223 protein-coding genes, 2 pseudogenes and 3 riboswitches (2 of these 228 running past the window's edge) are annotated in these 224,189 nt (G+C 68.9%); of the genes and pseudogenes, 109 read left to right on the forward strand and 116 right to left on the reverse strand.

The window, feature by feature from the left end:
* On the forward strand, positions 1-746 hold the 3' portion of the coding sequence (locus KF889_03075) for a phosphotransferase family protein (GenBank protein ID MBX3498399.1). 118 nt of this gene lie to the left of the window's left edge; the window shows 746 of its 864 coding nt (coding positions 119-864); the start codon falls outside the window, past its left edge; the stop codon is at positions 744-746.
* A gap of 78 nt (positions 747-824) precedes the next feature.
* Here KF889_03075 and rnhA read toward each other — a convergent pair whose 3' ends face one another.
* The 3 genes from rnhA to ispH form a co-directional block, all read right to left on the reverse strand.
* Complete coding sequence (gene rnhA / locus KF889_03080) at positions 825-1,289, reverse strand: ribonuclease HI (GenBank protein MBX3498400.1); 465 nt, start codon at positions 1,287-1,289, stop codon at positions 825-827.
* A complete protein-coding gene (locus KF889_03085; GenBank protein MBX3498401.1) occupies positions 1,286-2,245 on the reverse strand; it encodes a homoserine kinase in 960 nt (319 codons plus the stop codon). Before KF889_03085 ends, rnhA begins: the two co-directional genes overlap by 4 nt.
* Before the next feature lie 169 nt (positions 2,246-2,414).
* On the reverse strand, positions 2,415-3,386 hold the full coding sequence (gene ispH, locus KF889_03090) for a 4-hydroxy-3-methylbut-2-enyl diphosphate reductase (GenBank protein ID MBX3498402.1): 972 nt from the start codon (positions 3,384-3,386) through the stop codon (positions 2,415-2,417).
* A gap of 77 nt (positions 3,387-3,463) precedes the next feature.
* On the opposite strand from ispH, the gene KF889_03095 reads away from it, so the two are divergent.
* Both KF889_03095 and KF889_03100 read left to right on the forward strand, forming a co-directional pair.
* The gene (locus tag KF889_03095; GenBank protein ID MBX3498403.1) at positions 3,464-3,703 is read left to right on the forward strand and encodes a CDGSH iron-sulfur domain-containing protein; all 240 of its coding nucleotides are present in this window, start codon (positions 3,464-3,466) and stop codon (positions 3,701-3,703) included.
* A 34-nt stretch (positions 3,704-3,737) separates the two neighbouring features.
* A complete protein-coding gene (locus KF889_03100; protein ID MBX3498404.1) occupies positions 3,738-4,277 on the forward strand; it encodes a hypothetical protein in 540 nt (179 codons plus the stop codon).
* Positions 4,278-4,305: 28 nt separating this feature from the next.
* On the opposite strand, the gene KF889_03105 is transcribed toward KF889_03100, so the two are convergent.
* Positions 4,306-4,881, reverse strand: a complete 576-nt coding sequence (locus KF889_03105; GenBank protein MBX3498405.1) for a TetR/AcrR family transcriptional regulator — start codon at positions 4,879-4,881, stop codon at positions 4,306-4,308.
* 557 nt (positions 4,882-5,438) lie between these two features.
* Positions 5,439-5,597, reverse strand: a complete 159-nt coding sequence (locus KF889_03110; protein MBX3498406.1) for a hypothetical protein — start codon at positions 5,595-5,597, stop codon at positions 5,439-5,441.
* A 244-nt stretch (positions 5,598-5,841) separates the two neighbouring features.
* Positions 5,842-5,940: riboswitch (glycine riboswitch) on the forward strand.
* Between the two features lies 1 nt (position 5,941).
* Positions 5,942-6,053: riboswitch (glycine riboswitch) on the forward strand.
* 52 nt (positions 6,054-6,105) lie between these two features.
* Here KF889_03110 and gcvT point away from each other — a divergent pair.
* The 5 genes from gcvT (at position 6,106) to KF889_03135 (ending at position 11,486) form a co-directional block, all read left to right on the forward strand.
* The gene (gene gcvT / locus KF889_03115; GenBank protein MBX3498407.1) at positions 6,106-7,233 is read left to right on the forward strand and encodes a glycine cleavage system aminomethyltransferase GcvT; all 1,128 of its coding nucleotides are present in this window, start codon (positions 6,106-6,108) and stop codon (positions 7,231-7,233) included.
* 14 nt (positions 7,234-7,247) lie between these two features.
* Positions 7,248-7,619, forward strand: a complete 372-nt coding sequence (gene gcvH, locus KF889_03120; GenBank protein ID MBX3498408.1) for a glycine cleavage system protein GcvH — start codon at positions 7,248-7,250, stop codon at positions 7,617-7,619.
* 2 nt (positions 7,620-7,621) lie between these two features.
* Positions 7,622-8,968, forward strand: coding sequence for an aminomethyl-transferring glycine dehydrogenase subunit GcvPA (gene gcvPA, locus KF889_03125; protein MBX3498409.1), 1,347 nt, complete (start codon positions 7,622-7,624; stop codon positions 8,966-8,968).
* Positions 8,968-10,560, forward strand: coding sequence for an aminomethyl-transferring glycine dehydrogenase subunit GcvPB (gene gcvPB / locus KF889_03130; GenBank protein ID MBX3498410.1), 1,593 nt, complete (start codon positions 8,968-8,970; stop codon positions 10,558-10,560). Before gcvPA ends, gcvPB begins: the two co-directional genes overlap by 1 nt.
* A 191-nt stretch (positions 10,561-10,751) precedes the next feature.
* On the forward strand, positions 10,752-11,486 hold the full coding sequence (locus KF889_03135; protein MBX3498411.1) for a phytanoyl-CoA dioxygenase family protein: 735 nt from the start codon (positions 10,752-10,754) through the stop codon (positions 11,484-11,486).
* Here KF889_03135 and KF889_03140 read toward each other — a convergent pair.
* The 12 genes from KF889_03140 to KF889_03195 all read right to left on the reverse strand — a co-directional run bounded on the left by KF889_03140 (position 11,459) and on the right by KF889_03195 (position 22,117).
* On the reverse strand, positions 11,459-11,962 hold the full coding sequence (locus tag KF889_03140) for a paraquat-inducible protein A (protein MBX3498412.1): 504 nt from the start codon (positions 11,960-11,962) through the stop codon (positions 11,459-11,461). The two genes, KF889_03135 and KF889_03140, sit on opposite strands and share 28 nt — an antisense overlap.
* 167 nt (positions 11,963-12,129) lie before the next feature.
* Positions 12,130-12,612, reverse strand: coding sequence for a F0F1 ATP synthase subunit B (locus KF889_03145; GenBank protein ID MBX3498413.1), 483 nt, complete (start codon positions 12,610-12,612; stop codon positions 12,130-12,132).
* Between the two features lie 44 nt (positions 12,613-12,656).
* On the reverse strand, positions 12,657-13,253 hold the full coding sequence (locus KF889_03150) for a hypothetical protein (GenBank protein ID MBX3498414.1): 597 nt from the start codon (positions 13,251-13,253) through the stop codon (positions 12,657-12,659).
* A 94-nt stretch (positions 13,254-13,347) separates the two neighbouring features.
* Positions 13,348-13,572 carry a F0F1 ATP synthase subunit C gene (locus KF889_03155; protein MBX3498415.1) on the reverse strand — a complete coding sequence of 75 codons (225 nt, stop codon included), beginning with the start codon at positions 13,570-13,572 and terminating at the stop codon, positions 13,348-13,350.
* Between the two features lie 58 nt (positions 13,573-13,630).
* Entirely contained in the window at positions 13,631-14,362 is a 732-nt protein-coding gene (locus tag KF889_03160) for a F0F1 ATP synthase subunit A (protein ID MBX3498416.1), read from the reverse strand.
* A gap of 26 nt (positions 14,363-14,388) precedes the next feature.
* Entirely contained in the window at positions 14,389-14,742 is a 354-nt protein-coding gene (locus tag KF889_03165; GenBank protein MBX3498417.1) for an AtpZ/AtpI family protein, read from the reverse strand.
* Positions 14,743-14,947: 205 nt separating this feature from the next.
* The gene (locus KF889_03170; protein MBX3498418.1) at positions 14,948-15,484 is read right to left on the reverse strand and encodes a demethoxyubiquinone hydroxylase family protein; all 537 of its coding nucleotides are present in this window, start codon (positions 15,482-15,484) and stop codon (positions 14,948-14,950) included.
* Between the two features lie 32 nt (positions 15,485-15,516).
* Positions 15,517-16,761, reverse strand: a complete 1,245-nt coding sequence (locus tag KF889_03175) for an aspartate aminotransferase family protein (protein MBX3498419.1) — start codon at positions 16,759-16,761, stop codon at positions 15,517-15,519.
* Positions 16,762-16,911: 150 nt separating this feature from the next.
* On the reverse strand, positions 16,912-18,420 hold the full coding sequence (locus KF889_03180; GenBank protein MBX3498420.1) for a hypothetical protein: 1,509 nt from the start codon (positions 18,418-18,420) through the stop codon (positions 16,912-16,914).
* Positions 18,332-20,776, reverse strand: a complete 2,445-nt coding sequence (locus tag KF889_03185) for an AAA family ATPase (protein MBX3498421.1) — start codon at positions 20,774-20,776, stop codon at positions 18,332-18,334. Before KF889_03185 ends, KF889_03180 begins: the two co-directional genes overlap by 89 nt.
* A 22-nt stretch (positions 20,777-20,798) precedes the next feature.
* Positions 20,799-21,464: a DsbA family protein gene (locus tag KF889_03190; GenBank protein ID MBX3498422.1), complete on the reverse strand. Its 666-nt coding sequence runs from the start codon at positions 21,462-21,464 to the stop codon at positions 20,799-20,801.
* Between the two features lie 164 nt (positions 21,465-21,628).
* A complete protein-coding gene (locus KF889_03195) occupies positions 21,629-22,117 on the reverse strand; it encodes a DUF721 domain-containing protein (GenBank protein ID MBX3498423.1) in 489 nt (162 codons plus the stop codon).
* Between the two features lie 109 nt (positions 22,118-22,226).
* Between KF889_03195 and mutY the strand changes: the two genes are divergently transcribed.
* On the forward strand, positions 22,227-23,291 hold the full coding sequence (mutY, locus tag KF889_03200; GenBank protein ID MBX3498424.1) for an A/G-specific adenine glycosylase: 1,065 nt from the start codon (positions 22,227-22,229) through the stop codon (positions 23,289-23,291).
* A 240-nt stretch (positions 23,292-23,531) separates the two neighbouring features.
* Here the strand turns inward: mutY and KF889_03205 are convergent, their stop codons facing one another.
* Entirely contained in the window at positions 23,532-24,629 is a 1,098-nt protein-coding gene (locus tag KF889_03205; protein ID MBX3498425.1) for a site-specific DNA-methyltransferase, read from the reverse strand.
* 190 nt (positions 24,630-24,819) lie between these two features.
* The gene (locus KF889_03210; protein MBX3498426.1) at positions 24,820-25,428 is read right to left on the reverse strand and encodes a ribonuclease HII; all 609 of its coding nucleotides are present in this window, start codon (positions 25,426-25,428) and stop codon (positions 24,820-24,822) included.
* 104 nt (positions 25,429-25,532) lie between these two features.
* Between KF889_03210 and KF889_03215 the strand changes: the two genes are divergently transcribed.
* From KF889_03215 to rnk, 3 genes are all read left to right on the forward strand, one after another.
* The gene (locus KF889_03215) at positions 25,533-26,099 is read left to right on the forward strand and encodes a nucleotidyltransferase family protein (protein MBX3498427.1); all 567 of its coding nucleotides are present in this window, start codon (positions 25,533-25,535) and stop codon (positions 26,097-26,099) included.
* Between the two features lie 3 nt (positions 26,100-26,102).
* Positions 26,103-27,287, forward strand: coding sequence for a multidrug effflux MFS transporter (locus KF889_03220; GenBank protein MBX3498428.1), 1,185 nt, complete (start codon positions 26,103-26,105; stop codon positions 27,285-27,287).
* A gap of 206 nt (positions 27,288-27,493) precedes the next feature.
* Positions 27,494-27,880, forward strand: coding sequence for a nucleoside diphosphate kinase regulator (gene rnk, locus KF889_03225; protein MBX3498429.1), 387 nt, complete (start codon positions 27,494-27,496; stop codon positions 27,878-27,880).
* Between the two features lies 1 nt (position 27,881).
* On the opposite strand, the gene KF889_03230 is transcribed toward rnk, so the two are convergent.
* On the reverse strand, positions 27,882-28,565 hold the full coding sequence (locus tag KF889_03230; protein ID MBX3498430.1) for a thermonuclease family protein: 684 nt from the start codon (positions 28,563-28,565) through the stop codon (positions 27,882-27,884).
* Positions 28,566-28,779: 214 nt separating this feature from the next.
* On the opposite strand from KF889_03230, the gene KF889_03235 reads away from it, so the two are divergent.
* Both KF889_03235 and KF889_03240 read left to right on the forward strand, forming a co-directional pair.
* Entirely contained in the window at positions 28,780-30,588 is a 1,809-nt protein-coding gene (locus KF889_03235; protein ID MBX3498431.1) for an ABC transporter ATP-binding protein, read from the forward strand.
* Positions 30,589-30,650: 62 nt separating this feature from the next.
* Complete coding sequence (locus KF889_03240; protein MBX3498432.1) at positions 30,651-31,049, forward strand: RidA family protein; 399 nt, start codon at positions 30,651-30,653, stop codon at positions 31,047-31,049.
* On the opposite strand, the pseudogene KF889_03245 reads toward KF889_03240, so the two are convergent.
* Positions 31,041-31,579 (reverse strand): annotated as a pseudogene (locus KF889_03245) (helix-turn-helix transcriptional regulator). The gene KF889_03240 and the pseudogene KF889_03245 overlap by 9 nt on opposite strands.
* Between KF889_03245 and KF889_03250 the strand changes: the two are divergent.
* Positions 31,529-31,831: a hypothetical protein gene (locus tag KF889_03250; GenBank protein MBX3498433.1), complete on the forward strand. Its 303-nt coding sequence runs from the start codon at positions 31,529-31,531 to the stop codon at positions 31,829-31,831. The pseudogene KF889_03245 and the gene KF889_03250 sit on opposite strands and share 51 nt — an antisense overlap.
* 10 nt (positions 31,832-31,841) lie before the next feature.
* Here KF889_03250 and KF889_03255 read toward each other — a convergent pair whose 3' ends face one another.
* Positions 31,842-32,657, reverse strand: a complete 816-nt coding sequence (locus KF889_03255; protein ID MBX3498434.1) for an LLM class flavin-dependent oxidoreductase — start codon at positions 32,655-32,657, stop codon at positions 31,842-31,844.
* Between the two features lie 176 nt (positions 32,658-32,833).
* On the opposite strand from KF889_03255, the gene KF889_03260 reads away from it, so the two are divergent.
* A complete protein-coding gene (locus tag KF889_03260) occupies positions 32,834-33,877 on the forward strand; it encodes a TIGR03617 family F420-dependent LLM class oxidoreductase (protein MBX3498435.1) in 1,044 nt (347 codons plus the stop codon).
* Between the two features lie 74 nt (positions 33,878-33,951).
* On the opposite strand, the gene KF889_03265 is transcribed toward KF889_03260, so the two are convergent.
* The 4 genes from KF889_03265 to KF889_03280 all read right to left on the reverse strand — a co-directional run bounded on the left by KF889_03265 (position 33,952) and on the right by KF889_03280 (position 37,484).
* Complete coding sequence (locus KF889_03265; protein ID MBX3498436.1) at positions 33,952-35,277, reverse strand: TRAP transporter large permease subunit; 1,326 nt, start codon at positions 35,275-35,277, stop codon at positions 33,952-33,954.
* 19 nt (positions 35,278-35,296) lie between these two features.
* The gene (locus KF889_03270; protein MBX3498437.1) at positions 35,297-35,716 is read right to left on the reverse strand and encodes a TRAP transporter small permease subunit; all 420 of its coding nucleotides are present in this window, start codon (positions 35,714-35,716) and stop codon (positions 35,297-35,299) included.
* Between the two features lie 101 nt (positions 35,717-35,817).
* Positions 35,818-36,873: a TRAP transporter substrate-binding protein gene (locus KF889_03275; GenBank protein MBX3498438.1), complete on the reverse strand. Its 1,056-nt coding sequence runs from the start codon at positions 36,871-36,873 to the stop codon at positions 35,818-35,820.
* 119 nt (positions 36,874-36,992) lie between these two features.
* On the reverse strand, positions 36,993-37,484 hold the full coding sequence (locus tag KF889_03280) for an acyloxyacyl hydrolase (protein MBX3498439.1): 492 nt from the start codon (positions 37,482-37,484) through the stop codon (positions 36,993-36,995).
* 180 nt (positions 37,485-37,664) lie between these two features.
* On the opposite strand from KF889_03280, the gene KF889_03285 reads away from it, so the two are divergent.
* Together KF889_03285 and KF889_03290 are read left to right on the forward strand one after the other, a co-directional pair.
* The gene (locus KF889_03285) at positions 37,665-38,054 is read left to right on the forward strand and encodes a response regulator (GenBank protein ID MBX3498440.1); all 390 of its coding nucleotides are present in this window, start codon (positions 37,665-37,667) and stop codon (positions 38,052-38,054) included.
* 135 nt (positions 38,055-38,189) lie between these two features.
* Entirely contained in the window at positions 38,190-38,714 is a 525-nt protein-coding gene (locus KF889_03290) for a hypothetical protein (GenBank protein ID MBX3498441.1), read from the forward strand.
* An 11-nt stretch (positions 38,715-38,725) separates the two neighbouring features.
* Here the strand turns inward: KF889_03290 and KF889_03295 are convergent, their stop codons facing one another.
* The 14 genes from KF889_03295 to KF889_03360 form a co-directional block, all read right to left on the reverse strand.
* Positions 38,726-39,238: a DUF2314 domain-containing protein gene (locus KF889_03295; protein MBX3498442.1), complete on the reverse strand. Its 513-nt coding sequence runs from the start codon at positions 39,236-39,238 to the stop codon at positions 38,726-38,728.
* Between the two features lie 229 nt (positions 39,239-39,467).
* On the reverse strand, positions 39,468-40,316 hold the full coding sequence (locus KF889_03300) for a serine/threonine protein phosphatase (protein MBX3498443.1): 849 nt from the start codon (positions 40,314-40,316) through the stop codon (positions 39,468-39,470).
* 95 nt (positions 40,317-40,411) lie between these two features.
* On the reverse strand, positions 40,412-41,569 hold the full coding sequence (locus KF889_03305; protein ID MBX3498444.1) for a PA0069 family radical SAM protein: 1,158 nt from the start codon (positions 41,567-41,569) through the stop codon (positions 40,412-40,414).
* Between the two features lie 56 nt (positions 41,570-41,625).
* Positions 41,626-41,859: a hypothetical protein gene (locus KF889_03310; GenBank protein ID MBX3498445.1), complete on the reverse strand. Its 234-nt coding sequence runs from the start codon at positions 41,857-41,859 to the stop codon at positions 41,626-41,628.
* Positions 41,860-41,905: 46 nt separating this feature from the next.
* Entirely contained in the window at positions 41,906-42,961 is a 1,056-nt protein-coding gene (locus tag KF889_03315; protein ID MBX3498446.1) for an aminoglycoside phosphotransferase family protein, read from the reverse strand.
* A 34-nt stretch (positions 42,962-42,995) separates the two neighbouring features.
* Positions 42,996-43,556 carry a molybdenum cofactor biosynthesis protein B gene (gene moaB, locus KF889_03320; protein MBX3498447.1) on the reverse strand — a complete coding sequence of 187 codons (561 nt, stop codon included), beginning with the start codon at positions 43,554-43,556 and terminating at the stop codon, positions 42,996-42,998.
* Between the two features lie 28 nt (positions 43,557-43,584).
* Positions 43,585-47,121: a leucine-rich repeat domain-containing protein gene (locus tag KF889_03325; GenBank protein MBX3498448.1), complete on the reverse strand. Its 3,537-nt coding sequence runs from the start codon at positions 47,119-47,121 to the stop codon at positions 43,585-43,587.
* 56 nt (positions 47,122-47,177) lie between these two features.
* Positions 47,178-47,879, reverse strand: coding sequence for an enoyl-CoA hydratase/isomerase family protein (locus KF889_03330; protein ID MBX3498449.1), 702 nt, complete (start codon positions 47,877-47,879; stop codon positions 47,178-47,180).
* 41 nt (positions 47,880-47,920) lie between these two features.
* Positions 47,921-48,535 carry a cysteine dioxygenase gene (locus tag KF889_03335; protein ID MBX3498450.1) on the reverse strand — a complete coding sequence of 205 codons (615 nt, stop codon included), beginning with the start codon at positions 48,533-48,535 and terminating at the stop codon, positions 47,921-47,923.
* A gap of 86 nt (positions 48,536-48,621) precedes the next feature.
* A complete protein-coding gene (locus tag KF889_03340) occupies positions 48,622-49,815 on the reverse strand; it encodes a CoA transferase (protein ID MBX3498451.1) in 1,194 nt (397 codons plus the stop codon).
* A gap of 74 nt (positions 49,816-49,889) precedes the next feature.
* Complete coding sequence (locus tag KF889_03345) at positions 49,890-50,180, reverse strand: putative addiction module antidote protein (protein MBX3498452.1); 291 nt, start codon at positions 50,178-50,180, stop codon at positions 49,890-49,892.
* A gap of 32 nt (positions 50,181-50,212) precedes the next feature.
* Positions 50,213-50,476, reverse strand: a complete 264-nt coding sequence (locus tag KF889_03350) for a type II toxin-antitoxin system RelE/ParE family toxin (protein MBX3498453.1) — start codon at positions 50,474-50,476, stop codon at positions 50,213-50,215.
* A 45-nt stretch (positions 50,477-50,521) separates the two neighbouring features.
* Positions 50,522-50,914 carry a DUF488 family protein gene (locus KF889_03355; protein MBX3498454.1) on the reverse strand — a complete coding sequence of 131 codons (393 nt, stop codon included), beginning with the start codon at positions 50,912-50,914 and terminating at the stop codon, positions 50,522-50,524.
* A gap of 155 nt (positions 50,915-51,069) precedes the next feature.
* Positions 51,070-52,977: a lytic transglycosylase domain-containing protein gene (locus tag KF889_03360; protein ID MBX3498455.1), complete on the reverse strand. Its 1,908-nt coding sequence runs from the start codon at positions 52,975-52,977 to the stop codon at positions 51,070-51,072.
* Positions 52,978-53,142: 165 nt separating this feature from the next.
* Here KF889_03360 and KF889_03365 point away from each other — a divergent pair, with 165 nt between their 5' ends.
* Entirely contained in the window at positions 53,143-55,347 is a 2,205-nt protein-coding gene (locus KF889_03365; GenBank protein MBX3498456.1) for a sulfurtransferase, read from the forward strand.
* Between the two features lie 33 nt (positions 55,348-55,380).
* On the opposite strand, the gene KF889_03370 is transcribed toward KF889_03365, so the two are convergent.
* Positions 55,381-56,454 (reverse strand): alpha/beta fold hydrolase, encoded by a 1,074-nt coding sequence (locus tag KF889_03370; protein MBX3498457.1) that lies wholly within the window; start codon positions 56,452-56,454, stop codon positions 55,381-55,383.
* 86 nt (positions 56,455-56,540) lie between these two features.
* Here KF889_03370 and KF889_03375 point away from each other — a divergent pair, with 86 nt between their 5' ends.
* The gene (locus KF889_03375; GenBank protein MBX3498458.1) at positions 56,541-57,614 is read left to right on the forward strand and encodes an MBL fold metallo-hydrolase; all 1,074 of its coding nucleotides are present in this window, start codon (positions 56,541-56,543) and stop codon (positions 57,612-57,614) included.
* A 13-nt stretch (positions 57,615-57,627) separates the two neighbouring features.
* Positions 57,628-58,077, forward strand: a complete 450-nt coding sequence (locus KF889_03380; protein ID MBX3498459.1) for a hypothetical protein — start codon at positions 57,628-57,630, stop codon at positions 58,075-58,077.
* Between the two features lie 3 nt (positions 58,078-58,080).
* Here KF889_03380 and KF889_03385 read toward each other — a convergent pair whose 3' ends face one another.
* Positions 58,081-59,268 (reverse strand): amidohydrolase family protein, encoded by a 1,188-nt coding sequence (locus KF889_03385; protein MBX3498460.1) that lies wholly within the window; start codon positions 59,266-59,268, stop codon positions 58,081-58,083.
* A 255-nt stretch (positions 59,269-59,523) separates the two neighbouring features.
* Here KF889_03385 and KF889_03390 point away from each other — a divergent pair, with 255 nt between their 5' ends.
* The gene (locus KF889_03390) at positions 59,524-61,695 is read left to right on the forward strand and encodes a PAS domain S-box protein (GenBank protein ID MBX3498461.1); all 2,172 of its coding nucleotides are present in this window, start codon (positions 59,524-59,526) and stop codon (positions 61,693-61,695) included.
* Positions 61,696-61,727: 32 nt separating this feature from the next.
* Here the strand turns inward: KF889_03390 and KF889_03395 are convergent, their stop codons facing one another.
* Positions 61,728-62,606, reverse strand: a complete 879-nt coding sequence (locus KF889_03395; GenBank protein ID MBX3498462.1) for a uracil-DNA glycosylase — start codon at positions 62,604-62,606, stop codon at positions 61,728-61,730.
* A 246-nt stretch (positions 62,607-62,852) separates the two neighbouring features.
* On the opposite strand from KF889_03395, the gene KF889_03400 reads away from it, so the two are divergent.
* Both KF889_03400 and KF889_03405 read left to right on the forward strand, forming a co-directional pair.
* Complete coding sequence (locus KF889_03400; GenBank protein MBX3498463.1) at positions 62,853-63,062, forward strand: cold-shock protein; 210 nt, start codon at positions 62,853-62,855, stop codon at positions 63,060-63,062.
* A gap of 134 nt (positions 63,063-63,196) precedes the next feature.
* The gene (locus KF889_03405; GenBank protein ID MBX3498464.1) at positions 63,197-63,598 is read left to right on the forward strand and encodes a hypothetical protein; all 402 of its coding nucleotides are present in this window, start codon (positions 63,197-63,199) and stop codon (positions 63,596-63,598) included.
* 105 nt (positions 63,599-63,703) lie between these two features.
* Here KF889_03405 and mce read toward each other — a convergent pair whose 3' ends face one another.
* The gene (gene mce, locus KF889_03410; protein MBX3498465.1) at positions 63,704-64,126 is read right to left on the reverse strand and encodes a methylmalonyl-CoA epimerase; all 423 of its coding nucleotides are present in this window, start codon (positions 64,124-64,126) and stop codon (positions 63,704-63,706) included.
* A gap of 75 nt (positions 64,127-64,201) precedes the next feature.
* Between mce and KF889_03415 the strand changes: the two genes are divergently transcribed.
* From KF889_03415 to KF889_03430, 4 genes are all read left to right on the forward strand, one after another.
* Positions 64,202-64,846 (forward strand): glutathione S-transferase family protein, encoded by a 645-nt coding sequence (locus KF889_03415; GenBank protein MBX3498466.1) that lies wholly within the window; start codon positions 64,202-64,204, stop codon positions 64,844-64,846.
* Between the two features lie 125 nt (positions 64,847-64,971).
* Positions 64,972-66,612 carry an electron transfer flavoprotein-ubiquinone oxidoreductase gene (locus tag KF889_03420; protein ID MBX3498467.1) on the forward strand — a complete coding sequence of 547 codons (1,641 nt, stop codon included), beginning with the start codon at positions 64,972-64,974 and terminating at the stop codon, positions 66,610-66,612.
* A gap of 17 nt (positions 66,613-66,629) precedes the next feature.
* Positions 66,630-68,486, forward strand: coding sequence for a tetratricopeptide repeat protein (locus tag KF889_03425; protein MBX3498468.1), 1,857 nt, complete (start codon positions 66,630-66,632; stop codon positions 68,484-68,486).
* Positions 68,483-69,349, forward strand: coding sequence for a 4-(cytidine 5'-diphospho)-2-C-methyl-D-erythritol kinase (locus KF889_03430; protein ID MBX3498469.1), 867 nt, complete (start codon positions 68,483-68,485; stop codon positions 69,347-69,349). Before KF889_03425 ends, KF889_03430 begins: the two co-directional genes overlap by 4 nt.
* On the opposite strand, the gene KF889_03435 is transcribed toward KF889_03430, so the two are convergent.
* Both KF889_03435 and KF889_03440 read right to left on the reverse strand, forming a co-directional pair.
* The gene (locus KF889_03435; protein ID MBX3498470.1) at positions 69,350-70,789 is read right to left on the reverse strand and encodes an SEL1-like repeat protein; all 1,440 of its coding nucleotides are present in this window, start codon (positions 70,787-70,789) and stop codon (positions 69,350-69,352) included.
* Between the two features lie 67 nt (positions 70,790-70,856).
* Positions 70,857-71,933 carry a COX15/CtaA family protein gene (locus tag KF889_03440; protein ID MBX3498471.1) on the reverse strand — a complete coding sequence of 359 codons (1,077 nt, stop codon included), beginning with the start codon at positions 71,931-71,933 and terminating at the stop codon, positions 70,857-70,859.
* 112 nt (positions 71,934-72,045) lie between these two features.
* Between KF889_03440 and KF889_03445 the strand changes: the two genes are divergently transcribed.
* From KF889_03445 to KF889_03480, 8 genes are all read left to right on the forward strand, one after another.
* Positions 72,046-72,906 (forward strand): branched-chain amino acid ABC transporter permease, encoded by an 861-nt coding sequence (locus KF889_03445; GenBank protein ID MBX3498472.1) that lies wholly within the window; start codon positions 72,046-72,048, stop codon positions 72,904-72,906.
* Positions 72,903-74,636: an ATP-binding cassette domain-containing protein gene (locus KF889_03450; GenBank protein MBX3498473.1), complete on the forward strand. Its 1,734-nt coding sequence runs from the start codon at positions 72,903-72,905 to the stop codon at positions 74,634-74,636. The genes KF889_03445 and KF889_03450 overlap by 4 nt, the downstream gene beginning before the upstream one ends.
* Entirely contained in the window at positions 74,633-75,334 is a 702-nt protein-coding gene (locus KF889_03455) for an ABC transporter ATP-binding protein (GenBank protein MBX3498474.1), read from the forward strand. Before KF889_03450 ends, KF889_03455 begins: the two co-directional genes overlap by 4 nt.
* Positions 75,335-75,345: 11 nt before the next feature.
* Positions 75,346-76,119 (forward strand): sulfite exporter TauE/SafE family protein, encoded by a 774-nt coding sequence (locus KF889_03460; protein MBX3498475.1) that lies wholly within the window; start codon positions 75,346-75,348, stop codon positions 76,117-76,119.
* A gap of 11 nt (positions 76,120-76,130) precedes the next feature.
* Positions 76,131-77,297 carry a mandelate racemase/muconate lactonizing enzyme family protein gene (locus tag KF889_03465; protein MBX3498476.1) on the forward strand — a complete coding sequence of 389 codons (1,167 nt, stop codon included), beginning with the start codon at positions 76,131-76,133 and terminating at the stop codon, positions 77,295-77,297.
* A 1-nt stretch (position 77,298) separates the two neighbouring features.
* Complete coding sequence (locus tag KF889_03470) at positions 77,299-77,448, forward strand: hypothetical protein (GenBank protein MBX3498477.1); 150 nt, start codon at positions 77,299-77,301, stop codon at positions 77,446-77,448.
* 156 nt (positions 77,449-77,604) lie between these two features.
* The gene (locus KF889_03475) at positions 77,605-78,285 is read left to right on the forward strand and encodes a methyltransferase domain-containing protein (protein ID MBX3498478.1); all 681 of its coding nucleotides are present in this window, start codon (positions 77,605-77,607) and stop codon (positions 78,283-78,285) included.
* Positions 78,286-78,300: 15 nt separating this feature from the next.
* Positions 78,301-78,693 carry an MAPEG family protein gene (locus KF889_03480; protein MBX3498479.1) on the forward strand — a complete coding sequence of 131 codons (393 nt, stop codon included), beginning with the start codon at positions 78,301-78,303 and terminating at the stop codon, positions 78,691-78,693.
* 1 nt (position 78,694) lies between these two features.
* Here the strand turns inward: KF889_03480 and KF889_03485 are convergent, their stop codons facing one another.
* Both KF889_03485 and KF889_03490 read right to left on the reverse strand, forming a co-directional pair.
* Entirely contained in the window at positions 78,695-82,213 is a 3,519-nt protein-coding gene (locus KF889_03485) for an FAD-dependent oxidoreductase (protein MBX3498480.1), read from the reverse strand.
* A gap of 94 nt (positions 82,214-82,307) precedes the next feature.
* Positions 82,308-84,323 carry a potassium transporter Kup gene (locus KF889_03490; protein ID MBX3498481.1) on the reverse strand — a complete coding sequence of 672 codons (2,016 nt, stop codon included), beginning with the start codon at positions 84,321-84,323 and terminating at the stop codon, positions 82,308-82,310.
* A 366-nt stretch (positions 84,324-84,689) separates the two neighbouring features.
* Here KF889_03490 and KF889_03495 point away from each other — a divergent pair, with 366 nt between their 5' ends.
* Complete coding sequence (locus tag KF889_03495; GenBank protein ID MBX3498482.1) at positions 84,690-85,436, forward strand: hypothetical protein; 747 nt, start codon at positions 84,690-84,692, stop codon at positions 85,434-85,436.
* A 98-nt stretch (positions 85,437-85,534) separates the two neighbouring features.
* On the opposite strand, the gene modC is transcribed toward KF889_03495, so the two are convergent.
* The 3 genes from modC to modA are packed head-to-tail and all read right to left on the reverse strand — an operon-like array spanning position 85,535 to position 88,074.
* Positions 85,535-86,599 carry a molybdenum ABC transporter ATP-binding protein gene (gene modC / locus KF889_03500; GenBank protein ID MBX3498483.1) on the reverse strand — a complete coding sequence of 355 codons (1,065 nt, stop codon included), beginning with the start codon at positions 86,597-86,599 and terminating at the stop codon, positions 85,535-85,537.
* The gene (gene modB, locus KF889_03505) at positions 86,596-87,291 is read right to left on the reverse strand and encodes a molybdate ABC transporter permease subunit (protein ID MBX3498484.1); all 696 of its coding nucleotides are present in this window, start codon (positions 87,289-87,291) and stop codon (positions 86,596-86,598) included. The genes modC and modB overlap by 4 nt, the downstream gene beginning before the upstream one ends.
* Before the next feature lie 9 nt (positions 87,292-87,300).
* Complete coding sequence (gene modA / locus KF889_03510; protein MBX3498485.1) at positions 87,301-88,074, reverse strand: molybdate ABC transporter substrate-binding protein; 774 nt, start codon at positions 88,072-88,074, stop codon at positions 87,301-87,303.
* 129 nt (positions 88,075-88,203) lie between these two features.
* On the opposite strand from modA, the gene KF889_03515 reads away from it, so the two are divergent.
* The 5 genes from KF889_03515 (at position 88,204) to KF889_03535 (ending at position 92,522) form a co-directional block, all read left to right on the forward strand.
* A complete protein-coding gene (locus KF889_03515) occupies positions 88,204-88,926 on the forward strand; it encodes a sulfite exporter TauE/SafE family protein (GenBank protein MBX3498486.1) in 723 nt (240 codons plus the stop codon).
* Between the two features lie 60 nt (positions 88,927-88,986).
* The gene (locus KF889_03520; GenBank protein MBX3498487.1) at positions 88,987-89,334 is read left to right on the forward strand and encodes a winged helix-turn-helix domain-containing protein; all 348 of its coding nucleotides are present in this window, start codon (positions 88,987-88,989) and stop codon (positions 89,332-89,334) included.
* Positions 89,335-89,444: 110 nt separating this feature from the next.
* Positions 89,445-90,488 carry a type III polyketide synthase gene (locus tag KF889_03525; GenBank protein ID MBX3498488.1) on the forward strand — a complete coding sequence of 348 codons (1,044 nt, stop codon included), beginning with the start codon at positions 89,445-89,447 and terminating at the stop codon, positions 90,486-90,488.
* On the forward strand, positions 90,485-90,994 hold the full coding sequence (locus tag KF889_03530; protein ID MBX3498489.1) for a hypothetical protein: 510 nt from the start codon (positions 90,485-90,487) through the stop codon (positions 90,992-90,994). Before KF889_03525 ends, KF889_03530 begins: the two co-directional genes overlap by 4 nt.
* A 46-nt stretch (positions 90,995-91,040) precedes the next feature.
* The gene (locus KF889_03535; GenBank protein ID MBX3498490.1) at positions 91,041-92,522 is read left to right on the forward strand and encodes a DHA2 family efflux MFS transporter permease subunit; all 1,482 of its coding nucleotides are present in this window, start codon (positions 91,041-91,043) and stop codon (positions 92,520-92,522) included.
* Here the strand turns inward: KF889_03535 and KF889_03540 are convergent.
* Both KF889_03540 and KF889_03545 read right to left on the reverse strand, forming a co-directional pair.
* Entirely contained in the window at positions 92,519-93,937 is a 1,419-nt protein-coding gene (locus tag KF889_03540; GenBank protein MBX3498491.1) for an MATE family efflux transporter, read from the reverse strand. The two genes, KF889_03535 and KF889_03540, sit on opposite strands and share 4 nt — an antisense overlap.
* A 69-nt stretch (positions 93,938-94,006) precedes the next feature.
* Positions 94,007-95,125, reverse strand: a complete 1,119-nt coding sequence (locus KF889_03545) for a hypothetical protein (protein MBX3498492.1) — start codon at positions 95,123-95,125, stop codon at positions 94,007-94,009.
* A 174-nt stretch (positions 95,126-95,299) separates the two neighbouring features.
* On the opposite strand from KF889_03545, the gene cysG reads away from it, so the two are divergent.
* The 6 genes from cysG (at position 95,300) to KF889_03575 (ending at position 100,719) form a co-directional block, all read left to right on the forward strand.
* Positions 95,300-96,619, forward strand: a complete 1,320-nt coding sequence (cysG, locus tag KF889_03550) for a siroheme synthase CysG (protein ID MBX3498493.1) — start codon at positions 95,300-95,302, stop codon at positions 96,617-96,619.
* The gene (locus KF889_03555; GenBank protein MBX3498494.1) at positions 96,619-96,933 is read left to right on the forward strand and encodes a DUF2849 domain-containing protein; all 315 of its coding nucleotides are present in this window, start codon (positions 96,619-96,621) and stop codon (positions 96,931-96,933) included. The genes cysG and KF889_03555 overlap by 1 nt, the downstream gene beginning before the upstream one ends.
* A 7-nt stretch (positions 96,934-96,940) precedes the next feature.
* The gene (locus KF889_03560; GenBank protein MBX3498495.1) at positions 96,941-98,596 is read left to right on the forward strand and encodes a nitrite/sulfite reductase; all 1,656 of its coding nucleotides are present in this window, start codon (positions 96,941-96,943) and stop codon (positions 98,594-98,596) included.
* Entirely contained in the window at positions 98,583-99,083 is a 501-nt protein-coding gene (locus KF889_03565) for a DUF934 domain-containing protein (GenBank protein ID MBX3498496.1), read from the forward strand. The genes KF889_03560 and KF889_03565 overlap by 14 nt, the downstream gene beginning before the upstream one ends.
* 85 nt (positions 99,084-99,168) lie before the next feature.
* On the forward strand, positions 99,169-100,122 hold the full coding sequence (locus KF889_03570) for a nitronate monooxygenase (protein MBX3498497.1): 954 nt from the start codon (positions 99,169-99,171) through the stop codon (positions 100,120-100,122).
* 69 nt (positions 100,123-100,191) lie between these two features.
* Positions 100,192-100,719, forward strand: coding sequence for a tryptophan-rich sensory protein (locus KF889_03575; protein MBX3498498.1), 528 nt, complete (start codon positions 100,192-100,194; stop codon positions 100,717-100,719).
* On the opposite strand, the gene KF889_03580 is transcribed toward KF889_03575, so the two are convergent.
* A complete protein-coding gene (locus KF889_03580; protein ID MBX3498499.1) occupies positions 100,716-100,982 on the reverse strand; it encodes a Usg family protein in 267 nt (88 codons plus the stop codon). The genes KF889_03575 and KF889_03580 overlap by 4 nt on opposite strands.
* A 259-nt stretch (positions 100,983-101,241) precedes the next feature.
* Here KF889_03580 and groES point away from each other — a divergent pair, with 259 nt between their 5' ends.
* The 4 genes from groES (at position 101,242) to KF889_03600 (ending at position 106,066) form a co-directional block, all read left to right on the forward strand.
* A complete protein-coding gene (gene groES, locus KF889_03585; protein ID MBX3498500.1) occupies positions 101,242-101,559 on the forward strand; it encodes a co-chaperone GroES in 318 nt (105 codons plus the stop codon).
* A gap of 56 nt (positions 101,560-101,615) precedes the next feature.
* On the forward strand, positions 101,616-103,259 hold the full coding sequence (gene groL / locus KF889_03590; protein ID MBX3498501.1) for a chaperonin GroEL: 1,644 nt from the start codon (positions 101,616-101,618) through the stop codon (positions 103,257-103,259).
* A gap of 84 nt (positions 103,260-103,343) precedes the next feature.
* Entirely contained in the window at positions 103,344-105,608 is a 2,265-nt protein-coding gene (locus KF889_03595; GenBank protein ID MBX3498502.1) for a PAS domain S-box protein, read from the forward strand.
* A gap of 80 nt (positions 105,609-105,688) precedes the next feature.
* On the forward strand, positions 105,689-106,066 hold the full coding sequence (locus KF889_03600) for a response regulator (protein MBX3498503.1): 378 nt from the start codon (positions 105,689-105,691) through the stop codon (positions 106,064-106,066).
* Between the two features lie 92 nt (positions 106,067-106,158).
* Here the strand turns inward: KF889_03600 and KF889_03605 are convergent, their stop codons facing one another.
* Positions 106,159-106,611, reverse strand: coding sequence for a winged helix-turn-helix transcriptional regulator (locus KF889_03605; GenBank protein MBX3498504.1), 453 nt, complete (start codon positions 106,609-106,611; stop codon positions 106,159-106,161).
* 166 nt (positions 106,612-106,777) lie between these two features.
* Here KF889_03605 and KF889_03610 point away from each other — a divergent pair, with 166 nt between their 5' ends.
* Positions 106,778-107,203 (forward strand): NUDIX hydrolase, encoded by a 426-nt coding sequence (locus tag KF889_03610; protein MBX3498505.1) that lies wholly within the window; start codon positions 106,778-106,780, stop codon positions 107,201-107,203.
* On the opposite strand, the gene KF889_03615 is transcribed toward KF889_03610, so the two are convergent.
* The 4 genes from KF889_03615 to KF889_03630 are packed head-to-tail and all read right to left on the reverse strand — an operon-like array spanning position 107,169 to position 109,715.
* Positions 107,169-108,209: a hypothetical protein gene (locus KF889_03615; GenBank protein ID MBX3498506.1), complete on the reverse strand. Its 1,041-nt coding sequence runs from the start codon at positions 108,207-108,209 to the stop codon at positions 107,169-107,171. The two genes, KF889_03610 and KF889_03615, sit on opposite strands and share 35 nt — an antisense overlap.
* Positions 108,210-108,211: 2 nt before the next feature.
* Positions 108,212-108,508: a DUF1330 domain-containing protein gene (locus tag KF889_03620; protein ID MBX3498507.1), complete on the reverse strand. Its 297-nt coding sequence runs from the start codon at positions 108,506-108,508 to the stop codon at positions 108,212-108,214.
* Between the two features lie 9 nt (positions 108,509-108,517).
* On the reverse strand, positions 108,518-109,378 hold the full coding sequence (locus KF889_03625; GenBank protein ID MBX3498508.1) for a sulfurtransferase: 861 nt from the start codon (positions 109,376-109,378) through the stop codon (positions 108,518-108,520).
* A 40-nt stretch (positions 109,379-109,418) separates the two neighbouring features.
* On the reverse strand, positions 109,419-109,715 hold the full coding sequence (locus KF889_03630; protein ID MBX3498509.1) for a hypothetical protein: 297 nt from the start codon (positions 109,713-109,715) through the stop codon (positions 109,419-109,421).
* Between the two features lie 165 nt (positions 109,716-109,880).
* Between KF889_03630 and KF889_03635 the strand changes: the two genes are divergently transcribed.
* The 3 genes from KF889_03635 (at position 109,881) to KF889_03645 (ending at position 111,653) form a co-directional block, all read left to right on the forward strand.
* The gene (locus KF889_03635; GenBank protein MBX3498510.1) at positions 109,881-110,822 is read left to right on the forward strand and encodes an AEC family transporter; all 942 of its coding nucleotides are present in this window, start codon (positions 109,881-109,883) and stop codon (positions 110,820-110,822) included.
* Positions 110,823-110,871: 49 nt separating this feature from the next.
* Positions 110,872-111,297, forward strand: coding sequence for a large conductance mechanosensitive channel protein MscL (gene mscL / locus KF889_03640; protein MBX3498511.1), 426 nt, complete (start codon positions 110,872-110,874; stop codon positions 111,295-111,297).
* Positions 111,298-111,440: 143 nt separating this feature from the next.
* The gene (locus tag KF889_03645) at positions 111,441-111,653 is read left to right on the forward strand and encodes a hypothetical protein (GenBank protein MBX3498512.1); all 213 of its coding nucleotides are present in this window, start codon (positions 111,441-111,443) and stop codon (positions 111,651-111,653) included.
* Here KF889_03645 and KF889_03650 read toward each other — a convergent pair.
* Complete coding sequence (locus tag KF889_03650) at positions 111,647-114,475, reverse strand: ATP-dependent DNA helicase (protein MBX3498513.1); 2,829 nt, start codon at positions 114,473-114,475, stop codon at positions 111,647-111,649. The two genes, KF889_03645 and KF889_03650, sit on opposite strands and share 7 nt — an antisense overlap.
* Before the next feature lie 255 nt (positions 114,476-114,730).
* Between KF889_03650 and KF889_03655 the strand changes: the two genes are divergently transcribed.
* Complete coding sequence (locus KF889_03655) at positions 114,731-115,690, forward strand: SPFH/Band 7/PHB domain protein (protein ID MBX3498514.1); 960 nt, start codon at positions 114,731-114,733, stop codon at positions 115,688-115,690.
* An 18-nt stretch (positions 115,691-115,708) separates the two neighbouring features.
* Here the strand turns inward: KF889_03655 and KF889_03660 are convergent, their stop codons facing one another.
* Positions 115,709-115,963 (reverse strand): hypothetical protein, encoded by a 255-nt coding sequence (locus tag KF889_03660; GenBank protein ID MBX3498515.1) that lies wholly within the window; start codon positions 115,961-115,963, stop codon positions 115,709-115,711.
* A gap of 172 nt (positions 115,964-116,135) precedes the next feature.
* Between KF889_03660 and KF889_03665 the strand changes: the two genes are divergently transcribed.
* The 12 genes from KF889_03665 (at position 116,136) to KF889_03720 (ending at position 127,631) form a co-directional block, all read left to right on the forward strand.
* Positions 116,136-116,861: a hypothetical protein gene (locus KF889_03665; GenBank protein ID MBX3498516.1), complete on the forward strand. Its 726-nt coding sequence runs from the start codon at positions 116,136-116,138 to the stop codon at positions 116,859-116,861.
* A 147-nt stretch (positions 116,862-117,008) separates the two neighbouring features.
* The gene (locus KF889_03670; protein ID MBX3498517.1) at positions 117,009-117,275 is read left to right on the forward strand and encodes a hypothetical protein; all 267 of its coding nucleotides are present in this window, start codon (positions 117,009-117,011) and stop codon (positions 117,273-117,275) included.
* A gap of 125 nt (positions 117,276-117,400) precedes the next feature.
* A complete protein-coding gene (locus KF889_03675; protein MBX3498518.1) occupies positions 117,401-119,008 on the forward strand; it encodes a lysine--tRNA ligase in 1,608 nt (535 codons plus the stop codon).
* Positions 119,009-119,243: 235 nt separating this feature from the next.
* Positions 119,244-120,110 carry a TauD/TfdA family dioxygenase gene (locus tag KF889_03680; GenBank protein ID MBX3498519.1) on the forward strand — a complete coding sequence of 289 codons (867 nt, stop codon included), beginning with the start codon at positions 119,244-119,246 and terminating at the stop codon, positions 120,108-120,110.
* A 310-nt stretch (positions 120,111-120,420) separates the two neighbouring features.
* Entirely contained in the window at positions 120,421-121,551 is a 1,131-nt protein-coding gene (locus KF889_03685; GenBank protein MBX3498520.1) for a nitroreductase family protein, read from the forward strand.
* Positions 121,551-122,012, forward strand: a complete 462-nt coding sequence (locus KF889_03690) for a winged helix-turn-helix transcriptional regulator (protein MBX3498521.1) — start codon at positions 121,551-121,553, stop codon at positions 122,010-122,012. Before KF889_03685 ends, KF889_03690 begins: the two co-directional genes overlap by 1 nt.
* Before the next feature lie 90 nt (positions 122,013-122,102).
* A complete protein-coding gene (locus tag KF889_03695) occupies positions 122,103-123,368 on the forward strand; it encodes an aromatic ring-hydroxylating dioxygenase subunit alpha (GenBank protein MBX3498522.1) in 1,266 nt (421 codons plus the stop codon).
* A complete protein-coding gene (locus KF889_03700) occupies positions 123,365-123,850 on the forward strand; it encodes an aromatic-ring-hydroxylating dioxygenase subunit beta (GenBank protein MBX3498523.1) in 486 nt (161 codons plus the stop codon). Before KF889_03695 ends, KF889_03700 begins: the two co-directional genes overlap by 4 nt.
* A 22-nt stretch (positions 123,851-123,872) precedes the next feature.
* Positions 123,873-124,667, forward strand: a complete 795-nt coding sequence (locus KF889_03705; protein ID MBX3498524.1) for an enoyl-CoA hydratase/isomerase family protein — start codon at positions 123,873-123,875, stop codon at positions 124,665-124,667.
* Position 124,668: 1 nt separating this feature from the next.
* Positions 124,669-125,388, forward strand: coding sequence for an SDR family oxidoreductase (locus tag KF889_03710; GenBank protein ID MBX3498525.1), 720 nt, complete (start codon positions 124,669-124,671; stop codon positions 125,386-125,388).
* Positions 125,389-125,413: 25 nt separating this feature from the next.
* Positions 125,414-126,052 (forward strand): TetR family transcriptional regulator, encoded by a 639-nt coding sequence (locus tag KF889_03715; GenBank protein MBX3498526.1) that lies wholly within the window; start codon positions 125,414-125,416, stop codon positions 126,050-126,052.
* Positions 126,053-126,071: 19 nt separating this feature from the next.
* The gene (locus KF889_03720; protein MBX3498527.1) at positions 126,072-127,631 is read left to right on the forward strand and encodes a long-chain fatty acid--CoA ligase; all 1,560 of its coding nucleotides are present in this window, start codon (positions 126,072-126,074) and stop codon (positions 127,629-127,631) included.
* A 28-nt stretch (positions 127,632-127,659) separates the two neighbouring features.
* Here the strand turns inward: KF889_03720 and KF889_03725 are convergent, their stop codons facing one another.
* The 3 genes from KF889_03725 to KF889_03735 all read right to left on the reverse strand — a co-directional run bounded on the left by KF889_03725 (position 127,660) and on the right by KF889_03735 (position 129,891).
* Positions 127,660-127,800, reverse strand: a complete 141-nt coding sequence (locus tag KF889_03725) for a hypothetical protein (GenBank protein MBX3498528.1) — start codon at positions 127,798-127,800, stop codon at positions 127,660-127,662.
* A 91-nt stretch (positions 127,801-127,891) separates the two neighbouring features.
* The gene (locus KF889_03730; protein ID MBX3498529.1) at positions 127,892-128,749 is read right to left on the reverse strand and encodes a branched-chain amino acid aminotransferase; all 858 of its coding nucleotides are present in this window, start codon (positions 128,747-128,749) and stop codon (positions 127,892-127,894) included.
* Between the two features lie 89 nt (positions 128,750-128,838).
* Entirely contained in the window at positions 128,839-129,891 is a 1,053-nt protein-coding gene (locus KF889_03735; protein ID MBX3498530.1) for an LLM class flavin-dependent oxidoreductase, read from the reverse strand.
* A 94-nt stretch (positions 129,892-129,985) separates the two neighbouring features.
* Here KF889_03735 and KF889_03740 point away from each other — a divergent pair, with 94 nt between their 5' ends.
* On the forward strand, positions 129,986-131,101 hold the full coding sequence (locus tag KF889_03740) for a helix-turn-helix transcriptional regulator (protein ID MBX3498531.1): 1,116 nt from the start codon (positions 129,986-129,988) through the stop codon (positions 131,099-131,101).
* Between the two features lie 12 nt (positions 131,102-131,113).
* On the opposite strand, the gene KF889_03745 is transcribed toward KF889_03740, so the two are convergent.
* Positions 131,114-132,718 carry a PAS-domain containing protein gene (locus tag KF889_03745; protein MBX3498532.1) on the reverse strand — a complete coding sequence of 535 codons (1,605 nt, stop codon included), beginning with the start codon at positions 132,716-132,718 and terminating at the stop codon, positions 131,114-131,116.
* A 130-nt stretch (positions 132,719-132,848) separates the two neighbouring features.
* Positions 132,849-133,820 (reverse strand): LysR family transcriptional regulator, encoded by a 972-nt coding sequence (locus KF889_03750; GenBank protein MBX3498533.1) that lies wholly within the window; start codon positions 133,818-133,820, stop codon positions 132,849-132,851.
* Between the two features lie 80 nt (positions 133,821-133,900).
* Between KF889_03750 and KF889_03755 the strand changes: the two genes are divergently transcribed.
* Positions 133,901-134,758, forward strand: a complete 858-nt coding sequence (locus KF889_03755; GenBank protein MBX3498534.1) for a pyridoxamine 5'-phosphate oxidase family protein — start codon at positions 133,901-133,903, stop codon at positions 134,756-134,758.
* Positions 134,755-135,147 (forward strand): GFA family protein, encoded by a 393-nt coding sequence (locus KF889_03760; protein MBX3498535.1) that lies wholly within the window; start codon positions 134,755-134,757, stop codon positions 135,145-135,147. The genes KF889_03755 and KF889_03760 overlap by 4 nt, the downstream gene beginning before the upstream one ends.
* A gap of 104 nt (positions 135,148-135,251) precedes the next feature.
* Here the strand turns inward: KF889_03760 and KF889_03765 are convergent, their stop codons facing one another.
* From KF889_03765 to KF889_03805, 9 genes are all read right to left on the reverse strand, one after another.
* Positions 135,252-135,524, reverse strand: coding sequence for an N-acetyltransferase (locus tag KF889_03765; protein ID MBX3498536.1), 273 nt, complete (start codon positions 135,522-135,524; stop codon positions 135,252-135,254).
* A gap of 51 nt (positions 135,525-135,575) precedes the next feature.
* A complete protein-coding gene (locus KF889_03770) occupies positions 135,576-136,136 on the reverse strand; it encodes a histidine phosphatase family protein (protein MBX3498537.1) in 561 nt (186 codons plus the stop codon).
* Positions 136,137-136,140: 4 nt separating this feature from the next.
* Positions 136,141-137,028, reverse strand: a complete 888-nt coding sequence (locus tag KF889_03775; protein MBX3498538.1) for an ABC transporter permease — start codon at positions 137,026-137,028, stop codon at positions 136,141-136,143.
* A gap of 239 nt (positions 137,029-137,267) precedes the next feature.
* Positions 137,268-138,209 carry an ABC transporter permease gene (locus tag KF889_03780; protein ID MBX3498539.1) on the reverse strand — a complete coding sequence of 314 codons (942 nt, stop codon included), beginning with the start codon at positions 138,207-138,209 and terminating at the stop codon, positions 137,268-137,270.
* Between the two features lie 148 nt (positions 138,210-138,357).
* Positions 138,358-139,875, reverse strand: coding sequence for an ABC transporter substrate-binding protein (locus tag KF889_03785; GenBank protein ID MBX3498540.1), 1,518 nt, complete (start codon positions 139,873-139,875; stop codon positions 138,358-138,360).
* Between the two features lie 88 nt (positions 139,876-139,963).
* Positions 139,964-141,028, reverse strand: coding sequence for a dipeptide ABC transporter ATP-binding protein (locus KF889_03790; protein MBX3498541.1), 1,065 nt, complete (start codon positions 141,026-141,028; stop codon positions 139,964-139,966).
* Between the two features lie 148 nt (positions 141,029-141,176).
* Positions 141,177-142,166, reverse strand: coding sequence for an ABC transporter ATP-binding protein (locus KF889_03795; GenBank protein MBX3498542.1), 990 nt, complete (start codon positions 142,164-142,166; stop codon positions 141,177-141,179).
* Entirely contained in the window at positions 142,163-142,870 is a 708-nt protein-coding gene (locus tag KF889_03800; protein ID MBX3498543.1) for a DUF1028 domain-containing protein, read from the reverse strand. Before KF889_03800 ends, KF889_03795 begins: the two co-directional genes overlap by 4 nt.
* Positions 142,871-143,021: 151 nt before the next feature.
* Complete coding sequence (locus KF889_03805) at positions 143,022-144,827, reverse strand: gamma-glutamyltransferase family protein (protein ID MBX3498544.1); 1,806 nt, start codon at positions 144,825-144,827, stop codon at positions 143,022-143,024.
* Between the two features lie 390 nt (positions 144,828-145,217).
* Here KF889_03805 and KF889_03810 point away from each other — a divergent pair, with 390 nt between their 5' ends.
* The gene (locus KF889_03810) at positions 145,218-145,904 is read left to right on the forward strand and encodes a hypothetical protein (protein ID MBX3498545.1); all 687 of its coding nucleotides are present in this window, start codon (positions 145,218-145,220) and stop codon (positions 145,902-145,904) included.
* Positions 145,905-146,127: 223 nt separating this feature from the next.
* Here the strand turns inward: KF889_03810 and KF889_03815 are convergent, their stop codons facing one another.
* Positions 146,128-146,925: an NAD(P)-dependent oxidoreductase gene (locus tag KF889_03815; protein ID MBX3498546.1), complete on the reverse strand. Its 798-nt coding sequence runs from the start codon at positions 146,923-146,925 to the stop codon at positions 146,128-146,130.
* Positions 146,926-147,005: 80 nt separating this feature from the next.
* On the opposite strand from KF889_03815, the gene KF889_03820 reads away from it, so the two are divergent.
* Positions 147,006-148,091, forward strand: a complete 1,086-nt coding sequence (locus tag KF889_03820; protein ID MBX3498547.1) for a P1 family peptidase — start codon at positions 147,006-147,008, stop codon at positions 148,089-148,091.
* Positions 148,092-148,223: 132 nt separating this feature from the next.
* Positions 148,224-149,339, forward strand: coding sequence for a trypsin-like peptidase domain-containing protein (locus tag KF889_03825; protein MBX3498548.1), 1,116 nt, complete (start codon positions 148,224-148,226; stop codon positions 149,337-149,339).
* A gap of 4 nt (positions 149,340-149,343) precedes the next feature.
* Here KF889_03825 and KF889_03830 read toward each other — a convergent pair whose 3' ends face one another.
* The 4 genes from KF889_03830 to KF889_03845 all read right to left on the reverse strand — a co-directional run bounded on the left by KF889_03830 (position 149,344) and on the right by KF889_03845 (position 153,249).
* Complete coding sequence (locus tag KF889_03830) at positions 149,344-149,856, reverse strand: hypothetical protein (protein ID MBX3498549.1); 513 nt, start codon at positions 149,854-149,856, stop codon at positions 149,344-149,346.
* A 17-nt stretch (positions 149,857-149,873) separates the two neighbouring features.
* Entirely contained in the window at positions 149,874-150,584 is a 711-nt protein-coding gene (locus tag KF889_03835) for a hypothetical protein (GenBank protein ID MBX3498550.1), read from the reverse strand.
* Positions 150,585-150,594: 10 nt separating this feature from the next.
* Positions 150,595-152,175 (reverse strand): SUMF1/EgtB/PvdO family nonheme iron enzyme, encoded by a 1,581-nt coding sequence (locus KF889_03840; protein MBX3498551.1) that lies wholly within the window; start codon positions 152,173-152,175, stop codon positions 150,595-150,597.
* Positions 152,176-152,286: 111 nt separating this feature from the next.
* Entirely contained in the window at positions 152,287-153,249 is a 963-nt protein-coding gene (locus KF889_03845) for a glycerophosphodiester phosphodiesterase (protein ID MBX3498552.1), read from the reverse strand.
* 47 nt (positions 153,250-153,296) lie between these two features.
* Between KF889_03845 and KF889_03850 the strand changes: the two genes are divergently transcribed.
* From KF889_03850 to KF889_03865, 4 genes are all read left to right on the forward strand, one after another.
* Positions 153,297-153,764, forward strand: a complete 468-nt coding sequence (locus KF889_03850) for a nuclear transport factor 2 family protein (protein ID MBX3498553.1) — start codon at positions 153,297-153,299, stop codon at positions 153,762-153,764.
* A 102-nt stretch (positions 153,765-153,866) separates the two neighbouring features.
* A complete protein-coding gene (locus KF889_03855; protein MBX3498554.1) occupies positions 153,867-154,571 on the forward strand; it encodes a type 1 glutamine amidotransferase in 705 nt (234 codons plus the stop codon).
* 181 nt (positions 154,572-154,752) lie between these two features.
* Positions 154,753-155,352: a hypothetical protein gene (locus KF889_03860; protein MBX3498555.1), complete on the forward strand. Its 600-nt coding sequence runs from the start codon at positions 154,753-154,755 to the stop codon at positions 155,350-155,352.
* Positions 155,345-156,283 carry a hypothetical protein gene (locus tag KF889_03865; protein ID MBX3498556.1) on the forward strand — a complete coding sequence of 313 codons (939 nt, stop codon included), beginning with the start codon at positions 155,345-155,347 and terminating at the stop codon, positions 156,281-156,283. Before KF889_03860 ends, KF889_03865 begins: the two co-directional genes overlap by 8 nt.
* A 46-nt stretch (positions 156,284-156,329) precedes the next feature.
* Here KF889_03865 and KF889_03870 read toward each other — a convergent pair whose 3' ends face one another.
* Complete coding sequence (locus tag KF889_03870; GenBank protein MBX3498557.1) at positions 156,330-157,673, reverse strand: arylsulfatase; 1,344 nt, start codon at positions 157,671-157,673, stop codon at positions 156,330-156,332.
* A 63-nt stretch (positions 157,674-157,736) separates the two neighbouring features.
* Here KF889_03870 and KF889_03875 point away from each other — a divergent pair, with 63 nt between their 5' ends.
* Entirely contained in the window at positions 157,737-158,699 is a 963-nt protein-coding gene (locus tag KF889_03875; protein ID MBX3498558.1) for a tripartite tricarboxylate transporter substrate binding protein, read from the forward strand.
* A gap of 133 nt (positions 158,700-158,832) precedes the next feature.
* Here the strand turns inward: KF889_03875 and aceB are convergent, their stop codons facing one another.
* Positions 158,833-160,449, reverse strand: a complete 1,617-nt coding sequence (aceB, locus tag KF889_03880; protein MBX3498559.1) for a malate synthase A — start codon at positions 160,447-160,449, stop codon at positions 158,833-158,835.
* Positions 160,450-160,732: 283 nt separating this feature from the next.
* On the opposite strand from aceB, the gene KF889_03885 reads away from it, so the two are divergent.
* The 6 genes from KF889_03885 (at position 160,733) to KF889_03910 (ending at position 166,686) form a co-directional block, all read left to right on the forward strand.
* Positions 160,733-161,938, forward strand: a complete 1,206-nt coding sequence (locus KF889_03885) for a urate hydroxylase PuuD (protein ID MBX3498560.1) — start codon at positions 160,733-160,735, stop codon at positions 161,936-161,938.
* Positions 161,939-162,081: 143 nt separating this feature from the next.
* The gene (locus KF889_03890) at positions 162,082-163,107 is read left to right on the forward strand and encodes an IS110 family transposase (protein ID MBX3498561.1); all 1,026 of its coding nucleotides are present in this window, start codon (positions 162,082-162,084) and stop codon (positions 163,105-163,107) included.
* 279 nt (positions 163,108-163,386) lie between these two features.
* The gene (locus KF889_03895; protein MBX3498562.1) at positions 163,387-163,836 is read left to right on the forward strand and encodes a hypothetical protein; all 450 of its coding nucleotides are present in this window, start codon (positions 163,387-163,389) and stop codon (positions 163,834-163,836) included.
* Between the two features lie 253 nt (positions 163,837-164,089).
* Positions 164,090-164,974, forward strand: a complete 885-nt coding sequence (locus tag KF889_03900; protein ID MBX3498563.1) for a crotonase/enoyl-CoA hydratase family protein — start codon at positions 164,090-164,092, stop codon at positions 164,972-164,974.
* 63 nt (positions 164,975-165,037) lie between these two features.
* A complete protein-coding gene (locus KF889_03905; protein MBX3498564.1) occupies positions 165,038-166,063 on the forward strand; it encodes an NADPH:quinone oxidoreductase family protein in 1,026 nt (341 codons plus the stop codon).
* Positions 166,064-166,068: 5 nt separating this feature from the next.
* Positions 166,069-166,686, forward strand: coding sequence for a hypothetical protein (locus KF889_03910; GenBank protein MBX3498565.1), 618 nt, complete (start codon positions 166,069-166,071; stop codon positions 166,684-166,686).
* Position 166,687: 1 nt separating this feature from the next.
* On the opposite strand, the gene KF889_03915 is transcribed toward KF889_03910, so the two are convergent.
* From KF889_03915 to KF889_03930, 4 genes are read right to left on the reverse strand one after another with little or no spacing between them, the layout of a single operon-like run.
* Positions 166,688-167,491: a phytanoyl-CoA dioxygenase family protein gene (locus KF889_03915; GenBank protein ID MBX3498566.1), complete on the reverse strand. Its 804-nt coding sequence runs from the start codon at positions 167,489-167,491 to the stop codon at positions 166,688-166,690.
* A gap of 1 nt (position 167,492) precedes the next feature.
* A complete protein-coding gene (locus KF889_03920) occupies positions 167,493-168,266 on the reverse strand; it encodes a crotonase/enoyl-CoA hydratase family protein (GenBank protein MBX3498567.1) in 774 nt (257 codons plus the stop codon).
* A gap of 15 nt (positions 168,267-168,281) precedes the next feature.
* Positions 168,282-168,740, reverse strand: a complete 459-nt coding sequence (locus KF889_03925) for an acyl dehydratase (protein ID MBX3498568.1) — start codon at positions 168,738-168,740, stop codon at positions 168,282-168,284.
* Complete coding sequence (locus tag KF889_03930; protein ID MBX3498569.1) at positions 168,740-168,925, reverse strand: zinc-finger domain-containing protein; 186 nt, start codon at positions 168,923-168,925, stop codon at positions 168,740-168,742. The genes KF889_03925 and KF889_03930 overlap by 1 nt, the downstream gene beginning before the upstream one ends.
* Between KF889_03930 and KF889_03935 the strand changes: the two genes are divergently transcribed.
* On the forward strand, positions 168,900-169,988 hold the full coding sequence (locus KF889_03935; protein MBX3498570.1) for a lysophospholipase: 1,089 nt from the start codon (positions 168,900-168,902) through the stop codon (positions 169,986-169,988). The two genes, KF889_03930 and KF889_03935, sit on opposite strands and share 26 nt — an antisense overlap.
* Positions 169,989-170,076: 88 nt before the next feature.
* On the opposite strand, the gene KF889_03940 is transcribed toward KF889_03935, so the two are convergent.
* The 9 genes from KF889_03940 to KF889_03980 all read right to left on the reverse strand — a co-directional run bounded on the left by KF889_03940 (position 170,077) and on the right by KF889_03980 (position 185,386).
* Positions 170,077-171,306 (reverse strand): FtsX-like permease family protein, encoded by a 1,230-nt coding sequence (locus tag KF889_03940; protein MBX3498571.1) that lies wholly within the window; start codon positions 171,304-171,306, stop codon positions 170,077-170,079.
* Positions 171,303-172,175: an ATP-binding cassette domain-containing protein gene (locus tag KF889_03945; GenBank protein ID MBX3498572.1), complete on the reverse strand. Its 873-nt coding sequence runs from the start codon at positions 172,173-172,175 to the stop codon at positions 171,303-171,305. The genes KF889_03940 and KF889_03945 overlap by 4 nt, the downstream gene beginning before the upstream one ends.
* Positions 172,176-172,229: 54 nt before the next feature.
* On the reverse strand, positions 172,230-174,215 hold the full coding sequence (locus KF889_03950) for a VWA domain-containing protein (protein ID MBX3498573.1): 1,986 nt from the start codon (positions 174,213-174,215) through the stop codon (positions 172,230-172,232).
* Positions 174,216-174,231: 16 nt separating this feature from the next.
* A complete protein-coding gene (locus KF889_03955; GenBank protein ID MBX3498574.1) occupies positions 174,232-175,401 on the reverse strand; it encodes a sel1 repeat family protein in 1,170 nt (389 codons plus the stop codon).
* A gap of 69 nt (positions 175,402-175,470) precedes the next feature.
* Positions 175,471-178,131 (reverse strand): virulence factor, encoded by a 2,661-nt coding sequence (locus tag KF889_03960; GenBank protein MBX3498575.1) that lies wholly within the window; start codon positions 178,129-178,131, stop codon positions 175,471-175,473.
* 4 nt (positions 178,132-178,135) lie between these two features.
* The gene (locus KF889_03965; protein MBX3498576.1) at positions 178,136-181,096 is read right to left on the reverse strand and encodes a virulence factor SrfB; all 2,961 of its coding nucleotides are present in this window, start codon (positions 181,094-181,096) and stop codon (positions 178,136-178,138) included.
* 85 nt (positions 181,097-181,181) lie between these two features.
* Entirely contained in the window at positions 181,182-182,858 is a 1,677-nt protein-coding gene (locus KF889_03970) for a hypothetical protein (GenBank protein ID MBX3498577.1), read from the reverse strand.
* 13 nt (positions 182,859-182,871) lie between these two features.
* On the reverse strand, positions 182,872-184,545 hold the full coding sequence (locus KF889_03975) for a VWA domain-containing protein (protein MBX3498578.1): 1,674 nt from the start codon (positions 184,543-184,545) through the stop codon (positions 182,872-182,874).
* Between the two features lie 139 nt (positions 184,546-184,684).
* The gene (locus KF889_03980) at positions 184,685-185,386 is read right to left on the reverse strand and encodes an alpha/beta fold hydrolase (GenBank protein ID MBX3498579.1); all 702 of its coding nucleotides are present in this window, start codon (positions 185,384-185,386) and stop codon (positions 184,685-184,687) included.
* A 98-nt stretch (positions 185,387-185,484) separates the two neighbouring features.
* Here KF889_03980 and KF889_03985 point away from each other — a divergent pair, with 98 nt between their 5' ends.
* The 4 genes from KF889_03985 (at position 185,485) to KF889_04000 (ending at position 189,175) form a co-directional block, all read left to right on the forward strand.
* Entirely contained in the window at positions 185,485-186,345 is an 861-nt protein-coding gene (locus KF889_03985) for a DMT family transporter (protein ID MBX3498580.1), read from the forward strand.
* Positions 186,346-186,381: 36 nt separating this feature from the next.
* Positions 186,382-187,554, forward strand: coding sequence for an OpgC domain-containing protein (locus tag KF889_03990; protein MBX3498581.1), 1,173 nt, complete (start codon positions 186,382-186,384; stop codon positions 187,552-187,554).
* Positions 187,547-188,329 carry an SGNH/GDSL hydrolase family protein gene (locus KF889_03995; GenBank protein ID MBX3498582.1) on the forward strand — a complete coding sequence of 261 codons (783 nt, stop codon included), beginning with the start codon at positions 187,547-187,549 and terminating at the stop codon, positions 188,327-188,329. Before KF889_03990 ends, KF889_03995 begins: the two co-directional genes overlap by 8 nt.
* A gap of 69 nt (positions 188,330-188,398) precedes the next feature.
* Positions 188,399-189,175, forward strand: a complete 777-nt coding sequence (locus KF889_04000; GenBank protein MBX3498583.1) for a cyclase family protein — start codon at positions 188,399-188,401, stop codon at positions 189,173-189,175.
* 38 nt (positions 189,176-189,213) lie between these two features.
* Here the strand turns inward: KF889_04000 and KF889_04005 are convergent, their stop codons facing one another.
* From KF889_04005 to KF889_04020, 4 genes are read right to left on the reverse strand one after another with little or no spacing between them, the layout of a single operon-like run.
* Positions 189,214-189,771: a carboxymuconolactone decarboxylase family protein gene (locus tag KF889_04005; protein MBX3498584.1), complete on the reverse strand. Its 558-nt coding sequence runs from the start codon at positions 189,769-189,771 to the stop codon at positions 189,214-189,216.
* Positions 189,772-189,785: 14 nt separating this feature from the next.
* Positions 189,786-190,265 (reverse strand): hypothetical protein, encoded by a 480-nt coding sequence (locus tag KF889_04010; protein ID MBX3498585.1) that lies wholly within the window; start codon positions 190,263-190,265, stop codon positions 189,786-189,788.
* On the reverse strand, positions 190,262-190,831 hold the full coding sequence (locus tag KF889_04015; GenBank protein MBX3498586.1) for a hypothetical protein: 570 nt from the start codon (positions 190,829-190,831) through the stop codon (positions 190,262-190,264). The genes KF889_04010 and KF889_04015 overlap by 4 nt, the downstream gene beginning before the upstream one ends.
* A complete protein-coding gene (locus tag KF889_04020) occupies positions 190,828-191,568 on the reverse strand; it encodes an aldolase (protein ID MBX3498587.1) in 741 nt (246 codons plus the stop codon). Before KF889_04020 ends, KF889_04015 begins: the two co-directional genes overlap by 4 nt.
* A 172-nt stretch (positions 191,569-191,740) precedes the next feature.
* On the opposite strand from KF889_04020, the gene KF889_04025 reads away from it, so the two are divergent.
* On the forward strand, positions 191,741-193,180 hold the full coding sequence (locus KF889_04025) for a hypothetical protein (protein MBX3498588.1): 1,440 nt from the start codon (positions 191,741-191,743) through the stop codon (positions 193,178-193,180).
* Here KF889_04025 and KF889_04030 read toward each other — a convergent pair.
* Both KF889_04030 and KF889_04035 read right to left on the reverse strand, forming a co-directional pair.
* A complete protein-coding gene (locus tag KF889_04030; GenBank protein ID MBX3498589.1) occupies positions 193,155-194,267 on the reverse strand; it encodes a hypothetical protein in 1,113 nt (370 codons plus the stop codon). The genes KF889_04025 and KF889_04030 overlap by 26 nt on opposite strands.
* 124 nt (positions 194,268-194,391) lie before the next feature.
* The gene (locus KF889_04035; protein MBX3498590.1) at positions 194,392-195,102 is read right to left on the reverse strand and encodes a DUF1194 domain-containing protein; all 711 of its coding nucleotides are present in this window, start codon (positions 195,100-195,102) and stop codon (positions 194,392-194,394) included.
* 63 nt (positions 195,103-195,165) lie between these two features.
* On the opposite strand from KF889_04035, the gene KF889_04040 reads away from it, so the two are divergent.
* Complete coding sequence (locus KF889_04040; protein ID MBX3498591.1) at positions 195,166-195,645, forward strand: YbaK/EbsC family protein; 480 nt, start codon at positions 195,166-195,168, stop codon at positions 195,643-195,645.
* A 37-nt stretch (positions 195,646-195,682) separates the two neighbouring features.
* Entirely contained in the window at positions 195,683-196,660 is a 978-nt protein-coding gene (locus tag KF889_04045; protein ID MBX3498592.1) for a phosphoribosylaminoimidazolesuccinocarboxamide synthase, read from the forward strand.
* On the opposite strand, the gene KF889_04050 is transcribed toward KF889_04045, so the two are convergent.
* Positions 196,645-197,820 carry a threonine synthase gene (locus KF889_04050; GenBank protein MBX3498593.1) on the reverse strand — a complete coding sequence of 392 codons (1,176 nt, stop codon included), beginning with the start codon at positions 197,818-197,820 and terminating at the stop codon, positions 196,645-196,647. The genes KF889_04045 and KF889_04050 overlap by 16 nt on opposite strands.
* A gap of 145 nt (positions 197,821-197,965) precedes the next feature.
* Positions 197,966-198,652, reverse strand: coding sequence for an RNA-binding protein (locus KF889_04055; protein MBX3498594.1), 687 nt, complete (start codon positions 198,650-198,652; stop codon positions 197,966-197,968).
* A 465-nt stretch (positions 198,653-199,117) separates the two neighbouring features.
* Between KF889_04055 and KF889_04060 the strand changes: the two genes are divergently transcribed.
* Positions 199,118-200,821 carry a thiamine pyrophosphate-binding protein gene (locus KF889_04060; GenBank protein MBX3498595.1) on the forward strand — a complete coding sequence of 568 codons (1,704 nt, stop codon included), beginning with the start codon at positions 199,118-199,120 and terminating at the stop codon, positions 200,819-200,821.
* Between the two features lie 20 nt (positions 200,822-200,841).
* On the opposite strand, the gene KF889_04065 is transcribed toward KF889_04060, so the two are convergent.
* The 3 genes and pseudogenes from KF889_04065 to KF889_04075 form a co-directional block, all read right to left on the reverse strand.
* Positions 200,842-201,612, reverse strand: coding sequence for an enoyl-CoA hydratase/isomerase family protein (locus KF889_04065; GenBank protein MBX3498596.1), 771 nt, complete (start codon positions 201,610-201,612; stop codon positions 200,842-200,844).
* Between the two features lie 17 nt (positions 201,613-201,629).
* Positions 201,630-201,979 (reverse strand): annotated as a pseudogene (locus KF889_04070) (type II toxin-antitoxin system VapC family toxin).
* A 51-nt stretch (positions 201,980-202,030) separates the two neighbouring features.
* Positions 202,031-202,237: a hypothetical protein gene (locus KF889_04075; GenBank protein ID MBX3498597.1), complete on the reverse strand. Its 207-nt coding sequence runs from the start codon at positions 202,235-202,237 to the stop codon at positions 202,031-202,033.
* Between the two features lie 133 nt (positions 202,238-202,370).
* Positions 202,371-202,446, forward strand: a riboswitch (SAM riboswitch).
* Positions 202,447-202,514: 68 nt separating this feature from the next.
* Here KF889_04075 and metZ point away from each other — a divergent pair.
* The gene (gene metZ, locus KF889_04080; GenBank protein MBX3498598.1) at positions 202,515-203,735 is read left to right on the forward strand and encodes an O-succinylhomoserine sulfhydrylase; all 1,221 of its coding nucleotides are present in this window, start codon (positions 202,515-202,517) and stop codon (positions 203,733-203,735) included.
* Entirely contained in the window at positions 203,735-204,346 is a 612-nt protein-coding gene (locus KF889_04085; protein ID MBX3498599.1) for a TenA family protein, read from the forward strand. Before metZ ends, KF889_04085 begins: the two co-directional genes overlap by 1 nt.
* On the opposite strand, the gene KF889_04090 is transcribed toward KF889_04085, so the two are convergent.
* The 3 genes from KF889_04090 to KF889_04100 are packed head-to-tail and all read right to left on the reverse strand — an operon-like array spanning position 204,343 to position 206,814.
* Positions 204,343-205,260 carry a hypothetical protein gene (locus tag KF889_04090; protein MBX3498600.1) on the reverse strand — a complete coding sequence of 306 codons (918 nt, stop codon included), beginning with the start codon at positions 205,258-205,260 and terminating at the stop codon, positions 204,343-204,345. The two genes, KF889_04085 and KF889_04090, sit on opposite strands and share 4 nt — an antisense overlap.
* On the reverse strand, positions 205,260-206,333 hold the full coding sequence (locus KF889_04095) for a phosphotransferase family protein (protein MBX3498601.1): 1,074 nt from the start codon (positions 206,331-206,333) through the stop codon (positions 205,260-205,262). The genes KF889_04090 and KF889_04095 overlap by 1 nt, the downstream gene beginning before the upstream one ends.
* Before the next feature lie 34 nt (positions 206,334-206,367).
* A complete protein-coding gene (locus KF889_04100; protein ID MBX3498602.1) occupies positions 206,368-206,814 on the reverse strand; it encodes a winged helix-turn-helix transcriptional regulator in 447 nt (148 codons plus the stop codon).
* Between the two features lie 74 nt (positions 206,815-206,888).
* Here KF889_04100 and KF889_04105 point away from each other — a divergent pair, with 74 nt between their 5' ends.
* From KF889_04105 to argE, 4 genes are all read left to right on the forward strand, one after another.
* Positions 206,889-207,368 carry a PaaI family thioesterase gene (locus tag KF889_04105; protein MBX3498603.1) on the forward strand — a complete coding sequence of 160 codons (480 nt, stop codon included), beginning with the start codon at positions 206,889-206,891 and terminating at the stop codon, positions 207,366-207,368.
* Positions 207,369-207,526: 158 nt separating this feature from the next.
* Complete coding sequence (apaG, locus tag KF889_04110) at positions 207,527-207,919, forward strand: Co2+/Mg2+ efflux protein ApaG (protein MBX3498604.1); 393 nt, start codon at positions 207,527-207,529, stop codon at positions 207,917-207,919.
* Between the two features lie 11 nt (positions 207,920-207,930).
* Positions 207,931-208,569 (forward strand): GTP cyclohydrolase I FolE, encoded by a 639-nt coding sequence (folE, locus tag KF889_04115; GenBank protein MBX3498605.1) that lies wholly within the window; start codon positions 207,931-207,933, stop codon positions 208,567-208,569.
* A 79-nt stretch (positions 208,570-208,648) separates the two neighbouring features.
* Positions 208,649-209,821 (forward strand): acetylornithine deacetylase, encoded by a 1,173-nt coding sequence (argE, locus tag KF889_04120; GenBank protein ID MBX3498606.1) that lies wholly within the window; start codon positions 208,649-208,651, stop codon positions 209,819-209,821.
* 86 nt (positions 209,822-209,907) lie between these two features.
* On the opposite strand, the gene KF889_04125 is transcribed toward argE, so the two are convergent.
* The 5 genes from KF889_04125 to KF889_04145 are packed head-to-tail and all read right to left on the reverse strand — an operon-like array spanning position 209,908 to position 214,316.
* Positions 209,908-210,519, reverse strand: coding sequence for a hypothetical protein (locus tag KF889_04125; GenBank protein MBX3498607.1), 612 nt, complete (start codon positions 210,517-210,519; stop codon positions 209,908-209,910).
* Between the two features lie 50 nt (positions 210,520-210,569).
* On the reverse strand, positions 210,570-211,214 hold the full coding sequence (locus KF889_04130) for a hypothetical protein (protein MBX3498608.1): 645 nt from the start codon (positions 211,212-211,214) through the stop codon (positions 210,570-210,572).
* 33 nt (positions 211,215-211,247) lie between these two features.
* A complete protein-coding gene (locus KF889_04135) occupies positions 211,248-212,213 on the reverse strand; it encodes an Hsp33 family molecular chaperone HslO (GenBank protein ID MBX3498609.1) in 966 nt (321 codons plus the stop codon).
* Positions 212,213-213,139, reverse strand: a complete 927-nt coding sequence (gene argF / locus KF889_04140) for an ornithine carbamoyltransferase (GenBank protein ID MBX3498610.1) — start codon at positions 213,137-213,139, stop codon at positions 212,213-212,215. The genes KF889_04135 and argF overlap by 1 nt, the downstream gene beginning before the upstream one ends.
* Positions 213,132-214,316 (reverse strand): aspartate aminotransferase family protein, encoded by a 1,185-nt coding sequence (locus tag KF889_04145; GenBank protein MBX3498611.1) that lies wholly within the window; start codon positions 214,314-214,316, stop codon positions 213,132-213,134. Before KF889_04145 ends, argF begins: the two co-directional genes overlap by 8 nt.
* Before the next feature lie 230 nt (positions 214,317-214,546).
* Here KF889_04145 and KF889_04150 point away from each other — a divergent pair, with 230 nt between their 5' ends.
* The 6 genes from KF889_04150 to KF889_04175 all read left to right on the forward strand — a co-directional run bounded on the left by KF889_04150 (position 214,547) and on the right by KF889_04175 (position 220,529).
* A complete protein-coding gene (locus KF889_04150; GenBank protein ID MBX3498612.1) occupies positions 214,547-215,122 on the forward strand; it encodes a glutathione peroxidase in 576 nt (191 codons plus the stop codon).
* Positions 215,123-215,148: 26 nt separating this feature from the next.
* On the forward strand, positions 215,149-216,090 hold the full coding sequence (locus KF889_04155; GenBank protein MBX3498613.1) for a mitochondrial fission ELM1 family protein: 942 nt from the start codon (positions 215,149-215,151) through the stop codon (positions 216,088-216,090).
* A 112-nt stretch (positions 216,091-216,202) separates the two neighbouring features.
* Positions 216,203-217,948 (forward strand): fatty acyl-AMP ligase, encoded by a 1,746-nt coding sequence (locus tag KF889_04160; GenBank protein MBX3498614.1) that lies wholly within the window; start codon positions 216,203-216,205, stop codon positions 217,946-217,948.
* On the forward strand, positions 217,945-218,889 hold the full coding sequence (locus tag KF889_04165) for an NAD(P)-dependent oxidoreductase (GenBank protein MBX3498615.1): 945 nt from the start codon (positions 217,945-217,947) through the stop codon (positions 218,887-218,889). Before KF889_04160 ends, KF889_04165 begins: the two co-directional genes overlap by 4 nt.
* A gap of 108 nt (positions 218,890-218,997) precedes the next feature.
* Positions 218,998-219,309: an acyl carrier protein gene (locus KF889_04170; protein MBX3498616.1), complete on the forward strand. Its 312-nt coding sequence runs from the start codon at positions 218,998-219,000 to the stop codon at positions 219,307-219,309.
* 2 nt (positions 219,310-219,311) lie between these two features.
* Entirely contained in the window at positions 219,312-220,529 is a 1,218-nt protein-coding gene (locus tag KF889_04175) for an aminotransferase class I/II-fold pyridoxal phosphate-dependent enzyme (GenBank protein MBX3498617.1), read from the forward strand.
* A 6-nt stretch (positions 220,530-220,535) separates the two neighbouring features.
* On the opposite strand, the gene KF889_04180 is transcribed toward KF889_04175, so the two are convergent.
* Both KF889_04180 and KF889_04185 read right to left on the reverse strand, forming a co-directional pair.
* Positions 220,536-221,498, reverse strand: a complete 963-nt coding sequence (locus KF889_04180) for a hypothetical protein (protein ID MBX3498618.1) — start codon at positions 221,496-221,498, stop codon at positions 220,536-220,538.
* Complete coding sequence (locus KF889_04185; GenBank protein MBX3498619.1) at positions 221,498-222,535, reverse strand: CDP-alcohol phosphatidyltransferase family protein; 1,038 nt, start codon at positions 222,533-222,535, stop codon at positions 221,498-221,500. Before KF889_04185 ends, KF889_04180 begins: the two co-directional genes overlap by 1 nt.
* Before the next feature lie 167 nt (positions 222,536-222,702).
* On the opposite strand from KF889_04185, the gene KF889_04190 reads away from it, so the two are divergent.
* Together KF889_04190 and KF889_04195 are read left to right on the forward strand one after the other, a co-directional pair.
* Positions 222,703-223,623, forward strand: a complete 921-nt coding sequence (locus tag KF889_04190; GenBank protein ID MBX3498620.1) for a metallophosphoesterase — start codon at positions 222,703-222,705, stop codon at positions 223,621-223,623.
* Between the two features lie 174 nt (positions 223,624-223,797).
* Positions 223,798-224,189: the beginning of an LptF/LptG family permease gene (locus tag KF889_04195; protein MBX3498621.1), read on the forward strand. 856 nt of this gene lie beyond the right edge of the window; the window shows 392 of its 1,248 coding nt (coding positions 1-392); its start codon is at positions 223,798-223,800; its stop codon lies off the right edge, out of view.

Below are 224,189 nucleotides of genomic sequence, written 5' to 3' on the forward strand. Positions count from 1 at the left end.
GCCTGGGCGAGGATATCCCGCTGCACGGCGTGATGCGCTTCAACGAGCTGGCCGCCTCGCGCGCCGCGCACGAGGCCGGCCTGTCGCCGGCCGTGATCCACGCCGAGCCGGGCGCGATGGTGCTGGACTACATCGACGGCCGCGCCCTCACGCCCGGGGATGTGCGCGATCCCGCCCGCCTGGCGCCGATCGTCGAGCTGATCCGCCGCTGCCATCGCGACATTCCGCGCTTCCTGCGCGGGCCCCTGCTGGCGTTCAACGTCTTCCACGTCCTGCGCGACTACATGGCGACATTGCTCGATGGCGGGTCGCCTTACGTGACGCAGATCGCCGGCTGGACCGACCGCGCCATGCTGCTTGAGGCGGCGGTGGGCCCGATCGACCTGGTCTTCGGCCACAACGATCTGCTGGCCGGCAACCTGCTCGACGATGGCAATCGGCTGTGGCTGATCGACTGGGACTACGCCGGCTTCAACTCGCCGCTGTTCGATCTCGGCGGCCTGGCGTCGAACAACGGCTTCGACGCCGCGCACGAACGCGCGCTGCTGACGCGCTATTTCGGCCAGGCGCCCGATGACCTGATGATGCGCCGCTACGCGGCGATGAAGTGCGCCTCGCTGATGCGCGAGACGCTGTGGAGCATGGTCTCGGAGCTGACGTCCAGGGTGAGCGACGTCGATTTCGCCGCCTACACCCGCGAGAACCGCGCCCGCTTCGAGGCCGCGTGGGCCGCGTTCGGCGATTAGGTCACAGCTGTCATCCCGAGCGCAGCGAGGGATCCAGGGTAATCGCTAGATCCCTCGCTGCGCTCGGGATGACAGGCGTCAGAGATCCGACAGCTTCGCCAGCGCGCGCAGTCGCTTGACCTCGGCGCGCGCCAGCGCGTCGGCGCGCTCGTTCTCGGGGTGGCCGGAATGGCCCTTCACCCACAGCCATTCAACGCGGTGCGGCGCCATTGCGGTCTCGAGCCGGCGCCAAAGGTCTTCGTTCTTCACCGGCTTCCTGTCGGCCGTCTTCCAGCCGTTGCGGCGCCAGCCATGGATCCACTTGGTGATGCCGTCGCGCAGATAGCCGCTGTCGGTGTGCAGGCGCACCTTGGTTGGTCGCTTCAGCGCCTCGAGCGCCTGGATCGCCGCCATCATCTCCATGCGGTTGTTGGTGGTCGCCGCCTCGCCGCCGGAGATCTCCTTCTCGACCGTGCCCTTGCGCAGCAACGCGCCCCAGCCGCCTGGCCCGGGATTTCCGCTGCAGGCGCCGTCGGTGAAAATGTCGACCACGTCGCCGCTCACAGCCCGTATCCCGAGGCCGAGCCGACATTGCGGTGGAAGCGCAGGCGCGCGAGGTACTCCAGCGGATCCTTGCGCTTGACCATCGCGCCCGCCGGCGTGTGCAGCCAGTCGTAGAGGCGTGTCAGCAGGAAGCGCAGCGCCGAGCCGCGCGCCAAGGTCGGCAGCGCGTCGCGCTCAGCCTGGCTCAGGGGGCGTACGCGCTGATAGCCGGCGAGCAGGGCACGGGCCTTGGTAACGTTGAAGCTCCTGTCGGGCTCGAAGCACCAGGCGTTGAGGCAAATGGCGACGTCGTAGGCCAGGAGGTCGTTGCAGGCGAAGTAGAAGTCGAAGATGCCGCTGAGCTTGCCGTCGAGGAAGAAAACGTTGTCCTGGAACAGGTCGGCATGGATCACGCCCTCGGGCAGAGCGCGCGGCCAGTTGCGATCGAAGAAATCGAGTTCACCTGCGAGTTCCTCGGCGAGGCCGTGCATCACTTCGTGTGCGCGTGCCTTGCTGCCGTCGTACAGCGGCCGCCAGCCCGGAACCGACAATGCATTGGGGCGCCGCAGGGTGAAGCCCTCGCCGGCGAGGTGGAGCTTCGCCATCGCCTCGCCGACCGGTCCGCAATGGGCGGTTTCGATGCGTCGTGGCCACAGACCGGAGAGAAAGGTCACCATCGCTGCCGGCCGGCCGGCGATGGTGCGCAGCGCCTTTCCGTCGCGGCCGTGGATCGGCGTCGGGCAGGGAATGCCGCGCGCCGCGAGATGCTCCATCAGGCCGAGGAAGAACGGCAGGTCGTTCGGATCGACGCGCTTCTCGTACAGCGTCAGCATGAAGGTGCCGCGCTCGGTGGTCAGCACGTAGTTCGAGTTCTCGACGCCTTCTGCGATGCCCTTCAGCGAGGTCGCGTGACCGATGTCGTACTGGGCCAGGAACGCATCCACATCCTCGTCGGAGACTTCCGTGTAGACCGCCATGACGCGCCTTATGTGGCCTTCATCTTCCCCCGGAGGGGGAAGGTGGCAGCGCGAAGCGCTGACGGAAGGGGGATGTCGAAGACGAACAGAGGAGCCCGTTTTCGACATCCCCCTTCCGCCCTCCGGGCACCTTCCCCGTCCGGGGGAAGGGAATACACGAACACGCCCATCAAGCCACCAGCGCGCGCGGCAGCTTGAAGACCACGCTCTCCTCGGTCACGCGCACTTCCTCGATGACGACATCGAAGCGCGCGCGGCAGGCGGCGATCAGCTCGTCCACCAGCACTTCGGGGGCCGAAGCGCCGGCGGTGACGCCAAGGCGCGACACGCCCTGCAGCCAGTTCCAGTCGAGATCGGCGGCGCGTCGCACCAGCGTCGCCCTGGGGCAGCCGTAGGTCTTCGCCACCTCGACCAGGCGCATCGAGTTCGAGGAATTGGGCGCGCCGATCACCACCAGCGCCTCGCAGCGTGGCGCGATCGCCTTCACCGCCGCCTGGCGGTTGGTGGTGGCGTAGCAGATGTCCTCGATCTTGGGCCCCTGCATGCGCGGGAAACGCCGCTGCAGGATGGCGACGATGCCGGCGGTGTCGTCGACCGACAGCGTGGTCTGGGTGGCGAAGGCGAGATTCTCGGGATCGGGCACCTGCACCGTCTCGGCCTGGGCGGCGTCCTCGACCAGGATCACGGCGCCTTCGGGCAGCTGGCCCATGGTGCCGATCACTTCGGGATGGCCGCGATGGCCGATCAGCAGGATGGTGCGGCCCGCGGCATGATGGCGCTCGGATTCGCGGTGCACCTTGGAGACCAGCGGGCAGGTGGCGTCGACATAGAGCAGGGTGCGGCGTTGCGCCTCAGCCGGTACCGACTTGGGCACGCCATGGGCGCTGAACACGACTGGCCGGTCGTCGGGCACGGCGTCGAGCTCGTCGACGAACACCGCGCCCTTGGCCTCGAGATTTTCGACCACGAAGCGGTTGTGCACGATCTCGTGGCGCACATAGACCGGCCGTCCGTACTTCTCCAGCGCGCGCTCGACGATCTGGATGGCACGGTCGACGCCGGCGCAGAAGCCGCGCGGGCTGGCCAGCAGCAGTGTGAGAAGCGGCCGCTGGGCGGGGGAAGGGGGCTGGACGACATTCATGGGCGATCCCTAGGATCGCACCTATGGCGCAGCGGGCGTGACCCTGTCAAAGCGCCCCCTGGCGAAGGATGAAACCCATGACCAGCCCTGTAGCAGCCGGCACGGCGCCGATCAAAGTCAGCCTCGAGAGTGGCAAGGATTACTGGTGGTGCGCCTGCGGGCGCTCGGCCAAGCAGCCGTTCTGCGACGGCTCGCACAAGGCCGTCGGCCTGGCGCCGCTGAAATACACGGCGCAGCGGGACGGCGACCACTGGCTCTGCATGTGCAAGGGCACGAAGAATTCTCCGCTGTGCGACGGCACCCACAAGACGCTATGAGGACGCCGTCCTTCGGTCTGCTGCGGTGATGTCCATGGTCCTGCGTCCTCTTCTGCCGGCGGCGCTGCTGGCCGCGCTGGCGGCCTGCGGCCCCTCGACCACCGAACGCGTCACGGCGGCGCAGCTCTGCCCGAAGGCGCTGCGCGTTCAGGACGCCGCGACGCTCACGCGCTTCCAGCCCGGCCGCGGCCGCGACGCCACCGACACCATCGTCCAGGCGTCGCTGAGCGATATCGACATCGCCTGCGGCGCGCGGCGCGATCGCGTCGACCTCGACATCGTCTTCGAGGTCCGCGTCGCCGAGGGGCCGGCGCTGGCGCGCGTCGCGCCCGACCGCAAGGTGGCGCTGGAGTACTTCGTCGCCATCATCGATCCGCAGCGCAAGGTCGTGGCGCGGCGCACCTTCAACGCCGATTTCCAGTTCAGCGGCAATCGCACCAAGCTCGCCAGCAAGGAAGAGCTGAGCCAGCGCATCCCGCTTGCCAGCCCCGACACCGGCGGCGCCTACCAGATCGCGGTGGGCTTCGTGATGACGCCGGACGAGGTCGAGTTCAACCGCCGCGGCAGGCGCTGAGGTCGTATCCCGGACGGCCCCGGAAATATCAGGACTTCGGACCGGCCAACACCGCCCAGGCGGAGTCGACGAAGAGCGGCGCATGGTCCGATAGCGGGCCATTGATTCGGCCGTAGACCTTGAACACGGCGGCCTGCAGGACGATGCCGACCACGGCGGCGGTCATGCCGTCGAGATCGCGCTTGGCGATCTCGCCCGCGGCCATCGACTGGGCGATCACGTCGCGCACCACATCGACCGGGTTGGCCAGATCCTCTGACAGGCTGGCGAGGAAATGGTGCTGCGTCAGCAGGTGATAGGCGAAAACAGTCCAGTCGGCGTCGGCCCACTCGCAATAGCAACGCACGATCGCTTCGGTCTTCTGCCTGAGCTTCTTGTGCGGCTGATGCGCCTGCAAGAGCGCGTCGGCCAGCGCCACGTGATGTCGCGTGAACAGATCGAGGGCGAGCGCGTCTTTGGATGGGAAGTAGCGATAGATCGTACCTTCGGCGACCGATGCAGCCATGGCGATCTCGCGTGTCGTGGTCTCGGCCACGCCCCGCGCCATGAACAGGGTCAACGCCGCGCGCTCGACGCGCCGCTTGGTATCGTCTGCCTTCCCCATTGCAGTAAGTCTACTGCCCTGAAGCAGAGGTGGAAAGGCGAAACTGGTTTCCCATGTACATAGGTAGAGATATCAGCAGAAGGGATGCGCTATATGTAGTTGCCTGCCCATTTTTTACGATCGCATTGGCAACTAAAAGCGATTGACTGCCCAATCCGCCCGATCGCTCAGAATGAGAGCACGTGCCCTGCAACTACACAGCTGTCGGTCGCCCGGGAGTGTACAAACGACCAAAATGTGTGTCGACGGGTCCGCCCAGCCCGTGCGGCAATGGAGGATTCCGTGAGGTCGAGCGAGCCTCTCGGTGACCGCGGGATCGCCGCGCAATCGGCGTAGCCGACGGCCGGAACGAAGCGATGCGCGACGTCCGCATCGCGTCAGCGTACCGAACGTCACCGAGACGATGATGCAATTGACGCGGATGCATTGACGCGCCGCCACGGCACCAGCGCGTTGTGCGTGGCGTCATGCGCAGGTTCCGCGCCAGCAGCAGGTTCGCCACGCCGAACGCGTGACTGTGCCGGGCTGCTCGACGACGCTGGAGAGGCGTGCGACGGCTACAGCCAGTCGCCGACCAGCCCGCTGGCCAGGAGCAGCGCCCTGAGCCGAAGCCCCGTCGTGGTGAAGCGGTCGTAGCCCTTCATCGCAAGGTCGCGATTGACCGCACGGTACAGGGCGCGGCGGGACTCCCGATCGGGCCGTGCGCAAGTTCTCATCGGATGGATCCTCCTCCGAAATGTTCCTGGTGAGAGCGCTCGATGCGCCATCGCTCGACTCGTCAGCACAGACCCTTCGCCACACCCCCGTCGAGGCGGTCATTGGCGCCATCAAGGGCAGACAGCCCATGCAGCGCTTGTACTGAACGGCATTCAATTTACAGACGAGGAGCTTTTCCACTACTGAGGAGCAACGCCTGACGTTGCTCCTGCTGGGGTGCGTCGCTATGGTGGCCGCCGCCAGATGATCCCCATGGGAGAGAGCGTTTTCGCCGACGCGAAGTCGCCGCCGAAGGAGCAACCGCCCCGGAAACTCTCAGGCACCCAGGACCGTGGGGGGATGGCACTCTGGAAAGTGGCCGCGTGCGCGAAAGCGCGGGGCGGCCCACCGACGAGGTAAGTCGGCGGCGCGCTCAATTGCGTCCCGGCCAATCTTTCAGGTCACCAGACAGAGGGGGCGCGGGCGATGCCATCCGGCGTCGCGCGTGCCGATTCTGAAAGGTGACCGGTGACCGACGCTCCCTCGTCTGCCTCTCTTCAGCGTACGCCCCTCTACGATCTGCACCGCGAGCTCGGTGGCAAGATGGTGCCGTTCGCCGGCTACGACATGCCGGTGCAGTATCCGCAGGGTGTGCTCGGGGAGCATCTGCACACGCGCGCCAGCTGCGGCCTGTTTGACGTCTCGCATATGGGCCAGATCCGGCTCACCGCGAAGCCGGGCCAGGACCTCGTGGGCGCGATGGAATCGCTGGTGCCCGGCGACATCCGTGGTCTGAAGCCCGGGCAGATGCGCTACACGCAGCTCACCAACGAGACCGGCGGCATCCTCGACGATCTGATGGTGACCAGCACGGGCGATCACCTGCTGCTCGTGGTCAACGCCGCATGCAAGCACGACGACCTCGCCCATATCCGCAAGGGCATCGGCGACCGCGTCGAGATCGAGCCGATGTTCGCCCGCGGCCTGCTGGCGCTGCAGGGACCCAGGGCGGTCGATGTGCTGAGCCGCTACGCGTCGCAGGCGCGCACGATGGTGTTCATGACCGGCGCCGTGCTGCGCATCGATGGCGTGGAGTGCTACGTCACGCGCTCAGGCTACACCGGCTGCGACGGCTACGAGATCGCCACGCCGGCCGACTCGGCCACGCATGTCGCCCGCCTGTTGCTCTCGAATGAAGAGGTCAAGCCGATCGGCCTGGGCGCGCGCGACTCGCTGCGCCTGGAGGCCGGTCTCTGCCTCTACGGCCACGACATCGACACCACGACCACGCCGATCGAGGCCGGGCTGCTGTGGAGCGTGGGCAAGGAACGCCGCGCGCAGGGCGGCTTCCCCGGCGCCGCTGTGGTGCAGAAGCAGATCGCCGAGGGCGCGCCGCGCCGGCGCGTCGGGCTGAAGCCCGAGGGCCGCACCATCGCGCGCGAGGGCGCCGAGATCGTCGACGGCGCCGGCAAAGTGATCGGCAAGGTGACGTCGGGCGGCTTCGGGCCGTCGCTGAACGGGCCGATGGCCATGGGTTATGTCGAGCGCGCGCAGGCCGCCAACGGCACGAAGCTTGCGCTTGTCGTGCGCGGCAAACCGGTCGCGGCCGAGGTGGTGCCGATGCCGTTCGTCAAGCACACGTATTTCCGCGGTTAAGGGGGGAGGCCTCAGTGCTGAAATTCTCGAAGGAGCACGAGTGGGTGCGCGTCGAAGGCGACATCGGCACGGTCGGCATCACCGACTATGCCCAGCAGCAGCTGGGCGACGTCGTGTTCGTAGAGGTTCCCGAGATCGGCCGCACGGTCGAGAAAGGTGGCGAGATCGCTGTCGTCGAGTCGGTGAAGGCCGCGTCCGACATCTACGCGCCGGTCGGCGGCGAGGTGGTCGAGGCCAACACCGCGCTCGCCGACTCGCCCGGCGACGTCAACGCCGATCCGATGGGCAAGGCCTGGTTCTTCAAGCTGAGGATCGCCGACAAGGGCGACCTCGACGACCTGATGGACGAGGCGGCCTATGGCGAATACGTGAAGGGTCTCGAGTAGCGATGCGCTATCTTCCCCTCACCGACGCCGACCGCAGCGAGATGCTGAGCGTCATCGGCGTGCGCTCGGTCGACGAGCTGTTCCGCGACGTGCCGGAAGCGGCGCGCCTGAAGGGCAAGATCGATCGCCTCGGCGACCACATGGGCGAGCTCGAGGTCGATCGCGCGCTCTCGGCCATGGCGGCGAAGAACCGCGCGGCGGGCGCGGGGCCGTTCTTCGTCGGCGCCGGCGCCTACAAGCACCACGTGCCCTCGAGCGTCGATCACCTGATCCAGCGCGGCGAGTTCCTGACCTCGTACACGCCGTACCAGCCCGAGATCACCCAGGGCACGCTGCAGTACCTGTTCGAGTTCCAGACGCAGATCGCGCTGTTCACCGGCATGGATGTGGCCAACGCCTCGATGTACGATGCCAGCACCGGCGCCGCCGAGGCGGTGCTGATGGCCAACCGGGTCACGCGGCGCAGCAAGGCGATCCTGTCGGGCGGCCTGCACCCGCAGTACCGCGCCGTGATCGAGACCACCGCGCGCTGGCAGGGCTTCGAGGCCGTCGGTGCGCCGGTCGACGCGACCGGCGTCGAGGACCTCGCCGCGCAGGTCGACAAGGAAACCTCCTGCGTCGTGGTGCAGAATCCCAGCGTGTTCGGCCATGTGCGCGACTTGTCGCCGCTGGCCAAGGCTTGCCACGACGCCGGCGCGCTCTTGATCGTCGTCGTCACCGAGATCGTGTCGCTCGGCCTGCTGATGCCGCCGGGCGAGATGGGCGCCGACATCGTCGTCGCCGAGGGCCAGTCTCTCGGCGTCGGCCTGAACTTCGGCGGCCCCTATGTAGGCCTTTTTGCGACACGCGAGAAATTCGTGCGGCAGATGCCGGGCCGTCTCGTTGGCGAGACCGTCGATGCCGACGGCCAGCGCGGCTTCGTGCTGACGCTCAGCACGCGTGAGCAGCACATCCGGCGCGAGAAGGCGACCAGCAACATCTGCACCAATTCCGGGCTGTGTGCGCTGGCCTTCACCATCCATCTCACCCTGCTGGGCGAGGCGGGCTTCACGCGGCTGGCCGAGCTGAACCATGCGACGGCGGTGAAGACCGCCGACGCCCTGGCGCAGGTCAAAGGCGTGAGCCTGCTCAACGGCACCTTCTTCAACGAGTTCACGCTGAAGCTGCCAAAGCCCGCGGCGCCGGTCGTCGAGCGGCTCGCGGCCAAGGGCGTGCTGGGCGGCGTGCCGGTGTCGCGCCTGATGCCCGACGATCCCGCGGTCGCCGACCTGCTGCTGGTCGCGGCCACCGAGACGGTGAGCGATGCCGACATCGCCGCACTCGCCCGCGCGCTGACGGAGGTGCTGTGATGGTCCAGTCGCTCGACCGTTCGCAGGGCCGCAGCGGTACGCTGTCCGCCTCCGGCACCACGGCGCCGACCTTCACCGGCAACCGCGCGTTGCAGCTCGAGGAGAAGCTGATCTTCGAGATGGGCCAGCCCGGCCGCTGCGGTGTCGACCTGCCGGAGCCGCCCAGGGTCGCCGACCGACTCAACGGCCTGCGCCGGCGCGGTGCCATCGGCCTGCCCGGGCTGGCCGAGCCGCAGGTGGTGCAGCACTACACGCGCCTGTCGCAGAAGAACTACGCCATCGACATGGGCGTCTACCCGCTGGGCTCGTGCACCATGAAGCACAACCCCCGGCTCAATGAAAAGATCGCCCGCCTGCCCGGCTTCGCCGACGTCCATCCGCTGCAGCCGCAATCGACAGTGCAGGGCGCCTTCGAGCTGATCGACGAGCTGGCGCGCTGGCTCAAGACCTTGACCGGCATGCCGGCGGTGGCGATGTCGCCGGCCGCGGGCGCGCATGGCGAGATGTGCGGCATGATGGCGATCGCCGCCGCGCTGGCCGCGCGCGGCGAGAGCCAGCGCAAGACCGTGCTGGTGCCGGAATCGGCGCACGGCACCAACCCCGCGACCGCCGCCGCCCTGGGCTTCGTCGTCAAGCCGATTCCGGCCACCGATGACGGCCATGTCGATGTCGCGGCGCTGAAGGCGGCGCTGGGTTCCGACGTGGCGGCCATCATGCTCACCAACCCCAACACCTGCGGGCTGTTCGAGCGCGACATCCTGGAGGTCGCCGACGCGGTGCATGCGGCGGGCGCCTATTTCTACTGCGACGGCGCCAACTACAACGCCATCGTCGGCCGGGTGCGGCCGGGCGATCTCGGCGTCGACTGCATGCACATCAACCTGCACAAGACCTTCTCGACGCCGCATGGCGGCGGCGGGCCGGGCTCGGGTCCCGTGGTGCTGTCGGATCGCCTCGCCGCCTATGCGCCGCGGCCGTGGATCGTGCACGACGTCACGGGTTGGCACGCCGCCGAGGAGGGCACCTCGGTCGACGGCCAGCCGCTGGGCCGCCTGAAGGCCTTCCATGGCCAGATGGGCATGTTCACCCGCGCGCTCGCCTACATGATGAGCCACGGCGCCGACGGCCTGAAGCAGGTCGCCGAGGACGCGGTGCTCAACGCCAACTACGTCATGGCCCGGCTGAGCGCCGAGATGACCCCGGCCTTCGGCGGCCCCTGCATGCACGAGGCGTTGTTCGACGACTCCTTCCTCAAGGACACCGGTGTCAGCACGCTCGACTTCGCCAAGGCGATGATCGACGAGGGCTTCCACCCCATGACCATGTACTTCCCGCTGGTCGTGCATGGCGCGCTGCTGATCGAGCCGACCGAGACGCAATCCAAGGAGGCGCTCGATCAGTTCTGCGACGCCCTGCTGCATCTCGCACGCAAGGCCAAGAGCGGCACGGCGGTCGAGGATTTCCGCGCCGCGCCGACCATGGCGCCGCGCCGCCGTCTCGACGAGACGCTGGCGGCGCGCAAGCCGGTGCTGCGCTGGAAGCCCAGCAACAATCCGCCGACCGACGCGCCCACGCGCCAGGCGGCGGAGTAATGCCATCAACGACCTTCCCCCGGAGGGGGAAGGTGCCCGAAGGGCGGAAGGGGGATGCCGAAGCCGAACGCAAGAGTCCGTCTTCGACATCCCCCTTCCGTCGCGCTGGCGCGCGCCACCTTCCCCCTCCGGGGGAAGGTAAACTCCGATACCACTGGCGCACGCGCGGCTACGTCGTCCTGCCGCGCTTCATGGGATGGCTCGATCGCGAGCGGCTGCGGGCGGCATGCGATCGTGCGGCGCGCGCATGGCGCGCGGGGCTGCCGCCCGAACGGCGCGACGGCCCGCTCAGCAACATGGCCTATCTCACCGATCCCCGCTGGTACGACGATCGTCGCGTGCCGGAGGAGATCCTGCGGTTCGTTGCCGATCGCAGCGTGCTCGACCTGATCGCGGCGATCACCGGCGGCGTGCCGCTGTTCCACAACACGCAGTACTTCATGGAGCAGCACGGCGCCGACTGGGACGGGCAATGGCACCGCGATACGCAGTTCCTGGCGCCCGACGCCGACAGCGAGAAGCGCGACATCGCGGCCGGCACCGGCGTGCACTTCCGCGTCGCCCTCGCCGACGATCCCTGGCTGTCGATCGTGCCCGGCTCGCATTGCCGTTGGGATACGGCGCAGGAATGGGCGATCCGCCACGAGGCCGCGAGCGGTGATCCGCCGGACGCGGTGCGCCTGCCGCTGAAGGCCGGCGACGCGCTGCTGTTCCACGCCTGGTCGATCCATCGCGGTCTCTATCGCTGCGTACCGGCGCGCCGAACGTTCGACGTGGTCTACATGACGCGCGGCACGGTCGGGCGTGCGCTGACGCCGCAAGCCTGCATGCCGTCGCTGGTCCGTCTGGCCTCGTTGCCGCGCGACGCGCGCGCCTTCTTCCAGCGCTTCGCGCGCGCCTATCGCCGCGTCCGGGCGTCGGCCTGACGTCGCCGGCGGTCGATCCACGCCATCAGCACCATGGCGAACAGCGCCGAGGCGCCGAACAGGTAGATGCCGCCTTGGGCGCGGAAGCGCACGAAGAAGTCGCCCTGCAGCGACACGACGATGATCGCCACCACCAGCACGTCGAGCATCGACCACTTGCCGATGCTGACGGCGATGGCATGCAGCGGCCCGGTGCGATGATGCGGCGTCAGCCACAGGAAGGCGGCAACCAGCAGCTTGAGCACCGGCAGCGCCACCGAAAAGGCCGCGATCACGATCGCCAACGGCCAGGAGTCCGAGTACCAGAGGTCGCCGATGCCCGACAGCACGCTGTGCGTGTCATCGAACAGGCGCACCTTGGTGACCTTCACCGCCGGCACCACCAGGCCGAGCGCCAGGCTGATCGCGGTGAGCGCCCACAGCACGATCAGCCACGGCGTGTCGCGCGGATGGCGGGCGGCGAGCGAGGCGGTCATGCGGGCAGTCTAGGGCGGAGTTCGTTCTTGCGTCTCTCCTGTCATTCCGAGCGCAGAGAGGAATCCGGGCTGGCTTCTCTGGATTCCTCGCTGCGCTCGGAATGACAGGCTGGAAGAAGAACCCCGCCTCGTGGGCGGGGTTGATCGTGTGACGGCGTGCGTCTGGGCTAGTTCAGCCGTCTCGGCAGCTCGGTGATCGCCTGGTCGACCAGCTCGGTGCCCTGGCCCGACTGCATGCGCTCCTGCAGGAGCGAGCGGGTGGCGGAGATCGCGGCGTCGACGGCGGTGGCGCGCACCTCCGCCATGGCCTTGGCCTCGGCCTGGGCGATGCGGTCGAGCGCCTGGCGCTCGCGCAGCTTGATGGTGTTGGCGAGGTCGGCCTCGGCGCGCGCCTTGAGCGAGACGGCTTCGGCGGTGGCGAGATCGATGATGCCCTTGGCCTCGCTCTCCGCCGCGTCGCGCTTCATCTTGTACTCGGCGAGCGTCGCCTCGGCCTCGGCGCGCAGCTTCAGCGCGTCGTCGAGCTGCTTGGTGATCGCGACGGCGCGCTGGTCGAGCATGCCGGTGATGCCCTTCCATGCCGCCTTGCCGGCCACCCCGAGGAAGATCACGAAGGACACGGCGACCCAGAATGTCGGGTCGGCGAACATCGAGCCGCCCGCGGCGCCCGGTTCGGCGGCCCATGCGGTGCCGATCATCGCGCGCCTCCCCTCAGCGCCGCGCCGACGAGAGCGTCGACCCGCGCCGCATCGGCCTGGCCGCCGACCAGCTTGCCGTAGGCCGCCTGCGCCACCTCGACCGCCATCGAGCGGACATTGTCCATGGCCGCCGCGCGCGCCTCGTCGATGCGCTGCTCGGCCGCGGCGATCTCGGCGCCGATGCGCTGGCCGACCTCGGCCAGCTTGGCGTTGGTCGCCGCCGAGGCGGCGTCGGCCGCCGCGCGGTTGGCCGCCTGCGCCTCGGCGCGGGCATCGGCGATCGACTTCTCGTAATGCGCCAGCGCCGCCTTGGCCTCGTCGCGTGCCTTGGCGGCGGCGTCGAGATCGCCCTGGATCTTGGCGGCGCGCGCCTCGATCGTGCCGCCCAGGGTCGGCATCACGACCCGCGACATGATCACGTAGAGGATCGCGAAGCAGACGATCAGCCAGAAGATCTGGCTGGGCATCGTGTTCGGATCGAACTGCGGCATGCCCTTCTTCTCCTGCGCCGCGGCGGAGAAGGAGACGAGGCCCAGCGCCGCCGCCACGAGGGCGGGCGCGAAGCGGTCGTAAAGTGAACGCGGCTTGACCATCTCAGTCACTCCGGACGACGCCCTGCGGCGCCGTGTCTGGGTGATGAAGGCCGGGCGTCGCCGTCCCGCCCGCCCTTCTCGGCCGAAAGAGGGCTCAGCCGAACAGCGCGATCAGCGCGACGATCAGCGCGAACAGCGCGATCGCCTCGGTGACGGCGAAGCCGATCCAGATGTTGGCGCCAATCTCGGCCTTCGAGGCCGGGTTGCGCGAGAGCGCCGTGATGTAGCTGCCCCAGATGTTGCCGACGCCGATGCCGGCACCGATCATGCCGATGGCGGCGAGGCCGGCGCCGATGAACTTGGCGGCTGCGGGATCCATGGTTGTCTCCGTGGTGATGGGCGTTGGACGATTGTTGATGGGTACGGGCGCGGCCGGCTCAGTGCAGGTGCAGCGCGTCGTTCAGGTAGATGCAGCAGAGGATGGTGAAGATGTAGGCCTGCAGGAAGGCCACGAGGAATTCCAGCGCCGTGATGCCGACCAGGACCAGCAGCGGCACCCAGCCGCCGATGAAGCCCAAGGCGATGACGAAGCCGGCCAGCACCTTCAGCAGAACATGGCCCACGGTCATGTTGGCGAACAGACGCACCGACAGGCTGACCGGCCGCGACAGGTAGGAGATCACCTCGATCGGGATCAGAATCGGTGCGGTGGCGAGCGGCGCGCCGTGCGGGAAGAACAACGAGAAGAAGTGCAGGCCGTGCTTGAAGATGCCGATCAGCGTGATGACCAGGAAGATGGCGAAGGCCATCGCGAAGGTCACGGCGATGTGGCTGGTGAAGGTGAAGGTGTAGGGGATCATCCCCAGCATGTTGCCGAACAGGATGAAGATGAAGAGCGAGAACAGGAACGGGAAGTATTTCTTGCCGGCGTCGCCGACATTGTCGCGGATCATGCCGGCGACCATGTCGTAGAGCATCTCCGCCAGGCCCTGCAGGCGGCCGGGCACCAGCTTCTTCTGCGCGCCGGCGGCGATCAGGAAAAACGACGCGACGCCGACGGCGGCGAGCATGAAGGCGGCGGAGTTGGTGAACGCGATATTGGCCTTGCCGATGGTGAACAGCGGCTTGCTGAGATCGATGATCTCGAACTGCTCGAGCGGACTGGCCACGATCTCACCCCTGACGCGGACGATCCCTAGGAGGACCGCGACTGATCCTTCGCCTCGGCGGCAGCGGCCTTGCGGCGCGCCTCCTCGGCCTGGGCCACGCGGTAGACGTTGAGGAAGCCGGCGCACGACCCGAGCAGGAAGCCCACGATCAGCAACCAAGGCTTGGTTCCCAGCCAGCGATCCAGCACCAGGCCGAGAACCGTTCCGACGACCACACCCGCGACCAGTTCGATGCCGATGCGCAGTCCGACGCCGATCTTCTCGGTGCCGCCCCGCGGACCGCCGCCCGGCTTCCCGACCCTGCTCTCCTGAGCCTGCTGCGCCGCCTTCACGCGGGCATCGAGCTCATCGAGCGAAGGCGGCTTCTCGCCTGCGGCCATCCGAAGGCCTCCTCGCATCGTCGACTCCGCGCCAAATCACGCGAGAAAACCGCGTCCCCCAGGCGAAATCGCGCCGCAACCTAGGGGGTGAGGTATGGGGTGTCAAGCGGCAAGGCGTCACACAGTTTCGCCGGAAAACGTAATGTTTTCAGGCGCTTTTCCTTCATCTGTACATCCGTGTGGATGGCACCCGAGGAGACGGCACCTAGAGCTTCATGCCAAGCCAGATGACTGCCTCGGTGGAGGTCTCGACAAGGCGGGTTATCGCCCGTACGAGCAAGGTGTCGCCGTCAATACGACACAGGGATAGATCGTGGTGCTGTCTCTCGTCGTCGATGATGGCCTTGATCGCCATCGTCGCCGCCTGATCCGAGCTCAGGGTAGCGAGTTGCTCATCGAGATGACGTAGCACGACCCGCTCGACCGCCGCAGTCGTTGCCGCAATCGCACTGCCGCCCAAGAGGCCCGTCGCCAGGCCGAGAAGCAGGCCACCCGCGCCGCAGAGCCAGTAGCTGCGGCAGCGTCGCAGGCCGCGCCGCGACAGCTCGTCGGCAAAGATGGCACGATGCCGTTCTTCGTGGGCGCGCATCCCGGCGATCTCGCGGCAATGGTCCGTCGCCGTAAGGCGAGCGACGAGAAGCTGACCGCGATAGATGTTGACCGCGCCGTGCTCGCCGGCGTGGTCGACTTTCAGAATCCGATCGCCGAGCGACTCGCCGGGATTCAGGCGCGCGCCAATCATTGGCTCGATTCTCCGGAGGCTCCAGGGCTGAATCAATACGTCGAACCGGCCGCCTTGCCCTTGCTGCCGCTGGCGCGCACCTCGTCGACCGAGGCCTTCAAATCGCGCAGATAGGGTTCGACCGTCTCGTGATGTGCCGGGTTCAGGGCCATGTGGATGCCCGGCGGCTCGGCCTGGCGGCCGACGAACCAGCCGCGCCTGACCATGGCGTCGCTGACCGCGCCGATGTCGAGCGAGGGGTCGGTCGAGCGGGTGACGAAGATGCAGAGGTCGTGGGGCTCGAGCACGGCCAGGCCGGGGATCTTGTTGATGCCCTCGACCAGCGCCTGCGTGGTGTCCATCAGCAGCTTCGCGCAACGCAGGTAGCCGTCCTCGCCGAGATGCTGCAGTACCGCCCAGGCGCCGGCCACCGCGCCGCCAGGCCGGGTGCCCTGCATGGTGTAGGCGAGGTACTGGCCGCGCTCCCAGTCGCGGAAATCGAACTGCTGGTACTTCGTCTTCAGCTCCTGCGAGCGCAGCAGCATGGTCGAGGCGCCCTTGGGCGCCATGCCGTATTTGTGCAGGTCGGCGGAGATCGAGGTGACGCCTGGCACGCCGAAATCCCACTCGGGCAGGGCGTAGCCCAACCGCTTCACCCAGGGCGAGAGATAGCCGCCGACACAGGCATCGACATGCATCCACAGCCCGCGCTTATCAGCCAGGGCGGCGATCTCGGCGATTGGGTCGATCACGCCGAAGGGATAGTTGGGCGCCGAGCCGACCAGGCCGATGGTCTTGTCGTCGATGCGGCTTGCCATGGCGCCGGCGTCGGCGCGGAAATCGTTGCGCGTGGTGACCACGCGACGGATGTCGATGCCCAGCGCATGGCCGGCGCGCGAGAAGCCGGGATGGGCGGTGCGCGGCACGACGAAGTTGGGCTCGCGGATGCCCTTCTCCGCCCGCGCCCAGTCGCGCGCGGTCTGCAGCGCCAGGAAGATGCTCTCGGAGCCGCCCGATGTGAACGTGCCGGCGGCGCCGTCGGGGGCGTTCATCAGCGACAGCGCGAAGGCGATGACATCGTCCTCCAGCTTCGCCAGGCTGGGGAAGGCGCGCTTGCCGAGATTGTTCTCGGTCCAGAACGATGTGTAGGCGTTGACCTGCACGTCGCGCAGGTCCTGGTCGAGATAGTAGTAGTAGACGGCCATGCGGCCGTCGCGCCACGAGAAGTCGTCGGCTTTCGCGGCGTCGAGCATCGGCGCGATCGCCTCCCACGGCAGACCCTTCTGCGGGATCTTCATGATCGCCCATCTCCCTGGGAGCGCCGGCGTCTCGCCGGCTCTTCATCTCGAGGCCGGCGGAACGCCGGCGCTGCCATGATAAAGAAAAAGCCCCGGGTTGTGGCCGGGGCGAATGCGTGACGCGAGGGAGGAAATCTTGCTTCTTGGCCCTCAGGCGGCAACGGCCTCGTTGATGATGCGGTCGGCCTGCTCGAGGTCGACCGAGACGAGGGAGGAGACGCCGCGCTCGACCATGGTGACGCCGTAGAGCCGGTTCATCTTGGCCATGGTGACGCGGTGATGGGTGATGATCAGGAAGCGCGTGTCGCTGTGGCCGGCGATGTCGTGCACCAGGTCGCAGAAGCGCTCGACATTGGCGTCGTCGAGCGGCGCGTCGACCTCGTCGAGCACGCAGATCGGCGCCGGGTTGGTGAGGAACACCGCGAACAGCAGCGACAGCGCCGTCAGCGCCTGCTCGCCGCCCGACAGCAGCGACATCACCTGCAGCTTCTTGCCCGGCGGCGAGGCGGCGATCTCCAGCCCGGCCTCGAGCGGATCCTCCGACTCGGTCAGGCGCAGCTCGGCGCGCCCGCCGCCGAAGAGCTTGGTGAACAGCTCCTGGAAGTGGGTGTTGACCTTCTCGAATGCGGCGAGGAAACGCTCGCGGCCCTCGCGGTTGAGGCTGGCGATGCCCTGGCGCAGGCGGCCGATCGCGGCGGTGAGGTCGTCGCGTTCGGAGGTCATGGCGACGATCTGGCGATCGAGCTCGGCGGCCTCCTCCTCGGCGCGCAGGTTGACCGCGCCCATGGTCTCGCGCTCGTGCACGAGACGCTCCAGCCGCTTCTCGGCCGACTCGATGTCGGGCAGTTCCTCCAGCGACGCCGCCTCAGCAGCCTCGAGGATCGACTCGGGCGAGACCTTCAGGCGCTCCTCGATGCGCGCCACCGTGGCTTCGCGGTTGTGCTGGGCCTGCTCGACCAGGCCTTCGCGCCGCACGCGGCTTTCGCGCGCCTCGGCGAGATCGTGCTCGACCTGCTTGAGCGCCTTGTCGGCGGCGATCTGCCGGCTCTCGCCGTCGGCCAGGCGCGACGCGGCGACACGGCGCTTCTCCTCGGCCTCGGCGATCTGGCCCGACAGCGCCTCGCGCTGTGTCGCGATCGCCGCCGGCTTGGCGTCGAGTTCCTCGAGCTGCGCAGCGACGACCTGGCGGCGCTCGCCGAGCTCGGCGAGCTGGCGTTCGGCCGTCTCCAGGCGCACGCGCCAGCCCTGGCTATCGGCATCGATCTGCTGCAGGCGGCCGCGGCGCAGCTCGGCGTCGCGGGCGAGCGCGTCGCGCGCGGTCTGTCGCGTCACCAGCTCGGCGCGCAGATCGGCCAGGCTCACGCGCAGCGCTGTAGCGGCCTCGCGGTCGATCGCCGGATCGGCGATCGAGGAGCGGCGCGCCTCGCGGAAGGTGCGATGGCGCTCGATCTCGGTGTGCTCGGCCATGATCTGGCGCAACGCATCCTCGAGCGTGGCCTGGCGCGAGGTCAGTGCCGCGGTCTGGCGCGCGATGTCGGCGTGGCGGGCGCGCGCCTGCGCCAGCGTCGATTCATGCTCGGCGATCGCCAGCCGCGCCGTGCGGTCGGCTTCGCGCGCGGCTTCGTGCGCGCTGCGCTCGGCGGCGGCGGCCTCGGCCACCACCTCGCGCTCGCGTGCGCTCGCGGCGGCGACGCTCTCGCGCTCGGCGGCGCGTGCCGCCTCGATCGCCTGGCGCTCGGCGCGGCGCGGGCTCGACGCGCTCGGCGCCGACGTCGCGCACGCGCGCGATCACGCGCTGCTCGGCGGTACGCGCGGCCTCGACCGCGGCGCGCGCCACGGCGTGGCGCCGCTCGATGCCACTCAGCTCGGCCTGCGCCGTGTCGAGCGCGGCGCGCACCTCGATCAGGCGGTTGCGCTGGCTGAGCCGCGTGGCGGCGACGGTCGGCGCGCCGGCCTTCACGGTGAGGCCGTCCCAGCGCCACACCGCGCCGTCGCGCGTGACGAGGCGCTGGCCGGGCTTCAGCTGGCCCTGCAGGCGCTGGCCGGCCTCCTCGTCGGCGACCACGCCGATGAAGGCGAGGCTGCGATCGAGCTCCGCCGGCGCCTTGACGCGCGCCGACAGTGGCTCGATCCCCTCGGGCAGGGCGGGAATCTGGCCGAGCGCCGGCATGGTCTGCCAGAAGATCGGCGCGCCGCGGTCGTAGGAGGCTTCCAGGTCGTCGCCGAGCGCGGCGCCCAGCGCCTTCTCGTAGCCCGGCTCGACGGTCAGCGCGTCGATCAGCGGCGGCCACAGGCTGTTGGCGGCCGATTGCAGGGCGGCGGCGATGCCGCTCTCCTCGGCCTTCAAGCGCGTGACGCGGCCGCTCGACTTCTGCAGCGCGTCGGCGATCTTCGCGGCGATGTTCTCGGCGGCCAGGCGCTCGGCGGCGCGCGCCTGCTCGGCTTCCTGCCGCTCGGCATCCGCGCGCGCCATCGTCGCGCGCACGCGCTCGGCCCACTCGCCCTGGGTCGCGCGCACCGTCTCGGCGGCCGCGGCCTGGGCCTGGCGCGTCGCGGCGGCGGCTTCGGCCTGCGCGTTGCGCGCGGCCTCGACGGCGACGCGTTCCGCGGCGCGGGCACTCTCCTGCGCCGTGGCGCTGCTCGAGCGCGTCTCTTCCAGCGCCGCCAGCGCGGCGTCGACCTCGGCCTGCACGGCGGCGAGCGCTGGCAGGCTGCCGAGCTCGCCGGCGATCTGCGCGCGCTGCGCCTCGGCCTCGTCGCGCCGGCGCGCGAGCTGGGCGAGCCGATCGTTGAAGCCGGCGATCTCGCGCTGCAGGCTTTGCAGCACGGCTTCGTCCTCGGCGATCTGCCGAGTCAGGCGCTCGAGCTCGGCGTCGGCGTGCGCCGTCGCCCGATGCGCCGCATCGCGCGCGGCGTCGGCTTCGGCCTGGCGCTGCTCCTCGCCGACCTGCTCGGCCGCCAGACGTTCGCGCTCGCCACCCAACTCGCCGAGCGCGGCTTCGGCGTCGCCGCGGCGTTCGCCCTCGCGTGAAGCGTCGGACTCGATCTGCGCCAGGCGCGTGCGGCCCTCCTCGCGCGCCAGCTCGATGCGCTCGGCCTCGTCGGCCAGCGCCTCGGCGGCGACGCGCAGGCGCTGCAGCGCAGCGGCGGCGGCGGCTTCCTCGTTGCGCAGCGGCGGCAGCGCGGTCGAGGCGTCGGCCTGCGCCGTCGCGGCGAGACCGGCCAGGCGGGTGAGGTCGGTGACGGTGGCTTCGGCCTCGCGCAGACGCTCCTGCGCCTCGGCCAGCTCTTTCTCGGCGGCCGCGAGCCTGAGCGCCAGCACGACGGCGTCGGCCCTGCGGATGTGGTCGCTGAGGTTGCGGTAGCGGCTGGCCTGGCGGGCCTGGCGCTTGAGCTGCCGGTGCTGCTCGTCGAGCGCCACCAGCACGTCCTGCACGCGCAGCAGGTTGGCCTCGGCCGCCTTCAGCCGCAGCTCCGCCTCGTGACGGCGGGCGAAGAGCCCGGTGATGCCGGCGGCCTCGTCGATCACCATGCGGCGGTCGGCCGGCCTGGCGTTGATCAGCGCGCCGATGCGGCCCTGGCTCACCATCGCCGTCGAGCGCGAGCCCGAGGCGGCGTCGGCGAACATGGTCTGCACGTCGCGCGCGCGCGTCTCGCGGCTGTTCACCTTGTAGAGCGAGCCGTGGCCGCGCTCGATGCGCCGGATGACCTCGAGGTCGTCGGTGTCGTTGAAGGCGGCCGGTGCGACGCGATTGCGGTTGTCCAGGCGCAGCGTGACCTCGGCGATGTTGCGCGCCGGCCGCTGGCCGGTGCCGCCGAAGATCACGTCCTCCATCTCCGAGCCGCGCATCTGCTTGGCCGAGGTCTCGCCCATGACCCACTTCAGGGCCTCGACGAGGTTCGACTTGCCGCAGCCATTGGGTCCGACGATGCCGGTCAGGCCGGGCTCGATGGCGAGCTCGGTCGGATCGACGAACGACTTGAACCCGGAGAGACGGAGGGACTTGAACTGCACGTCTGGGTACTCGCTGTCGTTGTTACTTGACGAGCTTGGACAGGAGCTCGTCGAAGGCCTGTACGGTGCGCGGACCGGTGTAACGCTGGCCGTTGATGAAGAGTGTCGGGGTCGAATCGACACCCAGCGCCACGCCGCCCTGCTGCTCGGCGAGGATCGCCTCGAGCCCCTTCTGGTCCTCGAGGCAGGCCTTGGCCTGCGCCTCGCCCAGCCCGGCGAGCCGCAAGAGCTTCAAGAGGTCGGCCAGCGGCTCCTTGCCGGCGGCCCACTGCGCCTGGGTCTGGAAGATGGTGTTGACGACGCCGAAATAGCGGTCGCGATCGACGCATTCGGCGAGCTGCGCGGCCTGCGCGGCCACGCGGTCGAGCGGGAAGTCGCGGTAGACGAGCTTCACCTTGCCGGTGTCGATGTACTTGGTCTTGATCGCCGGCAGCACGTCGTTGTGGAGCGTGGCGCAGTGGATGCAGGTCATCGACGCGTACTCGATGATGGTCACGGCCGCGTCGGCCTGACCCATCACGTGATCCTTCTCGGTAACCTGCAGGCCGGCCGGCACGTTCGCCGGCGCCGCCGGCGGGGTCTGGGCCTGGGCAGGGGATACCGGCGTCGGGCCGCCGGGCTGCGACGTAAAATAGGCACCGCCGAGGATCGCCACCACGGCGATCACGCCTGCCCCGAGTATCCACATGTTACGCATCGGAACCCCTTATACCCCAACATCTTGGGGTGCTGGCCTGTGGAGAGTCAACGAAGGCCGGCCGTGGTTTTTTCCACACCGGGTACGCCACTGGGATAGACGGGCACCTAACAAGGCGCCCGGGCGGCGTCAAACCGCGATGGCGTGATCGCCGATCAGCCCTTGTCGCGGGCGAGAATGGCGCGGCCAAGGCGCTCCAATGCAGCCTTCAGCCGGTCGTCGTCGATGCCCTCGGTCGCCGCCCTCAGCGCTGCCTGGCGATCCGCCGCCAGGGCCGGGCGGGCTGGCCGGCGCGGTGGGGCCGCCGCCGGCAGGGGCCCCTGCACGAGGGAAATCCGGCCGACCGCGGGCCGGCCGTAGTAGGCGTTGATGCGCGCCACGATGCGCGGCGCGTCGTGCTGCATCACCAGCGCGGCCGAGGGCACGACCAGCAGCCTGAGCGTCGTGCCGGTGAGCCGGTCGGGCAGCGAGACCCTGGCGAGCTCGTCGCCGACGATCAGCGGCCATTCGGCCAGCAGCGAGGCCAGCGCCGTGCCGCGTGCCTTGGCCAGCGGACGGATCAGCCCGGGCACGCTCGCGCCCAGGCGCCTGAACCGGCCGCGGCGGTCCAAGGTGATCTCGGGCTGGGGATCGTCCTCGCTCATACGGTGTCCGATATGATAGCCGCTCGGCCCGACCAGAACAGGGTGAAGCGTGGCGCGTAGACTGAAGGACGAGGGCGAGACGACGACCGGGCCATCGCAATGCCCCGACGTGCGACTGCATGCCGAACGCCTGCTGGCCTGGTACGACCGCCATCGCCGCGTGCTGCCGTGGCGCGCACCGGCGGCAGAACGCGCCGACCCGTACCACGTGTGGCTGAGCGAGATCATGCTGCAGCAGACCACGGTGCAGACCGTGGGCCGCTACTTTCTCGCCTTCGTCGAGCGCTGGCCCACGGTGCGCGATCTTGCCGAGGCACCGCTCGACGACGTGCTGCATCTCTGGCAGGGGCTGGGCTACTACGCCCGCGCCCGTAACCTGCATGCCTGCGCCCGCGCCGTGGTCGATCGCCATGGCGGCGTCTTTCCCGACGACGAGGAGACTCTGCGCGCCCTGCCGGGCATCGGCGCCTATACGTCGGCGGCGATCGCCGCCATCGCCTTCGATCGCCCGGCCAGCGCCGTCGACGGCAACGTCGATCGCGTCGTCACGCGCCTGCACGCGCTCGACCGGCCGATCGCGGAGATGAAGTCGCAGATCCGCGCGCTGGCCGCGCGCCTCGTGCCGCCGCACCGTGCCGGCGACTACGCCCAGGCGATGATGGACCTCGGCGCCACCGTGTGCATCGCGGGCGAGCCGCGCTGCGTGGTGTGCCCGTTGATGGAGTCCTGCGAAGCGCGGCGGCGGGGCATCGCCGGCGAGCTGCCGCGCAGGCGCGTGAAGCCGGCGCGGCCGGTGCGTCGCGGCATCGCCTTCTTCCTGCTGCGCAGGGACGGCGCGATCCTGCTGCGCCGGCGCGCGCCGCGCGGCCTGCTCGGTGGCATGATGGAGGTGCCGTCGAGCGAGTGGCGCGAGGGCCGGCTCGATCGCGAGGCGGCGCTCAGGCAGGCGCCGATCGAGACGCGCTGGCGTGCGCTCGACGGCGTCGTGCGCCACGTCTTCACGCATTTCGAGCTCGAGCTGTCGCTGGTCACCGCGCGCCTGCCGACCGAGCGCGCCGCTTCAGCGCTGCCAGGCGCGCAATGGTGCGCCGTAGATCGGCTGGGCGAGATGGCGCTGCCCACCGTGATGAAGAAGGTGCTGCGCCACGCGATCATGGCGACGTCGAAGCGCTGAGGCGCGGGCAGCGCAAAGGGTGCCGCGGCTTTACCCGCGACACCCTCACCCCCCATACCCGCTCCCAGGTCGGGGCGTGGCGTCTAGAAGACCTTTTCCTTCACCCAGCGCGACGTGCTCGACACGTCCTTGCCGACACCCTCGACCGTGCCGCAGGCGGCGATCGGCGCGAGGATCACGATGGCGAGGAACAATCGCTTCAGCACACGCATGGTTTTCTCCATGTCGTTGACGGGGACTTCACTGCAAGCGCGCGCGCATCTGCTGGCGCAGATGGTCGATGGGCAGGCGGCGGCCGCCGAGATCGGCGTGCCAGAAGGTCCAGCCGTTGCACGAGGGCGCGCCCTGCACGGCGGCGCCCACCTGGTGGATCGAGCCGCGCACGTCGCCGAACGAGCCGCTGGTGCTGAGCGTGCCGTCGGCCTTCACGCGCGCCTGGATGCGGCCGGAGGGGTCGGCGAGCATCGTGCCCGGGCTCAGCAGGCCGGTCTCGACCAGCGCGCCGAAGGGGATGCGTGGCTCGTTGCGCTTGGCGGGCTTGAGCGCCACGTCGTCGGGCGACAGCGGCTCGATCGCGGCGATGCGCTTGCGCGCGACCTCGGCGTAGGTTTCGTCGCGTTCCAGGCCGATGAAGCGGCGGTTCAGCCGCCTGGCCACCGCGCCTGTCGTGCCGCTGCCGAAGAAGGGGTCGAGCACGATGTCGCCCGGATTGGTCGCGGCCATCATGCAGCGAAACAGCAACGCCTCGGGCTTCTGCGTCGGGTGCGCCTTGCGCCCGTCGCGGTCCTTGATGCGCTCGGCGCCGGTGCACAGCGGCAATGTCCAGTCGCTGCGCATCTGGATGCCCTCGTTGAGCTCCTTCATCGCCTCGTAGTTGAACGTGTAGTTCTTGCGCCGCTTGTCGCGCGCCGCCCAGATCAGCGTCTCGTGCGCGTTGGTGAAGCGCTTGCCGCGGAAGTTCGGCATCGGGTTGGTCTTGCGCCAGACGACGTCGTTGAGCAGCCAGAACCCCAGGTCCTGCAGCGCCGTGCCGATGCGGAAGATGTTGTGGTAGCTGCCGATCACCCACAGCGTGCCCTCGGGCTTGAGCACGCGGCGCGCCTCGCTCAGCCACTCGGTGGTGAAGGCGTCGTAGGTGGCGAAATCGGCGAAGCGGTCCCATTCGTCATCGACGGCGTCGACCTTGGAATTGTCGGGGCGGTGCAGCTCGCCCGCCAGCTGAAGGTTGTAGGGGGGGTCGGCGAACACCATGTCCACCGACCCCTCCGGAAGGCCCTTCATCAAGGTGACGCAATCACCGACTATAATACGGTCGGTGACCGTACGCTCGCGTCGCATGAAGAATGTCCCGTACCAATATGATTAGGCTGAGGAAAAGCCTGTTGGAAACGCCTGGATCATGCCTCTTTGCGTGAGTCGCGTCAATAGGAAGAGTCATTGGAATCAAATATTTATGGAGAATTCTTAAAGTAGCCCATATCTGGGGATAATTCGGAATCCGGACCCACCAGCCCTAGGTGGGAGGACCTCAGAGCAGCCGGTTGAACGGCGAGAAGCTCATGCGGTGGTGCGGCGTGGCGCCCAGCCGCGCGATGGCCTCGAGATGGATCACGGTGCCGTAACCGGCATTCTGCTGCCAGCAATAGTCGGGATAACGCTGGCCGAGCAGCGCCATGATGCGATCGCGCGTGACCTTGGCGACGATCGAGGCGGCGGCGATCGAGTAGACCTTCGAATCGCCCTTCACTACGGCCAGCGCCGGGCAGGGCAGCCGCTGCGGCAGGCGATCGCCGTCGACCAGCGCGAAGGCGGGGGTGGCGCCAAGCGCGCGCACCGCGCGCCGCATCGCCTGGAAGTTGGCCTGCAGCACGTTGATGCGGTCGATCTCGCGCGCCGAGGCGGCGCCGACGCCGATGGTGATCGCGTCGCTGTCGCGCAGCGCCCCGAAGGCGCGTTCGCGATCTTCCGGCAAAAGCTGCTTGGAATCGTCGAGCAGCGCCAGCAGGCGGCGCTTCACGCGCGTGCGATCGATGATGACGGCGGCGGCGACGACCGGACCCGCGAGCGGCCCGCGGCCGGCCTCGTCGATGCCGGCGACCAATCCGTCGTGCTGCGATTCGAGTCTGAAGCTCGGCATGCGCCCATTCAGCGTGCGACTGTCGTCCCCAGCGCAGCGAGGGATCCAGGCAAGTCGTGGATGCCTCGCTGCGCTCGGGACGACAGGTGCTAGAATCGCAAACGATGGATCAAAAGCAAATCGCCACGGTGGTTGATATCCTGTGGAAGGATGCGGACGCGGTGGCGCAGCTCGCCGCATTGCGCTCGCTCGAACTACCCGATGCCTGGATCGGCGCCGGTTTCGTGCGCAATCGCGTGTGGGACACACTGATCGGCCGATCCACGCGCACCGACCAGGACGACATCGACGTCGTCTACTACGACCCGGGCGATCCCGACGGCGCGCGCGAGAACGAGATCGAGGCGCGGCTAGCCGCCCTGATCCCTGGCATGATCTGGCAAGCGCGCAACCAGCGGCGCATGCATCTCTATCGCGCCAAGGGCGACCAGCCCTATCGCGACACCGAGGACTCTCTGCGCTACTGGCTGGAGACGCCGACTGCCGTCGCCGCTCGCCTGACGCGCGACGGGCGCATCGAAGTGCTGGCGCCGTACGGGCTCGACGATCTATTGAGCCTGACCTGCAGGCCGACGCCCGCCGGCCTGCTTCGCGCCGACGACTACCGTCGGCGCCTGGCGAGCAAGGGCTGGCGGGAGCGCTGGCCGGAAGCGCGTTTCCTGGAGCCCTGAGTCTTGTCCTCCCTGCGTACCCTGCGGCCGCCGATCTGGCTGCTGATGATGGCGACCATCGCTGCGCAGCTGGCGGTGACCATCTACCTGCCGGCGCTGCCCGCCATCGCCGCGCATTTCAACGTTCCCTACGGCACGGCGCAGCTGACGCTCTCGGTTTATCTCTTCGCCTTCGCCTTCGCGCAGCTCGCCGTGGGCCCCCTTTCGGATCGCATCGGCCGTCGTCCGGTCCTGCTGGGCAGCCTGGCGATCTTCGTCGCCGCATCGGTCGCCTGTGCGCTCGCTGTCTCGGTGGAGATGCTGATCGGCGCGCGCCTCGCGCAGGCCTGCGGCGCCTGCGGCGGCGTGGTGCTGGGCCGCGCCATCGTGCGCGACAGCCGCAGCGTGCAGGAAGCGCCCAGGGCGATGGGCTACATGGCTTCGGGCATGGCGCTGGCCCCGGCGCTGGCACCGCTGCTGGGTGGCCAGATGCTGGTGCTGTTCGACTGGCGCGCCAGCTTCTGGCTCACCGCGATCGTCGGCGCAGGGGTGATGATCTGCGCCTGGCTGATCCTCGCTGAGACGGCGCCGAAGCACCGGAGCGCGTCGAGCTGGCTGCGCGGCCTGCTCGAGGGCTTCGCCATCGTCACGCGCCAGCGGCGTTTCCTCGGCCTGATGATCGCGGCCACCTCGGCGTCGTCGGCCTTCAACATCTTCTTCTCCGCCGGTCCCATCCTGCTGATCAACGTCATGGGCGTGTCGGCGGCGCTGTTCGGCTGGTTCACGCTGGCCTGGGCCGGCAACTTTGTCATCGGCAGCCTGCTGCAGACCCGCCTGCACCCCTATATCAGGAGCATCAATCTGATCGCGGTGGGCCAGCTCGTGCTGGTCGCCGGTGCGCTGGGCATGGTGGTCACCGCGCTCGCCGGATACGTGGCACCGCTGGCGCTGATCGTGCCGTTGATCATCATGGGCCTGGGCAACGGGCTGAACATGCCCAACGCCATGGCCAACGCGCTGGCCTCGGTGCCGGGAAACCATGTCGGCGCCGCCTCGGCGCTGATGGGATTTGTCCAGATGCTGTCGGCCGCCGCGCTCACCGTGCTGATGGGCTATCTGCCGCACGAGTCGCAGCTCAACATCGGTCTTGCCATCGCCCTGGTCGGCCTGGTCGGCTTCGCCGGCTGGGCGATGCTGGTGCGGCGTTGAAAACCCGGCGATGTCTCCCTATATCAGTCGAATGATCTCGATTTACGCCATCGTCAGGGTTCATCCGATCGCGGGCTTGTAGCCCCGGGGCTCGGCATTCAGCGCCCCGATGCTCCGGGGCTGCAATCAGGCGTTCCACAGCTTCTCGACAACACCACAGCAGGCACGCCGTGGCGCGTTTGCGCCCGCGCGATGCGGTGATCACCATGACCAGACACAACACCAAGCCCCGGATCGTCGTCAGCGACTCCGACTATGCGCGTCTCAGCGACCTCGCGACCGGCGCGCTCGCGCGGTTCCCCGAGATCGCCGAGCAGCTTCTGGACGAGATGAACCGGGCCGAGGTGGTCTCTGCCTCGGCGCTGCCCGCCGATGTCGTGCGCATGGGCTCGATCGTCGAGTTCCGCTCCAACGGCGGCCAGCATCGCCGCGTCGAGCTGGTCTTCCCGATCGATGCCGACATCTCGGCCAACAAGGTCTCGGTGCTGACCCCGATCGGCACCGCGCTGATCGGCCTGTCGGCCGGCCAGTCGATCCGCTTCACGTCCAACGACGGTCGTGAGCAGACGCTGACGGTGCTCGCGGTCGATTGACCTAGCGCTTCCCCAGCCACAGCGGCCACAGGCCGGCGTCGTCGTCGCGCGCCTGACGCTGCAGGGCGATATAGCCCTTCGCGAGGCCGGGGTCGCGACCCTTGCCGAAGGCCCAGGTCGTAAAGACATAGGCCCAGCCACCGCGCAGCATCGCTTCGGCGATGTCGTGCCCGCCGACCTCGATCCGCCCGACGATACGGCAGTAGCGGTCGTGCTCGATCGGGATCACGCGCACGCGATCGCCGCCTGACGACAGCAGCCGGTCGAGCGCGTCGCGGGCGCGCAGGCCGGCCTGCGGCTCCTCTTTCGACATCCTGCTGCGCAGCTCCGGCGCATCGATGCCGAACAGGCGTACCTCGCCGAAGCGCTGTCCTTCGACGAGCAGAACGATCGTGTCGCCATCGACGGCGAAGCCTTCGCCGTCGATCATCCTCGGCAAGATGGGATGCTCGGGCACGCAGGACCGTTTCGCGCGGCCCAGCGCGGGGCCTGCGGCGATCGCGGCAGTGCAGGCGAGCAGGACGGCGACCTTCACGAGGGACTCCAGCGCGTCTCGTCGATTGTCATACGCGCCGACCTTCGGCGTCATCCCCGTACGCCGTCTTGCCTCTGTCATCGAGTTCATGTAGGTTCCGCGCCGTCGGCAGAACCCCAGCGAAAGGAGGCGTTTGATGTCGATCATCATGTTCATCACGCCCGCTGTCGGGTTCGAATACGGGCACCCGCGCTTCTAGCTGAAGCAGCCCCGGGCGCCGCCTTCGCGCAGGCTACCGCGGTATCCACCCATCCAGTCCATCGCCAGGCGCTGTCGCGCGCGTCGAGCCCGTTCTCGACGCAGCTCGCGACGCCGGCACGAGTCCGAAGGGCCGGACCCGTTCGAAGGGTCCCGGCGTCGACACATGAAAGAGCAAAAGACGAAGAGCAGGCGCGATCCGTTCCTGCACACGCTGGGCTTCGTCGCCCGCCAGTGGCGGCGCCAGCCCGGCCTTGCCGCATCGATCGCCATCGGTTCGCTGGTGATCGCCGGCACGGAGCTGCTGCTGCCGACACTGGCCGGCCGGCTGGTCGACATCATCGGCGCAGTCATCGCCGATCGCGACGCGGCGCTGCGCGACGCGCTGCTGGTGCTGGCCGTGATGGTCGGCGCCGGCGCGCTCGTCGTGGCGCTGCGCCAGGGCGTGTTCATCCTGATCATCGACTTCACGCTGCGCATGATGTCGGCGGTGGCGCGCGATACCTTCGCGCGCGTGCAGCGCCTGTCGACCGAGTGGCACGCCAACGCCTTCGCCGGCTCGACGGTGCGCAAGATCAGCCGCGGCATGTGGGCCTTCGACAACCTCAACGACACGGTCATGGTGGCGCTGTGGCCGTCGCTGGTCGTGCTGCTGGGCGCCGCGCTGCTGTTCGCGCTGCACTGGCCGCTGATGGGCCTGGCGGTGGCGCTGGGCAGCGCCGTCTATATCGGGCTCACCGTGTGGCTGGCGCTGCGCTACGTCACGCCGGCGGCGCAACTGTCGAACGCCTGGGACAGCAGGCTGGGCGGCGCGCTGGCCGACGCGGTGTCGGCCAACCCCGTGGTGAAGTCGTTCGGCGCCGAGACGCGCGAGGACGAGCGTCTGGGTCGCATCGTCGATCGCTGGCGGTCGCGGGCGCGCGTGCTGTGGCTGCGCGCGACCTGGGCCGGCACCCTGCAGAACATCGTCCTGGTGCTGCTGCGCCTGACGGTGATCGGCCTCGTGCTGCTGTTCTGGTGGCAGGGCATCGCGACGATCGGCGAGGTGGTGTTCGTGCTCACCGCCTATGGTGTGATCCACGGTTACCTGCGCGACATCGGCTACCACATCGACGTCTTCCGCCGCTGCGTGAACGATCTCGACGAGCTGGTGGAACTGCACGACGCGCCGGTCGGCGTGGTCGATCACAGGGGCGCGCGAGACATCCTGGTGCCGAAGGGCGAGATCGTCTTCGACGACGTCGTCTTCGGCTATCGCGCACAGGGGCGGCAGGTCTATGACGGGCTCACGGTGCGTATCCCGGCCGGCCAGCGGGTCGGCCTGGTGGGCGCCTCGGGCTCGGGCAAGACGACGTTCGTCAAGCTGGTGCAGCGCCTGCACGACATCGATGGCGGACGCATCGCCATCGACGGCCAGGACATCTCGGAGGTGACGCAGGACAGTCTCCGCCGCCAGGTGGCGATCGTGCAGCAGGAGCCGATGCTCTTCCATCGCTCGCTGGCCGAGAACATCGCCTACGGCAAGCCCGAGGCGTCGCGCGAGAGGATCCGCACGGCGGCGCGGCTGGCGCACGCGGACGGCTTCATCATGCGCCAGCCCAAGGGCTACGCCACCCTGGTGGGCGAGCGCGGCGTCAAGCTGTCGGGCGGCGAGCGTCAGCGCGTGGCGCTGGCGCGGGCCTTCCTGGCGGATACGCCGATCCTGATCCTCGACGAGGCGACGTCGAGCCTGGACAGCGAGTCGGAGGCGCTGATCCAGGATGCGATGGAGCGGCTGATGCGCGGCCGCACGACGCTGGTGATCGCGCATCGCTTGTCGACGGTGCGCACCTTGGATCGCATCCTAGTGTTCGACGAGGGCCGCATCGTCGAGGACGGCAGCCACGCCGCGCTGATGCAGCGCAAGGACGGCATCTACCGCCGCCTGGTGCAGCGCCAGGCGGAAGGCGTCGCGGACGGCCTGTTCGCGGCGTGAGCCATATGGGGAGCGCCGGCATCACCGCCGGCGTTGCCTCTTGATCGGGGAGGAAAGCGACAGTGTTGAAGCCCTATGTATTGAACGACCGGATCCTTGCCCATACCCAGAATGCACCGCACGGCATGGAAGTGCCGCCGAACGCGCGGCTCCTGTTCTGCAACGGACAGGTAGGCGCACGACCGGATGCGACCGTGCCCGTGGACATCCAGGTGCAGGTCGAGGTGATCTTCGAGCGCATCCACGCGATCCTCGACGCTGCCGGCATGGGATTCGGTGACGTCGTGAAGTTCACGGTCTACGTCACCGACAAGTCGATGTTCGACGCCTATTTCCGCGTGCGTGCGCGCATCATGGGCGAGCACCACCCGCCGGCCACGCTGCTGGTCGTCAACGAGTTTCCCCGGCCGGGTGTCGAGGTCGAGATCGAAGCCGTCGCGGCGAAGGCGGCGTCACGCTAGCGCGCCGATGGCGGTCGTGCTGCGCCTTTCGCGAGGGGCCTGCGCCGACATCGCGGTCAGCTTGCGGAACGCCTTGCGGAAGCTGCTTTCGTCGTCATAGCCGACGGCTCGGGCGATGGTCTTGATCGGCTGGCAGCTGGTCTCGAGCAGGGTGCGCGCCATGACGATGCGCGTCTGGGAAATGAAGGCCTGGGGGATTGGCCGGTCAGGTCGCTGAGCCGCCGGTGCAGGGTCCGCTCGCTGAGCTTCAGTGCCTGCGCCAGACGGCGCATGGTCATGGGCACCTTGACGGCATGGCGTGCCAGCTTCTCGGCCTCGACGGCCGTGCGCGCACAGTGTCGAAACTCGGACGGCACTTCTACCTGATGCGCATGGAGTGGTAGCATCGACGGTGACGGCACTCGGATGGGTTGGGCGACATGAGCGAGGGGCAGCACAGGGCCAGGGACGTGACCTTCGTCTGGGGCGAAGATGACAACATGCTGATCACCGAGGTTCGGGTGGTCCGCCACGTGGGCGACACGGATCATGATGCCCGTGGCGCGGCCGCGATCTTCGATTCGGATGCGTTTCCCAATTCCTTCGGCCGCGTGGTCGAGGGCTGGATGGAAGGTGATCCGCGCATGACGCCGGACGGCATTTTCGCCGGGATGCTGGTCGACGGGTTCGCGTCGACGAAGTCCCTCATCCAGGCGCTTCGAGAATTTGCCCTGGTTGAGGAATGCGATTGGGCCCGGCGCTTCCTGGCAGCGATGCCGGCAGACGTGCCGATGGACGACTGATCCGCGGCGTCTACGGCAGCAGCCCGCGGATCTCGTCGAGCATCTCCGGGGCACCCATCGGCACGATCAGCAGCGCGTCGTCGAAGCCGAGATCGGCGATGCGGCGCAGTCGGTCGCGCGCTTCGCTCGTGGAGCAGATCAGCGTCACCTTGGCATGTGCCGGAACATGCGGCGGATCAGGGCGCAGATCGGTGAAGATGTTGGCAAGGATGGCGCGCTTGCCGCCGGCCTTGCGGAACATCTCCAGGCCGATCGGCAGATCCTCCATCGCGCCGTGGATGCCCGAGGCGATCCAGCCGGCGCAGTGATGCGCGGCGAGGTCGATCCAGCGCTGGCTGCGCCAGGCGCCGAGATAGATCGGCGGGCCACCCTCGGTGCCCGGCCACACGGTGAGCGCCGGGCCGTAGACCGGCTCGCCCGCGAAGACCTTGCGGATGACCTGCAGGTGCTCGGGCAGGAGCTTGAAGCGGCGCTCGTAGTCGACCTGCACGCAGTCGAAATCGTGCTTGGTCGAGCCGCTGCCGACGCCGAAGCGGAAACGGCCGCGCGCCATCAGGTGCAGTGTCTGGGCGCGATGGGCGAGCTCGACCGGGTGGCGGATCGGCACCTGGGTGACGCAGGTGCCGAGCTCGATGCGCTCCGTGGCGCTGACGAGCGTGCTCAGGAACATCAGCGGATCGACCATGGCGAAGCCGCGGCCGAAGGCGTCGGTGGTCCATAGTCCAGCAAATCCCAGGCGCTCGACGCGCCGGGCGAAGGCGATGCTGCGGTCGATGAACCCATCCGCCTCGCGCGCGGAGGGAATGGCGACGATGCCGAACTGCATGGCGGCTCCCCTGTACTGCCATTCCCCCGGAGGGGGAGGCGGCGCGGAGCGACGGAAGGGCGATGTCGAAGACGGACTCCTGCGTTCGTCTTGGACACCCCCCTTCCGCCCTGCGGGCACCTTCCCCCTCCGGGGGAAGGTAGGAGTATCGTAGCGGCCAATACGAGGAGGGCCCAATGCGCATCATGACAACCCTGCCGCAGCGCGATCTGCGCCTTGTGCCCGACGCGGCGCGCGCGGCCGAAGCGCAGGGCTATGATGGCGTGGTGACGCTGGAGAACCGCCACGAGCCGTTCCTGTCGCTGGGCGTCGCCGCCGTTGCCACCGAGACGCTGCAGCTCGCCACCGGCGTGGCGATCGCCTTCCCGCGCAGCCCTATGGTGACGGCGAGCACGGCGTGGGACCTGCAGCTCGCCTCGCGCGGCCGCTTCGTGCTGGGCATCGGCCCGCAGGTGCGGGCGCACAACGAGAACCGCTTCTCGGTGAAATGGTCGCCGCCGGCGCCGCGCCTGCGCGAGTACGTCAAGGCGATGCGCGCGATCTGGCGCTGCTGGGAGACCGGCGAGAAGCTGACGTTCGAGGGCGAGCATTACCGCTTCACCCTGATGACGCCGAACTTCACGCCGCCGTCGATGCACCTGCCGATGGTGCCGGTGCAGCTCGCGGCGGTCGGGCCGCACACGCTGCGGCTCGCCGGCGAGGTCGCCGACGGCGTGCGCCTGCATGCCTTCTGCACCCGGGCCTATCTGGAGCAGACGGTGATGCCGAAGCTCGCCGAGGGCTGGGCCAGAAGCGGGCGCCGGCGCGAGAACTTCGAGATCCATGGCGGCGGCTTCATCGCCACCGGGCCGGACGAGGAGGCGGTGGCCAAGAAGGTCGACTGGGTGCGCATGCGCGTTGGCTTCTATGGCTCGACGCCGGCCTACTGGCCGGTGCTCGAGGCGCATGGGCTGGGCGATCTCGGACGCAAGCTCAACGCCATGTCCAAGCAGGGCCAGTGGGCGGCGATGACGAGGGAAATCTCCGACGATGTCGTGCGCCTGTTCGCCGCCGTCGGCACGCACAGGGAGATTGCCGGAGCGATCCGCGAGCGTTTTGCCGGATCCGACTCGGTGTCGGCCAGCACCACCTCGGAGGAGGGCGCCGATCTGCCGCCTGACGTGATCCAGGATATCCAGCGAATCCCGGTGCCCCTCGCCGGCTACGCCAACGCGTGGTGAATGTCTGTCATCCCGGTGCGCAGCGGGGATCAAGGCAGCCTCCTGGATCGCTGCGCTCGGGATGACAGAGGGGCCTACCCCTTCAGCAGCATCGGCAGGAACAGCGCCAGGCCGGGGAAGACGACGAGGAGCGTCACCCGCACCAGCTCGATCAGGAAGAACGGGAAGACACCGCGGAAGGTCTCTCGCATCGGCACATCGGGCGCGAGCGAATTGATGACGAAGACGTTCATGCCGACCGGCGGCGTGATCAGCCCGAGCTCGACCACGATCAGGGCCAGGATGCCGAACCAGATCTTGGTCTGCTCGCTGGTCATGCCGAAGTCGAAATCTGCGATCACCGGCCAGAAGAACGGGATCACCAGCAGGATCATGGACAGCGAGTCCATCAGGCAGCCCAGCCCGATCAGCGCGATCAGCAGGATGACGAGGATGGCGTAGGGACCCAGCCCGCTGGCCACCGCCATCTCGGCCGCCGCCTGCGGCACGCCGCCCCGCGACATGAAGATTTTCAGGAGCTCGGCGCCGAGCAGGATCAGGTAGATCATGCCGGTGGTCTGCGCCGTGCCGAGCAGGCTGGCGCGCAGCTGCGGCCAGCGCACCGAGCCGCGCACGACGCCGTAGAGCGCCACGAGGAAGGCACCGATCGCCGCCGCCGGCGTGGGATTGAAGAAGCCGAGATAGATGCCGCCGATCACCAGCCCGAAGACGACGACGACCGGCAGCACGCCGATGGTGGCGGCGATCATCTCCCGGCGCGGTACCGGATCGGCCCGCGGCCCGGCTTCCGGCCTGAACCACACGTAGATCCAGATCGTGATCATGAAGAGGACGGTGGCGATCAGGCCGGGGATCAGCGCCGCCATGAACATGGTGACGATGTTGGCCTCGACGATGACGGCGTAGATCACCAGGACGATCGACGGCGGGATCAGGATGCCAAGCACGCCGCCGGCCGCCAGGGTGCCGGTGGCCAGCGACGGCGCGTAGCGGTAGCGGCGCAGCTCGGGCAGGGCGACCTGGCCCATGGTCGAAGCGGTGGCCAGGGACGAGCCGCAGACCGAGCCGAAGCCGGCGCAGGCGACGATCGCCGCCATCGCCACACCGCCGCGCATGCGGCCCAGCCAGGCGTGCGCGGCGCGGAACAGGTCGCGGCTCAGCCCGGCATGCGTGGCGAGGTAGCCCATCAGCACGAACATCGGCACGACCGACAGGTCGTAGATCGAGAACTGCGAGTAAGCGAGGTTCTTGAGCTGCGACAGCACGATCGCCGGGCCGTTGAGGATCGCCGTGCCGATGCCGCCGACCAGGATCATCGAGTATGCGATGGGCACGCGCACGACGATCAGCGCCACGAGCGCGGCGAGACCGATCAGGCCGATGAGGATGTGCTGGTCCAAGGAGTCCCGCGCCGCCGCTTCAGTGTCCGGACGAGGCCGGCGTGCGCGGACCCGCCAGCGCGTCGCGCAGCGAGATCAGCGCCGCCGCCACCAGCAGCGCGAGCGAGGCCAGGATCGGCACATAGGCGACCCAGATGGGAAAGCCGACGATGGTCGTGGTCTCGCGATACTCGCGCAGCTCGATCAGGCCCAGCGCCATGCGCCAGAGCAGCAGCGCAGCGAAGGCCAACGCAATGGCGCCGGCGACGGCCGACAGCGTGGCCACCACCGAAGGCCGCGCGTTCTGTGTGAAGATGTCGGCGGTCACGTTGGCGCCGGTGAGCTGGCAGTAGGGCAGGAAGGCGAAGGCCGCCACCGCGACGCCGACCTCGACCAGCTCGAAATCGCCGGCCAGCGGCTTGCCGAACAGGATGTCGGCCACCAGGCTGTAGGCGTTCATCAGGATGATGCTCACCAGCAGCAGACCGCCGGCCAGCGCCCACAGCTCGATGACGCGGCGGGCGGTGCCGATCACGCCCTCCCGCCGCGATGCCGGCCCGATCACTTGCTGTACTTGGCGATTGTCTTGCGCGCCGTGTCCACGAGCTCCTTGCCGTCGATGCCCTTGGCCGAAACCTCCTTGATCCAGCGGTCGACCACGGGCTCGAGCTTGGCGCGGAACGCCTCCATCTCCTTGTCGGTGAGCTCGATGTGGGTGTGGCCCGCCTTCTTCACCAGGCCGATGCCGACGTCCTCGCTGTCGGTCCAGATCTTGCCGACCTCGCGCCACCAGCTTTCGCCGGACACCTCCATGATCGCCTTCTGGATGTCGGGCGGCAGGCTCTTCCACTTCGCCTCGTTCATCGACACCTGGAAGGTCGTGGTGCCGAAGCGAATGCGGTCCTTGCCCTCGATCTGGTACTTGGTGAGCTCGTGCAGCTTGAGCGGTGGAATGATCTCCCATGGCACCAGCGCGCCGTCGACCACCTTCTTCGACAGCGCCTGCGGCAGGTCGGGCACCGGCATGCCAACCGGCGTGGCGCCCAGCGCCTCCAGCAGCCAGGCGCCGGTGCGTGTGGGAATGCGGATCTTCTTGCCCTTCAGGTCGTCGGGGGTACGCACCGGCGTGTCGACCATGTGGATGCCCTGCCCGGCATGCACGTGCAGCCACATCACCTTCACGCCCTGGTATTCCGGCGCAAGGTGCTTGTCGAACATCTCGCGCATGGCGAGGTTGGTGGCCTGCAGGTTGTTGGTGTGCACGAAGGGCAGCTCGAAAACCTCCGAGCGCGGGAACAGCGCCGGCGTGTAGCCGTTGACCGTCCACACCAGGTCGACCACTCCGTCGCGCGCCTGCTTGATAAGATCCGGCGGCTTGCCGCCCAGTGACATCGACGGGAAAATCTCGATCTGCACCTTGCCGCCGGTCGCCTTGGCAACGCGCTGGGCCCAAGGCTCGAGCATCAGCGTATGGGCCGGCGATCTCGGCCCGAGCAGGTGGTGCAGCTTGAGCTTGAACTGCGGGCTGTTCTGGCCCAGGGCCCGGCCCGCCGTCGTCGCTGCGGTGGCGGCCAGCGCCGTGGCGCCGGCGTTGACGATGAATTTGCGTCTGTGCATCGTGTTCCTCCCGTCCCCACCGGCCGGCCCTGCCGCTTCATGCGGTCGTTGGTGCCACGGTCGCGTCAGCCTAAGCCGGAGCAGCCGCGCCGGTCACCAGCAAAAAAGATGGTCGGCGCTCAGAACCGGTGCGAGAGGCGCACGCCGATATTGTCGAGGCCGGGGTTGGGCCGCGCGATATAGGCGCTGGAGATGTGCTCGTAATAGACCGACACGCGGTGCTGCGGCGAGAACTGGAAGCCGAACTCGAAGGAGGGATGGAACAGCACGCGCCCGCCCAGCGCCTTCTTGCCCGACGTACCTGTAAGGTTGCCGTTGTGGATCGCCGGGCCGACACCGGCGCCGAAGAAGAAGCGGTCGATCATGAACTCCAGCCTGATGTCGAAGTAGACCAGGCTGGTGCCGTTGCCCGTGGTGAAGCTGCCGCCCACCACCGGCCGCAGATCGGCGAAGCCGAGGACCTTGACTGAAGGCGCGAAGGCCACCTCGCCATTGAAGGCGACGCCGCCATCGACCCGGCGGCTGGCCCATAGCGGCACGTCGTGTGCCAGCACGCCGCCGCGGATCTCGTGGATCAGTCCCTGGGCCAGGGCCGGGGCGGGCTGAGCCAAGGCCAATACCAGTAATAGTCCCGAGCCCACATTTCGCAACGACATCCGGGGTCCTCCTTACCGCAGTGTGACCGAGCCTTCCGAAATGGACCAGTCCCGGCTTGCCGATTGCGCCGGAGTGGAGGATTCTGGCGCTGATGGAGCCGCCAATATTGCTTGGCCGATACTGCAGGTGATTGCATGGAACGGCGCGCGCAGACGATCCTGCTCGTTGATGACGATCCCAATATCAGGGAATCGATCAGTGAGACGTTGCGCCGCTACAAGCACGACGTCAGCACGGCCGGCAGCCTGGCCGAGGCGCGCCGGATCCTGTCGACCGGCACCCGGTCCTTCGAGCTGGTGATCACCGACATCCGCCTGCCGGACGGCACCGGCCTGCAGCTGGCGCACGAGATCATCGCCAACCTCTCGCCACCGCCGCGCATCATCCTGATCACCGGCTTCCTCGACGATCCGCAGATCACCTCGCTACTGGTCAACGGTCAGGCCGAGGTGCTGCTCAAGCCCTTCCCGCTGCGCACCCTGCTGCAGCACGTCGCCGGCCCCGTCCGGGCGCACGCCGCCTAACGTCTCCTCGACGTCACGCCGCAGGTCCGGCCGGGTTCGCCCGACAAGGGGGGCCAGGCAGTTGCTGCACGCGCCCTGTCCGAGCATCGCCAGCCGATGTATCGTGCTACCCAAGAATTGTTGGGGAACGGGGACATGGCGAGGTTGTTGGCGTTGGCGGTTGTTGCGTCGGCACTCGCCGGGTGCACGGATCCTGGCAAGCTCCATGTCCCGGACTTCCACACGCCGGTCTACAAGCGCGCCGCCCCGCTCGACGCCAAGGCGACCACCCGGGAGGGCTGGTACCTGCGCTGCAGCAAGGACCGCAAGAGCTGCAGTGTCGAGCTCGACGTCAGCTATATCGGCCGCTATCGCGAGAACACGGTCAGGGGGACGTTCAGTTACAGAGTGCCCGGTGACCGCTTCACGCTGGCGCTGCGGGCCCAGCCCTCCAGCGTGCGCATCCAGGTCGACGACAATGAGCCCATGACGATGCGCTGCCCGGGCCGGATCTGCGTTGTTCGCGCGCAGCCCCTGCTGGCGCAAATGCAGCACGGCATCGTGCTGCGGCTCGATATCAAGGCCCCGACCTTCGCGTATCCCGAAAGGCAGTCTTTCGCGCTGTACGGCGCCTTCAACGACATGCGCGACGCCGCGCTGCGCGAGATCGGCGCGCGCTAGAGCCGTCGAGGTCAGTCGCAGACCAGCCCGGTCGCGCGCTTCATCTCCTCGGCGTTCTTGCGCGACTCCCGGGTGAGCAGGGCGCAGAGGGTGAAATTGCCGACCATGCGCCGCCGACGGTCGTCGACATACATCCAGTCGCGGATTTCCTCGCGGCCGAAGGTCATGACCTGGCCCTCGCGCACCGTCGTGACCGAGCGCGGCGTGTTGTTGATCTGGCCGGTGAAGCGATCGCCGCTGCGCGCGAGGTCGGTGACCCAGAAATACTCGCCCTTCTCGCCGTCGCGCACGAGCAGCTTGACGGCGTAGAGCCGCGTGTCCGGCGGCGGCTTGTCGAGCAGCGCGAGAAAGCCGTCCAGCCCGGCACGCGCCTTGGCGAAGGCGGCCGCCATCGCGGGATCGCTGTCGGACATCGAGACGATCTCGTCCCGCCGCGCACGTTCAAGCGCGCTTTGCGCGATGGCGGCGCCGATGTCGAGGAGGAGCAGGGTGCAAGTGGTGAGCAGGCCGGCAAGGGTCTTCATATCGCATATCATAGAGATTGTATGGACTATATCCTATGCATCTAATACGTGTCCTTCGGCATTCCTTGGGGTCCATTCTGGATCAGTCCCTACGAGCATCTCTGGTGCCATTGTGATACAATGCATGTATGATCAAGGGTCTCAAGATTCTCAGCTTTGCGGTGATCGGCAGCTTCGTCACCGGTCTGGTGGCCGGTGCCGTCCTGACGCTGACCGGCGCCTAGTGCAATCAGGCTGAGCCCGGCCGCGGCCGGCCGGCACGCAGGATGCGGTAGCGGCCATCCTCGATCCGTGCCGCGGTGACGATGCCGCTGCGCGCGCTGCCGCCGTCGAGACCCAGCCGATCGTGCTGGAAGAGATGCGGGTCATCCTGGCCGGTGAGCTCGCGGTGCCGCGGCGGCGGTGTGTGGCCATGCACCACAAGCGTGCCGCCGAAGCCGCCCTGCCAGTCCAGGAAGCCCTCCATGATCCAGGCCCAAGTGGCGCCGATGAAGGCGCTCCAGGGCCGCGCCAGGAATTCCGCGACATCGACGCGCGGATCGAGCCCGCCATGGACGAAGACGGCGTTGCCGACTCGCACGTGCGAGCGGCTCGCCGTCAGGCGCTCCAGGACACCGGCGCCCAGCCCCGCCTCGAGCAGCGTCCCGTCCAGCGCGGCCTCGGGTATGCCCGCCTGGGCACGCAGTTCCTCGAGCACCTTGCCGCCGCCCATGCGCTCGCCCAGCCACATCGCCCGCGCCTTGTTCGCGTGCGGACCGTCGCCGACCGCCAGCAGCATCATCTGCTCGTGGTTGCCCATCAGCCGGTCGATGCGATCGACGCCGCGGGCGCGCTCGTCCTCGTTCCACAGGCGCAACACCTCCAGATTGCGCGGCCCGCGATCGATCAGGTCGCCGAGATAGACGAGACGTCTCGGCCCCGGCGCGCCGGCCGCCTCGTCGGCGATGACCGCCAGCAGCGCTGCGAGCTCATCGGCGCAGCCATGCACGTCGCCGACGGCGAACACCGTGCCGCCGCCCAGCGCGAAGGGCGCCGGCCGCCAATCGCCGATGTCGACCGGCATGCTGCCCTGAACCATTGCCTGCTCTCCGCGGTGACTCTCACGGCGCACGGTATCGCGACACCAGTCGATAGGGCAGCGCAACAACGGCGATACTTGTTGCTGCGCGACGATCAGAACAGCGACATCTGCCGCGTGTCCTTGCCGCTCATCGACTCCGGGACCCGGAACTGCGTGGTGTCGAGCTGGTAACGGAACTTGTTGAACCCGAACTTCTTCGCCGCCAGGTCGAAGCGCTGGCGGATCAGCTGCGCCAGGGTGCCGGTGCCGGTCATGCGCTGGCCCCACTCGGAATCGTAGATCTTGCCGCCGCGCATCTGCCTGACCAGCGACAGCACGCGCTCGGCGCGGTCGGGAAAATGCTCGCGCAGCCATTCCTCGAAGAGCTGGGCGATCTCCAGGGGCAGGCGCAGCACGGTGTAGCCGGCGCGCTGGGCGCCCGCCTGGTGCGCCGCCTCGAGGATCGCCTCCATCTCGTGATCGTTGATCGCCGGGATCATCGGTGCCGCCATCACGCCGCACGGCACGCCGGCCTGGTTGAGCGCGCGGATGGCGGCGACGCGCCGGGTCGGCGTCGAGGCGCGCGGCTCCATGATGTTGGCGAGGTGGCGGTCGAGCGTCGTCACCGACAGGAAGACCTGCACCAGGTTCCTCCTGGCCATCGGCGCCAGGATGTCGATGTCGCGCGTCACCAGCGCGTTCTTGGTGACGATGCCCACCGGGTGGTTGAACTCGGCCAGCACCTGCAGGATGCGGCGCATCAATTTCAGATCGCGCTCGACCGGCTGGTAGGGATCGGTGTTGGTGCCCATCGCGATGACGTCGCAGCGATAGGAACGCCGGGCCAGCTCCTGACGCAGCAGCTCGGGCGCGTCGGGCTTGAACAGCAGCTTGGTCTCGAAGTCGAGGCCGGGCGACAGGCCGAGATATGCGTGGGTAGGCCGTGCGAAGCAATAGACGCAGCCATGCTCGCAGCCGCGATAGGGGTTGATCGAGCGGTCGAACGGCACGTCGGGCGAAGTGTTGCGCGCGATCACCGTGCGCGACGCATCGCGCGTCAGCGTGGTCGCAAGCCGCGGCGGCTCATCGTCGTCGGGATGCGGGTTGACCTTGAGCGGATCGCGCTCGTCGGCCGAGCCCCAGCCGTCGTCGACCGCCACCGTGCTCTGCGAATCGTAGCGCACCGGCGGATTGCTGATCGCGCCGCGCCCCTTGCGGGCGCGCGCGTCCAGCGCGTCGATCGAAGCGGGGACTTTGAGCGGCCGGGCCATGCCCGGAAAGCTAGACCCGGACTAGGAACATAACAAGAACAAATCGGCAGCCGGCCTCAGCCGAGCCAGGCCTGAACGGTGCGGGTGATCGCGACCGGAATCAGCAGGATCACGGCGGCGATCGCGGCGAAGATGATGATGCCGTTGGCCACGCCCAGGGTCAGCAGCAGGATTTCCTCGAAGTGGCCGCGCGGCACGCCGAAGGCGCGATTGACCCAGAACAGGACGAAACCCAGGGTGTCGGCCAGCAGGAACACCATGATTCGGCTGCGGATCGCGTCCCAATCCATCGGGCAATCGTCTCTGTATCCAACAATACCGGCCATCATACAGATATCACTGAAGAAGATCATCCCGCCATTCTGCCCGCATGGCGTGTATCGAGTCCGCTTTGAAGCAATCGTCGATACGCCGATCGATGTGCGCCAGCATGGCCGGCGCCATGCCCGATGCGCTCCACTGCCCGGGATCGGCCGGATCGCGCGGCGCCCGGGTCTGCACCCGCCAGCGGCAGAAAAAGACCATGGTGCGCAGCCAGGTCAGGCGGCGCATGGGCAGCAGCCAAGGCCGCAGGGCCGACGCCGGCCCTCCGCCGATGCGCTCCAGATAACGCCTGTGGAAAACCCGCAGCTCGTCGATGCTCAAGACCTGCTCGGCCGCCTCCGTCCACAGCGTCGAGGTCGGCAGGCTGGCATGGGCGAGGTCGATCGCGGCGGAACCGCCATGGACCTTCTCCAGGTCGACGAACCAGGCCTTGCCGGCGTCGTCGACGAGGAAATTGCCGGGATGGGTGTCGCCCAGCGCCAGGGCCATGGGCTGCGGCCGCCGGCCGAGCGTCAGCGCCATGGCGCGCAGCGCGTGCAGTTCCTCGGCGAGCCCGGCGCGGGCGCGGGGCTCGGGCACGGCGTGGTCGAGGAAGCGGGCGGCGTGATCTTCGATCACCTCCATGGTGGCGCGGAACGGATTGTCCAGGCGCGGCAATACCGAGTCATTCGCCGGCAGCGGCAGGGCGTGCAAGGCCGCCAGCGTGTCGGCGATCAGCGCCATCTCGTGCGGCAGGTGCGGCGGTCGACCGTCGATGGCATCGACGATCAGCACGCCGCCGGGCAGGCCGTCGGCCGGCTCGATCAGCTCGACGAGTCGCGGCGTGACGTCGGCCTGCTCGACATGCCGGAACGCCGCCGCCTGCCGATGCAGCCGCGCGCTCGCGCCGGCATCGCCGGGATGGGCGTAGGCGATGCGCGCCAGCAGGCGACGACCGTCGATGGGCGGCACGATGCGCACATGGCCGTGCGCCGTGCCGGTCGCGGCAAGCGGAACAAGGTCGTCGATCGAGAGCTGCGCGAAAGGCGGCCGCGCGCGCAGCGCGGCGAGGAGCGGGGCGAGGCTCATGGAGAGGTTCCCGGGAGCGCCGACAGTCCTGCGTTCAGCCGCTGCGCGGGATCTTGCCCTCGTTCAGCCGCGGCATCAGCTCGGCGAAGTTGCAGGGCCGGAAGCGGATGTCGAGCTGCCATTTCAGGATCTCGTCCCAGCCGTCGCGGCAGGCACCGGTCGAGCCGGGCAGGGCGAAGATGTAGGTGCCGTTGGCGACGCCGGCGGTGGCGCGGCTCTGCATGGTCGACGTGCCGATCTTCTGGAAGCTGACCCAGCGGAAGGTCTCGCCGAAACCCTCGATCTTCTTCTCGAACAGCCCCTCCAGCGCCTCCGGCGTCACGTCGCGGCCGGTGACGCCCGTGCCGCCGGTGGTGATCACCGCCTCGATTGCGGCATCGTTGATCCAGCGGCCGACGACCGCACGAATTTTGTCGACGTCGTCGGTGACGATCGCGCGGTCGGCCAGGGTGTGGCCGGCGGCGGTCAGCCGGTCGACCAGCGTCTGGCCCGACGTGTCCGTTTCCAGGGTGCGCGTGTCCGAGACGGTTAGGATGGCGATGTTCACAGGCTTGAACGGCCTGGACTGGTCGATGCGGTCGGCGGGGTTGGTCATGACGCGCTCCACGCGGGCGAGATTGTCGTTATAGACCAACACCGGCTATTCCATAGAAGTCGCGCAAGCTGCCGAGGCAGTTCTTGTTCCAGCCGACGGTCGGGAGATCCCTGGGCACGCCGGCGACCGTCGAGTCGGCGAGGACCACCTCCTTCAGCGTCGGCTTGCGCAGCAGATCCAGCGGTATGCCCTCGAGAGTGCACCTCGAGCAGCCGACTGACACGAGCGCATTCGGCCCGGCGATCGCGTCGAGTGATGTGATCGCTGTCTCGTCGCACTCGAGCGCCTCCAACGTCCCTACCGACGCGAGCGGCGCAAGCGAGGTGATTTTCGTTCGCGAACACTTGAGCTTGCGCAGCTTGGGAAAGTTCGCCAGAGGTGCGAGTGACGCAATCGACGTGAAGCTGCAGTCCAGCACCTGCAGCCCGGTCAGCTTGGCAAGCGGCTCGAGCGACGTGATGGCCGTAGCGGAGACATCGAGCTCTTCCAATGCGATCAGGTGGGCGATCGGATCGAGTGTGGTGACCTCGGTGCTTGCGCAGTCGAGTTTTCTCAGCGCCGTCAGCCCGGCGAGAGGCTCAAGGGTCGCGATGGGGCTGCCGCTGCACTGGAGTTCTCGCAACGCAGTCAGCCCGGCAAGGGGAGCAAGCGACGACACGGAAGTGGAAAAGCACCAGAGCTTTTGCAGCGCCGTCAGCCCGGCGAGAGCTTCGAGGGACGCCACCTTCGAGGCTGAACAGTCGAGCTCACGCAGCGCGGTGAGACGGGCGAGCGGAGCGATCGACTTGAATGGGTTGTCCGCGCACCTCAGTTCCTCCAACGCGGTAAGTCCGGCAAGAGCATCGAGGGACGTGGCATTGATGCCTCTGCAGTCGAGCACGCGCAACGCGGTCAGGCCGGCGAGGGGATCGAGGGACTCGACGTAGGATTGGGTTATGTCAATCTCTTCCAACGCGACCAGGTTCGAGATCGGATCCAGGGATGAGATCTCCGTGTCCGAGCAGCGAAGTCGCCGCAAGGCCGTCAGCCCGCTGATTGGGGCGAGGGACTCGATCTTGTTCATGGCGAGGTCGAGGTTCTGAAGCCCCGTCAGCCGGGCGAGCGGCTCGAACGACAAGCCCTCCATTTCTGTGCAGTGGAGTTCGCGCAGCGCAGTCAATCCGCCGAGCGGTTCGAGCGACGCGCCCTCGGTGCCCGAGCAGTCGAGTTCCTGCAAAGCCGTCAGTCCGGCGAGTGGTTCGAAGGACGCGACCTTCATGTACGCGCAGTGCAGTCGCCGAAGTGTGGTCAGGCCGGCGAGCGGGGCCAGCGAGGTCACCTTGGTGTTCGAGCAGTCGAGTTCCCGCAACGCGGGCAACCTGGCGATGGGAAGAAGAGACGAGATCCTCGTATAATGACAGTAGAGGGCTCGCAGCTTGGTCAGCTTGGCGAGGGGCTTGAGGGTGCTTACCCTCGTCTCGAAACAGTTGAGCTCTTCCAGGGCGGTCAGCTCCGCGAGCGGCGCTAGCGTCGAGATGCCGGTGCCGCTGCAATCCAGGGACCGCAGCGCCGGCAGGCCGCGCACGAAGTCGAGGTCGCGAGCGTCCGAGCACTCGATCGATAGCTCCTCCAGGTCGGCAAGCTGCGACAGAGCCGCCAGACCCCGGGCGATGCCATTGGAGGGGCCCACCTTCGATGGCCGCAACCAGTAACGACCCTTCCGACCGTTACCAAGATCCAGCGATTTGAGATGACGCAGGTCGAACAGGCTGGGCGGCAGGGATGTAAGGCCCAGGCCCGAGAGGTCGAGTGCGCCGGTGCGCCGCTCGGCCTCCTCGGCAATGCGTACGAGGGCAACAGCGTGACCGGGTGATTCACGTTCTGTCGCCGACGCCTTGGGCCTGCGCCGGTGTCGCGGAGCGACGTTGAAGCGATGATCGTTGGATGCGCCGGACTTCAGAAAGAACAGTTTGGGTAGGTCCTCGACGGGCTGGGTCGACTTAATCGGCGTGTCGCGGCAGTCGAGGTCCCACAGGGCGGTCAGTCCAGCCAGCGGCTTGAGCGACGTGATCTCGGTGCCGGAACAGTCGAGCGACTTGAGTGCGGTGTGGCCAGCAAGCGGCTCGAGGGATGTGACCTGCGTATGTGCACATTCGAGGTGTTCCAAGGCAGTCAAACCGGCCAATGGTTCAAGCGACGCCACCCGGGTGCGCGAGCAGTCGACCCATGTCAAGGCGGTCAGGCTGGTGAGCGGTTCGAGCGAGGCAACCTGTGTGCCTGGAAAATCGACCACCCGCAGAGCGGTCAAGCTGGCCAGTGGCTGGAGCGACGTGACCTTCGTATCCCCGCAGTAGAGACTCTCCAGCCTCGCCAGATTGGCGAGGGGTTCAAGCGATGTGATCTGTGTCTCGGCGCACTCTAGCGTTTCCAGGGCATGAAGCTGGGCAAGCGGCTCGATCGAGGCGACCTGCGTGCGTGAGCAGTTGAGGCGGTCCAGCGTGGTCAGGCCAGCGAGGGGCTCGAGTGACGCGACCGGCGTGTCACAGCAGAAAAGCAACTTCAGGCGCTTCAGGCCGGCGAGAGGCTCAAGCGAGGTGACCTGCGTCTCCTCGCAATGGAGCGACTCCAGATCGGGCATCCCGGCCAGTACGTCAATCGAGGCGATGGGCGTGTGTCCAACGTCGAGCGAACGAAGCGCGCTCATACCCGCGAGTGGCTCAAGCGATGTAACCTGCGAATCTCCGCAGTCCAGTGTCTGCATGTTGATGTTGCCGGCGAGGGGGGCGAGCGAGTTGACATTCGTTCGCCAGCATCTGAACGACCTCAGTTCGCGCAAGCGGGCAAGGGGCTCGAGCGACGTCACCTTGCAAGAGCAGTCGAGCGATTGGAGCGCGGTCATGTTGCGTAACGGCTCGAGCGACGCGACGTCCGTGTATGAACAATCGAGCGACTGCAACGCGGTGAGGTTGGTGAGCGGCTCCAGCGACTCGATCTCTGTTCTCGAGCAATCGAGCGAGCGAAGTGCGGATAGGTTGGCAAGCGGCTCAAGCGTCGTGACCTCGGTGCTCGAGCAATCAAGCGACTGGAGCGCAGTCAGGGTAGCTAGAGGGGCAAGCGAAACGACCTTTGTGCTCTTGAAGCTGACTGATTGCAGGGTGCCCAGACCAGCAAGCGGCTCAAGCGAAGTAACGCCCGTTGACGAGCAGTCGATCGCTTCCAGTCTGGTCAGGCAGGAGAGCGGCTCGAGGGAGCCGATCCCCGTGTCCGAGCAGTTGATTGATCGCAGAGCAACCAGACCACCCACGAATGCCAGATCGCGCACGTAGGAGCCGGCGATCGAAAGCGCCTCAAGCCCCTCAAATTGCCGCCAGATCTCTAGGCTTGCTGCAATCTTGCTGATCTTCCTGTCACCGAAGCGGTCGCTACCAAGGTCAAGCGATCGCAGATGTCGCAGGTCGAACAGGCTGTCTGGCAGGGATGTCAGGCCCAGGCCCGAAAGATCGAGCGTGCCCGTACGTTGTTCGGCTTCCTCGGCGATGCGTGTGTGAGCAATGGCATCGCCGTCGTGATGCAGTTTCTCAACCATGAGTATAGTCTAGGCTGAGATATCGGCGGAGGGAACCAACCGTCGGTTGCGGCGCCTCAGCGCTTCGCCGACAACGTCCGCGCGCGATACGCGAGGATGCGGTCCTTCAGCCCGGGCCGTGCCGCCGAGCGCACCAGCCCGGCGAGGTCGGCGTCGGAATCGTCGCGCCGCGCCAGGCGGTGGATCGTGGCGTTGGTCTCGGCATCGAGCCGCGTCGCGGCCTGTCGCGCGGCGACGATCTCGGGCTCGACGCCCTCTGGCGGCACCGCGATGGTCGCAAGCCCGACGCGCAACGCCTCGTCGTGCGGCAGCACCCGGCCGCTGCGCACCATGTCGCGCGCCAGATCGGCGCCGATGCGTTCCATCAGGCGGCGCGTGCCCAGCGCCACGCCGAACACCGCGCCGGGAAAGGTGTAGCTCGACCCCTCGATCGCCACGCGCCGGTCGCAGGCGGTGAATAGGTCGGCGCCGGCGCCCATCACGCGGCCGCGGCCGACGCCCATGGTGACGCATGGCGCGCGCCACACCGCGTCGAGCAGGGTCTCGATGCGCACCAGCCGCAACAGCAGGTCGCCGTCGCTCAATGTGGCGAGGTCGGTCATGTCGAGCCCGGTGCAGAAATTCTTGCCGGCGCCGGCGATCACCAGCAGGCGCGTGCCGTCGCTGTGGGCGGCCTGCACCGCCGCCAGCGCCGCCTCGACCATGTCGAGCGCGAAGGCATTGCCGCGTTCCGGCCGGTTCAGCGTGACATGCGTCACGCCGTGCTCGCGCACGACGACGACGGGCGGCGCCTCGCTGCTCACACGCTCGCATCCTTCGAGCGAACCCAGATATTGGGCAGCGGCGTGGCGCTGTAGCCGGAGATGAAGTCCTCGGCGCAATTGTGTGCCAGGTCGAACTTGTGGCGGCGGATGGCGCCGATATTGCCGCCATAGACATGGATGCTGATCGAAGCGCGGTCGGGCAGCGTGTTGCTGACGCGATGGATGTCGCCCAGGGTCGGCGAGACGATGCCGATCTCGCCCGGGTGCAGGATCGAGCGGGCCACCGGCTCGAGGCAGCCGGTCGCCGGATCGCGTTCGTAGCGCTCCTCCGCCTCGGCGCCACGCAGCATGCCGATCAGGCCCCAGGTGAGGTGATCGTGCACCGGCGTGAAGGCGCCCGGACCCCAGACGAAGCTGACCACCGAGAAACGCTCCTGCGGATCGCAGTAGAGCAGATGCTGCTGATAGGCGCCGGCGCTCGATGTGGCGCAGGAATCCGGCAGCCAGTCGTCGTGCGCGACCAGCTCGCCCAGCAGCTTGCCGCCGACCTCGACGATGGCCTTCTCGTCGCGATCCTGCTGCGCGCCGCCGACAAGCGAGGTCATGTCCGCGAGGAAGCGGCGCAGGCGGGCGTGGTTGAGATTGGGCATGGGGGATGCCTCGTCGTGGTTCGACTGCCAGAGTGTCGTTCACGCCTGTGGGGCGTCAAGTCTTCCTGGGAGCCGGCGCTCCCAGTTCAGACCGCGCCCGCCGCCCTCAGGCTGGCGATCTCCGCCGTGTCGTAGCCGGCCTGGCGCAGCACCTCCTCGGTGTGCTGGCCCAGCGCCGGCGGCGCGCGCTCGACCGAGGGGCCGCCATGCTCGAGCTTCACGCCGCTGCCGGCGAGCGTCACTGGGCCGTATTGCGTCTCGACCTTCTGCACGATGGTGCGGTGGCCAAGCTGCGGGTGCGCCATGATCTCGTCGATGGCGTAGACCTTGCCACAGGGCGCGTCGGCCTTGCGCAGGCGCTGCGCCCAGTTCATCGCCGTGTCGGCGGCCAGGGCCTCGGTGACGATCGCCTTGACCTCGGCCGAGCGCGCGATGCGCTTGTCCCAGTCGGCGAAGCCCGGATCCTCGGCGACATCCGGCCGGCCGATCTCGCGCATCAGGTTGCCGAACTGTTTGTCGGTCATGACGGCGAGCACGATGTAGCCGTCCTTGGTTGGGAACATGTCGCCGGTCGGCTTGCGCGTGACCGACAGGTTCGCGGCCTGCGGCGGGCGCTTGCCGGTGAAGGTGTACTCGGCGACCGAGGTCGCGAGGAAGGCCAGCATGGAATCGAGCATGGCGATGTCGACCAGCTGGCCGCGGCCGGTATGCGTGCGCTGGAACAGCGCCGTGGCGACGCCGAAGGCCGCCGTGGCGCCGGCGGTGACGTCGCAGGCCGGGAAGCCGACGCGCGTCGGGCCGGTCTCCGGGAATCCGGTGATCGACATCAGCCCGGACATCGCCTGCACCATGCCGTCGAAGGCGGCGGCCGTGCTCTCCGGTCCGGTCTGGCCGAAACCCGACACCGCGCAATAGATCAGCCTGGGATTGATCGCCGAGAGCGCCTTGTAGCCGATGCCGAGGCTGTCCATCACGCCGGGACGGAAGTTCTCCCAGACGATGTCGGCGGTCTCGGCCAGCTTCTTCACGATCGCGACGCCCTCGGGCTTCTTGAGGTCGACGGTGATCGAGCGCTTGTTGGCGTTGACCGCCATCCAGCCGGGCGCCATGCCGCGCTCCGACCACTCCTTGGCGATGCCGCCATAGCGCATGTCGTCACCGTCCCTGGACTCGATCTTGATCACGTCGGCGCCCATCAGCCCGAACTGATAGGTCCCGAACGGGCCGGCGAGCACGCGGGTGAAATCGAGGATGCGGATTCCGGCGAACGGCTTGGTCATTGAGGGGCGATCTCCTTCGGCCGGCATCTCGCGTCAGATGCCGCGCCCGATCAAGCTCGGCGACAACGAGGCAGCTATTCCGCCGGCGCCACCGTCAGCTTGAGACCGAGCGCCTCGACAACGCGCAACACCGTCGCGAACTCCGGATTGCCGTCGGAACTCAGCGCGCGGTACAGGCTCTCGCGCGAAAGCCCGGCCTTCCTCGCGACGCGCGCCATGCCGCGGGCGCGCGCGGCTACTCCCAGCGCATGGGCGATGAAGGCGGGATCGTTGGTCGCCAACGCCTCTTCCATGAAGACAGTCACGCCCTGCTCGCTGTCGAGCAGCGTGGCGGGGTCGAACGCGTAAGTCTTGACCTTGGCCATCACGCCTCCAACTCGGCTGCCAGTTTCTGCGCCTAGACGATGTCGGCCTTCTGCGAGCCCTTGTCGCCGCCGCACAGGAGGATAACGACGGTCGCTCCCTTCAGTACAAAGTAGAGGCGGTAGCCGGGACCGTGGTGGATCCGCATCTCACTCACACCGCCACCGACCGACTCGACATCGCCGGGATTGCCTGATTCGAAGCGGGCGATCCGAGCGGCGATCATCGCCTTCGCGCGGCGATCGCGCAGCTTCTCGACCCAACGCCGAAATATCGCCGTCTGGCGGATTTCGAACATCGAAGCGTGTAGCCTATGAGCTACGTTGTTGCAAGGGGCAGAGGGTCACGACCCCGCCGCCTCGCGGATCAGGCGTTCGAGCGTGAAACGGTGGCAGGTCGGCACGTCGCAGTAGCAGCCGATCTCTACCGGCTGGCGCCCGGCGATCGCGGCGATCAGCGCAATAGTCTGGCGCGCGGCGGCGTCGGCCGCGATCTGCTTCTTGTAGCCGGCGAGCATCGCCTTCCAGGCCGCTTCCTTGTGCCTGCCCTCGGGCGCCGCCTGCACCGCCTTCAGAAGCTCCGGCGCCGGCGACAGCGCCGGCATCCAGACGTCGAAGTACTTCTTGCGCTCCTCCCGTGTCACGCCACGCGGCAGGTAGCGCACGGCGCCGATGCGCAGCGCCTCGCCCTGCGGGCGCTCGGGGTCGATGCGGTATTCGCTGAGCTTCAGCGCCATGGCTATCGTCCTCGATGCCTTACCTTCCCCGGAGGGGGAAGGTGGCAGCGCGCAGCGCTGACGGAAGGGGGATGTCGAAGACGACCACCGGAGTCCGGCTTTGACATCCCCCTTCCGCCCTTCGGGCACCTTCCCCCTCCGGGGGAAGGGAATCGTCACTTGCCCTCGTATCTCGGCCACTGGTGTTGCGCCAGCTCGTCGAGCGTCGGCGTCGGCTTGCCCATGCGCAACTGGTAGAGCCAGTAGTTCGACATCACCGCCTCGACGAAGCCGCGCGTCTCGTTGAGAGGGATGCTCGCGGCGAAGAGCAGCGGGTCGTGCGCCGCGTCGCCCGCCATCCACTTGTTCACGTTGCCCGGGCCGGCATTGTAGGCGGCCACGACCTTGATCAGGTCGTTGCTGTAGCCGTCGCCGCCCAGCAGCGAGCGGATGTATTGCTGGCCCATCGAGACGTTGAAGCTGGGATCGTACGGGTTGGTGCCGGCGCGGTCGGGCAGGAACTGGCGCACGACCGCCGTCGCGGTGCCGGGCATCAGCTGCATCAGGCCCATGGCGCCGACATAGGAGCGGGCGCGCGGATTGAACGCCGATTCCTGGCGCATGAAGCCGTAGACCAGCGCCGGCTCGACGACGAAGCCTTCCTTCGGCGTGTAGGGCGGGATCGGGTAGAGGGCGTTGTCGAGCCCGGCGATGCGCTCGGGCCGCTCGCGCGAGGCGTTGGCCACGCGCAGCGCCAGCGCCGGCAGGCGCGCCTTCTCGGCGATCGCCAGCACCGCCTCGATGATCTGCGGATCGGCGTCGACGGCGGCGGCGAAGAACTCGGTCTCGGCGTTGGTGACGGCGCGCAGTTGCAGGAGCGCGATGCCGCGCCTGCCGGCGGCGCTGTCGAGCAGGAGGCGGCGGCGCTCGCGGTCGAGCTCTACCGGCCTCCACAGCGGCTTCAGATCGACGCCCAGCGTCTTCAGCGCCAACAGACCGTAGAAGGTGCGGTCGTAGATCGCCGCCCGTTTCATCCACAGCGAGAAGCGCTCGGGGTTGCCGGCCAGCAGATTGGCGCGCGCCGCCCAGAAGGCGCCGGCGGAGATCACGGCGGAATAGGCGCGATGCGAGGGCGCGTCGGCGACCTGCTCGAACAGCCGCGCCGCCTCGCCGTAGGAGCCCTTGCGGAAGGCGGCGATTCCGGCCGCCCATGTCGCCGAGGGCCGTTCGTCCGTGATCTCGCCCACCGGCTGGTCGACATTGCCGGCCTGCAGCTGGCGATTGGCGATCTCGCCTTGCCAGCGCGCCACCTCCTCGGCCGACAGCACGCCGTGCGAGGCGCCCAGCAGGCGGCGCGCGGCGTCGAAGCCGCGATCCTCGATCATGCGTGCCAGCCGCGCGCGGATGGTCTCGGCCTGCACCCGGCCGCCGCCCAGGGTGTGAGTGTCGGGTGCGATGGTGCGGCCGTTGCGCGGTGTCGAGACAAAGCTCGACGGCGTCAGCCCCGCGGCACCGCGCGAGGCGGCCAGGCGATAGACACCGGGGGCATCGGGATGGTCGTTGTACTCGCGCAGCCAGCTTGCCAGTTCGTCCTGCGTCGGCCGGTAGCCGGCCGAGAGGTAGCGCTGCGCCAGCATGTAGCCGAGCAGAGTCCTGTCGCGAAGATCCTTGATCTCGGTGTCCGCCGCGGCCCAGTTGCCGCCGGCCTGGGCCGCGATGATGCGCTGATAGCGCTCGACGTCGGACGACGAGAGGATGGTCGGCAGATCGGAGGGCAGCGACGCCGCCGGATCGATGTCGATCACCGGCGGCGGCGGCACGTAGGCCTGGCGCGGCCGCGCGGCGGGACGCCACGCCGGCCGGCCGGCGGGTCGTGCTGCCGGTCGCGTTGCCGGCCGTGCAGCGGGACGGGCGACAGGCCGAGCCGGCCGGGCCACGGGCTTGGCGGCGGGTGCCGCCGCGGCTGCCCGTTTCGCCGGCGGCGGCGGCTTGGTCGCCGCTGGCTTGGCCGCCGCCTGGGCAAGCGCGTCCGCAAAAGGCACGCAAATCGCCAGCGCGCCGAGCAGCGCGACGATGCACTTCATCGATGGAACTCCCGACAAGGCCTCTCCCCCCGGAGGAGTTGCCAACTGGTTAACGGAACCGGGCGAAACCGGCAAGCGCGCTCGGCATCGCGGTCGCGCACCGGGACGGGACAGGCCGGGTCGCCGACACTATGATGCGCGCCGATAGCGTGTTCGGAGGATGCCATGTCGGTGTGGAACGAGCGGGCGCAGGCGGTGCGCGAGACGGTCGAGACGGTGCGCGCCATCGAGGCCGAGGGCGTGACGCGCGAAGGACTGGCCAGGATCGGTGAGACGTTGGTCGGGCTGGCGACGCGCACGGAGCTGTTCCCGATTGAGCAGTTCCCGGTGCGCAGGGACGGCGGCATCTATCGCCTGGCCGAGGATCCCGACCATCGCTTCGCGCTCTACGCCTCGGCCGGGCTCGAAGGCAAGCTGGTTCAGCCGCACAACCACACGACCTGGGCGGTGATCGCCGGGGTGCACGGCCAGGAGCACAACGTGCGCTACGAGCGCGTCGCGGTCGAAGGCGCCAACGATCCCAACCAGATCGATCTGGCCAAGGGCTCGGAGCTGACCGTCGAGAAGGGCAACTCGATCCAGTTCCTGCCCGACGACTTCCACACCATCCAGGTGCCGGTGGGTGGCGGGCCCGCGCTGCACCTGCATCTCTATGGGCTGAGCCTCGAGCACCTGCCGCGCCGCGTCATGGTCGAGCTCGAGACCAAGGCCGCGGCCGAGTTCTCCGCACCGCCCAAGATTCTGACGCCGCTGATTGGCGTCGCCGAGGTCAAGGCGCTGATGGGCACCGAGGAGGAGGTCTGCTTCGTCGACGTGCGCGAGGAAGGCCAGTTCTCGACCGACGGCCATCCGCTGTTCGCGATCTGCGTGCCCTTGTCGAAGCTCGAGCTGCGCATCCTGCCGCTGGTGCCGAATTTCGCGGCACGCATCGTCGTCATGGATACCGGTGAGGAAGGCCAGCTCGGGCGCGCCGGCCGCGCCGCGTCGAAGCTCTCGCTGCTGGGCTACAGCAACGTCGCGGTGATGGATGGCGGGCTGAAGGCGTGGCGCGAGGCGGGCTACGAGGTGTTCGGCGGTGTCAACGTGCCGAGCAAGGCTTTCGGCGAGATCGTCGAGCACGACCGCGACACGCCGCGCGTCGATGCCGCCGAGATCAAGAGGATGCAGGACGAGGGGACCGACATGGTGATCCTCGATTCGCGGCCCTACGAGGAGTTCCACAACATGTCGATCCCCGGCGGGGTCGACTGCCCCGGCGCCGAGCTGGTCTATCGCGTCAAGGACATGGCGCCGAACCCCGAGACGCTGGTGGTGGTGAACTGCGCCGGCCGCACGCGCTCGATCATCGGCGCGCAGTCGCTGATCAACGCCGGCGTGCCCAACAAGGTGATCGCGCTGAAGAACGGCACCATGGGCTGGCATCTCGCCGGGCTGGAGGTGGCGCGCGGCAAGACCGACAGCTTCAGGCCGCAGAGTCCCGAGGCGGCCAGATGGGCGCGCGAGGCGGCGGCCAGGGTGGCCGAGAAGGCCGGCGTGAGGAAGATCAGCCTGAACACCCTGCGCGACATGGCCGACGAGGCGGCCGCCGGCACAGGCTGCCTCTACGCCTTCGACGTGCGCGATCCGTCCGAATACAAGGCTGGCCATCTGATCGGGCTGCGGCACGCCGCCGGCGGCCAGCTGGTGCAGGCGACCGACCAGTATGTCGGCGTGCGCAACGCCACCATCGTGCTGCACGACAATGACGGCGTGCGCGCGACGATGACGGCGCACTGGCTGCTGCAGATGGGCTGGAAGAAGGTTTTCGTGCTCGACCACCGGCCGGGCAAGAACCAGGTCGAGACCGGTCCGGAGAAACGCGGCGTGCCCGGCCTCGGTGCGGTGAAGACGCCGGCGATGTCGCCAAAGGAGCTCAACCCGCTGGTCGAGCGCGGCGAGGTGCTGGTGATCGACCTCGACACCAGCCTGCGATATCGCGATGCCCACATTCCCGGCGCCTGGTTCGCCACGCGCGCCAACCTCGCCGAGACCCTGCCGAAGATGGTGGCCGAGACGCCCAAGGCCAAGCGCATCGTGCTGGTCTCGCCCGACGGCGTGCTGGCGCGACTCGCCTCGGTCGACGTCGCGGCGATGGCGCCGTGGAAGGTCGCGACGCTTGCCGGCGGCACCAGGGCGTGGCGCGACGCCGGCCTGCCGCTGGAGGACGGCCACACCAGGATGGCCGACCCGCCGACCGACGTCTGGTACCGCCCCTACGACCGCAAGGAAGGTGTCGAGGCGGCGATGAACCAGTACCTCGAATGGGAGGTCGACCTCGTCGGCCAGGTGAAGCGCGATGGCGATTCGCGGTTCAACGTGATTGCGGTGTGAGTCTTCACCTTCCCCACCGGGGGAAGGGAAGATTCAACGCTCCAGCCGCTCGATGAACGCGTTGAGCGCCGGCGCCCATTGCAGGGCGTCGGCGTGGCTTGCCATGTGGCCCTTGTCGGTGACCAGCTCGACATAGGTGAGGTCGACGCCGGCTTCGCGCAGCTCCTTGGCGTAGGACACGCACATGGCCCCGGGGAACAGCTTGTCGTTGGGCGCGATGACGTACAGCACCTTGGCCTTCAGCTTGGCGTAGTCGCCGGTGATATCGAAGCTGCCGATGGCGCGGCGCAGCGCCACCATCGAGTGACCGTCATAGGTCCGCGCCCAGGCGCGCGCCTCGGCGCGGATCTGCTCCTCGCGCCGGGCCGGGTCGGCGATCGTCGCGGCGAGGATCTCGCGCCGGCCGTAACCCACCAGCGTCTCGTGGCGGATGTCCTCGAGGATCGAGGCGATGCCGCCGTTCTCGTAGTACCAGCCGTTGTTCCAGTTGGGATGCGTCGCCAGGCGCTGGCGCAGCTGCTCGACGGCGTCGGCCGTGCCCGCGCGCATTCGCGGCGCCGTGACCGTCGCGACGATGCCCTTCATGAAGTCGGGATAGCTCACCGCCCACTGGAAGGACTGGAAGCCGCCCATCGAGGGGCCGCATACCGCCACCAGGTGCCGCACGCCCAGCGAATCGAGCAGCAGCTTCTGCGAGCGCACGATGTCGCGGATCGTCACCTCGGGGAAGGTCGGCCCGTAGGGCTTGCCGGTATGCGGGTCGAGGCTGGCCGGGCCGGTCGAGCCGTGGCACGAACCCAGCGCATTGACGCCGACGACGAAGAATCGATCGGTGTCGATCGCCTTGCCCGGCCCGATCAGCGCGTCCCACCAGCCCGCCGTGCCCGGCGCCACGCCGCGCGCCTCCTTGCCCTGGGCGTGCACGCCCGCGACATGGCCGCTGGATGTGTAGCCGTGCACCACGAGGATGGCGTTGTCGCCGGCGGCGTTCAGCCGGCCGTGCGTTTCATAGGCGACCTCGCAGAGCGGCAGCGTGCCGCCCTTCTCGAGGGGGAAATCCCTGGTGGCGAAGGTCAGGCCTTCGACGGCGTCGAGCTTGCTGGTCATGGCGCGCATCGCACACCGTCCGGCGTCCACACGCAAGCCTCGCGTGAGACTGGACAGGCCGCGCGCGCGGTGCTGACGTGGCATCCATGCTCGTCTTCCGCCAGCTCTTCGACCCGGTCTCGTCGACCTACACGTACCTGCTGGGCTGCGACGACACGCGCGAGGCGCTGATCATCGACCCGGTCTTCGAGCAGGCGCGCCGCGACGCCGCGCTGATCGGCGAGCTCGACCTCAAGCTGACGGCGATCCTCGAGACCCATGTCCATGCCGACCACGTCACCGGCGCCTGGCTGCTGCGCCGCCGGCTGGGCGGCGCCATCGCCCTGTCGAAGGCCAGCGGCGCCCAGGGCGCGGACCGCGCCCTCGAGCACGGCGATCGCGTCGCCTTCGGCCGCCGGCACCTCGAGGTGCGCGCAACGCCCGGCCACACCAACGGCTGCCTGACCTACGTGCTCGACGATCGTTCGATGGCGTTCACCGGCGACTGCCTGCTGATCCGCGGCAGCGGCCGCACCGATTTCCAGCAGGGCGACGCGCGCGCGATGTACCGCTCGGTGCATGATCGGATTCTCACGCTGCCGGCCAGCTGCCTGCTCTACCCGGCGCACGACTACAAGGGCCACACCGTCACCAGCGTGCGCGAGGAGAGCCGCTACAATCCGCGCCTGGGCGGCGACGTGGCGATCGGCGACTTCGCCGGCCACATGGCCAACCTCAACCTGCCGCACCCCAAGCAGCTCGACGTCGCCGTGCCGGCCAACCTCAAATGCGGCCGCCCCGACAACGAGGCCCAGGCGCTTGCCGATCCCGACTGGGCGCCGCTGCGCTACACCTTCGGCGGCATCTGGGAGATCCAGAGCCACGTGCTGGAGGAGCATCTCGACAAGGTGCAGGTGCTCGACGTGCGCGAGCCCGAGGAGTTCGACGGGCCGCTGGGCCATATCCCCGGCGCCATCCTGATCCCGCTGGGACAGCTCAAGGCGCGCACGGGCGAGCTCGGCCGCGACAAGCCGGTGGTCGCCGTGTGCCGCGCCGGCAGCCGCTCGGCGCAGGCCATCACCATCCTGCGCGCCGCCGGCTTCAACGATACCGCCAACCTCGCCGGCGGCATGCTGCGCTGGCGCACCGAAGGCCACGGCACTGACGGCGAGGGAATTTGAAGGGAGGGACACCATGTTGATGCGACGAATGGCGCTGGCGTTCCTCACCACGGCGCTGCTGGCCTTCTCTTCCGCGGCATGGGCGCAGTCGCGGCCCAGCGACCAGCAGTTGCAGCGCCTGATCACCGAGGCGCTCAACGATCCGCAGACGGTGACCTTCGCGCGTCCGGAGCCGCTGGGCTTCACCGAAAAGGTCGTGACGCACCAGGTCAGCTACAAGCAGGGCGGCACGGACTATTCGCTGGCGGTCACCAATCCACGCCTGCGCGACGGGCTGATCTTCTTCTCGCATGATCCGGTACGGCAGCTCTTCATCATGCACCGCACCGACACGCACCTGCGCCGCGTTTCCAGCGCACGCAATGACCTCAGTCAGGGCGACGCCGGCCTGACGCGCTGGGACGGCCCGTCCGCCGACAACGATTTCGCCGCCCAGCTCGCTTTCTGGGCCACGGTCAATTGAGGATCAGGCGGCGATCTTCGGGTAACGCAGGTCCTCGGCGAGGCCTTCGCCCATCAGCCCGATGAAATTGTCGCGGTAGAACATGTCGCGCTGGCGGGGCGTGATGCCGGCCGCGTCCATCGACGCCTCGAAGCGCTTGATCGGGTTGCGCCCGCCTTCGACATGCGGGTAGTCGGACGAGAACAGGCAGACGCAGTCGCCACTGTTGGCGACGATCCAGCCGGTGTCCTCGTGCGGGTAGGGCGTGACGCGCACCTGGCGCTGCACGAACTCCGACGGCTTCAGCGACATCTTCTGCAGCCGCTCCTCGTTCTTGAAGAAGGCGTTGTGCGCGCTGTCCATGTTGCGCATCCAGCCCGGCACCCACGACGCGCCCTGCTCGATGACGCCGAACATCAGCCTCGGGAAGCGGTCGAGCACGCGGTCGATGATCAGCGCGGTCAGCGCCTGCATCGGCGGGATGCCGATCGCCATGTAGTCGATCGACTTGAAATTGTCGTCGCCGCCATGGAAGTCGGGCACCGGCGGCAGGCCGTTGTTGAAGTAGGCCGGCTCGATCAGCTTCCCGCCGCCGCCGACGTGGAAGACGATCGGGATGCCGGCTTCCTCTGCCTGCGCCCACAGCGGATCGAAGGCGATGTGGCTGGGCGAGTGGTGCGTCGGGCAGCGCGAGGGGATCATCAGCGCCTTGGCGCCGAGCTTCAGCGCCTCGCCGGCGGCCTTCGCCGTGCGCGCGAAATCGGCCAGCGGGATATAGGCGGTGGGCAGCAGGCGGCGATCGACGGCACAGAAATCGATCATGTGGCGCGTATGGGCGCTGGCCACCGCGTACATCAGATCGATGTCGTCACCACCCTCCAGCACGTTGGAGTAGTTCAGCAGCGCCGTGGTGAACATCAGCTGGCTGGCGAAACCCAGCAGGTCGACCGAGCGCGGCCGGTCCTGCTTGCGGTACGAGCCCAGTGCGTCCCAGTTCTTGCGCAGCATGATCTGGGTCTCGTCGAACGCCTCGGCGCCCACCTCGGCGGCGCGCTTCTCGCGCGTGGCATGAAATCCCTCGCGGCGCGGGAACAGCACCTGGTCGCTGACGATGGCGCGCAAGCGGGCGTCGAGGTAGTCGTCGAGGAAGCCCGGCGTCTCCATGATGTGCGCATCGGCGTCATGGATCACACGTCCCATGGCGTAGGGCATCGGCCGTTCCTCCGCTTTCGTTGCCGCAAGCCTGCCGCGCGCACCGCTGAAGTCAACGCCGCTGGCTCGCGATGCGGCACGCTCAGGTGGCTGGTCGGGCAATGGCGGCAGCGTGCATGCCCCCGAACGCCGCGAGATGCTGGCCGACAGGTTCCGCCGCGCGGCCTGACGGAAGCATCCATTCCGGATCATTTCACACTCACTGATCATTCCCCTCTTGTGTGAAATGCTGTGACGACCGACGAGAACCAGCCCGTGGCGGATGCCTCCATCGTTGTTGCACAGCCGCACGCCGCACCGAGGACGGGGTGGCGCCTGACGCTGCAGCTCAGGCTGACGCTGCTTGTGCTGGTCGGCGTCCTGCCGCTGCTGGGCTTCAGCCTGGTCGACGAGTATCTCGACTATCGCGCCGCCGTCGAGCGCACCGGCCGAGAGGCGCTGGCGAAGGCGCAAAGCCTCAGCCAGGCCATCGACGCGGAGCTGCAGGCGCGCATCAACGTGCTGCAGGCTCTGGCGACCACGAGCGGCCTGCACAACGGCGACATCGAAGGCTTCCGCGCACGCGTCGCCGCCGTAATGGACCGGCAGTACCCCGGCGCCAACGTCGTGCTGCTGCAGGAGGACGGCCGGCAGCTAATGAACCTCGCGGTGGCGCCCGGCAGGAGCCTGCCGATGCGGCCCTATGTCGAGACCATCCGCAAGGTCTACGCCAGCGGCAAGCCGGCGGTGTCCGAGCTCTATTTCGGCGCCGCGCTGCAGCGCCTGGTCACGTCGATCGACGTGCCCATGCTCGACGATGCCGGCGCGGTGCAGGCGGTGCTGTCGATGGTCCCGGCGCCTCGCACGTTCGACGATCTGATCCATCGCCATGGCCCGCAGGCCGGAGCGATCGTGGCGCTCTACGACGCCCGGCACGCGATGATCGCGCGCTCGCACGACGCGCAGAAGCATGTCGGCCACAAGATCGGCCCGCGCCTGCTCGCCCGCCTGCAGGGTGATCGGCAGGGCATTTTGCCCGACGGCGTCTCGCGCGAGGGCATCCCGGTGCTGACCGTGTTCAGCCGCAGCCCGGCCTTCGGCTGGACGGTCGTGATCGGTGTGCCCACCACCGAGCTCACGGCACCGGCCCTGGCCGCCGCGGCACGCGCGCTCGCCTTCGCGAGCATGCTGCTTCTGGCCGGGCTCTTGCTCGCCAGCCTGGTGGCGCGCGGCATATCCGGTCCGATCGCCGCGCTGCACGGCATGGCGGCCGCCAGCGCCGGCAACGACACCCTGGCCGACACCCGCACCGGGCTGCGCGAGACCGACCAGGTGGCCGAGGCGTTGCGCGCCGCCCACGAGCGCAGGCTGCGCAGCGAGCGTCGCTTCCGCACGCTGTTCGAGGCCAATCCGCTGGCGATGTGCGTCTACGACCTGGACGATCTTCGCCTGCTCGAGGTCAACCAGGCGCTGGTGACGCAATACGGCTGGTCGCGCGCCGAGCTTCTGACCATGGCCGTTCCCGACATCTACCCGCCCGAGCAGCGCTCGGTGCCGGTTCAGCGCGCCCGTGATCGCCAGCGCGGCCCGTTCAGCGTGCCGCAGCAGCGCAAGGATGGCTCGCGCTTCGACATCGAGGCCATGGTGCGTATCGTCGAGCTCGACGGCCGACGGGTCGGGCTGGCGGTCTCGCACGACATCAGCCAGCGCAAGGCAATGGAGGAGCAGCTTCGCCAGGCGCAGAAGATGGAGACCTTCGGCCAGCTCGCTGGCGGCGTGGCACACGACTTCAACAACTCGCTCGCCGTGGTGATGGGCTGCCTCGAGGAAATCCTCGACGCCGAGACGCCGCAGCGCGAGGTGCAGGCCGCGGCCGATACCGCCATGCAGGCCACGCAGCAGGCCGCGTCGCTGACGGCGCGGCTGCTGGCGTTTTCGCGCCGCCAGGAACTGACGCCCGCCGAGCTCGATGTCGGCGTCGTGATCGGCGAGCTTCACAAGATCCTGCGCTCGGCGGTACCGCCGGCGATCGGACTGGCGGTCCGGGTGGCGCCTGGCGATGCGCACGCCGTGCTTGACCGCACCCAGCTGGAGACGGCGGTGATGAACCTGGCGGTCAACGCCAGGGACGCCATCGATGGCACGGGCATGATCGATGTCGCGGTCGGCCGCAGGACAATCGCCGCCCGCGAGGCGACCGCTTCGCGCGACCTGCGAGAGGGCGATTGGGTCGCGGTCTCGGTCAGGGACGATGGTCCGGGCATGACGGCGGAGATCCGCAGCCGCATCTTCGAGCCGTTCTTCACGACCAAGGAAGTCGGCAAGGGCACCGGCCTGGGCCTGAGCCAGGTGCACGGTTTCGTGGCGCAGTCCGGCGGCTTTATCGCCGTGGAGTCGGCACCGGGCGCCGGCACGTGCATCACGCTGCATTTCCCGGCGAAGGCTTGACTTTGGCAACGCCGGCGTCTCGTCGGCCCTCCTTATGATGCCGACGGGACGCAGGCGCTCCCAAGGGCTTCCAGCGCCTTCGCCACCGCGATCAGGTCCATCCACGCCTGCCGCTTGCCGCCCGGCGTGCGCAGCAGGTAGGCAGGATGGTAGAGCGGCATGGTGGGAATGCGCGTGCCGTCGGGCAGGGTGTAATCGAACCACTTGCCGCGCAGCCGCGTGATGCCCTGCTCGGTTTCGAGCATGTTCTTGGCCGCCACGCCGCCGGCCAGCACCAGGATTCTCGGCCGCGCCAGCTCGACATGGCGTCGGGCGAAGGCGACGCAGATCGCGCTGTCGCCGGCGCTGGGCGTGCGGTTGCCCGGCGGCCGCCAGGGCAGGATGTTGGTGATGTAGAGGTCGCGTTCCCGGCTCATGCCGATGGCGGCGAACATGCGGTCCATCAACTGGCCGCTGACGCCGACGAAGGGCTTGCCGAGCCGGTCCTCGTCCTCGCCCGGCGCCTCGCCGACGATCATGACCGGCGCACCGGGGACGCCGTCGGCGAACACCGTGTTCTTCGCCAGTCGCTTGAGCGTGCAGCCTTCGAAGGCGCGGATCGCCGCCTCCAGCTCGGCCAGCGTGCTGGCGCTGGCCGCCGCGGCGCGCGCGTCCTCGACCAGCCGCGGTGATTCAAGGGGTACCGGCGCACGCGATTGCGCCGCCGCGGGCCTGGCGGGCGCCACCGGCGCCTCGCCCATGCCGCGTGCCGCGGCCGGTGCCGGACGTGCCGGCGCTGCTGGTGGAGCCGGCGGGCGGGCCGACAGCGCGTAGCGATCCTGCGGCTCCTCCAAGCTGCTATCCTCGACGCCGGCATCGGCGTACCAGCGCAGCAGGGCGACGGGGTCGGTCAGGGGTGGCCACGCATTCATCGGTCGCGCAGGATGGTCCGGACCTGCTCACGCGTCCATTGGCGATTTTTTCCAAGCCCTTGTCAGGCCGGATGTTCCTGCCTATATGGGCGCCATCGACATTTGGCCGGACTATCGGGCCGTTTCGCCTGAAGCGTGATGCCAGGCGCACGATCAGACGCTCTCCAAACATCGACTAACCGGGCCGCACGAGCGCTTTGGCGCGCGTTCGGCTCAACTCAACGACCGCCTATCGAAAGGGTCCCCATGATTACGGGCACCGTGAAGTTCTACAACGCCACCAAGGGCTTCGGCTTCATCCAGCCGGACAACGGCGGCAAGGACGTCTTCGTCCACGCCACCGCGCTGGAGCGCGCCGGCATCCGCGGTCTGGCCGACGGCCAGAAGGTGTCGTTCGACACCGCCGAGGACCGCCGCAGCGGCAAGATCGCCGTCTCGACCATCGAGCTGGCGTAGGCTCTGAAGGTCAGCGAAGCCGCCCCGCAAGGGGCGGCTTTTGCATGGAAGGTCTTACACCTACACGCTTCCGCAACATGCCGGCGATACGCTATTCAGCGAACCGCCATCGACCACGGCTAGGATAGGGTTGAATGTTCTCACCGAATGACAGGGGTTTCCAGGATCGGCTGAGTGCAGCCGCTGAGGCCAAGAAGGCCCTGCTGGAAAGGGCGAAGGCAAAGCTGAACGCCGACGACCCGGCCACGCTGGAGAGGCGGGCTGCCCGCGAGGCGATCGTCAAGGCGCGCAACGAGCGCCTCGCCGCCAAGGAGGCCCAGCGTCTCGCGGCCGAAGCCGCCCGCAAGGCCGAGGAAGAGCGCATCGCCGCCGAGAAGGCCGCGCGCGAGGCCGCCGAGAAGGCGGAACGCGAGGCGCGCGCCGCGGCACTGGAAGCCGAGCGTCAGGCGAAGCGCGAGGCCCAGCTGGCCGCGCGCAAGGGCCGCAAGGTCCGCGACCTGTCGTGGCTGACCGGCGGCGCAAGCCAGGACGCCTAGCACACGTTCCGAAGGCGTCTGTCATCCCGAGCGCAGCGAGGGATCTTTCGCCAGTTCAAGATCCCTCGCTGCGCTTGGGATGACAACGGCGAGGGGCCGCAACTTTCAGTGCGCCGCCTTCGGCGTCTCCATCAGCTCGATGAGGACGCCACCCAGATCCTTAGGGTGCAGGAAGATTACCGGCGTGCCATGCGCGCCGATGCGCGGCTCGCCCGTGCCCAGCACGGTCATGCCCTTGGCGCGCATCTCGTCGCGCGCGGCGTAGATGTTGTCGACCTCAAAGCAAACATGATGCTGGCCGCCCTTGGGGTTCTTGGCAAGGAAGGCGGTGATCGGCGAGTTCTCGCCATAGGGCTCGATCAGCTCGATCTGCGCGTTGGGCAGGTTGACGAAGCAGACCCAGACGCCCTGCTCGGGCATCGCCCATTTTTCGGTCACTGACGTGGCGCCGAACACCTCGCGATAGAGCTTCACCGATTGCTCGATCGACGGCGTGGCGACGCCGACGTGGTTGAGCTTGCCGATCATGGCCTCACTCCCAGGGGATGCTGCGTGCTGCCTCATGGCATGCCGGGGTACGATAGTCGATGACCCGGAGGTCGCATGAGTGACGATCGCCTGACGCTCTACGGCAGCTTCACCTCGAGCTCGTCGTACAAGCCGATGCTGTTCCTGGCCCTGAGCGGCCTGCCGTTCTCGTTCCGCACGGTCAACCTGAAGAAGGGCGTGCAGAAGGAGGCCGCGCACCTGGCGATCAACCGCTACGGCCAGGTTCCAGTCCTGGCCCATCGCGGCCTGGTGATCGTGCAGTCCAACGTCGTGCTCGACTATCTCGCGCGCACCACGGGCTTCTTCGAGGGCCGCACCGAGCAGGACCGCTGGCGCGCCCGCGAATGGCTGTCGTGGGAGAACGATGCCATCACCTACGTCGCCAGGGTGCGCCATTATAGCCGTTTCCGGCAGGTCGAACCGGCGGTCATGGACTATTTCCGGCCGCTGGCCGAGGGCGCGCTGGATTTCATCGACAAAGCGCTGGAAGGCCGCGACTGGCTGGTGGGTGATGCCTGCACCATCGCCGATATCGGCTGCTGGGGCCGCATGGTCTTCATGGCCGAGGGCGGGATGTCGATGGACGGGCGAGCCAACCTGCGGAAATGGGCGACAGGACTGCAGGCGATGGCGGGTTTCGCCCTGCCTTACGACCTGATTCCCAAGAAGGATCACGACTTCTTCGCGCGGACCGACTGACTGCGGGATGGTAGCGCCGCCGACCCCGGTACGCTATCAGTCCGCGAAGACCTGACGGACGGAAGGGCCGCCCGGGCGCCGGCCATGAATGGGGCTGCAGGAGATCGCGAATGTCGCGCGAGTCTATGGAGTATGACGTGGTGATCGTCGGCGGTGGCCCGGCCGGGCTGGCCGCGGCGATCCGCCTGAAGCAGCTCTCGGCCGAGCACGGGCACGAGGTCTCGGTCTGCCTGATCGAGAAGGGCTCGGAAGTCGGCGCGCATATCCTGTCCGGCGCGGTGATCGATCCTATCGCGCTCAACGAGCTGATCCCGGACTGGAAGGACAAGGACGCGCCCATTGAGACCGAGGTCAGCGATGATCGTTTCCTGTTCCTGACCCAGCCCAGCTCGATCGCCTTCCCCAATTTCCTGATGCCGCGGCTGATGAGCAACCACGGCAACTACATCGTCAGCCTGGGCAATTTGTGCAAATGGCTGGCGGGACAGGCCGAGGCGCTGGGTGTCGAGATCTATCCCGGCTTCGCAGCCGCGGAGGTGCTCTATGACGCGGACGGCAGCGTCGTTGGCGTCGCCACCGGCGACATGGGCATCGGCAAGGACGGCCAGAAGAAGGACAGCTATACGCCGGGCATGGAGCTGCGCGCCAAATACACCTTCATCGCCGAAGGCGTGCGCGGTTCGTTGGCCAAGATGCTGCTCGCCAGGTTCAACCTGCGTGACGGGGTGGAGCCGCAGAAATTCGGCATCGGTCTGAAGGAGGTCTGGGAGGTCCCCGCCGACAAGCACCGCAAGGGGCTTGTCGTGCACACCCAGGGCTGGCCGCTCACCGAGTCCAAGTCCGCCGGCGGCTCGTTCATGTACCACTACGGCGAGAACCTCGTCTCGATCGGCTTCGTGGTGCATCTCAACTACGAGAACCCCTACGTCTCGCCCTTCGACGAGTTCCAGCGCTTCAAGACCCATCCCGACGTGCGTCAGTACCTGGAAGGCGGCAAGCGCCTGGCCTATGGCGCGCGTGCAATCACCGAGGGCGGCATCCAGTCCATCCCCAAGCTCACCTTCCCGGGCGGCGCGCTGATCGGCTGCTCGGCCGGCTTCGTCAACGTGCCGCGCATCAAGGGCAGCCACAATGCGATGAAGAGCGGCATGCTGGCGGCCGAGTCGGCATTCGAGGCGCTGAAGGCCGGCCGCACCGGCCATGACGAGCTCGCCGACTATCCAGTGAAGCTGCGCGAGTCCTGGCTGTGGAAAGACCTGGACAAGGTGCGCAACGTCAAGCCGGCGCTGAAATGGGGCATGACCCTGGGTACGCTCTATGGCGGCTTCGACATGTGGATGCACGACCTGGGCATGCGCCTGCCGTGGACGCTCAAGCATGGCAAGGCCGACCACCAGACGCTCAAGCCTGCCAGCGAGTTCAAGCCGATTCAGTATCCCAGGCCCGACGGCGTGGTGAGCTTCGACAAGCTCTCCTCTGTGTTCCTGTCGAACACCAATCACGAGGAAGACCAGCCGGTTCACCTCAAGCTGCGCGACCCGTCGATCCCGATCGGCGTGAACCTGCCGCGCTGGGCCGAGCCGGCGCAGCGTTATTGCCCGGCCGGCGTTTACGAGGTCGTGCAGGGCGACAACAACCAGCCGCGCTTCCAGATCAACGCGCAGAACTGCGTGCACTGCAAGACCTGCGACATCAAGGACCCGTCACAAAACATCGACTGGGCGGTGCCGGAAGGCGGCGGCGGCCCCAATTATCCCGGGATGTGACGGGAGAGAGGCTTGGCATGACGGACAGGCTGGGACGCTTGACGGCTGCGGCGGTGGTTCTCGCGGTGGCCAGCGGCGCGGCAGTGTGGAGCTGGTTGGAGTGGCGGGGCCCGACGGCCCCGGCTAATGCGCAATCCCAGGCCACGCCGTCGACCAAGGCCGGCGATCAGGAGGCGCGTCCGCGCGTGCGACGCGACCAGAGCGTCGAGGGACTGTTCCTCGCCGGCCGCGCTGCCGAGGCGCGGCGCGATCACGAGACCGCGCTGGCCATGGCCGAGGCGGCACTCTCGCGTGTGCCCGACGATCCCGAGATCTTCACCATGGCGTTCCGTCAGCGCATCCTCGGCGGCAGGCTGGCCGTGGCGGCCGAGCTGGCGCCGAAGATGCTGGCGCGCAAGTCCGATGACGGCTTCGCCAACCTCGTGCTGGCGCTGCCGCTGATCAAGCGCGGCGACTTCAAGGGTGCCGAGGCCTACTTCGAACAGCTCGGCGATCGCACCAGTTCCGGCATCCTGCGGCCGTTCTCGGAGGCCTGGCTGAAGGCCGGGCAACAGGACTTCGTCGCCGCGCGTGAGCGCCTGGCGACGGTGAAGCCGGGCGACGACGATCCCTTCATGCCGGCATGGCGCACGCATGCGGCACTGATCGACGAAGCCGCCGGCGACAAGCAGGCGGCCGAGGACGGCCTGCGCGCGGCCACCAGGGGCGAGGTGCCGGCGCTGCGCCCGGTGCTGACGCTCGCGGCCTTCCTGCGTCGCAACGGCAAGGCCGACGAGGCTCGCGAGATCCTCAGGAAGTTCGCTGACGCCAATCCCGAAGCCGTGCTGATGGATGCGCTGATCGCCAGCACCGACACCCCGAAGGCGCCGACGCCGGCTGACATGATCGGCGAGACGCTGTTCGATCTCGGGGCGCTGCTCGCCGGCTCCGGCGGCGTGATCGGCGGTCAGCGCGTCGAAGGGGTCGAGGAACGCGTTCTGATGTTCATGCGGCTCGCCCTCGAGCTGAATCCGAACCTCGACACCGCGCGCCTGGTGGTCGCCGACGTCTATGAAAGCTTCGCAGCGCCGCGCAAGGCCATCGAAATGCTCAAGGCGGTGCCCAAGGCCTCGCCGCTCCACTGGCGCGCGCGGCTGCGCGCGTCGCTGGCGATGGTCGAGGCCGATCGGATCGATGAGGCCGTGAAGGCGCTGCAGGCGATGGTCGACGAGCGTACAGAACGCATCGACGCGGCCTGGACTCTGGGCGACCTGCTGCGCAGCAAGGAGCGCTATGCCGATGCTGCCGTGGTGTTCGACGTGGCGATTTCGCGTGTCGCCACGCCGGGGCCGCGCCATGCCGCGCTGTGGTTCGGCCGCGGCATGTGCCGCGAGCGCACCAAGAACTGGCCCGGCGCCGAGGCCGACCTCAAGCGTGCGCTCGAGTTGATGCCCGAGCAGCCCTACGTGCTGAACTATCTGGGCTATACCTGGATCGACCGCGGCGAGAATCTCGAGGAGGGCATGGCGCTCCTGCAGCGCGCGCTCAAGCAGCGGCCCGACGACGGCGCGATCACCGACTCGGTGGGCTGGGCCTACTACCGCATGGGCAAGTACGACCTTGCGGTCGAGTACCTGGAACGTGCCATCCAGCTCAAGGCCGACGACGCCACCATCGTTGACCATCTCGGCGACGCCTACTGGCATGTCGGCCGCCGTCGCGAAGCGCGTTTCCAGTGGGAACGGGCGCTGGCCGGCAAGCCCGAACCCGACCGCATCGACATCATCAGGCGCAAGCTGAACGAAGGACTGACCGCCGAGCTCGACCAGCCGATCGTCGGCCCCGGCGCCAACGAGCCGGCAAAGACCCCCGACCCGCCGGCCGAGAAGAAGTGATCGTCCGCGACGCGCGCGCCAAGCTGAATCTCTATCTGCGGGTGACCGGCCGCCGGACGGATGGCTACCACCTGCTCGATTCCCTGATCGCCTTCTGCGATCTCGCCGACACGATCTCGGTCGCATCGGCGGGCGAGCTCACGCTGAGGATCGACGGACCGGTGTCTGCCGCGCTGGCCGGCGAGCCGGCCGAGGCCAACCTGGTGCTGCGCGCGGCGCGCGCGCTGGCCGGTCGCGCCGGCATCGCGCCCAAGGCCGCGATCCATCTCACCAAACGCATCCCGGTGGCCGCCGGCCTGGGCGGCGGCTCGGCCGACGCCGCCGCGACCTTGCTGGCGCTCGTGGAACTGTGGCGCGTGGAGATGCCGCAGGAGGAACTCTTCGATCTCGCCGCGCCGCTCGGTGCCGACGTGCCGATGTGCCTCGCCGGCCGATCGGCCCAGGTTTCCGGCGTCGGCGATCGCGTCGGCCCGGCCGTGGCGTTGCCCGCCTCCGGCGTGCTGCTGGTCAATCCCGGCGAGCCGCTCGCGACGCCGTCCGTCTTCGCGGCCTATGCGCGCGCCGGCGCATCGTCGAGCGCGCCGTCGCCGCTGTCCGGGCCACCGCCGGATGTCGCGGCCCTCGGCGCCGCGCTCGCGCAGCGGGGAAACGATCTCGCCGTGGCGGCGCGCGGCCTCATGCCGTCCATCGCGGACGTCCAGCGCGCATTGGCGGCGACATCCGGCTGTCGCATCGCGCAGATGAGCGGCAGCGGCGCGACGGTGTTCGCGCTCTACGACGACCTTGCCGCCGCGCGCGTCGCCGCGGCGCGCATCGGGCGCGATCATCCGACGTGGTGGAGCCACGCCGGCATCCTGGCCTGATCACTTCGCGCCGGTGCTCTTCACCATGTCGCGCAGCAGGTCGAAGAGGTCCTGCGAGACCTCGCCGTTGACCGGCAGGCCGGCGGTCTTCTGGAACTCCTTGATCGCTGCCGTCGTGCCCGGGCCGATGATGCCGTCGGGCGGCCCGTTGTAGAACTTCAGCGCGAACAGCATCTTCTGGATCTCGATCAGCTGCTCCTTGGCGTCGATCGGCTTGACGGTCTTGCCGGCCGGCAGGTCGGGCGCGGCGCTGCCCGGCGGCGTCGCCGGCCCGCTCGACGGCGGCGAGCCGCGCGCGGCCAGGCGCATGGTGTCGACGATGGTCCTGTACTCGGATTCGCCAATCGCCTGCGCGCGCCGCAGATCTGTCGCCGGCAGGCGCTTCGACAGGTCGGCCTGCTTGGCCGCCGCCGAGACATAGGTCTCGCTCTTCTCGCCCTCGGCGAACTTCGCGAACTGCGCCGCCATGGCGTACCAGACGATCGCCGCCACGTTGTCGCGTCGCGTGCCCTGGCCGAGCTCGTGCATGATCGCGAGCGCCAGCATCGAGTTGGGCACGCCGGCCCGCGCCGCCGCGCGCATCATCTCGAAGGCGCCGACCGGATCGGCCCGCGTGCCGTTGCCGTCGCGCATCAGCAGCGCCAGGTTGTGCTGGGCCATCGGCACCCCGGCGGCCACGGCCTTGCGATACCACTCGACCGCCTTCTTCGTGTCCTTCGGCACCTCGAAGCCGCGCTCGTGCATCACGCCGGCGTTGAACATGGCGCGTGGCGAGCCCTTCTCGGCGGCGCGCAGCATCCATTTCGCGCCCTCGGCCGCGTCCGGCGCCACGCCGGCGCCCTGGATGTAGCGCCTGCCCAGCTCCTCCATCGCATCGACGTCGCCCGCATCGGCCAGCCGACGCAGTGCGTCGTTCTGGCTCTCGACGACTGGCGGAGTGGCCGCTGGCTTGGGTGCGTCGGCCGTGACGGGTGGCGCGTCCGGCGGCTTCGGGGCCGCCGTATCGGCAGGCTTCGGCGGCTCGGCGCTGTCGGGCGGTTTGGCGGCTGCCGCGGCATCGGCCGGCGTGGCGGGCGGCGGGTCGTCGGCAGGCTTGGGCGCGACGGCGGCTTCGTCGGGCTTGGGCGTGGGCGGTGCCTCGACGGGCTTCGCCGCAGCGTCGGCTTTGGGCGCAGGATCAGGCTTTGCCGGCGCCGCCGCGGCCAGCTTGGGCGCGTCGGCCGCCTTGGCCCTGTCGCGCTCCTGCCACCACCACCAGCCACCGCCGATCGCCAGGCAGGCGATCAGGACGCCCACGGCGATGCCCGACACGCTTTGTCGGCGCGCCGAATCGGAGAGCGCATCGCGCTTGCCCGTGGCGAGGGCAGGCGCCACCTCCGCCTTGGCGTCGGCGTCGGGCTTCTCCGTCGTCGGCGTCGCGTTGGTGCTGTCCTCGGTCATCGTTTCAGGCTTGATCGGGAACCGGCGTCGGGCAAGCCTAGCACAGCTCGCCGCAATGACACGCAACTCATCGTGACAGTGTCGTGACGCTGCGTCGCAGTGTCAGCACCATCGCGGACAACAGCAGCACCGCGCCGGCCTGGTGCAGGGTGGCGAGCGCGATCGGCGCGCCGCCCAGAATCGTCGCGATGCCGAGGGCGAATTGCAGCGCGGCCAGGGCGCCGACCACGTGGGTGGCGCGGCGCACCGGCTGCGAGACATCCCTGCGCTGCGCACGCCACCAGAGCAGGGCCACGGCCAGCACCAGCGCCTTGGCCAGCCAGCGATGGGTGAACTGCACGCCGGCCTGGGTCTCGACGAAGTTCAGCCAGGCGGGCGACAGGTCGAGCAGGCCGGGCGGCAGCCAGTAGCCCGACATGGTGGGGAATGTGGTGTGCACCTGTCCGGCGCGCAGGCCCGCGACGAAAGCCCCCCAGGTCAGCACGACGAACAGCGCGCCGATCAGCACGCGCACGCCGACAGCGATGCTGGTGTCACCGCGCCGGTGATGCTCGGGCCGCGATGGCGCCAGCAGGGTCAGGACCAGCCACAGGATGTAGCCGTAGAGCGCGACGGCCAGGGTCAGGTGCAGCGCCAGCTTGTAGTGGCTGACCGCCGGCACGTCGCGCAGGCCGCTCGCCACCATGATCCAGCCGATCGCCCCCTGCGCGCCGCCGAGCACGAGCAGCACCAGCAGACGCGGCATCAGCCAGCGCGGCACACGGCGGCGCACCAGGAACCAGGCGAAGGGCAGCGCAAAGGCCAGCCCGATAACGCGGCCCCACAGGCGATGGAAGTACTCCAGCCAGAAGATCTGCTTGAACGCGTCGAGGCTCATGCCCTGATTGACGGTGCGGCCCTGCGGCGAGGCGGCGTACTTCGCCAGCTCGGCCTGCCACGCCGCCTCAGACAGCGGCGGCAGCCAGCCGGTCACCGGCCGCCACTCGACCATCGACAGGCCGGACTCGGTGAGCCGCGTCAGCGCCCCGATCACGATCATGGCGAAGATCATCGCCGCGACCACCGCCAGCCAGCGACCGATGGCGCGCGCATCGGCGCGCGTGGCGGCGGGCGATCGGGCCAGCGATGGGGAAAGCACGCTCATGGCGCGGCGTTGTGGGGATGGGGTTGGCCCCTGTCAACGCGTCTTCTTGGGATCGCCGGGGGGCGCTTTATGATCCGGCGAGACGCCGGCGGTCCCAAGCTATGATCGTGCCATGAACACGCCGCAACTCCTGCTCAGTGCGCTGGCCTTGGGCGCCGCCTATGCCCTGGTCGCGGTCGGTTTCGTGCTGACGTTGAATGCCGTGGGCGCCGTGAACTTCGCGCACGGCGATTCGGTGATGCTGGGCGGTGTCGCCGCGGTGCTGCTAGGCGTCGCCGCGCAGACCTTGGGACTCGCGCTGCCCGGCGTGGTGCTGCTGCCGGTCGTGATCCTGCTCGGCGCGGCGCTCGGGCTGGCGATCGGCGCCGCCGGCTTCCTGCCGCTGAAGGACCGGCCGCCCTCCTCGGTGTTCGTCGCCACCATCGCCATCGCCTCGGTGTTCGAGCAGTCGGCGACGGCCTTCTTCGGGCCGGCGCCGCGCTCGGCGCCCCCCGTGTGGCGCGAGGGAGTGCTTCAGCCGCTGGCGATGATCGCCGTCGCTGCGCTCGTGCTCGGCATCGTGTACCTCGTGCTGGAGCGCAGCCAACTCGGCCGACGATTCCGCGCACTGGCGCAGGACCGCGAGATGGCGCGCGCGCTGGGCATCCCGGCGACGCCGCTGATCGCCACCGCCTTCGCCGCCGGTGGTGGGCTCGCCGGCCTGGCCGGCGCGCTGCTCGGCCATCAGTTCCTCGTCGTCGCCAACCAGGGTCCAGGCTACATGCTAAAGGCCTATATCGCCGTGGTGATCGGCGGCTGGGGCAGCGTGCCCGGCGCGCTCGCCGGCGCACTGCTGATCGCCCTGTTCGAGACCTTCGTCGCGGCGTCGCTCTCGGCGGTCTGGGCCCAGGCGCTGCTCTATGTCGCGGTGCTGCTGGTGCTGCTGCTGCGACCGCAGGGTCTGTTCGGCGAGCCGGCGGGGCGGCGCGCGTGAGCCGACTGCGCGAGATGGCGACGCCGGCCGGCGCGCTGGTATCGATGCTCATCGTGGTCGCCGGCATCGCCCTCGCCGGTGGCGGCGATTCCTACGCGGTCAGGCTGGCCACGCTGGCCGGCATCCAGGCGCTGCTGGCGCTGGGCTACCAGAAGGTGTTCGGCCATGCCGGCGCCCTGTCGCTGGCGCAGGGCGCGCTGTTCGGCCTGGGTGCCTATCTGGCGGCGCTCGTCGCGCTGTCGGCCGGCGGCGGCTTCTGGGCGACGCTGTCGCTGCCGGCGGCAATGATCGCGCCGGCGCTCCTGGCGGCGATCGTTGGTGCCGTGGTCCTGCGGCTGGAGACGCACTACTTCGCACTCGCCACCCTGGCGCTGGCGCAACTCATCCATCTCGGTGCGGTGAACTGGGAGAGCGTTTCGGGCGGTGCCAACGGCCTGTCGGGCATCCCGGCCCTGGCGCTGCCCGGCGTCGAGATCGCGCCCGGCTGGCCCATGCTGCTGCTGACCTGGGGGCTCGTGGTGCTGATCGCCTTCGACACGGCGTGGCGCCGCGCCGGCCTGCGCGGCGCGGCGCAGGATCTGGCGCGCGACCATCCGCTGGCGGCCGCGTCGGTGGGCATCGACGTCGCGCGCCTGCGCTACGTCGAGTTCGTCGCCGGCGCGGCGCTCGCCGGCCTGGCGGGCGGACTGCAGGCGCATGTCGTGGGCGTGGTGTCGCCCGATGGCGCCGACATCGCCGTGATGATCGGCTGCCTGACCGCCGTCGTGGTCGGCGGCCGCACGCGGGCGAGCGGCGCGATCCTGGGCGCGATCCTGCTGGTGCACCTGCCGGAATGGTTCCGCTGGCTGGAGAACCGCCAGCTCATCGCCTACGGCGTCGCGACGCTGCTGATGGTGGTGCTGGCGCCGGAGGGGCTGGTGTCGCTGATCGATCGCGCCTCGAACGCCGTGTGGCCGCGCCGTCGCGTGCTTGCGATACCACCGCCGGCGGCCGACGAATCGCTACGGCCGGCCACGAATGGGCCGACATTGCAGGCCAGCCATCTTGCGAAGAGTTACGGCGGCGTGCGCGCCGTCGACGACGTGTCGTTGCGCCTGGTCACGCGCGAAGCCCTCGCGGTGATCGGTCCCAACGGTTCCGGCAAGACCACTCTGCTCAACCTGCTGAGCGGCGTCGCGCAGCCCGACGCCGGCACCATCGCGCTGGGCGACCTGCCGGTCGACCGCGCGCCAGCCGACGCGGTGGCGCGCGCCGGTCTCGCCCGCAGCTTCCAGGCCGCGGACCTGCCCGCGACGCTCGCGACCCTCGATGCCGTCGCCGTCGGCGCGCATGGACGGCCCGACGCGATCGCCCGCGGCCTTGCCTGGCGGGCGCTGCGACGACTGGGCCTCGAAGCCGACGCGGCCACGCCGGTCGGGGCGTTGCCGGCGGGACGGCGGCGGCTGGTCGAGATCGCGCGCGCCCTGGCGACGCAGCCCTGGCTGCTGGCGCTCGACGAGCCCGCCGCCGGATTGTCGCCCGCCGAGCGCGCGGCGCTGGCCGATGCGCTGCGCGGCCTTCTCGCCGACGGCCTGGGCATCATCATCGTCGAGCACGATCTCGACTTCCTCGCCCGGTTCTGCGCGCGCGGCATCTGCCTGGATCGCGGCCGGGTGATCGCCGAAGCGCCGTTCGCCGAGCTGCGGCGCGATCCCGCGGTGCTTGCCGCCTATGTCGGCGACGCGCCGTGAGCGCGGCGCTCGATATCGAGTCCCTGACCGTCGGCTATGGCGGCGAGCCGGTGCTGCGCGACGTCTCGCTCGCCGTCGAGCCCGGCAGGATCCTCGCGCTGCTGGGCGCCAACGGGGCGGGCAAGACGACGCTCTTGCGCGCCGCCATGGGGCTCGTGCCGAGCGCCGGTCGCATCCTGGTCGGCGATCGCCGGATCGATGGCCTGTCGCCCGAGCGCCGGGCGCGCTCGGGCCTCGGCTACGTGCCCGAGGGGCGCCGCGTGTTCCCCGGCCTGACCGTGCGCGAGAACATCGAGGTCGCGGTCGTCGGGGGTGCGGCCCTGCGCGGGCGCCGGATCGCGCAGATGCTTGCGCTGTTCCCGGCGCTGGCCGAGAAGGCGCGCGAGCGCGCCTGGCGGCTGTCGGGCGGCCAGCAGCAGATGCTGGCGATCGCGCGGGCGCTGGCGAGTGGACCACCGGTGCTGCTGCTTGACGAGCCCTCGCTCGGCCTGGCGCCGATCGTCGCGCGCGAGGTCTTCGGCCGCCTGCGCATCGTCGCCGACGGCGGCGTGGCCGTGCTGCTGGCGGAGCAGAACGCGACCCGGGCGCTGGCGATCGCCGACGAAGCCGTCGTGCTGGCGCGCGGCGGCGTGGCGCATCGCGGTCCCGCGGCCGGGCTGACGCCGCAGGCGGTGGCCGATCTGCTGGTGGCGGGGTAGAACCGCGCGCCATGCTGCAGTCCGCGTTCGCCTATCTCGCCGCCCTGTTCGTCACTACGGGCATCTGGCTGCCGGCCGCCGTCGTGCTGGTGGCCGGGCTGATGCGCGGCTTCGCCGGATTCGGCTCGGCGATGCTGATGGCGCCGATCTTCGCCATCCTGTTCGGGCCCACCGACATGATCGCCACGGTGGTCGCCATCGAGCTCGCGGTCAGCCTGCAGCTCTTCCCTCAGGCCCGGCGCGACTGCGACTGGCGCATCATCGGGCCGATGAGCCTGGTCGCCTGCCTCGCCATGCCGTTTGGCGTCTGGCTGCTGGCCAGTGTCGACAAGGGGCTGATCGTCAAGGTGGTCTCGGCGATCATCGTGCTGTTCGTCGCCGTGCTGGCCAGCGGCCTGCGCTGGAAGGGTCGGCGCTCGGTGGCGGGTGGTGCCCTGGTCGGCGCGATCTCCGGCATGATGATGTCGGTGACCAGCGTCGGCGGGCCGCCGGTGCTGATGTACCTGCTGGCCGGCAACGATCCGCCGTCGCGCCATCGCGCCAATATCATCACCTACTACATGGCGACGCAGTTCCCGCTGATCCTCATCATCGTCTGGAGCGGCGTCGCCGGCTGGGACTCGCTTGCGCGCGGCATCGTGCTGCTGCCGCTGATGCTGCTGGGCTCGTGGATCGGCGCGAGGCTGTTCCAGCCCGAGAACGAGCGGCTCTACCGCAACGTCGCGCTCGTCATCCTGTTCTGCGCCGGCGCCTTCGGGCTCCTGCGCGACGTCATCATGCCCTGAGGAGGCAGCCCATGCGTATCGTCGCCATCCGCTCCATCGTCTCGCCGATCCGCTCGGCGATCGCCAACGCCTATATCGACTTCAGCCAGATGACGGCGAGCGTCGTCGCCGTGGTCACCGACCAGATGGTCGACGGCAGGCCGGTGATCGGCTTCGGCTTCAACTCCAATGGCCGCTACGCGCAGAAGGGCCTGCTCGAGGAACGCTTCATCCCGCGCCTGCAGCTCGCCGATCCGCAGAGCCTGCTCGACAACGAGAACCTGCTGAGCCCGCAGAAATGCTGGGCGGCGATGATGAAGAACGAGAAGCCCGGCGGCCACGGCGAGCGCTCGGTTGCGGTCGGCGTGCTCGACATGGCGCTGTGGGATGCGGTCGCCAAGGCCCGGCGCGTGCCGCTGTGGAAGCTGCTGGCCGATCGCTACAACGGCGGGCAGGCCGACGAGCGCGCCTGGGTCTACGCCGCCGGCGGCTACTACTACCCGGGCAAGGACCTCGAGCAGCTGCAGGACGAGATGAAGCGCTATCTCGACCTCGGCTATTCCTGCGTGAAGATGAAGATCGGCGGCGTGCCGCTGGCCGATGATTTGCGCCGCATCGAGGCGGTGCTGAAGATCGTCGGCAAGGGCGAGCGGCTGGCGGTCGACGTCAACGGCCGCTACGAGCTCAAGGACGCGATCGCCTGCGGCGAGGCCATCGCCGGCTACGGCCTGCGCTGGTACGAGGAGCCGCTCGATCCGCTCGACTACCTCGCGCACGCCGCGCTGGCGACGCACTACGCGCCGCCGCTGGCGACCGGCGAGAACCTGTTCTCGATGCAGGACGCGCGCAACCTGATCCGCCATGGCGGGCTGCGGTCCGACCGCGACATCCTGCAGTTCGATCCGGCGCTCAGCTACGGGCTGGTCGAGTACCTGCGCACACTCGACATGCTGCGCGCCCACGGCTGGTCGCCGCGCCGCTGCGTGCCGCACGGCGGCCATCAGTTCGCGCTCAACATCGCCGTCGGGCTGGGCCTGGGCGGCAACGAATCCTACCCGCAGGTCTTCGCGCCCTTCGGCGGCTTCGCCGACGACTGCCCGGTCGAGGACAGCCGCGTGCCCATGCCCGACGCCCCCGGCATCGGCTTCGAACGCAAGGCCGATCTCTGGGTGGTGATGAAGCCGCTGGCGGAGGCGTGACATGGAAGACGAGACCGAAGAGGCCACGCAGATGGATCTGAAGGCTGCGGTCGCTGAAGGCCTGGCCCAGTCCTTGCGCGGCGAGAGTGCACCCATCGACTTCGCTGAATTGAAGCGTGAGCTACGTGCGAGGCTCAACCGATCGGGTTGAACCGGTTCTGACATTCCGAGCGCAGCGAGGAATCCGGTGATCATCTTGGATTCCTCGCTTCACTCGGAATGACAGGGTGGAACGCCATCCAGTATCGTGTTCCCGAAGGCGGCGTCGACGTATCGGCCGTGATTCGTGAACCAAGGCAGGTGAGCGATGGCGAGCGACGGCACGGTGGCGACCTGGCATACGCGGCCGGGTGGCGATGACGGGATGGGCGATGCGCATACGCCGGTGTGGCGGCGCATGATCGAGGTCTCGAAGCTCGGCGATCTTTCCGGCAGCGACGTGCTGGATTTCGGCTGCAACCAGGGCGGTTTCCTGCGACTGCTGCACGCGACGCATCCGTTCCGCTCGGGTATCGGCATCGACATCGCGCGCGAGTCCGTTGCACGAGCCGAGGCGCTGAAGGGTGACCGGCCGTTGAGCTATCACGTGGGTTCCGAGGTCGCGAAGCTGGGCCGGCGCTTCGATCTCACCTTCAGCCACGAGGTGCTCTATCTGCTGCCCGATCTCGCCGCGCATGCGCGCGACATGGCCGACGTGCTGAAGCCGGGCGCGTCGTACATCGCGGCGATGGGCTGTCATCGCGACATGCCGCTGTGGCCGCGCTGGCGCGCGCTGATCGCCTCGATGTCGACGGTGAAGGTGCAGGACCACTCGCTCGACGATGTCGCGCGCGCCTTCGGCGATGCGGGATTCGGCGTCGCCGCGCGCTCGCTGCAGCTCGAGGACTTCCTGCCCGTCAGCCCCGGCAATCAGCACTATCCCCGTGTCGTCGACCTGATCCGCTACTATACGATCGACAAGGTGCTGTTCCGCTTCACGCGCGGATAGGGGGAGACAATGACCGTGCCGGTGATTTCCGCGTTCTATGGCGGGTTGCTCGGAATCCTGGCCATCGTGCTGGCGGTGCTGGTGATCAACCAGCGCCGCGTCACGCATGTCGGCATCGGCGACGGCGGCCACAAGAACCTGGCGCTGGCGGGACGCGCCTTCGGCAATTTCACCGAGTACGCACCGCTCGCACTGGTGCTGTTCGTGCTGCTCGAGCTCTGTGGCGGGCCACGCCTGGCGGTGCATCTGTGCGCCGGCGGCTTCCTCGTCGGCCGCATCGGCCATGCCTACGGCATCAGTCGCAGCTCGGGCGAGAGCGTCGGCCGCGCCGTCGGCGTGACGCTGACCTTCCTGTCGATGCTCGTCGCAGCGATCTGGCTGATCGTGATCGCAGCACCGAAGCTCTGAGCTACTCCGCCGCCAGCGCCCGCACGCCCTCGGCCTTCAGCGCACGGTCGAGCCAGAGCTTCGACAGCTTCTCCTGCAGGCCCTGCTGCGTCAGGCGCTGGCGCAGGTTGGCGAAGTCGACCAGGTCCATGCGCTGGTCCTGGTTGAAGCAGGAGAACACCACGGTCTCTCTGCCGGAAGCCGGATCGACATGGCGCTGCAGGCACTGCGCGCAGATCTCCTTCATCATGCACTGCATCGGCGAGTTGATGCTGGCGATCGCATGATGGTCGGCGCGCTCGATGAAGGGAGCCAGCACGCCGTGCCGCGCCAGCCGCACCGCGTTCATCATGCCATCGGAGCCGATGGCGATGATGCGGTCGAGCGAGCGATAGGAAATGGCCTGCTCGCCCAGCTCGCCCGAAGCATAGGCGCGCATGGCCTCGACGATGTTGGCGACGATGGCGCGGTCCTGCTTGCGGCCCGGCGCGAAGCCCGGCGCCTCGTCGCAGCACCACACCACGACGTCGGCCGCGGCCTCGATCTCGGCCACCTTGTAGCGGTCGATCACGCGCTTGTAGCCGGCGAAGTACAGCACCTTCGAGCCGGCGGCGCGCAGCGCGGCGCCGATCGAGAACAGCACCGCGTTGCCCAGGCCGCCGCCCACCAGCACCACGGTCTCGCCCGCCTCGACCTCGGTCGGCGTGCCGGTCGGGCCCATCAGGATCACCGGCTCGCCCGGCTTCAGGTGTGCGCACAGATCCGACGAGCCGCCCATCTCCAGCACGATCGTCGACAGCAGGCCGCTTTCCTTGTCGCACCAGGCGCCGGTGAGCGCGATTCCCTCCATCGCCAGCACCGTGTCGTCGACGCGTCGCGCATGCGCCTCGAAATTCTGCAGGCGGTAGAACTGGCCGGGCTCGAAGGCGCGCGCCGCGGCCGGCGCCTTGACCACGACCTCGACGATGGTCGGCGTCAGGCGATGTACGGCATGCACCGTGGCGCGCAGCTCGGCATTGGAACGGTCGATCAGCGCCCGGGGTGTCGCGGCCGCCGGCACCCTGGCCAGCATGCGCGAGACCACGGGATAGCCCTGCTTGGTGCCGCCCATCGCCTTCACCACGTTGCCGGCGAAGGACGGATGCAGGTCGCCCCAGAACGACACCGTGCGACCATCGCCGTGCCGGTACATCAGCACCTGCGGCGTCGCCGGCTTGGCGATGCGCTCGGGCGCGACCGGATTGCCATCCTCGTCCAGTGCCCGGAAGTACTTGCCGTCGAGCATCGCGTGCGAACCGTCCTCGCGCGCCAGCACGGTGTTGGGCTGCGTGCCGGCGGCGACCAGGATCGAGCGCGCCGGCAGCACGGTCTCGAAGGCCACGCCGTCCTTCTCGCCTTTCACCTTCAGGCCGCTGGCGTGGCCGTGTTCGTCGATCTCGACGGCGACGGGCGTCAGGCCCTCGGCGAAGCGGATGCCCTCCTCCAGCCCCTTGTGAACCTCCTCGTGGTTCAAGGTGTAGGAGGGTGAATCGATCATGCGCCGGCGATAGGCGATGGTGACGCCGCCCCAGTTCTCGGCCAGGCGCGCGAACTCGGGTACGCGCCCTTCGCGCTCGGCCGCCTCGCGCTCGCCGTGCAGCGCGCGGGCGTGGATCAGGTACTCGGTGGCGATCTCGCGCTCCTCGGCACTCCAGCCGGCCTGCACCGCCGACTCGCCGCGCTCGGCGACCAGTGTCTCGTAGCGCGCCAGGAACTTCTCGACCTGCAAGGTGTAGTAGGCGAGCGATTCGGTGGCGGTGTCGATCGCCGTCAGGCCGCCGCCGATCACGACGACAGGCAGGCGGATCTGCAGATTGGCCAGGCTGTCCTTCTTGGCGGCCCCCGTGAGCTGCAGCGCCATCAGGAAGTCCGAGGCCTGCCGCACGCCGCGCGCCAGGCCGTTGGGCATGTCGAGCACGGTGGGCTTGCCGGCGCCCATGCACAGCGCGATGTGGTCGAAGCCCATCGCGAAGGCGCTCTCGATGGTGAGCGCTCCGCCGAAGCGCGTGCCGCCGACCATCGCGAACTCGGAGCGCCGCTCCAGCAGGAGGCGCACGGTCTTGAGGAAGTTCTTGTCCCAGCGCACGGTGATGCCGTACTCGGCGACGCCGCCGAAGCCCGCCAGCACGCGCTCGCCCAGATCCTCGCGCAGTTCCTCGAAGTCCTTCAGCGGCGCGAAGGGCACGCGGCCGCCGGCCTCGTTCACGCCGCATATCCCGGGCTCGATCGGCTCGATCTTCAGGCCGTCGATGGCCACGACGTGGTGGCCGTCGTTGATCAGGTGATGCGCCAGGTTGAAGCCGGCCGGCCCGAGACCCACCACCAGCACCGTGCGGCCGCTCGACGGCCTGGGCAGCGGCCGGCGCAAATTCATCGGGTTCCAGCGGGTGAGCAGCGAGTAGATCTCGAAGCCCCAGGGCAGCGACAGCGCGTCCTTGAGCGTGCGCGTCTCGATCTGCGGGATGTCGACCGGCTCCTGCTTCTGATAGATGCAGGCCTTCATGCAGTCGTTGCAGATGCGGTGCCCGGTGGCGGCGCAGAGCGGGTTGTCGACGGCGACGATGGCGAGCGCGCCCAAGGTGTAGCCCTGGCCCTTCACCAGGTTCATCTCGGAGATCTTCTCCTCGAGCGGGCAGCCGGCGAGCGTGACGCCGAACGGGCTCTTGGTGAAGGCGCCGGTCTTGCGGTCCTTGTAGCCGCGCGAGCAGCTGTCCTTGCCCTGGTTGTGGCACCAGATGCAGTACTGGGTGTGATCCAACGCGTAGGCGAGGTCGCCGCCCTGGTCGGTGAGGTGGAAGCCATCGCGCGGACGGATCAACGCTCGGGGCAGCTTCATCTTCACCACGCCGTCGACCGTCTCGGTCTCGACCGGCACCAGCTTCTCGAAGTCCAGCTTGTGCGGCTGCTTGAACAGCGCGCCGGCGCGATGGCGCGCCTTGCCGTCCTTCGCGAACAGCGCCCAGGCGGCGTAGCGCGTCAGCGCCTCGACCTCGGGCGTCGGCGTCGCGACCTTGTACTCGGCGTCGAGATGGCGCGGCACCGTCGTGGCGAAGGCCAGCTCGCGCGCTTCCAGGTCGAGCGAGGCATCGGCGAGATCGATGCCGACCACGGCATTGGCCGCCGCCGTGACGGCGGCGCCGTCGAGCGCCTCGGCCGCCGGCTGCTTGATGGCGCGCGCGGCGTGGCGCTGCACGAAGAGGCGCTTGCAGTCGTAAAGCGGCATCAGCCGCGCGTGCGTCGCGCGCAGCGCCAGGTTGGGCGGGGTGACGCCGAAGAGATCGGCGAGGAAGTCGTCGAGATGCGGCGCCAGATCGATCAGCAGCGTCGACTCGTCCTTGGCCGCCAGCGAATCGGGCGCGGCGCGCGCGGCGACGAGGCGGTTGTGCAGGGCGGCGTCGACGCCCGCGAGACCCGACACGAACGCCGCATCGAGCCGGCTGAGCCCGTCGCGCGCGTGGAGGTCTTCGAAGGTCAGGCCGTGCCTGAGGGAGAGGGCAGACATCAGGTCCAAACGCTGATCGTTAGTGTACGAACGTTCTTAGTTTAACCCGCGGCAGGCACGGCATCAAACAAGCATGTCTTACGCCGGGATAAGGTCAAACCTCGACTTGTGCCCCAAGTTCCACCGCCCGGTTGGGCGGGATGCGGAAGAAGATCTTGGTCGCCGCCGCCGTGGTCGACAGCGCGATGAAGATGCTTTGCCGCGCCCGGCCGAGCGGCGAGCGGGCCGAGGGCACCAGGGTCTCGCGGCCGAGGAAGAACGAGGTCTGCATCTCGTCGTAGGCCAGCCCGTGCTGGCGACATCGCGCCAGCGCTGCCGGCACGTCGGGCTGCTCCATGAAGCCGTAACGCGCCACCACGGTGTGGAAACCCTTGCCCAGGCGCCGCACCTCGACGCGCCGCGTCTCGGCGACGCGGGGTATGTCCATGGTCAGCACGTGCATCAGGATGACGCGCTCGTGCATGACCTTGTTGTGCTTGAGATTGTGCAGCAGGGCGAGCGGCACGGTGTTGACGTCGCCGGTCATGAACACCGCAGTTCCGGCCACCCGCATCGGCGCGCGCTCCATGCGTTCGAGGAACTGCTCGACCGGCAGGGAGCTGCCCTGCAGCTGCTCGTAGAGCAGCGCGCGGCCGCGCCGCCAGGACGAGATCAGGTACCAGGTGGCGGCTGCCATGAGAAGCGGGAACCAGGCGCCGTCGGGGATCTTCAGCACGGTCGCCGAGAAGAAGGCGAGGTCGATGGCCATCAGTGCGCCGAAGGCGCCGATCGCCAGCAGCGGATGCCAGCGCCAGATCAGGATCGCGACGATGCAGGCGAGGACGGCATCGATCGCCATGGCGCCGGTGACCGCGATTCCGTAGGCGCCGGCAAGGTTGCTCGACGAGCCGAAGCTCACTACCAGGGTGATCACGCCGGCCATCTGCAGCCAGTTCATCCTCGGCACGTAGATCTGGCCGATCGCCTTCTCTGAGGTATGCAGGATGGTCATGCGCGGCAGCAGGCCAAGCTGGATGGCCTGGCGGGAAAGCGAGGCCACGCCCGAGATGGTGGCCTGCGAGGCGATGATCGCCGCCAGGGTCGACAGCGCGATCATCGGGATCAACGCCCAGTCGGGCACCATCTCGAAGAACAGGTGGTCGAGCGCCTCGGGCGTGTGCAGCAGCAGCGCGCCTTGTCCGAAGTAGTTCAGCACCAGCGCCGGCAACACGACGGCGAACCACGCCAGCCTGATCGGGCGACGGCCGAAGTGACCCATGTCGGCGTAGAGCGCCTCGCCGCCGGTCACCGCCAGCACCACGGCGCCCAACACGACGAAGGTCTTCCAGCCCAGCAAGGACATGAAGGCGATGCCATGGCGTGGGTCGAGCGCCGCCAGCACGCCGGGATTGTGCACGATCTGCCACAACCCGGTCGTGGCCAGCACCGCGAACCAGATCATCATCACGGGGCCGAACAGTCGGCCGACGCGTTCGGTACCGCGCGACTGGAAAAAGAAGAGCGCGAAGAGGATGACGACGGCGGTCGGGACGATAAAGGGCTGAAGTGCGGGCTGCAGCTTCTGGATGCCCTCGATGGCGCTCAGCACGGTGACCGCCGGCGTGATCAGGCCGTCACCGAAGAACAGCGCCATGCCGATGATCGACAGCAGCATGATGACTCCGCGCCGACTGACCGCGCCCGGCGGCAATGCGTTGCCGGCGAGCCGAGCCAGCGCCAGCACGCCGCCTTCGCCGCGGTTGTCGGCGCGCAGGATCAGTACGAGGTACTTGACCGTGACGGTGAGGATCAGCGCCCAGAACACGAGCGAAAGCGATCCGAGCACGGCCGCCTCGCCTTTGCCGGAATCTCCCGCCTTGGCGAAGATCTCGCGCATCGTATAGAGCGGGCTGGTGCCGATGTCGCCGTAGACCACGCCGAGCGCGCCCAGGGCCAGCACCCCGACCGGTCCCTTGGGGAGATGGTAGTCGCCCTGGTCGCTCTGCTCGTGCTGCAGGGCCTCGTCGGCAAGAAGCGGGGGACGGGAATCCTCGGCGAAGGCATCGGCGGGGCGATGACCATTGCCATTGGCCGGGTCCGTCGCCTTGGGAGCGCCTGGGGTTTGTTCCATGTCGCGAGCGAACTCCTGACCGTGACCTTCCCCAGGTGCTGACGGTTCTCCCGAACCGGGTCGCGGCGGGGCCGGGTGATGCACCCGGGCCGGAGATGAGTCAAGCCAAGGCGTCGCCCGGGCTCCGCATGAGGCCGCCTCATCCTGAAGTTGTTTGGCAGGCTGCGCGGCCAACCCGGTGTCGGTACCCGACAAGCTGTGGATAAGAGTCGGATTTTCCAGCTGTTTCAGGGCACTAGAGGGTCTCAAGAGTCCTCGTTTGTGTCCCGCGGGGCACTCCCGGATCATGTCTGTGGGGGCTGTGACAAGAGGGACGTCATGCGTGACGCGGCGGACAGGTTCGTCCGTTGGGCTGGCGCGTGCGCGGTGGCCGTGGTTGTCGCCGCCTGCGTGCCGCGGCACGCCATCGTGCATGACATCGCCGCCGCACCGGCGGGCTGGGGAGCGATCGCGGCCAAGGACTGGAAGGCGCTGGTGGTCGGCGGCGCCGATGACCGGCCGATCTACGATTTCGCCGCCGAGGATCTGGCGGGCCGCCTGCGCGATGCCGGCGTCAGCCGGGTGGCGCTGCACACCGCCTCGCTGACCGCGCCCGACGGCTCGGCGCGGCCGCCCGCCCGGCTGTCCAGCCTGCGCCAGTCGCTCTCGCGCCTGGGCTCGCGGCAGGGCGAGGCCTGCCTGCTCTTTTTCAGCTCGCATGGCGAGGAGGGCATGCTGCGCCTGGCGGGCGAGCCCAATGGCCGTCGCGCCTCGCCGGCCGATATCGACCGGCTGGCGACGGCAGCCTGTGGCGATCGGCCGACCGTGCTCGTGCTGTCGGGCTGCGAGACCGGCTCGTTCATCACCGCCCGGCTCGAGCGGCCCAACCGCATCATCATTGCCGCCGCCGCGCGCGGCCGCGCCACCTACGCCGCGAAGCTCGACGAGCGCCACGGCGCTTTCGACCGCTGCCTGATCGGCGCCTACGATTCCGGTGCCGGCACCTGGCGCGAGCTGTTTGCGCGCGTCCTGCCCTGCGTCGCCGAGCGCGAGGCGTGGCTCGGCGTGCCGGCCTCGCGGCCGCAGGCGTCCTTCGGCGCCGCTGTCGCCGACCTCAGGCTGCCGGCGCGCTGAAGGGAGTTTTGTTCAGACAGGTTCAATCGATCGCAGCACTACCTTCCCCCGCTGGCCAGCGGGGGGAAGGTAGTCGGCTCACTCAATCCGCTTGCGATCTATTCGCGTTCCAGCGCCACGGTCTTGATCAGGGCCACCACACGCTTGCCTGGGGCGAGCGCCAGTTCCTCGGCCGCCTTGGCGCTGACGCGCGACCACAGCGGCGCGCCGATGTCGAGCTTGACGTCGACGATGAACCGGCTGGGCCGCGCCATGTCGGCGATCGTCGCCTCGAGGCGGTTCTGAATGCTGATGCCGGTCGGCACCTCGAGCGCCAGTGACACGTCCCGCGCCAGGATGCGCACGCGCACCGCGTCGCCGATCGGTTGCTCGATCGCGGGCGTCACCAGCTCGCGGCCGGCGCCGACCTCCAGCACCGTCAGGCCGAAGCGGCCGTCGTGGCGCTTCAAGACGGCGCGCAGCACGCTCGCCGGCCCGTGCTCGTCACCGATCGCGCCGCCGCTCAGCATCTCCTCGACCGGGCCGACTCCGGTGATGCGGCCGTGCTCGATGCGCACGACCTTCTGCGCCAGGCGCACGACCTCCTCGACGGCGTGGCTGACATAGAGGATCGGCAGGCCGAAGCGATCGCGCAGGCGTTCGATGTACGGCAGCACCTCGGCCTTGCGCTCGCGGTCGAGCGCCGCCAGCGGCTCGTCCATCAGGAGCGCGCGTGGCTGCGACAGGAGCGCGCGCCCGATGGCGACGCGCTGTCGCTCGCCGCCGGAGAGCGTGCCCGGCCGCCGCTCCAGCAGATGGCCGATGCCGAGCAGGGCGACGACGTCGTCGAAGCTGGCGATGCGCCGGCCGCCGCGCGCGCCGCGCTCGCCATAGCGCAGGTTGGACACGACGCTGAGATGCGGGAAGAGCCGCGCGTCCTGGAAGACGTAGCCCAGGCGCCGACCCTCCGGCGGCACATTGGTCCCTCCATCTGCGAACAGCGTCTCGCCCTCGACGACGACGCGGCCGCGGTCCGGACGGCGCAGGCCGGCGACGCAGTCGATGATGGTCGACTTGCCCGAACCCGAGCGGCCGAACAATGCCGTGACGCTGCCGGCGGGCGCATCGAAAGCGGCAGCGAGGTCAAAGTCGCCGATGCGCAGGGCGATGTCGACCTCGATCACTGGAGCGCTCCGATGCGCCGGCTGAGCGCGCGGTTCAGGAGCTCGGCGCCGGCCAGCGCCGCCAGCGCCACGGCGATCGAGATCAAGGTCAGGCGCAGCGCCGGGCCGTCGCCGCCGGGCACCTGCGTGTAGGCGTAGATCGCCAGCGGCAGGGTCCGGGTCTCGCCGGGGATGTTCGATACGAAGGTGATGGTGGCGCCGAACTCGCCCAGCGAGCGCGCGAAGGACAGCACCGCACCGGCGAGCACACCGGGCGCCATCAGCGGCAGGGTGATGGTGAGGAAGACCCGCCATGGCGGCGCTCCCAGCGTGCGCGCCGCCTGCTCGAGCCTGCGATCGACGGCCTGCGCCGACAGGCGGATCGCCTGCGTCATCAGCGGAAAGCCCATGACCGCGGCGGCCAGCACCGCGCCGCGCCAGGAAAAGGAGAAGTCGATGCCGAACCATTCGCGCAGCGGCGCGCCCAGTGGGCCCCTGGGCGCGAACAGCACCAGCAGCACGTAGCCGACGACGACCGGCGGCAGCACCAGCGGAAGGTGCAGGGTCGCATCGATCGCCGCCTTGCCGGGGAAGCTGTAGCGAGCCAGCGCCCAGCCGATCGCGATCGCCGGCACCAGGCTGACCGCGACGCTCCACGCCGCGACCTTCAGGCTCAGCAGAAGGATGCCGAGTTCCTCGGGGGACAGGATCATGCCGTCACGTCACTTCGGCGGCGGGCCGAAGCCCGAATCCGCCAGCGTCTTCTGCGACTGCGGTGTCGTCAGGAAGTCGAGGAAGGCCTGCGCGCGCGGGCTCCTCACGTTGGCGGTGACGGCCATCGGATAGACCACGGGCGGATGGCTTCCTTCGGGGAAGGTGGCGACGATGCGTACCTTCGGCTCGGCCCTGGCGTCGGTGCCGTAGACGATGCCCAGCGGCGCCGCGCCGCGCGCCACGAAGGCCAGCGCGTCGCGCGCGTTCTCGGCGCGCGCGATCCTGCCCGCGACCTGGTCCCAGACGCCGAAATGCGTCAGCGCCGCCTTGGCGTAGCGCCCGGCCGGCACCGTATCGGGATCGGCCAGCGACAGACGGCCGCCGTCCAGCGCCGCGGCGATGGCGAAGTTCGTGCCGGGTGTCAGCAAAACCCTGCTGTCGGCAGACGCGACGATCACCAGCAGGTTGGTCGCCAGCGCGCGCCGCGTCTCGAGCTTCACCGCCTTCCTGTCGACGACGTGCTTCATCCACGGCTCGTCGGCCGAGATGAACACGTCGCCCGGTGCGCCGTTCTCGATCTGCCGCGCCAGGGCGGAGGAGGCGGCATATACCGGAACGCATTTCGGTTCGCCTCGCGCCGCCCAGGTCTGGCAGAGCCTGTCGAGCACGCTCGACAGGCTGGCTGCGGCCAGCACGCGGATTTCCTGCGCCGCGACACCGCTCGACGATGTCGCGACGAACAGGATTGCCGTGAAGCATCGCCGCCAGCCACGATGCCGCATGAAGCACCTCGCCCGTGCAGCGTTTCGCTATATCCAATTGAACATATCGAGCAATCGTCTGTCCACCGGCTTGGCTCGCCCTGCGGCCGGTGGAGCGACGTCGGCTGGTGGGCTAGGCTCGATCGACGCATGCACGTCATTGTCGTCCTGTTGGCGCTCGCCACCGTCTCGTTGATCTACGCGACCGTCGGGCAAGCCGGCGGAACCGGCTTTCTCGCCGTGATGGCGTTTGCCGGCATGCCTGCGGAGCAGCTGCGTCCCACGGCGCTCGGTCTCAACTTCGTCGCCGCGAGCTACGCGACCTGGCGGCTGCAGGTGGAGCGGGCCATCGAATGGCCGCTCCTGCTGCGGGCCGTCGTGCCGTCGATTCTGGCCGCCTTCCTGGGTGGGCTGGTCACGCTGGAAAGCCGCATCTACTACACGCTGACGGGCTGCTTGTTGTTGTTCGCCGCGGCGATGATGGTGGCCAGGCTGAGACCCGCCCAGGCGACACGTTCGCCGATGCTGGGGATGGGCGTGGTCGGCGCGCTCGCCGGCTTCGCCTCCGGTGTCATGGGTATCGGTGGTGGCGTGTTCCTGGCGCCGGCAGTCGTCGGGCTCGGCTGGGTCACGGCGCGCCGGTCGGCTGCGCTGTCTGCGCCATTCATTCTTGCCAACTCGATCGCGGGACTTGCCGGCGCGCTGCTCGCGGGCCTGCAGCCCGCCCCCGGAACACCGCTGTTTGCCGTCGCGGCACTGGCCGTGGCCGTTGTCGGAACGATGATCGGCCTGTGGTTCATGTCAGAGCGCGCGACCCGCGCCATTCTCGCCGTCATCCTGGCGGCTGCTGCGCTGCGGCTCCTGACCCGCTGACGTCCGGGGCTCGCTGTGCCTGCACTTGGCGCCCGGCCCGCACCATGGTCTAGTCGAGACATGGCCAAGCTCAATGTCCGCATCGAGTTCGGCGGCGAGGATGCCCTCGGTCCCGGCAAGATCCGCCTGCTCGAGCTGATCGAGTCGAGCGGCTCGATCGCTGCGGCGGGGCGCGACATGGGCATGTCGTACCGGCGCGCCTGGCTTCTGATCGAGGAGGTCAATCGCTGCTTTCGCAGGCCGGTGGTGGAAAAGCGTACCGGCGGCAGCCAGGGCGGCGGTGCGGCGTTGACTTCCTTTGGCCAGGCGCTGGTCACGCACTATCGCGCCATCGAGACCAAGGCCGCCTCGGCTGCCGCGCCGCATCTGAGAGCCCTGCACCGCGAATTGCGTGCTGGCAGGTCGTGATCGCCTTGCATCAGCCGTTCTCTCGCGAAAAGGTGTAGTGCCACAAGGCACAGCCGCTGGCACCCGACGGTGTTATCGGTAGATCGGTGACGTCGTCGGGAGAGTGGTCCATGTCCGAACGCCCACGCCTGCTCGCGTTGAGCACGGCCGTTCCGCCTTACGTGCTGGATCAGCGGGACGTCTGCGTACGCGCTTCGCGTGTGCTGGGCGGGCGCCTGGATCTGGAGAAGCTGTTGCCGGTCTTCGGCAACGCCGGCATCGAGCGCCGGTACTCCTGCGTGCCGATCGATTGGTACGAGCAGTCGCATGGCTGGCGGGAACGCAGCCAGCTGTTCGTCGACAACGCCGTGGCGCTGCTCGAGCGCATCACGCTGGACTGCCTCGACGAGGCCGGACTGCGCCGCGAGGACATCGACGCCATTGTCGTCGCCTCGACCACCGGCATCGCCACGCCCAGCCTCGACGCGCTGCTGGTCGAGCGCCTTGGTCTGCGCCGCGACATCCGCCGCCTGCCGATCTTCGGCCTGGGCTGTGCCGGCGGCGTCACCGGGCTGGCGCGCGCCGTCGACCTGGCGATGGCGGCGCCCGGCTCGCGCGTGCTGTTCCTCGTCGTCGAGCTCTGCGCGCTGACCTTCCGGCGCGACGACTTCGATCGCAGCAACATCATCGCCGCCGCGCTGTTCGGCGACGGCGCCGCCGGCGCGATCGTTTCGACCGAAGGCGACGGCGCGGCCTTCGGGCCGGCGGGCGAGCACACCTGGCCGGATTCGCTGGGCATCATGGGCTGGGACGTGCAGGACGACGGGCTCAAGGCGATCTTCGCGCAGAGCATCCCGGGCCTGGTGGAGAACGGCCTGCGTGCGGTCCTCGACGACTACCTCGCGCGCCACCGCCGCTGCATATCGTCGGTCGACGGCTTCGCCTGTCATCCCGGCGGCGCCAAGGTGCTCGACGCGCTGGAGGACTCGTTTGAGCTGCAACGCGGCGCGCTCGAGGACAGCCGCGTCACCTTGCGTGACTTCGGCAACATGTCGGCGGCCACCGCGCTCTTCGTGCTCCAGCGCATGAAGCCCAGGCTGGACACGCAGCGTACCCTGCTGAGCGCCCTGGGGCCGGGCTTCTCGGCCAGCTTCCTGATGCTCGACGGCAGATGATCGCCGCGCTCGCCATCGTCGGCCTGGTCGCGCTGCAGCGGCTGGGCGAACTGGTCTACGCCCGGCGCAACACGCGCGCGTTGCTGGCCAAGGGCGCGGTCGAGGTCGGCCGCGCGCATTATCCGCTGTTCGTGCTGCTGCACGCCTCGTGGCTGCTCGCGATCGTGGCGATGCTGCCGCCGGCGCCGCCGATCCACTGGCCGGCGCTGGCGGCGCTGGTGGCCTTGCAGGCGCTGCGGCTCTGGGTGATCGCGACCCTGGGCCCGTACTGGACGACGCGCATCCTCACCCTGCCCGGCGCGCCGCTGGTGCGCGGCGGCCCGTACCGCTTCCTGCGCCACCCCAACTACGCCGTGGTGGTGGGCGAGATCGCCGTGCTGCCGCTGGTGTTCGGCCTGGTCGGCGTCGCGATTGTTTTCTCGATCCTCAACGCCCTGCTACTGTGGTGGCGCATCCGCGTCGAGGACCAGGCGCTGGAGTCGAGGCGGGGAAGACCGGGTGGTTGAAGCAAGAGCCCGCGACGGCGCGGGCGCCTGGATCGGCTTTCTCGCGATGTGCGTCGCCATGTTCATGGCGATCCTCGACATCCAGATTGTCGCCAGCTCGCTCACCACCATCGGCACCGCGCTGCGCATCCCGCACGAGGACCTCAGCTGGGTGCAGACCGCCTACCTCGTGGCCGAGGTGATCGCCATCCCGCTGTCGGGCTGGTTGACCCGCGCCTTGACTCTGCGCTGGGTGATCGCCGGGGCAACCATGGGCTTCACGCTGAGCAGCGTCGGCTGCGCCCTGTCCGGCGACTTCGCCAGCCTGATCGCGGTGCGCACGGTGCAGGGTTTCTTCGGCGGCCTGCTGATCCCCGGCGTCTTCACCTCGGTGTTCATCATGTTCAACCCGTCGCGGCAGATGGCGGCGGCGGCGGTCGCCGGCAGCTTTGCCATGGTGGCGCCGACGATCGGCCCGGCGCTCGGTGGCTGGCTGACCGAGACGGCGTCGTGGGAATGGATGTTCCTGATCAATCTGCCGCCCGGACTCGCGGTCGTCGCGGTCGCCACCCGCTTCGTGCCCGGCTCGATGCCGGACTGGGCGTCGCTGCGGCGCATCAGCGTGTCGACCGTCCTGTGCGCGGCGATCTTTCTCGGCGGGCTGGAGCTCTTGCTCAAGATCGGGCCGCGCAACGGCTGGGGCGGGCCGGTGGTCCTGGCTCTGTTCGCGATCTGCCCGGTGGCCGCGGTGGCGATGGTCCGGCTGTGCCTGACGCGACCGCATCCCTTCGTCGACCTGCACCGTTTCCGCGACGTCGCCTTCTCGATCGGCTGCGGCCTGAACTTCACCATCGGCGCGGGCCTCTACGGGGCCACCTACCTGATGGCGGTCTTCCTCGGTTTGGTGCGCGATCTCGGCCCGCTGGGCATCGGCACGATCATGGCCGTGATGGGCGCCGCGCAGCTCCTCGTCGCGCCGCTCGCCGCCTGGCTCGAGCCGCGGGTCGAGGCGCGCCGGCTGACTGCCCTCGGCTTCGCGTTGTTCGCCGCCGGCCTGATCGCCAACGGCTTCACCACGCCGCGCTCCGGCTTCGACGATCTGTTCTGGCCCCAGGTGATGCGCGGCGTCAGCGTGCTGCTGTGCGTGCTGCCGGTGACGCGCCTGGCGCTCGACGGCTGGAACGACGACGACTCGGCGGAGGCCAGCGGCGTGTTCAACCTCAAGCGCGCTTTGGGCGGCGCCATCGGCATCGCGCTCATCGACACCATCCTCGAACGGCGCACGCCGGGTCACGCCGCCGATCTGGTCGAGCGCCTGCAGGCCGGCGAGCGTGAGGCCGCCGCCTTCGTCGGCCTGCCCCTGGAGCGCTTCATCGGCGTGCCGCTGCCGCCGCTCGACGCGGCGACCCAGGAAGCCCTGCGGCCGCTGGTCGAGCGCGCCGCGCTGACGGTATCGTTCAACGAGGCCTGGCTGGCGGTCGGCGCGACGTTCGTGCTGGCGATGTGCGTCGTGCCGTTCATCCCGCGACGACGGCGCGGCGCGCCCTAGCGACCGCGCCAGGGCCTGACGAGCAGTGCCACGAGATTGGCGCTGCCGAAGACGACGATGGCGATGGCGACCGCCCAGAACAGGCCGTCCTGGCCCAGGCCCCAGACATGCACCGCGAGCCAGCCGCCGCCGGCCGCCAGCGCCAGGCGCAGGAAGGCGATGGCCAGCGGCACGCCCTGGCGCCCGGCGCCCTGCGCGGCGAAGTTCAGCGCCATGCCCAGGCCGAAGAAGGCATAGAACGGCGCGGCGCGCGTCAGGTAGGCCACGCCGGTCTGCTGCACGGCGGCATCGGCGCTGAAGATCGACATCCAGCCCTGCGGGAAGATCGCCGCCAGCACGCCGACAACGCCGGTCAGCGCCGCGGCCATCAGCGAGCCGATGACGGCGACGCGCACCGCACGCTCCCACTGGCCGGCGCCGACGGCGATGCCGACCAGCGTGGTGAGCGCCGAGCCGATGCCGAAGGCCAGCGGTACCAGCATGAACTCCAGCCGCGAGCCGACGCCGTAGCCGGCCAGCGCCGCCACGCCGAAGCCGGCGACCAGCAGGGTGACCAGGATGGTCGTGAGGTTGGCGATGATCGCTGAAATCGAGGAGATCAGGCCGACGCGCAGGATCGGCGCGAACAGCGAACCCCTGAGCGAGATGCCGCGCAGCGACGGCGCAATCCCGGCGGCGCCGCGGTGCAGCGACCGGGCCATCAGGCCGGCGGCGAGCAGCGCGGTGAGGATCGAGGATACGGCGGCGCCGGCGATGCCCATGCCGCCCCAGCCGCCGACACCCAGCGCCAGCACATAGGTCAGCGGGATCTGCAGCAAGGAGCTCAGCAGCATCGCCTTGCCCGGTAGCGCAGCGTTGCCGGCGCCGCGGATGATCGAGGACAGCGCGAACATCGCCCAGTGCGCGGCGGCGCCGGCGAAGACCATGTCGGAATAGGTCAGCGCATAGGCCAGCACGAGGGCCGGATCGCCGCCGGCCCCCGCGCCATTGGCGCTGCGCAGGCTGCCCAGAAGGCGATAGATATCGGCGCCGAAGACGCGCATGCCGATGGTGAACAGCAGCGCGAAGCCCAGCGCCACGACGAGCGCATGCACGACCAGCGCGCGCACCTCGGCGGTGCGTCCGCCGCCCGAGGCGCGGGCGATCGCCGAGGCGATGCCGCCGCCGATGCCGCCGGCGGCCATCATGGTCATCAGCATCAGGAGCGGGAAGACCAGCGCGAAGCCGGCGAGCGCCTCGGTGCCGAGCTGGCCGATCACCCAGGTTTCGGCGACGCTGACGCCCGACTGCGCGATCATCACCGCCGTGGTCGGCAGCGCCAGCCGCGCGATGATCGGCACCGGCGGCGCCTCCAGCAGCGGATGCGGCTTGGGCGGCGCGGGCAGTTCGCGCAGGATTGGAGCTGAATCGGGCATGCGAGGCTCGGCGGTCTGGTTAATGAGTGTATATGCACGAATCTCGGCCGGGCGCCATACGCGTTCCGCTCATGCTAGGGTGAGCGACAACGCGAGGACGGGATCATGGCGGAGCGCGACGAGGACAGATCGAGGCCGATGGCCACCGGCACGAAGCAGCTCGAGACGGACCGCGCCATCGTCTGGGAATGGCGCATGCCGCCGGGCGCGCGCACCGGCTGGCACCGGCACGGCCACGACTACATCGTCGTGCCGCTGGTCGACGGCAAGCTCGGCGTCTGGACCGGCGCGCAGTACGTCGAGTCCGACATGAAGGTCGGTGTGTCCTACGCCCGCGCCGTCGGCGTCGAGCATGACGTGATCAACCCCAATCCCCACGAATACGTCTTCATCGAGATCGAGCTGAAGCCGTAGCGATCTGTCATCCCGAGCGATGCCCGCGGACATCGCCTGCTGCAGCAGGGCGACGTCGGTGGCGATCGAGATGAAATCGTAGCCCCGGGCCACGAAGCCGGCCGCCTCCTCGGCGTCGCGCGCCAGGCGACCGGCGGATTTGCCGTGCTTGCGGCAGGCGGCGATGGTGGCACCCTCATGCGCCTGAAAGCGCTGGTCGTCGAAGGCGCCGGGCATGCCCATCGCCACCGACAGATCGTTGTGGCCGATCCACAGCACGTCGACGCCGTCCATCGCCGCCATCTGGTCGGCGCATTCGGCGCCGGCCGGATCCTCGATCTGCAGCATCACGATGGTGCGATCATTCTGGGCGGCGAAGCGCTCGGCGAGCGGCGCGCCGCTCATGCTGTAGCGCTCCATCGCCAGGCCCAGCGCCACGCCGCGCCTGCCCTGCGGGAAGTACTTCACCGCGTCGAGCACGGCGCGCGCCTGCTCGACCGAGGTGACCATCGGCACCATCACGCCGTCGGCGCCGATGTCCATGATGCGCGCGATGTGGTCGTAGGCCTTCGACGGCGCGCGCACGATGACCGGCAGGTTGCCGGCGTGCATGTACTTGATGCCGGCGCGCACGGTATCGAAGCCGAAGCCGCTGTGCTCCATGTCGATCACGACGAACTCGGCGCCGGCGGCACCCAGGATCTGCCCGATCGCCGGCACGGCGAACTCGAAGACAAAGGTGCCGATTTTCGGCGGCCTCGTGCCGACCGCCGCCCGCAATCCCGTCCTGGCCATGGCATTTCCCCCTCAAGTGGCGGCAGGACGCTAGTCGGTCCGGCAATGTCTCAAAACAACATCTATAGACTGTTCAATAGGAACGTTATGCATTCCTGTTAGGTAAATTATTTTGTATTGGCCCCGGTGAAGGGGCCAATTGGAGGGCGACGGCTTTTGCCGGGAGAGCGCCCCTTGGACCACCTGCCGATCTTCATGGCTCTGCACGGCAAGACGGCGCTGGTCGTCGGCGGCACGGCGGCCGCCGACCAGCGCGCCGCGCTGCTGGCCAGGGCCGGCGCCTCGGTGCGGCGCGTGGCGTCGCAGACCGTGGTCGCGGCGGACTTCGTCGACGTCGCCCTGGGCTTCGTCGCCACGGGCAATCGCGATCTCGACCGCCTCGTCGCCGGCTGGGCGCGCGCGGCCCGGGTGCCGGTGAACGTCGTCGACCGGCCCGATCTCTGCGACTTCATCATGCCGGCGATCGTCGACCGCGACGGCGTCGTGGCGGCGATCTCGACCGGCGGCGCCTCGCCGACCCTGGCACGGCTGCTGCGCGAACGGATCGAAGCGGCGCTGCCGGCGCGCATCGGTGCGCTGGCGAAATTCGCCGCGCGCTTCCGCAACGCCGCCAGGAGCGTCGGCAACCGTCTTCATTTCTGGGAGCGCGCGCTCGATGGCCCGATCGGCGAGCTCGTGCTGGCCGGCCGCGACGCCGAGGCCGAGATCGCCATGCGTGAAGAACTCGCGCGCGGCGAGGGCGGGCAGGGCGTGGTGCACATCGTCGGTGCCGGCCCGGGCGATCCGGAGCTGCTGACCCTGCGCGCGCTGCACCTGCTGCAGCGTGCCGACGTCGTCCTGCACGACGATCTCGTCGCGCCGGCGATCCTCGACTATGCGCGCCGCGACGCTCTCCTGGTGCCTGTAGGCAAGCGCAAGGGCCGCCACAGCCACAAGCAGGACGAGATCAATGCGCTGATCGTCGAGCATGCGCGCGCCGGCAAGCGCGTGGTGCGGCTGAAGGGCGGCGATCCTTTCGTCTTCGGCCGCGGCGGCGAGGAGCTCGAGCATGTGCGCCAGGCGGGTATCGAAGCCTTCGTCGTGTCCGGCATCACCGCGGCGCTGGGCTGCGCCGCCGCGACGGGCATCCCATTGACCCATCGCGATCTGGCGCAGTCCGTGACCTTCGTCACCGCGCATGGCCGCGACGGCGAGCCCGATATCGACTGGCGGGCCGCTGCGCGGCCGGGCCAGACCACCGTGGTCTACATGGGGCTCTCCCAGGCCCCGCGCGTGCGCGATCGATTGCTGGCGGCGGGGACCCCACTCTCCCTGCCCGTCGCCATCGTCGATCGCGGCACGCGCCCCGATCAGCGCGTCTCCATCGGCACGGTCGGTTCGCTGGCGGCGCTGGCGGCACGGCACGCCGGCGGCGGACCCGCCCTCATCATCATCGGCGAGGTCGCCGCGTTGGCAAACGCCGGCCTGCCCGCCCGTCTTGCGGAGGCTTCGTGATGGCCAAGGCTGCCAAATCCACCCTGCAGATCGCCACCGCCAACCGCCTGCGCGACGGCGCGGTCGTCTTCCTGGATGCCGACGGCACCTGGTCGACGTCGCTGGCCGACGCCCAGGTCGCGCGCACCGCGGCCGACGCCGAGCGGCTGGTGGCGATCGCCAATCGCGACGCCGCGACCGTGATCGTGGGGCCCGCGCTGATCGCCGTCACCGACCACGACGGCGCGATCGAGCCGGTCGACCTGCGCGAGCGCATCCGCGCCAATGGTCTCACCATCGACACCATCGCGGCCGACGCCGTGCGTTACCTCTGAGCCTGCGATGTACACCTACGACGAGCACGACCGCACTTTCGTCGCCGAGCGCGTCGCGCAGTTCCGTGATCAGGTGAACCGGCGTCTGGCCGGCGAGCTGACGGAGGAGCAGTTCAAGCCGCTGCGCCTGACCAACGGCCTGTACCTGCAGCTGCACGCCTACATGCTGCGCGTGGCGATCCCCTACGGCACACTGTCGTCGAAGCAGATGCGCATGCTGGCGCATATCGCGCGGCGCTACGATCGCGGCTACGGCCATTTCACCACGCGCCAGAACATCCAGTTCAACTGGATCAGGCTCGAGGACGCCGCCGACGCGCTCGACGATCTGGCCTCGGTCGAGATGCACGCGCTGCAGACCAGCGGCAACTGCATCCGCAACACCACCGCCGACCAATGGGCCGGCGTCGCCGTCGACGAGATCGAGGATCCGCGCGTCTGGTGCGAGATCATCCGCCAGTGGTCGAGCCTGCACCCGGAGTTCACCTTCCTGCCGCGCAAGTTCAAGATCGCCGTCACCGGCTCGCCGCACGATCGCGCCGCGGTGCGCGTGCACGACATCGGGCTGCGGCTGCATCGCAACGAGGCGGGCGAGACCGGCTTCGAGGTGATCGTCGGCGGCGGGCTGGGCCGCACGCCGATGATCGGCAAGACCATCCGCGAGTTCCTGCCCAAGCGGCATCTGCTGTCCTATCTCGAGGCGATCCTGCGCGCCTACAATCTCGCCGGCCGGCGCGACAATCTCTACAAGGCGCGCATCAAGATCCTGGTGCACGAGATCGGCACCGAGGAGATGCGCCGCCGCGTCGAGGCCGAGTGGGACGCGATCCGCGACGGCGCGCTCGAGCTGTCGCCGCAGACCGTCGCCGCCATCACCGCCCACTTCGCGCCGCCGGCCTATCAACCGCAGCCCGCCGTCGATCTCGCGGTCGAGCGGCTGCGGCTGGAGAACGCCGGCTTCGCGCGCTGGCTGAAGACCAACGTCGCGCCGCATCGCCAGCCGGGCTACGCCATCGTCAACCTGTCGCTGAAGCCCGAGGGCGCGCCGCCGGGCGACGCCAGCGCGGCGCAGATGGAAGCCGTCGCCGACCTGGCGCAGGCCTACAGCCACGAGGAGATCCGCGTTTCGCACGAGCAGAACCTGGTGCTGCCGCATGTCCGGCGCGCCGACCTGCCGGCGCTGTGGCGCAAGCTCGAGGCGATCGACCTGGCGACGCCCAATCTCGGCCTGGTCAGCGACATCATCGCCTGCCCCGGCCTCGACTATTGCGCGCTGGCCAATGCCCGCTCGATCCCGGTGGCGCAGCAGATCACCAAGCGCTTCGCCGATCTGAAGCGCCAGCACGACATCGGCGAGCTGAAGATCAAGATCTCGGGCTGCATCAACGCCTGCGGCCATCACCACGTGGGCCATATCGGCATTCTCGGCGTCGACAAGAACGGCGAGGAATTCTACCAGATCACGCTGGGCGGCGACGGCAGCGAGACCACGTCGCTGGGCCGCATCGTCGGCCCCGCAGTGCCGGCCGACGGCGTGGTCGACGCGATCGAGAACCTGATCGAGACCTATCTCGCCACGCGCCGCCCGGGCGAGCGCTTCGTCGACACCTATCGCCGCCTGGGCGATGCCCCGTTCAAGGAGCGCCTCTATGCCGCTGCTTAAGGCCGGACGTCTGGTCGAGGATCCCTGGCGCGTTGTCGACGACGCCGCGCCGCTGTCGGCGAGCGAGCCGGTGATCGTCTCGCTCGCGCGCTTCCAGGCCGAGCGCCAGACACTGCTGGAGCGCTGGGCGCCGCTGGGCGTGAAGCTGCGCAACAGCGACGCGATCGACGCGTTGGCCGGCGTCGTCAATCGCTTCGCGGTGATCGCGCTGGAATTCCCCAAGTTCAGTGACGGTCGCGCCTACAGCCAGGCCCGCGGCCTGCGCGAGCGCCTGGGATTCGCCGGCGAGCTGCGCGCCACCGGCGACGTGCTGATCGACCAGGCGCTGTTCATGCGCCGCTGCGGCTTCGACGCCTATGAGATCGCCGAGGCAGCGCGCGCGCCGCGCTTCGTCGAAGCCTTCCGGACCTTCAGCGTGTTCTACCAGCCGGCCGGCGACGGCAGCGCGCCTGTGGCGGCGCTGCGCCGCTACGCCTCGGCGGCATGACGCGACTCGGGAGCACCGTGGTCCCGCCGGCATCATAGGAAGAGCCGGCAAGACGCCGGTGCCCCCAGTCGGCTAGCGTGACGGCATGTCATTGTCGCCCGAGCTGTCGTCCCGCCTGTCGTTGCCATTGATCGCGGCGCCGATGTTCCTGGTCTCCGGCGTCGAGCTGGTGGTCGCCGCCTGCGTCGATGGCGTGGTCGGCTCGTTTCCCACCGCCAACGCCCGCACGATCGAGGAACTCGATGCCTGGCTGGGCGAGATGCGCGGCCGCGTCGGCGAGGCCGAGCAGCGCGCCGGCGGCCGGCTGGCGCCGATCTGCCCCAACTTGATCGTCCACCGCTCCAACACACGCCTGGCCGACGACCTGCAGGTGCTGCTGCGCCATCGCGTCGAGCTGGTGATCGCCAGCGTCGGCAGCCCGCACAACGTGATCGGGCCGCTGCACGATATCGGCTGTCGCGTCTTTACCGACGTCGCCTCCCTGCGCCACGCCGAGAAAGCGATCGAGGCGGGAAGCGACGGGCTCGTGCTGCTGACGGCGGGTGCCGGCGGGCAGACCGGATGGGCCAATCCGTTCGCCTTCGTGCGCGCTGTGCGGGCGATCTGGGACGGGCCGCTGGTGCTGGCGGGCGGCATCGCCGATGGCCGCGCCCTGCGCGCCGCCGAGGTGCTGGGCTGCGACCTCGCCTACATGGGCACCAAATTCATCGCCACGCGCGAGAGCATGGCCAAGGAGGCCTACAAGGCCATGCTGGTGTCGGCGCGGCTCGACGACGTGCTGCTGACCCGCGCCTTCACCGGGCTGGAAACCAACATGCTCAGGCCCTCGATCGTCGCCGCCGGCGTCGACCCGGACAATCTGCCGGCGCGCGGCGGCATCGACGTCGCCAAGGACATCAACAGCGGAACGCGCGAGCAGGGGACGCGGCGCTGGAAAGATATCTGGAGCGCGGGCCACTCGGTGTCGGGCGTGGCCGATATCCCGGCGGCGTCGGACCTGATCGCCCGCACCCGCCAGGAGTACCGCGAGGCTTTCTGACATATGGGATGACAATTCGTTGAATTTATAGTATGTTAGTGAAATATCTTAAGGTAACTCTTTGGGAACATGGCGTTACACTTCCTGTCCGACGACGCCGAACGCTACCTGCCAGCCACGGCGCTGCGGCGGGCGGGCATGTTCGTCTTCTTCCTGGTCGTCGTGACGCTGGTCTGCGGCATCGGGGCGTTCTACTCGCCGACGCACGATCCGCTCTGGTGGAACGCGCTGAAGAAGCCCGTCGGCATGCCGCCAAGCTGGATCATCCCGCCGATCTGGATGGCGATGTACGTCGCCATGGCGGTCGCGGTCTGGCTGGTCTGGCGCAGCGCCCCCTGGCACCGCACCGGCCCGGCGCAGCTCCTGTGGTGGACCCAGTTGACCCTCAACGCGATCTGGATGCCGTTGTTCTTCGGCACCCATCGCGTCGGCCTCGCGGTTGCGGTGATCTTCGTGCTGCTCGTGGCGATCGGCGCCACCCTCGGCACCTTCCGCCAGCACTCCAGAATCGCCGCCTGGCTGCTCGTACCCTATGTCGTCTGGGTCGGCTTCCTGGCGATGCTGAGCATGCAGATCTGGCAGCTCAACCTGGCTTAGTGCACCGTCGCCAGGATCTGGGCGAAGCGGAACTCGGCCGGCTGGATGAGGCCGGCGCTGGCGATGCGCACGCGGTGCAGTTTGCCGTCCAGGTTGGTCTGCCAGAAGGTCAGGAACTTCGTCAGCACCGGGTACTTCGGCGCGATGTCGAGATCCTGCCAGATGAATGTCTGCAGCAGGTTCTGATGATCCGGCAGGAAATAGAGGATCTCCGCGGTGGTCAGTCGGTAGTCGCGCAGCTGCTTCTCGAAGGCATCAGACATCTCGAACACCTCTTCGCGGGTGGATTCAAACGTCGAGGGACGTCGATGGTCTCGCGAGATTCATGCCAACGCAATGGAAATCGCGTTTGAAATCAACATATTAGCAGCCATGCGACACGATTGCTGCTGATCCTTGACTAAATTCGGGCAAACCCCTACATCCCGCGCGCGTTTGGCACTCACGATTCAGGAGTGCTAACAGCAATCTTGTTACCCGGCCCTGAGAGGGGCCTCGTTTGACCCAAGGAGGAGGGAGTTCATGAGCTTTCGTCCGCTGCATGACCGCGTCGTGGTGAAGCGCGTCGCGGAAGAAGAGAAGACCAAGGGTGGGATCATCATCCCCGACACCGCCAAGGAAAAGCCGATGGAAGGCGAGATCGTCGCCGTCGGCCCGGGCGCCCGCGACGAGAAGGGCACTCTGGTGCCGCTCGACGTCAAGGTCGGCGACCGCATCCTGTTCGGCAAGTGGTCGGGCACCGAGGTCAAGCTCGACGGCGTCGATCTGCTGATCATGAAGGAGAGCGACGTCATGGGCATCCTCGAGGCGCCCGCGAAGTCCGCCAGGAAAGCCGCCTGAGACCGTCGCGCATCGCGCACGGTCTTTTTTGTTGAACCGAATTCCACGAGGGAACAATGGCTGCCAAAGACGTACGTTTTTCCGGTGACGCGCGCGACCGCATGCTGCGCGGCGTCGACATCCTCGCCAACGCGGTGAAGGTGACGCTGGGTCCGAAGGGCCGCAACGTCGTGCTCGACAAGAGCTTCGGCGCGCCGCGCATCACCAAGGACGGTGTGACGGTCGCCAAGGAGATCGAGCTCGCCGACAAGTTCGAGAACATGGGCGCGCAGATGGTGCGCGAGGTCGCCAGCAAGACCAACGACGTGGCCGGCGACGGCACCACGACGGCGACCGTGCTGGCCCAGTCGATCGTCCGCGAGGGCGCCAAGCTGGTCGCCGCCGGCATGAACCCGATGGATCTGAAGCGCGGCATCGACCTGGCGGTCGACGCGGCGGTCGAGGACATCAAGGGCCGCGCCAAGAAGATCACCACTTCGGACGAGGTGGCACAGGTCGGCACGATCTCGGCCAACGGCGAGGAGTCGATCGGCAAGATGATCGCCGAGGCGATGAAGAAGGTCGGCAACGAGGGCGTGATCACGGTGGAAGAGGCCAAGAGCCTCGACACCGAGCTCGACGTCGTCGAGGGCATGCAGTTCGACCGCGGCTACCTGTCGCCGTACTTCATCACCAACGCCGACAAGATGACCTGCGAGCTCGAGCAGCCGTTCCTGCTGCTGTTCGAGAAGAAGCTCTCGGGCCTGCAGGCGATGCTGCCGGTGCTCGAGGCGGTCGTGCAGTCGGGCAAGCCGCTGCTGATCGTCGCCGAGGACGTCGAGGGCGAGGCGCTTGCCACGCTGGTCGTCAACAAGCTGCGCGGCGGCCTGAAGGTCGCGGCCGTCAAGGCGCCGGGCTTCGGCGATCGCCGCAAGGCGATGCTCGAGGACATGGCGATCCTGACGGGCGGCCAGCTGATCAGCGACGATCTCGGCATCAAGCTCGAGAACGTCACGCTCGACATGCTGGGCAAGGCGAAGCGGGTGCTGATCCAGAAGGAGAACACCACGATCGTCGACGGCGCCGGCAAGAAGAAGGACATCGAGGCGCGCATCGGCCAGATCAAGGCGCAGATCGAGGAGACCACCTCGGACTACGACAAGGAGAAGCTCCAGGAGCGTCTCGCCAAGCTGGCCGGCGGCGTCGCCGTGATCAAGGTCGGCGGCTCGACCGAGGTCGAGGTCAAGGAGCGCAAGGATCGCGTCGACGACGCGATGCACGCCACGCGCGCCGCGGTGGAAGAGGGTGTCGTCGCCGGCGGCGGCTCGGCCCTGCTCTATGCCATCCGCGCCCTCGACAAGCTGCGCACCGCGAACGCCGACCAGAAGGCGGGCATCGACATCATCCGCCGCGCGCTGCAGTCGCCGGTGCGGCAGATCGTCGACAACGCCGGTCACGACGGCTCGGTCGTCGTCGGCAAGCTGCTCGAGTCGAAGGACACCAACTTCGGCTTCGACGCGCAGAAGGGCGACTACGTCAACATGATCAAGGCCGGCATCATCGATCCGACCAAGGTCGTGCGCACGGCGCTGCAGGACGCGGCCTCGGTCGCCGGCCTGCTGATCACCACCGAGGCGATGATCGCCGAGCGGCCGGAGAAGAAGGCCCCGCCGATGCCGGGCGGCGGCATGGGCGGCATGGGCGGCGACATGGACTTCTAAGGTCCGTCGCCGATCCTGCCGGATCGGAAGTGGAGGGCCGGGGAGCGATCCCCGGCCCTTCTTCTTTGCGTGTATGATCGGCGCATGGTCCTGCCGCGACTGCTGGGCGTCGCTCTGTGCCTCGCCGCCATGGCGTGGTCGGCCGCCGCGCGCGCGCAGGAAGTGCCGCGGCCGGTCGCCGTGCACGGCCTCGACGGCGTGGTCGACCTGGCGCCGGCCGCCGCCTTCCTCGTCGATCCCGAACATCGCCTCGCGCTCAGCGACGTCGCCTCACCGGCGTTCGCCGTCCGCTTCAGGCCCGACGGACGCTCGGCGCCTTCCTTCGGGCTGACCCGTGCGGCGGTGTGGATGCGGATCGACGTCGACTGGCGCGTCGATGACCGTGAGCAGTGGTGGCTGCTGATCCGGCACGGCGGCATGGATCGCGTCGATCTCTACCTGCCGCAGCCGGGCGGTCCCTATCGCCTGCTCTCGGCCGGCCTCGACGTGCCGCACACCTTCGAGCCGGCGCCGCATCGCCGCATCGCCTTCCGCCTGCCGCCTGAGTTCCAGGGCGGCACCCTCTATCTCAAGGTGGTCAGCGCCGGGCCGATCCGTCTGCCGGTGCAGATCGTCGACGCGATCGCCTTCGAGCGGCGCGAGGCGATCGAGTACGTGCTGCTTGCCGGCTATTGCGGCCTGTTGCTGGCGCTGGCCGTGTACATGACGACGATCTGGTTCGCCGTGCGGCCGCCCGGCGCACTGTGGCTTGCGGCCGCCGTCGTCTCGCTGCTCGTCAGCGTCGTCGTCAGTCACGGCCTGATCGGCGAGCTGGTCTCGCCCGGGCTGCAGCCGCCGGCGCGAGAGGTCGGGCTGGTCGCGGCACTGATCGGCATCATCTGCAGCAATCTGTTCATTGTCGAGTTCCTTGGCCTGCGCGCGTCGTATCGCGCCCTGGCGCTGGGTTTCACCGCTGCGAATGCCGGTCTGGCCGCCGCCGCAATCGTCGTCCTCGTCGATCCGCTGATCGGACGCATCGCGAGCGCCGGCCTGGCGGTGGTCACCACCATCCTCGGCGTCTGCGCCGTGATCGTGGCGCTGGCCGAGCGGCGCGCCGGCGCGATCGCATTGGCCCTGGGCTGGCTGGTCGGCAAGGCCGGCGGCATCATGCTGCACGTCATGGCGTGGGCCGCGCTGGTGACACCCGCCGCCACCGGCCTGCTGGGCTTCGGCGCCGTGGTCCTGGCCGCGCTGCTGGCCGTGGTGGCGATGGCCGGCCGACTGCGCGACGAACGGCTGCGCGCCGAGGCGGCGCTGCGCGACAGCGAGGCGCGCTTCCGCGACTTCGCCAACGCCTCTTCGGACTGGTTCTGGGAGACCGACGCGGAGCGCCGCTTCACGCATTTCGGCGGCGCGGCGCTGAAGATGATCGGCTTCGAGCAGGCGCGTGCGCTGGGTCGCCGCGCCTTCGAGGTCGCCTCGCTGCGCCCCAGCGAGGACGTCGACGCGATCTCCCGGGCAATCGCCGAGCGGCGGCCGTTCCGCGATGCCATCTACAGCTATCGCCAGCGCGCCGACGAGACGCGCTATCTCAGGGTCAGCGGCGTGCCGATCTTCGACGCCGAGGGCCGTTTCGCCGGCTATCGCGGCGTCGCCGCCGACATCACCGAGGAACGCCGCGCGCGCGAGGCGCGCCAGCAGCGCGAGAAGCTGGCGGCGCTCGGCCAGCTTGCCGGCGGCGTGGCGCACGAGATCAACAACATGCTGCACCCGGTGCTGAACTTCGCGCGCGAGGCGCGCGAGGTGCCGCCTTCACGCGAGGCCGACCGCCGGCGCTATCTCGACATCGTCATCGACAACACGCGCAAGGCCGGCGAGATCGTCAGCCGCGTGCTGGCCTTCGCCCGCGGCGAGGCGGCGCGGCCGCGCGAGATCGACCTCGCGCAGGCGCTGCGCGACGCCCTCGACCTGGCGCGCGGTGCGCTGCCGCCGGAGGTCGTACTCGAAGCCGACGTCCCGGCCAGCTGCGGCTTCGCGCGCGTGGCGCCGGCAGAGATCACGCAGGTCGTGCTCAATCTCACCGTCAACGCCGTGCAGGCGATGAAGGGCGGCGGCACGCTGGGCATCTCGCTGGCGCGGGGCGCGAGCGGCGGCGCGCGGCTGATCGTGAGCGACACCGGCGAGGGCATGGACGAGGCGACCCGCGCGCGGCTGTTCGAGCCGTTCTTCACCACGCGCGGCGAGAGCGGCACGGGTCTGGGCCTCTCGGTCGTCTACGGCATCGTCACCAGCTGGCGCGGCGCGATCGGCGTCGAGAGCCGGCCTGGCGGCGGCACGCGCTTCACCATCGACATCCCGGCGGCGGACTGACGGCGGCCTTGCGCGCGGGCATCAGGGCTGCTCAATCTGCAGGCGCCGAATCTCGTCGCTGCTGTCCACTGGAGCGTAACATGGCCAAGGGCCGCATCCTCGTTGTCGACGACGTCGACGCCGTGCGCGAGTCGCTGCGCCTGGCGCTGGAGCGCGCCGGCTACGAGGTCGACGAGGCCGCCGACGGGGAGGAGGCACTGTCCATCGCGCGGCGCCGACCGTCGGACGCGGTGGTCGCCGACCTGTGGATGCCGAGGCTCGATGGCATCGAGCTGCTCAAGGCGCTGCGCCACGAGCGGCCCGGGCTGAAGGTGATCGCCATCTCCGGCGGCGGCGCCGGCATGTCGCTGGAGGTCGCCGCGTCGCTGGCGCGCGCCTGGGGCGCTGAGGACGTGCTGGTCAAGCCATTCGACAACGAGACCCTGGTGGCGCGCCTCGACGCCATGCTCGACGAGTAGCTGTCATCCCGAACGAAGCGAGGGATCCAGGGGTGGCCTGGATCCCTCACTTCGTTCGGGATGACAGAGGGCTGTCTGCCTCTGATGGAGTCTTACGTCCGCCGCCGGCCGCGCGGCGGGAACGGGCTGCTGCGCGGCAGCTCGCGCACCAGCACCTCCAGCGCCTCGACCAAGGCCTCGCTGCGTGCGCCGTCGAGCGCCTCGAGCAGGCTGCGCAGGGGCAGGCGCGGGTCGTGGTGCAGCAGGGCGCGGCCGTTGTCGGTGACCTCGATGAGATCGGCGCGCCGGCTGCGCGGATTGGGCCGGCGCTCGAGCAGGCCCTTGTCGACCAGCGTGCGGATGGTGCGCGCCACCGGCGCGATGCTCATGTCCTGGAAGCGTGCCAGGCCCGAGGCGGTGCGCGCCGGCACGTCGACCTCGGCGAAATAGCGCAGGGCCACCCACTGGGCGGGATAAAGGCCCTGGGCATAGCCCGCGCCATGGATCATGCGACTGACCTGCTCGAGGAGCATGACGATGCCCTGGGCGGGGACTGGCTTTTGCATGAGGGAACGGTGGATTTCGCTGACGGGGACGTCGGACGTTCTGGAGAGAACCTGCATGCGTCGAACCTCTGCGCTACAGTGAACCCCCCAGGATTGGTGGCACAGGGATTTTCTCAGGCCAAGGGGACTGTTCGGATTATTGGTGACGACTGATCACCATGACCTCATTTTTTGCGAAGCATTCGCGCGGAGGTGCGCCGTCTTGACGATTCCCGTGTCGGTCAAAGGGGTTGTCGTGGTCGATGGCCGCGTGCTGTTGCTGCGCAACGAGCGCGACGAGTGGGACCTGCCGGGCGGTCGGCCGGACGCCGGCGAGACCTACGAAACGGCGGTGATCCGCGAGGCGCGCGAGGAAGCCAATGTCGAGGTGGCGATCGTCGATCGCCTGGATGACTGGCGCTACGAGGTCCTGCCCGGCCGCTTCGTGCGAATCCTCGCCTATGGCTGCCGTGTGCTCGACGCCTCGCGGGCGGCGCTGGGCGAGGAGCACCTCGAGCTGCGCTTCTTCGCGCCCGAGGAGCTGCCGGGCCTGCGCCTGCACGAGGGCTATCGCCGGGTCATCGACCGCTGGCTTGCACGCGCCACTCGATAACCCAGTCGTCGCCGTCGCGCCGGCGATGCGTTTCGAGACGCAGGAAGCGGTCGCTGGCCGCGAGCGCGCCTTGCCACAAACCGTTCCAGGCGTCGAAGGCGGCGAGAGCCTGCGCATCGTCGCCCAGCTCGACGCCGCGCATCAGCTTCCAGCCGCGCTGCACGACGCGCGCGCCCTGCGGCGTGACGTCCTCGCCCTGCGCCGCCAGCAGGCTGGCGAGAAAGGCGCCGAAGCCGCCGGTCTCGCCGCCGAGCCGCGCGGCGCACTCGTCGAAATACTGCATGCCGACCAGCCGCGCGGCGCGGCCGACCTCGACGCGCACGCCCTCGGCGCCGATCAGCTCCAGCAGCGTCGGCAGCAGGCTGCGCACGTATTCCATGGCGTAGGAGCGGTAGACCTTGTGCAGGCGCGCCTGCGGCCAGCTGGCGACATCGAGGGTGGGCGCCTGCGCGGCGTCGAAGCGCGGCATGGTCTCGTCGTCGACGAAGCGCACGCGCTCGTGTTCGGCGAGGTCGCGATCGTATTCGCAGTAATAGCCTTCCAGACCGGGCGCGCCGGTCGTGATCATGCCGGTGCAGACGAAGCCCAGCCGCGGATTGCCGAGCGAGACGCCGTTGTGGCCGTGCCAGCCGTGCAGCATCGCGGCGTTGACCTCGTGCGGCACGGCGCAGACCGCTGTGCCGCGCCAGATCCAGCGCGGCGGCGGATAGCGCACCCAGACCTTGCGGTCGGACTCCAGGACGTACTCGGTCTTCACGCCGCCCACGGCGTTGGAAAGGTAGTGGTACTGCGCGCAGGCCACGGCGTGCGGCAGCCCGTCGAGTCCGAGCTTGACCAGGCCCGGCTTGAATTTCTCCAGGTGCTGGCGCCGGAAGTGGCGGAACACGAACTCGCGCGCGGTGTCGCTGCCGCGGCGCGTGACCAGGCTCAGCACCACGCCGGTCATCAGGGCGTTGTAGAGATCGGCGATCGCCTGGCTCGCCCCGCCGCCGTCCTGCATGGTCATGCTCACCCCGGCGGCACGCCGTCGACCAGCACGGCCTTGCTCCTGCCGGCCTTCAGCCGCATCGCCAGCACCGGCTTGTAGTCTTCCGAATGATAGAAGCGGCGCGCCGTCGCCATGTCGGGAAACTCGAGCACGACCATGCGCGAGGGCGTCCAGCCGCCTTCGAGGCTGTCGCATTCGCCGCCGCGCACGATGAACTTGCCGCCGAACTTGGCGACCAGGCCGGGCGTGTGCTTGCGGTACTCCGCCATCAGCTCGGCGTCGGTGGTCTCGATCTCGACGATCAGGTAGGCAGCCATGGTCTTCCTCTAAGCGACAGACATGGGCAGTCGGGGATCGCTCGCCCATTCCTGCAGCGAGGCGTCGTACACCGCGACGTCCCCGTGGCCCAGCAGCGCGACCAGCGCGAAGGCGTCACCAGTGGCGGCGATGCCGCCGCCGCAATAGGCGATCACGCGACGGCCGCCTTCCTCGATGCCGCGATCGGCGAACATCGCGCGCAACGTGCCGGTGTCCTTGAATGTGCCGTCGGCCTCGAACAGCGAGGCGGCCGGCAGGCTGACGCTGCCGGTGATGTGGCCGGGCCGTCCATAGTGCGCGCCGCCGGTGCCGCGATGCTGTTCTTCCGTGAGGCAGTTCACCACCACGGCGCCACCGTGATCGAGCGCGCCCAGCACCGCGTCCTTGCCGATCATCAGGCCGGCGCGCGGCCTGGCCGACAGCGCCGCCGGGGAATAGGCATTGGCGGTGTGCTCGACGGGTCGTCCTTCGACGATCCACTTGCGGAACCCGCCGTCGAGGATGCGCGCGCGGTCGAAGCCGATGGCGCGCAGCTGCCACCACACGCGCGTCGCCCACCATTGCGTGCCGTTGCAGTAGAGCACCACCTCGCTGTCCTCGCCGATGCCCTTGGCGCCGGCCATTCGCGCCAGCGCCTCGGGCGCGGGCATGGTGAAGCGCAGCGCGCTCTGCGCGTCGGAGAGATCCTGCTGCAGCTCGATCAGCGCCGCGCCGGGGATGTGGCCCTTCTCGCCATAGGCGGCGCGGCCGGTCTCGACGCGCATGCGGCCGCCGGGCTCGGGATGCAGGAAGGTCGTGCAGTCGAAAATGCGCAGCGCGGGCTCGCCGAGCCGGTGCGCGAGCTCGTCGGTGGTGATCAGCGGTTCCATCGGCGCATCGTGATGCGCCGCGAGCACGCGCGCAATGCGATCAGTTCTGCGGAGCGGCCGCGGGAGCCGGCGCCGGCGCCGGCGCCGGCCGCACCGGCCGCTTCGCCGCCTTGCGCGGCGGCTTGGCCTGCGCATGGGCGCGGCGCTGGCAGGAGGCCTTGGCCTTCGCGTCCTTGACCTTGGCGCAGGCGCGCAGCGCGCGCTGCAGTGCCGTCGGCTTGGGTGCCGGCTTGGTCGTCGGCGTGGTCGAGGCCGGCGTCGAGGGTGCGGCGGCGGAGGATGCCGCGAAGCCGCCGGCGGCCAACGCCAGCACGAGCGCGAGGGTGAGGCGGCGCATCGTTGTCTCCATCGGTTCTTGAACGACGCCAACAACCGGGCGGTCGTCATCGAGGGTCCGCAAGATATATTTTGGATCAGCGAGATAGGTCAACGACTTCATATGTTGTCGCGCAGGCGGTGCGAGACATGACGCGCGTCGCCCCCATCGCTATATGTCGGCGCCGTGAACGTCGTCTTCTCCGTCGCCTTCCCGCTCTTCGCCCTGATCGCCACCGGCTTCGTCGCGGGCCGCGCCAGGCTGCTGGGCCGCGACGGCGCGGGCGCGCTGAACGCCTTCGTCACCTGGTTCGCGCTGCCGGCGCTGCTGTTCAACGCCATCGCCAACGTCAGGCTTTCCGAGGTGCTGAACGTTCCGTTCATCGTCGCCTTTGGCCTGGTGATCGTGATCGTCTACGGCGTCGGCATGCTGATGGCCCGCCTCGCGTCGGGCGCCGGGCTGGCGCAGATGAGCCTGCATGGCCTGACAGCCGCCTATGGCAATGTCGGCTATATCGGCATCCCGCTGTGCCTCTACGCCCTGGGTCCGCAAGGCGCCGTGCCGGCGGCGGCGGCGACCTGCCTGGGCAGCGCCTTCCTGCTGACCTTCGCGGTGGTCTTGATCGAGAGCGACCTGCAGGCCGGCCGGGGCGTCTGGCGCACGGCGCGGCGCGTGCTGCTGGCGGTCGCGCAGAGCCCGGTGCTGATCTCGATCGTCCTGGGCGGCTTCGTCTCGGCGCTGGCTATCGCGGTGCCGGTGCCGATCCAGCGCTTCCTCGACCTGATCGGCGCCGCGGCGGCGCCCTGCGCGCTCTTCGCCATCGGCCTGTTCCTGTCCGGCACCTCGATCCGCGCCAACCTGCGCGAGGTCGGCCTGGCGACCATCGCCAAGGTGCTGCTGCAGCCGCTCGTGGCGCTGTCGATCGTGCCGTGGTTCCTGCCGCTGGACTCGGTGTGGGCGCAGGCGGCACTGCTGATGGCGACCTTGCCCACCGCCTCGAACGCCTTCGTGCTGGCCCGGCGGTACGACATCTTCGTCGAGGAGACCTCGACCACCGTCCTGCTGTCGACCGTGCTCTCGGTGTTCACCGTGTCGGCGATGCTGGTGTGGCTGCGCGGCGGCCTCTAGCGGCGTAGGATGCGACCGGCGCTCGAGGCGCAGACAAGGGAGAACGGGGATGCTCAAGGAGTTTCGCGAGTTCGCCATGAAGGGCAACGTCGTCGATCTCGCCATCGGCGTGATCATCGGCGCGGCCTTCGGCAAGATCGTCGAGTCGCTGGTCGCCGACGTCATCATGCCGCTGATCAGCATGTTCGGCACCGTCGACTTCACCAACATGTACGTCGTGCTCAAGGGCAGCGTCGCCGCCGGCGCCTCGCTGGCCGAGGCCAAGAAGGCGGCTGTCGTCTGGGGCTATGGCAACTTCATCACCATCGCGATCAACTTCCTGATCATCGCCTTCGCGCTCTTCCTGGTCGTCAAGGGCATCAACCGCCTGCGGCGCGAGGAAGCGGCCGCCGAACCCGCGCCGGCCCCGGCTCCGGAGGATCCGGCGGACATCAAGTTGCTGACTGAGATCCGCGACCTGCTGAAGAAGCCCTAAGACCGCCAACGGCCGACGGGCCGGTCCGATCCGGCCCGTTTTCCGATTGATAAATGTCAGTAAAAATGTATATTTACGCGCCGTAGTTGAAGTTATTTTCCGAGACGGTCGGGCCGCCCAGATTTCGCGGGGAGAGCAAGCTCATGCTGCTAGGTTTTTTGGGTCGCATGGTACGCGGCCTGGTGATCAAGCTGGCCTTCCTCGGTGTCGCCTTCGGGGTCGTGAAATATGGCCCCAACGTGTACGCCCAGTATGTGGGCCCGCTGCCGCCGGCGATTGAGGAAGCGCAGAAGTACACGGACTTCGACCAGATGTACAAAACCTTCACCGAGATCTCCAAGAAGATGCCTCACTGAGGCAGCGCTCTCAGAAAATCCCGCGTCTCGGCGATCGCGTCGGCAAGGCCGACGCGCTGGATCGACACGCCCGGCGGGAACGCCGCCAGCAGGCGTGACGCCAGCCGGTTGTCGAGCATCACGAACACGCCGCGATCATCGGCGCGCCGCACCAGCCGGCCGAAGGCCTGCTTCAGGCGGAAGCGCGTCAGCATGTCGTCGTAGGCGCTGCTGCCGTGCCCCGCCGCGCGGTGCGCATCCTTGCGCGCGCGATGCAGGATATCGGGCCTCGGCCACGGCACGCGATCGAACACGATCAGCCGCAGCGAACGGCCCGGCACGTCGACGCCGTCCCTGACCGCATCGGTGCCAAGCAGGCACGAGCGCTCCTCGGCGCGGAAGATGTCGACCAGGGTCGCGGCGTCCATGCCGCCGACATGCTGGGCGTAGAGCGGAATGCCGCGATCCTCGAGCGGCGCGGCAATCTGGCGGTGCACCGCGCGCAGCCGGCCGATGGCGGTGAACAGGCCCAGCCCGCCGCCGTCGGCGGCGATGAACAACTCGCGATAGGCGGCGGCGACCTGCTCGACCGAGTCGCGGCCGACATCGCGCACGATCAGCACGCGGGTGTTGCTGGCATAGTCGAACGGCGAGGCGACCGCGGCGCGGATCGCCGGCGCCTCGAGATGGCGCGCGCCGGTGCGCGCCTCGGCGGCTTCCCAGTCGGCCGCTTCCAGCGCGCCCGAGGCGATGGTCGGCGCCGGCGGCGGATCGTTGGCGCCGGTCCAGTCGCGCAAGGTCGCCGACGTCACGACCACGCCGTGCGCCGGCTTCACGACGGCTTCGGCGAAAGGCTGCGTCGGATCGACGTAGTGGCGGTACATGCCGACGTCGTACTCGCGCCCCTCGATGCGCTCGATGGCGAACCAGTCGACGAAGGCCTCCTGCGGCTCGCTCTCGATGCTCTTGAGCATGCCGAGCCAGGCCGACAGCACGAACTGGCAGCGATTGCGCAGCGAGCGCGTGATGCCCTCGATGCGGTTGCGCTGCGCGGTGTCGAGCGTCTCGGCGCCTTCGTCGAGCTGGCGCGCCAGCGCCTGGATCAGCGCCAGCGCCGGCCGCAGCATCGCCTCGATCGCCTCGCCGCAGGCGCGCGCCGCCTCGACCAGCCCGGCCGGGGGCGGCCGCACGTCGCATTCGATGCGGTAGGGATTGTCGTCCTTGGGCGCACGCGCCAGCACCTGCTGGCGCACCAGCGCGAGGAAATCCTCGATGTCGCCCTGCGTCGTGCCGTCGGCCAGCCGGGTCTGCCAGCCGGCCGAGGGCAGGGCCTGCGCCGCCGACATCAGCGCGCGCAACGCCTGCTGCGTGGCGTCGTCGCTCTCGGCCAGCTCGTTGACCCGCCGCTCCAGCCCGCGCGCGCGGCTGCCGGCGCGGCCTTCGGCGCCCAGCAGCCAGCGCCGCAGATCCGAGCCCTCGACGCCGGTGAGATGCGCGGCGAAGGCCGAGTCGGCGGCGTCGAACAGATGATGGCCCTCGTCGAAGACGTAGCGCGTGGGCCGCGTGTTGTCGTCGAGCCCGCCGGTCGCCGCCTGCATCATCACCAGCGCGTGATTGGCGATGACGATGTCGGCCTGGCGGGCACGGCGGATGGTGCGCTCGACGAAGCAGCGCCGGAAATGCTCGCAGCCGGCATAGACGCATTCGCCGCGCCGGTCGGCCAGGCGCGAAAGCCGCGCGCGGCCGATCAGGTCGCCGAGCCAGGCCGGCAGGTCGCCGCCCACCATGTCGCCGTCGCGCGTCGCCATGGTCCAGCGCGCCAGCAGGCCCAGCCCGACCGCGTTACGCGGCGTGGCGCGCGTGCGCTGCACGGCCTCCTCGTAGTTCAGCAGGCAGAGATAGTTCTCGCGCCCCTTGCGCACGACGACGCGGGCGCGCTTGGCAGCGGCGTCGGGATGCAGCCGATCGAGCTCGCCGTCGATCTGGCGCTGCAGGTTGCGGGTGAAGGTTGCGATCCATACCGGCGCGCCGTTGCGCTCCGCCCACAGCGAGGCCGGCGCGACATAGCCCAGCGTCTTGCCGGTGCCGGTGCCCGCCTCCGCCAGCACGACATGCGGCTCGCCCTCGCGCTCGCGCGGCTGGAAGGCGAGCGACACGGCCGAGGCATAGTCGCTCTGGGTCGGCCGCACCTCCGTCGTGCCCGGGCCGGCATGCACCAGATCGGCCAGGCGCGCGCGCGCCTCGTGCGGCTCGACCGGCAGGCTGCGCGGCGGCGAGGGCGGCGGATCGTCCTCCCAGGCCGGCAGATGTTTCCACGTGTCGAGCCCGGCGAAGCCGCGCGGCCGATCGGCGGCCGACACGCCCAGCGCCGCGCACACCGCCGCGCCCCATTGCCAGCCGCCGGCCGCCATGCGCCGCGCCAGCTCGGCGGTTTGCTGCGATTGGCGACGGCGCTGTTCACCGAGCTCGTCGAGCAGCGCCTCGGCGATCGCCGGCAGCGCGACGACCTCGTCCTCGGGCGTCGCCGGCAGGTCGAGCGCCAGCGCCGCCGCCAGGCCCCGGATGGTCGGCAGGCAGAACTGCGCCGGTCTCACGAAGGCGAAGAGCTCGAGCACGTCGGTGGCGTCGACCTCGTCCAGCGCCAGGCGCGAGCCGGTGTCCGGGGCGTGGCACACCAGCGGCCGCTCCAGCGCCAGCCGCGAGGCCGCCGCGCTGTGGCTCAGCCGCTCGATCTCGCCCTCGGGCGACAGCCACCAGGCACCGGCCGCGGTCACGGCGAGCGCCGGCTGGCGGCGGCTTCTGCCTGCCACGATCGGCGCACTGTCCGGATCGGTCGTGCTCATGGACGAGGCGTAGCATACTCGACCCGGGCGGCGTCAGCAGGCCGCGGGTCATCCCGGTGGAAACCGCCGTCCATGTCGCGGCGCCACTGATGGTCGGGAGGCCGCGCAGCGCGATCTGGAGAAGCCCTCGCGCGAAATCGCTTCACGGGCCGCCCGGCCTGCAGGCTTCCGCGTCGCAATTGATGCGCGCTCACAGATTTTATCTGCTACGCTATATGCCGCTCTGCGCCGGCGGATGGTGCCCAGGAGGCGACATTGACCGGCTTCACGATCTTCATCCTCGTCCTCGTCCTGTTCGCTGTCCTGCTGCTGTTCCTGGGCGTCAAGCAGGTGCCGCAGGGCTGGAACTATACCGTCGAGCGCTTCGGCCGCTTCACTACCACCCTGACGCCGGGCCTGCGCTTTCTGGTGCCCTTCGTCGACAGCATCGGCAAGAAGGTCAACGTCCAGGAATCGGTGCTCGACATCCCGCAGCAGCAGGTGATCAGCAAGGACAACGCCATCGTTGCCGTCGACGCCGTGGCCTTCTACCAGGTGATCGACGCCGCCAAGGCCGCCTACGAGGTGCGCGACCTGGTGCAGGGCATCACCAACCTGGCGCTGACCAACATCCGCAACGTCATGGGCAACATGGCCCTGGACGACGTGCTGTCCAAGCGCAACGAGATCAACGACACGCTGCTTTCGGTGATCGACCACGCCACCAACGCCTGGGGCGTGAAGGTGCTGCGTGTTGAGCTCAAGGACATCGTGCCGCCGCAGGACATGGTGCAGACCATGGCCCGGCAGATGAAGGCCGAGCGCGAGCGGCGCGCCGTGATCCTCGAGGCCGAGGGCGTCCGCCAGGCGCAGATCACCCGGGCCGAGGGCGAGAAGCAGGCGGCGATCCTCTCGGCGGAAGGCCGCCGCGAGGCCGCCTTCCGCGACGCCGAGGCGCGCGAGCGCGCCGCCGAGGCGGAAGCCAAGGCGACCGAGGTGGTGACCGCGGCGATCGGCGCCGGCGGCTCGCAGGCGATCAGCTACTTCCTCGGCCAGAAATACGTCGACGCACTGCAGGCGATGGGTGCCTCGAACAACGCCAAGGTGTTCTTCCTGCCGGTCGAGGCGACCGGCCTGATGGGCACCTTGGGCGGCATCGCCGAGCTGGCCAAGGAGGCCCAGGCGCGCGGCGCGGCCGGGATGGCGGCGCTGCCCTACCGCCCGCAGGACAACTAGGGGCGCGCTTTATCGGCGCTAGATCATCACTGGCAGGATCAGGACCAGCAGGACGGCGGCTACCACAGTCCATCCGATGACCAGACCCCAGGTCACGTGCCTTGGCGTGATGATCAGTCGATCGCCGGATGCGATGCTGTGCCACACCGCCCTGGTCCAGGACTCGCGCGGCGTGGGCTCGGCCGTCAGGCCATCCGCTGTGGAATCGATCGCTGCGGCATTGGCTCTCTGTCTCGTTTCGAGGTCGGCATTCCGGTTCGGGCCCCGTGCCATCGCACCCTCCTGCACATCCCCCCTTCGGCCAAACGACGAGAATCCTCCCTAGTTCCGTTGTTCCGCCCTGTCAAACAGGGCAGTCAGGTGAAAACGCGAACCGCGATGTCCTCGCGGTCGGCGCCGGCCGGATGCGCTCGACGCCCGCCATGCGCTTCGCTAAGCAGGCACGATGACGAGCCAGCCGGCTGCCGATGGTCCGGATTTCGTCCTGTCGCGGACAGCATTCATGGTGGCGTGGACGCTTGCGTCGCTCGTGCCCTGGGTCGCCACGACGCTGCTGTGGCGCGTCAACTACGACGTCGCGCTGGCCGACGGCGCGGCTTCGATCCTGTTCGGCGCGAACCCCGGCGAACTCGAGGCCGACCGCGCCCACCGGATCCTGCATACGATGGCGTACTTCCTCGGCACGGTGCTGTCCGTCCTGATCGAGGCGCGGCTGCTGCGCCAGTTCCGCGACGACACGCGATGGTGGTGGATCCTGGGGATCGCCGCGGCGCTCGTCATGGAGCTGCTCTACGCCGTCGTGCTGACCACCCCCGGGAATCCCCTGACGATCGAGGCCGTCGTGCTGCGGGTATCCGGTTACCTGCTCTGGGCCGGGATGGCCTGGCGGCTGATCCGGCTCTGGGGATGGCGCGACCGCTACTGGCTCGCCTTCAACGTCGTCGTCGCCCTGGCGCTGCCGCTGGTCGACCGCCTCTGTGGGGCGGTGCCGCACTGGGCAATGGTGCTCTACGCGCGGGCCGGCGTCGGAGACCATGCGGCGCGCTACGTGCTGGGCGAGCTGATGAGCGGCCTGATCGGCGCGATCCTCGTCGCCGGACCGATGTCCTGGCTGCTGTGGCATCACGTCGTCGTCCACCGGCGCAGCGTTACGCTGCCGCCGGCGCGTTGACGCTCCGGCACGCGGCGCCTAGCCTGCCCAACCCGCACGTGGGCCGGACGCCGTGGAGCATGGAAGGCATTGCCGCCCTGATCGATGCGCCGGTCCCTGAGCCTCGCGCCCCCTGCCGGACGGCGACGCCAGCCCTGGCAGCGTCCGATGTCCGGTAAGTTCGTCGTCAATATCGTGGCCGTCATCGGCTGGCTGATCGCCGCCGTGTTCGCCTATGCGTTCATCGCGCTGTTCGGCTTTTTCGGAGTCGGGTTCTACGGACTGCTGCTGCTGTTCATCTGCACGCAGGTCGAGTTGCAGCCGGACGCGGCTTCCCATCGCGGGCGGTGGCCCGGAATCGGCTTTTTCAAGCTTCTTGGCCTCGCGCTGACGGTCGTCGGCTTCGGCGGGTTCCTTGGCTTTCAGCTCGACTAGGTTTCGAACCGGGAAGCGCCGACGCCCGGCCCGCCTCGCCGCCGGCCCGTTGACGCTCCGGCGCGCGGCGCCTAGGTTGCCCGACCCGCACGTGGGCGGGTCGAAATCGTACAGACGGCGGAGTGATGAGCAGCGAACGGGAGCTGGCCGGACAGGCGCGGGCGTGGCCTTTCGAGGAGGCGCGCAAGATCGTGGCGCGACTGGGCGGGCCTGAGCTGTCGAAAACCCCGGCCAAGGGCTACGTCCTGCTCGAGACCGGCTACGGTCCCTCGGGCCTGCCGCATATCGGCACCTTCGGCGAGGTGGCCCGCACCACCATGGTGCGCAACGCCTTCCGGCGGCTGTCGGACATCCCGACCAAGTTGTTCGCCTTCTCCGACGACATGGACGGCTTCCGCAAGGTGCCGGACAACGTGCCCAACCGCGAGATGCTGGCCGCCCACCTGGGCAAGCCGCTGACCGCGGTGCCCGATCCGTTCGGCACGCACGAGAGCTTCGGCGCGCACAACAACGCGCGCCTGAAGGCGTTCCTCGATTCGTTCGGCTTCGAGTACGAGTTCCAGTCGGGCACCGACTGGTACAAGTCGGGCCGCTTCGATCCGATGCTGCGCGCCATGCTCAATCACTACGACGAGATCCAGGCGGTGATGCTGCCGACGCTCGGCGAGGAGCGGCAGCAGAGCTACTCGATCTTCCTGCCGGTCTGCCGCAAGACCGGCCGCGTGCTGCAGGCGCCGGTGGTCAAGACCGACGCCGATGCCGGCACCATGGTCTATCGCGACGAGGACGGCGCGCTGGTCGAGACGCCGGTGACCGGCGGCAACGTCAAGCTGCAGTGGAAGGCCGACTGGGCCGGCCGCTGGTTCGCGCTGGGCGTCGACTACGAGATGTACGGCAAGGACCTGATCCCGTCGGCCGAGCTCAGCGCCAAAATCGTGCGCATCCTCGGCGGCAAGCCTCCCGAGGGCTTCAACTACGAGCTCTTCCTCGACCACGAGGGCAGGAAGATCTCCAAGTCCAAGGGCAACGGGCTGTCGGTCGAGGAGTGGCTGGCCTACGCGCCGCCGGAATCGCTGGCGCTCTACATGCACCAGCAGCCGCGTCGGGCGAAGCGGCTGTACTTCGACGTCATCCCGCGCGCGGTCGACGAGTACCTGTCGCTGGTCGAGAAGCTGCCGGCGGAGGAGCCGGCCAGGGCGCTGGAGAATCCCGCCTGGCACATCCACGACGGCAAGGCGCCGAACAATCGCGCCGCCGGCGTGAGCTTCGCCATGCTGCTGAACCTCGCCGGCGTCGCCAACACAGACGACAAGGAGGTGCTGTGGCAGTACCTCCGGCGCTACGTGCCGGGCGCGACGCCCGAGAATGCGCCCTATCTCGACACCCTGCTGGCGCGCGCGGCGCGCTATTACGTCGACTTCGTCAAGGCGAACAAGAAGTTCCGCCTGCCCAGCGACCTGGAGCGCGCGGCCCTCGACGATCTGCGCGACACGCTGAAGAGGATGTCCGACGAGGCCAGCGCCGAGGACATCCAGAACGAGGTCTACGAGGCCGGCAAGCGGCACTTCCCGAAGGAGAAGCTGCGCGACTGGTTCGGCACGCTCTACCAGGTGCTGCTGGGCAGCGAGCAGGGCCCGCGCATGGGCGCCTTCATCAAGCTCTACGGCCGCGACAACGTCGTGCGCCTGATCGAACGCGCGCTCGCCGGCGAGGATCTCGGCCAGGCGGCTTAGAGACTCCGTCGTCCTGAGCGCAGCGAAGGACCCTGCGGTATCGCGGCCACAGATCGGCGCTGTGTCCATGCGCACCACCGCAAGGTCCTTCGCTGCGCTCAGGACGACAGTCATGGCCGTCCCGGCGCGGCCCCTGTCGCGTAGCGCATGGCGGCCAGCCGACAAGGATTGAGGTGGCGGCCGGACGCCTCGGCTAGACTTTGCGCAACGACTCATCGACCGGGAGGGACCACGCATGGCACGCGCTCTCGACATCGCGCCGCTCGACGGCGTCACCTTCGGCGCCATCGTGCGCGGTCCCAGGGTCACGGATCTCGACGAGGCCGAGTTCGGCACGCTCTACCAGGCGTGGCTGAAGCACGCGCTGCTGATCTTCCCCGGCCAGTTCCTCAAGCGCGACGAGCAGATCGCCTTCGCCCGGCGCTTCGGGCCGCTGGAGTTCGAGATGGCGGCGATCAGCAACGTGAAGGCCGACGGCAGCCTGCGCATCGAGAAGGACAACGACGACGTGATGAAGGTGCTGAAGGGCAACATGGGCTGGCACTGCGACAGCACCTACATGCCGCTCCAGGCCAAGGGCGCGGTGTTCAGCGCCGAGGAGGTGCCGAGCGTCGGCGGCCATACCGGCTTCGCCGACATGCGCGCCGCCTACGACGCGCTCGACGAGGCGACGCGCACCAAGGTCGAGGGGCTCTCGGCGTTCCACTCGCTGTACTACAGCCAGTCCAGGCTCGGCCACGAGCCGAAGAAGAAGTCAGACGGCGAATACAGCGGCTACGGCTTCCACAACGGCCCGGTGCCGCGCCGCGCGCTGGTCAAGCGCCATCCCGAGACCGGCCGCAGATCGCTGCTGATCGGCCGGCACGCGCACGACATCCCCGGCATGGACAAGGCCGAGTCCGAGCGCTTCCTGCAGGGGCTGGTCGACTTCGCCTGCCAGCCACCGCGCATCTATCACCACGACTGGAAGGCGGGCGACGCGGTGGTCTGGGACAATCGCTGCCTGCTGCACCAGGCGACGCCGTGGGACATGACCCAGCGCCGCATCATGTGGCACAGCCGCATCGCCGGCGACCCGGTGAGCGAGGCTGGGCTGGCGTAGGGCACCAACCGCTGCCTTCCCCTGCCGGCGGGAAGGGTAGGACCAAGTGCGCCACTTCGCGCCGCTGCATCGCTTGTAGATTGTCCAGTCCGATACGCGTGCCTTCCTCGCGGCTGGCGATGTCGTTCCGTCGAGGAAGACGCCCGGCTCTATGACGTCCAGCCGCGTGCCCTTTGCCGTGGGCTGCGAAGGTCAGGCTCACCAGCGAAACAAAGTTCAGCCGCATTCGGGTTCACATGGTGGCTTGCATAAGCATTCCCAAGAATATATATATGAATTCCACGGAATATGTATGGAGGCAGGAATGGCCATGACCAAGCGCAGATTCCTTCGAGTGGTGGGCGGTGGCGCGGTTCTGGCGGCGGGCGCGGCCTGGGTGGTGCCGCGGCTCGATGCCATGCCGCAGGCGGCGATCGCCGGCTGGAACGGGCCGTCGCCCGACGAACGCGATGCGCGCCGCCGGGCGCTCAGCTGGGCGATGCTGGCGCCCAACCCGCACAACATGCAGCCCTGGCTGGTCGACCTCGGCGAACCCGAGATGGTGACGCTGCACCTCGATCGCACGCGGCTGCTGCCGCAGACCGACCCGTTCGCCCGGCAGATCATCATCGGCCATGGCGCGTTCCTCGAGCTGCTGTCGATCGCGGCGTCGGCCGAGGGCTATCGCGCCGAGATCGCGCCGTATCCCGCCGGGCCGGAGGACGGCAAGGTGGTGGCGCGCATCCGCTTCGTGCGCGACGCGGCGCTGAAGGCCGATCCGCTGTTCGCGCAGATCCCCAGGCGACGCACGACGCGCATCGCCTTCGACGGCCGTCCGCCTTCGGCCGAGCATGTCGGGGCGCTGGGCGCAGCGTGCGACCTGCCGGTGTCGTTCGCGATCGAGCCGGCGCGCGTCGCGGCGCTACGCAAGCTGGCGATATCCGGCAGCGAGCTGGAGATGTCGGTCCCGCGCACGCACAAGGAGAGCATCGACGTGGTGCGCCTGGGCACCGCCGAGATCGCGCGCCATCGCGACGGCATCTCGCTCACCGGCCCGATGATGTGGGCGCTGCGCCAGGCCGGCGTGATGACGCACGAGAAGGCGATGACTCCCGGCACCATGGCGTGGAATGGCGGGCGCGACTACGCGCTGAAGGGCTACGACTCGGCTGCGGGATTCGGCTGGTTCTCGACCGAGGGCAATGCGCGCGCCACGCAGATCGCCGCCGGCCGCGCCTATGCGCGGCTCAACCTCAAGGCCACCGAGCTCGGCGTGGCGATGCAGCCGCACAGCCAGACCCTGCAGGAATATCCCGAGATGGCAGCGCTCTACGCCGCCATGCGGCGGGAAACGGAGACCGGCGAGGGTCGCACGCTGCAGATGTTCTTCCGCCTGGGCTATGCTGCGGATGCCGGTCCGTCGCCGCGACGGCCGCTCGACGCCATCGTGATGAAGGCCTGATGTCCGATCCGCAACCGCTGCCATTTCGCATCGTCACCTGGATCGGCATCATCGACCAGCTCGCCGGCAGCGCGGCCAACCGCCTGCTGGCGCCGCTCGATCTGCCGCTGCCGCAGTTCATCCTGCTCAACCATCTCAGCTACCGGCCCGGCACGGAAAGCGGCGGCCATACGATCATGGAGCTGGCGCGCGCCCTGCAGCAGCCGCAGCCGGGCATCACCAAGACCGTGCAGAAGCTGGTCGACAAGGGCTTCCTCGCCGAGCGCGGCAATCCGCGCGACGGCCGGTCGAAGCTGCTGCGCATGACGGCCAGAGGCGCGGCGGCGCATCAGGCGGCGATCGAGGCCCTGATGCCCGAGCTGGCGCGGGCCTTCGCGGGCTGGTCGGCCGAGGAGATGCGACGGCTGTTCGCCGATCTCGACCGGCTCAAGCTGTGGCTCGACGCCGATCGCGACCGCTGACGCTCCGAGCTGTCGCCAACGGACCTTGACATCGGCAGCCGTTCCTCCATTAATAGACCGACGCGTCGGTCTATTAATGGAGGAACGGCCATGGACGACGTTGCGGACGCGTTGCCTATCGAGAATCTGATCCGGCGCGATCGCGTGCATGGGTCGCTCTATACCGATCCGGCGATCTTCGAGCGCGAGCTGGGGAACATCTGGTACCGCACCTGGGTCTATGTCGGTCACGAGAGTGAGGTGCCCGACGCCAACGACTTCGTCATGAAGTCCATCGGCCCCGAGCCGATCATCATGACGCGCGACGGCCGCGGTGCGATCCAGCTGCTGCACAACCGCTGCCCGCATCGCGGCAATACCGTTTGCGTCGCCGATCGCGGCAACGCCGCCTCGTTCACCTGTCCGTTCCACAGCTGGACGTTCAACAACGATGGAAGCTTGCGGGGCTTTCCGTTCCCGGGTGGCTACCAGGGAGTGGATCGTTCGCGGCTCGGCCTGGGGCGCGTGCCGCGCGTGGCGTCCTATCGCGGCTTCGTCTTCGGATCGCTGACGGCCGACGGGCCCGACTTGCACACACATCTGGGCGCCGCCCGGCAGGCCATCGATGCGCTGTGCCGAACGTCACCGGACGGCGAGGTCCAGATCACGACGGGATTCCTCAAGCACAAGGTGCGCGCGAATTGGAAGCTCGTCGTCGAGAACGAGACCGACGGCTATCACCCGGCCTTCGTCCACGCCTCGATCTTTCGGGTCGCCCAGAGCGGCATCGGCTCGCTGTACAGCGACGACTCTTCCGCCGTGGCGCGCTACCTGGAAGACGGACATTCGGAGAACGATCTGCGTCCGGAGTTCCGCAAGCGGGACGAGCCGCTCGGTTGGTTCGGCACGAGCCCCGCGCGGCTGCCGGACTACGTCGCGCGCATGGAAGCGGCGTACGGCGCCGACGAAGCGCGGCGGATCATGATCGACGGCACGCCACACATCATGATCTATCCCAACCTTTTCATCGCCGAGATCCAGATCTTCGTGCTCCAGCCATTGGCCGTCGATCTCACGGTGCAGCACGTCAGCGCGCTGCAATTCAAGGGCGCGCCCGACCTCAACCGGCGCATGCTACAGCAGACCATGGGTTCGGTGGGACCGGCGGGCTTCCTGCTCGCCGACGACGCGGAGATGTACGAGCGCACCCACATGGGCCTGCGCGCCCGCGATCCCGCCTGGCTCTACATTGGCCGCGGCCTGGGCCGCGAGCGGCGCGACGAGAACGGCTTCCGCGTCGGTGCGGCGACCGACGAGACGCCTACGCGTGGGATCTGGGAACACTACCGATCGCTCATGCGGACGGCCCAACCATGAACGCCGCGCACGACTACCGGCTCATCGCCGACGTGATGCAGTTCATCTACCGCGAGGCGCGTCTGCAGGACGAGCACGAGTACGAGGCCTGGGAAGCGCTCTGGGCCGAGGATGCGATCTACTGGATCCCGGCGGGCGACACGATCGATCCCGACAAGAGCATGTCGATCGTCTACGACAATCGCTCCCGCATCGCGCTGCGCGTGAAGCAGCTCCTGACCGGGCGTCACTTCAGCCAGTCGCCGCGATCGGCGCTGCGGCGCGTGGTGTCCAACGTCGAGGTGATCGCCGCCGATGGCGACACGGTGCGGGCCGCCGCCAACGCGATGCTGTTCGAGTCCAACATCAAGGGCGAAACGCTATGGGCGTCGCGCAACGAATACACGCTGCGCCGCGCCGGCGACGATTTCCTGATGGCGCGCAAGAAGGTCGATCTGGTCAACAAGGACAAGGCCTTGTTCTCGATGGCATTCCTGATGTGACCGACAGGCTGGGAGGCAAACGATGAGCAAGGATCCCGTTCTGCTCGAGGTCCATGCCGACGGCGTGGCGCATGTACGGCTCAACCGGCCGGAGGTGTCCAACGGCCTCGACATGGCGCTGCTGGAGGCGTTGCATCAGGTGCTGCTGCAGGTCCACGGCGACAAGCGGGTCCGCGCCGTGCTGCTCACCGGCGAAGGCAAGAATTTCTGCGCCGGCGGCGATGTACGCGCCTTCCTCGATCAGGGCGATGACCTGCCGTACTTCATCCGCGTCGCGACGGCCCGGCTCGGCGCGGTGGCGACGACGATGATCGGTCTCAATGCGCCCGTCGTGGCCGCGGTGCAGGGCTTCGCGGCGGGCGGCGGCGGGATGGGCCTGGTCTGCTCGGCAGACCTCGTGGTCGCCGGCGAGTCGACCAAGTTCCTGACTGGCGCGACGCGTGTCGCCATGGTGCCCGACGCCGGCGTCTCGGTGACGCTCACGCAGCTCGTCGGCCTGCGCAAGGCGATGGAACTGCTGATGCTCAATTCGGTCGTCTCGTCGGCCGAAGCGCTTGCGATGGGGCTGATCAACCGGATCGTGCCCGACGATCGGATCGCCGAGGAGGGCCTGGCGCTGGCACGCCAGCTGGCGCAGGGCGCGACAGCCGCCCTGGCCGCCACCAAGCGCCTGCTGTGGAGTGGCCTCGGTGGCAACCTCCATACCGCCGTACCGGCGGAAAACCAGCTTCAGTCCCAGCTTTGCGCTACGGCGGATGCCCACGAGGGTCTGACTGCGGTGGTCGAGAAGCGCGCGCCGCGCTTCAGGGGCCTCTGAGATGCGGCGCGCTCTGCTGACGGGCGGCGCCCAGGGGATCGGCGAGGCGATCGCGCGTCGGCTGGCCGGCGATGGCCTGGCGCTTGTCATCGCCGATATCGACATCGCCAAAGCCCGACGCGTCGCGACGGACATTGGCGCGACGGCGATCGAGCTCGATGTCACCGACTTCGAGCGCGTGCAAAAGGCCGTGGCCGAGTGCGGGCCTTTCGACGTGCTGGTCAACAACGTGGGGATGGACCAGCACGCCTTCTTCACGCGCACCACCAGCGCGGACTGGCGGCGATTGCTGGCCGTCAATCTCGAGAGCGCGTTCGCCACCACCCATGCCGTCCTGCCGGCGATGCGCGACGCGGGCTATGGGCGGATCGTCAACATCTCCTCCGAAGCCGCGCGCCAGGGCTCGCGCGGCGCCGCCATCTACGCCGCGGCGAAGGGCGGCATGATCGCCTTCACCAAGTCGATCGCGCGCGAGAACGGCGAGAAGGGCATCACCGCCAACGTGATCGCACCCGGGCCGATCGATACGCCGATGACGGCCCAGGCGGTGGCGAAAGGCGGCGAGCGGCTGATGGGCGCCATGGTCGGCGCCACCCTTGTCGGACGGCTGGGCCGGCCGGAGGAAGTCGCCGCGGCGGTGGGCTTTCTCGCCTCGGAAGCGGCCAGCTTCATCACCGGTGAGACGCTTGGCGTATCGGGTGGTATGGGCGTGGGCTCGTAACCGCGATTCGCAGGGAAAAGCAGCAATGGCCAGGCCGCGCGCCGACGACTACGACGCCAAGTACCAAGCGATTCTCGATGCCGCCGCTGTGCTGTTCGCCGAGGTGGGCTATCCGAACGCCAAGATGCAGAACATCGCCGAGCGCTGTGGCGCCACCAAGTCGATGCTCTATCACTACTTCCCGACCAAGGACGAGCTGCTGCAGGCGATGCTGTCGGAGCATCTGGAGCGGCTGATCCAGGAGATCGCCCAGGCGAGCGGCGGACCGGGCACGGTCGAGGAGCGCTTCTTCCGTTTGGTCCAGGCCTATGTCGAGAAGTCGGCGCAGTCCCGGCAGCGCCACATCAGCGCGATGAACGACGTGAGGTTCCTGCCGGTCGACATGCAGCAGCCGCTGCGGCGATTGCAGAAGCGCTCGATCGAGGTCGTTGCCGCGCTGCTGGCGGAGCTCAATCCCACCCTGCCGGCCGAGCTGCGCAAGCCCTACGCCCTGATGCTGCTCGGCCTGCTGAACTGGACCGACCTCTGGTACAAGCCGCGCGGCCGGATCAAGCCGCGCGAGCTTTGCGCGCGCATCTCGCGCCTCTTCCTCAACGGCTTTCTCGACCAACGCACGGCGATGCCCGGCCTGGCGCTCGTCCACGAACACTCCGAATTCCTCTAGCAAGCAGCGGGAGGGACGCGTGCGACTTCAGCTCACACACAGCCTGCACCGCCTGGTGCGGCAGCGGCCTTCCGATCTGGCCACCCTGTTCCAGGGGCGACGACGCAGCTGGCAAGAGCTGGCCGATCGATCGGCTCGACTGGCCACCGTCTTGCGCACGCTCGGCCTGGAGCCCGGCGGCCGCATCGGCATGCTCGCCAACAACCGCGATAGCTATTTCGAGTACCTGATCGGCACTTGGTGGGCGGGCGGCGCGGTCAATCCGGTGAACATTCGCTGGAGCACGGCGGAGATCGCCTTCTCGCTCGACGATTGCGACACCCGGGTTCTGCTGGTCGACGAGCATTTCGCCAGCCTCGGACCGGCGCTGCGCGCGGCGTCGCGCTCGCTGCGGACCCTGGTGTATGTCGGCGCGGGCGCGACGCCCGATGGCATGTTGGACGGTGGCGCGCTGTTGGCTGGCGCTGCGCCGGCTAAGGATGCCGGCAGTGGCGGTGATGACCTCGCTGGTGTGTTCTACACCGGCGGCACGACGGGATTTCCCAAAGGCGTGATGCTCACTCACCATGGATTGCTGAGCAATGCGCTGGGCTGCCTGCTCGAGGCCAACCTGGCGGATGACGACGTCGTGCTGTCGGTGGCGCCGATGTTCCATCTCGCCGGGCTGTGCATGATCAACCGTGCTTTGGTGCGCGGCCGGCCGACGATCATCGTGCCCGGCTTCGATCCGCTTGCAGTGCTCGAGGCGATCCAGTCAGAGCGCGTCACCTTCACCTTGCTGGTGCCGACGATGATCCAGCGTCTGCTCGATCATCCGGGCTTCGCCCGCTTCGACCTCTCCAGCCTCCGCCACATCATCTACGGGGCTTCGCCGATCAGCGAAGGCCTGCTGGAGCGCACCCTGAAGGCGATACCGGGCGTGGCGCTCACCCAGCAATACGGGATGACGGAGACCGGCGGTCCCTACACGATCCTGCCGCCATCCTGCCATCGCCTCGACGCCAACCGACACCGGCTGCGCTCGGCGGGACGCGCGGCCTGGAGCATGGATGTGCGGATCGCCGATCTCGACGGCCGGACCATGCCGAACGGCGAGGTCGGCGAGATCGTGGCCCGTGGCGCCGGCGTGATGAAGGGCTACTGGAACCGGCCATGCGAGAACGAGGACGCGTTCCGTGACGGATGGCTGCGCTCGGGAGACATGGGCTACATGGATGACGAGGGCTTCGTCTATCTCGTCGACCGGCTCAAGGACATGATCGTGAGCGGCGGCGAGAACGTGTACTCGGCGGAAGTCGAGAACGCGCTGGGTACGCATCCGGCGGTGGCCAGCTGCGCCGTGATCGGCGTGCCGAGTGAAAAGTGGGGCGAGGCGGTCCACGCGATCGTTGTCTTGCGCGCGGATTTACACGCCACTGCAGAGGATCTGCGTTCCCACTGCAAGGGGTTGATCGCCGGCTACAAGTGTCCGGTGAGTGTCGAGTTTCGCGACAGCATGCCGCTCTCGGGCGCCGGCAAGCTGCTCAAGCACGTCCTGCGCGAACCATATTGGCAAGGTCGCACCCGCCGGGTCAGCTAGGTCCGGCCGGACTTCGCTCCAGGCAGATTTACGGCCGTACGATCGCGTAAGCGATGATGAACGCCACGATCACCAGGCCGAGGCTGATGCTGAGCACGTAACGCACGCCGTGGCCCGTCACGCCCTGGCGGGCATCGTCTTCATTCTTGGTCTGTCGCGGTTCCGCCATGCCGACCTCCTGACCGTATATCAACGGCCGGCTCTCGCATGGGGTTGCACGTGGGGTGCCGGGCCCCGCGGATCAAGGACGGATCAGGGCGTCACATCACGCGCTGGCTGTGCGCGTACGCCATGTAGAGCTCGTGCGCCTGGCGCGCCACCGGGCCGGGCTGCAGGTCGCGGCTCTCGTAGCGGCTGACCGGCTGCACCTTGCCGGCGTTGCCGGTGGTGAACAGCTCGTCGGCGTCGTCGAGCTCGGCCGGCGCCACGGTGCGCTCGACCACGCTGCGGCCGGCGTCGCGCAGCAGGGCGATGACGCGGTTGCGGGTGATGCCGGCGAGGAACGAGCCGTTGGGCACCGGCGTCACCACCGTGCCGTCCTTCACCAGGAAGAGGTTGGAGCTGCAGGTTTCCGCCACATTGCCCAGGGCGTCGAGCACGACGCCGTTCTGGAAGCCGCGGGCGAGGATCTCCTGCACGCCGCGCGAGGAATTGGGATAGAGCGCCGAGGCCTTGGCCGCGGTCGGCGCGCTCTCCGGCGTCGGGCGGCGGATGGTGCGGCACAGGCCGAGGCTCAGCGGCGTGCCGGCGCGCATCGGCGAATGGTAGATGCACAGGCAGAACTTCGTGCTGTCGGGATCGATCGAGATCGGGCCCGGGCCGCCCTTGGTCGCCCAGAACATCGGCCGCACATAGAGCTCGGCCCTGGGCCCGAAGCGGCGCACGCCCTCGTGCGACAGCGCCAGGATCTCCTCGGCCGTCTTCGTCGGGCTCAGCCCCATGGTGCGGGCCGAACGCACGACGCGCTGCGAATGCTGGTCGAGATCGGGGCCGCAGCCGTCGAAGGCGCGGCCGCCGTCGAAGACGATCGAGCCCAGCCAGAACGCGTGATCGCGCGGCCCCATCAGGTTGGGGCTGCCCTCGTGCCAGGCGCCGTCCCAGAAGGTCAGCGTGTCCATCGTCGTTTCCCTCCGATTTTGGGCGACGATATAGCAGGTCTACTGACCTATCGGACCCGGAATCTTGTCCCGATGTCGCAAAAATGTCGTCATGCCAGCAGCGGCATCACCAGCCGGCCGAAGCGGTCGGCCTCCTCGTCGTGCAGGTAGCCCGAGAGGCAGAAGGAGTGGCAGCCGACGTCGATGAACTGGCGCAGCGTTGCGGCGACCTGCCCTGGGTCGCCGACCACGGCGACGCCGGCGCCGGGCCGCGCCAGGGTCAGGCCGGTCCACAGATGCGGGCCGATCCTCATGCCCTCGGTCCGGCTCAGTTCCTTCATGCGCCGGTTGGCTTCCGAGGCGTTGAACATGTTGGCGATGCGCGCCTTGTGGCGTTCGCCGAGATCGGCGATCAGCCGTTCGGCCGCCGCCCAGGCGTCCGCCTCGCGCTCGCGCACGATCACCTGCAGGCGCATGCCGAAGCCGATCGCCTCGTGCCGGCCGTGCCGGCGTGCCAGGGCGCGGATCTCGGCGATCTGCCGGCCGATGCGCTCGGGCGTGTCGCCCCAGAACAGGTGCACGTCGGCGTGCCTGGCCGAGATCTCCCAGGCCTGCTTCGAGCCGCCACCAAGGTAGAAGGGCGGCCACGGCCGCTGCAGCGGCTTCGGGACAATCAGCGCGCCCTTCAGCTTGTGGAAGGCGCCGTCGAAATCGACCCGCCCGGTGGCGCTCCACAGGGTCTTGAGCAGCGTCACCTCCTCGTCCATCAAGTCGTAGCGCTGCTCCTTGGCGAAGGCGATGCCGTCGGCGGCGGCTTCCTCGTCGCTGGCGCCGGCGATCAGGTTGATGCAGACGCGCCCGCCCGAGAGCTGGTCGAAGGCGGCGATCATCTTGGCCAGCAGAGCGGGGTTGATGTAGCCAGGCCGGGCCGCCACCAGCGGCTTGATGGAATTAGTGCGCGCCACCAGCATGGCCGCGGTGATCCACGCCTCCCAGCAGGCGGTCTGCACCGGGATCAGGATGTACTCGAAGCCCGCCGCCTCTGCCGCCTTCGTGACGCGCTCGAACATCTCCATCGAGGGCGGCACGAAGGCCTCGGCATGGCCATAGGCGTCGGTGTCGCCCGATGTCGGCACGAACCAGCCGAACTCCAGCCTGCGCATCCTCACCTCATCTCGGGCTTGCCAATCGGGCGCAGCACCCTTACCCCATCCCGAGCAAGCGTTCGACCCGTGGCCCTGTTGGGGGGTGCCTCGCATGGACGAGCCAACGTTCTCCCGCATTCTCGACGCCGTCTACGATGCCGCGACGGCGTTCGAGCGCTGGCCGGTGGCCCTCGACAGCCTCGGCCAGGCCTTCGGCTGCAGCTATGTCGGCCTGATCGACCGCAACCTGCGCACCAACCAAGGCCGGGCGAGCGCCGTCGGCATCGACCAGCCGGGACAGCGCGAGTACTTCGAGGTCTGGAGCCAGCACGACATGCTGCGCCGCTGGACCCGGGCCTATCGGCCGGGCGCGGTCGAGACCGACCGGCAGATCCTGCCGCGCGACGACCTGGTGCGCAGCGACTACTACAACTGCTTCCTCAAGCCGCGCGACATGCACGTGGTGATGCGCATCACGCTGGCCGCCGAGGACGGGTTCCGCAAGTTCATCAGCTTCACGCGCCCCGCCTCGCTCGGCGAGTACGACAAGGCGGATGTCGAGCAGTGCCATCGACTGATGCCGCATCTGCAGCGCGCCGCCCGGGTCGCGCAATGCGTCGAGGAGTCGAGCCTGTCGCTCGCGGCCTTCTCCGATGTCTTCGAGCAGAGCGCCAAGGGTGTGCTGCTGCTGGACCGCAGCGGACGGGTGGCGTTCGCCAATCGCGCCGCGCGCGCGATGACGCAGGCTTCCTCGACCCTGATCCTGCGCCGCGAGCGCCTCGAGGCCGCAAGCCGCGACGACAATGTCGCGCTGCAGCGCCTGATCGCCGGGGCGACCGGCATGGCGGATCGGCCCGAGGCGACGCGCGGCGGCGTCATGCGGCTTGCCGCGATGTCGGATGCGCCGGGTCCGTCCGTTGCCGTCGCGCCGCTCGCCGGCATGGCTTCGTGGAGCGGCAGGTCGCCGGTCGCGTTCGTTCTCATCAGCGATCCGCGCGCCGATTCCCGCAGGCCCGAAGCGATGCTGCGACAGCTGTTCGGCCTGACCGCCGCCGAGACCCGCGTGGCGGAGCGGCTGATGCTGGGCGACAGCCCCGAGCAGGTCGCCGGGACGCTCGACGTCAGCATCACCACGGTGCGCTGGCATCTCTCGGCACTGTATCGCAAGACGGGCACGGGCCGGCAGGCCGACCTTGTGCGCCTCCTGCTGTCGATGCCGACCGTCTGACGGACTCGTAGATCAGCCGCCGGAATCGGCTTCCGCCGCGGCGAAGTACAGCGTCACCGTCGTGCCCCTGCCTTCGACGCTCTGCAGCCCGACATGGCCGCCGGACTGGCTCATGAAGCCGTAGACCATGCTCAGGCCCAGGCCGGTGCCCTTGCCGACATCCTTGGTGGTGAAGAACGGCTCGAAGGCGCGCTGCGCCACCTCCGGCGCCATGCCGACGCCGGTGTCGCCGACCTCGATCGCCACCCAGGCGCCGGGCGCCATGCCCGGCACCGGCGGCTGGTCGCGCACCCTGAGGTGCAGGGCGCGCGCGCCGAGCGAGATCGTGCCGCCGTCCTCCATCGCGTCGCGGGCGTTGACGGCGAGATTGATCAGCGCCGTCGAGAGCTGCGTGGGATCGGCGCGCACCCAAAGCTTCTCGATACCCGGCTGTACGACGATGCCGATGCGCCCGCCCATGGTCGGGCGCAGCAGGCGGCCGACCTCGGCCACTGCCGCGCCCGCCTCCAATGTCTGCGGCGCGAGGTTCTGCTTGCGGGCGAAGGCCAGCAGCTGGCCGGTCAGCGCTGCCGCCTTGGTCGCCGCCGACAATGCGACGTCGAGCGTGGGGCGCAGCGTGTGGTCGGTTCCCAGTTCCTCCTCGATGTGCTCGGCGGCGCCGATCACGGCGGTCAGCAGGTTGTTGAAGTCGTGCGCGATGCCGCCCGTCAGCTCGCCGATGGCGGCGAGCTTCTGCGACTGCGCCAGCTGGCCCTCGCGCGCCTTGACGTCGGTGATGTCGAGGTAGGTGATCATCAATCCGCCGTCGGGCAGCGGATGCGAGCGGATATGGTAGGTGCGACCGTCGGGCCGCGTGCGGATCATGTGCTGCGGCTCGCGGGAGCGCGCCAGCTTCATGCGCAATGCGACCGCGGCCTCGATATCGGCATCAGGCCCGTACTCGCCGCGCGCGGCGGCGTGGCGCACGATATCCTCGTAGGAATCGCCCGGGCGAAACCGGCTGGCATCCTGGCCCAGCACCGCGGCGACCGGGGCGTTGGCGACCACCAGCTTGAGGTCGGCGTCGAAGACGCTGATGCCGAGATGGATGTTGTCGACGATCGACATCAGGATCTCGTTGCGCGCCTCGATCTCGCGCCGCTGGCGGCGGCGCTCGAGCTCGGCCTCGGCCAGCCGGGCGAGCGCGCGCAGGCCGGCGATCTGGTCGGGCCGCAGGGCGCCATGCGGGCGATTGTCGACGACGCAGACGCTGCCCAGGCGATGGCCCTCGGCGCTTTGCACCGGCGCGCCGGCGTAGAAGCGCACATGCGGCTCGCCGGTGACGTAGGGATTGCCGGCGAAGCGCGGGTCCTCGCGCGCGTCGGGGATCACCAGGATGTCGCGCTCGCGGATGGCGTGGTCGCAGAAGGCGTGACGCCGCTCGGTCTGGGCGATGTCGGTGCCGATCCGCGCCTTGAACCATTGCCGTTCGGCGTCGATCAGCGAGACGAAGGCCATCGGCGTGCCGAGCATCGCCGCGGCCAGCTGGGCGATGTGGTCGAATGCCGCCTCGGGCCCGGTGTCGAGGATGCCGAGCGCGTGCAAGGCGCGCAGGCGAGCCTGCTCGCCTTCGTCCATGGCGGAGTCCGACGGCGGCGCGCCCCCAACCGACGGCGCGCGCGTCGGTTGATCGAAGCGCATGTCGTCACTGTACATTCGAAACCCGAGGGCGGGGCGAAGATCGATCCGCGGTGGACCATTTTGCCGCCTACCGGGGAGATGATTGCAGAGCGGTTGAATTTTTCTCGCGACCCGCCGGCCGGGTGATCTGGCGCTCAACCGTGCCGCAGATCGCCGTCAGCGGCCGCACCGCATGGTCGAGGAAGGCGCGGACGCGCGGCGGCACGTGCTGGGCGCTGGGGATCACCAGCTGGACCGGCAGGGGCGGCGGCTCGTGATCCGCCAGGATGCGAACCAGCCGGCCGGCGGCGATGTCGTCCGCCACCTGGTAGGACAACGCCCGGCCGATGCCGTGACCGGCGCGCACCGCGTTCAGCATCGCGTCGTTCTCGTTGACCACGAGGCGCGGCTGCAGGCGCACCGGCGCGGCACGCTTCGTGCCGCCGGCATGGAAGCGCCACTCCATCAGGCCGTCGCGACCCGGCACGAGCACCACGTCGTGCGCGGCCAGATCGCGTGGCCGCCGCGGCGGGCCACGGCGTTCGAGATAGCCGGGGCTGGCGAGGGTCAGCCGGCGCACCACGCCGACCTGGCGACGCACCAGGCTGGAATCCTCGAGCCGGCCGATGCGCAGCGCGATGTCGATGCCGTCCTCGAGCAGGTCGACATTGCGGTCGTTCAGCTCCAGCTCGACCCGAACTTCGGGATGGGTGGAGAGGAAGGTGCTCACCAGCGGCGTGACATGGCGGCGGCCGAACAGCCGCGGCGCGGCGATGCGCAGCGTGCCGCCCAGCGTCGTCTCGCGATTGCGGACCTGGCCGATCGCGGCTTCGTACTGGGCCAGCACGTGCCGCGCCTGCTCGGCCAGGGCGCGGCCGGCCGCGGTCGGCGACAGGCGCCGCGTCGTGCGCTCGATCAGCCGGGCGCCGACCCGCCGCTCCAGCGCCGCCAGCGCGCGGCTCACCATCGGCGGCGAGCGGCGCAACCGACGTGACGCGGCCGCCAGGGTGCCGGCCTCCAGCACGGCGGCAAGCACGGCCAGCTCCTCCAGACGGTCCAGCGGACATCCTTTCAGAAATGGAAAGACTGGCTTTCAGAGTACGACGTTTCATCCATTTCTGGAAAGAGTAGCGTTGCGCCATGTCCGAGACCATCGACGCCCTCTCACCCTTCCATGCCGGCGAGCGCGAGGCGCAGCGCCGGGCCAACGTGCCGACGCCGCACACGCAGGGCATCCGGCCCTTCATGCCCGAGCAGCATCGCGACTTCTTCGCGCTGTTGCCCTGCGCGCTGATCGCCGCGCGCGATCGCCAGGGTTGGCCGGTGCCGACCATGTTGGCCGGCCTGCCCGGCTTCATCTCGAGTCCCGATCCGACGACGTTGCGGGTGTCCCCGGTGACCGATTCGCATGATCCCGTGCGAGGCCTGCTGACGCCGGGCGACGGCTTCGGCCTGCTCGGCATCGACTTCTCGACGCGCCGGCGCAACCGCGCCAATGGCCGCGTGGCGGCGGCGGACGAGGGGTCGCTGACGCTCGCCGTTGAGCAGAGCTTTGGCAACTGCCCGCAGTACATCAATCTGCGCGACGCGACATGGCACGGGACGGCGGCGCCGTCGCTGCCCGAGCATTTCACCGGTCTCGACGACGCGGCGCGGGCGCTGATCGGGCGCGCCGACACGTTCTTCGTCGCCTCCGGCTCGGAAAGCGGCCTCGACATCTCGCATCGCGGCGGACCGCGCGGCTTGGTGCAGATCGAAGGCGATCAGCTGGCGATTCCGGACTATCGCGGCAACCGCTTCTTCAACACGCTTGGCAACCTGCTGCTGGATCCGCGCGCATCCCTGCTGTTCGTCGACTTCGAGCGCGGCGATACGCTGGTCGTGCGCGGTCGCGTCGAGATCGAGTGGACCGCGCAGCGCCTGTGGCGGCTGCGGGTCGAGGATGGCTGGTGGCGGCGCGGAGCCCTGCCGCTGCGCTGGACGGGGAGGGCGGCATGATCGGTGGAAGCTGCCTGTGCGGGCAGGTGCGCTACGAGGTCGATGGCGAGCTGGGCGGCTTCGTCCACTGCCATTGCCGGACCTGTCGCAAGGCGCACGGCTCGGCGTTCTCGAGCGTCGCGGCGGTGCCGAAGTCCGCGTTCCGCTGGGTGGCGGGCGAGGCGCTGCTGAAATCCTACGAGTCCTCGCCCGGCAAGTTCCGCAGCTTCTGCGGCGAGTGCGGCTCGCACATCGTCGCCAGCCGGCCGGCGCAGCCGACCATCCTGCTGCGGCTCGGCTGTCTCGACACGCCGGCGGCGGGCCAGCCGAGATGTCACATCTGGCGATCCGACGGCGCCTCCTGGTACGACCCGGAGCTCAGCCTGCCGCAGATGCCCGCCGGTCTCTAGGGCAACGCCCGCCTACGCGCCTCCGCTGTCATTCCGAGGGCAGCGAGGAATCTAGCGGAGTTGCCTGGATTCCTCGCTGCGCTCGGAATGACAGATCGTACGCGTCAGGCGATGAGGTCGCGGTACTCGGGGTGGCGCCGGATGACGTTGGCGTAGAAGCCGCAAAGCGGCCGCACCCTGCGGCCCGAGGCGCGGATCAGCTCGAGCGAACCCAGCACCAGCTTCGTGCCGATGCCGCGGCCCTCGAGCGCACGCGGCACCTCGGTATGCGGCACGACAAGCACGTCGCCCATCGCCCGATAGTCGACGAAGGCGATGGCGCCCTCGACGTCCATCTCGAAGCGGTTGCGTGCGGGATTGTCGACGACCTGGGACATGATTGGCCAATGCCGCGTGCCGGCGAAGGTTGCTGGAGCGCTAGGGATTCACTAGACCGCCGTCTCGAGGATCTCGCAGTTGGCGAATTTGTGGCTGGTCCAGTGGAAGAAGAAGGCGCTGTGGCCGACCACGGCGATGCGCTGCTCTGGGCGTGCCCGCAGCCAGTCGCGGAACTGCGCGATGCGGCTGTGCACGACGTCGAGCGGCTCCTGCGGGATGCCGTTGTCGTCGACGTCCTCGCAATGCCACCACGGATCGCCGATATGGTCGAAACACAGGCCGGGGAAGTCGGCGGCCAGCAGCTTCGGCGAGCGGCCGATGTCGCAGCTCGCGGTGACGCGCTCGCGATGCAGGCACTCGATCACCAGCGGATGCGACTCGCCGAACAGCCCGCGCGCGGTCTGCAGCGCACGGGTGAAGGGGGTGGTGACCACCAGCTCGGCCTTGAGCGCCAGCGCCTTTTCGCGCGCCTGGGCGACCTGGGTCTCGCCGATGGGGGACAACGGGGCGTCGATCAGCCAGGGATCGACCTGGGTCCTGGCGTAGATCGCGTTGAAGGTCGATTCGCCGTGGCGGATGAGGAAAACGGACTTCATGGAGGGCCGGGACATAGGCCTATCGCGACTTGGGATCAAGTGCGTCACGAAGTCCGTCGCCCAGCAGGTTGAACGACAGGACGGCGAGGAAGATCGCCACGCCGGGCCAGATCGCCATCCACGGCGCGTTGGTCAGGAAGCGCTGCGCGGTGTTGAGCATCGAGCCCCAGGACGGCGCCGGCGGCTGCTGGCCCAGGCCGAGGAAGGACAGCGCCGCCTCGGCGATGATGGCCGTCGCGATCGCCAGGGTCGCCTGCACCAGCAGGGCCGGCAGGATGTTGGGCAGGATGTGCCGGAAGGCTATGCGCCAGCGCGGATTGCCCACGGCGGCGGCGGCCTCGATGTAGTCCTCGACCTTCACCGCCATCACCTGGCCGCGGGTCAGCCGGATGAAGATCGGCGTGGCGGTGATGCCGATGGCGATCATGGCGTTGCCCAGCGAGGGGCCGAGGAAGGCAGCCAGCGCGATCGCCAGGATCAGGAACGGCGTGGCCAGCATGGCGTCGGTGATGCGGCTGATCAGGGCGTCGATCCAGCCGCCGATATAGCCGGCGGCGACGCCCAGCGGCACGCCGATGCCCAGCGCGATGCTGACCGAGATCAGCCCGGCCGACAGCGAGGCGCGCGCGCCGAAGATGATGCGGCTGAGCACGTCGCGGCCGACCTCGTCGGTGCCCAGCCAGTAGAGCTCCGAGGGCGGCTTGCGCACCGCCGACCAGCTCTGCTTGATCGGATCGTGCGGCGCGATCCACGGCGCCAGGATCGCCACCGCGACCATGACGCCGACCACGCCCAACCCGAGCATGGCGCCCTTGCGCCGCTTCAGGCGCCGCCAGGCGCGCCGGCCGGGACTTTCGATGGTCTCGGGGCGGCTCTCGACGGTATCGGTGGCGGTGACGACGGCCATCAGCGAGACCCCGTCATCGACGCTGTCAGGCCTACCCTGGTCTTACCTTCCCCCGGAGGGGGAAGGTGCCCGAAGGGCGGATGGGGGATGTCGAAGACGAATACGGGAGTCCGTCTTCGACATCCCCCATCCGGCGCTCCGCGCCACCTTCCCCCTCCGGGGGAAGGTAAGACAAAGGTCAAATGCGATCGTTCTGCCCCTCCGGGGGAAGGCAAGATGAACTCGGTCGGCATCGAGCCCTAGCCCCTCAGCCGCGGGTTGGCCAGCACGTAGGCGATGTCGGCCAGCAGGTTGAGCGCGATGTAGGTGGTGGCGGTGACCAGCACGACGCCCTGCACCACGGCGTAGTCGCGGTTGAACACGGCGTCGACAATCAGCTTGCCGAAGCCGGGGATGGTGAAGATCTGCTCGGTCAGCACCGCACCCGACAGCAAGGTGCCGAGCTCGAGCGCGCCGAGCGTGATGATCGGCGTCAGCGCGTTGCGCATGGCGTGCTTGATCACCACGACGCGCTCGACCAGGCCCTTGGCCCGCGCGGTGCGCACGTAGTCGCTGGTCAGCACCTGCAGCATGGCGCCGCGGGTGTGGCGCATCAGGATAGCGGCGATGGCGTTGCCCAGCACGAAGGCGGGCATGATCGTGGTGGCGAGGCTTTGTCGCCAGTCCTCGGCAAGACTGACGTAGCCCGAGGCCGGCAGCCAGCCGAGCTGCACCGAGAACAGGAAGATCAGCAGGATGCCGAGCCAGAAATTCGGCGTGCTGATGCCCCACAGCGCGAAGATGTTGGCGGCGTAGTCGAGCCAGGTGTCCTTCTTCACCGCCGAGATCACGCCGGCACCGATGCCGATGGTGAGCGCGATGACGATGGCCATCGCGGCGAGCTGCAAGGTGACCGGCAGCTTCTCCAGCACCAGTTCGGCGACCGGCTTCTTGATGCGCATCGACTCGCCGAGGTCGCCGGCCAGCACGCCCTTGATCCAGTAGAAGTACTGCACGGGGATCGGCTGATCGAGACGGTACTGCTTGCGGATCTGGTCGAGCACCTCGGGATCGCGTTCCTCGCCGGCCATGATCAGCGCCGGATCGCCCGGCAGCAATTGCTGCAGCCCGAAGATGATCACCGACACGAAGAACAGCGTCGGGATCAGCTGCAGCAGCCGGTGGCCGAGGAAGCTCAGCATGGCGTCCCTCCCTTCCCCCGGAGGGGGAAGGTGGCGCGCACAGCGCGACGGAAGGGGGATGCTTCAACGACTCCCGCGTTCGTCTTCGACATCCCCCTTCCGCCCTTCGGGCACCTTCCCCCTCCGGAGGAAGGTAGAAAGAAAATCCTCACTTCAGCTTCAGCCCCACCACGCGCACCAGGCCGTCGGGCATCTGGGTGAAGCCTTCCAGCCGCTCCTGGTGCGCGATCAGCACGCGGCGGTGATAGAGATAGGTCACGTGGCCTTCGTTGTTGCCGATCATGCGCTGGGCGATGTTCTCGTAGATCTTCTTGCGTTCGGCCGCATCGCCGATCTCGCGCGCGCGGTTGAGGTCGGCATCGGTCTTGGGATCGCAGTACTTGGAGTTGTTCTGCGGCGCGTTGCAGTAGGCGAAGACGTAGATGTTGCCGTCGGGATCGGTGCGGCCCGACCAGCCGATCAGGAAGGCCTGGAACTGGCCCTGCTCGGCCTGCTTGAGCGAGGTCGCGAACTCGGTGACGCGGATCTTCATGTCGAAGCCGACCTCGGCGACCATCGACTGGATCAGCTCGGCGACCTGCCGCGCCTCGGGGTTGTTGGGCACCATGAAGTCGATGGTGATCTTGTCGGTGACGCCGGCTTCCTTGAGCAGCGCCTTGGCCCGGGCGACGTCGCGCTTCGGGATCGGCACGCTCTGCTGGTAGTAGGGATGCTGCGGATTGACCCACTGGTTGCCCGGCACGAACTCGCCGTTGAAGGCGACCTGGTTGATCGCGTCGCGATCGAGCGCCAGCTCGAAGGCCTTGCGCACCTTCGGGTCCTTGGCCAGCGGCGTGCTCGCGGCCGGCCCGTTGTTGAGGTTGATGCTGACGCCGAGATAGCCGATCTCGACGGCGGTCACGAGCTTGACCTTGGGGATCGCGCGGATGGTCTTGATGTCGGTGGCCAGCGGCCGCTCGATCAGCTCCAGCGCGCCGGAGCGCAGGTTGGCCAGGCGCACCGTGCTGTCGACGATCGGCAGGTAGACGATCCTGTCGATGTGCACATTGTCCTTGTTCCAGTAGCGATCGAACTTCTCGACGACGATGCGGTCCTGCTGCACGCGCTCGACGAACCTGTACGGCCCGGCGCAGACCGGCTTGTTGCCGAACTTGTCGCCGGCCTCCTTGGCTGCCTTGGGCGAGACCATCATGCCGGCGCGGTCGGTGAGCTGGGCGATCAGCGGCGAGAACGGCGCCTTGAGATTGAGCTTGATGGTCAGCGGATCGACCACCTCGATGCTCGCCACCTGGGAGAGCTCAGGCCGGCGGAACGAGCCCTGCATGGTCATGTGCCGCTCGAGGCTGTACTTCGCCGCCTCGGCGTCGAACTTCTCGCCGTCGTGGAACACCACGTTGGGACGCAGCTTGATGATGACGGTCTTGCCGTCGGCCGAGGTCTCGTGGCTCAGCGCCAGCTGCGGCACCGGCTTGAGGCCGGCGTCGATGTCGAAGAGCTTGTCGCAGATCGACGCGAAGACGATGCGCCCGACATAGGTTCGCGCCAGGGTCGGGTCGAGGACGTCGGGATCCTCGGCCAGGCCGATACGCAGGGTCGTCTGCGCCTGGGCGGCGCCGGCGATGCCCAGCGCCAACGCCGCGATGGCAATCGTGTTGCGAAGTCTCATGACACCCCTCCCTCTCGTTTCGTCGATGTGGCGGGCGGCGCGATGATGCGCCCGATCGGCCGCGTCCCGCCACGCAAGAAACACGCCGTCACACCACTTCTTCCGTGCGCCGCGCGAAGGCGGCCTGCAGCTTCTCCAGCGCCGGATTGGGCGCCAGCTCCCGGGGCAGCGCCTCGCCGGCCGGCGGCAATTGCCGCCACAGATGGCAGGCCACGCCGTGGCCGTCGCGAAGGTCGAGCGGCGGCCGCTCGACGCGGCAGCGGTCGACCGCATAGGGGCAGCGCGTATGCAGGTGGCAGCCCGGCGGCGGCGCGATCGGGCTGGGCACGTCGCCCTGCAGGATGCGCCGCTCCTGGCGCGCGCCGGGCGCCGGCACGGGGATCGCCGACAAGAGCGCGCGGGTATAGGGATGGCGCGGCTCGGTGAAGACCTGCCCGGCATCGCCCGTCTCGACGATGCGGCCGAGATACATCACGGCGACGCGCGTGGCGATATGCTTCACCACGGCGAGATCGTGCGAGATGAAGAGATAGGCCAGCCCGAGCCGCGTCTGCAGGTCGCGCAGCAGGTTCAGCACCTGGGCGCGGATCGACACGTCGAGCGCCGAGACCGGCTCGTCGCAGACGATCAGCCTGGGCTCGACGGCGAGCGCGCGGGCGATGGCGATGCGCTGGCGCTGGCCGCCGGAGAACTCGTGCGGATAGCGGCGGTGATGGTCGGGGCGCAGGCCCACGGTCGCCAGCAGCTCGGCGACGCGCCGGCGCCGCTGATCGGGCGGCACGACGTTGTGCAGCAGCAGCGGCTCGCCGAGGATCTCGCCCACCGTCATGCGCGGGTTGAGCGAGGCGTAGGGGTCCTGGAAGATCAGCTGCACGTCGCGGCGCAGGCGGCGCGCGCCGGCGTTGCCGGTCGACAGCACGTCCTGCCCGTCGAAGCGGATCGACCCGCCGCTGGGTTCGATCAGGCGCAGCAGCAGGCGGCCGACGGTGGACTTGCCGCAGCCCGACTCGCCGACCAGCGCCAGGGTCTCGCCGGCGGCGAGATCGAACGACACGCCATCGACGGCCTTCACGGTCGCCGTCGGCCGGCCGATCACATCGCGCCGCGCGACGAAGCGCTTTGACAGATCCGCGACCTGGAGGAGGGGAGTCATGACACACTCCCTTCCCCCGGAGGGGGAAGGTGGCGCGCAGCGCCGGAAGGGGGATGTCGAAGACGAACGCAGGAGTCCGTCTTCGACATCCCCCTTCCGCCCTTCGGGCACCTTCCCCCTCCGGGGGAAGGAATGTGGACGGCGTCCCTCATCCCACCAGCCGCTCCAGCGGCGCGCGGCGGCAGCGGGTGAGATGGTCCTCGCCGACCGACAGCGTCGGCATCTCGCCCTCGCGGCAGGCCGGCTCGACGAAGGGGCAGCGCGCGGCGAAGCGGCAGCCCGGCGGCGGCGCGGTCATGTCGGGGACGGCGCCGTCGATCGCCGCCAGCCGCTCGCGCTTCTGGTCGAGCCGCGGCAGCGAGCCCAGCAGACCCACGGTGTAGGGATGCTGCGGCCGGCTGAACAGCACCTCGACCGGCGCGCGCTCGACGATCTGGCCGGCGTACATCACGGCGACCTCGTCGACCAGCTCGGCGACGACGCCCAGATCGTGCGTGATCAGGATGATCGAGGCCTCGCCCTCGGCGCGCAGGTCGCGCAGGAGATCCAGAATCTGCGCCTGGATGGTGACGTCGAGCGCCGTCGTGGGTTCGTCTGCAATGAGCAGGCGCGGATCGCAGGCCAGCGCCATGGCGATCATGGCGCGCTGGCGCATGCCGCCGGAAAGCTTGTGCGGATACTCGTCGACGCGCTGCTCGGGCGAGGGGATGCGCACGCGGCGCAGCATCTCGATCGCCCGCGCGCGCGCCTCGCGCTTCGACGCGCCGCGATGGCGCATCACCGCCTCGCCGATCTGGTCGCCGATCGTGTAGCTCGGGTTGAGCGACGTCATCGGCTCCTGGAAGATCATTGCCATGCGATCGCCGCGCAGGTCGCGCAGCTTGGTCTCCGGCGCGCGCAGCAGCTCCTCGCCGTCGAAGCGCACCGAGCCGCCGATGCGTGCCGTCTCCCGGGGCAGCAGCCCCATGATGGCGAGCGACGTGACGCTCTTGCCGCAGCCGGATTCGCCGACGATACCGAGCGTGCGGCCGCGCTGCAGGCTGAAGCCGATGCCGTCGACGGCCAGCGTGTCGCGGCGGTTGTCGCCGGCAAAGCTCACCCGCAGATCGGCGACTTCCAGGATCGGCGCGGCCATCAGCGCTCCGACTGTGCCTTGGCAACCGCCGCGTTGATCACGTCGCGGTCGAACACGCCGGCGGGCTTCTCGCGCGACGGCATGAACTGGCGGAAGATCGTCCAGTGCTCGCGGCTGACCGCCTCCAGGCGCGTCAGCTCGGCCAGCGGTTCGGTGTGATCGTCGACCCGCAGGTCGAGATCGGAGTAGTCCTGCGCGCCGTGGATCAGCAGCGCCGCCGATTGCTTGCCGCGCTTGTCGCCGCCCGCCGACTCGCCGGCTTTCATCGCCGTGATCAGCCGCTGCGGGAAGGGCAGGGAGGCATTGGCCTCAAAGGCGCGTGCCGTGTCCTCGATCACGGCGGCACCGGCCAGCATGTTGCCGGCGACGCTGAAGCCGTCGCGGATCAGGTGGCCGCACCAATCGACGCACTCCGAGCCGGTATGCGCAGCGCTGCGGCCGGCAGCGTCCATCAGATGGACTTGTCGCGACTCGCGGCCGTCATCGTCCTTGGTAAGCAGCGTGATCACTTCAGCCGCCGGCAAACCCTCGCCGAGCAGCCGGATGCCACGCGTGCCGTAGAACGGATTGACCAGCGCCTGCGTCGCCACCGCGCCGACTCCCGTCGCGATATGCGGCACGCGCGCGCCGACGGCGAAGAATTTTGTGGCGACCACGATGCCCAGCGCGCCTGTCGAGGGATCGCGCGCGACGATCGACCAGGTCATGTTGCGTTTACCTTCCCCCGGAGGGGGAAGGTGGCGCGCGTAGCGCGACGGATGGGGGATGCCTCAACACACGCGGTGTCCGTCTTCGACATCCCCCATCCGCCCTGCGGGCACCTTCCCCCTCCGGGGGAAGGTACTGAAATGACGCCCCTCATCGTCCCGCCGCGTAGCCCTGCATGCCGCGCGGGTTGGCGGCGGCCTTGCGGCGGACGCCCTCCCGTGACGCAGCCGTGAGGCGGCCTTCCGACCAGTCGTCGCCGATTTCGACGAGATGGCCGCGTCTCTCCAGCTCCTTCACCGTGTCCTTCGGCACGCGGCCCTCGAGCACCAGCACGCCCGGCCGCGCGGTGCGCGGGAAGAACGAGATCGGGAAGTGCTCGCTGTGCCAGGCCGGCGCGTCGATCGCCTCCTGCAGGTTCATGCCGCAGTGGACATGGCGCAGGAAGAACTGGGCGATCCACTGGTCCTGCTGGTCGCCGCCGGGCGAGCCCCAGGCGAGGTAGGGCTCGCCGTCGCGCAGCGCCATGGTCGGCGTCAAGGTAGTGCGCGGCCGCTTGCCGGGCGCGAGCGTGCCGGGCTTGCCCTCGTCGAGCCAGAACATCTGCGCGCGCGTGCCCAGCGGGAAGCCGAGCTCGGGGATCACCGGCGAGCTCTGCAGCCAGCCGCCGCTGGGCGTCGAGGTCACCATGTTGCCGTCGCGGTCGATGATGTCGAAATGCACCGTGTCGCCGCGCGCCTCGCCGAGGCGGCCGACCGTCGGCTCGCCGGCGCCGCTCGCCGCCACGGCGCTGCGCGAGGCGTCGGCCTTGCGGAAGGTGACGACGCCGCCGAAGCCCTCGACCTCGCCGGGGCGCAGATCCATCGACGCCTGGGCGGTGATCAGCTTGCGGCGCTCGGCGTTGTAGGCGTCCGACAGCAGGGTCTGCATCGGCACGTCGACGAAATCGGGATCGCCGTAGAACTTCTCGCGATCGGCGAAGGCGAGCTTCGCGGCCTCGACCTGCAGGTGGATGAACTCCGCGCTGGTCGGGTCCATGCCGTCGAGCTGATAGCCCTTCAGCAGCGCCAGCTGCTGCAGCATCACCGGTCCCTGGTTCCACGGGCCGGGCTTGCACACGGTGTAGCGGCCGTAGTCGTAGGTCGTCGGCGCCTCGACCGTGGGCGTCCACCTCGCCATGTCGTCGGCGTTCAGCACGCCCTTGTGCGCGCGGCCGCTGGTGTCCATCACGTCCTGCGTGCGGCAGAATTTGTCGATCGCCTCGGCGACGAAGCCATGCGACCAGGCGCGCGCGGCGGCCTCGATCTGCTTCACGCGATCGCCGCCGGCGGCCTCGGCTTCCTTGAGGATGCGCGTGTAGGTCTCGGCCATCGCCACGTTGCGGAAGATCGTGCCCGGCGCCGGCACGCTGCCATTCGGCAGATAGAGCGCCGCCGAGGACTTCCAGTGCTGCGCGAACTGGTCCTTCACCGTGTTGATGGTGGCCGAGACGCGCTCGACGATGGCGTGGCCGTCGCGCGCATAGGCGATCGCCGCCTCCAGCACGTCGCGCGGCGTCATCGTGCCGTAGTCGCGCAGCAGCAGCATCCAGGTGCCGAAGGTGCCGGGCACGCAGGCCGCCAGCAGGCCGGTGCCGGGCACCATGTCGAGGCCCAGGCCGCGGTAATGCGCGATGGTGGCGCCCGCCGGCGCCGGACCCTGGCCGCAGATCACCTCGGTGCGCCCCTTGCGCACGTCATGCACGATCACCGGCACGTCGCCGCCCGGACCGTTGAGGTGCGGCTCGACCACCTGCAGGGTGAACGCGGTGGCGCAGGCGGCGTCGAAGGCGTTGCCGCCGCGCTCGAGGATGCCCATGCCGACGGCGGTGGCGATCCAGTGCGTCGAGGCGACGACGCCGAACGTGCCCTCGATCTCCGGCCGCGTGGTGAAGCGGTTCGGGTTGATGCGGCTGACCATTGGTGACTCCTGCCCCTGCCGGGTAGCAGCAACCATGCCACGCCGGCCGGGCAGGCACCATTGCCCGCCACGCATCAGTGTGATGACGCTGGATGGCCAGGGAATCCATCGCCGAAGCAAGATGCGAGGCCCCTGTCATCCCGAGCGCAGCGAGGGATCCAGGCTCAGACGCATAGATCCCTCGCTGCGCTCGGGATGACAATGGTGACTCAACTCGGCCGGACATCGCTCCAGCATTCACGCCAGACCGCGCGCTGACACTCCTAGGGGCGGAAATAACGCCGATGGCCGTAGGCATATCCGGCGCTCGCCGACAATCGTAGGGGTGGAAATAGGTTCTGCCGCCACGCAGGCGCACAATGCCCCCAGCGTTCACCTCTGGAGCTTCCCATGTCTCGCGCCCGCCTGATCTCGCCCGAATTCTGGACCTCGGAGGCGGTCGTCGACTGCGCCCCGATGACCCGCCTGCTGCTGCTCGGGCTGAGCAATTTCGCCGACGATTTCGGCGTGCTGGCGCTGCGGCCGCGCACGCTCCGCCTGCAGGTGTTTCCCGGCGACGCGCTCGACGACGATGCCGTGCGCGCCATGATCGAGGAGCTGGCGGCGCGCGGCCTGGTGCGCCGCTACGCGGTCGGCGACGTCGAGTACCTGTCGATCGTCGACTGGGAGATCACCCAGCGCATCGGCAAGCGCGCGCGGCGCCGCCATCCTGCATTCCCGTCTCCCCGCGAAGGCGGTGGGGAGATGCCAGGCGACGGCGCGGCGGATGAGGGGCTTCCTGCCTCACCGCCCATAGCGAACGATAGCAAACCATCGCAAGGCCCCTCGTCCGCCGACGACGCGGCCTGGCACAAAGCCGTCGAGGGGACGCTGCGGCGCTCCTGGGGTGCCGACGTGCCCGCCGACGTCGCGCTTCATGCCGCACGCTGGCGCGCCCAGGGCCACGACCTCGCGCGCGACGTGCTGCCGGCAGTCATCCGGGTCGTGCGCGCCGCCGCCGAGTGCAACCGGCCGCTCCGCCTGGAGCTGGTGGACCGCGCCATGGCCCGGCAGGCGGCGCCGGCGCATGCCGCGTAGCCCATCGCAGACCATAGCAATCGGCCGACGCCGCCCGTGCTCTTGCCTTCTGCTCCCTCTCCCCGCTTGCGGGGAGAGGGTTGGGGTGAGGGGCTGCGGGCAATTGGCGCACTACGGCTGTGCCCAACCTGAGACGACCCCTCACCCCGACCCTCTCCCCGCAAGCGGGGAGAGGGAGGAAAACCCCCTATGCCATCGCCCTGCCCTCCAGGCGAAGGAGAAGTCACGAACGCGGCAGCTCGTCCTTGTTGTCGTAGCCGTCGGCGCAGAAGGTGCCGCCCTGGAACCAGTCGCCGATCGGATCGGGCGGCAGCCCGGCCTGTGCCGCCAGCGCCTGGTCGCGATGGTCCTCGGCGACGTGCGCCGGCTCGTAGCCCAGCTCGTAGGCGCGGCGGTTGTCCCAGAAGCTGCGCGCGTTGCTCGACACGCCGTAGAAGATCTCGCAGCGCACCTCGGGATGCTCCAGGCCGATCATGAAGAGCTGCACGAGGTCCTCGGGATGGATCCAGATCGACAGCCGGCGCAGGTCGACCGGCTTGTAGTCGACATTGCCGATGCGCAGGCTGGTGACGCGCAGGCCGTGCTTGTAGGCGTAGAGCGCGCCGATCGCCTCGCCGAAGGCCTTGCTCACGCCGTAGTAGCCGTCGGGCCGCACGGCGTGATCGGTGCCGATGCGCCGCGTGCGCGGATAGAAGCCGATGGCGTGGTTCGACGAGGCGAAGATCACGCGCTTGACCCCGTTGCGCCGCGCCGCCTCGAAGAGGTTGTGGCAGCCGATGATGTTGGCCGGCAGGATCTCGTCCCAGGGACGCTCGACCGACACGCCGCCGAGATGGATCACGCCGTCGATGCCCTTGGTGATCGTCTCGACGGCGGCGAGGTCGGTGAGATCGGCGGGCGCGAAGGCCTCGTCGTTGCGCAGATCGTCGGGCCGCCTCACGTCGCTCAGCACCATGTCGGGATAGAGCTCGCGCAGCATCGGCCGGGTCATGCGCGCCACGCCGCCGGCGGCGCCGGTCATCAACAGCTTCATGCTCTTTCCCTCCGTCGCGAACCGTGCGCCTGTATACCGGTTGATTGGCGAATTCAGAAGGTGATCGCGTGAGCAGTCAGCGCAAGCCCCGCGCACGGGAAGCCGGCGTGCCGTTCGACGGCGTGCCCGGCCCGTTCAACGCCATCACCGACGTGCCGGGCATCGCCGTCGGCCTGACCACGATCGCCGAGACATCGGTGCGCACCGGTGTCACCGCCATCGTGCCGCGCGCCGACGAGGCGGCGATGCGCCCGGTGTGGGCCGGCATCCACCGCTTCAACGGCAACGGCGAGATGACCGGCAGCCACTGGATCGAGGATGGCGGCTACGTCAACGGGCCGATCTGCATCACCAACACCCACAGCGTCGGCATCGTGCACCACGCCGCCGTGCGGTGGATGATCCGCCGCTATCCGCGCTTCGCGTCGGACCATCTCTGGGCGATGCCGGTCGTCGCCGAGACCTATGACGGCACCTTGAGCGACATCAACGGCCAGCATGTGACAGAAGCGCATGTGCTGGCCGCGCTCGACGGCGCGAAGGGCGGGCCGGTGGCCGAGGGCAACGTCGGCGGCGGCACCGGCATGATCGCCTACGAGTTCAAGGCCGGGACGGGCACGGCATCCCGCAAGGTCGAGGTCGGCGGCGTGTCGGGCACGATCGGCGTGCTGGTGCAGGCCAATCACGGCCGGCGCGACCAGTTCACCGTGCGCGGCGTGCCGGTGGGTGCGCATCTGCGCCATGACCTGCTGATGGCGCGCGAGCGCGGCTCGATCATCGGCATCATCGCCACCGACCTGCCGATCCTGCCGCACCAGCTGCGGCGGGTGGCGCGGCGCGGCGCGCTGGGCATCGGCCGCGGCGGCACCTATGGCGGCAATGGATCGGGCGACCTGTTCCTGGCGATCAGCACGGCCAACCCGATGGAGCTGCCGGGCCGGGGGCCGGCGCTGTGGCACCTGCAGGCGCTCGACGACGAGCGCTTCGACCCGGTCTACCTGGCGGTGGTCGACGCGGTCGAGGAGGCGGTGCTCAACGCCATGCTGGCGGCCGAGGACACGCCGACCTTCAAGCCGCCGGGCAAGGTGGTCCGCGCGCTCGAGGCCGCCGAGCTTCTGGAGCTGCTGGGCCGCTTCGGACGCGTCGCCGGATGACACGGACTGTCGCCTAGGTGCCGGGGATCGGCCATAATTCAGCCGTGCCGCGCGCTATGATGGCGCCTGCATTCCGGGCACGAGGCGGATAAGGCAATGGCGGAAGACAAGCCCCGCGGGAGCGGGCTGAGGGTGGCAGGCCTGGTTGCCGGCGGCATCCTGCTGCTGCTGCTGGGCCTTGGCCTCGGCTGGTACCTTTTCTATCGCCCGCTGGTCAGCGTCACCGTGCAGGCGCCGCCCGCGCCGCCGCCACCCGCGCCGCCCAAGCCGGATCCCGCCGCCGTTGCCGCACTGGAGAAGGCGCTGGAGGCGCAGAAGAAGAGCAACAAGGACATCGAGGACCAGATCGCCAGGCTGCGCGACGCGCTGGCCGGCAATGTCTGCACCATCCAGGATCCGGGCGGCCTGCTCGGCCCGGGCAGCACGCCCAAGCCGCCCGGCACGCCGCCGATGACGCCCGCCCCGCCGGGCAAGAGCGGCGACGCCAACCCCAACCCCGGCGTCACCCCGGCCGCCGCCACGCCGCCGATGCCCGCGCCGCCGCCGCCCGGTGCGCCTTCGACCGCGGCGCCGGCCAGCCGCGCCTCCGATCTGACGCCATTGCTGGAGAGCACCACCGCGCTGATCCTGACGCAGAAGTCCCTGGGCACCGGTTTCTTCGTGGCACCTGGCATCCTCGTTACCAACAGCCATGTCGTCGAAGGTCCGTGGGAAGGCGACAAGGTCATCGTCATGTCGCGCAAGATGGGCAAGCCGTATGTCGGCCAGGTCATTGCCGCGGTCGGCGGCCGGGCCGGCGGCAAGGACTTCGCGGTCGTGCGCCTGGTCGACGGCGCGGCGCCGGGTACCGGCATTCTGCCACTGGCGGCCGAGCCGGCGGCGCTCAAGGAAGTGGTGGCCGCCGGCTATCCCGGCAACACCCTCGCCAACGATCGGAATTTCCGGGCGATCCTGCAGGGCAATCTCGGCGCCGCGCCCGAGCTTGTGCTGACCCGCGGCGAGGTCAGCGCGGTGCAGAATCGCGACGGCGGGCTTCCCGCGGTGGCGCACACTGCCGCGGTCGGCGTCGGCAATTCCGGCGGGCCGCTGATCGACATGTGCGGCCGCGTTGTCGGCATCAACTCCTTCATCAGCCAGTCGATGCCGGGCGCGACCGGCGGCTTCGCGCTCGGCTCCTCGGGCACGGCGCAGTTCCTCAAGGCGAGCGGCGTCGGCTTCCAGTGGCAGGACACCGCCTGCCCCAAATGACCTGCTACGAGCGCGTGCCCGCGGCCTGGTCGATGGCGCGCTCCAGCAGCTGCTTGCGGCGCGTCAATTCCTCGATCTGGCGGCGCTTGGCGGCTTCCGCCGCGGCGTCGCGCCCGCTGTTGTCGCTGGCGGCCAGGCGCACGCTGCGCTCCAGCGCGGCGAGCTCGGCGCGCAGGTTGGCGAGCTGCGGATCGTTGCGCCGCTGGGCCTCGGCGGCGCTCAGCCGGCCGTTCAGGCGGCTGATGTCGCTGTTCAGCGCCGCCACCTGCCGCTGCAGGCTGGCGCGCTCGTAGGCGATCTGCTGGCGCTCGCGCTGGCTGGCGGACGCCTGGTCGCGCAGCTGCTGGTTGCGCGCCTGCTCGGCGGCCAGCGCGTCGCGCCGTGCCTGGGTGTCGCGCTCGTAGTTGCCGCTCACCAGCCCGCCCAGGCCGCCGAAGAAGCCGCCCTGGTTCGGGTCGGTGGTGTTGCAGGCCGCCAGCGCCAGTGCCAGTGCCGTCGTGCCGAGGAGGTTGCGCATGGTGCCCTCCGCCGCGATCAGCCGGTACGCGTGATCGAGATCGACGTGTTGAGATCGTTGAGCTGCGCCTCGAGCTGGGCGATCTGATGGCTGAGCCGGGCGATCTCCGAGTCCATCTGCGCGCCGCCCGCGCCCGGGGTCTGCTGGCGCGCCTGGATGAATTCCTGCTGCTGCCGGCGCGCCGCGTTGATGCGCTGCTGGATCGCCTGGGCATCCTGCTCGGCGATGGCGATGCGGCGGTCGAGGTCGGCGCGCGAGGCGCGGCGGTTGGTGTACTCGTTGCGCAGGCGCGCGAGGTCGGCCTTGTCGTGGGCGACCACGGTGCGGGTGTCGGCGACGTATTGCGCCAGCTGCTGGTTCTCGTTCTGCACGTCGGCGGTCATGACGCCCAGCCGCTGGTTCTCGTTGGCGTATTGCTGCTTGCGCCTGGCGACGTAGTAGCCGGTGGCGCCGCCCACCGCCGCGCCGGCGGCCGCGCCGATCGCCGCCGCGGCGCCGCGGTTGCTGCCGCCCACCGCCAGGCCGATCAGGCCGCCGAGCACCGCGCCGGCGATGGCGCCGCCGCCCACCGTGCGGTCCTGCTCGGCGCGCTGCGCGCGGATGCGGCGCTGTTCCGGGGTCAGACCGGGATCGTTGGCGCCGCCGTCGCAACCCGTCAGCAGCAGCGGCACGCAGAGCACCCCGGCCATGGCGGCGCGCAGCGAACGCGATTGCATCAATCCGGGCATCGGCCTCTCCTCAGGGCAAAGCCAGTATTTCCTTCAGCCACGCATCCGGCTGGGCGGCACCCGACTTGCGGTAGGCGGCGGCCTGCCGGGCCGCAAGCTGGGCGTAGCGGTCCAGATGGCCGACCTTGGTCTTGTCGAACTCCAGCCGCAACGTACCAAGCGTTTGGGCGATCGTGGAGTCGGCAAAATCCTGGGCGATCTGAACGATGGTGTCGGCGTAGTAGCGCACGTTGCCCTGCATCGCGGCGTTCATCTCGCGCAGCCGGCCGTCCAGCGCCGTCACGTTCATGCCGGCCGCCTTCTGGGTGTCGCGGCTCTTCTCGATGTTGCTGATGAAGGCGCGATCGGCCTTGATCTTGTCGGCGAGGAAGGCGGCCAGGCGCAACAGGCTCTTGGACGCGCGCGCCCGCATGTTGAGCTCGTCGTCGAGGCGCTGGGCGTAGGCGCGCTGCAGCGCCGTCAGCCGGGCGCGCACGTCGGGGTCGGCCGAGGCGGCGATCAGCTTCTGGATCTCGCCCAGCGGGTCGCCCTGGGCGCCGTCGCCGGGCCGCAGGGTCTCGACCTTGGGCAGCTCGGCCCAGGCCTTGCGCATCGCCTCCAGTCGCGCGGGCGAGGAGATCACCGGCGCCACCAGCGCCAGGCGGAAGCCCACCGTGGGCGAGCGGCGCGGCCCCTTGTCGTCGAACGGCGCCAGCTCGTAGCGGTAGGACGAGCGCACGTCCTCCTCCGAGGTCTGGTAGTTGCCGCCCTTGACGACGAAGCCGCCGGCCTGGCCGTGCAGGCGCGCCAGCTTGTTGAGCCGGAAGGGCTCGAGCACGATCTCGTCGACATTGCCCAGCATGTCGTGCAGGCCCAGCGGATTGGCCTTCAGCGCGCCGACCAGCTGGACCTCGCCGTTCGACGACTTGGTGCCGCGGAACCAGACATACTTCTCGACGCCGTCGGCCATCGGGAAGGTCTTGGCCTCGAACTCCGAGGGCGAGACGGCGACCCCGCCGCGCGCGGCGAACTCCCATTCGGCCTCGGTCGGCAGGCGCAGGAAGCCGGGCGCGCCGTCCTCGCGCGGCAGCTTGGCCCTGGCGTCCTTCAGCAGCCATTCGGTGTAGCGATGCGCCGCGCGCATGCCGTCGTACCAGGTCGTGCCGGTGGCCGGGCGCAGGCCGGCGCGGCTCGCCTCCTTGCACTCGCCGGCCATGGCGTCGAGCTGCAGGACGGTGGTCTCGTACTTGGCGAGGTAGTAGTAGCGCCGGCGCTTGTCGGCGCGATCGGCGAACGAGCCCTCGATGTACTCGTAGCGGCTGCCCTCGGCGAAGGCGAAGCGCTCCTCGCTGCCGCCGATCACGATCTTGCGGTCCGACAGCGTCTTCTCGTGCGGCACGTCGATGCGCCGGAAGGCCATGGCGCCGCCGCAGGGCATCGGCAGGATCAGGTCGTCGGGCGCGGGCTGCGGGTTGTAGAAGCGCTCCGGCCAAGGCGTGGGAGCCTGGGCCGCTGCCGGCAGTGCAAGCACCAGCAGCGCGCCGGCGATCGCCAGTCGCACCATCGCCCGCTTCGGATTGCGCCCCCCAACCCGGTCCCGTCCGACCGTCACCTTGGCCCTCCGCGCAACAAGGGCTTCCGGCCCCCGGTGTCCGCCATCGTCCAGTGTGGCCCGGGATTGTGATGGAATCGAGGTCCGTATCGGCGCCATTGTGTCGGCCGGTTACGGCAGCTTCAGCCCGCGTGCAGTCATCACCTGACGCAACCGGTCGGGATAGTCGGTGATGAGGCCGTCGACGCCCATGTCGATCAGCCGACCCATCTCTCCCGGATCGTTCACCGTCCAGGGCAGCACCAGAAGCCCCATCCCCTTGGCCTCCTTGACCAGTTCCGGCGTCAGGTTGCGCCAGAACATCGACCAGGTGTCGCATCCCGCCGCCTTGGCCAGCCGCGGCAGCGAGCCGCCATGGGCGGCCAGGTCGAGGCCGGCGTGCCAGGGTGAAGGCGGCGTGGCACGGCGCACCGTGTCCATGTTCGAGGTCTCGATGGTCAGGCAGGCGGTGGCGATCTCCGGCGCCAATTTCTTGGCCTCCAGCAGCGTGCGCCAGTCGAAGGACTGAATTGTTGTGCGCGCCACGACGCCCTCGGCGCGGACCGCCTCGACCACGGCGCGGGCGAAGGTCTGCGGATCGGCGGTCTCGTCCGGCCGGTCGGGCGAAAGCTTGGTCTCGATGTTGAAGCGCACCGCGTCGCGGCCCATCGCGCGGGTCAGCGCGACCAGCGCCTGCCAGGTCGGGATGCGCTCGCCGTCCGCCGCCACCTGCTGCGTCCATTGCCGCGCATAGCGGCCCTCGGGGTTCAGGCGCCCGACGTCGTAGGCGTCGAGCTCGCCGCGGCTGAGCGTGCGGATCGGCGGACCCCAGCCGGTCAGCCACTTGCCGTCGGGGCCGCGCGCCAGGTCGGGGTTCAGGCGCGGATCGTGCGCCAGCACCAGCACGCCGTCGCTTGTCAGCCCCAGATCGGTCTCGATGGTGGTGACGCCGATCTCAAGCGCCTTGCGGAAGGCCGCCAGCGTGTTCTCAGGCGCCAGGCCGCGCGCGCCGCGGTGGCCCTGCAGGTCGAAGTCCTGGGCTGCCGCCGTCGCACTGGCCAGCAGAAATGAAGCTGCGATGATGGTTCTGCGCATGGCGCGCATGGTAGCATCCCCGGCCTGACCGTAGAGGGACGAAGACGATGGACGCGACCGCGATGCTGCGGCAGTTCTGCGACGCGGTGGAGCGCAAGGACGGCGCCGGCCTGGCGGCGCTGTTCACCGAGGATGGCGTCTATCACGACGTGTTCTACGGCGCTTTCAAGGGTCGCGCGCGGATCGCCGAGCTGATCCACGACTTCTTCTACAGGACCGCCGACAGCTTCCGCTGGGACATGCACGATCCGGTGTTCGACGGCCGCACGCTCTATGCGCGCTACACCTTCAGCTACCGCTCGAAGCTGCCCGAAGCGAAGGGCGCGCGGGCGATGTTCGAGGGCGTGGCGATCATGCGCATCGAGAACGGCCTGATCGCCGAGTACCACGAGGTCGCCAACACCGCGACCGGCTTCGTCGACATGAACTTCGCGCCCGAGCGCATCGCCAAGCTCGTCGCACGCCAGGGCCGCGAGCTGAAGGCGCGGCCCGAGATGGCGCGGCATCTGGCTTAGGGCACCGACATGCTGTCATCCCGAGCGCAGCGAGGGATCCAGGGCAGACATAGATCCCTCGCTGCGCTCGGGATGACAGGAAAGGCACACTGAAGCACCACCATGCATATCGGTATCCTCGAACCGGGCGTGACGCCTGATGACCTTCTCGACGCCCACGGCACCATGCCAGAGATGGCTGAGCGCCTGTTCGGCGCGCTCGATCCGTCATTGCGCTTCAGCACCTGGCGCGTCGTCGACGGCGTCTTCCCCGAATCGGTGACCGCCACCGACGGCTGGCTGGTGATGGGCTCCAAGCACGGCGTCTACGAGGACCTGCCGTGGATGCGCACGCTCAAGGATTTCCTGCGCCGGGCGATCGCCGCCGACGTGCCGGTGGTCGGCATCTGCTTCGGCCATCAGATCCTCGCCGAGGCCATGGGTGGCAAGGTGGTGAAGTCCGAGCGCGGCTGGGGCTGCGGCGTGCACCGCTACAGCCTGAGCGACGGCGGCGAGATCGCCATCGCCGCCATGCACCAGGACCAGGTGATCGAGGTGCCGCCCGATGCCGCCGTGATCGCCACGTCGGAGTTCTGCCCGGTGGCGGGCCTCGACTACGGCGGCCGCGCGCTCTCCTTCCAGCCGCATCCGGAGTTCGACGACGCCTTCGTCCGCGATCTCGTGGCCAGCCGGCGCGCGTTCTCGATTCCGGCGCCCGTCGCCGACGTGGCGCTGGCCAGCATCGGCGGTCCGACGGACCGCGAGCGACTCGGGCGGCGGATCATCGACTTCTTCCGCGGCCGGCAGGTCGCAAGGGAGGCTGCCTAAAGGCCCTATAGAAGAGCCCAACCACTTCGCGCGCTCCGCAGGAAAAACCTTGGAAAGCGGGCTCAGTGTTGAACAGCCGAGTTCCGCGTCCACGGAACGGAGCGTATTTGTCGCCGTTTACTAACGATTGTACAATGTCTTCCGCGTGAGCGAACGAACGAAGCTCGGCCACGGGGGAGGCATGCCGGTCAGCAACATTCCTGAGTTCAACGTGCTGGGCCTCCTGCCTGCGTGGATTGGCAGCCCCACAACTTTAAAGGACCGTTCACCCTATGAGGTATCGATGTCTCAGGTCGTCGATCGGTTTGGTAAGTCACGCCAACGCCTGGAGCTTCTCGACGGTCTCGTGAAGTACCGGCAGGCGCTTTTCTCATCTGGTTTCGTGGTCGGCTACCAGTGGTTGAATGGCAGCTTTGTGGAGGATGTAGAGAAAACTCGTGGCCGTGCGCCAGGAGACATCGATATCGTCACACTGTTTCGACGCCCAATTAAGTACCAGGTGGATCCGAAAGCTTGGGCGGTGGATGTGGCACAGTTCACGACGATGCTTTCCCCTCGTGAGTGCAAGACCAGATATCACTGTGAAGCGTTTCCGATTGATCTTGATAAGCCTGCTGAGAAAATCGTTGAGGACGTTACGTACTGGTTCTCGCTGTTCTCTCATCAACGAATAACAGATGCCAGAAAGGGAATGTTGCTCGTGCGACTGGCTACTACGCCTAGTGACGGCATCAACGAAGCTCAACTAGTGCAGCAAGCGAAAGCCTCGCTAGATGGTTAAGGCCTTGGAAAAGCAGGCGCTGTCTGCTGAGCTGGCAGCTGTGGATCAGATCCTCGACTCTCGTTCGGTAGAGGATGATCCAATAGGTGTGCTCGCGTATAAGGAGCTAAAGGCAACTCTGGAGGAGCGACTTCGGGAACTTGAAGCATTCCCTGATACGCTCGCCAACGTTGCTTTGTTCTTCAGCGGATCGCCCGTGTTTGGCACGCATTCAATTGATGCTGCCTTTGCGAGTGACGCGCTAGGAAAGTATCAGGACATTGTCTCGAGACAGTTCGCGAGTCGAAGCGAAGAAGGGCTATTGGGTGATCGCGGTCGTGTTCCGCTCAAAGAGCTTTCAGCATTGCAGATCCACGGCGTCGTTCACGGGTCGTTTGGTTTCCTGCTTGAGGAGAGAGGTAGCGACCAATTGACGTTTGTCCCAACCGCGTTGAGGGAAACGCTAGACGAGGTAACACGAGCTATTGAAGCTTTCGGTATGGGAACCGACGAGCAATATGTCCAAACAATCGAGTCGATGAACAGAAGAGTTTTTGCTGCAGTAAAGGACTTCTACGAAGTGTTGCACAACGCAGGCGCTACATTGCGCATTGTGGAGGGAGATAAGGACGACACCTTTGGCCCAGAAAGTATTTCAAGAGGTTATGATCGATCTCAGAGGACAAATATCGAGGAGCGTGAAGAGAAACTAAGCGGTATCCTCTTGGGTATTCTACCAAATACGATGCAGTTCGAATTCCAGCCCGATGGTCGTGATGTGATCTCTGGCAAGACCGGCCCTAGTATAAGTCAAAGCTACCTTGAGAGAATCCACGCCGACGAGAAAGTGGTAGGATCGCGATGCGTTGCTAAGGTTCTCACGAAGACGACCGTTCGCCCGACAGGTCAGGTTACAACGAAGTACGTCTTGATAGATCTTTCAGTGCCTTGAAGGTACTCGTCGTGGCTATAGGCGCTGGAGTGCCTCTTGGAGGTAGTCAACGTGGCGGCGTGTAGGGATCGCGTGCGCCGGGCGGCACCGGCGGGTAGTCCTGCAGGCTCTTCTGGAAGTCGAGCACCATGCGGCGCATGTAGGAGCTGACCCAGCTGTTGGCGGTCGCGATGTCGGTCTCTTCCTTGGGGTCCTGGATCAGGTTGAAGAGATAGGGCGACTCCAGCTTGATCGGCCCGTCGTTGACCTCGGGCTCCCAGATCAGGTGCAGCTTCCAGTCCTTCCACTTCACCGCGCGCAGTTCCTGCTTGATGTAGAAGACGAAGCCCTCGCGGTTGGAGTGCGTTTGCTTGCCGCTGAAAAAGTCGAGCTGGTCGATGCCGTCGATCACGCGGTCGGTCGGCACCTCGGCGCCGACGATGCGGGCGATGGTCGGGAACAGGTCGGCGATGTGCACGATCTCGTTGGTCACGACATCCGCCGGCACCGTGCCCGGCCAGCGCAGCACGAAGGGCACGCGCAGGCTGCCTTCCATCGCCGTGTGATACGTGCTGCGCCAGTAGCCGGCGGTGCCGCGCCAGGGCGTGCGGAACTCCGGCCCGTTGTCGGAGCCGAACAGGAAGATCGTGTCCTTGGTGACGTCCAGCCTGTCGACCGCGTCGAGGATCAGGCCGACGTTGTGGTCCATCTCGGCCAGCGAATCGGCCATCTCGCCATGGCCGGTGCGGCCGATGAAATCGGGGTGGCAGATCGTCGGGAAGTGGATCTGGGTGATCGGCACGTAGGCGAAGAACGGCTTCTTCGCCGCGACCTGCCGCTCCATGAAGGCCACGGTCTTGCCGACCAGCTCGCGATCGATGGTGCGCCGCGAGTCGAGGTCGAAGAGCTTGACGTTGCGCGAGGGCGAGCCTGAGACGCCCTCCATGATGAAGGGCAGCGGCGCCTTGGTGGAGTCGTAGCCCAGCGAGGTCGTGTACTGCGATTCGTTGCTGGTGCGCGGAATCCCGTACCATTCGTCGAAGCCGCGATCGGTCGGCAGGCGGCCTTCGATGTCGCCCAGATGCCATTTGCCGAAATGGCCGGTGGCGTAGCCGCGGGCCGACAGCAGCTGCGCCAGCGTGATCTCCCAGCGCGTCAGGCCCTGCGGCAGGCCGGCGGGCGTCGACTGGAAGGCGCCGGTGCGAATCGCCTGCCGGCCGGTCATCAGGGCGGCGCGCGTCGGCACGCAGTCGCTCTCGACGTTGAAGTTCAGAAAGCGGATGCCCTCGGCCGCCAGGGCGTCGATGCGCGGCGTCGGCGCGCCGCGCAGCATGCCGCCGCCGTAGCAGCCCAGTTCGCCCCAGCCGAGATTGTCGGCGAGGATCAGCACGATGTTGGGAAGGGATGGCACGGCCGGGCGCTCCTGATGGTCGCGGGGATGCTATACTTCCCGAAACAATCAGGGGAGGAATCAATGACTCTGTCACGCCGGACGCTCGTCCAGGCCGCTGCGGGGGCCGTCGTCGCCGCTCGCGCCGCCAGCGCGCAGGCGCCGTGGCCGACGCGCGCCGTGTCGCTGATGGTGGGCTACCCGCCCGGCGGCACGACCGACATCATCGCCCGCGGCATCGCCGATCACCTGTCCAAGTCGTTCGGCCAGTCGGTGCTGGTCGAGAACAAGGCGGGCGCCACCGGCATGATCGCCGCCCAGCTCGTGGTCAAGGCGCCGCCCGACGGGCATCAGCTGCTGATGCTGGCGGGTCCGAACTTCGTCGACAAGCCGCCGGTCGACACCTACACCGCCTTCACGCCGATCACGCTGCTGGCCAAGGGCGCCACCATGTTCGCGGTGCCGGCGGGCTCGCCGTGGACGACGCTCAAGCAGGTGCTCGACGAGGCCAAGGCAAAGCCCGGCACGGTAAACTATGCGACATCGGGCATCGGCACCGGCCAGCATCTCTTCGCCGAGCTGGTGGCGCACCAGGCGGGCGTCACGCTCAACCACATCCCCTACAAGGGCGGCGGTCAGGCGGTCACCGATCTGGTGGCGGGCCAGGTGCCGTTCGCGATGCTGGGCGTGTCGCCGCTGCTACCGCACATCAAGGCCGGCCGCCTGCGCGGGCTGGCGGTATCGACCAGGCAGCGGCTGGCAGCCCTGCCCGATGTGCCCTCGATCGCCGAGGCCAGCGGCATCGCCGACTACGACACGTTCCAGTGGTTCGCGCTGGTGGCGCCGCCCGGCACGCCGACCGCGGTCGTCGATCGCATCAACCGCGAGACTCGCGCGGCACTGGCGCTGCCGGCGATCCGCCAGGCCTTCGCCACCGCCGCGATCGAGCCGGCGCCGAGCAGCCCGGCGGAGCTGGGTGCGTTCCTGAAGGCACAGAACGAGCGCTGGAACGACATCGCGAAGAAGCGCGGGATCACCAGCGGCTGAGCCTTCCTTCCCCCGGAGGGGGAAGGTGCCCGAAGGGCGGAAGGGGGATGTTGAAGACGAACGCAGGAGTCCGTCTTCGACATCCCCCATCCGGCGCTCCGCGCCACCTTCCCCCTCCGGGGGAAGGAAAGAGCTACGCCGCCTTCTTCTCGTCGGCGATGATGCGGTCGTAGGCCGGCAGGGTCAGGAACTCGTGGAACACCGGCTGCTCGACCAGCTCGATCATCAGCTGGGCGGCGTCCTCGTAGCGGCCGGCGGCGTAGCGCTCCGCCCCCATCTGCGCCTTCACCTTGTCGTTCTCCTCGCGCACGATCTGGCGCACGAGCTCCTTTGTGATCAGCCGGCCGTCGTCGAGCTTCTGGCCGTGGCGCACCCACTGCCAGACCTGCGCGCGGCTGATCTCGGCGGTGGCGGCATCTTCCATCAGGTTGAACAGCGGCACGCAGCCGATGCCGCGCAGCCACGCCTCGACATAGCCGATGCCCACCGCCACGTTCTGGCGCAGGCCGGCCTCGCTCTTGCCGCCGGTCGGCATGGTCAGCAGGTCGGCCGGCGTGACATGCACGTCCTGCCGCTTGCGCGCGATCTGGTTGGGCTCCTTCATCACCGCGTCGAACTCGGCCTTGGCGATCTCGACCAGGCCGGGATGCGCCACCCAGGTGCCGTCATGGCCGTCGCCCGCCTCGCGGCGCTTGTCGGCGCGCACGCGCTCCATCGCCGCTTCGTTGGCCGCCGGATCGTTCTTGATCGGGATCTGGGCGGCCATGCCGCCCATCGCGTGCACCTCACGGCGGTGGCAGGTCTTGATCACCAGCTGGCTGTAGCTGCGCAGGAAGTGGCTGGTCATGGTGACCTCGCCACGGTTGGGCAGCACCGCCCAGTCCTGCTCGCGGAACTTCTTGATGAAGCTGAAGATGTAGTCCCAGCGGCCGCAGTTCAGGCCGGCCGAGTGGTCCTTCAACTCCCACAGGATCTCGTCCATCTCGAAGGTGGCGAGGATGGTCTCGATCAGCACCGTGGCCTTGATCGTGCCGTTGGGCACGCCCAGCGCCTGCTGCGCATGCACGAACACGTCGTTCCACAGCCGCGCCTCGAGATGGCTCTCGAGCTTGGGCAGGTAGAAATACGGCCCGGTGCCGCGCGCCATCGCCTCCTTCACGTTGTGGAAGAAGTACAGGCCGAAATCGAACAGCGAGCCCGACATCGGCTTGCCGTCGACCATCACGTGCATTTCGGGCAGATGCCAGCCGCGGGGGCGCACGAACAGGACGGCGGTCTTCTGGTTGAGCGCGTAGCTCTTGCCGCTCTGCGGATCGGCGAAGGTGATGGTGCGCCGCACGGCGTCGCGCAGATTGAACTGCCCCTCGACCATGTTGGCCCAGGTCGGCGTCGAGGCGTCCTCGAAATCGGCCATGAAGACATTGGCGCCGCAATTCAGCGCGTTGATCACCATCTTGCGGTCGACCGGCCCGGTGATCTCGACGCGGCGGTCGAGGATGTCCTTCGGCAGCGGCGCCACGGTCCAGTCCTTGTCGCGGATCTCCTTGGTGTCGGGCAGGAAATCCGGCTTCTGGCCGGCATCGAGCTTTTTCTGGCGCTCGGCCCGCGCGGCGAGCAACTCCGCGCGCCGCGGGTTGAAGCGGCGCTGCAGATCGACGATGAAGGCGACGGCCTCGGGCGTGAGAACGGTCTCGAATCCGGGCGTGATGGCCCCGTTGATCTCCACGCCTGCTGGCACCGCGATCGCCATGCGACACTCCCTCGCGCCGGTCCGTATGTCTGGTTCGGCTCTTGCTTTAGCGCAGGGTCGGGCCGCCGTGTAGCGATTCCACGCCCCGGCATGGCAAAGGATCGCGTACCGGGGGGCACAAACCAGGGCCGTTTACCTTCCCCCGGAGGGGGAAGGTGTCCGAAGGGAAGGGGGATGTCGAAGACGAACGCGGGAGTCCGGCTTCAACATCCCCCATCCGGCGCTCCGCGCCACCTTCCCCCTCCGGGGGAAGGTATGATGTGTGGCGTGCTAAGGTGACGCGATGGATTGGGCGTATCTGCTGGAATGGCTGAACCTGGTCGGGCGATGGAGCCACATGATCGTGGGCATCGCCTGGATCGGCGCCTCCTTCTATTTCATCTGGCTCGACGACGCCCTGCTCGCGCCGAAGAGCCCGGCCGACGAGGACAGGGGCGTCGGCGGCGAGGTCTGGTCGATCCACGGCGGCGGCTTCTATCACGCGCAGAAGTACAAGGTGGCGCCGCCGGCGCTGCCCGGAACGCTGCACTGGTTCAAGTGGGAGGCCTACACCACCTGGATCAGCGGCATGTTCCTGATGGGCCTGGTCTATTATCTCGGCGCCGAGGTGGCGCTGATCGACCCGCAAGTGAAGGATCTCGGCCAGTGGCAGGCGATCGGCATCGGGCTTGCCTTCATCGCCGGCGGCTGGATCGTCTACGACCTCCTGTGCCGGAGCCCGATCGGCAACGATGCCATGGCGCTCGCCGGCGTCCTTGCGGTCCTGGTCGCGGCGATGGCCTGGGGGCTGTGTCAGCTGTTCTCCGGCCGCGGCGCCTTCATTCATTTCGGCGCCGTGCTGGGCACCATCATGGTGGCCAACGTCTTCTTCGTGATCATCCCGGGCCAGCGCGAGCTGGTGAAGGCCAAGCAGGACGGCCGCATGCCCGATGCCAAATACGGGCTGATGGGCAAGCAGCGCTCGGTGCACAACACCTTCTTCACCCTGCCGGTGCTGTTCTCGATGATCAGCAACCACTATGCGACGGCCACCGGCCATCACTGGAACTGGCTGGCGCTGATCGGGCTCACGGTCTCGGGCGGGCTGATCCGCCTGTGGTTCGTGCAGCGCCACACGCACCAGGGCAATCCGCTGGTGCTGGCCTCCGGGCTGGTGATCCTGGTGGCGACGGCGCTGGCGCTGGCGCCGCGCAGCAGCACCGACGAGCCGGCGCTGGCGGCGGGCGATGTCGACTTTCCCAGGGTCGCCTCGATCATCGCCGAGCGCTGCGCGACCTGCCACGCCGCCAAGCCGACGCGCGAGGGCTTTGCCGCGCCGCCCAAGGGCGTGATGCTGGAGACGCCCGGCCAGATGCGTGTCTATGCCCCGATGATCCTGCAGCAGGTGTTCCACACGAAGGCGATGCCGCCGGGCAACATCACCGAGCTCACGCCGCAGGAGCGCGACGCCATCGCCCGCTGGGTCAAGCTCGGCGCGCCGATTCGGTAACCCTGTCATTCCGAGCGCAGCGAGGAATCCAGGCCGCTCCTGGATCCCTCGCTGCGCTCGGGATGATGGGGTGGACGGCCCCCAAACGGCATCGAGCGTGCCACACTGGTGTCGTTGAAGCAGCCAGTCAAAGGGGACCGTCCATGGAACAGGCTATCACGATCGGACTGGACATCGCGAAGAACGTCTTCGAGCTGCATGGCCGCGACGCCAGCGGCAAGGTGGTGTTGCGTCGTCGCCTGAAGCGGGCGCGGATGGCGGAGTTCTTCGCCGGGCTGCCGAAGGCGACCATCGGCATGGAGGCGTGCGGCTCGGCGCACCACTGGGGGCGGGTGCTTCAGGGTCTGGGCCACGAGGTTCGGCTGATGCCGCCGGCCTACGTGAAGCCCTACGTCAAGCGCAACAAGAACGACGGGCGCGACGCTGAGGCGTGCTGCGAGGCGATGAGCCGTCCAGACATGCGCTTCGTGCGGCTGAAGACGGTGGAGCAGCAGGCGGCGCTGTCGCTGCATCGCAGCCGCGAGCTGCTGGTGCGCCAGCGCACGCAGACGGCCAACGCCCTGCGCGCGCTGCTGGGCGAGTTCGGCATCGTGGCGCCGGTCGGCAAGCGCGGCCTGGATCAGCTGCTGGCGGCGATCGGCGAGGACACGGCAGGGCTGCCGCGCTCGGCTCTGATGTCTGCGCGCAGCCTCGCGGCCCATCATGCCCAGCTCGAGACGACGATCGAGGAGCTGCAGGCAAGCATCGTGGCTGAAGCGCGGGCCGACGCCCGGGCGCTGCTGTTGGGGAGCGCGCCCGGGGTCGGCCCGCTCACCGCCCATGCCCTGCTCGCCACCATGCCGGATCCGGCGATGTTCAAGAGCGGCCGCGACTTCGCCGCCTGGCTCGGCCTGACGCCGCACGACCAGTCGAGCGGCGACAAGCAACGCCTCGGCGCCATCACCAAGCAAGGCGACCGCACCCTGCGCCGCCTGCTCGTGCTCGGCGCCACCGCCTGGCTGCGCCACGTCGCCCGCCAGCCCGACAAAGCCTCGCCCTGGCTGCGCCGCCTGATGGCGCGCCAGCACAAGAAGAAGGTGCTGGCCGTCGCCCAGGCCGCCCGCACCGCCCGCATCCTGTGGGCCATGCTCAGGGACAACCAGCCCTATCGCGCTCCGCTCGCCGCCTGAGACGACGAGCCGGCGCCAACCCTTCGCAAGGAGCCAGCAACGATAGATGGCGAAATCGGTAGGCCTACCGGACCGGGAACACTCCCTGCTGTCATCGCCCCTCGAGGGCGTCGGGATGATTGGAGATCACGGCCACGGATACCTTCTTGGCCAGCGGCTCTCACTGCCGCACACACAGGTCGCATACATGACTGCTCCTACCTGCTCGCCAAACGTCGCTACTCACACCTTGCGAAACGGGGGCCGTCCATACATGACAGATGGGGTAGGCTCCCCACCATGATCGGCTTCCGTCCCGGCATCACGCCCCGACGCCTGCTGGTGGCGGGCCTGGTGCTGCTCGCCGTGGCGCTGTCGGCAATCTTCGGGCGCGGGCCGGAGCGGCCGCCGATCGGCGCCGAGCCGGGGCCGGTCGAGGCGCGCGAGCCGGGCAGGGTGTTCGGCCCCTCGATCGGCTTCACCAGCCGCCGCTCGCTCGACGATCACTACGAGAAGCACCGCCAGGAGTTCGCCGGCGCCAGCAAGGCCGACTATCTGCGCATCGCCCAGTCGTTGCGCGACGCGCGCGTCGGCGGGACGATTCTCGAGGTGGTCCGGCGCGACGGCGTCAGCACGCGCTTCGACAGGCGCGACGGCACGTTCATCGCCTTCAACCGCGACGGCACCATCCGAACGTGCTTCAGGCCCAATGACGGCGAGCGCTATTTCCGCCGCCAGGCGGAGCGCTGAGCGTGGAGGCGCCGCCGCCCGATCCGGGTGCCCGCGACAGCCTCGCCGAGCGCGTGGCGCGCTGGGCGAATATCGTGGAGCAGCTGAAGCAGGGCTGGCGCTTCGACCTCGACGACTGGCTCAACGACATGGACCTGCGCCAGCTCATCCATGACGGCTGGGCGCTCTACGGGCCCGACGAGCGGGCCGAGGTCGAGGCGGCGATGCGGCACGCCGACTCGCACTTCCTGCTGCACACCGTCGATGCCGGCAAATGCCTGTGGGGCCGCAAGGCGGCGAAGCGCGAGCGCTGGTCGGCGAAGACCAACTGGTGGTACTTCCGCAAGCCGCGCAAGGCGGAGACGGCGTTCATCGAGGAAGTGGAGCGCGTGAGGTGAGCAACACGCTGCTGGTCGAGCGCGACGGTCCGGTGACCACGATCATCATCAACCGGCCCAGGGCGAAGAACGCGCTCGACAACGAGACCGCGCATGCGCTGGCCGGGGCCCTGCACGCCTTCGATGCCGACGACGGCGCGCGCGTGGCCGTGCTGACCGGCGCCGGCGGCGCCTTCTGCGCCGGCGCCGACCTCAAGGAACTCGGCTCGGGCGTCGACTACTTTCCGTGGGCCGGCAGCGACGAGGGGCCGCTGCATGCGCCGCTTTCCAAGCCGGTGATCGCCGCCGTCGAAGGCCATGCCTGCGCCGGCGGGCTGGGCGTGGCGCTGTTCTGCGACATCCGCATCGTCGACGACACCGCGACCTTCGGCGTCTTCTCGCGCCGCTGGGGCGTGCCGATGAGCGACGGCACGACGGTGCGCCTGCCGCGCATCGTCGGCCTGGGCCGAGCGATCGACATGCTGCTCACCGGCCGCGCCGTGGGCGCCGACGAGGCCATCGCCATGGGGCTGGCGACACGCAAGGTGGCGCGCGGCACGACGCGTGCCGAGGCCCAGGCGCTGGCGCGGCAGATCGCCGGCTTCCCGCAGATCGCCATGGGCTCGGACCGGCGCTCGACCTACGAGAGCTTCGACCGCGACCAGGTCGCCGCGATCCGCCGCGAGATGGAGCTGTCGCTCGAGGCGCGGCGCAACGAGGCGCAAGCCGGCGCGGCGCGCTTCGCCGCCGGCGCCGGACGACACGGCAAGTTCGGCGGCTGATCGGTTCCACTCGGTCGCAATACACTCTAGGGTGCGGGCCTCCGCACTTCAGGGCCTTACGGCATGCGCGCGCTGGTCTGTCACGAGTATGGGTCGTACGAGAATCTGAGGATCGACGACGTGCCGGCCCCGGCGATGAAGCCGGGCCACGTCCGCATCGGCGTGCGCGCCGCCGGCGTCAGCTTCGCCGCCATGCTGGGCGTGCAGGGCAAGCATCAGAACAAGCCGAAGCTGCCCTATATCCCCGGCAACGAGGTCGCCGGCGTGGTGCTGGAGACGGCGCCTGACGTCGGCGAGCTGAAGGTCGGCGATCGCGTCGTCGGCCCGGCGTCGAGCGGCGGCTTCGCGCAGGAGGCGCTTGCGCCGGCGGCCAACCTCCATCGCATGCCGGACGGGCTGGAGTTCGCCGCCGCGACCAACTTCCCGACGCTCTATCCGACCGCCTATGGCGCGCTGCGCTGGAAGGCGAACATGCAGCCCGGCGAGGTGCTGCTGGTGCACGGGGCCGGCGGCGGCTCGGGGCTGACCGGTGTCGAGATCGGCAAGGCGATGGGCGCCACGGTGATCGCCACCGCCGGCGGCACCGACAAGCTGGCGGCGGCCAAGGCGCTGGGCGCCGACCACCTGATCGATTCGCGCGCCGAGGACATCCGCGCGCGCGTGCTGGAGATCACCGACGGTCGCGGCGTCGACGTGGTCTACGATCCCGTCGGCGGCGACGTCTGGGACGCCTCGCTGCGCTGCGTGGCGCCCAACGCGCGCATGATCCCGATGGGCTTCGCCAGCGGCCGCATCCCGCAAATCCCGGCCAACATCCTGCTGGTCAAGAACGTCACGGTGATCGGCTTCTACTACGGCTACTACAACGGCTGGACCGGCCGGCCGGGCGAGACCTTCGACGAGGCCGATGTCGCGCGCCGGCGCGGCATGGTGCGCGAGGCCTTCCACGAGATGTTCCGCTGGTTCGAGCAGGGCAGGCTCAAGCCGCCGGTCGCCGGCGTCTTCCCGCTCGACCAGTGGGTGCCGGCCTTCCGCCTGATCGAGGACCGCAAGGTCGTCGGCAAGGCCGCGCTCGATCCCAACGCATGATGGCCGTGCGGCGCAGGCTCTTCTCGATCGCCGCGCTGGCGCTGGTCGCGGGCTGCGGCGACAGGAAGCCGCCACCGCGGCCCGCCGCGCCGCCAGCGCCGCCGCCGCGTCCGGCACCGGTGCTGCAGACGCTGCCCGACGGCCGCGTCGTCGTCGAGCTGTCGGGCCTGCGTTACGCGGCACGGCCGCCGCGCGACTGGCTCGCCACCGCCTACTGGTCGACCGATGCCAGCAGCGGCGGCAGGAACGACATCTTCGTCGTCGTCACGCCGCCCGGCCAACCGCGCTCCTTGAGCGCCGATGTCTTCGTGTCGCTGGAGGCTTTCATCAAGAACGAGCGCGCGCCCGACATCGCCGCCAAGCTCGCCAACATCGGCGCGCAGCGCAAGCAGCGGCACCCCGAGTTCTCGATCATCAGGCAAGCGCCGTTGCCGCTGGCCAACCGCCAGCGCGCCGAGCTCTATGTCCTCGGCAACAATCCCTCGGGCGACACCGAGGCGATCGCCTTCATCGACGAGGGCCCAGTGGTCGCCGAGATGATGCTGCTGGGCCGCAGCCGCGCCCAGTTCGACCAGGCGCTGCCGCTGTTCCGCGATCTGGTGCGCAGCTACGGCAGGATCTGACTCAGCGCGGCCAGACCCTGGGGAACATCGCACACTCGAGCAGATCGCCCGGCTGCAGGCCGTGGCCTTCCAGCGGCGGCGAGATCTGGCCGACCCGCTGCGCATAGCGCGCGTCGTCGCCGCACCAGCGCGTCGCCCAGGCGCGGCGACGGCGCTGCATCGAGATATTGCCGGCGGCGCCGTGCAGCGTCAGGGCGTGAAAGGCGATGACATCGCCCGGCTCCATGTCCCAGGCGAGGAACTCGTGCCGGTCGCGCTCGGCGTCGATGTCGGGCAGCTTCTCGAAGCGCGGATCCTCGACCTGCAGGTCGACGCCGCCCTGGCGGAAGAATTTCGGCTGGAACCAGCGGCCCCAGCGATGCGAGCCACGCACGTACTCGACGCAGGTCTCACGCGCCACGGGATCGAGCGGCAGCCACAGCGAGACGATCTGCGCGCCATCGACCGGGTAGTAGGGCTGGTCGTGATGCCAGGGCGTGCGCTCGATCGTGCCCGGCTCCTTCACCAGCAGATGGTCATGATAGTAGACAACCTCCCTCGAGCCCATCAGCCGCGCGGCGATCTCGGCGGCGGGCGATTCGAAGACGAAGGCGCGGCAATCGGCGTGGCGCTGCCAGAGCTGGAAGTCGACGAAGAACAGGCCGGGCTTGCCCTCGGGCGTGTTGATGCGCTTCATCGGGCCGGGTGTGGCCATGTCCTCGTCGATGGCTCGGCGCAGGCGCTCGATCCACTCCATCGAGAACAGCCCGCGCAGGCAGACCGCGCCGTCCTCGCGATAGCGCTCGATGTCGTTGTCGCTGATCATCTCACAGATCCGCGAAGCTGCCGCCGCGGCCCTTGCCCGAGGCGAAGCGCGCGGCGCCGGCGCGCGTCTCCTGCAGGATCGCCGGCAGGCCGCGCCGTCCCTCGTTCTTCAGCGCCTCGACAATGTCGAGATTCCACTGCTCGTACGACGACAGCCGGTCGCTGCGCATGCAAACCTGCGGGAAGCGCGCCAGCTGCCCGGCGAGCGCCAGCGCCTCGCTCAAAGCCTGGCCGGCGGGTACGAGTCGGTTGGCGAGGCCCCAGGCCAGCGCCTCCTCGGCGCCGACCTCGCGGCCGGTGAGGATCATGTCGAGCGCGCGGCTCTGGCCGATCAGGCGCGGCAGGCGCACGGTGCCGCCATCGACCAGCGGCACGCCCCAGCGCCGGCAGAACACGCCGAATTTCGCGCTCGCCGAGGCGACACGCATGTCGCACCACAAAGCCAGCTCCAGCCCGCCGGCCACGGCATGGCCTTCGACGGCGGCGATCACCGGCTTGCCCAGCAGCAGGCGCGAGGGGCCCATCGGGCCGACGCCCTCGGGCTCGTAGCGATTGCCGCCGCCCTGCGCGGCGCTCTTGAGGTCGAAGCCGGCGCAGAAGGCGCCGCCCGCGCCGGTGAGGATCGCCACCGACTGGCCGTCGTCGGCATCGAAGGCGAGGAAGGCCTCGCGCAGCAGCACCGCGGTCTCGGGATCGACGGCGTTGCGCGCCTCGGCGAAGCGGTTGATGGTGACGATGGTGGTCGTGCCCGACCGTTCGACCAGGACCTTGGCCATCGTCGTCGCCTCCCGTCAGGGCCGGCCGCGCATCATGCGCAGCGGATCGTAGGTCAGCACCGTCTCGCCGTGCTGGTTCTTCACCAGGTTCATGGTGCGCACCAGGCCGCGCGTCGGATCCTTCGAGGTCGGCCGCACCTCCGTCACCTCGCATTCGACATGGATGGTGTCGTTGACGAAGGTCGGCGCGTTGATGTTCAGCGTCATGCCGAGGAACGCCATGCCGGTGCCCTGGATCGAGACCGGCACCAGCAGCCCCTCGGCATAGCTGTAGACCAGCGCGCCCGGCACCAGCCGCTTGCCGGTGGGCGAGTGCTTCTCGATGTACTCGAGGCTGTTGAACAACCCCTCCTGCAGCCCGGTGCAGGTGATGAAGTTGATCAGGTCGGCCTCGAAGATCGTGCGATCGACCGTCCGGAAGCGCTCACCGACCTTGAGGTCGGTGTAGTACATGCCGCCGCCCAGGGTGCGCATCAGTGGTGCTCGGCGCCCTTGGCGCCGGCCTTCAGGACGTAGCGGCGGCCGCAATAGGGGCAGTCGATGTGCCCATCCTTGCCCAAATTGAGGTACACCTTGGGATGGCCCAGCGCCCCGCCGCCGCCATCGCAGCCGACCCGGTCAGTCTCCACCTCGATGATCTCCACCGCCTGCGCCGCCATCGCCTCTATCCTCGTCCGCAATCGCGCGGATCATAGACGGCGCCGTCCGACGATCAAGCGTGGCACGGTCGCGCTGCTGGGCGCGCTGCTCGCCGCCGCATGCTCGCCGGTCGAGGTCCCCGCCGGGCCGGCCGTCGCCACGCCCAGCCTGCAGGGTTCGCGGATCGTCGCCGTCGACGGCGAGATCCTGCCGTTGCGCTCCTGGCCGGCCCGTGACGGCAAGCCGCGCGCGGTGATCCTGGGTCTGCACGGCTTCGGCGACTACTCCAACGCCTTCGACATGCCGGGCAAGCGCTGGGCCGAGGCCGGCATCACCACCTATGCGTACGACCAGCGCGGCTTCGGCGACGGCCCCAACCGCGGTCGCTGGCCGGCGACCGAGGCTTTGGTGGGCGACGCGCGCACGGCGCTGAAGCTGATCGCCGCGCGCCATCCCGGCGTGCCGCTCTACCTGATGGGCGAGAGCATGGGCGGCGCCGTGGCCCTGACGATGCTGGGCGAGCGCGCCCGGAACGCGGGCGAGGCGGTGCCATTGGCCGGCGCCATCCTGATCGGACCGGCGGTGCGCTCGCGCGACACGGTGGGCGCCGTGGCGCGCGCTGGTGCCTGGTTCTTCGCCCATGTCCTTCCCTGGCTGCCGACGGGGCCGACCTCGATCGACTTCCAGCCCTCCGACAACAAGGCGATGCTGAAGAAGTACGCCAGCGATCCCAAGGTGCTGCGCCAGCACCGGCTCGACATGGGCTGGGGCCTGCTCGATCTCATGGACCAGGCCAAGGCGGCGACGCCGCTGATCGACGTGCCCTATCTGCTGCTCTACGGCGCAAAGGATCGTCTTGTTCCCGAGGGACCGATGCGCGCGGCGATCGGCCAGATGCCGGTACGGCCCGATTCGAGGATCGCCGTCTATCCCAGGGGCTATCACATGCTGCTGCGCGACCTCGATGCGGCGAAGCCGCAGGGCGACGTGCTGGCCTGGATCGCCGACAAGAGCGCGCGCCTGCCCTCGGGCGCCGACGCCGAGCGGCCCGACCTTCTGGCCGCCTGGGGCAACGCGCGCTGACGCCACGTGTCACCCCGAGCGTAGCGCGGGATCTTTCTGCCGCGTAAAGATCCCCTCGCTCCGCTCGAAATGACAGATTCGACGGCGACTACAGCTCGCGCAGTCCTTCCGACGGATCGATGCGCGCGGCGCGGACGCTGGCGATGGCCGCCGCCAGCAGCGCGCACAGCAATGTCGCGCCGGCGGCCGAGGCCAGATGTACCGGCAACAGGCGCGACACGGCCTCGCCGGCGCCGACACTGGACGCAAAGTAGCGATCGAGCACGCCAGCCGCGCCAGCCTGCGCCGCCCAGCCCAGGCCGATGCCGAGACAGGCGACCAGCGCCGCCTGGGTGACCGGAAACAGCACCGTGGCGCGGGCGCGGAAGCCCAGCAGGCGCAGCAGCGCCAGGTCGCGGCGCTTGCGCTCCACCGCGCCCCACAGGCTGACGCCCAGCGACAGCAGGACGCCCGCGGCGCCGATGCCGGCGACCAGCCAGAACAGGATGCCGAGGTTGCGGTCGAGCGACTGGATCTGCTCGACCTCGGCGGCGCGGGTGTAGGTTTCGACGCGCTCGGCCAGCAGGCGATCGCGCAGCACCGGGATGTCGTAGATCGTGCGGCCATAGAGGCGGAAGCCGGCGTAGAGGCGCGGATCCGGCGGTCGCTGCGGGCCTTCGGCGTTGAAGTCGGGCACGGCGAAGCCTTCGCGGAACGACTCGGTATCGGCCAGCGTGCGCAGTGGCAGGAAAACCGCCTCGCCGCTGAGCGCCGCGTCCGGCAGGACGGCGACGACCTCGAGCGCCAGACGCACGTTCTCGTTGCGGCCATCGACGGTGCGGCCGACGACACCGCTGATGGTCTGGCCGGCCCGCACGTTGCCCATCTTGCGCGCCGCGTCGGACGAAAGCACGACCTGGCGGGGCGAGGCGGGAATGCGCATGCCCGCCAGCAGCGGATCGCCGATCGCCGTGGGGACCATCTCCGCCGGCACCGGCGATCCGCCCTCGCGAAAGATGTCGATGGTGGCCGAGATCGAACGGGTCTTGGGAATCAGGAAGGCCACGTCGGGCCAGCCAGCGACCTTCTCGAAGAACGCCGAGTCGAAACGCCCGGCGCCGATCGGCACGATCTCGAGATTGCGCGGATCGCGCGTCATGCGGTCGGCCAGGGTCTGCACCACGCCGTAACGCAGCCCGAACAGGATCAGCAGCGGCGCCAGCACGGCGGCCAGCGCCAGCACCAGGCAGAGCGTCGAGCGCCATTCGTGCGTGGCGTCGGCCAGCGCCAGGCCGAAGATGCGGCGCATGTCGCGTACGCGCCGCGGCCGCGCGCTCATGGGTGCACCTGGTCGAAGATCGAACGCACGACGGTGCCGTCGCCATCGACCTGCCGCTCGATGCGCGGATGCAGGCGCGTCAGGCCGAGCTGCTTGACGCGCGCCCAGTCATGCGAGGCGACGACCACCGCCGCGCCGTTCTGCGCCGCCTGCTCCAGCAGCAGGGCCATGACGGTGTCGGCGGTCGCCGGGTCGACCGAGGCGGTGGGCTCGTCGGCGAGCACCAGGGCGGGCCCATGCGCCAGCGCGCGCGCAATGGCGACGCGCTGTCGCTGGCCCACCGAGAGCGCCGAGGGCTTCTTGCGCAGCTGGTCGGCTACACCCAGCCGCTCGGCGAGATGCTCGACCGTGCCGTCGTCCTGCAGGCCCAGCAGGCGGCGCGGCAACGCGATGTTGTCGCGCACGCGCAGGAAGGCGAACAGGCCGCCGGTCTGCGGCACGTAGCCGAGATGGCGCGCGCGAAGCGGCGCCAGCAGGTCGGTGCCGCCGCGCCGCCACAGCGCGGCGATGTCGTTGCCCTGGGTCGTCCGGGGGGTGAGCGCGAAGGCCTTCACCGAGTCCGGCCGCGACGCCAGCGCGAGGATGTCGAGAAGGGTGCTCTTGCCGCTGCCGCTCTCGCCGCACAGCGCGACGCAGCCGCCGCGCGGCACGTCGAGCGCGGGAACCGACAGCTCGAAGGCGGTGCCCGATGCGGTGCGCCGCTTGGTCAGGTCGCGCAGCGCGACGACCGGCGTAGCAGCAGCAGGATTTGGAGCCACGGTTACGCTACAAGAATACCTTCCCCCGGAGGGGGAAGGTGGCGGCGCGAAGCGCTGACGGATGGGGGATGTCGAAGACGGACAGGGGAGTCCGTCTTCGACATCCCCCATCCGCCCTTCGGGCACCGTCCCCCTCCGGGGGAAGGTAAGAGCTAGAGCGTCGACTCACGGCAGGGTGTCGAGCGGCACCGGGTAGACGGCGTCGCCCGGGCGCGCGCCGGGGCCGCCGAGCTGGATCCACAGCGAGGCGTCGTTGTGGAAGCGCTGGTAGAGCTTGATCTTGGCTTCCAGCCGGTCGAGCAGGTCCTCCTGCTGTGCCACGCTCCAGCTCGACCAGGTGTCCTGGTCCAGGCCCATCAGCTCGGAGCGATAGGGCAGGTCGTCGAGATACTCGCCCATCAGGCCGATCTCGGCCAGCCGCGCGGTATCGCGCCGTCCGATGCGCGCCGGATCGCGGCTCATCGCGGCAGCGGCGCTGCGCAGCTCGTCGAAGAAGCCCTGCGGCCGGATCTGGCTGCGCCGGCCGCTGGAGATGATGCGTTTGAGCGTCTCTTGCAGATCGGAGAGCTGGTTGCGCGTCAGCAGCAGGCGGACATCGAAGACGGCGGAGGTCGGTGTGGCGGTGTCGCGATCGCCCACCCAGGCCTCGAACATGCGCGGCGCCTGCGTGCCCTGCTGCGTGCCGAGATAGGCCAGCGCCATGGCGTTGCCGATGATCTGGAAGTCGCGCTGGATGCGTGCGCCGGTGCCGGCGCGCGGCGGCGGCGGCGGGGGAGGCGGCGGTGCCTGTCCGGCGGCGAAGGCCTTGAGCAGGGTGGTGGCGCCTTCGGCCACGCCGTCGACGCCGCGGCCGAACTCGGCCAGGTCGCCGGCGTCGATGCCGTAGTACAGCGCGCGCGGCAGGTTCCTGCCCTGCGTCAGGCCGGTGTAGTCCTTCTCCGCCGAGCTGTGATCGGCGCGGCCGATCGGCGTCTTCAGATGCACGGCCATGATGTGGATCTTCCGCGTGTCGGCGAGGTCGCGGATGCGATCGATGTCGAGGCCGGTCGAGGACGCCGGGTCGTTGCTGCGCAGCGCGCCGGCGTCGGTGATCAGGATGACGATGCGGCCGTCGAAGGGCGACCAGTCGATCTCGTCGACCGCCGCCTTCAGGCCGGCGATCGAATCCTCGGCGAAACTGTGGCTCGACACCGTGGTCGCCTTCAGCTCCCTGAGCTTGGCCAGGAAGGTCGGCCCGTCGGGCGCCTCCTTGGGCTGCACGAAGACCTTGCTGAGGTATTCAAGGCCCGGCGTCTTCTCGATGCTGTTGCGATAGGCGACGAGGCCGTAATTGGCCTTCAGCCCGGCGCGCTCGATCGAGTCGTAGAACTTCTTCGCCGCCTCGCGCGCGCGATCGAGGTAGGGGCCCATCGAGATCGTGGTGTCGACGACGAAGACCACGCCGAGGCGGAAATTCTTCAGCGACTCGTAGAGATTGCGCCGGACCTTGGGCCGCAGCGGATCCTCGGTTTCGTCCTTCAGCGTCAGCGAGGCGACGCGCAGCATGCGCGCCTTGATGTTGTTCGAGAGGTAAGTCTCGCCGGCCTCGAGAATCGGCAGCAGGTAGAATTGCCTGGCGATGTCGATATGGGTCGACGGCTCGATCGAGATCACCGGGAAATCGGGCGGCAGCTGGCCTGGATCGATGATGCGCTGGCGCAGGGCCGCCGCAAGCTGGGCACGCTGGTCGGCCTCGAGCAGCTTCTGCAGCTCGGCCTTGTCCTTGAAGAACAGCGTGCGCTCGCGATTGGCGGGGTTGGTGAAGGCCAGGGTGAGCGTCTGCTTCCACGGCACCGTTTCGGCGGCCGGCAGCCAACCGGTGGTCTTGCCGTCGCTGCCCGGGCCGACCTCGAGCCATTCGCCGCCGGCGGCGCTCTTGCGGTCGTAGACATAGAGCGCGCTCATCGGCGGCACGGCCGCGCCCGGCGTTCCGGCCGGCTTGTCGTGCAGCCTGACCTCGGGCCGCGTGAGCACCCGCTGGAAGAGCGTCTTCTTGTTCTCCATCAGCAGCGGGGTACGCGGGCCGCCCTGCGCGCTGACGGTCTCGATCGTCGCCCACGTCGTGGCGAGGGCCACGATGGCGGCGATGGCGATCCGGGCGATTGCGTCCATTGCAGGGATACTCCTGTTACAGCGTGTCGAGCGCCTTCCTGGCGTCGGCGTCGCCCTTGTCGGCCGCCTGCTTGAGCCAGTCCCGCGCCTTCGCCTTGTCGGCCGGGAAGCCGTCTGCGCCCTGGGCGTAGAGCATGCCCAGCCGCGCCATCGCCGGCACGATGCCGGCCTTGGCTGCGGTCTCGTAGAGGCCTGCGGCGCGCTCGGCATTGAGCGGGAACGGCGTGTGCGGGATCGGGTTGACCGGGTCGTAAAAACCCGCCAGCTCGAAGGCCGCCGGCGGATGGCCCTGGTCGGCGGCTGTGCGCCACACCAGGAACGCGCCCTCGAGCTGCCCGTTGCGCAGGAACCGCTTGCCGTGCTCGACCAGCTGTTCCGGCGTGGGCTTGGCCGCAAGGATGTCTTCGACCTGCTTGCGGATAGGCGTCGTGTAGTCGGGCTTTCCCTGCGCGCTGTCCTGGCCGGTCTTGCCCGTCGGCTTGTCGATGGGCTTGTCGATCGGCTTGTCGACCACCGGCGCCTTGTCGCGCAGGACGAACCACCAATAGGCGCCGCCCGCCGCGACGATCAGGAACAGCAGGCCGAAGACCAGGCCGAGGACCAGCGGCAGGCTCGATTTCGGCGCCTCGCGCTGGCTCAGTACCGAGGGCCGCTCGAGCGGGTCGGGTTGCGGCGTGAAGGCGGCCGGCAGCGTCGGCTCGATGAAGGGCGACGCCTCCGGTTCCGGCTCGGGCTCGGGCAGCACCGGCCGCGCCGCGATTACGGTCGCCTGCTCGTCGCGCGGCCGCGCCTGGCGCAGTTCCTTGTCGGTACGGCCGGCGACGCTGTCCGACGCCTGCCGATCCGGGTCATGCGCGCCGGAGGTCTGCATCGCCGGCCACGCCGCCACCGTCGTGTCGACCATGCCGACGTCCGGCTCCCTGATTGCCAGGCGCACCGTCATACCGGCGACAAGATCGCAGACGCGCGGGCCGACATGCAGATCCAGCCCGCCATTGAAGGCGTCGATGCGCTGCGGCTGCAGCCAGCTCTCGGTGCGCTGCCAGCCGGTCTCCGAGAGGAATCGATCCGGCCCCTGCCGACGCTCGATCAGCAGGGTCATGCCCTCGGGAGAGGCATCGGTGCCATACAGCCGCAATACGGCGTGGCCGGGCAGCTCGGGCTTGGGAAAGACCTCGGCGCGCATCGTCCAACTCTATACGTGCAGGATTGCGGCGCCAATTTGGTCGGCGCCGGCGGGAATTGTTGCCGCAGCCTACACGGTTTGCCGGGCCAGTTCCGCCTGCCTGAGGATGATGCCCAGCCGGTCGTTCTGCTCCGGCGTTATGTCGCGGCCGCCCTCGTAGCCGACATTGTCGAGCGCCAGCTGCAGGAAAGCGCGCATCCAGTCGGCGCAGAAGGTGTTGTAGATCGGGATCGGCTCCTCGCGCAGCGCCGGCGCGGCGCCGGCCGGCGGCGCGGCGAGGTCGAAGACGCGCCGCGTCGGCGCCTGCGGCGGCAGGCCGGGCCGCTCGTCGCGCGGCACGGCATCGAAGCCCAGCCAGTCGACGAAGCGGTTGATCATGGTCGCGGTGACCTGGACCTGCCGCTCGGCCACGTCCTCCCACTTGGCGTTGGCGTTGTTCTCGACAGCGCGCACGCGCCCGGCCAGCTGATCGGCGACCTTCAGGCGATTGGCGCCGACCACCAGCTCGTCGACCAGCCAGCCGAAATGCTGCCGGTCGATGCCGAACTGCGAGGCGGCGCGCTCGTCGCCCGACAGGCGGCGCAGGCCCTCCTGCCAGTGCTGCATGGCGTCGCTGGCGAAATGCGCCGCGCGGTCCTGCAGCGAGCCGGTGACCGGCTTGCTGATCGCGCTTGAATCGCCGAACACCGAGCTGAAGATGTCGCCGAGATCGACCGCGGCGCCCACCGCCTCGTCGCGCGGGGCGCCGGCCTTGGCGGTGTCGGGCTTGGCCGTGGCGGCGCGGAAGTAGATGCCGCGCAGATCCTCCTCGGCGATCTGCAGGCGATCGATCAGCTCGCCGAAGCGCTGGGTCTTGATGCAGCCCGCCAGCCCGCGCAGCACCTGCTGCACCAGCACCTGCTTCTTCTGCCGTGCACCTGTGTCATCGCCATTGTGGAAGCCGACCAGGCGATCGACCAGGCGCGACACCTGCGTCTCGAGCTGGCCCTGCACCTGGGCGCGCTTGATGGCGGGATCGCAGACCGGCGTGAGCTTCTCGACGATGTAGCTGAGGCCGCCATCGTTGGGTCGGAAGGCCTCGTCCCAGGCACGCGCCGGCTCGATGAAATGCTGCGCCACGATCTCGTTCTCGAGGAAGAACTGGCGCAGCTTGGCACTGCGCTCGGTGAACAGCTCGGCGACGCCCGCCTCGCGGCCGTCGGACCCGTAGAGCATCAGGCGCTCGTCCTTCACCGTGGGATTGCGCAGCCAGAAGGTGTTGCGGAACGGCTGGCCGTCCCAGTTGGTCGGCCACTCGCCGCGGAAGTTCTTGAGCAGCGAGTTGTTGAGCCTGGCCGTCCAGCGCATGCGGATGTCGTCGCCGACCTCGCCGGCCTTCTGCTCGAATTCGCGGTCCATCTTGGTCAGCACCAGGAACAGGCCGCAGCGCTGCCTGGCGCGCGTCTGTGGCAGCTCGCCGAAGGTGGCGTTGACCCAGCCCTCCATCATCGGCGACAGATCGCGCACCTCCTGCACGCCGTCGGGGATGCACAGCAGGATGGCCGAGATCTCGCGCTCGGACGAATAGCGCTGGAAAAGATACGCGACCTTGCCGCGCAGCAACAGCTCGCGCAGCGGATTGGCGGAGCGGGTGCCATCGGCGTTCTTGCCGGCATCCTCGAGCTGCTCGAGCTTCAGGCGCGAGCGCGCGCCGGGGAAGTCGAGCAGGTCGGTGTGGTCGAAGAACGGCCACGGCTTCTCGCCGATGGCGATGCGCAGCTCGGCGGTCAGCGCGCAGACCAGCGAGCGCGGCAGATCCGCGTCGGCGGCGCCGGCCAGGCGCGGGCGCACCTTCAGCAGGTCGGCGTTGTCGGTGCCCAGCCGGTCGAGGATCAGCACGTCGATGATGCTGTCCTCGCGCGGATGCAGCGCGTTCATCGGGCAGAACGCCTCGTCGGCGAAGCCCAGCTTGCGCAGGCCGTCGAACAGGATGTCGTAGAGCCTGTTGAACGGCTCGAAGTCGTACCACAGCAGCGACCACAACCGGGCGCGGTCGGCGCCGCTCAGCTTCGGCGCCAGATCGATCGCCTCGCGCCAGAAGTCGACGTGGAAGGCCGCCGTCTTGCCCTTGAAGTAGGTGTCGAAATACTCGATCAGGTCGAGCACGTCGTCCTCGGACAGCGCGTCGACCGGCGCCGGCTTGGCCCTGGGCCGCAGCTCGGCCAGCCGCTTGCGGATCGTTTCGGCGTCGGGCGGGCTGAAATCGGCCTTGTCGTGATCGAAGTCGAGATAGAACGAGTTGGCGAGGATCTTCACCAGATCGGTCTGGGTCAGCAGCCGCAATTGCACCGGGAAGCCTGGCGGCGCGTCGCCCGCATCGGTGGTCAGGCGCGTTACGAGACCGGTGGATTCGCGTCCGCCCGGCGGGTTGATCTCGCGCAGGAAGTCGTAGCCCTTGCCGTCGAAGCGCGCCGTCAGCGGCCGGCCCTCGCGGCTGGCGAGGATCGAGACGAGATAGGACTTGCCGGCCTGGCTGGGGCCGAAGACGCCGACGCACATCTTGCGCCGCGCCGCGCGCGCCAGCTTGCGGCTCTGGTTGCGCACCTTCTGGATCTCGGAGATCAGCGAGCCCGCCTGTTGGCCGATGCTGGCGGCGCCCGGTGCCACGTCGCGTATCCAGGCGATGGCGCGCGCCGCAGCGTCGGCGGCGGAGTCGCAGGACTGGGACAGCTTCAGATCGACGTCTTCCATCCCTCTACACCGTCTTCAGCGTGCCGGTATCGAGCCAATAGCCCTCGGCATGCGCCAGGGTCTGCAGGCGCAGGACCACGGCGGCGCGATCGACCGGCGAGTCGGTCGCATCCACTATACGCACGATCTCGACATTCTCGACGTCGACGCCGCCCTTCTCCGACGGACGCGCCCGGCGCAGGCCGATCTGCAGCGGCGTGCGGCGCGACAGCCGGTCGCCGTGCTGCTTGCTCGAGTATTCCAGCGCATAGAGCCGCGTCGTCGGCCAGCGCTCGAGATCGATCTGCCGGAAGCCGAGCGTCATCGGGCCGCGGAAGGGGATGCTCTGATCCTCGGGCAGGATGTACTCGGGGTCGTCGAGATTGATGTCCTGGTAGTAGACGTCCTCCCGCAGCAGGCGACCGCCGCCCTCGATCTTGCCGATAAACCGCGCCGTGCTGCGCGCCACCAGCTTGTCGCTGCGGAAGGCGAAGCCGGCGAGCTGCGACTGGCCCAGCGCGCAGATCATGGCGCCGACAGCCACGGTGGTCTTGGGATCGCCGACGCGCAGGCGCGGGTCGCGGAACGGGTACCAGGCGCCGGCGCGGTAGTCGTGCATGGTGATGACGCGATCCGGCGCCAGCGGCAGCAGCTTGAGGATCAGGGTGCGGATCGCCGGCAGGCGCGAAGGCCGTCCGGTCAGCAGCAATACGTCGCAGGCGTAGACATGGATCAGCTCGCAGAGCGGCGTCAGCACGTTCTTCAGCTCGGCCTGGATGGTCTCGTCGATGCCCACCATGTCGACCGGCACGCCGAGCTGGCGCAGGTCGAAATCCTTCGCGCCCCGGCGTTTCGCGGCCTCGTTGATGAAATTGACGACCTCGGGCGAGGGCTGGCTCGCGGAGTCGAAGAACGAGGCGAAGGGTCGCGCCTCGGACGAGGCGACGCCGTCGAGCGGCGCGTAGGTTTCCGCCGCCGAAAGCATGGCGAGCCCGATCGGCGTGGCGATCTGCAGCGCGAACTGCCGGCGCAGGTTGCGCTGCTCGACATCCTCGCCGCCGCGGTCGCCGCCCAGCAGTTCGGCCAGCAGGTCCTCCGGGTTGGCGACGCCCGCGGCGTGCATGCCGGCCTCGATCGGCGGCAGCACGTGCTGCTGGATCACGCGCAGCAGCAGGTCGTCGCCCGCCTTGTTGAAGCCCTCGCGGAAATTCTGCTCGGGCTGCAGGGTCACGGAGGTCCCGCGGCCCTCGACCGTGTAGGTGTTGATGATCAGGTCGGTGGTGCCGCCGCCGACATCGATGCTCGCCACCCGCAGGCCAAGCTCGTCGCCGCCGCGGCGGCGCGAGCGCGCCTCGAAGAAGGCGCGCGCGTCGCCACCCCAGTTGCGCGCCACCTCGGTGTAAAGATAGACGAGCTGGGTGCAGCTGGCCTCGTCCCATTCGAGGAACACCTCGGGCGCCGGCGCCTCGGCGTCCTTGAGCTTCCAGCCCAGCACCATCCACACTAGGTCGCGCGCAGTCTCGGCGCGGCGTTTGAAGATCTGGCGCTCGGCCAGCGGCATGCCCGGCGGCACCGTCATCACCAGGCGGCGCAGGCGGCGCGGCGCTTCGGCGTGCGTGCGCCGGCCGCGCTGCGCGGCGGAATTCATCTGCGTCAGCGCCTGCAGCAGGATCTCGCACAGCGCGAAGGTCATCATCGAGGAGCGCGAGTAGCGCGGCTCGAAGACGGGCAGATCGTCCTCGTCGCCCGGCGGCAGGCGGTGCAGCGCCTCGCCGCGCGTGTTGACCAGCTGCGCCAGCGGGCCGCTGTTGGCCGCCGCCGTCGACGGCTCGCCCGACTGGGCGTTGTTGAACAGCCACTCGCGGCGCTGCGGCTCGGTGTCCCAGAGATAGCGCTTGGGCGAGGACATGCCGGTGTTGCCCTCGGTGCCGCGCCGGCGCGAGGCCAGCCGCGTCGCCTCCGGCCCGATGCGCGCCAGCGTCGGCCAGATGAAGGCGTCGGTGCGCCCGCCCTGGCGCGACAGGTGGTTCTTGCCGAAGGTCGCCTGCGCGAACTCCATGCGCGACTCGAAGGGCTTGGCGTAGACGCGCTCGGGATGCGTCAGGTCGCGCAGCGCCAGCTCGTAGGAATCGTTGAGATTGGCGGGCCCGTCGCCGGTCGATTCGATCAGCATGCCGCAGGTGCGCGAATTGCCGACGTCGAGCACGAGATCGACATCGATCGCGCCGCGGCCCGGCCGCTCGGCATCGCCCACCAGCTTCACCGGGGGCAGGATGCCGGACTCGTGCAACAGGCCGATGAAGGCCAGGTAGCGGCCCATCGGCTCCTCCGGCGTGCGCTTGACGTCGGTCTCGATCTGCTCGGCGGTGAGCTTGGGATAGATCTCGCGGAACAGTTCGTCGACCCACTGGCGCAGCCAGTCCTGGCGCAGGAACCAGTGGTTGTCCGCCTGGCGATGGGCGAGCGAGAAGATCGCGCCGGCGGCGACGTCCTTGGCCGAGGGCGCCAGATAGGCGCGGCCCTCGGTCTCGGGCAGCAGGCCGGTGTCGAAGGCCAGCACGACGCGGTAGCGGAAACCGTGCTCGTCGCGGAAGCCCTCGCCGTGGCGCAGCTCGAGATCGACGACGCGCACGCGCGCCCAGTCGCCCGGCCCGTCCTTGAAGGTCCGGCCGGGGCGGACCTGGAAGAAGGGCACCGGCACCCATTTGTCGACGAAGGGCACCAGCGCATCCTTGATGCCGATGTCGAGATTCGACGGCTTCTCGACGCGGCGGCCGTCCTCGACCACCTCGTAGACGCCGCGCGTGGCGTCGTACTCGAACTGCACGAGATCGTCGGCGCCCTTCTTCTGGCCGGCATCGATGAAGCGCCACTCCTTGACCACCAGCTTCGACGGCTCGAGCCCGAAGTCGAGGAACTGCACGCCGCTCTTGGCGATCAGCGTGGTCGGGTGGGGATAGCGGGGAAGGGGGGCGAGATCGCTCATGCAACAGGTCAGGTGAGCGCTGTCGGGGAGCGCATCGCGAATATAGTCAGTCTAGAGGCCGGGTGTAACCGCTAGCAACCCGGCGTTACCGTCCCAGGGTGACGACGTAGCCTGGACCGCCTTCGCTGCTGCCGTTGCAGCTCGAACGCCCCGCGGCGTCGGTCTGGCAGGTCACCGTCGAGGGCGCGTAGGACGTGCCATCGGTGCATTTGAGCGGTTCGCTCTCGCGTATCACCAGCCGGCCCTGGTCGTCGCGCTGGGCCGTGGCGGGGCCTTCGCAGACCACGCCATTCTTCTGCACGATGCGGGTCTTGCCCTTGCCGTCCTTGTCGAAGGTGTATTGCGGGCGCACGACATCGTCGCCGCCCTGGGTCGTCAGGTCGGTGTTCGAGCGCCATGTGCCGGCCATGAAGTCGACACCCTTGCCCGGCGGCACCTTGACCGGCTCGATCGGCTTTTCGGTCGCGGCTGAACCGGGAGGCCGGGCGGGGCCGGCCGGCGGCTTGGCCCCGGCGACATCTGGCTTGGCTGCCGGTGGCCGCGCCGCATCGGGCTTGGTGGTATCGGGTCGGGCGGCGACGTCGGGTTTCGCCGCCGGCGGCTTGGCGGTGTCGGGTTTGGGCACCGCGGCATCCGGGCGGCGCGCGTCGGGTCTGGTGACGTCGGGCTTGGTCGGTGCCGTCGCCGTGCGCATGCGGTCGCGATCGACGACCACCGGGCGGCCGTCGGGCCCGAGCTTCGGCTTGCCGTCCTCATCGACGACGACGCCGTCGGGACGTACCCGGGTCCCGTCGGGCAACACCACGATGTCGGCATCGGCGACCGGACCCGTGGTGCCCGGCACCACCACGCGGCCGGTGGCGCCCGGCGCGCAGTCGTTGCGCTTGTCGACGAACTGATCGCGCAGGCGCGCGAGATCGGCCGCGAGCTGCACCTCGCGGTCCTTCAGCGCGCGCAGCGCCGAATCGTCGACGGCGGCCGTCGTCACCGGACCGGCGGCCGGACGATCAGGAGCCGGCAGGCCGCTATGGCCGTCCCAGGCCCATTGCGGCAGGTAGGGCCGCACGTACCAGGCGGCGACGGCCAGGACGATCAGCAGGAACGAGACCACAAGCAGCCATTTCCACCACGCCGGCCCGGCGACCGCCGCCGTGCTCGCCAGCACGGCCTCGCGCGGCGGCTCGGCGGCGGGCGGAGGCGGAGGCGTCGTCGATACGGCGGCCGCGGCTGGTGCGGCGGCAACCGCCGTGGCGGCCGCCACGGGAATCGAAGCGCTTGCCGCCAACGGCAGCATGCCCATGAAGTGCCGCTCGGACTGGCCCTCCTCGGCGAAGCCCCAGAAGGCGAAGACCGGACGGCCGCCGACGGAGAACAGCGTGTCGCTGCCGGGCGCCACCAGCGCCTCGCGCAGGAGCCGGCCGAAGGCGCGCTCGCCCTCGCCGCGTCCCTCCGAGTCGAGGCGCGCCACCAGCCGCTCGAGCTCGGGCCTGAGCTCGCTTATGCGACCTTCGAGCGCGCGTCGTTCGCCATCGGAGAGATCGTTCCAGCCTCGCGCGATGCCGTCGAACGGCGCGTACCAGTCGATCTTGTTGCCGATCTCGTCGACCTGCGGGATGGCGAACAGGTCGGCGTGACGGCCGCCCAGCCGCGCCTCGACGGCGGCCCGCAGCTGCTGGGCGCGGCGCCACACCGGTTCGCCCGCGACGCCGCGCGCGCCGTAGCGCGACAGGCTGGCGCCGATCAGGAAAGGTCCGGATGCCATCAATCCCTCCCGCTCACTGCGCCGGCGCGCGGCAATGCGCCGGCACCTGCACGCCGGCGGTCGCCTGCGACAGCGCCGCGGTCACCGCCTGCGCGCTGGTCGCGGGGTAGACGCGGCCGCCGGTGATGGTGGCCAGACACGTCGCTTCGCTGGTGCCGCCGGCGAGATCGATCACGTGGATCTTCACCTTCGGCCGCATCGCGTGCAGGTGCTGCGCCACGGCGCAGACATTGCCGCCGCACGAATCCTTGCCGTCGGAGAAGACAATGATCACGCCATCGTCCGACCGCAGCGTGGCGCCGGCCTGCTGCACCGCACGCGCCAGCGGCGTGCCGCCGCGCGCGACGGTCCCTTGGATGCGGCCGACCAGCTCGCCGCGCTGGCCGGCACCGAAGAAGCCGTGGTCCTGGATCGTGCGACAATCATCGAACACCATGTAACCGACATCGACGTCGCCCGGCAGGCGCGGGATGATGCGCGACGCCGCCTGCTTGGCGTCGTCGATGCGCTTCTGGCCCGGACCGCGCGTCATGGCGCGGAACTCCATGATGGCGCCGCGATCGCCCATGCGCGCGCGCCGCAACAGATGGTCCTCCTGCATGGTGGTGAAGCCACTGGGCAGGTTCATGCTGTCGGAGCCGTCGAGCACGACCATCACCTCGGTGCGGGGCCGGCCGGCGGCCGCCGGCGCCGGGCAGTCGGCGGCCTTGCGTGCCGGCGGCTTGACCACCGCGGCCTTCACCGGCGGCGCGGACGCAGCGGGCGCCACGGGCGGCAGCGGCGCGCTGGCCATGGCGGGTGGCCTGGCTTCGGGTGGCGGCGGCGGCGGGGTTGGCGGCGGGCAGAGTTCCACCGCGCGCCGCGCGCTCTCGCGCAGCGAAGCAAGCTCGACACCGAGGTTGCGCTCGCGCGCCTGCAACTCGCGCAGCTCGTCGGTCAGCTTCGTGGTCTGGTCGCGGCCGACCGGAATTATCGAGCGCGTCATCTGCCGCTGCGGCGGCGCTTCGCGGAAGATGCTGACCGCCGGGTCGACCGGCGTGCAGCCGCGCAGCAGCCACGACGCGATCAGCAGCAGGATGATGGCCAGCAGGCCGACGAGCAGGGCACGTCCCCAGGGGAAGGCCGCGCTCGCCGGCAGCACGGCGGCACCGGCGGCCATCGGCGGTGGCGGCAATGTCGCCGGTGCCATCGCTGCGACCGGCAGCGCCGCTGCGGCCGGCAGCATCGGCGGCGGCAATACTGCGCCCGCGGCCTCCGGCTCATAGCCCCAGCAAATGATCACCGGCTGGTCGCCGACCAGGAAGAGATATTCGTTGGACGGACGGCGCACCGCGAGATGCAGGGCCTTGCCCAGCAGGCGCACGTCCTCCGTATCACCGGCCTCGAAGCGCTGGGCCAGCACCTCGATGTCGCTGCGCAGGCGCTCGACCTCGTCGAGCACGCCCTGCTGGCGTTCGGCCGGCAGGGCGCCGAGCGGAACGGCATCGGCACCCGCGTCCGAGTACCAGTCGATGGCGCGGCCGAGATCGTGGGCCACCGGCTCGGCCAGCAGCGACGCGTGACGCGGTCCCAGCCGCCGCCGGATGGCGCCGCGAATCTGTTCCTGGGCGTGGTGCAGAGGCTCGCCACGCACGCCCAACGGCCGCACTCCCGTGAGCGTCGTCCTGACCAGCGTGCTGTGGTTCACCGTGAACGTTCCCGTCGCGTCGCCGGGCGCGTGGTTCCTCCACCACAGCCCGGCCTAGAGGCCGAAAGTGGCTGGGGAATCGGGCGAAATGGCGGCGTCGTTGGCCATCCTCTCGACATCAGCGTCCCTGCGAGGGCGGCTACATGTCGAGCCAGCGCAGCAGGGCGGCGTTGACCGATGCCGGTTGCTCCATGGTCGACAGATGCCCGCACTCCTCGACGATTTCGAGGACGGCGCCGGGTATCGCCGCGGCGATCTCCTGCGACATGGCCAGCGGCGTGGCCGAATCCTCGCGACCGCACAGCACCAGGGTGGGGCAGGTGATGGCCGCGAGCGATGGCCGGCTGTCGACGCGTTGCAGCAATGCGCGCTCCTGGCGCAGATAGGTCGCCGCGCCGACGCGCCTGATCATCTTCAGCACGCGGTCGACCAGGGCTTCGTCGGCCAGCCGGGTGAGCGGGATGAAACGCGAGAGCTGCAGTCCGATCATCACGTCGACATGGCCGTTGGCCACCAGCCGCATGCGCCCTTCGCGCACCCGGCGCTCGTCGGCCAGGATATTGCGCGCGTTGGTGTCGAGGAGCGCCAGCCGGCTCACCCGCGCCGGCTGCTGGCGCATGATCTCGAAGGCGATGATGCCGCCCATCGACAGGCCGCACAGCGCGAACCGCCTCGGCGCGGCATCGAGGATGGCGCGCGCGATGGCTGGCAGCGTGTCGTGCCTGGCCTGCTCCATGGCGATGTTGACATCGGCGTACGCGGCCAGCGCCGGGACCTGGTCGCGATAGAGGTCCTCGTCGCACAACACACCCGGCACCAGGATCAGTGGTTCTTTGGCCACCCGCTCGTCTCCCCCGATCGGGCCGGAGCCTAGTCGCTGATGCAGGGGCGGGGAAGCGCTGCTTGCATGCCGGTATGGTGTCGGGCAAGGGACGCGGCATGAGCGCAATCGCCTTGTCCCTGCTCGCCGCCGCGATCTACGGCGCCGGCGATTTCGTCGGCGGCCTGGCCGCGCGCCGTGTCTCGGCTCTGTTCGTGGTCGGCGTCGGCCAGGTCGTGGGCCTGCTCGGCCTCGCCGCGGCTTTGCCGCTGTTCCCGGCAGATCAGGTGCGGCCCGACGACCTTTGGTGGGGCGCCGCCAGCGGCCTGTCGACGGCCATTGGCATCACGCTGCTCTACCAGGCGCTGGCCACCGGCCGCATGAGCGTTGTGGCGCCGATCACCGCACTCTGCGCGCTGGCGGTGCCGGTAGTCTTCGCCTTCGTGGTCGGCCTCGCGGTCGCTCCGCTGGCGGCCGCGGGCATCGGCGTCGCGGCCATCGCCGTGGCGCTGATCTGCCGCGAACCGGACCTCGCCGAGGTCTTGCGGACCTCGACCTCTCGCGCCGTCGCCCTCGCCGTCGCCGCGGGGCTGGGCATCGGCGTGTTCTACGTCACCATGGGTCGCACAGATCCAGCCTCGGGCCTGTGGCCGCTGGTGGCGGCGCGCGGCGTGTCGACCGGGCTGTTCGCCGTGGTCGCGCTCGCCATGCTGCCTCGCTGGCGGCAGGCCGACGCGCCGGCGGCCGTGCTTTGGCGATGGGCGGCTCTCTGCGGTCTGTTCGACAGCGCCGCCAACGCGCTCTACCTGATGGCCAGCCACGAGGGCAACCTGGCGGTCGTCGCCACGCTGACCTCGCTCTATCCCGCCAGCACGGTGTTCCTGGCCGCCGTGGCGCTCGGCGAACGGCTGCGGCTGGCCCAGATTGCCGGTTTGGGCCTGGCAACCCTGGCAGTGGTGATGATCGTTCTGGGCCGGTAAGCTTGGGGCAGGAGCAGGAGCCAAGCGGAGCCTGATGTGAGCGGCGCGACTGGCATGGCAGCGACCGGCAGCGGGCGCGACTTGCGTCTCGACTTCTTTCGCGGCCTGGCGCTGTGGTTCATCTTCGTCGACCACATTCCCAACAACATCGTCAGCTGGTTGACGATGAGGAACTACGGCTTCAGCGACGCGACCGAGGTCTTCGTCTTCATCTCGGGCTACACCGCCGTCATCGCCTACAGCGGGATCATGGCGCGGCGCGGCTGGCTGCTGGCGTCGGCGCGCATCGTGCGGCGCGTCTGGCAGCTCTACGTCGCGCATCTGGTGCTGTTGGTCGCCTTCATCGCCCAGATCGCCTATTTCGCCGTGACGCATGAAAAGAAGGCGCTGATCGCCGAAATGAATCTGCTGGGCCTGATGGAGGAGCCGTTCGGCGCCTTCGTCGATGCCATTTTGCTGAAGTTCCGGCCGATCAACCTCGATGTGCTGCCACTCTACATCGTCCTGCTGGCAAGCCTGCCAGCGGCGCTGGCGGCGCTCCTGCGCTGGCCCTGGGCGGTGCTGGCCGGTTCGCTGGTGCTCTATATCCTGAGCCGCATCTTCAACTGGAACCTGCCGGCCACACCCGGCGACAACGTCTGGTTCTTCAACCCCTTCGCATGGCAGCTTCTATTCTACCTGGGCGCCTCGTTCGCCGCGGCCGGCCGCATGGGTGAACGACTGGCGCCGATTCGCCGCTGGCTGCTGCCTGCGGCGCTGGCCTACTTTGCGTTCAGCTTCTTCATCGTAATGACTTGGCAATTCAAGATGTTGGCGCAACTTGTGCCGGACTGGCTTGGGCGCCAGATCTACCCGATCGACAAGACCAACGTGGATGTACTTCGGATAGTGCATATTCTTGCGCTAGCCTATATTGTTCAAACGTTCATTCCGGTCGGCGCGGAGTGGTTGCGCTGGCGGCTGATCGAACCATTGCGGCGATGCGGTGAGCATTCTCTCCAGGTGTTTTGCCTCGGTACCTTCCTCTCGTTCACCGCGCATCTGGTGACGGAGCACTATCGCAATGCCATCTGGTCGCAGATATTCGTCAGCGTGGTGGGCATCCTGATCATGATTGCCTTCGCCCATACGGCGCACTGGTACAAAAGAAGCGAATCGTCGCCGACGCGCACGCGCGTCGCCGTGGCGGCGGGAGCGGGGGATGGCTGAGTTCCGAGCCTGGATGCGCCGCGGCGCGATGGGGCTGCTGGTGTTGCTGGTGGCGGCGAGCGTTGTCGAGGCGCGCAACATGTCCGCCTGCAAGACCGACGGGCCACTGCTCGACCTCGGCATCACGCTCGACGCCACGCACAAGGCGGCGACGGAGCGCAAGCAGGTGCGCATCGTCGCCATCGGCTCGTCCTCGACTCAGGGCTACGGCGCGGCGCCGGGCAACTCCTATCCGGCCCAGGTGATGAAGCGGCTCGGCGAGACCCTGAAGGGCGTCGAGATCGTCGTCTTCAATCGCGGCGTCGGTGGCCAGGATACCGACGCGATGGCCGATCGCATCGAGCGCGACGTGATCGCCGAGAAGCCCGATCTCGTTATCTTCCAGGCCGGCACCAATGCCGCGCTGCGGCGCATTCCGGTAGAGCGCTTCGCGCGCCGGCTCGACGTCGCTGTCGAGCGCTCGCGCGCCGGGGGGGCCGACGTCGTGCTGATGGACCTGCAGTACGCGCCCGCGGTGATCTCGCTGCCTGACGAGGACATCTATGTCGGCGCGATGCGCGAAGCGGCGTCGCGGCACGGCGTCGGCCTGTTCCAGCGCTTCAACATCACAAGATCCTGGTACGACAGGGACAATATGAGCTGGTCGGACTTCATGACCAGCGACGGCCTGCACCTCAACGACTTCGGTCAGAAGTGCATCGGCAAGCTGCTCGCCAAGGCGATCGAGCGCATCGTCATCGCCCGTGCCACCGGCGCGATGCAGCCCAAGCGCTAAAGCACCTCTCGAAATCGTCGGCGTTTTCCGCGACATTGTCCGGCGCACACATATGCGGAGGGTAACGCCATGGCGCGTCGCTTCGTCGACCTGTCGATCTTTCTCGAGAACGACGTGATCTCCGATCCGCCGCCGTTCGGCCCGAAGATCGAATACATGAAGCACGAGAACACGGTCGGCCAGATTGCAGGCTTCTTTCCCGGGCTGAAGCCCGAAGACATGCCGGACGGCGCCGGCTGGGCGGTCGAGACGGTGCGGCTCAGCACGCACAACGGCACGCATCTCGACGCGCCCTACCACTTCCATCCGACGATGAACCGCGGTGAGCGCGCCATCACCATCGACGAGGTGCCGCTGGAATGGTGCTTCCAGCCCGGCGTGAAGCTCGACTTCCGTCACAAGCCCGACGGCTACGTGCTGCAGGCCGCCGACATTGAGGGCGAGCTCAAGCGCATCGGCCATGAGCTCAAGCCGCTGGAGATCGTCGTCGTCAACACCGCCGCCGGCGGACGTTACGGCCGCGACGACTACGTCAACTCGGGCTGCGGCATGGGCTATGACGCCACCATGTACCTGCTGGAGCGCGGCGTGCGCCTGACCGGCACCGACGCCTGGAGCTGGGACGCGCCGTTCTACTTCACGGCCCAGAAATACGCCGAGACCAAGGATCCCTCGATCATCTGGGAAGGCCACAAGGCCGGTCGCCACATCGGCTATTGCCATCTCGAGAAGCTGCACAACCTCGAGGCGCTGCCGCCGGACGGCTTCATGATCTCCTGCTTTCCGCACAAGATCCGCGGCGCCTCGGCCGGCTGGACGAGGGCGGTGGCGATCTTCGAGGAGTGATGGGAATGCCGGCGGGGCACCGGCGCTCCCTATGACGACTACGCCAGCGGCTCGGGTTCGCCCGTCGGTACGTTGATCTGGAAGACGTTGAGCGTCATCGATACCAGCATGTAGTAGCCGCTGACGCCGACCAGATCGACCACGCCCTGCTCGCCGAAGGCGTCGATGGCGCGCTTGTAATTGACGTCGGACACGCGATTGGTGGCGAGGTACTCGCTGACGAAGTCGTAGACCACGCGCTCGACCTCGCGCTTGAACGGCGGCGACTGCCAGGTGCGCACCGCTTCGACGATCTCCGGCGCCAGCCCCGCTTCCTTCGCCAGCCGCGCGTGGGCGTAGAACTCGAACTGGGCCTTGAAGCGGCGGCCGACCAGCAGGATGGCGAGCTCGCTGAGATCCTTGGGCAGCGAGTTGTCGAAGCGGCAGTACTCGCCGAGCTTCTGCGCGCGATCGGCCAGCACCGGGCTGCGCAGCCACGGCTCGAAGGGCCCGCGCAATCCACCGCGCGGCCCCTTGATGATGCCGTCGGCGACCTGCTTCTGCTCCGGCGTAAGCCTGTCGAGGTCGAGCGGCGCGAGGCGGGGCGTCTGGCTCATCGGCATGACTCCTTCTACGGACAGTTGGCATCACCCTGGCGGGTGCGGTCGGGATCGGTGAACAGCGCGTCGAGCATGCGGCCCGACACGGCGAAGGTGGCGGCCGGCGCTACGACGCAGGCGGCGCGCGCCGACCACAACGCCTCGGCCGAGCCCGGACGATGCACGGACATCGTCATGCGCAGCACGTCGGTGGCGGCCGCGATCGTCGCTGCCTTGGCCAGCGCGTCGCGCGCGATCGGTCGCGGATAGAACACCGACAGGATCAGGACGTGGCCGCCGCTGGCGCCGACGGCATTGCCGCGCCGCGTCAGGCGCTCCATGACCTGGCCGCGCAGCTCGCGGCCAAGCTCGCTCTGGCCGCTCAGCTCGACGGCGATCTTGCCCGGCGGGATCGGCTGCCTGGCGGCGATCTCGAAGCGGCCAGGCGCCTGCGCCGCCGCCGCCGTGGCAAGGATCAGCAGCGTCGCCGCGCCGGCAATGGGGCGGATCATATCGGGCAGTCGGCCTCGCCCTTCCGGCTGGCGTTGGGCTGCGCGAAAATGTTGTCGATCATGTTGCGCCCGGCGCCGAAGGCGTCGTGGGCGCCGACACGGCAGCTGGCATTGGCCGACCACAGCAGCTCGCGCGACTGCAGGCCGTGGACGGTCATCGAGATCGATAGGAGATCGTTGCGGCCGCCGCCCGGGCGCGGCGGCTCGAAGGCTCGCGCCGGCCCCTGCGGCGTGGGCCGCTGCGCGTCGATGCCGGTGCGACGATCGACCGGATCGTCGACGCGGCCGCCGCCGGACGGCGGCAGGCCGCGCTGCAGGTTGACCTGCAGCTTCAGGATATGGCCGCCGCTGAAGCCGACCTCGCGTCCGCCCTTGGCCAGCTTCTCCATCACCAGGCGGCGCAGGTCGCGACCCAGCTCGCTGTCGGGCGAAAGATCGACGGCGATCTTGCCGGCGGGGATGCCGCGCGTGGTGCGCACCTCGAAACTGCCGACGCCCGACTGCGCATGCGCCGTCGCGCCGCCGAGTAGCAGCGCCATTGCGAGGAGCGCGGCCGGCGTCTTCATGTGAGCCTGTCCCAGCCGGGTTCGTCGCGATCGAGCAGGCGCTTGAGCGCGGCGAAGTGATAGTCGATCTGCTGGCTCTCGCCGGCCATCTGGCGCGCGGTGCGCTCGAGGATCTGGGTCGGGATGATCTCCAGCGGCCGGCCGGTCTGCATCGCCATCACCTGCACCATGGCGGCGCGCTCCAGGTAGTAGAGATCGTCGTAGGCCTGGGCGACGGTCTTGCCGGCGACGATGACGCCGTGGTTGCGCAGGAACATCACCGGCCTGTCGCCCATGGCGCGGCAGATGCGGTCTCCTTCCTCGTTGTCGAGCACCAGGCCGTTGTAGGTCTCGTCGTAGCCGATGCGCTGGTAGTAGCGGAACGCGTTCTGGGTGCACATCTCGAGCTTGCCGCCCTGCAGCGTGGTCAGTGCGGTGGCGTACGGCATGTGCGTATGCAGCACCACCTTGGCCGTGGGATTGCCGAGATGGATGCGGCCATGGATGTAGAACGCCGTGGGCTCGACCGGATGACGGCCCTCGATGATGCGGCCGGTGGCGTCGGTCATGACGATGTCGGCCGGTGTGATCTCCGACCAGTGCAGGCCTTGGGGATTGATCAGGAATCGATCGTGGTGGCCTGGTACCACCATGCTGAAATGGTTGCAGATGCCCTCGCTGAAGCCGTGCCGCGATGCCCACCGCAGGGCCGTGGTAAGGTCGATCCGGGCCTGGGTGATCGGATCATGCCGGGTCATCTGTGCGCGTCCTCCTGATGCTGGCGCATCTTTCCGCACGGGCGGCGCGCGCCCAAGCGAAAACACACAATCCTGATACTGGGGGGGCTTGCAATTGAGCGTGGGCTCATTACCTGACCTGTCATCTTGGCCGCGTATGAGGACGGCCCCATCGCCAGCCGGGAGGATTCGGATGACAGGGGCCATTACGCTCGACGCCGGCGGTTTCCCCGGAAAATGGGTCGATCGCCTGCTCCATTCCCCGGTGGGCGACCTGATCGCCCGTCCCTGGGTCGATCCGGTGGGGCTGGCGGCGCTCAAGCGCTGGTACTTCCCGCTGTCACGGCTGTGGGCCGCCGCCAACGTCGCCGAGGGCTCGACCGACGCCTTCCGTGCCGCAATCGGCGGTCCGGTGCCGGACTATGGCCGCTGGTCGACGCGCTATCTCGAGACCATTCTCAAGCGTCACGACAGCGCCCGACGCCGAGCGATCGCAGCGCGCGGCCTGTGGGAGCAGGCGGCCTTCGGTGAGGCGGCGATCGCACCGGCTGCGCTGGCCGCACTGGATGACGGCCGCCGTCGGCGCGCGACCGCCCATCTTGGCACGCGCGCGCTGTTCTATCCGCTGCTCTTCGCCGCGCGTCCGCCGATCGCACGCTGGCAGGTGGCCTCGCGCGACGCCGTGGAAGCGGTCTACGGCACCGTGCGCGACGATCCGGCCGCGGCCTATCGCGTGCCCGAGGCCCTGCCCGACATGCAGCTCTCGCATCCCGCCGCCGGTCCCGGGCTGCGCGAGTACTGGCTGCGGTACCGCTCGCCGCATGCGCGGCTGGCGGCGATGACCGGCACGAGCACGGTTTACGCGCGCATCGTCGAGCCGTCGCCCGACGCACATGTGCCCACGCTCGTGGTCGGCAGCGGGCTCTGCCTCGAGACCGACCTGCTATGGCGCTCGATCGACAGCGCCAATCTGCTCGCCCGCATGGGATTCCGAATCGTCGAGATCGTCTCGCCGTTCCATGGCCTGCGCTGTCCGGCCGACGTCTATGGCGGCGAGCCGTTCTTCGCCACCGCGCCCCTGGGCACGATGGACCTGATCGTCGGCCAGACGCTCGAGACGGCGGTGCTGATCGATTGGTGCCGCACGCGCTTTGGCGGACCGGTCGGGGTCGGCGGCATCTCGCTGACGTCGTTCGTGGCGCAACAGGCCGCGGTGCGTGCCGGTGAATGGCCCCGGAGCATGCGGCCCGACGCGATCGTGCTCATCAGCCATTCCGGGCGTATCGAGGAAGTGACCTTCAATGGCGCGTTGGTGCAGACGCTGGGCCTGAACACCGAGCTCGATGCCGCCGGCTGGTCGCGTGAGGAACTGCTGCGCTGGGAAGGACTGATGAATCCCAAGGGCGCGCTTGGCCTGCCGCCCGACCGCATCGTCTCGGTGCTGGGCAGCGGCGACAAGCTGCTGCCCTTTGCCACCGGCATGGAGCTGGCGCGCGCCTGGAACCTGCCGGCCGAGAACGTCTTCGAGCTCAAGGTCGGCCACCTCACCATGCCGGTGGCCCTGATGCGCGACGACCGCGCGTTGGCCCGGCTGCGGCAGATCCTGGCTACGCCACCCGCCAGTCCATCATGATGTCCGACGGCGTCTTGGGGATCTCGGCCACCCGCACGATCTCGCCGGCGTTGCCCGAGACCGGAACGCCGGCGGTCTTGGTCCTGGGCGTGTAGCTCGTGGCCATCGTCCAGGACTGATCGGGCGTCGTGTCCTCCCACACGATGTCGATCTTGTTGCCGGTCAGGGTCCACATACCGCGCGCCGAGCAGGCGTAGCGACCGAGGCCTTTTTCCAGCCTGTACGCCTCGTGCCCGCGATGCAGCAGCAGGTAGGGCTTGTTGAGCGCGATGAAGCCGCCGGCGGAGGCCATCTCGTACCAGCCGAACCACTGGTTGACCTTGGTGATGTCGTTGGTCGTCGGCGTGCGGAAGCGGTTCTCGAACAGCTGGGTGAACTTCGCGCTCGGTCCCGCACCGAAGCCGATCTTGTCGATGTCGACATAGCCGATCACCCGACGCGGGAAGTTGGGTTCCTCGCCCAGGATGTTGGCGACGAAGACCAGGTTCGGGCCCTTGGCCTGCGTGTTGGCCTCGAGCACCTCGCCCTCGCGAAGTTCGCCGGTGAGCGTCGTGATGTGGGCGCCCTGCTGGAAGGCGTTGTTGCTGACGCCGCTCTGCGCCACGCGCCATTTCACCGTCTTGCCGTTGGCCTCCAGCACGTCGAGCAGCACGAAGATGTGCGCGCTGTCGCGTGTGCGCTCGCCGGTCGACTTCTCCAGCCAGAAGCCGCCGCGGATGATCACGAAGTCGCCCGGCTTGGGTCCGCCCCTGCCGCTCGCCGCATCGCGTGTCTTCTGCTCGTCCAGGCGAATCCAGGACGGCCGCGGCTGCGCCTTGGTGGGCTGGAAGATCGAGAGATTCGCGCCGATGCGGTAGGTCAGGCCTTCCGGCGGCGAGGATCGGTTGACCAGGGTGTTGTCGCGGCAGCCGAAGCGCCACAGCAGCCAATGGGGCAGGAAACCGCACGTCGTGCCCATTCCCTGGCCGTAATCCTTGGCGAGATTGTCGAAGCCGATCTCGTGCCAGTGGACATATTCGCCCACGGCGGTGGTCTCGGGCAGGAGCTTCTTGCAGAGCGCGACAATTGCTTCACGCGGCGCGGCCACGGCACCCTCCATCGTTGGGATCGATGGCCATACCGTAGGCCGGTCATGTCACGGCGCGATGCCGCGCAGCCCGTCTTAGTGTCACGTTGGCAACGCGGCTGCCGGATCGACCGGGTCGGCCCGCTCAGGCGATCTCGCGGCTGAGCTTGTTGCGCACGGCGCGGGCGAAGTCGCCGAAGCCCTGGGCGACGATCATGAACGAGCCGGGACCGCCGATCACGTTCTCCTCGTACCAGCGGTCGAGCTCGCGGTCCGGTGGCCGCCCGAAATTCGGCCGGTCGCTGATGATCGGCAACCCGTTGATGACGATGTTCCTGCCCACCAGCTCGTCGCGCACGATGTCGGCCGGTGGCCCGTTGTTGTTGCGGCCGTCGCCCGAGACGTCGATCACCATGCGCCGCGAATGGAAGGGCCCGCTCTCGAACTTGCCCGCGGCGTAGCGCATGGCCGCGCCGACACCCGTCCAGCTGTGCGGTTCGTAGGGCAGGGCGGCGATCTTCCCCGATAACTGCTCGCAGGCCGCCTTGCTGTCGAGCAGCGTCCAGTCGATCGGCGTGCGCTGCATCTGCGGTCCGGCCCATTCGACGTAGCACAGGCCGATGCGGTGCAACGAACCCGACATCACGGCGTCGATGATGCGCTGGTCGGTGAGCGCGCGGGCATAGCCGTCCTTCTGCAGCTCGTACTCGTCGGCGTCGACGCTGCGCGACACGTCGACGGCCAGCACCAGGCGCAGATCGACATCGATCGGATCGGCCGAAGCCTGGCGCGCCGCGAGCGGGACGAGGGCCGCGCCGGCCGCCGCACGCATCAGGTGACGTCGCTTCATCCGCATGACCCTCCGGGCCTTTGGCCGTGTATGTTCCGCCAATCCGCCACCGAGGCAAAGGCAAGAGTGATGCCGCTGAGCGAGAGCGCCCAACGGGTGGAAAACTGGCTGGCCCGCCGCGGGTTGCCCGGACGTGTCAGGGAGATGACGGAAACCACGCGCACCTCGGCGGAGGCCGCTGCGGCGATCGGCTGCGACGTGGCGCAAATCGCCAAGTCGCTGGTCTTCCGCGGCCGCGACAGCGGCGAGCCGTTGCTGGTGGTGGCCAGCGGCATCAATCGCGTCGACGAGAAGAGGCTGACGGCGCTGATCGGCGAGCGGATCGCGCGCGCGGATGCCGGCTTCGTGCGCGCCACCACCGGCTTCGCGATCGGCGGCGTGCCGCCGGCAGGCCACGCGCGCGCGATCCGCACCCTGATCGACGCCGACCTGCTGGCGCTCGATCCCATCTGGGCGGCCGCCGGCACGCCGGTCGCGGTGTTCCGGCTGACCGCGGCGGAGCTGGTGGCGCTGACCGCGGGCGAGGTGGCCGATCTCAAGGTCGCATGATAGGGGAGGGCGACCCTCGACAGGAAAGCACCGTCTCGTGGATACCAGCTCGCTCGCGCCGTTCCTGCCTTTTGTCCTGCGGGACGCGACGGTTCCGGGATTGCCCAACCACTATCGCGGCAAGGTCCGCGACAACTACGACCTGCCCGATGGCCGTCGCATCCTGATCGCCAGCGACCGGCTGAGCGCCTTCGACATCATCCTCACGGCCCTGCCGTTCAAGGGCGAGGTGCTGACGCAGACCGCGCGCTTCTGGTTCGACGCCACGCGCGACATCTGCGCCAACCACGTGATCGAGTATCCCGATCCCAACGTGCTGGTATGCCGCAGGCTGAGAATCATGCCGGTGGAAGTCGTGGTGCGCGACTACCTCGCCGGCACGACCTCGACGTCGATCTGGTCGATGTACAAGGCCGGTGTGCGCACGATGTACGGTGTCACGTTGCCCCAGGGCATGCGCGAGAACCAGAAGCTCGACGCCAGCATCATCACGCCCACGACCAAGGCGGCGGATGGCGCGCACGACGCGCCGCTGACTCCCGAGGAGATCGTCGGCCGCGGCCTGCTGACGGCGGCGCAATGGCAGGAGACGACGCGGCTGGCGCTGGCGCTGTTCGCGCGCGGCCGCGAGATCGCGGCCAGGCACGGGCTGATCCTGGTCGACACCAAGTACGAGTTCGGCTTCGACGAGACCGGCCACATCGTGCTGGCCGACGAGATCCACACACCCGACAGCAGCCGCTACTGGTTCGCCGACACCTATCCGCAGCGTTTCGCGTCCGGAGAACGGCCGCAGAGCTTCGACAAGGATTTCGTGCGCACCTGGGTGACGGCGCGCTGCGACCCCTACAAGGATCCGATCCCGACGATTCCCGATTCGGTGATCCTCGACGCCGCGCGCGTCTACATCGAGGCCTATGAGATGATCACCGGCCGGACCTTCACGCTGCCGGCGAGGCCGGCGCCGGCGCTCGACCGCATCCGCGCCAACCTTGCGCGCTACAGCGCGGCGTAGTCGATCGGCGCATCCTTGTCGAGCCGTCTCGTCGGCTCGGGCATCGGATATTTCAGGCCGGTGGCGCAGTTGAACAGCATCACGCGCTCGTCCCTTCGGATGCGGCCGTCCTTCAGCGCCTTCAGGTAGCCGGCATAGGTCGCTGCGCCCTCGGGGCAGAGCAGCAGGCCCTCGGTCCTGCCGACCTCGACGCGCGCGGCCTCGATGGCGTCATCGTCGACGGCGATGGCGAAGCCGCCGGAATCGCGCACCGCATCGAGGATCAGGAAATCGCCGATCGCGACCGGCACGCGGATACCGGCGGCGACGGTGTGGGCGTTCTGGAAAAGCTCGGCGTGGCGCGCGTTGCTCTCGTAGGCCTTGACGATCGGCATGCAGCCGGTGGCCTGCACCGCCACCATGCGCGGCTTGCGCTTGAGCCAGCCCATCGCCTCGAGCTCGTTGAACGCCTTCCACATGCCGATCAGGCCGGTGCCGCCGCCGGTGGGATAGAGGATGACGTCGGGTACGTCCCAGCCGAGCTGCTCCGCGAGTTCCAGGCCCATCGTCTTCTTGCCCTCGATGCGATAGGGCTCCTTCAGGGTCGAGAAATCGAACCAGCCGCCCTCGGCCTTGCCGGTGCCGACGATCCTGCCGCAATCGTTGATCAGGCCGTTGACGCGGTAGAGCCGCGCGCCCTGCAGCTCGGTCTCGGCCATGTTGACCACGGGCGTGTCGTCAGGGCACAGCACGATGCTCTCGATGCCCGCGCGCGTGGCGTAGGCGGCAAGCGCCGCGCCGGCGTTGCCGTTGGTCGGCATGGCGATCTTCTTCACGCCCAGCTCCTTGGCCATGCTGACGGCCATCGCCAGGCCACGCGTCTTGAACGAGCCCGTGGGCAGACGGCCCTCGTCCTTGACCAGGATCTCGCCCCCGCCCAGCCGTCGGGCAAGCGTCGGCAGGGGCACCAGCGGCGTCCATACCTCGCCCAGGGTGACCACGTTGCGGTCCTCGGTCACCGGCAGCAGCTCGCGAAAGCGCCACATGTCCTGCGGCCGGTCCTTCAACGCATCCTTGCTCACCGCCTTTGCCGCCGCCTCGAGGTCGTAGCGCACGACGATCGGAAAACCCTTGGGCGAGAGGTTGTGCAGCGTGCCCTTGGCCAGGGGCTCGCCGGTCATGCCGCATTCGAGATGAGTGATATGGCTGCGCACCGCGCGACTCCGGATGATGGCTTGCGAACAAGGAAAAGCGCCGCCACCGCGCGGTGTCGGCGCTTCACCTGGACCTGATCAGGATAGCGCGTTCCCGGGGAACGCGCGGCGCTCAGTTGTCGTCGCCGTCGTCGTCGTCGCGGCGCCGGCGATCGCGATCGAAGTCGCGACGGCGCTCGCCGCCACCACGATCCTCCATGCCGCCGGGCGGACCGCCCGGGGGACCACCGCGATCGAAGCCGCCACCGACGCGCGGCGGATAGCCGCCACGGCCGCCGCCACGATCGAAGCCGCCCCCGCCGCCGTAGCCACCGGCATCGCGGCCACCGCCGCCGCCGCCGTAGCCACCGCCGCGCGGGCCGCCATAGCCGCCCCCGCCGCCGCGGTCGCCACCGTAGCCGCCACCGCCGCCGCGCGGGCCGCCATAGCCGCCACCGCCGCCACGGTCACCGCCGTAGCCGCCACCGCCGCGCGGGCCGCCGAAGCCACCGCCGCCGCCACGTGGGCCGCGATCGAAGCCACCGCCGCCGCCGCCACGCGGGCCACCGGGAGCGCGTTCCACCGCCGGCCGTACCGCAATGGCACGACCACCCAACTGGGATCCATCCAGCGCCGTCATGGCGTTGGCGCCCGCCTCGTCGGCGGCCATTTCGACGAACGCGAAGCCCCGGCTGCGGCCGGTTTCGCGATCCATCACGATTTTCGCGGATACGACTTCGCCGTAGGGCGAGAAGATCTCGGTGAGCTGCTCGTTGCTGCAGGTGTAGGGCAGGTTGCCTACGAATAGTTTACGACTCATTCCACTTGGGCTCGTTAGACGGGGATTGACGGAGGATCGGTCGGGTGTGCCACCAGGGTCCCGATTCGCCCGTGCGAATCGGTGTCGGACAGGGAAGACTGGCTCTCGCTCAATACAGGACGATTCCGAGGCAACAACCGAAACGAGTGCACGTTTGCCGGCCGGACTCGCTCTCCTAAGTCCGCCGGACGTAACCGCACTTCACTCAGTATGGCCCGGTCCGGTGCCAAAGTCCACCCGCCCACCCGTTGATTCGGATGCCAAGCGCGGCCGTAAGTGGCGGATTTGACGCAGAATCACAGATGATTTGCGGCCTGAGGATTGGCTGTACACGCACAACCAGATGCAGCCCTCGGGAGTCCCGGCGATTACGCATGGCGATGGCCAGCCCTTGGGGTGACGCGACGGCGGCGCGTCGTGCTATCGCTTCCACCTGATCAAACCATGGGGATCGGGGTCGTCGTCATGTCCGCCACCGCTTCGTCGTCCAACGCTCTGGTGCGTCGCACCGGCGGACAAGTGCTGATCGACCAGCTACGCATCCACGGCGTCGACCATATCTTCGGCGTGCCGGGCGAGAGCTATCTCGCGGCCCTGAACGCTTTGTACGACCAGCGCAACGCCATCAAGTTCGTGATCTGCCGCCAGGAAGGCGGCGCCGCCAACATGGCCGAGGCCTACGGCAAGCTCACCGGCAAGCCCGGCATCTGCTTCGTCACCCGCGGTCCCGGCGCCACCAACGCCAGTATCGGGGTGCATACCGCCTTCCAGGACAGCACGCCCATGGTAATCCTGGTCGGCCAGGTGGCGCGCGAGCAGGAAGAGCGCGAGGCTTTCCAGGAGATCGACTACCGCCGGATGTTCGGTCCGCTGACGAAGTGGTCGGCGCAGATCGAGGACGCGAAGCGCATTCCCGAGCTGGTGAGCCAGGCATTCCACCGCGCCGTGTCGGGTCGCCCCGGTCCGGTGCTGCTGGCCCTGCCGGAGGACATGCTGACCGACGAGGTCGAAGTGCCCGACGCGCGCCAGTACACGGTGGTGCGCGGCGCACCGGCGCCGGAGGACATGGAGAGGCTGCGCGGTATGCTGGAGAAGGCCCAGCGTCCGGTGATCATGCTGGGCGGTGGCGGCTGGACGAAGCAGGCCTGCGACGACATCCGCGCCTTCGCAGAGGCCAACAGGCTGCCGGTGACGACCGCCTTCCGCAACGCCGACCTGATCGACAACCGCCACCCGCAGTACATCGGCAATATCGGCCTGGGCTCGGAGCCGGCGCTCAGCAGGCGCATCCGGGAATCCGACCTGGTGCTCGCGATCGGACCGCGGCTGGGCGAGATCACCAGCGCCGGCTACACGCTGTTCGACATTCCCGTGCCGAAGCAGCCCCTCGTGCACGTCCATGCCGGTGCCGACGAGCTGGGCCGCGTCTACGAAGCCACCTTGATGATCAACAGCGGCATGGCGAATTTCGCCAGGGCGGCGAAGGCATTGAAGCCGGTGAGCCGGGCGCCTTGGGCCGATGATGTCGCCAGGGCGCATCTGGAGTACCTCGCCAGCATCAAGCCCACGGGCTCGGTCGGTGACGTCGATCTCGGGGAGATCGTCGCATGGCTCAACACGCGCCTGCCCGACGACGCGCTGGTCTGCAACGGCGCCGGCAACTACGCCGGCTGGGTGCATCGCTTCTTCCAGTATCGCGGCATGCGCACCCAGCTGGCGCCGACCAGCGGCGCCATGGGCTACGGCGTGCCGGCGGCGGTGGCGGCCAAGATCGTCGAGCCGCGCCGCGTCGTGGTCGCCTTTGCCGGCGACGGCTGCTTCCTGATGAGCGGCCAGGAGTTCGCCACCGCGCTGCAGTTCGGCGCCAACCTGGTGATCGTCGTGGTCGACAACGGCCAGTACGGCACGATCCGCATGCACCAGGAGCGTGAGTATGGCGGGCGCGGCCACGGTGTGGAGCTGCGTAACCCCGACTTCGCCGCCTACGCGCGCGCCTTCGGCGGCTATGGCGAGACGGTGCTGAAGACCGAGGAGTTCGCGCCGGCCTTCGAGCGCTGCCTGGCGTCGAGCGTGGCCTCGATCATCCACGTCAAGACCAGCCTCGAGCAGATCACCTCGCGCACGACCATCAGCAAAATGCGCGAGGCGCACGCCGCGAAGAAGCACTAGGCGGCGCTACGCGCCGCGCATCACCAGCGAGGTGGCCGCTTCTCGTTGAAGGCGTTCAGGCCTTCCTGCGCCTCGGGCGTGGCGATGATGTTGCAGATGGTCTCGACCGTGGCCTCGATGGCGCGGCGATACTCGAAATCGTTGGTGCGCAGGTAGCTGTCGCGCGCCAGTTTCATCACCACAGGCGATTTCCGGGCGAAGTCCCGGGCCAGTGCGCGCGCCGCTTCCTTGACCTCGGCCTGTGGCACCACGCGATTGATGATGCCGATGCGCTCGGCCTCGACGGCGCTGATCGGATCGCCGTTGAACAGCAGCTCGAAGGCCTTGTGGCGGCCGATCTGGCGCGGCAGGTGAACGAAGTGCATCGCCGGGATCACGCCGACCTGGATCTCGGGGTAGCCGATGCTGGCGGTGTCGGCGGCGACGATGCAGTCGCAGGTCACCGCCAGGGTCACGCCGGCGGCGCGCGCCGGACCCGTCAGCGCCGCGATGGTCGGCTTGCCCATGCGGTACTGCATGTCGTGGACGCCGAAATAGAGCTTCTCGAGGAAGCGCCGCAGCCGCATGCCATCGCCGCCCTGCATCATCGCCAGGTCCATGCCGCCGGAGAAGGCGCGATCGAAGGCGCTGGTCAGGATCACCGCGCGCACGCCCTCGTCGTCCCGCGCCCTGGCGTAGGCGGCGAGCAGGTCGTCGACCAGCGCATGATTGATGGCGTTGACCGGCGCGCGGTTCATGGTGATCTCCGCCACCCTGTCGTGCACGGCGTAGTCCAGCGTCTCGAAGCTCACTGCATTCCTCTTGATGGTCAGGCCGCTAGGATCGGAACGTTGTATTGCGGCAGCAGGGTATCGCGTGTCACGAGCGTCAGGCCTTCGATCATCGCTTGAGCGATCAGCAAGCGGTCGAAAGGATCACGATGGTGCCGGGTAGAGACGAAACACGAAGCGCGTGAGCGATCTCGATGGCAAGGAGTCGAAAGCCGGAACTGGTGATTGTCGGCACGAACTCGGGCGGCAACACGAGCTTGCCTGTTCCCACCTTGATGGCCGCTTCCCAGATCGAGGCCATGCTGACGTAGACTTCGTTTCCGCGATCCGCGAGCGCGGCATGTGCTTCTGGACGCAGCTCCTCGGGCGTCAGCAACGCCCAGAGCAGCCTCGGGCGTCAGCAACGCCCAGAGCAGCGCATTCGTGTCGAGAAGAAACCTCACGTCTTGTCGGGTGGATGCTTGTCGCCTTCATAAAACAGGCGCTCGATCTCGGCATTGGTTTCGGGGGAGTCCCAGTCGTCCGCCATCCAGATATTGCCGCGCAGCAATCCGAGCTTGCGCGGCTCTTTGCTCTCGACCTGCGTAGTACCGCCCTCAACGGGCACCAGGCGCATCTCATGATCGCCCGACGTCTTGACGATCACCTGATCGCCGGCGGCGCGCGCTCGATGAGCTTGGAGAACTCCTCGTCGGCTTTGTAAATGACAGTGTCGGGCATGGCGTCCTCGCGCCGCCGATCATAATCGCGCTTGACCGGCGGCGCCACGAGGTATAGCACAACGGCACCGTGGGATTTGAGCCGACCGGCTTGCGGCCACGTTAAAAACCGCTAAAAGGTCGGAGGCCCACGAAAAAGCCCCGACCGAACGGTCGGGGCTTTTTCGTTGCGCCGGCCGCGAGCTCGCGCAGGAGGGTGAGACAATGGACGGCGATCAACGGGCGCGTATCGATGCGGCGCGCAAGGAAAGCCAGAAGACCTGGCGGGCGGCCACGCGCGCGGTGCGCGGCGGGCTGAAGCGCTCGAACTTCGAGGAGACGTCGGAGGCGCTGTTCCTGACCTCGGGCTACGTCTATCCCAACGCCGAGGAGGCCGAGGCCGCCTTCGCCGGCACGATCGACCGCCTGCAGTACTCGCGCTTCGGCAACCCCACTGTCACCATGTTCGAGGACCGGCTGGCGGCGCTGGAAGGTGCCGAGGCGTGTCGGGCGACGGCGACGGGGATGAGCGCCGTGTTCTACGCGCTGCTCTCGCTCTTGCGCGCCGGCGATCGCATTGTCGCCGCACGCCAGCTCTTCGGCTCGTGTCACTACATCGTCACCGAGCTGCTGCCGCGCTTTGGTATCGAGCATGAGCTGGTCGATGGCCGCGATCTCGACGCCTGGAAGAAGGCGCTGTCGAAGCCGGCCAAGGCAGTGCTGTTCGAGACGCCCTCAAACCCGACGCTCGACATCGTCGACATCAAGGCGGTCACTGAGCTGGCTCATGCCGCCGGCGCCCGCGTCGTGCTCGACAACGCCTTCGCCACGCCGATCCTGCAGCGGCCGATCGAGCACGGCGTCGATATCGTCGTGCACTCCGCCACCAAGTACATCGACGGCCAGGGCCGCACCCTGGGCGGCGCCATCCTGGGGCCGAAGAAGTACATCCTCGACGAGCTGCAGCCGATCACCCGCAACACCGGGCCCAGCATGAGCCCGTTCAACGCCTGGGTGATGGTCAAGGGCCTGGAGACCCTGCCGCTGCGCGTCGAAAAACACTGCGCCAATGCCCAGCGCGTCGCCGACGAGCTGGCGGCGCATCCCGCCGTGGCGCGCGTGATCTATCCCGGCCGCAAGGACCATCCGCAGCACAAGCTGGCGATGAAGCAGCTCTCGGCGCCCGGCGGCATCGTCGCCTTCGACCTGAAAGCGGGCAAATGGGCGGCGTTCGAGACGCTCAACCGCCTGCGCCTGGTCGACATCTCCAACAATCTCGGCGACGCCAAGAGCCTGATCACCCATCCGGCGACGACGACGCACAAGCGCATCGGCGGGGTCGAGCGCGCCAAGCTCGGCATCGGCGACGGCCTGCTGCGCATCTCGGTCGGCCTCGAGGATGTCGAGGACATCATCGAGGATCTGACGCAGGCGCTGGCCGGCTGATGTCGCTGTCGGCGGCGCTGTGGGCGGCGAACGCCGACGGCGCCGCGCGCATCCTCGCGCATCCGTTCGTCCGCGGCCTGGGTGACGGCAGGCTGCCGCGCGCCAGCTTCGAGCGCTACGTCGCGCAGGATGCCTATTTCCTCGAGGCCTTCGCGCGCGCCTACGCCTTCTGCCTCGCGCACTCGACGGCGCGCGACGACCTCTACGGCTTCGCCGAGCTGATCGGCGGCGTGATCGACGAGCTGAAGCTGCACAAGGGCTACGCCGCGCGCTGGAACGTCGATCTCGTCGGCGTGATGCCGGCGCCGGCGACGCGTGCCTACACCGATTTTCTGCTCGACACCGCGACGCGTGGCGTCCTGGGCGAGACCATCGCCGCGATGACGCCGTGCATGCGGCTCTACGCCTGGCTTGGCCAGAGCCTCGCCAAGGCAGATGTCGCGCCGCTCTATGCCGAATGGGTTCGGACCTATGCCGATCCCGGCTTCGAGTCGCTGGCGGTGCGGCTGGAGGAATTGCTTGATCGGCATGCCGCCGACACGCCCGACGTGCACGACAACTACGCCCGCGCGATGGCATTGGAGTATGGCTTCTTCGACGCCAACGCCTAATCGGCGATCGCTTCGACCTCGGCGCGCACCAGCGTCTCGATCTCTGGCGCGGGAATGCGCGCCAACTCGCCAAGGCTGCGTCCGCGCGCTACGCGCTCGGCGATGGCGAGGCCCAGCGCGTAGCCGCTGCGGGCGGGGATGTCGCCGCGATAGCCGTAGGAAAGATAGCGGGCGCGGGTCTGGCCGTCGGTGGCGCCGAGAACCGGCGGCAACGCGCGCGCGATCCTGCGCAAAAGCTCAGGCGTGATCGCCGCGAGATCACTGTCGCCCAGCAGCATGCGCCGACGCGTGATGCCGGGGTTCAGTACGCCGCAGGCATGGACCGCGAGGCCTTCCTTCCAGATTCCGAGCCACAGCGTATCGCCGCCGGGCAGGATCAGGCTGGGATTCACCTGATGGTGATAGAGATGAAAGCATTCGTGATCGAGCAGGATGCCGAGATCCGCGCTGCGGCCGTGAATATGAACGACGCCATCGAGCCCGACGAACAGGGCGAGCCGGTCGCGCCACAGCCGCACGCGCGCATCAAAGCTCAGGAACGACAGCATGATCGTCATCGGCGCATCGTTCGTCGCGTCGGGCAGGTGACGCCGGAAGCGCTCGACCTGCTCGCGCCAGACCTGCGGGAACGCCAGCGACAGGCGACGCACCTCGTCGGCGATGGGATCGAAAATCTCCAACCAGCGCACGAGGTCGATGCGGCCAATGCCGGCACTTTGCTGAACGGCGAGGTGCGGCTGGAAATACCCGGCAATCACCGCCCGTGCCCGCGCCTCGATCGACTCGCCGCGGCCGGCGTCGTAGACCGGCCAGAAGCTCGGCAGCAGATCGGTCGCGCCGGATTGCTGACCGAGAGCTGGCCGCGTCACCGTCGCGGCCAGCGCGCCGGCGAGGAGGGTGCGACGGGCGAGCATCACGCTTGCGCCAGCTTGCGCTCAACGATTTGCCATCCCGCCGCGGCGCGAATGCGGATGCGGTCGACCATGTTCTCCTCGCGGTTGCGCGCGTCGTAGACGCCGTCGAGCATGCGCTTGTAGACACCCTGGCCGATCGCCGCGACGCGGAAAAGGTTGTAGGCCATGTAGAAGTCCCAGTTGGGCAGGCTCTCCATGCCCATGCGCCGCGCATAGGTGCGCACGAACTGCGCTTCGGTCGGAATGCCCGTGCCGGCGAGGTCGAGGCCGGCTAGCCCGCGGCCCTTGGGATCCGGTGGCGTGTAGTAGCTCAGGCACTGATAGGCGAAGTCGGCGAGCGGATCGCCGAGCGTCGCGAGTTCCCAGTCGAGCAGCGCCAGCAGCTTCGGCTCGCGCTCGTGGAAGATCGCGTTGTCGAGCCGGTAGTCGCCGTGAACAAGCGTGGTGCGCGCCATCGGCGGCACATTGCGTGGCAGCCACTCGATCAGCTTTTCCATCTCCTCGATGTCGTCGGTCTGCGAGGCGCGATACTGCTTGCTCCAGCGATCGATCTGGCGCGCCATGTAGTTGCCGGGCCGCGCGAAGTCGGCAAGCCCTGCCGCCTCGGGATCGACCCTGTGCAGCGCCGCCATGGCGCGGTTCATGTCGTCCCAGATCGCGGCGCGCTCGGCCGGGCTCATGCCGGGCAGCGACTGGTTCCACAGCACGCGGCCGTCGACGAAGCCCATGACGTAGAAGGCGCTGCCGATCACGTCGTCGTCCTGGCACAGCGCCAGGGCCGGTGGCACCGGCACGTCGGTCCGGTTGAGTGCCGAGATCACGCGATACTCGCGGTCGACCTGGTGCGCCGAAGGCAGCAGCTTGCCGTAGGGCTTGCGCCTGAGGGCGTAGCGCGCGCCGCCGGCGCCGACGAGATAGGTCGGGTTCGACGTGCCACCATTCATGCGCTCGACCTGTTCGATCGGCCCGCGGAAGCCTTCGATGGTCCCGCGCATGAAGCGCTCGAGGCGCGCGAGGTCGCGACCGTCCGCCGTGAGTCCCGATGTGACGCCGAGATTGCCGGTGCTGCTCATGCCCGGGAGTGTAGTCCCCGGATGCCGGGCCTCGCTACACGGCGTCGAGCAGCGCCATCGAGGTGCGAAGCGTGTCGTGCAGCGCGCTGGTCGCCTTGGCGCCCAGCGCCTCGCGCACCTCCATCTCGGCGGCGCGCCACGTCGGATAGGCGCGGCGCACCATCGCCTTGCCGTCGGCGGTCAGCGCCAGCGCGCGCGTGCGGCGGTCGGGGCCGGGCGACAGCGCGATCAGGCCCGACGCGATCAGCGGCTTGATGTTGCGCGTCAGCGTCGTGCGGTCCATCGCCATGACCTCGGCATAGGCGCCGATTGGCATTGGCGGCTTGCCGGCGAGGTTGGCGAGCAGGCCCCACTGCGTCACTGTCAGCCCGACCTCGGCCAGGCGGCGATCGTAGATCGCCGTCACCTTGCGCGCCGCGCGGCGGATCTGGAAACAGGTGCAGCCGCCTTCCGGGATCGGCAGGGGTTTGTCGTTCCGCATGGCGGCAGGATAGCCGCGACCGGCGTGCCGGGGAACACTAAAGTGCATATGCACGTATTAGTGGGAGTCATGTGATGTCTTTGTCTGCGGATCGGACTTTCGGCGTCGTCGACGCGGCCGCGCTCGCCGGCATGGCCGGCGTCGATTTCCTGCGTGGCTGGATCGCGGGTCGCTATCCGGCGCCGCCGATCGGCAGATTCATGAACGGCGGCCTGGTCGAGGCCGAGGTGGGCCGTGTCGTCTTCGAAGGTACGCCGACGCCCGATCACTACAATCCGATCGGCAGCATCCACGGCGGCTATGCCGCGACCCTGCTCGATTCCTGCATGGGCTGCGCCGTGCACAGCGTGCTCAAGGCCGGGCAGGCCTACACCACGCTGGAGATCAAGGTGAACTACGCGCGCGGCATGACGCACAGGACCGGGCTGGTGCGCGCCGAGGGCAAGGTGATCAATGCGGGCAGCCGCATCGGCCTGGCCGAGGGCCGTCTGACCGATGCGCAGGGCCGGCTGCTCGCCTGGGGCAGCACCACCTGCATGATCTTCGCGACTTGACCGGATCGTCGCGCGCTCCTTGATTCGTGAACGTCGCGCACCACCTATTGCGGCGTCGGCCCAAGCAGTGCCAACACCTCGTCTTGGCTTCTGTGCCCAGCGGCGTAGTATGCCCCTCAGGGCCGGCGCGACCGGCCTCTTTCGTCAGCGGTGAGACCATGTTCACGGCCGAGACCCGATCGATCGTCGTCAGCGTGCGACCCGCCTATCTCGAGGACCAGTCGGAGCCCGAGCAGGCGCGCTGGGTCTGGGCCTATACCGTGCGCATCGAGAATCGCGGCAGCGACAAGGTGCAGCTGCTCAGCCGGCACTGGAAGATTACCAATGCGCGCGGCCGCATGGAGGAGGTCAAGGGACCCGGCGTGGTCGGCAAGACGCCGGTGCTGCAGCCCGGCCAGGTCTTCGAGTACACCAGTGGCTGCCCGCTCGACACCTCGTCGGGGTTCATGACCGGCACCTATCAGATGGTGACCGAGAGCGGCGAGAAGTTCGACATCCGCATTCCCATGTTCTCGCTCGACAGCCCGCAGGGCGCCCGGTCGATCAACTAGGTGGTGGTCGCATGAACAAGGTCATCAAGCCCGGAGTCTTCGCCGCCGAAGCCGCCCGCTCCGTCGGCAAGCCGTCCCGCGCCGAAGCCGAGGAGGCGGTGCGCACGCTGATCCGCTGGGCCGGCGACGATCCCGAGCGCGAGGGCCTGGTCGGCACGCCCGATCGCGTTGTACGCTCCTACGAGGAGTTCTTCGGCGGCTACGAGGGCGATCCGCGCGAGATGCTGGCGCGCACCTTCGAGGAGACCGACGGCTACGACGAGATGGTGATCCTGCGCGACATCCGCCTCGAATCGTATTGCGAGCACCACATGGTGCCGATCATCGGCAAGGCGCATGTCGGCTATCTGCCGCGTCACCGCGTGGTCGGCATCAGCAAGCTGGCGCGCGTCGTCGAGGCCTATGCCAAGCGGCTGCAGATCCAGGAGAAGATGACGGCGCAGATCGCCAACTGCATCCAGGAGGTGCTCGACCCGCGCGGCGTCGGCGTCGTGATCGAGGCGGCGCACCAGTGCATGACGACGCGCGGCGTGCACAAGCCGGGCGTCACCATGCTCACCAGCCGCATGCTCGGCACCTTCCGCGAGAACGAGACGACGCGGAAGGAATTCCTGGCGATGATCGGCAAGACGGCGGGCGGCTACGGCTGACGTCGCTCTGCCGACGGGCTAGAGTGCGTAGGCGGGCGCGGCGGAGATCGCGCCCGATTGCTTTCAAGGGGTGCGGACAATGGCAGGCGAGACGGTCACTTCACTGGAGATGCTGCGACGATTGATCGCCTTCGACACGACCTCCCGCAATTCGAACCTCGAGCTGATCCATTACGTCCGCGATTACCTGAAATCGCACGGCGTCGACTCCACGCTGGTGCACAGCGACGACGGCACCAAGGCCAATCTCTACGCCAGCATCGGCCCCAGGGTGCCGGGTGGCGTCGTGCTGTCGGGCCACACCGACGTCGTACCGGTCGACGGCCAGCCCTGGGACACCGATCCCTGGATCGTCACCGAGCGCGACGGCAAGCTCTACGCCCGCGGCACGTCGGACATGAAGGCGTTCTCGGCCATCGGCCTGTCGATGGTGCCGCAGTTCAAGCGCGCCAACCTCAAGGTGCCGATCCATTTCGCGCTGAGCTACGACGAGGAAGTCGGCTGCATCGGCGCGCACGCGCTGGCCGAGCGGCTGATGGGCGACGTGCCGCGGCCACGCCTGGTCGTGGTCGGCGAGCCTACGATGATGACGGCGGTGCATGCGCACAAGGGCACGCGGCGCTATCACACGCATTTCCGCGGCGTCGAGGCCCATTCGTCGATGACGCATCTGGGCGTCAGCGCCAACCATTTCGCCTGCGAATTCGTGGTCTTCTTGCTGCGCCTGCAGGAGGAGCTCGAGTCGCGCGCCGCCGCCGACAGCGAGTTCATGCCGCCCTACGGCACCATCACCGTCGGCACGATCCACGGCGGCACGGCCGCCAACATCCTGGCGCGCGACTGCGTCGTGCACTGGGAGTATCGCGCGCTGCCCGGCGCCGACGACCAGGAGGTCATCACCCGCGCCCAGGCCTACGTGGCGGAGAAGCTGTTGCCGGCGATGCGGCGCAAGCATCCCGACGCGTCGATCGAGTTCGACATCGGGCCGGGCACGCCGCCTTTCCCGCCCGAAGGCAACGACGAGGCGGTGAAGCTGGTGCAGAGCTGGTCGGGCAGCAACGTGGTGACCTCGGTGTCCTACGGCACCGAGGCCGGCATCTTCAAGAACGCCGGCGGCGTGCCCACCGTGGTGTGCGGCCCGGGCGACATCGCCCAGGCACATCAGCCCAACGAGTTCATCCTGGTCTCGCAGATCAGGGCCTGCGAGGCCTTCATGAACCGCATGGTGGAGTGGGCCTCGGGCGGACGGTAAGAATTGTCTGTCATCCCGAGCGCAGCGAGGGATCCAGGACTGCCCTGGATCCCTCGCTGCGCTCGGGATGACAATGTTGCGTCGCGTCAGCCGCCCGCGAGATGGTGCTGCAGCTGGCTGCGCATCGTGCGCTCGAATGTCGCCACGAACTGCTCCATCGCCGCGATCAGCATGTTGTGCCAGGACACTTGGCGGTCAGCCTCCCTGACGCCTTCCAGGAGGCTGAGGCTCGTCGTCGCCTCGGCCGCCGCCACGCCCAACGACTGGCCGGTTTCGTGCTGCATCTCCAGATCGGCGCCGAGCCTCAGCGTGTAGCGCTCCGCCGCCTGCTTGCGGAACAGGTCACCGAGGCCCTTCTCGACGCGCAGCCGCTCGCCCACGAGGCTCGCCTCGCGGATGGTAAAGACGGCGGTGCGCGGGTTCCCGGGCAAAGCCGCCAGCAGGTGTCTCGAGGCCCAGTCCGCCATGGTGTCGCTCGCCGATACGATCATGCTGCCCTCATGCCGCGGCGGCTGGATCGCCGGCACGAAGGCCCGCGTCACGATCAGCCGCCCCGCCGCCAGCCGCATCGGCCTGCTGCCGAAATCCGGCACGGCGAAATCGACGGCGGGGCGCGTCGGCTGGGCGCCCGATCGGCCTGCGAGAAGCAACGCTGCGGCCAGCGGCAGCAGCGCGCGGCGGGGTATCGAGGCGCTCATGGCGCCAATTCAGGCGCGCGCAATCAGGCGGGATTGCGGCGCCGCAGGCGCTACAGGCCGTATGCCTCGCCGACGCGATAGGCGAAGTATCCATAGCTGTCGGCGTTGTTGAGAGCCTGATCCTTGGTCAGACCCGGCGCCCACCAGTCGCTGTCGTCTTCCTCGCGGTAGCCGGAGTCGCCGTGATCGAACGTATTTGCGTACTTGTGGGTCGCTTCGTGAATGAAGGTGATCGCGAGCAGCTCGGCGCTGCCCAGGAGCTTCTTCTTGCTGATGTGAATCGTGCCCTTCTCGCGAATCATGTCGCCGTCGGAATCGACGCCGATCGACTCGGAAGGATCGTCGGTGATCGAATGACGGACATAGCCGAGAGTGCCCGAACCGGCCCCCAGCTTGAGCGTGACGTCGCGGCCGATGCCCTGATAGGTGAGCTGCAGAATGCTGGAGATCTTCGCCCATTCGCCGGTCGACGGCTCGGGGCCCGTCAGGAAGTAGGTCGCCGCGAAGCGTTTCGCGTCCTTGTCGGCATAGCCACCGCAGCGCGTGATGGCGAGGGACAGCATCGCCTTCGAGCGAGCCACCGCCTTGGTGATCTTGGTGGCATCCGCGTTGGCCAGCCAGATGCCCTTGTGCTTGAGCTGGAGATTGAACCCCAGCGTCTTGACCTTCTTGGTGAAGAGAAATCGACTGCCCATCGTCCGGCTTCCCCATGAACCGTTCAGTGATGATCAAGGCTGAGCTTTTGCCGGCAGTTCGTCAAGTTCCTGATCACTGTAGTCGTAGGTGGCGCCGCAGAACTCGCAGCGCACCGCCACCAGGCCGCGGGCATCGCGCATGCCGTCGAGCTCCTCGCGCGGGATGGAACGCAGCACGCTGTCGATGCGCGCGCGCGAGCAGCGGCAGCGATCGGCCACGTCGCGCCGGTCGAAGACGCGCGGCGCGTGCTCGTGGAATAGCCGCCACAGCAGCTGGTCGGCCGGCAGCGCCGGATCGATCATCTCGGAGTCGCGCGCGCTGCCCATCAGGATCAGTGCCGTGCGGAAGCGCTCGTCGCGCTCCTCGGCATCGGTCTCGGCAACCAGCTCCTGCGAGGGCAGGGCCTGTAGGATCAGCGCGCCGGCGCGCCAGCTTCCCGACTCGTCGCGCCCGGTGGTCAGCTTGACGCCCGTGGCGAGTTGCTCCGACTGGCGGAAATAATGATGCGCGCAGTCTGACAGGCTGCTGCCTTCGAGCGCCACGACGCCCTGGTAGCGCTCAGTGTCGGCGCCCTGGTCGACGGTGAAGGCCATATGGCCGTGGCCGAGCAGGCGCGGTACGGCGTTGGCTGATTCGACCGGCATGGCCGCGACCTTCGCGGCGTCGAACTGGGCATAGCCGCGCAGCGCGCCTTCGGAGGTGAGGTCGACGACCAGCAGACGCACCGGCCCGTCGCCGCGCATCTGCAGGGTGAAGATGCCCTCGTACTTCAGCGACGAGGCGAGCGCGACGCACAGCGCCAGCGATTCGCCGAGCAGGGCGGCGACCGGCGGCGGGTAGTCGTGGCGATGCAGGATGGCGTCGACCGCCGGACCAAGCCGCACGATGCGGCCGCGTGCGCCGAGGTCGGGCAGCGCGAACGGCAGCGCGAGATCGTCGGCCCCGGGAACGGCATCGGGCGCGCCCGCGATCGGCGCGCCCGTGCCTTCACCGCCCATCAGACGTGCCCGAGGCACCAGGCCATGATCGCCTTCTGCGCGTGCAGTCGGTTCTCGGCCTCGTCCCACACCACGGATTGCGGTCCGTCGATCACCTCGGCGGTGACCTCCTCGCCGCGATGCGCCGGCAGGCAGTGCATGAAGACCGCGTCGCCCTTGGCGAGCTTCAGCAGGCGCTGGTCGACCTGATAGGCCCTGAGCAGGTTGTGTCGTCGGCCGGCCGAGGCGGCGTCCTCGTCGCCCATCGACACCCAGGTGTCGGTGACGACGCAGTCGGCGTCCTTCACCGCGGCCTCGGGGTCGTGCGTCACGACGATGCGCGCGCCCTTCTTCTTCGCCCAGTCGAGCACGTCCTGCGGCGGCTTGAGCTCGGCCGGGCAGGCGATGCGCAGCTCGAAGTCGAACTGCGCGGCGGCGTGAATCCAGCTCGTCGCCATGTTGTTGCCGTCGCCCGACCAGGCGACGACCTTGCCCTTGATCGGTCCGCGATGCTCCTCGTAGGTCATCACGTCGGCCATGAGCTGGCAGGGATGCGTCTTGTCGGTGAGCCCGTTGATCACCGGTACGCTGGCGTACGATGCCATGTCGAGCAGCTTCTGCTCGGTGGTGGTGCGGATCATGATCATGTCGACATAACGCGACAGCACGCGCGCGGTGTCGGCGATGGTCTCGCCGCGGCCGAGCTGGGTGTCGGTGGTGCCGAGCATGATGGTCTCGCCGCCGAGGTCGCGCATGCCGACCTCGAACGACACGCGGGTGCGCGTCGACGGCTTCTCGAACAGCATCGCCAGGGTCTTGCCGGTGAGCGGCTTGCCGTGCCCCCCGTTGGCGCGGGCGCGCTTGTATTCCGCGCCCTTGCCGAGGATGCGCCGCAGCAGCTTCGGCTCGACCTGGTCGAGGTCGAGGAAGTGCTTCAGCTCAGGCATTTTCCTTCGCCTTGACCATCGCGCTCTCGAAGTCGCGGCAGGCCGCGTCGATGATCGCGATGCCCTCGTCGAGCACGGCGACGGGCGTGGTGATCGGCGGGAAGACGCGCACGACGTTCTCGCCGGCGATCGGCACGACCATGCCGAGCTCCTGCAGCTTCAGCACCATGTCGCCCGCCGGCACGTGGCAGCGCAGGCCGAGCAGGAAGCCGGTGCCGCGCGCCTCGGCCAGCACGGTCGGGTGATCCTTCACCAGCCTGTCGAGCTTGGGACGCAGATACGCCGCGCGCTCGCGCACGCCGTCGAAGAATCCCGGCGCCAGCATGACGTCGAGCACCGAGTTGGCCACGGCGGTGACCAGCGGATTGCCGCCATAGGTCGAGCCGTGCGTGCCCGGCACCATGCCTTGCGCCGCCTTCTCGGTCGCCATGAACGCGCCGATCGGCACGCCGTTGCCCATGCCCTTGGCGATCGCCATGACATCGGGCGCGACGCCCGAATGCTCGTAGGCCCACAGCTTGCCGGTCCGACCGAAGCCCGTGTGGATCTCGTCGTAGAACAGCAGCAGGCCGAACTCGTCGCAGATCGAGCGCAGGTCGCGCAGGAACTGCGCATTGGCCTCGCGCACGCCGCCTTCACCCTGGATCGGCTCGACCAGGATTCCGGCGGTCTCGTCATCCACCATGTCGCGCACGACATTGGTGTTGTTGAGCGGCGCGTGCATGTAGCCGGCGGCCGGCGGGCCGAAGCCCTCAAGGTACTTCTCGTTGCCGGTGGCGGCGAGTGCGTTGAGCAGGCGGCCGTGGAAGGCGGCCTGGAAGCAGATCAGCTTGTAGCGCTTCGGGTTGCCCGTCACGTACTGGTACTTGCGGATCAGCTTGATGCCACCCTCGATGGCTTCCGCCCCGGAGTTGCAGAAGAACATCGTGTCGGCGAACGAGTTCTCGACCAGCCGCAGGGCGAGCTTCTCGCCGTTGCCGATGCGGAACAGGTTCGAGGTGTGCCACAGCTTCGCCGCCTGGTCCTGCAGCGTCCTGACGAGCTGCGGATGGCAGTGGCCGAGGTTGTTCACCGCGATGCCCGACGTGAAGTCGACGTAACGTCGGCCGTCGGTCGCGAACAGGTAGGAGCCTTCCCCACGTTCGAAAACGACGTCCTTGCGTGCGTACGTCGGCATCACGGCCGTAACCACGGTTCGATCCTCCATGCTGAGCCCACGCGGCCGGCCCATCCGGCCGCGCAAAAAAACACGCGACGCCCCGACGGTCGGTCTCAGCCGACGGCCGGAAGGCGCCGCGCCGGCACTATCCTGACGGCGCCCTGCGATGTCAACGGCCGGTTGTTCCGGCTTTGTGCCGGCAGGTGGACGCCGGCCGGCTTCCGTAGCAGGGTATTGCCATGCCCAACATGCTGCGACTGCTGTCGCTGTTCCTCTCCAGCCTCATCGCCGCGATCCCGGGCATCGCCTCGGCGCAGCCCGGGTCGCGGGCGCCGATCGACTGGCCGAGCGTGAAGATCGATTCGATTGGCGAGGGGAAGCTGCCGACGGCGGACTACAAGGGCAAGGTTGTGCTGGTGGTGAACACCGCGTCGTTGTGCGGCTTCACCGACCAGTACGAGGGCCTCGAGGCGCTGTGGCGGCGCTACAAGGACAAGGGCTTTGTGCTGCTAGGCGTGCCATCGAACGATTTCGGTGGCCAGGAGCCGGGCACCAAGGCGGAGATCAGGAATTTTTGCGAGTCGAAGTTCGATGTCACCTTCCCGCTGGCCGACAAGCAGGTCGTCACAGGCGACAACGCGCACCCTCTCTACAAATGGATCGCCGCGCAGGCCGGGCCGCTGGGGGCGCCGAAGTGGAACTTCCACAAGTACCTCGTCGGTCGCGACGGCAACCTCGTCGAATGGTACTCGGCGATGACCGGGCCGGGCTCGACGGCGCTCGACGACGCCATCCGCAAGGCGCTCGCCGCGCCCGGGGCATAGTGGGCGGGAGCCCGCCCGAATTCTGGGTGCTGATCGGCGACAAGGCCGGCGATGCCGCGCAGCTTCGCGTGCTGGCCGCGGCGCTCGGCTGGCCCGTGCGCGAGGTCGAGCTTAAGACCAATGCCTGGCGCAATCTGCCGAACGTGATTCTCGGCGAGAGCCTGCTGTCGTCGCGCGTTGCCCTGGCGCCGCCCTGGCCCGACGTCGTGCTGTGGGCGGGCCGGCGCGGCACGCCGATCGCGCGATGGATTCGACGCGCGAACGGCGGGCGCACGCGGCTGGTCAATCTCGGTCGACCCTGGGCGCCGTATGGCGCGATCGATCTGGTGATCGGCATGCCGCAGTACCGCCCGCCGTCGCGGTCGAACGTCTTTGTCGCGCGACTTCCGTTCAATCGTCAGTGTTGCGTGTCACGGCCAGGTGATCGTGTCGTGCTGCTGGTCGGTGGACCGGCGCCGCCGCTGGCATTTGGTGTCGGTCAGGCGCGGCGCATTCGCGAAGAGGCCTGCGCTCTGGCGATGAGTCTGGGCAAGCCGCTGCTCGTCGTGGCCTCGCGTCGAACGCCGCGTGCGGTCGCCGATGTGCTGGGCGCGAGCGACGTGAGCTACGCCGAAGCGCTGTCGCGCGCGGCGCGGATCGTCGTGACCGGCGACAGCGCCTCGATGATCGCCGATGCGCTGTCGACCGGCCGGCCAGTGGATATCGCCCCACTGCCTTATGCCCGCGCGCCGCTGTCGCTCCTGGCGCGCGGCATCGACGCCGTCCTGCCGTCGGCGCAGTCGGCCGGCCTGTGGGAGCGGCCGCGCGACATGCCGAGCCTGTGGCGCGCGCTGGTCGAGGGCGGCCACGTCGCAATGCTGGGTGGCCCCGAACCGTCGTCCCGGGTGCCATTCCCCGACGATCTGCCCGAGGCGGTGGCACGCATCCGCGCGCTGGTGCTGAAACAAACCGAAACAAAGCCTGCGTGAGCACCGGCTTGGCTGCGCTTGTCGCTCCCCGGCTCATCTGCTACACCGCGCGCCGTTTTGCCGGGCGCCGGGATCGCCGCCCGGCGCGCCCCAATTCGTCAACGAAGTGCGGATGACCCCCACCGCCACGGCCAACACGACCCTGCCTTTCCGCCGCGCCGGCTTCATGAGCGTGCCCGACATGCTCGACTACGCCGCGCGGGGTCAGACCGGCGTGAATTTCTACGACCCGCGCGGCCGGCTGACCGCGGCGCTGAGCTGGAGCGAGGTGCGCGAGCGCGCCCATGTCTTCGCCCGCCGCCTGATCGGCGCCGGCTTCGCCCGCGGCGAGCGGCTGCTGATCACCGCCGACACCTGGCCCGGCTTCATGGTGTCGTTCTTCGGCGCGCAATATGCCGGGCTGCTGCCGGTGCCGGTGTCGCTGCCCGCCGGGCTGGGCGGCAAGGACGCCTATCTCGACCAGCTCAAGCGCCAGCTCACGGCCTCGGGCGCGGTCGCGGCGCTGGCGACCGACGAGCTTGCGGATTACCTCTCGGCCGCCGCCGAAGGCTCGGCGGCGCGGCTGGCGGGACCGATGAGCGCCTTCGAGGCGCTGCCCGAGAAGCCGGTCGATCTGCGGCCGTGGGGCGCGGGCGAGCGCTGTTATCTGCAGTTCTCCTCCGGCAGCACGCGCTTCCCGCTGGGTGTTGACATCCGGCAGGATGCGCTGATGGCAAACATCGCCGGCATGACCGGCGAGAACGGTCTGGCGGTCACCGCGCAGGACCACGTCACGAGCTGGCTGCCGCTCTATCACGACATGGGCCTGATCGGCTTCATGCTGGGGCCGCTGTCGGCGCAGCGCTCGATCGACTACCTGAGCTCGCGCGACTTCGCCCGGCGGCCGCTGCAATGGCTGTCGCTGATCTCGCAGCGACGCACGTCGATCACCTACAGCCCGAGCTTCGGCTACGACCTGACGACGCGACGGGCGCAGACCCAGTCGCTCGACGGGATCGACCTCAGCTGCGTGCGCATCGCCGGCATCGGCGGCGACATGATCCAGCCCAGCGTGCTCAGCCGCTTCGCCGAGCGCTTCGGCCCCGCCGGCTTCGACGAGCGCGCCTTCACGCCGAGCTACGGCATGGCCGAGGTCTGCCTCGCACTGAGCTTCGGCCATCGCGGCGACGGCTTCCGCGTCGACGAGGTCGATCGCGAGCGGCTCTCGGACGAGCGCATCGCGACGGCGGTGCCGCAATCCGAGACCTCGCGCACCTTCGTGCTCTGTGGCCTACCGTTGCCGAAACACACCGTCGAGATCCGCGGCGAGGCCGGCCAGGTGCTTCCCGAGCGCCGCGTCGGCCGCATCTTTGCCCAGGGCCCCAGCATCATGGCGGGATATTTCGAGGCGCCCGAGGCGAGCGCCGAGGCACTGAGGGACGGCTGGCTGGATACCGGCGATCTCGGCTACTGGCTCGATGGCCAGCTCGTCGTCACCGGCCGCGCCAAGGACCTGATCATCGTCAACGGCCGCAACATCTGGCCGCAGGATATCGAATGGTCGGTCGAGGAGCTGCCGCAGCTGCGGCGCGGCGACGTCTGCGCCTTCTCGATCGATGCCGAGGACGGTGCCGAGAGCATCGTCGTCGTGGTCAACGCCTGGCCAGCCAAGGAAGACGCGCGCACGGCGCTGACCGGCGCGGTGCAGCAGGTGGTCAAGGAGACCGTCGGCGTCGACTGCACTGTGCAGCTGCTGTCGCCGTCGGTCGGTCTGCCGATGACCTCCTCGGGCAAGCTCAGTCGCTCGCGCGCCAAGGCGCGCTATCTCGCCGGCGAATACGCCCATGGCGGCCGCCGGCCGGTAGCTGCCACGACATGAGCCGCCTGGTCGCGGTTACCGGCGCGACCGGCTTCATCGGCCAGCATCTCCTGAGGCTGCTCGCGGCGCGCGGCCAGCGCCTGCGTCTGCTGGTGCGCGGCCTGCCGTCGTTGCCGGCCTGCGATCCGCCGATCGAGCTGCAGCCCGGCGACCTGCGCGACCGCGCCGCGCTCGAGCGCCTGGTTGAGGGCGCCGACGTGGTCGTCCACCTCGCCGGCGCGATCAAGGCGCTGTCGGAGTCCGACTTCCGCGCCGTCAATGTCGAGGCCGTCGCCGCGCTGGCCGGTGCCACCGCTCGTCATGCCCGGCCGGATGCTCACTTCGTGCTGATGTCATCCCTCGCCGCGCGCGAGCCGGCGCTGTCGGCCTATGCCGCCACCAAGCGGTCGGGCGAGGACGCCCTGTCGGCGCTCGGACCGCAGCATCGGCGCACCATCGTGCGTGCGCCGGCGGTCTACGGGCCGGGCGATCGCGAGACCCTGGTGTTCTTCAAGGCCGCCGCGCGCGGCTGGTCGATGGTGCCAGCCGGCCCCGATGGCCGGGTGGCGTTGATCCATGTGCACGATCTGTGCGCCGCTATCGCCGGCATCATCGACCGCCCACCGCCCGACGACGTCTATGAGATCGACGACGGGACCGAGGGCGGTCACACGCTGCGATCCATGGCGGCGGCGGCTGCCGAGATCATGCGGCGCAAGGTTCGCGTAGCGAAACTGCCACATCGCGCGCTGGGCGGCTATGCTGCATTGCAGCAAATTACCGCTCGTATGCGCGGACAGCCTGCGATAGTGTCCGCCGGCAAGGTTCGGGAGCTCCTGCACCCGGACTGGTCCGTGCGCGACCGTCGCCTGGCTGCCTGGCTGCAGCTCGGCCCGGCGATCGACCTCAGGACCGGGTTCGCCGAGACGGTGGAGTGGTATCGCGCGCATCGCTGGTTGTGAGCGAAAGCCGGTCTATTAACCGATGTAATAACGGTTAATAATATGTTAGTGGCCTGATTCGGCGAGCTTTTGTCCTATGTCGGAAATCTACCCCTCCGGAGCGGCGAGATGCGCGCCAGCCACAAGTTCAAGGTCTACGAGTTCGCGGACGATGCCATGAGTGATGCGCCCACCGTCACGCGCGACGATGTGCGAGCGGACATCTGCCGCCGGCTCGACCCCTTTCGTACGGATGCCCGGCCGATCACCGGCGCCACCGTGATCACCAAGGATCTCAACATCGACTCGCTCGCCGTCATGGACATGGTGATGGAGCTGGAGGACACATACGACATCTCCATTCCGTTGAATGTCGTGGCCGAGATACACACGGTGGACGAGTTGACCGACACGGTCCTGAAGATCCGCGGGGAGCGCTGATCATGGGTCTGTTCGATCGCCACGCCCAGCTGCTCGACTTCTACCGGGGCGTGCAGGCCACGGGTGCCGATCCGATCGGCGTCACCATGGAGCGCGTGCTGTCGCCCACCGAGGCGATCATCAACGGCAAGCGCACCCTGCTGGTCGGAACCAACAACTATTTCGGCCTGACCTTCGATCCGGCCTGCATCGAGGCGGCCGTCGAGGCGACCAAGGCCGAGGGCACGGGGACCACCGGCTCGCGCATCCTCAACGGCAGCTACACCGACCACAAGGACTTGGAGCGCGAGCTCGCCGATTTCTACGGCATGAAGCACTGCATGGTCTTCACCACGGGCTATCAGGCCAATCTCGGCCTGATCTCGACCCTGGTGGGCGAAGGCGACTACCTCGTCATCGACGCCGACAGCCATGCCTCGATCTACGACGCCTGCAAGCAGACGCAAGCGACGATCATCCGCTTCAAGCACAACGATCCGGCCAGCCTGGAAGCGCGCCTGCGCCGCCTCGACAGGGAGCCGGGCAACAAGCTGGTGGTGGTCGAGGGCATCTACTCGATGCTGGGCGACACCGCGCCGCTCAAGGAGTTCGTGGCCGTCACCAAGCGCCACGGCGCCTACATCATGGTCGACGAGGCGCATTCGCTGGGTGCGCTGGGCGAGCATGGCCGCGGCCTGGTGGAAGAGGTGGGCGTGCTCGACCAGGTCGACTTCGTGGTCGGCACCTTCTCCAAGACGCTGGGCGCCATCGGCGGCTTCGCCGTGTCGAACCACGACGGCTTCGACGTGTTGCGCCTCACGACGCGGGCCTACATGTTCACCGCCTCGCTGCCGCCCTCGATCGTAGCCTCGGTGCGTGCGGCGCTGCGCGTCGTGCGCGCCCGGCCGGAGCTCAGGACCAGGCTCTGGGCCAACGTCGCCACGCTCTACGACGGCCTGGCCGACGCAGGCTTCCAGCTCGGACCGCAGCACGGCCCGGTGGTCGCGGTGCAGCTGCCCGACCTGCAGACCGCCATCGCCATGTGGCGCGCGCTGCTCGACGAGGGCATCTACGTCAACATCGCCGGCCTGCAGGCCACGCCGGGCGGCGTGCCGTTGCTGCGCTGCAGCCTGTCGGCGGCGCACAGCCAGGCGCAGCTCGAGCAGGTGGTCGACACCTTCGTCAAGCTGGGCACCGCATTCGGCCTGCTCAAGCCGCAGAAGCGCGCCGCCGTCGGCTAGTCCTTTTCAGCGGAAGGCTCCCAGCCGCCACCAGCGCCACGCCAGCAGCGGGGCGCTGAGCAGCGGATGGCGACGCTGCCACGGCGTGATCGCCAGCCGCCTGCCGGCATGGCGCTCGATCTTCCAGACCAGGTAGTCGGCGCCGCCGTCGAAGGTGAAGGCGGCCTTGGCCAGGCGCAGCGCGCTCAGGAGCTTGCCGCGCGCTGGCGACAGCCGGACCACCGGCGGCGTGCCCAGCAGGCGGAAGGCGCCGATGTCGTCCTGCTCGACGGTGAAACCCGCGGCGTCAAGCGCGAAGCGCGTGATGACGGCGAAGCGCGTCGCCTGCAGGTCGTGCAGCGAGGCGACGCGTTCGGCGCTCTCCGGCCGCAGCTCGCGGCCGTAGCTCTCGGCAAAGACGCGTTGCCACAGCTCGCGCGTGGTGAAGCGGCGGCCGAGCGACGGCGCCGACGAAGCCACCGCGGTCTCGACCGCCATGGCCAGCAGGGCGACGATCTCGCGCCGCATCGCCGCGCCGCGAGCGAAGAGCACGGCCGCCGGCTGGCAGAGCCGCGCCCAGAAGTACGAATCGCGCGCCTGCATCGACACCGCGTGGCGCAGCTGCGCCAGGCCGACGACACCGTACTTGCAGCGCAAGGTACCGTCGCCGAACGTCAGGTCGAGGCGGAAGACGTTGGGCGGCAGGAGGCGATTGCCCCAGGCGCCGAGGGCATTGCCGTTGGCGGCGCGCAGGTCGTCGACGACGACGTAGAAATCATAGACGCGTTCATACGATGCCCCCGCTGCCGGCGTGCGCAGGCAGGAGCCGTAGAACAGGGTCGCCAGCGCGCCACCCCTGAAGCGCGCCAGCAATGCCTGGTTGATGGCGGTGGCGGCCTCGCCCACGCGCTGCCCGGCCTCCGCCTCGAGCAACCGCAGCAGCGCGGTGCGCGCGCCGTCGCGGTCGACGCTCCGCACCCGCGCGGCCATCAGGCATCCGCCAGGAAGGGCGTCACGGCGCGGCCGGCGGCGCGCGCGGCGAAGGCCTGGGCGATGCGCACGCCGTGGAAGCCGAGACAGAGCAGGGTCCAGGCGGCGACGACCGCCAGGCCGATGTCCGGCCGCCCGGCGAGCGCTGCGATGCTGAGCAATACGAGGTTGGGATTGCGCCGCGCCGTGACCAGGCGCGAGAGCGCATCGAGCGGCCGCCAGCCGAACATCTCGAAGCGGAAGGTGGCGAGGAACAGGCCCTCCTGCGCGCGGCCGAGCACATAGCCCGCGATCACGATCCAGACCGCGATATCCAAGTGCGGCAGGGTCGCTGTGCCAAGACCGGCGTACCAAGCGTACCACCAGAAGGGCGGATGCAGCAGGTCGGTGCCGTGATCGAGCACGTCGCCGAGCTTCGAAGCGGCCAGCGTCACGCGCGCCAGCTTGCCGTCGACCGTGTCGAGGAAGCACATCGCCCAGGCGGCGAGCAGGCCCGGCAGGTACCAACCGACCGCGAACAGCGCCGTGGCCGCCAGCACGCAGAGGAAGCTCGCGACGGTCACGGCATTGGGCGTGATGCGCGCCGCCGCGCACCAGCGCGTGGCGACGAAAGCGGGCGTCGGCCAGACATACTTGGTCACCGCATCGGTGATGCCCTTGTAGGTCGCGTCGTACATCGCGCGCTCGATGTCGCGCGGCGGCGTGGCGCGGGTCGACAGGGCGTAGGGCGGCACGCGGTTGCGCAGCTTGGCGCGATAGGCGCCGGCGAGCTGCCCGGGCGTCGCCACCGCCAGCCCGGCACGGGCGCAGTCCTCGGACGCACGCTCGAGCAGGGCTTGGCCTTCTTCCATACGTGCGGCATCGATGACGATCGCGGCGATGCCCGGCGTGTTTGAGGAGGCGAGCGCGAGATCGCTGGCCGCCGCCAGCGGCCTGGCCAGCACGTCGTCGAGCACATGGTCGGCGCGCAGCAGCAGGACGCGCCCGCGCGCGGGCACCGGCGCCATCTCGTCGCCGACGTCGAGGTCGGGAAGCATCCGCCGTGCACGGTCCAGGGCCGTGCGCGAGAACAGGCACGGTCCTTCGGCTCCGATCAGTCGCACGGTCGGGCTGGCGTCGTTCAAGGGTCCCCGGATCGCTGGCCTGCGATCCGTGTAGGCAAGAAGCGCTTGACCCGCAAGGCGTCACGCCCGATCTAGCCCCGATGTTCCGGTTCGCGCATCTCTCGGACCCGCATCTGCCGCTGCCGGCGGTGCGCATGCGCGACCTGTTCTCCAAGCGGGTGACCGGCTGGCTGTCATGGCGGTACCGGCGCAAGCGGATCCATGCGCCTGACGCGCTGGCGGCAGCGGTGGCCGATCTGCACCGTGCCGCGCCCGACCACATCGCTGTTACCGGCGACATCGCCAACATCTCGACCGCGGCGGAGTTTCAGCAGGCCGCGACCTGGCTCGGCGAGCTTGGTCGGCCCGAGGACGTCACCCTGGTTCCGGGCAACCATGACGCCTACGTGCCGGTCGCCTGGGCGACCTCGCTGGGCCTGTGGGGCGCGTACATGGCCGGCGACGGCGCGCCGCCGCCGACATCGCGCGACGATTTCCCGCTGCTGCGCCGACGCGGCCCGGTGGCCTTTGTCGGGCTCAGCACCGCCGTGCCGCGGGCGCCGCTGATCGCCACCGGTGAGGTCGGCGCCGGCCAGCTGGCGCGCTTCGAGGCCATGATGCGCACGCTGCAGGCCATGTGCCGAGTCGTGCTGATCCACCATCCGCCGCAGATCGGCGGCGCCGGCCGTCACAAGGAACTCTCCGACCAGCGCGCCGTGCGCGAGGCCATCGCCCGGGTCGGCGCCGATCTGGTGCTGCACGGCCACATGCACCGTACCATGCTGGGCCGCATCGAATCGCCCCTCGGGCCGGTCCCGGTCCTGGGCGTCGCCTCGACCTCGGCGCATCCCGCGAGCAAGTACGGCGCCGGTGGCTACAACCTGATCGGCGTCGAGCGCGACGCGGCCGGCGGCTGGCGCTTCGATGTCGAGGTGCGCTCGATCCGCGCCGACCTCGCCGGCTGCGACACCACAAGGCGTTTCCGCCTTCGCTCACCGGCGCCGCGTGCTCTTGCGGCCTAGAAGGCGACCACCCTAGGGGTGGAACTCGGTCGGTCGAGCGGAGTCGGATAACATGCTGCGGCACAAGGGCAATTTCGCCACCTCAGACCGCGCCAACCATGTGAAACCATGTGAATCCGGCAACGGTAGGGGCGGAAGGACCCAGGTCGGCGGAGATAGGGTAGACTGCAATCCATGACGGTCACCGGCATCGCGACGGGCGGCAAGGGACGGCGGCGACCGCTGTCGGCCACGGTGCTCGATCGCTACGTCCTGGCGCGCACGCTGATGCCGCTCAGCGCCGCCCTGCTGATCGCGCTGCTGGCGCTCCTGCTGGAGCGCATGGTCCGCATCATGGAAATGCTGGTGAACCAGGGCGGCCCGATCATCCTGGTGCTGAAGCTGCTGGCCAATCTGGTGCCGCACTACCTCGGCGTGGCCCTGCCATTGGCCCTGTTCCTCGGCGTGATGCTCGCCGCCACGCGGCTGAGCGCCGACGGCGAGCTCGACGGCCTGCAAGGTGCGGGCATCAGCCTCAACCGCCTGCTGTGGCCGTTGCTGGGCCTGTCCTTCATCCTGACGATGGC

This window comes from Alphaproteobacteria bacterium, from assembly GCA_019635875.1.
In the GTDB taxonomy this organism is placed as follows: domain Bacteria; phylum Pseudomonadota; class Alphaproteobacteria; order Reyranellales; family Reyranellaceae; genus JAFAZJ01.

Excerpts from the sequence above, each read along its gene's own strand:
- KF889_03665 (MBX3498516.1), top strand. The coding sequence starts at position 116,136 with ATGACGAGCCAGCCGGCTGCCGATGGTCCGGATTTCGTCCTGTCGCGG.
- KF889_03275 (MBX3498438.1), bottom strand. The coding sequence starts at position 36,873 with ATGCACAGACGCAAATTCATCGTCAACGCCGGCGCCACGGCGCTGGCC.
- KF889_03340 (MBX3498451.1), bottom strand. The coding sequence starts at position 49,815 with ATGACCAAGCCGTTCGCCGGAATCCGCATCCTCGATTTCACCCGCGTG.
- KF889_03470 (MBX3498477.1), top strand. The coding sequence starts at position 77,299 with ATGGAAGACGAGACCGAAGAGGCCACGCAGATGGATCTGAAGGCTGCG.
- KF889_03290 (MBX3498441.1), top strand. The coding sequence starts at position 38,190 with ATGGCGAGGTTGTTGGCGTTGGCGGTTGTTGCGTCGGCACTCGCCGGG.
- KF889_03885 (MBX3498560.1), top strand. The coding sequence starts at position 160,733 with ATGGATTGGGCGTATCTGCTGGAATGGCTGAACCTGGTCGGGCGATGG.
- KF889_03335 (MBX3498450.1), bottom strand. The coding sequence starts at position 48,535 with ATGCCCAATCTCAACCACGCCCGCCTGCGCCGCTTCCTCGCGGACATG.
- KF889_04160 (MBX3498614.1), top strand. The coding sequence starts at position 216,203 with ATGACCCCCACCGCCACGGCCAACACGACCCTGCCTTTCCGCCGCGCC.
- KF889_03345 (MBX3498452.1), bottom strand. The coding sequence starts at position 50,180 with ATGGCCAAGGTCAAGACTTACGCGTTCGACCCCGCCACGCTGCTCGAC.
- KF889_03520 (MBX3498487.1), top strand. The coding sequence starts at position 88,987 with ATGGCCAAGCTCAATGTCCGCATCGAGTTCGGCGGCGAGGATGCCCTC.
- KF889_03210 (MBX3498426.1), bottom strand. The coding sequence starts at position 25,428 with ATGCCGAGCTTCAGACTCGAATCGCAGCACGACGGATTGGTCGCCGGC.
- KF889_03575 (MBX3498498.1), top strand. The coding sequence starts at position 100,192 with ATGGCGTTACACTTCCTGTCCGACGACGCCGAACGCTACCTGCCAGCC.
- KF889_03900 (MBX3498563.1), top strand. The coding sequence starts at position 164,090 with ATGCCTGTGGGGCCGCAAGGCGGCGAAGCGCGAGCGCTGGTCGGCGAA.
- KF889_04135 (MBX3498609.1), bottom strand. The coding sequence starts at position 212,213 with ATGGGCGGTGAAGGCACGGGCGCGCCGATCGCGGGCGCGCCCGATGCC.
- KF889_04180 (MBX3498618.1), bottom strand. The coding sequence starts at position 221,498 with ATGGCCGCGCGGGTGCGGAGCGTCGACCGCGACGGCGCGCGCACCGCG.
- groL (MBX3498501.1), top strand. The coding sequence starts at position 101,616 with ATGGCTGCCAAAGACGTACGTTTTTCCGGTGACGCGCGCGACCGCATG.
- KF889_04060 (MBX3498595.1), top strand. The coding sequence starts at position 199,118 with ATGTCCGCCACCGCTTCGTCGTCCAACGCTCTGGTGCGTCGCACCGGC.
- KF889_04105 (MBX3498603.1), top strand. The coding sequence starts at position 206,889 with ATGTCTTTGTCTGCGGATCGGACTTTCGGCGTCGTCGACGCGGCCGCG.
- KF889_04085 (MBX3498599.1), top strand. The coding sequence starts at position 203,735 with ATGTCGCTGTCGGCGGCGCTGTGGGCGGCGAACGCCGACGGCGCCGCG.
- KF889_03775 (MBX3498538.1), bottom strand. The coding sequence starts at position 137,028 with ATGGCCGTCGTCACCGCCACCGATACCGTCGAGAGCCGCCCCGAGACC.
- KF889_04145 (MBX3498611.1), bottom strand. The coding sequence starts at position 214,316 with ATGCCGACGTACGCACGCAAGGACGTCGTTTTCGAACGTGGGGAAGGC.
- mscL (MBX3498511.1), top strand. The coding sequence starts at position 110,872 with ATGCTCAAGGAGTTTCGCGAGTTCGCCATGAAGGGCAACGTCGTCGAT.
- KF889_04170 (MBX3498616.1), top strand. The coding sequence starts at position 218,998 with ATGCGCGCCAGCCACAAGTTCAAGGTCTACGAGTTCGCGGACGATGCC.
- rnk (MBX3498429.1), top strand. The coding sequence starts at position 27,494 with ATGACCAGACACAACACCAAGCCCCGGATCGTCGTCAGCGACTCCGAC.
- KF889_03650 (MBX3498513.1), bottom strand. The coding sequence starts at position 114,475 with ATGAGCACGACCGATCCGGACAGTGCGCCGATCGTGGCAGGCAGAAGC.
- KF889_03190 (MBX3498422.1), bottom strand. The coding sequence starts at position 21,464 with ATGTGGATACTCGGGGCAGGCGTGATCGCCGTGGTGGCGATCCTCGGC.
- KF889_03930 (MBX3498569.1), bottom strand. The coding sequence starts at position 168,925 with ATGGCGGCGCAGGCGGTGGAGATCATCGAGGTGGAGACTGACCGGGTC.
- argE (MBX3498606.1), top strand. The coding sequence starts at position 208,649 with ATGGCAGGCGAGACGGTCACTTCACTGGAGATGCTGCGACGATTGATC.
- KF889_03530 (MBX3498489.1), top strand. The coding sequence starts at position 90,485 with ATGATCGCCGCGCTCGCCATCGTCGGCCTGGTCGCGCTGCAGCGGCTG.
- KF889_03560 (MBX3498495.1), top strand. The coding sequence starts at position 96,941 with ATGTACACCTACGACGAGCACGACCGCACTTTCGTCGCCGAGCGCGTC.
- KF889_03085 (MBX3498401.1), bottom strand. The coding sequence starts at position 2,245 with ATGGCGGTCTACACGGAAGTCTCCGACGAGGATGTGGATGCGTTCCTG.
- KF889_03600 (MBX3498503.1), top strand. The coding sequence starts at position 105,689 with ATGGCCAAGGGCCGCATCCTCGTTGTCGACGACGTCGACGCCGTGCGC.
- KF889_03845 (MBX3498552.1), bottom strand. The coding sequence starts at position 153,249 with ATGCGCAGAACCATCATCGCAGCTTCATTTCTGCTGGCCAGTGCGACG.
- KF889_03700 (MBX3498523.1), top strand. The coding sequence starts at position 123,365 with ATGAACGCCGCGCACGACTACCGGCTCATCGCCGACGTGATGCAGTTC.
- KF889_03165 (MBX3498417.1), bottom strand. The coding sequence starts at position 14,742 with ATGGCCGCAGGCGAGAAGCCGCCTTCGCTCGATGAGCTCGATGCCCGC.
- apaG (MBX3498604.1), top strand. The coding sequence starts at position 207,527 with ATGTTCACGGCCGAGACCCGATCGATCGTCGTCAGCGTGCGACCCGCC.
- KF889_03475 (MBX3498478.1), top strand. The coding sequence starts at position 77,605 with ATGGCGAGCGACGGCACGGTGGCGACCTGGCATACGCGGCCGGGTGGC.
- KF889_03425 (MBX3498468.1), top strand. The coding sequence starts at position 66,630 with ATGACGGACAGGCTGGGACGCTTGACGGCTGCGGCGGTGGTTCTCGCG.
- KF889_03965 (MBX3498576.1), bottom strand. The coding sequence starts at position 181,096 with ATGAGCGATCTCGCCCCCCTTCCCCGCTATCCCCACCCGACCACGCTG.
- KF889_03955 (MBX3498574.1), bottom strand. The coding sequence starts at position 175,401 with ATGCGCGCCGAGGTCTTTCCCAAGCCCGAGCTGCCCGGCCACGCCGTA.
- KF889_03095 (MBX3498403.1), top strand. The coding sequence starts at position 3,464 with ATGACCAGCCCTGTAGCAGCCGGCACGGCGCCGATCAAAGTCAGCCTC.
- KF889_03435 (MBX3498470.1), bottom strand. The coding sequence starts at position 70,789 with ATGACCGAGGACAGCACCAACGCGACGCCGACGACGGAGAAGCCCGAC.
- KF889_03155 (MBX3498415.1), bottom strand. The coding sequence starts at position 13,572 with ATGGATCCCGCAGCCGCCAAGTTCATCGGCGCCGGCCTCGCCGCCATC.
- KF889_04090 (MBX3498600.1), bottom strand. The coding sequence starts at position 205,260 with ATGCTCGCCCGTCGCACCCTCCTCGCCGGCGCGCTGGCCGCGACGGTG.
- KF889_03420 (MBX3498467.1), top strand. The coding sequence starts at position 64,972 with ATGGAGTATGACGTGGTGATCGTCGGCGGTGGCCCGGCCGGGCTGGCC.
- KF889_03850 (MBX3498553.1), top strand. The coding sequence starts at position 153,297 with ATGGACGCGACCGCGATGCTGCGGCAGTTCTGCGACGCGGTGGAGCGC.
- KF889_03145 (MBX3498413.1), bottom strand. The coding sequence starts at position 12,612 with ATGTTCGCCGACCCGACATTCTGGGTCGCCGTGTCCTTCGTGATCTTC.
- KF889_03865 (MBX3498556.1), top strand. The coding sequence starts at position 155,345 with ATGGTTAAGGCCTTGGAAAAGCAGGCGCTGTCTGCTGAGCTGGCAGCT.
- KF889_03920 (MBX3498567.1), bottom strand. The coding sequence starts at position 168,266 with ATGGCCAAGGTCCTGGTCGAACGGTCGGGCACGACCACCATCGTCACC.
- KF889_03875 (MBX3498558.1), top strand. The coding sequence starts at position 157,737 with ATGACTCTGTCACGCCGGACGCTCGTCCAGGCCGCTGCGGGGGCCGTC.
- folE (MBX3498605.1), top strand. The coding sequence starts at position 207,931 with ATGAACAAGGTCATCAAGCCCGGAGTCTTCGCCGCCGAAGCCGCCCGC.
- KF889_03895 (MBX3498562.1), top strand. The coding sequence starts at position 163,387 with ATGATCGGCTTCCGTCCCGGCATCACGCCCCGACGCCTGCTGGTGGCG.
- gcvPA (MBX3498409.1), top strand. The coding sequence starts at position 7,622 with ATGCGCTATCTTCCCCTCACCGACGCCGACCGCAGCGAGATGCTGAGC.
- KF889_03555 (MBX3498494.1), top strand. The coding sequence starts at position 96,619 with ATGGCCAAGGCTGCCAAATCCACCCTGCAGATCGCCACCGCCAACCGC.
- KF889_03250 (MBX3498433.1), top strand. The coding sequence starts at position 31,529 with ATGCTGATCACCGAGGTTCGGGTGGTCCGCCACGTGGGCGACACGGAT.
- gcvPB (MBX3498410.1), top strand. The coding sequence starts at position 8,968 with ATGGTCCAGTCGCTCGACCGTTCGCAGGGCCGCAGCGGTACGCTGTCC.
- KF889_03935 (MBX3498570.1), top strand. The coding sequence starts at position 168,900 with ATGATCTCCACCGCCTGCGCCGCCATCGCCTCTATCCTCGTCCGCAAT.
- KF889_03515 (MBX3498486.1), top strand. The coding sequence starts at position 88,204 with ATGCACGTCATTGTCGTCCTGTTGGCGCTCGCCACCGTCTCGTTGATC.
- KF889_03440 (MBX3498471.1), bottom strand. The coding sequence starts at position 71,933 with ATGAGCGTGCTTTCCCCATCGCTGGCCCGATCGCCCGCCGCCACGCGC.
- KF889_03970 (MBX3498577.1), bottom strand. The coding sequence starts at position 182,858 with ATGGCATCCGGACCTTTCCTGATCGGCGCCAGCCTGTCGCGCTACGGC.
- KF889_03785 (MBX3498540.1), bottom strand. The coding sequence starts at position 139,875 with ATGAGACTTCGCAACACGATTGCCATCGCGGCGTTGGCGCTGGGCATC.
- KF889_04020 (MBX3498587.1), bottom strand. The coding sequence starts at position 191,568 with ATGACCCGGCATGATCCGATCACCCAGGCCCGGATCGACCTTACCACG.
- KF889_03100 (MBX3498404.1), top strand. The coding sequence starts at position 3,738 with ATGGTCCTGCGTCCTCTTCTGCCGGCGGCGCTGCTGGCCGCGCTGGCG.
- KF889_03540 (MBX3498491.1), bottom strand. The coding sequence starts at position 93,937 with ATGCCCGATTCAGCTCCAATCCTGCGCGAACTGCCCGCGCCGCCCAAG.
- KF889_04095 (MBX3498601.1), bottom strand. The coding sequence starts at position 206,333 with ATGAGCAGCACCGGCAATCTCGGCGTCACATCGGGACTCACGGCGGAC.
- KF889_03800 (MBX3498543.1), bottom strand. The coding sequence starts at position 142,870 with ATGACCTGGTCGATCGTCGCGCGCGATCCCTCGACAGGCGCGCTGGGC.
- KF889_03405 (MBX3498464.1), top strand. The coding sequence starts at position 63,197 with ATGTTCTCACCGAATGACAGGGGTTTCCAGGATCGGCTGAGTGCAGCC.
- KF889_03175 (MBX3498419.1), bottom strand. The coding sequence starts at position 16,761 with ATGAAGATCCCGCAGAAGGGTCTGCCGTGGGAGGCGATCGCGCCGATG.
- KF889_03925 (MBX3498568.1), bottom strand. The coding sequence starts at position 168,740 with ATGCGCACCCTGGGCGGCGGCATGTACTACACCGACCTCAAGGTCGGT.
- KF889_03645 (MBX3498512.1), top strand. The coding sequence starts at position 111,441 with ATGCTGCTAGGTTTTTTGGGTCGCATGGTACGCGGCCTGGTGATCAAG.
- KF889_03415 (MBX3498466.1), top strand. The coding sequence starts at position 64,202 with ATGAGTGACGATCGCCTGACGCTCTACGGCAGCTTCACCTCGAGCTCG.
- KF889_03580 (MBX3498499.1), bottom strand. The coding sequence starts at position 100,982 with ATGTCTGATGCCTTCGAGAAGCAGCTGCGCGACTACCGACTGACCACC.
- KF889_03445 (MBX3498472.1), top strand. The coding sequence starts at position 72,046 with ATGAACACGCCGCAACTCCTGCTCAGTGCGCTGGCCTTGGGCGCCGCC.
- KF889_03695 (MBX3498522.1), top strand. The coding sequence starts at position 122,103 with ATGGACGACGTTGCGGACGCGTTGCCTATCGAGAATCTGATCCGGCGC.
- KF889_03945 (MBX3498572.1), bottom strand. The coding sequence starts at position 172,175 with ATGGGGGATGTCGAAGACGGACTCCCCTGTCCGTCTTCGACATCCCCC.
- KF889_03715 (MBX3498526.1), top strand. The coding sequence starts at position 125,414 with ATGGCCAGGCCGCGCGCCGACGACTACGACGCCAAGTACCAAGCGATT.
- KF889_03230 (MBX3498430.1), bottom strand. The coding sequence starts at position 28,565 with ATGATGATCGACATCAAACGCCTCCTTTCGCTGGGGTTCTGCCGACGG.
- KF889_04130 (MBX3498608.1), bottom strand. The coding sequence starts at position 211,214 with ATGGGCAGTCGATTTCTCTTCACCAAGAAGGTCAAGACGCTGGGGTTC.
- KF889_03375 (MBX3498458.1), top strand. The coding sequence starts at position 56,541 with ATGCTCGTCTTCCGCCAGCTCTTCGACCCGGTCTCGTCGACCTACACG.
- KF889_04050 (MBX3498593.1), bottom strand. The coding sequence starts at position 197,820 with ATGACCGGCGAGCCCCTGGCCAAGGGCACGCTGCACAACCTCTCGCCC.
- KF889_03565 (MBX3498496.1), top strand. The coding sequence starts at position 98,583 with ATGCCGCTGCTTAAGGCCGGACGTCTGGTCGAGGATCCCTGGCGCGTT.
- KF889_03350 (MBX3498453.1), bottom strand. The coding sequence starts at position 50,476 with ATGTTCGAAATCCGCCAGACGGCGATATTTCGGCGTTGGGTCGAGAAG.
- KF889_03300 (MBX3498443.1), bottom strand. The coding sequence starts at position 40,316 with ATGGTTCAGGGCAGCATGCCGGTCGACATCGGCGATTGGCGGCCGGCG.
- KF889_03905 (MBX3498564.1), top strand. The coding sequence starts at position 165,038 with ATGCGCGCGCTGGTCTGTCACGAGTATGGGTCGTACGAGAATCTGAGG.
- KF889_03815 (MBX3498546.1), bottom strand. The coding sequence starts at position 146,925 with ATGACCGGCGCCGCCGGCGGCGTGGCGCGCATGACCCGGCCGATGCTG.
- KF889_03545 (MBX3498492.1), bottom strand. The coding sequence starts at position 95,125 with ATGGCCAGGACGGGATTGCGGGCGGCGGTCGGCACGAGGCCGCCGAAA.
- KF889_03370 (MBX3498457.1), bottom strand. The coding sequence starts at position 56,454 with ATGACCAGCAAGCTCGACGCCGTCGAAGGCCTGACCTTCGCCACCAGG.
- KF889_03595 (MBX3498502.1), top strand. The coding sequence starts at position 103,344 with ATGGTCCTGCCGCGACTGCTGGGCGTCGCTCTGTGCCTCGCCGCCATG.
- KF889_03260 (MBX3498435.1), top strand. The coding sequence starts at position 32,834 with ATGCGCATCATGACAACCCTGCCGCAGCGCGATCTGCGCCTTGTGCCC.
- KF889_04015 (MBX3498586.1), bottom strand. The coding sequence starts at position 190,831 with ATGAAGACGCCGGCCGCGCTCCTCGCAATGGCGCTGCTACTCGGCGGC.
- KF889_03770 (MBX3498537.1), bottom strand. The coding sequence starts at position 136,136 with ATGTCCCGGCCCTCCATGAAGTCCGTTTTCCTCATCCGCCACGGCGAA.
- KF889_03295 (MBX3498442.1), bottom strand. The coding sequence starts at position 39,238 with ATGAAGACCCTTGCCGGCCTGCTCACCACTTGCACCCTGCTCCTCCTC.
- KF889_04040 (MBX3498591.1), top strand. The coding sequence starts at position 195,166 with ATGCCGCTGAGCGAGAGCGCCCAACGGGTGGAAAACTGGCTGGCCCGC.
- metZ (MBX3498598.1), top strand. The coding sequence starts at position 202,515 with ATGGACGGCGATCAACGGGCGCGTATCGATGCGGCGCGCAAGGAAAGC.
- KF889_04025 (MBX3498588.1), top strand. The coding sequence starts at position 191,741 with ATGACAGGGGCCATTACGCTCGACGCCGGCGGTTTCCCCGGAAAATGG.
- KF889_03305 (MBX3498444.1), bottom strand. The coding sequence starts at position 41,569 with ATGGCCCGGCCGCTCAAAGTCCCCGCTTCGATCGACGCGCTGGACGCG.
- KF889_03605 (MBX3498504.1), bottom strand. The coding sequence starts at position 106,611 with ATGCAAAAGCCAGTCCCCGCCCAGGGCATCGTCATGCTCCTCGAGCAG.
- KF889_03675 (MBX3498518.1), top strand. The coding sequence starts at position 117,401 with ATGAGCAGCGAACGGGAGCTGGCCGGACAGGCGCGGGCGTGGCCTTTC.
- KF889_03395 (MBX3498462.1), bottom strand. The coding sequence starts at position 62,606 with ATGAATGCGTGGCCACCCCTGACCGACCCCGTCGCCCTGCTGCGCTGG.
- aceB (MBX3498559.1), bottom strand. The coding sequence starts at position 160,449 with ATGGCGATCGCGGTGCCAGCAGGCGTGGAGATCAACGGGGCCATCACG.
- KF889_03790 (MBX3498541.1), bottom strand. The coding sequence starts at position 141,028 with ATGACTCCCCTCCTCCAGGTCGCGGATCTGTCAAAGCGCTTCGTCGCG.
- KF889_03315 (MBX3498446.1), bottom strand. The coding sequence starts at position 42,961 with ATGAGCCTCGCCCCGCTCCTCGCCGCGCTGCGCGCGCGGCCGCCTTTC.
- KF889_03380 (MBX3498459.1), top strand. The coding sequence starts at position 57,628 with ATGTTGATGCGACGAATGGCGCTGGCGTTCCTCACCACGGCGCTGCTG.
- KF889_03780 (MBX3498539.1), bottom strand. The coding sequence starts at position 138,209 with ATGCTGAGCTTCCTCGGCCACCGGCTGCTGCAGCTGATCCCGACGCTG.
- groES (MBX3498500.1), top strand. The coding sequence starts at position 101,242 with ATGAGCTTTCGTCCGCTGCATGACCGCGTCGTGGTGAAGCGCGTCGCG.
- KF889_03710 (MBX3498525.1), top strand. The coding sequence starts at position 124,669 with ATGCGGCGCGCTCTGCTGACGGGCGGCGCCCAGGGGATCGGCGAGGCG.
- KF889_04005 (MBX3498584.1), bottom strand. The coding sequence starts at position 189,771 with ATGAGCCAGACGCCCCGCCTCGCGCCGCTCGACCTCGACAGGCTTACG.
- KF889_03285 (MBX3498440.1), top strand. The coding sequence starts at position 37,665 with ATGGAACGGCGCGCGCAGACGATCCTGCTCGTTGATGACGATCCCAAT.
- KF889_03270 (MBX3498437.1), bottom strand. The coding sequence starts at position 35,716 with ATGAACGCCTACAGCCTGGTGGCCGACATCCTGTTCGGCAAGCCGCTG.
- KF889_03235 (MBX3498431.1), top strand. The coding sequence starts at position 28,780 with ATGAAAGAGCAAAAGACGAAGAGCAGGCGCGATCCGTTCCTGCACACG.
- KF889_03725 (MBX3498528.1), bottom strand. The coding sequence starts at position 127,800 with ATGGCGGAACCGCGACAGACCAAGAATGAAGACGATGCCCGCCAGGGC.
- KF889_03385 (MBX3498460.1), bottom strand. The coding sequence starts at position 59,268 with ATGCCCTACGCCATGGGACGTGTGATCCATGACGCCGATGCGCACATC.
- KF889_03310 (MBX3498445.1), bottom strand. The coding sequence starts at position 41,859 with ATGGATTGGGACGCGATCCGCAGCCGAATCATGGTGTTCCTGCTGGCC.
- KF889_03760 (MBX3498535.1), top strand. The coding sequence starts at position 134,755 with ATGATCGGTGGAAGCTGCCTGTGCGGGCAGGTGCGCTACGAGGTCGAT.
- KF889_04010 (MBX3498585.1), bottom strand. The coding sequence starts at position 190,265 with ATGATCCGCCCCATTGCCGGCGCGGCGACGCTGCTGATCCTTGCCACG.
- KF889_04185 (MBX3498619.1), bottom strand. The coding sequence starts at position 222,535 with ATGCTTCCCGACCTCGACGTCGGCGACGAGATGGCGCCGGTGCCCGCG.
- KF889_04000 (MBX3498583.1), top strand. The coding sequence starts at position 188,399 with ATGGCGCGTCGCTTCGTCGACCTGTCGATCTTTCTCGAGAACGACGTG.
- argF (MBX3498610.1), bottom strand. The coding sequence starts at position 213,139 with ATGCCTGAGCTGAAGCACTTCCTCGACCTCGACCAGGTCGAGCCGAAG.
- KF889_03625 (MBX3498508.1), bottom strand. The coding sequence starts at position 109,378 with ATGGAACCGCTGATCACCACCGACGAGCTCGCGCACCGGCTCGGCGAG.
- KF889_03460 (MBX3498475.1), top strand. The coding sequence starts at position 75,346 with ATGCTGCAGTCCGCGTTCGCCTATCTCGCCGCCCTGTTCGTCACTACG.
- KF889_03490 (MBX3498481.1), bottom strand. The coding sequence starts at position 84,323 with ATGGAACAAACCCCAGGCGCTCCCAAGGCGACGGACCCGGCCAATGGC.
- KF889_03855 (MBX3498554.1), top strand. The coding sequence starts at position 153,867 with ATGCATATCGGTATCCTCGAACCGGGCGTGACGCCTGATGACCTTCTC.
- moaB (MBX3498447.1), bottom strand. The coding sequence starts at position 43,556 with ATGACCAACCCCGCCGACCGCATCGACCAGTCCAGGCCGTTCAAGCCT.
- ispH (MBX3498402.1), bottom strand. The coding sequence starts at position 3,386 with ATGAATGTCGTCCAGCCCCCTTCCCCCGCCCAGCGGCCGCTTCTCACA.
- KF889_03680 (MBX3498519.1), top strand. The coding sequence starts at position 119,244 with ATGGCACGCGCTCTCGACATCGCGCCGCTCGACGGCGTCACCTTCGGC.
- KF889_03365 (MBX3498456.1), top strand. The coding sequence starts at position 53,143 with ATGTCGGTGTGGAACGAGCGGGCGCAGGCGGTGCGCGAGACGGTCGAG.
- KF889_03960 (MBX3498575.1), bottom strand. The coding sequence starts at position 178,131 with ATGGAAGACGTCGATCTGAAGCTGTCCCAGTCCTGCGACTCCGCCGCC.
- KF889_03170 (MBX3498418.1), bottom strand. The coding sequence starts at position 15,484 with ATGATTGGCGCGCGCCTGAATCCCGGCGAGTCGCTCGGCGATCGGATT.
- KF889_04035 (MBX3498590.1), bottom strand. The coding sequence starts at position 195,102 with ATGCGGATGAAGCGACGTCACCTGATGCGTGCGGCGGCCGGCGCGGCC.
- KF889_03740 (MBX3498531.1), top strand. The coding sequence starts at position 129,986 with ATGGACGAGCCAACGTTCTCCCGCATTCTCGACGCCGTCTACGATGCC.
- KF889_03835 (MBX3498550.1), bottom strand. The coding sequence starts at position 150,584 with ATGCCCGGATTGATGCAATCGCGTTCGCTGCGCGCCGCCATGGCCGGG.
- KF889_03105 (MBX3498405.1), bottom strand. The coding sequence starts at position 4,881 with ATGGGGAAGGCAGACGATACCAAGCGGCGCGTCGAGCGCGCGGCGTTG.
- KF889_03690 (MBX3498521.1), top strand. The coding sequence starts at position 121,551 with ATGTCCGATCCGCAACCGCTGCCATTTCGCATCGTCACCTGGATCGGC.
- KF889_03255 (MBX3498434.1), bottom strand. The coding sequence starts at position 32,657 with ATGCAGTTCGGCATCGTCGCCATTCCCTCCGCGCGCGAGGCGGATGGG.
- KF889_03360 (MBX3498455.1), bottom strand. The coding sequence starts at position 52,977 with ATGAAGTGCATCGTCGCGCTGCTCGGCGCGCTGGCGATTTGCGTGCCT.
- mce (MBX3498465.1), bottom strand. The coding sequence starts at position 64,126 with ATGATCGGCAAGCTCAACCACGTCGGCGTCGCCACGCCGTCGATCGAG.
- KF889_03670 (MBX3498517.1), top strand. The coding sequence starts at position 117,009 with ATGTCCGGTAAGTTCGTCGTCAATATCGTGGCCGTCATCGGCTGGCTG.
- KF889_03805 (MBX3498544.1), bottom strand. The coding sequence starts at position 144,827 with ATGGTCAGCCGCATCAACCCGAACCGCTTCACCACGCGGCCGGAGATC.
- KF889_03535 (MBX3498490.1), top strand. The coding sequence starts at position 91,041 with ATGTGCGTCGCCATGTTCATGGCGATCCTCGACATCCAGATTGTCGCC.
- KF889_03810 (MBX3498545.1), top strand. The coding sequence starts at position 145,218 with ATGTCTCGCGCCCGCCTGATCTCGCCCGAATTCTGGACCTCGGAGGCG.
- KF889_03620 (MBX3498507.1), bottom strand. The coding sequence starts at position 108,508 with ATGGCTGCCTACCTGATCGTCGAGATCGAGACCACCGACGCCGAGCTG.
- KF889_03915 (MBX3498566.1), bottom strand. The coding sequence starts at position 167,491 with ATGATCAGCGACAACGACATCGAGCGCTATCGCGAGGACGGCGCGGTC.
- KF889_03630 (MBX3498509.1), bottom strand. The coding sequence starts at position 109,715 with ATGCGCCGCCTCACCCTCGCGCTCGTGCTGGCGTTGGCCGCCGGCGGC.
- KF889_03325 (MBX3498448.1), bottom strand. The coding sequence starts at position 47,121 with ATGGTTGAGAAACTGCATCACGACGGCGATGCCATTGCTCACACACGC.
- KF889_03755 (MBX3498534.1), top strand. The coding sequence starts at position 133,901 with ATGTCCGAGACCATCGACGCCCTCTCACCCTTCCATGCCGGCGAGCGC.
- KF889_03465 (MBX3498476.1), top strand. The coding sequence starts at position 76,131 with ATGCGTATCGTCGCCATCCGCTCCATCGTCTCGCCGATCCGCTCGGCG.
- KF889_03525 (MBX3498488.1), top strand. The coding sequence starts at position 89,445 with ATGTCCGAACGCCCACGCCTGCTCGCGTTGAGCACGGCCGTTCCGCCT.
- KF889_03830 (MBX3498549.1), bottom strand. The coding sequence starts at position 149,856 with ATGCGCAACCTCCTCGGCACGACGGCACTGGCACTGGCGCTGGCGGCC.
- KF889_04175 (MBX3498617.1), top strand. The coding sequence starts at position 219,312 with ATGGGTCTGTTCGATCGCCACGCCCAGCTGCTCGACTTCTACCGGGGC.
- KF889_04150 (MBX3498612.1), top strand. The coding sequence starts at position 214,547 with ATGCTGCGACTGCTGTCGCTGTTCCTCTCCAGCCTCATCGCCGCGATC.
- modA (MBX3498485.1), bottom strand. The coding sequence starts at position 88,074 with ATGCGGCATCGTGGCTGGCGGCGATGCTTCACGGCAATCCTGTTCGTC.
- KF889_03685 (MBX3498520.1), top strand. The coding sequence starts at position 120,421 with ATGACCAAGCGCAGATTCCTTCGAGTGGTGGGCGGTGGCGCGGTTCTG.
- KF889_03110 (MBX3498406.1), bottom strand. The coding sequence starts at position 5,597 with ATGAGAACTTGCGCACGGCCCGATCGGGAGTCCCGCCGCGCCCTGTAC.
- KF889_03355 (MBX3498454.1), bottom strand. The coding sequence starts at position 50,914 with ATGGCGCTGAAGCTCAGCGAATACCGCATCGACCCCGAGCGCCCGCAG.
- KF889_03860 (MBX3498555.1), top strand. The coding sequence starts at position 154,753 with ATGCCGGTCAGCAACATTCCTGAGTTCAACGTGCTGGGCCTCCTGCCT.
- KF889_03660 (MBX3498515.1), bottom strand. The coding sequence starts at position 115,963 with ATGGCACGGGGCCCGAACCGGAATGCCGACCTCGAAACGAGACAGAGA.
- KF889_03140 (MBX3498412.1), bottom strand. The coding sequence starts at position 11,962 with ATGACCGCCTCGCTCGCCGCCCGCCATCCGCGCGACACGCCGTGGCTG.
- KF889_03995 (MBX3498582.1), top strand. The coding sequence starts at position 187,547 with ATGGCTGAGTTCCGAGCCTGGATGCGCCGCGGCGCGATGGGGCTGCTG.
- modB (MBX3498484.1), bottom strand. The coding sequence starts at position 87,291 with ATGATCCTGTCCCCCGAGGAACTCGGCATCCTTCTGCTGAGCCTGAAG.
- KF889_03195 (MBX3498423.1), bottom strand. The coding sequence starts at position 22,117 with ATGAGCGAGGACGATCCCCAGCCCGAGATCACCTTGGACCGCCGCGGC.
- KF889_03735 (MBX3498530.1), bottom strand. The coding sequence starts at position 129,891 with ATGCGCAGGCTGGAGTTCGGCTGGTTCGTGCCGACATCGGGCGACACC.
- KF889_03950 (MBX3498573.1), bottom strand. The coding sequence starts at position 174,215 with ATGGACGCAATCGCCCGGATCGCCATCGCCGCCATCGTGGCCCTCGCC.
- KF889_04165 (MBX3498615.1), top strand. The coding sequence starts at position 217,945 with ATGAGCCGCCTGGTCGCGGTTACCGGCGCGACCGGCTTCATCGGCCAG.
- KF889_03400 (MBX3498463.1), top strand. The coding sequence starts at position 62,853 with ATGATTACGGGCACCGTGAAGTTCTACAACGCCACCAAGGGCTTCGGC.
- KF889_04190 (MBX3498620.1), top strand. The coding sequence starts at position 222,703 with ATGTTCCGGTTCGCGCATCTCTCGGACCCGCATCTGCCGCTGCCGGCG.
- KF889_03940 (MBX3498571.1), bottom strand. The coding sequence starts at position 171,306 with ATGAGCGCGCGGCCGCGGCGCGTACGCGACATGCGCCGCATCTTCGGC.
- KF889_03150 (MBX3498414.1), bottom strand. The coding sequence starts at position 13,253 with ATGGTCAAGCCGCGTTCACTTTACGACCGCTTCGCGCCCGCCCTCGTG.
- KF889_04055 (MBX3498594.1), bottom strand. The coding sequence starts at position 198,652 with ATGAGTCGTAAACTATTCGTAGGCAACCTGCCCTACACCTGCAGCAAC.
- KF889_03485 (MBX3498480.1), bottom strand. The coding sequence starts at position 82,213 with ATGTCTGCCCTCTCCCTCAGGCACGGCCTGACCTTCGAAGACCTCCAC.
- KF889_04100 (MBX3498602.1), bottom strand. The coding sequence starts at position 206,814 with ATGCGGAACGACAAACCCCTGCCGATCCCGGAAGGCGGCTGCACCTGT.
- KF889_03765 (MBX3498536.1), bottom strand. The coding sequence starts at position 135,524 with ATGTCCCAGGTCGTCGACAATCCCGCACGCAACCGCTTCGAGATGGAC.
- KF889_03570 (MBX3498497.1), top strand. The coding sequence starts at position 99,169 with ATGTCATTGTCGCCCGAGCTGTCGTCCCGCCTGTCGTTGCCATTGATC.
- KF889_03215 (MBX3498427.1), top strand. The coding sequence starts at position 25,533 with ATGGATCAAAAGCAAATCGCCACGGTGGTTGATATCCTGTGGAAGGAT.
- KF889_03135 (MBX3498411.1), top strand. The coding sequence starts at position 10,752 with ATGGGATGGCTCGATCGCGAGCGGCTGCGGGCGGCATGCGATCGTGCG.
- KF889_03615 (MBX3498506.1), bottom strand. The coding sequence starts at position 108,209 with ATGACCATGCAGGACGGCGGCGGGGCGAGCCAGGCGATCGCCGATCTC.
- KF889_03745 (MBX3498532.1), bottom strand. The coding sequence starts at position 132,718 with ATGGACGAAGGCGAGCAGGCTCGCCTGCGCGCCTTGCACGCGCTCGGC.
- KF889_03205 (MBX3498425.1), bottom strand. The coding sequence starts at position 24,629 with ATGCGACGCGAGCGTACGGTCACCGACCGTATTATAGTCGGTGATTGC.
- KF889_04125 (MBX3498607.1), bottom strand. The coding sequence starts at position 210,519 with ATGAGCGCCTCGATACCCCGCCGCGCGCTGCTGCCGCTGGCCGCAGCG.
- KF889_03890 (MBX3498561.1), top strand. The coding sequence starts at position 162,082 with ATGGAACAGGCTATCACGATCGGACTGGACATCGCGAAGAACGTCTTC.
- KF889_03985 (MBX3498580.1), top strand. The coding sequence starts at position 185,485 with ATGAGCGCAATCGCCTTGTCCCTGCTCGCCGCCGCGATCTACGGCGCC.
- KF889_03730 (MBX3498529.1), bottom strand. The coding sequence starts at position 128,749 with ATGGACACGCTGACCTTCTGGGACGGCGCCTGGCACGAGGGCAGCCCC.
- KF889_03705 (MBX3498524.1), top strand. The coding sequence starts at position 123,873 with ATGAGCAAGGATCCCGTTCTGCTCGAGGTCCATGCCGACGGCGTGGCG.